This window comes from Desulfacinum hydrothermale DSM 13146, assembly GCF_900176285.1.
Lineage (GTDB): Bacteria > Desulfobacterota > Syntrophobacteria > Syntrophobacterales > DSM-9756 > Desulfacinum > Desulfacinum hydrothermale.
Window position 1 is genome coordinate 1 of sequence record NZ_FWXF01000004.1, and the last position, 226,105, is coordinate 226,105.

205 protein-coding genes, 1 pseudogene and 1 riboswitch are annotated in these 226,105 nt (G+C 62.0%); of the genes and pseudogenes, 148 read left to right on the forward strand and 58 right to left on the reverse strand.

Annotated features, from left to right (window positions below; all coding sequences use genetic code 11):
* The 40 genes from B9A12_RS04860 to B9A12_RS05055 form a co-directional block, all read left to right on the forward strand.
* Positions 1 to 3,031, forward strand: a 3,031-nt coding sequence (locus tag B9A12_RS04860; protein WP_139796495.1) for an FAD-dependent oxidoreductase, incomplete at its 5' end; no start/stop codon positions are given.
* Positions 3,032 to 3,105: 74 nt separating this feature from the next.
* The gene (locus tag B9A12_RS04865) at positions 3,106 to 3,582 is read left to right on the forward strand and encodes a hydrogenase iron-sulfur subunit (protein WP_084056762.1); all 477 of its coding nucleotides are present in this window, start codon (positions 3,106 to 3,108) and stop codon (positions 3,580 to 3,582) included.
* Entirely contained in the window at positions 3,583 to 4,533 is a 951-nt protein-coding gene (locus tag B9A12_RS04870; RefSeq protein ID WP_084056763.1) for a 4Fe-4S dicluster domain-containing protein, read from the forward strand.
* A gap of 74 nt (positions 4,534 to 4,607) precedes the next feature.
* Positions 4,608 to 5,660, forward strand: a complete 1,053-nt coding sequence (locus tag B9A12_RS04875; RefSeq protein ID WP_084056764.1) for a 4Fe-4S dicluster domain-containing protein — start codon at positions 4,608 to 4,610, stop codon at positions 5,658 to 5,660.
* A 53-nt stretch (positions 5,661 to 5,713) separates the two neighbouring features.
* Positions 5,714 to 6,556: an FAD/NAD(P)-binding protein gene (locus B9A12_RS04880; RefSeq protein ID WP_084056765.1), complete on the forward strand. Its 843-nt coding sequence runs from the start codon at positions 5,714 to 5,716 to the stop codon at positions 6,554 to 6,556.
* 105 nt (positions 6,557 to 6,661) lie between these two features.
* Entirely contained in the window at positions 6,662 to 7,873 is a 1,212-nt protein-coding gene (locus B9A12_RS17765) for a (Fe-S)-binding protein (protein ID WP_139796496.1), read from the forward strand.
* A 105-nt stretch (positions 7,874 to 7,978) separates the two neighbouring features.
* On the forward strand, positions 7,979 to 9,217 hold the full coding sequence (locus B9A12_RS04890; RefSeq protein ID WP_084056766.1) for a hypothetical protein: 1,239 nt from the start codon (positions 7,979 to 7,981) through the stop codon (positions 9,215 to 9,217).
* 28 nt (positions 9,218 to 9,245) lie between these two features.
* A complete protein-coding gene (locus B9A12_RS04895) occupies positions 9,246 to 9,665 on the forward strand; it encodes a secondary thiamine-phosphate synthase enzyme YjbQ (RefSeq protein WP_084056767.1) in 420 nt (139 codons plus the stop codon).
* A 317-nt stretch (positions 9,666 to 9,982) separates the two neighbouring features.
* On the forward strand, positions 9,983 to 12,115 hold the full coding sequence (gene acs, locus B9A12_RS04900) for an acetate--CoA ligase alpha subunit (RefSeq protein WP_084056768.1): 2,133 nt from the start codon (positions 9,983 to 9,985) through the stop codon (positions 12,113 to 12,115).
* A gap of 722 nt (positions 12,116 to 12,837) precedes the next feature.
* On the forward strand, positions 12,838 to 13,353 hold the full coding sequence (tpx, locus tag B9A12_RS04905) for a thiol peroxidase (protein ID WP_084056769.1): 516 nt from the start codon (positions 12,838 to 12,840) through the stop codon (positions 13,351 to 13,353).
* Positions 13,354 to 13,490: 137 nt separating this feature from the next.
* The gene (locus B9A12_RS04910) at positions 13,491 to 13,865 is read left to right on the forward strand and encodes a desulfoferrodoxin (RefSeq protein WP_084056770.1); all 375 of its coding nucleotides are present in this window, start codon (positions 13,491 to 13,493) and stop codon (positions 13,863 to 13,865) included.
* 4 nt (positions 13,866 to 13,869) lie between these two features.
* Positions 13,870 to 14,406 (forward strand): ferritin, encoded by a 537-nt coding sequence (locus B9A12_RS04915; RefSeq protein ID WP_084056941.1) that lies wholly within the window; start codon positions 13,870 to 13,872, stop codon positions 14,404 to 14,406.
* Positions 14,407 to 14,506: 100 nt separating this feature from the next.
* Entirely contained in the window at positions 14,507 to 15,052 is a 546-nt protein-coding gene (locus B9A12_RS04920) for a ferritin-like domain-containing protein (RefSeq protein ID WP_170920354.1), read from the forward strand.
* A 339-nt stretch (positions 15,053 to 15,391) separates the two neighbouring features.
* Positions 15,392 to 16,198, forward strand: coding sequence for a ZIP family metal transporter (locus B9A12_RS04925; RefSeq protein ID WP_425430178.1), 807 nt, complete (start codon positions 15,392 to 15,394; stop codon positions 16,196 to 16,198).
* A gap of 13 nt (positions 16,199 to 16,211) precedes the next feature.
* Positions 16,212 to 17,753, forward strand: a complete 1,542-nt coding sequence (locus B9A12_RS04930) for a multiheme c-type cytochrome (RefSeq protein ID WP_245802353.1) — start codon at positions 16,212 to 16,214, stop codon at positions 17,751 to 17,753.
* Positions 17,754 to 17,792: 39 nt separating this feature from the next.
* A complete protein-coding gene (locus B9A12_RS04935) occupies positions 17,793 to 18,368 on the forward strand; it encodes a TlpA family protein disulfide reductase (RefSeq protein WP_084056774.1) in 576 nt (191 codons plus the stop codon).
* A gap of 175 nt (positions 18,369 to 18,543) precedes the next feature.
* Positions 18,544 to 19,164, forward strand: coding sequence for a peroxiredoxin (locus tag B9A12_RS04940; protein WP_084056942.1), 621 nt, complete (start codon positions 18,544 to 18,546; stop codon positions 19,162 to 19,164).
* Positions 19,165 to 19,289: 125 nt separating this feature from the next.
* Positions 19,290 to 19,637, forward strand: a complete 348-nt coding sequence (locus tag B9A12_RS04945; RefSeq protein WP_084056775.1) for a DsrE family protein — start codon at positions 19,290 to 19,292, stop codon at positions 19,635 to 19,637.
* 16 nt (positions 19,638 to 19,653) lie between these two features.
* Positions 19,654 to 19,842 carry a hypothetical protein gene (locus B9A12_RS04950; RefSeq protein WP_084056776.1) on the forward strand — a complete coding sequence of 63 codons (189 nt, stop codon included), beginning with the start codon at positions 19,654 to 19,656 and terminating at the stop codon, positions 19,840 to 19,842.
* Between the two features lie 21 nt (positions 19,843 to 19,863).
* Positions 19,864 to 20,310, forward strand: a complete 447-nt coding sequence (locus B9A12_RS04955) for a flavodoxin domain-containing protein (RefSeq protein WP_084056777.1) — start codon at positions 19,864 to 19,866, stop codon at positions 20,308 to 20,310.
* 105 nt (positions 20,311 to 20,415) lie between these two features.
* Positions 20,416 to 20,619, forward strand: a complete 204-nt coding sequence (locus B9A12_RS04960) for a hypothetical protein (protein WP_084056778.1) — start codon at positions 20,416 to 20,418, stop codon at positions 20,617 to 20,619.
* 94 nt (positions 20,620 to 20,713) lie between these two features.
* Positions 20,714 to 22,792, forward strand: a complete 2,079-nt coding sequence (locus B9A12_RS04965) for a thioredoxin domain-containing protein (RefSeq protein ID WP_084056779.1) — start codon at positions 20,714 to 20,716, stop codon at positions 22,790 to 22,792.
* Positions 22,789 to 23,175 carry a cytochrome c3 family protein gene (locus B9A12_RS04970; protein ID WP_084056780.1) on the forward strand — a complete coding sequence of 129 codons (387 nt, stop codon included), beginning with the start codon at positions 22,789 to 22,791 and terminating at the stop codon, positions 23,173 to 23,175. The genes B9A12_RS04965 and B9A12_RS04970 overlap by 4 nt, the downstream gene beginning before the upstream one ends.
* Positions 23,176 to 23,607: 432 nt before the next feature.
* Positions 23,608 to 24,117 carry a ferritin family protein gene (locus B9A12_RS04975; protein ID WP_139796497.1) on the forward strand — a complete coding sequence of 170 codons (510 nt, stop codon included), beginning with the start codon at positions 23,608 to 23,610 and terminating at the stop codon, positions 24,115 to 24,117.
* A 1-nt stretch (position 24,118) separates the two neighbouring features.
* Positions 24,119 to 25,609, forward strand: coding sequence for a SagB/ThcOx family dehydrogenase (locus B9A12_RS04980; protein WP_170920355.1), 1,491 nt, complete (start codon positions 24,119 to 24,121; stop codon positions 25,607 to 25,609).
* Between the two features lie 144 nt (positions 25,610 to 25,753).
* Positions 25,754 to 25,984, forward strand: coding sequence for a hypothetical protein (locus B9A12_RS04985; RefSeq protein ID WP_084056783.1), 231 nt, complete (start codon positions 25,754 to 25,756; stop codon positions 25,982 to 25,984).
* Between the two features lie 328 nt (positions 25,985 to 26,312).
* A complete protein-coding gene (locus B9A12_RS04990; protein WP_084056784.1) occupies positions 26,313 to 26,510 on the forward strand; it encodes a heavy-metal-associated domain-containing protein in 198 nt (65 codons plus the stop codon).
* Positions 26,503 to 29,001: a heavy metal translocating P-type ATPase gene (locus tag B9A12_RS04995; protein WP_084056785.1), complete on the forward strand. Its 2,499-nt coding sequence runs from the start codon at positions 26,503 to 26,505 to the stop codon at positions 28,999 to 29,001. Before B9A12_RS04990 ends, B9A12_RS04995 begins: the two co-directional genes overlap by 8 nt.
* Positions 29,002 to 29,052: 51 nt before the next feature.
* The gene (gene rd / locus B9A12_RS05000) at positions 29,053 to 29,211 is read left to right on the forward strand and encodes a rubredoxin (protein WP_084056786.1); all 159 of its coding nucleotides are present in this window, start codon (positions 29,053 to 29,055) and stop codon (positions 29,209 to 29,211) included.
* 35 nt (positions 29,212 to 29,246) lie between these two features.
* Positions 29,247 to 29,741 carry a ferritin-like domain-containing protein gene (locus B9A12_RS05005; protein WP_084056787.1) on the forward strand — a complete coding sequence of 165 codons (495 nt, stop codon included), beginning with the start codon at positions 29,247 to 29,249 and terminating at the stop codon, positions 29,739 to 29,741.
* Between the two features lie 120 nt (positions 29,742 to 29,861).
* Complete coding sequence (locus tag B9A12_RS05010; protein ID WP_084056788.1) at positions 29,862 to 30,065, forward strand: ferredoxin; 204 nt, start codon at positions 29,862 to 29,864, stop codon at positions 30,063 to 30,065.
* On the forward strand, positions 30,062 to 30,769 hold the full coding sequence (locus B9A12_RS05015) for a DVU0298 family protein (RefSeq protein WP_084056789.1): 708 nt from the start codon (positions 30,062 to 30,064) through the stop codon (positions 30,767 to 30,769). The genes B9A12_RS05010 and B9A12_RS05015 overlap by 4 nt, the downstream gene beginning before the upstream one ends.
* Positions 30,770 to 31,196: 427 nt before the next feature.
* Complete coding sequence (locus B9A12_RS16895) at positions 31,197 to 31,673, forward strand: chemotaxis protein CheW (RefSeq protein WP_170920356.1); 477 nt, start codon at positions 31,197 to 31,199, stop codon at positions 31,671 to 31,673.
* Positions 31,663 to 33,429: a CheR family methyltransferase gene (locus B9A12_RS05025; RefSeq protein ID WP_084056791.1), complete on the forward strand. Its 1,767-nt coding sequence runs from the start codon at positions 31,663 to 31,665 to the stop codon at positions 33,427 to 33,429. The genes B9A12_RS16895 and B9A12_RS05025 overlap by 11 nt, the downstream gene beginning before the upstream one ends.
* A gap of 122 nt (positions 33,430 to 33,551) precedes the next feature.
* Positions 33,552 to 34,055: a chemotaxis protein CheW gene (locus tag B9A12_RS05030; RefSeq protein WP_084056792.1), complete on the forward strand. Its 504-nt coding sequence runs from the start codon at positions 33,552 to 33,554 to the stop codon at positions 34,053 to 34,055.
* Positions 34,056 to 34,079: 24 nt separating this feature from the next.
* Positions 34,080 to 36,095, forward strand: coding sequence for a methyl-accepting chemotaxis protein (locus tag B9A12_RS05035; RefSeq protein ID WP_084056793.1), 2,016 nt, complete (start codon positions 34,080 to 34,082; stop codon positions 36,093 to 36,095).
* 242 nt (positions 36,096 to 36,337) lie between these two features.
* Positions 36,338 to 38,689 (forward strand): hybrid sensor histidine kinase/response regulator, encoded by a 2,352-nt coding sequence (locus B9A12_RS05040; RefSeq protein WP_084056794.1) that lies wholly within the window; start codon positions 36,338 to 36,340, stop codon positions 38,687 to 38,689.
* Between the two features lie 138 nt (positions 38,690 to 38,827).
* Positions 38,828 to 39,886: a chemotaxis-specific protein-glutamate methyltransferase CheB gene (cheB, locus tag B9A12_RS05045; protein WP_212636828.1), complete on the forward strand. Its 1,059-nt coding sequence runs from the start codon at positions 38,828 to 38,830 to the stop codon at positions 39,884 to 39,886.
* Between the two features lie 96 nt (positions 39,887 to 39,982).
* Positions 39,983 to 40,747 (forward strand): response regulator, encoded by a 765-nt coding sequence (locus B9A12_RS05050; protein ID WP_170920357.1) that lies wholly within the window; start codon positions 39,983 to 39,985, stop codon positions 40,745 to 40,747.
* A 266-nt stretch (positions 40,748 to 41,013) separates the two neighbouring features.
* A complete protein-coding gene (locus B9A12_RS05055) occupies positions 41,014 to 41,949 on the forward strand; it encodes a diguanylate cyclase (RefSeq protein ID WP_084056797.1) in 936 nt (311 codons plus the stop codon).
* Between the two features lie 147 nt (positions 41,950 to 42,096).
* Here B9A12_RS05055 and B9A12_RS05060 read toward each other — a convergent pair whose 3' ends face one another.
* Entirely contained in the window at positions 42,097 to 42,588 is a 492-nt protein-coding gene (locus tag B9A12_RS05060) for a hypothetical protein (protein WP_084056798.1), read from the reverse strand.
* Between the two features lie 117 nt (positions 42,589 to 42,705).
* Between B9A12_RS05060 and B9A12_RS05065 the strand changes: the two genes are divergently transcribed.
* The 4 genes from B9A12_RS05065 (at position 42,706) to B9A12_RS05085 (ending at position 46,237) form a co-directional block, all read left to right on the forward strand.
* Positions 42,706 to 43,680 carry a radical SAM protein gene (locus B9A12_RS05065; protein ID WP_245802354.1) on the forward strand — a complete coding sequence of 325 codons (975 nt, stop codon included), beginning with the start codon at positions 42,706 to 42,708 and terminating at the stop codon, positions 43,678 to 43,680.
* Positions 43,681 to 43,949: 269 nt separating this feature from the next.
* Positions 43,950 to 44,912, forward strand: coding sequence for a sulfite exporter TauE/SafE family protein (locus B9A12_RS05075; protein ID WP_084056800.1), 963 nt, complete (start codon positions 43,950 to 43,952; stop codon positions 44,910 to 44,912).
* Between the two features lie 16 nt (positions 44,913 to 44,928).
* A complete protein-coding gene (locus tag B9A12_RS05080) occupies positions 44,929 to 45,363 on the forward strand; it encodes a DUF1634 domain-containing protein (protein WP_084056801.1) in 435 nt (144 codons plus the stop codon).
* Between the two features lie 16 nt (positions 45,364 to 45,379).
* The gene (locus B9A12_RS05085; protein WP_084056802.1) at positions 45,380 to 46,237 is read left to right on the forward strand and encodes a universal stress protein; all 858 of its coding nucleotides are present in this window, start codon (positions 45,380 to 45,382) and stop codon (positions 46,235 to 46,237) included.
* 131 nt (positions 46,238 to 46,368) lie between these two features.
* On the opposite strand, the gene B9A12_RS05090 is transcribed toward B9A12_RS05085, so the two are convergent.
* Positions 46,369 to 47,565, reverse strand: a complete 1,197-nt coding sequence (locus B9A12_RS05090; protein WP_084056803.1) for an FprA family A-type flavoprotein — start codon at positions 47,563 to 47,565, stop codon at positions 46,369 to 46,371.
* A 321-nt stretch (positions 47,566 to 47,886) separates the two neighbouring features.
* Between B9A12_RS05090 and B9A12_RS05095 the strand changes: the two genes are divergently transcribed.
* On the forward strand, positions 47,887 to 48,615 hold the full coding sequence (locus B9A12_RS05095; protein WP_170920358.1) for a tetratricopeptide repeat protein: 729 nt from the start codon (positions 47,887 to 47,889) through the stop codon (positions 48,613 to 48,615).
* Between the two features lie 373 nt (positions 48,616 to 48,988).
* Here the strand turns inward: B9A12_RS05095 and B9A12_RS05100 are convergent, their stop codons facing one another.
* Positions 48,989 to 49,813, reverse strand: a complete 825-nt coding sequence (locus B9A12_RS05100; protein WP_084056805.1) for a nitroreductase family protein — start codon at positions 49,811 to 49,813, stop codon at positions 48,989 to 48,991.
* 18 nt (positions 49,814 to 49,831) lie between these two features.
* Positions 49,832 to 50,605, reverse strand: a complete 774-nt coding sequence (locus tag B9A12_RS05105; protein WP_084056806.1) for a competence/damage-inducible protein A — start codon at positions 50,603 to 50,605, stop codon at positions 49,832 to 49,834.
* 150 nt (positions 50,606 to 50,755) lie between these two features.
* Here B9A12_RS05105 and B9A12_RS05110 point away from each other — a divergent pair, with 150 nt between their 5' ends.
* Positions 50,756 to 51,484: an amino acid ABC transporter ATP-binding protein gene (locus B9A12_RS05110; protein WP_084056944.1), complete on the forward strand. Its 729-nt coding sequence runs from the start codon at positions 50,756 to 50,758 to the stop codon at positions 51,482 to 51,484.
* 76 nt (positions 51,485 to 51,560) lie between these two features.
* Positions 51,561 to 52,631 carry a branched-chain amino acid aminotransferase gene (locus B9A12_RS05115; protein ID WP_084056807.1) on the forward strand — a complete coding sequence of 357 codons (1,071 nt, stop codon included), beginning with the start codon at positions 51,561 to 51,563 and terminating at the stop codon, positions 52,629 to 52,631.
* A 319-nt stretch (positions 52,632 to 52,950) separates the two neighbouring features.
* On the opposite strand, the gene serA is transcribed toward B9A12_RS05115, so the two are convergent.
* Positions 52,951 to 54,531, reverse strand: coding sequence for a phosphoglycerate dehydrogenase (gene serA / locus B9A12_RS05120; protein ID WP_084056945.1), 1,581 nt, complete (start codon positions 54,529 to 54,531; stop codon positions 52,951 to 52,953).
* Positions 54,532 to 55,182: 651 nt separating this feature from the next.
* Between serA and B9A12_RS05125 the strand changes: the two genes are divergently transcribed.
* A complete protein-coding gene (locus B9A12_RS05125; protein ID WP_084056808.1) occupies positions 55,183 to 55,761 on the forward strand; it encodes a flavodoxin family protein in 579 nt (192 codons plus the stop codon).
* Between the two features lie 81 nt (positions 55,762 to 55,842).
* On the opposite strand, the gene B9A12_RS05130 is transcribed toward B9A12_RS05125, so the two are convergent.
* Genes B9A12_RS05130 through pgeF form a run of 3 tightly spaced genes read right to left on the reverse strand, consistent with a single transcriptional unit; the run spans position 55,843 to position 58,470 of the window.
* Positions 55,843 to 56,829, reverse strand: a complete 987-nt coding sequence (locus tag B9A12_RS05130) for a dihydroorotate dehydrogenase (protein WP_084056809.1) — start codon at positions 56,827 to 56,829, stop codon at positions 55,843 to 55,845.
* Positions 56,775 to 57,647, reverse strand: a complete 873-nt coding sequence (locus B9A12_RS05135; protein ID WP_084056810.1) for a dihydroorotate dehydrogenase electron transfer subunit — start codon at positions 57,645 to 57,647, stop codon at positions 56,775 to 56,777. The genes B9A12_RS05130 and B9A12_RS05135 overlap by 55 nt, the downstream gene beginning before the upstream one ends.
* A 4-nt stretch (positions 57,648 to 57,651) precedes the next feature.
* Complete coding sequence (gene pgeF / locus B9A12_RS05140) at positions 57,652 to 58,470, reverse strand: peptidoglycan editing factor PgeF (protein ID WP_212636829.1); 819 nt, start codon at positions 58,468 to 58,470, stop codon at positions 57,652 to 57,654.
* Between the two features lie 301 nt (positions 58,471 to 58,771).
* Here pgeF and B9A12_RS05145 point away from each other — a divergent pair, with 301 nt between their 5' ends.
* The 10 genes from B9A12_RS05145 to B9A12_RS05190 all read left to right on the forward strand — a co-directional run bounded on the left by B9A12_RS05145 (position 58,772) and on the right by B9A12_RS05190 (position 70,278).
* A complete protein-coding gene (locus tag B9A12_RS05145) occupies positions 58,772 to 59,290 on the forward strand; it encodes an FKBP-type peptidyl-prolyl cis-trans isomerase (protein ID WP_084056811.1) in 519 nt (172 codons plus the stop codon).
* A gap of 369 nt (positions 59,291 to 59,659) precedes the next feature.
* Positions 59,660 to 60,841, forward strand: coding sequence for an ABC transporter substrate-binding protein (locus B9A12_RS05150; protein ID WP_084056812.1), 1,182 nt, complete (start codon positions 59,660 to 59,662; stop codon positions 60,839 to 60,841).
* A 158-nt stretch (positions 60,842 to 60,999) separates the two neighbouring features.
* Positions 61,000 to 61,902, forward strand: coding sequence for a branched-chain amino acid ABC transporter permease (locus B9A12_RS05155; protein WP_084056813.1), 903 nt, complete (start codon positions 61,000 to 61,002; stop codon positions 61,900 to 61,902).
* A gap of 2 nt (positions 61,903 to 61,904) precedes the next feature.
* Positions 61,905 to 62,879 (forward strand): branched-chain amino acid ABC transporter permease, encoded by a 975-nt coding sequence (locus B9A12_RS05160; RefSeq protein ID WP_084056814.1) that lies wholly within the window; start codon positions 61,905 to 61,907, stop codon positions 62,877 to 62,879.
* A gap of 6 nt (positions 62,880 to 62,885) precedes the next feature.
* Positions 62,886 to 63,713, forward strand: a complete 828-nt coding sequence (locus tag B9A12_RS05165; RefSeq protein WP_139796500.1) for an ABC transporter ATP-binding protein — start codon at positions 62,886 to 62,888, stop codon at positions 63,711 to 63,713.
* Between the two features lie 14 nt (positions 63,714 to 63,727).
* The gene (locus B9A12_RS05170; RefSeq protein ID WP_084056815.1) at positions 63,728 to 64,459 is read left to right on the forward strand and encodes an ABC transporter ATP-binding protein; all 732 of its coding nucleotides are present in this window, start codon (positions 63,728 to 63,730) and stop codon (positions 64,457 to 64,459) included.
* Positions 64,460 to 64,499: 40 nt separating this feature from the next.
* On the forward strand, positions 64,500 to 65,819 hold the full coding sequence (locus tag B9A12_RS05175; RefSeq protein ID WP_084056816.1) for a phenylacetate--CoA ligase family protein: 1,320 nt from the start codon (positions 64,500 to 64,502) through the stop codon (positions 65,817 to 65,819).
* A 98-nt stretch (positions 65,820 to 65,917) separates the two neighbouring features.
* Positions 65,918 to 67,783 carry an indolepyruvate ferredoxin oxidoreductase subunit alpha gene (iorA, locus tag B9A12_RS05180; protein WP_084056817.1) on the forward strand — a complete coding sequence of 622 codons (1,866 nt, stop codon included), beginning with the start codon at positions 65,918 to 65,920 and terminating at the stop codon, positions 67,781 to 67,783.
* Between the two features lie 112 nt (positions 67,784 to 67,895).
* Positions 67,896 to 68,507 carry an indolepyruvate oxidoreductase subunit beta gene (locus B9A12_RS05185; RefSeq protein ID WP_245802355.1) on the forward strand — a complete coding sequence of 204 codons (612 nt, stop codon included), beginning with the start codon at positions 67,896 to 67,898 and terminating at the stop codon, positions 68,505 to 68,507.
* A 376-nt stretch (positions 68,508 to 68,883) separates the two neighbouring features.
* Positions 68,884 to 70,278, forward strand: coding sequence for a hypothetical protein (locus tag B9A12_RS05190; RefSeq protein ID WP_212636830.1), 1,395 nt, complete (start codon positions 68,884 to 68,886; stop codon positions 70,276 to 70,278).
* 548 nt (positions 70,279 to 70,826) lie between these two features.
* On the opposite strand, the gene B9A12_RS05195 is transcribed toward B9A12_RS05190, so the two are convergent.
* From B9A12_RS05195 to B9A12_RS05215, 5 genes are all read right to left on the reverse strand, one after another.
* Positions 70,827 to 72,257: an adenylate/guanylate cyclase domain-containing protein gene (locus B9A12_RS05195; protein WP_084056818.1), complete on the reverse strand. Its 1,431-nt coding sequence runs from the start codon at positions 72,255 to 72,257 to the stop codon at positions 70,827 to 70,829.
* A 120-nt stretch (positions 72,258 to 72,377) separates the two neighbouring features.
* Positions 72,378 to 73,859, reverse strand: a complete 1,482-nt coding sequence (locus B9A12_RS05200) for a diadenylate cyclase (protein ID WP_170920359.1) — start codon at positions 73,857 to 73,859, stop codon at positions 72,378 to 72,380.
* Between the two features lie 131 nt (positions 73,860 to 73,990).
* Positions 73,991 to 74,443 (reverse strand): DUF2914 domain-containing protein, encoded by a 453-nt coding sequence (locus B9A12_RS05205; RefSeq protein ID WP_084056820.1) that lies wholly within the window; start codon positions 74,441 to 74,443, stop codon positions 73,991 to 73,993.
* Positions 74,444 to 74,863: 420 nt separating this feature from the next.
* Positions 74,864 to 75,970, reverse strand: coding sequence for a M20 family metallopeptidase (locus B9A12_RS05210; protein ID WP_084056821.1), 1,107 nt, complete (start codon positions 75,968 to 75,970; stop codon positions 74,864 to 74,866).
* 38 nt (positions 75,971 to 76,008) lie between these two features.
* Positions 76,009 to 76,611 (reverse strand): GNAT family N-acetyltransferase, encoded by a 603-nt coding sequence (locus B9A12_RS05215; RefSeq protein ID WP_245802356.1) that lies wholly within the window; start codon positions 76,609 to 76,611, stop codon positions 76,009 to 76,011.
* 301 nt (positions 76,612 to 76,912) lie between these two features.
* Between B9A12_RS05215 and B9A12_RS05220 the strand changes: the two genes are divergently transcribed.
* The 5 genes from B9A12_RS05220 (at position 76,913) to acpP (ending at position 81,088) form a co-directional block, all read left to right on the forward strand.
* Positions 76,913 to 78,148 carry an aminotransferase class I/II-fold pyridoxal phosphate-dependent enzyme gene (locus B9A12_RS05220; RefSeq protein WP_084056822.1) on the forward strand — a complete coding sequence of 412 codons (1,236 nt, stop codon included), beginning with the start codon at positions 76,913 to 76,915 and terminating at the stop codon, positions 78,146 to 78,148.
* Between the two features lie 244 nt (positions 78,149 to 78,392).
* Complete coding sequence (locus B9A12_RS05225) at positions 78,393 to 78,935, forward strand: thermonuclease family protein (protein WP_170920360.1); 543 nt, start codon at positions 78,393 to 78,395, stop codon at positions 78,933 to 78,935.
* A 199-nt stretch (positions 78,936 to 79,134) separates the two neighbouring features.
* Positions 79,135 to 79,599 carry an NUDIX hydrolase gene (locus B9A12_RS05230; protein ID WP_139796501.1) on the forward strand — a complete coding sequence of 155 codons (465 nt, stop codon included), beginning with the start codon at positions 79,135 to 79,137 and terminating at the stop codon, positions 79,597 to 79,599.
* Between the two features lie 349 nt (positions 79,600 to 79,948).
* Entirely contained in the window at positions 79,949 to 80,836 is an 888-nt protein-coding gene (locus B9A12_RS05235; RefSeq protein ID WP_170920361.1) for a TetR/AcrR family transcriptional regulator, read from the forward strand.
* Positions 80,837 to 80,839: 3 nt separating this feature from the next.
* A complete protein-coding gene (acpP, locus tag B9A12_RS05240; protein ID WP_084056826.1) occupies positions 80,840 to 81,088 on the forward strand; it encodes an acyl carrier protein in 249 nt (82 codons plus the stop codon).
* Between the two features lie 362 nt (positions 81,089 to 81,450).
* On the opposite strand, the gene B9A12_RS05245 is transcribed toward acpP, so the two are convergent.
* Entirely contained in the window at positions 81,451 to 81,651 is a 201-nt protein-coding gene (locus B9A12_RS05245) for a hypothetical protein (protein ID WP_084056827.1), read from the reverse strand.
* A gap of 327 nt (positions 81,652 to 81,978) precedes the next feature.
* Here B9A12_RS05245 and B9A12_RS05250 point away from each other — a divergent pair, with 327 nt between their 5' ends.
* The 24 genes from B9A12_RS05250 (at position 81,979) to B9A12_RS05365 (ending at position 113,924) form a co-directional block, all read left to right on the forward strand.
* Positions 81,979 to 83,214 (forward strand): HlyC/CorC family transporter, encoded by a 1,236-nt coding sequence (locus B9A12_RS05250; RefSeq protein WP_084056828.1) that lies wholly within the window; start codon positions 81,979 to 81,981, stop codon positions 83,212 to 83,214.
* Positions 83,215 to 83,432: 218 nt separating this feature from the next.
* Positions 83,433 to 83,894: a division/cell wall cluster transcriptional repressor MraZ gene (gene mraZ / locus B9A12_RS05255; RefSeq protein ID WP_084056829.1), complete on the forward strand. Its 462-nt coding sequence runs from the start codon at positions 83,433 to 83,435 to the stop codon at positions 83,892 to 83,894.
* A gap of 71 nt (positions 83,895 to 83,965) precedes the next feature.
* Positions 83,966 to 84,898 (forward strand): 16S rRNA (cytosine(1402)-N(4))-methyltransferase RsmH, encoded by a 933-nt coding sequence (gene rsmH, locus B9A12_RS05260; RefSeq protein WP_245802357.1) that lies wholly within the window; start codon positions 83,966 to 83,968, stop codon positions 84,896 to 84,898.
* A gap of 23 nt (positions 84,899 to 84,921) precedes the next feature.
* Positions 84,922 to 85,194, forward strand: a complete 273-nt coding sequence (locus tag B9A12_RS05265; RefSeq protein WP_139796502.1) for a hypothetical protein — start codon at positions 84,922 to 84,924, stop codon at positions 85,192 to 85,194.
* Between the two features lie 35 nt (positions 85,195 to 85,229).
* Positions 85,230 to 87,233 carry a penicillin-binding transpeptidase domain-containing protein gene (locus B9A12_RS05270; protein WP_139796503.1) on the forward strand — a complete coding sequence of 668 codons (2,004 nt, stop codon included), beginning with the start codon at positions 85,230 to 85,232 and terminating at the stop codon, positions 87,231 to 87,233.
* Between the two features lie 5 nt (positions 87,234 to 87,238).
* Positions 87,239 to 88,804 carry a UDP-N-acetylmuramoyl-L-alanyl-D-glutamate--2,6-diaminopimelate ligase gene (locus B9A12_RS05275; RefSeq protein ID WP_084056833.1) on the forward strand — a complete coding sequence of 522 codons (1,566 nt, stop codon included), beginning with the start codon at positions 87,239 to 87,241 and terminating at the stop codon, positions 88,802 to 88,804.
* Positions 88,801 to 90,222, forward strand: coding sequence for a UDP-N-acetylmuramoyl-tripeptide--D-alanyl-D-alanine ligase (locus B9A12_RS05280; protein ID WP_084056834.1), 1,422 nt, complete (start codon positions 88,801 to 88,803; stop codon positions 90,220 to 90,222). The genes B9A12_RS05275 and B9A12_RS05280 overlap by 4 nt, the downstream gene beginning before the upstream one ends.
* Positions 90,219 to 91,616 carry a UDP-N-acetylmuramoyl-L-alanine--D-glutamate ligase gene (gene murD / locus B9A12_RS05285; protein WP_170920362.1) on the forward strand — a complete coding sequence of 466 codons (1,398 nt, stop codon included), beginning with the start codon at positions 90,219 to 90,221 and terminating at the stop codon, positions 91,614 to 91,616. The genes B9A12_RS05280 and murD overlap by 4 nt, the downstream gene beginning before the upstream one ends.
* Positions 91,617 to 91,723: 107 nt before the next feature.
* On the forward strand, positions 91,724 to 92,911 hold the full coding sequence (gene ftsW / locus B9A12_RS05290) for a putative lipid II flippase FtsW (RefSeq protein WP_170920363.1): 1,188 nt from the start codon (positions 91,724 to 91,726) through the stop codon (positions 92,909 to 92,911).
* A complete protein-coding gene (gene murC, locus B9A12_RS05295; protein ID WP_084056837.1) occupies positions 92,912 to 94,303 on the forward strand; it encodes a UDP-N-acetylmuramate--L-alanine ligase in 1,392 nt (463 codons plus the stop codon).
* Between the two features lie 347 nt (positions 94,304 to 94,650).
* Entirely contained in the window at positions 94,651 to 95,565 is a 915-nt protein-coding gene (gene murB / locus B9A12_RS05300; RefSeq protein WP_170920364.1) for a UDP-N-acetylmuramate dehydrogenase, read from the forward strand.
* Positions 95,562 to 96,404: a cell division protein FtsQ/DivIB gene (locus B9A12_RS05305; RefSeq protein WP_084056839.1), complete on the forward strand. Its 843-nt coding sequence runs from the start codon at positions 95,562 to 95,564 to the stop codon at positions 96,402 to 96,404. The genes murB and B9A12_RS05305 overlap by 4 nt, the downstream gene beginning before the upstream one ends.
* 54 nt (positions 96,405 to 96,458) lie before the next feature.
* Complete coding sequence (gene ftsA / locus B9A12_RS05310; RefSeq protein WP_084056840.1) at positions 96,459 to 97,685, forward strand: cell division protein FtsA; 1,227 nt, start codon at positions 96,459 to 96,461, stop codon at positions 97,683 to 97,685.
* Between the two features lie 107 nt (positions 97,686 to 97,792).
* Positions 97,793 to 98,995 carry a cell division protein FtsZ gene (gene ftsZ / locus B9A12_RS05315; RefSeq protein WP_084056841.1) on the forward strand — a complete coding sequence of 401 codons (1,203 nt, stop codon included), beginning with the start codon at positions 97,793 to 97,795 and terminating at the stop codon, positions 98,993 to 98,995.
* Between the two features lie 294 nt (positions 98,996 to 99,289).
* Positions 99,290 to 101,074, forward strand: coding sequence for a radical SAM protein (locus B9A12_RS05320; RefSeq protein ID WP_084056842.1), 1,785 nt, complete (start codon positions 99,290 to 99,292; stop codon positions 101,072 to 101,074).
* Positions 101,075 to 101,610: 536 nt separating this feature from the next.
* A complete protein-coding gene (locus B9A12_RS05325) occupies positions 101,611 to 101,904 on the forward strand; it encodes a hypothetical protein (RefSeq protein ID WP_084056843.1) in 294 nt (97 codons plus the stop codon).
* Between the two features lie 6 nt (positions 101,905 to 101,910).
* Complete coding sequence (locus B9A12_RS05330; protein WP_084056844.1) at positions 101,911 to 102,198, forward strand: HPr-rel-A system PqqD family peptide chaperone; 288 nt, start codon at positions 101,911 to 101,913, stop codon at positions 102,196 to 102,198.
* Between the two features lie 38 nt (positions 102,199 to 102,236).
* Positions 102,237 to 103,100, forward strand: coding sequence for an HprK-related kinase A (locus B9A12_RS05335; protein WP_170920365.1), 864 nt, complete (start codon positions 102,237 to 102,239; stop codon positions 103,098 to 103,100).
* Positions 103,101 to 103,126: 26 nt separating this feature from the next.
* Positions 103,127 to 104,227, forward strand: a complete 1,101-nt coding sequence (locus B9A12_RS05340; RefSeq protein WP_084056846.1) for a nucleotidyltransferase domain-containing protein — start codon at positions 103,127 to 103,129, stop codon at positions 104,225 to 104,227.
* A 54-nt stretch (positions 104,228 to 104,281) separates the two neighbouring features.
* On the forward strand, positions 104,282 to 105,256 hold the full coding sequence (locus B9A12_RS05345) for a hypothetical protein (protein WP_084056847.1): 975 nt from the start codon (positions 104,282 to 104,284) through the stop codon (positions 105,254 to 105,256).
* Positions 105,257 to 105,497: 241 nt separating this feature from the next.
* Complete coding sequence (locus B9A12_RS05350) at positions 105,498 to 107,666, forward strand: tetratricopeptide repeat protein (protein WP_084056848.1); 2,169 nt, start codon at positions 105,498 to 105,500, stop codon at positions 107,664 to 107,666.
* Positions 107,667 to 107,944: 278 nt separating this feature from the next.
* Positions 107,945 to 109,969, forward strand: a complete 2,025-nt coding sequence (locus B9A12_RS05355) for a DUF1302 family protein (protein WP_084056849.1) — start codon at positions 107,945 to 107,947, stop codon at positions 109,967 to 109,969.
* A gap of 32 nt (positions 109,970 to 110,001) precedes the next feature.
* On the forward strand, positions 110,002 to 112,335 hold the full coding sequence (locus B9A12_RS05360) for an efflux RND transporter permease subunit (protein ID WP_170920366.1): 2,334 nt from the start codon (positions 110,002 to 110,004) through the stop codon (positions 112,333 to 112,335).
* A complete protein-coding gene (locus B9A12_RS05365; protein WP_084056851.1) occupies positions 112,332 to 113,924 on the forward strand; it encodes an FAD-binding oxidoreductase in 1,593 nt (530 codons plus the stop codon). Before B9A12_RS05360 ends, B9A12_RS05365 begins: the two co-directional genes overlap by 4 nt.
* Here B9A12_RS05365 and B9A12_RS05370 read toward each other — a convergent pair.
* Both B9A12_RS05370 and B9A12_RS17285 read right to left on the reverse strand, forming a co-directional pair.
* Positions 113,921 to 114,613 (reverse strand): hypothetical protein, encoded by a 693-nt coding sequence (locus B9A12_RS05370; protein ID WP_084056852.1) that lies wholly within the window; start codon positions 114,611 to 114,613, stop codon positions 113,921 to 113,923. The genes B9A12_RS05365 and B9A12_RS05370 overlap by 4 nt on opposite strands.
* 127 nt (positions 114,614 to 114,740) lie before the next feature.
* Positions 114,741 to 115,643, reverse strand: a complete 903-nt coding sequence (locus B9A12_RS17285) for a PEP-CTERM sorting domain-containing protein (RefSeq protein WP_084056853.1) — start codon at positions 115,641 to 115,643, stop codon at positions 114,741 to 114,743.
* Between the two features lie 938 nt (positions 115,644 to 116,581).
* On the opposite strand from B9A12_RS17285, the gene B9A12_RS05380 reads away from it, so the two are divergent.
* Positions 116,582 to 117,460, forward strand: a complete 879-nt coding sequence (locus B9A12_RS05380; protein WP_084056950.1) for a transposase — start codon at positions 116,582 to 116,584, stop codon at positions 117,458 to 117,460.
* A gap of 255 nt (positions 117,461 to 117,715) precedes the next feature.
* Positions 117,716 to 118,015, forward strand: a complete 300-nt coding sequence (locus tag B9A12_RS05385) for a hypothetical protein (RefSeq protein ID WP_139796505.1) — start codon at positions 117,716 to 117,718, stop codon at positions 118,013 to 118,015.
* Here the strand turns inward: B9A12_RS05385 and B9A12_RS05390 are convergent.
* The 4 genes from B9A12_RS05390 to B9A12_RS05405 all read right to left on the reverse strand — a co-directional run bounded on the left by B9A12_RS05390 (position 117,991) and on the right by B9A12_RS05405 (position 124,575).
* Positions 117,991 to 120,285, reverse strand: a complete 2,295-nt coding sequence (locus tag B9A12_RS05390; protein WP_084056855.1) for an efflux RND transporter permease subunit — start codon at positions 120,283 to 120,285, stop codon at positions 117,991 to 117,993. The genes B9A12_RS05385 and B9A12_RS05390 overlap by 25 nt on opposite strands.
* Before the next feature lie 393 nt (positions 120,286 to 120,678).
* Positions 120,679 to 122,790 carry a ThiF family adenylyltransferase gene (locus B9A12_RS05395; protein ID WP_084056856.1) on the reverse strand — a complete coding sequence of 704 codons (2,112 nt, stop codon included), beginning with the start codon at positions 122,788 to 122,790 and terminating at the stop codon, positions 120,679 to 120,681.
* A 70-nt stretch (positions 122,791 to 122,860) separates the two neighbouring features.
* Positions 122,861 to 123,631, reverse strand: a complete 771-nt coding sequence (locus B9A12_RS05400) for a hypothetical protein (RefSeq protein WP_084056857.1) — start codon at positions 123,629 to 123,631, stop codon at positions 122,861 to 122,863.
* Positions 123,632 to 123,792: 161 nt separating this feature from the next.
* Positions 123,793 to 124,575 carry an outer membrane lipoprotein-sorting protein gene (locus B9A12_RS05405; RefSeq protein ID WP_170920367.1) on the reverse strand — a complete coding sequence of 261 codons (783 nt, stop codon included), beginning with the start codon at positions 124,573 to 124,575 and terminating at the stop codon, positions 123,793 to 123,795.
* A 279-nt stretch (positions 124,576 to 124,854) separates the two neighbouring features.
* Between B9A12_RS05405 and B9A12_RS05410 the strand changes: the two genes are divergently transcribed.
* The 5 genes from B9A12_RS05410 to B9A12_RS05430 all read left to right on the forward strand — a co-directional run bounded on the left by B9A12_RS05410 (position 124,855) and on the right by B9A12_RS05430 (position 129,374).
* On the forward strand, positions 124,855 to 125,922 hold the full coding sequence (locus B9A12_RS05410; RefSeq protein ID WP_084056858.1) for a M20 family metallopeptidase: 1,068 nt from the start codon (positions 124,855 to 124,857) through the stop codon (positions 125,920 to 125,922).
* A gap of 369 nt (positions 125,923 to 126,291) precedes the next feature.
* Positions 126,292 to 126,681 (forward strand): DUF3783 domain-containing protein, encoded by a 390-nt coding sequence (locus B9A12_RS05415; protein ID WP_084056859.1) that lies wholly within the window; start codon positions 126,292 to 126,294, stop codon positions 126,679 to 126,681.
* A complete protein-coding gene (xth, locus tag B9A12_RS05420; RefSeq protein WP_084056860.1) occupies positions 126,681 to 127,487 on the forward strand; it encodes an exodeoxyribonuclease III in 807 nt (268 codons plus the stop codon). The genes B9A12_RS05415 and xth overlap by 1 nt, the downstream gene beginning before the upstream one ends.
* A gap of 62 nt (positions 127,488 to 127,549) precedes the next feature.
* Entirely contained in the window at positions 127,550 to 128,479 is a 930-nt protein-coding gene (locus tag B9A12_RS05425; protein ID WP_084056861.1) for a sugar phosphate isomerase/epimerase family protein, read from the forward strand.
* Positions 128,480 to 128,564: 85 nt separating this feature from the next.
* The gene (locus B9A12_RS05430; RefSeq protein ID WP_084056862.1) at positions 128,565 to 129,374 is read left to right on the forward strand and encodes a S1 family peptidase; all 810 of its coding nucleotides are present in this window, start codon (positions 128,565 to 128,567) and stop codon (positions 129,372 to 129,374) included.
* Positions 129,375 to 129,394: 20 nt separating this feature from the next.
* On the opposite strand, the gene B9A12_RS05435 is transcribed toward B9A12_RS05430, so the two are convergent.
* Positions 129,395 to 129,715, reverse strand: a complete 321-nt coding sequence (locus B9A12_RS05435) for an AF1514 family protein (protein ID WP_139796506.1) — start codon at positions 129,713 to 129,715, stop codon at positions 129,395 to 129,397.
* Between the two features lie 268 nt (positions 129,716 to 129,983).
* On the opposite strand from B9A12_RS05435, the gene B9A12_RS05440 reads away from it, so the two are divergent.
* Complete coding sequence (locus B9A12_RS05440; RefSeq protein WP_245802358.1) at positions 129,984 to 130,259, forward strand: hypothetical protein; 276 nt, start codon at positions 129,984 to 129,986, stop codon at positions 130,257 to 130,259.
* 156 nt (positions 130,260 to 130,415) lie between these two features.
* Here the strand turns inward: B9A12_RS05440 and B9A12_RS17770 are convergent, their stop codons facing one another.
* The 3 genes from B9A12_RS17770 to B9A12_RS05450 all read right to left on the reverse strand — a co-directional run bounded on the left by B9A12_RS17770 (position 130,416) and on the right by B9A12_RS05450 (position 131,418).
* On the reverse strand, positions 130,416 to 130,547 hold the full coding sequence (locus tag B9A12_RS17770; RefSeq protein ID WP_281247899.1) for a hypothetical protein: 132 nt from the start codon (positions 130,545 to 130,547) through the stop codon (positions 130,416 to 130,418).
* 86 nt (positions 130,548 to 130,633) lie between these two features.
* Complete coding sequence (locus B9A12_RS05445) at positions 130,634 to 130,828, reverse strand: ferredoxin (protein WP_084056864.1); 195 nt, start codon at positions 130,826 to 130,828, stop codon at positions 130,634 to 130,636.
* A gap of 14 nt (positions 130,829 to 130,842) precedes the next feature.
* The gene (locus tag B9A12_RS05450; RefSeq protein ID WP_084056865.1) at positions 130,843 to 131,418 is read right to left on the reverse strand and encodes a flavodoxin family protein; all 576 of its coding nucleotides are present in this window, start codon (positions 131,416 to 131,418) and stop codon (positions 130,843 to 130,845) included.
* A gap of 248 nt (positions 131,419 to 131,666) precedes the next feature.
* On the opposite strand from B9A12_RS05450, the gene B9A12_RS05455 reads away from it, so the two are divergent.
* The 3 genes from B9A12_RS05455 (at position 131,667) to B9A12_RS05465 (ending at position 135,381) form a co-directional block, all read left to right on the forward strand.
* A complete protein-coding gene (locus tag B9A12_RS05455; protein WP_084056866.1) occupies positions 131,667 to 132,443 on the forward strand; it encodes an endonuclease/exonuclease/phosphatase family protein in 777 nt (258 codons plus the stop codon).
* A gap of 33 nt (positions 132,444 to 132,476) precedes the next feature.
* Positions 132,477 to 133,289 (forward strand): carbon-nitrogen hydrolase family protein, encoded by an 813-nt coding sequence (locus tag B9A12_RS05460; protein WP_084056867.1) that lies wholly within the window; start codon positions 132,477 to 132,479, stop codon positions 133,287 to 133,289.
* 133 nt (positions 133,290 to 133,422) lie between these two features.
* Positions 133,423 to 135,381, forward strand: a complete 1,959-nt coding sequence (locus tag B9A12_RS05465; RefSeq protein ID WP_084056868.1) for a molybdopterin biosynthesis protein — start codon at positions 133,423 to 133,425, stop codon at positions 135,379 to 135,381.
* Positions 135,382 to 135,528: 147 nt separating this feature from the next.
* Here B9A12_RS05465 and murJ read toward each other — a convergent pair whose 3' ends face one another.
* The 6 genes from murJ to B9A12_RS05495 all read right to left on the reverse strand — a co-directional run bounded on the left by murJ (position 135,529) and on the right by B9A12_RS05495 (position 142,250).
* Positions 135,529 to 137,082, reverse strand: coding sequence for a murein biosynthesis integral membrane protein MurJ (gene murJ, locus B9A12_RS05470; protein ID WP_084056869.1), 1,554 nt, complete (start codon positions 137,080 to 137,082; stop codon positions 135,529 to 135,531).
* A 5-nt stretch (positions 137,083 to 137,087) separates the two neighbouring features.
* A complete protein-coding gene (locus tag B9A12_RS05475; RefSeq protein ID WP_084056870.1) occupies positions 137,088 to 137,936 on the reverse strand; it encodes a beta-keto acid cleavage family enzyme in 849 nt (282 codons plus the stop codon).
* Positions 137,937 to 138,026: 90 nt separating this feature from the next.
* Positions 138,027 to 138,509, reverse strand: coding sequence for a universal stress protein (locus B9A12_RS05480; RefSeq protein WP_084056871.1), 483 nt, complete (start codon positions 138,507 to 138,509; stop codon positions 138,027 to 138,029).
* 28 nt (positions 138,510 to 138,537) lie between these two features.
* Positions 138,538 to 139,032: an Lcl domain-containing protein gene (locus tag B9A12_RS05485; RefSeq protein WP_084056872.1), complete on the reverse strand. Its 495-nt coding sequence runs from the start codon at positions 139,030 to 139,032 to the stop codon at positions 138,538 to 138,540.
* A gap of 43 nt (positions 139,033 to 139,075) precedes the next feature.
* Positions 139,076 to 141,142 (reverse strand): TRAP transporter permease, encoded by a 2,067-nt coding sequence (locus B9A12_RS05490; RefSeq protein ID WP_084056873.1) that lies wholly within the window; start codon positions 141,140 to 141,142, stop codon positions 139,076 to 139,078.
* 118 nt (positions 141,143 to 141,260) lie between these two features.
* Positions 141,261 to 142,250, reverse strand: coding sequence for a TAXI family TRAP transporter solute-binding subunit (locus B9A12_RS05495; RefSeq protein ID WP_084056874.1), 990 nt, complete (start codon positions 142,248 to 142,250; stop codon positions 141,261 to 141,263).
* A gap of 361 nt (positions 142,251 to 142,611) precedes the next feature.
* Between B9A12_RS05495 and B9A12_RS05500 the strand changes: the two genes are divergently transcribed.
* The 4 genes from B9A12_RS05500 to B9A12_RS05515 all read left to right on the forward strand — a co-directional run bounded on the left by B9A12_RS05500 (position 142,612) and on the right by B9A12_RS05515 (position 145,581).
* Positions 142,612 to 143,376 carry an ABC transporter substrate-binding protein gene (locus B9A12_RS05500; protein ID WP_084056875.1) on the forward strand — a complete coding sequence of 255 codons (765 nt, stop codon included), beginning with the start codon at positions 142,612 to 142,614 and terminating at the stop codon, positions 143,374 to 143,376.
* A gap of 92 nt (positions 143,377 to 143,468) precedes the next feature.
* Positions 143,469 to 144,134, forward strand: coding sequence for an amino acid ABC transporter permease (locus B9A12_RS05505; protein ID WP_084056876.1), 666 nt, complete (start codon positions 143,469 to 143,471; stop codon positions 144,132 to 144,134).
* A 2-nt stretch (positions 144,135 to 144,136) separates the two neighbouring features.
* Complete coding sequence (locus B9A12_RS05510; protein ID WP_084056877.1) at positions 144,137 to 144,907, forward strand: amino acid ABC transporter ATP-binding protein; 771 nt, start codon at positions 144,137 to 144,139, stop codon at positions 144,905 to 144,907.
* The gene (locus B9A12_RS05515) at positions 144,904 to 145,581 is read left to right on the forward strand and encodes an amino acid ABC transporter permease (RefSeq protein ID WP_084056878.1); all 678 of its coding nucleotides are present in this window, start codon (positions 144,904 to 144,906) and stop codon (positions 145,579 to 145,581) included. Before B9A12_RS05510 ends, B9A12_RS05515 begins: the two co-directional genes overlap by 4 nt.
* 346 nt (positions 145,582 to 145,927) lie before the next feature.
* On the opposite strand, the gene B9A12_RS05520 is transcribed toward B9A12_RS05515, so the two are convergent.
* Positions 145,928 to 147,277 carry an aspartate aminotransferase family protein gene (locus tag B9A12_RS05520; protein ID WP_212636831.1) on the reverse strand — a complete coding sequence of 450 codons (1,350 nt, stop codon included), beginning with the start codon at positions 147,275 to 147,277 and terminating at the stop codon, positions 145,928 to 145,930.
* A gap of 503 nt (positions 147,278 to 147,780) precedes the next feature.
* Between B9A12_RS05520 and B9A12_RS17775 the strand changes: the two genes are divergently transcribed.
* From B9A12_RS17775 to obgE, 4 genes are all read left to right on the forward strand, one after another.
* The gene (locus B9A12_RS17775) at positions 147,781 to 147,912 is read left to right on the forward strand and encodes a hypothetical protein (RefSeq protein ID WP_281247900.1); all 132 of its coding nucleotides are present in this window, start codon (positions 147,781 to 147,783) and stop codon (positions 147,910 to 147,912) included.
* 105 nt (positions 147,913 to 148,017) lie between these two features.
* Positions 148,018 to 148,344, forward strand: coding sequence for a 50S ribosomal protein L21 (rplU, locus tag B9A12_RS05525; protein ID WP_084056880.1), 327 nt, complete (start codon positions 148,018 to 148,020; stop codon positions 148,342 to 148,344).
* A gap of 59 nt (positions 148,345 to 148,403) precedes the next feature.
* A complete protein-coding gene (gene rpmA, locus B9A12_RS05530) occupies positions 148,404 to 148,673 on the forward strand; it encodes a 50S ribosomal protein L27 (RefSeq protein WP_073038060.1) in 270 nt (89 codons plus the stop codon).
* Positions 148,674 to 148,754: 81 nt separating this feature from the next.
* Positions 148,755 to 149,771: a GTPase ObgE gene (gene obgE / locus B9A12_RS05535; protein ID WP_084056881.1), complete on the forward strand. Its 1,017-nt coding sequence runs from the start codon at positions 148,755 to 148,757 to the stop codon at positions 149,769 to 149,771.
* Between the two features lie 224 nt (positions 149,772 to 149,995).
* On the opposite strand, the gene B9A12_RS05540 is transcribed toward obgE, so the two are convergent.
* Complete coding sequence (locus B9A12_RS05540; RefSeq protein ID WP_084056882.1) at positions 149,996 to 151,435, reverse strand: hypothetical protein; 1,440 nt, start codon at positions 151,433 to 151,435, stop codon at positions 149,996 to 149,998.
* An 85-nt stretch (positions 151,436 to 151,520) separates the two neighbouring features.
* Here B9A12_RS05540 and B9A12_RS05545 point away from each other — a divergent pair, with 85 nt between their 5' ends.
* From B9A12_RS05545 to B9A12_RS05555, 3 genes are read left to right on the forward strand one after another with little or no spacing between them, the layout of a single operon-like run.
* Positions 151,521 to 152,564, forward strand: coding sequence for a redox-regulated ATPase YchF (locus B9A12_RS05545; RefSeq protein WP_084056883.1), 1,044 nt, complete (start codon positions 151,521 to 151,523; stop codon positions 152,562 to 152,564).
* An 18-nt stretch (positions 152,565 to 152,582) separates the two neighbouring features.
* Positions 152,583 to 152,912, forward strand: coding sequence for a zinc ribbon domain-containing protein (locus tag B9A12_RS05550; protein WP_084056884.1), 330 nt, complete (start codon positions 152,583 to 152,585; stop codon positions 152,910 to 152,912).
* A 54-nt stretch (positions 152,913 to 152,966) separates the two neighbouring features.
* Positions 152,967 to 153,710, forward strand: a complete 744-nt coding sequence (locus tag B9A12_RS05555) for a hypothetical protein (RefSeq protein ID WP_084056885.1) — start codon at positions 152,967 to 152,969, stop codon at positions 153,708 to 153,710.
* Between the two features lie 93 nt (positions 153,711 to 153,803).
* Here B9A12_RS05555 and B9A12_RS05560 read toward each other — a convergent pair whose 3' ends face one another.
* Positions 153,804 to 154,886 carry an ATP-binding protein gene (locus B9A12_RS05560; protein ID WP_084056886.1) on the reverse strand — a complete coding sequence of 361 codons (1,083 nt, stop codon included), beginning with the start codon at positions 154,884 to 154,886 and terminating at the stop codon, positions 153,804 to 153,806.
* A gap of 331 nt (positions 154,887 to 155,217) precedes the next feature.
* Between B9A12_RS05560 and mgtE the strand changes: the two genes are divergently transcribed.
* Together mgtE and selD are read left to right on the forward strand one after the other, a co-directional pair.
* On the forward strand, positions 155,218 to 156,576 hold the full coding sequence (gene mgtE, locus B9A12_RS05565) for a magnesium transporter (protein ID WP_170920369.1): 1,359 nt from the start codon (positions 155,218 to 155,220) through the stop codon (positions 156,574 to 156,576).
* A gap of 324 nt (positions 156,577 to 156,900) precedes the next feature.
* Positions 156,901 to 157,947, forward strand: coding sequence for a selenide, water dikinase SelD (gene selD, locus B9A12_RS05570; protein WP_084056953.1), 1,047 nt, complete (start codon positions 156,901 to 156,903; stop codon positions 157,945 to 157,947).
* A gap of 335 nt (positions 157,948 to 158,282) precedes the next feature.
* Here the strand turns inward: selD and glgA are convergent, their stop codons facing one another.
* The gene (gene glgA, locus B9A12_RS05575) at positions 158,283 to 159,743 is read right to left on the reverse strand and encodes a glycogen synthase GlgA (RefSeq protein ID WP_212636833.1); all 1,461 of its coding nucleotides are present in this window, start codon (positions 159,741 to 159,743) and stop codon (positions 158,283 to 158,285) included.
* 132 nt (positions 159,744 to 159,875) lie between these two features.
* Between glgA and ahbA the strand changes: the two genes are divergently transcribed.
* Positions 159,876 to 160,850, forward strand: a complete 975-nt coding sequence (gene ahbA / locus B9A12_RS05580; RefSeq protein ID WP_245802361.1) for a siroheme decarboxylase subunit alpha — start codon at positions 159,876 to 159,878, stop codon at positions 160,848 to 160,850.
* Between the two features lie 16 nt (positions 160,851 to 160,866).
* Complete coding sequence (locus tag B9A12_RS05585; protein ID WP_139796508.1) at positions 160,867 to 161,214, forward strand: hypothetical protein; 348 nt, start codon at positions 160,867 to 160,869, stop codon at positions 161,212 to 161,214.
* A gap of 284 nt (positions 161,215 to 161,498) precedes the next feature.
* Here the strand turns inward: B9A12_RS05585 and B9A12_RS05590 are convergent, their stop codons facing one another.
* Together B9A12_RS05590 and B9A12_RS05595 are read right to left on the reverse strand one after the other, a co-directional pair.
* Positions 161,499 to 162,002: an FKBP-type peptidyl-prolyl cis-trans isomerase gene (locus tag B9A12_RS05590; RefSeq protein ID WP_084056890.1), complete on the reverse strand. Its 504-nt coding sequence runs from the start codon at positions 162,000 to 162,002 to the stop codon at positions 161,499 to 161,501.
* A 14-nt stretch (positions 162,003 to 162,016) separates the two neighbouring features.
* Positions 162,017 to 162,640, reverse strand: coding sequence for a tetratricopeptide repeat protein (locus B9A12_RS05595; protein WP_084056891.1), 624 nt, complete (start codon positions 162,638 to 162,640; stop codon positions 162,017 to 162,019).
* A 274-nt stretch (positions 162,641 to 162,914) separates the two neighbouring features.
* Here B9A12_RS05595 and B9A12_RS05600 point away from each other — a divergent pair, with 274 nt between their 5' ends.
* The 6 genes from B9A12_RS05600 (at position 162,915) to B9A12_RS05625 (ending at position 167,992) form a co-directional block, all read left to right on the forward strand.
* Positions 162,915 to 163,151 carry a dissimilatory sulfite reductase D family protein gene (locus B9A12_RS05600; protein ID WP_084056892.1) on the forward strand — a complete coding sequence of 79 codons (237 nt, stop codon included), beginning with the start codon at positions 162,915 to 162,917 and terminating at the stop codon, positions 163,149 to 163,151.
* Positions 163,152 to 163,302: 151 nt separating this feature from the next.
* Positions 163,303 to 164,577, forward strand: coding sequence for a dissimilatory-type sulfite reductase subunit alpha (gene dsrA / locus B9A12_RS05605; RefSeq protein WP_084056893.1), 1,275 nt, complete (start codon positions 163,303 to 163,305; stop codon positions 164,575 to 164,577).
* Positions 164,578 to 164,588: 11 nt separating this feature from the next.
* Entirely contained in the window at positions 164,589 to 165,689 is a 1,101-nt protein-coding gene (gene dsrB, locus B9A12_RS05610; RefSeq protein ID WP_084056894.1) for a dissimilatory-type sulfite reductase subunit beta, read from the forward strand.
* Between the two features lie 63 nt (positions 165,690 to 165,752).
* Positions 165,753 to 167,204, forward strand: a complete 1,452-nt coding sequence (locus tag B9A12_RS05615) for a cobyrinic acid a,c-diamide synthase CobB (RefSeq protein ID WP_084056895.1) — start codon at positions 165,753 to 165,755, stop codon at positions 167,202 to 167,204.
* Positions 167,205 to 167,245: 41 nt separating this feature from the next.
* The gene (locus B9A12_RS05620; RefSeq protein ID WP_084056896.1) at positions 167,246 to 167,563 is read left to right on the forward strand and encodes a TusE/DsrC/DsvC family sulfur relay protein; all 318 of its coding nucleotides are present in this window, start codon (positions 167,246 to 167,248) and stop codon (positions 167,561 to 167,563) included.
* A 243-nt stretch (positions 167,564 to 167,806) separates the two neighbouring features.
* Positions 167,807 to 167,992 carry a ferredoxin gene (locus B9A12_RS05625; protein ID WP_084056897.1) on the forward strand — a complete coding sequence of 62 codons (186 nt, stop codon included), beginning with the start codon at positions 167,807 to 167,809 and terminating at the stop codon, positions 167,990 to 167,992.
* Positions 167,993 to 168,337: 345 nt separating this feature from the next.
* Here B9A12_RS05625 and B9A12_RS05630 read toward each other — a convergent pair whose 3' ends face one another.
* Positions 168,338 to 168,781, reverse strand: a complete 444-nt coding sequence (locus B9A12_RS05630) for a cytochrome c3 family protein (protein ID WP_084056898.1) — start codon at positions 168,779 to 168,781, stop codon at positions 168,338 to 168,340.
* A gap of 195 nt (positions 168,782 to 168,976) precedes the next feature.
* On the opposite strand from B9A12_RS05630, the gene B9A12_RS05635 reads away from it, so the two are divergent.
* Both B9A12_RS05635 and cobT read left to right on the forward strand, forming a co-directional pair.
* The gene (locus B9A12_RS05635; protein ID WP_084056899.1) at positions 168,977 to 169,252 is read left to right on the forward strand and encodes a DUF3303 domain-containing protein; all 276 of its coding nucleotides are present in this window, start codon (positions 168,977 to 168,979) and stop codon (positions 169,250 to 169,252) included.
* Positions 169,253 to 169,273: 21 nt separating this feature from the next.
* A riboswitch (cobalamin riboswitch) is annotated at positions 169,274 to 169,518 on the forward strand.
* Between the two features lie 116 nt (positions 169,519 to 169,634).
* Complete coding sequence (gene cobT, locus B9A12_RS05640; protein WP_084056900.1) at positions 169,635 to 170,693, forward strand: nicotinate-nucleotide--dimethylbenzimidazole phosphoribosyltransferase; 1,059 nt, start codon at positions 169,635 to 169,637, stop codon at positions 170,691 to 170,693.
* Positions 170,694 to 170,844: 151 nt separating this feature from the next.
* Here the strand turns inward: cobT and B9A12_RS05645 are convergent, their stop codons facing one another.
* The 7 genes from B9A12_RS05645 to B9A12_RS05675 form a co-directional block, all read right to left on the reverse strand.
* Positions 170,845 to 172,764 (reverse strand): penicillin-binding protein activator, encoded by a 1,920-nt coding sequence (locus tag B9A12_RS05645; RefSeq protein ID WP_170920371.1) that lies wholly within the window; start codon positions 172,762 to 172,764, stop codon positions 170,845 to 170,847.
* Between the two features lie 195 nt (positions 172,765 to 172,959).
* Entirely contained in the window at positions 172,960 to 174,876 is a 1,917-nt protein-coding gene (gene dnaK, locus B9A12_RS05650) for a molecular chaperone DnaK (protein WP_084056902.1), read from the reverse strand.
* Positions 174,877 to 174,983: 107 nt separating this feature from the next.
* Positions 174,984 to 175,625, reverse strand: coding sequence for a nucleotide exchange factor GrpE (grpE, locus tag B9A12_RS05655; RefSeq protein WP_084056903.1), 642 nt, complete (start codon positions 175,623 to 175,625; stop codon positions 174,984 to 174,986).
* A 148-nt stretch (positions 175,626 to 175,773) separates the two neighbouring features.
* On the reverse strand, positions 175,774 to 176,847 hold the full coding sequence (hrcA, locus tag B9A12_RS05660) for a heat-inducible transcriptional repressor HrcA (RefSeq protein WP_084056904.1): 1,074 nt from the start codon (positions 176,845 to 176,847) through the stop codon (positions 175,774 to 175,776).
* 195 nt (positions 176,848 to 177,042) lie between these two features.
* Positions 177,043 to 177,261 (reverse strand): hypothetical protein, encoded by a 219-nt coding sequence (locus B9A12_RS05665; protein WP_084056905.1) that lies wholly within the window; start codon positions 177,259 to 177,261, stop codon positions 177,043 to 177,045.
* Between the two features lie 436 nt (positions 177,262 to 177,697).
* Entirely contained in the window at positions 177,698 to 178,249 is a 552-nt protein-coding gene (locus B9A12_RS05670) for a metal-dependent transcriptional regulator (RefSeq protein ID WP_084056906.1), read from the reverse strand.
* A gap of 83 nt (positions 178,250 to 178,332) precedes the next feature.
* Positions 178,333 to 178,755: a hypothetical protein gene (locus B9A12_RS05675; RefSeq protein WP_084056907.1), complete on the reverse strand. Its 423-nt coding sequence runs from the start codon at positions 178,753 to 178,755 to the stop codon at positions 178,333 to 178,335.
* 156 nt (positions 178,756 to 178,911) lie between these two features.
* On the opposite strand from B9A12_RS05675, the gene B9A12_RS05680 reads away from it, so the two are divergent.
* The 3 genes from B9A12_RS05680 to pyrE are packed head-to-tail and all read left to right on the forward strand — an operon-like array spanning position 178,912 to position 180,892.
* On the forward strand, positions 178,912 to 179,154 hold the full coding sequence (locus B9A12_RS05680; RefSeq protein WP_084056908.1) for a hypothetical protein: 243 nt from the start codon (positions 178,912 to 178,914) through the stop codon (positions 179,152 to 179,154).
* Between the two features lie 11 nt (positions 179,155 to 179,165).
* Complete coding sequence (locus B9A12_RS05685) at positions 179,166 to 180,317, forward strand: cysteine desulfurase family protein (RefSeq protein WP_084056909.1); 1,152 nt, start codon at positions 179,166 to 179,168, stop codon at positions 180,315 to 180,317.
* Positions 180,317 to 180,892 carry an orotate phosphoribosyltransferase gene (gene pyrE, locus B9A12_RS05690; protein ID WP_245802362.1) on the forward strand — a complete coding sequence of 192 codons (576 nt, stop codon included), beginning with the start codon at positions 180,317 to 180,319 and terminating at the stop codon, positions 180,890 to 180,892. The genes B9A12_RS05685 and pyrE overlap by 1 nt, the downstream gene beginning before the upstream one ends.
* Positions 180,893 to 181,147: 255 nt before the next feature.
* Here pyrE and B9A12_RS16900 read toward each other — a convergent pair whose 3' ends face one another.
* Positions 181,148 to 182,212 (reverse strand): enoyl-CoA hydratase/isomerase family protein, encoded by a 1,065-nt coding sequence (locus B9A12_RS16900; RefSeq protein ID WP_170920372.1) that lies wholly within the window; start codon positions 182,210 to 182,212, stop codon positions 181,148 to 181,150.
* 96 nt (positions 182,213 to 182,308) lie between these two features.
* On the opposite strand from B9A12_RS16900, the gene B9A12_RS05700 reads away from it, so the two are divergent.
* Positions 182,309 to 183,604 (forward strand): XRE family transcriptional regulator, encoded by a 1,296-nt coding sequence (locus B9A12_RS05700; protein WP_084056910.1) that lies wholly within the window; start codon positions 182,309 to 182,311, stop codon positions 183,602 to 183,604.
* Between the two features lie 197 nt (positions 183,605 to 183,801).
* Positions 183,802 to 184,194, forward strand: a complete 393-nt coding sequence (locus tag B9A12_RS05705; protein ID WP_084056911.1) for a thioesterase family protein — start codon at positions 183,802 to 183,804, stop codon at positions 184,192 to 184,194.
* Positions 184,195 to 184,360: 166 nt separating this feature from the next.
* On the opposite strand, the gene B9A12_RS05710 is transcribed toward B9A12_RS05705, so the two are convergent.
* Positions 184,361 to 185,356, reverse strand: coding sequence for a cation diffusion facilitator family transporter (locus B9A12_RS05710; protein WP_084056912.1), 996 nt, complete (start codon positions 185,354 to 185,356; stop codon positions 184,361 to 184,363).
* 198 nt (positions 185,357 to 185,554) lie between these two features.
* Between B9A12_RS05710 and B9A12_RS05715 the strand changes: the two genes are divergently transcribed.
* From B9A12_RS05715 to B9A12_RS05755, 9 genes are all read left to right on the forward strand, one after another.
* Complete coding sequence (locus B9A12_RS05715; RefSeq protein WP_245802363.1) at positions 185,555 to 185,989, forward strand: hydrogenase maturation nickel metallochaperone HypA/HybF; 435 nt, start codon at positions 185,555 to 185,557, stop codon at positions 185,987 to 185,989.
* Positions 185,916 to 186,584 carry a hydrogenase nickel incorporation protein HypB gene (gene hypB / locus B9A12_RS05720; protein WP_084056914.1) on the forward strand — a complete coding sequence of 223 codons (669 nt, stop codon included), beginning with the start codon at positions 185,916 to 185,918 and terminating at the stop codon, positions 186,582 to 186,584. Before B9A12_RS05715 ends, hypB begins: the two co-directional genes overlap by 74 nt.
* The gene (gene hypF / locus B9A12_RS05725; RefSeq protein ID WP_212636834.1) at positions 186,581 to 188,893 is read left to right on the forward strand and encodes a carbamoyltransferase HypF; all 2,313 of its coding nucleotides are present in this window, start codon (positions 186,581 to 186,583) and stop codon (positions 188,891 to 188,893) included. Before hypB ends, hypF begins: the two co-directional genes overlap by 4 nt.
* Positions 188,894 to 188,912: 19 nt before the next feature.
* On the forward strand, positions 188,913 to 190,013 hold the full coding sequence (gene hypD, locus B9A12_RS05730; protein ID WP_084056915.1) for a hydrogenase formation protein HypD: 1,101 nt from the start codon (positions 188,913 to 188,915) through the stop codon (positions 190,011 to 190,013).
* Positions 190,014 to 190,464: 451 nt separating this feature from the next.
* Positions 190,465 to 192,504 carry a tyrosine-type recombinase/integrase gene (locus tag B9A12_RS05735; RefSeq protein ID WP_084056916.1) on the forward strand — a complete coding sequence of 680 codons (2,040 nt, stop codon included), beginning with the start codon at positions 190,465 to 190,467 and terminating at the stop codon, positions 192,502 to 192,504.
* Positions 192,505 to 192,779: 275 nt separating this feature from the next.
* The gene (locus B9A12_RS16905) at positions 192,780 to 192,953 is read left to right on the forward strand and encodes a hypothetical protein (protein ID WP_170920375.1); all 174 of its coding nucleotides are present in this window, start codon (positions 192,780 to 192,782) and stop codon (positions 192,951 to 192,953) included.
* Between the two features lie 125 nt (positions 192,954 to 193,078).
* Positions 193,079 to 194,086, forward strand: coding sequence for a hydrogenase expression/formation protein HypE (gene hypE / locus B9A12_RS05740; protein WP_139796510.1), 1,008 nt, complete (start codon positions 193,079 to 193,081; stop codon positions 194,084 to 194,086).
* Between the two features lie 223 nt (positions 194,087 to 194,309).
* Entirely contained in the window at positions 194,310 to 195,443 is a 1,134-nt protein-coding gene (locus B9A12_RS05745; RefSeq protein ID WP_084056918.1) for a radical SAM protein, read from the forward strand.
* Between the two features lie 261 nt (positions 195,444 to 195,704).
* Positions 195,705 to 196,199 carry a PPC domain-containing DNA-binding protein gene (locus tag B9A12_RS05755; protein ID WP_212636835.1) on the forward strand — a complete coding sequence of 165 codons (495 nt, stop codon included), beginning with the start codon at positions 195,705 to 195,707 and terminating at the stop codon, positions 196,197 to 196,199.
* 8 nt (positions 196,200 to 196,207) lie between these two features.
* On the opposite strand, the gene B9A12_RS05760 is transcribed toward B9A12_RS05755, so the two are convergent.
* Positions 196,208 to 197,452, reverse strand: a complete 1,245-nt coding sequence (locus B9A12_RS05760; RefSeq protein WP_084056920.1) for an AmpG family muropeptide MFS transporter — start codon at positions 197,450 to 197,452, stop codon at positions 196,208 to 196,210.
* Between the two features lie 268 nt (positions 197,453 to 197,720).
* Between B9A12_RS05760 and B9A12_RS05765 the strand changes: the two genes are divergently transcribed.
* The gene (locus B9A12_RS05765) at positions 197,721 to 198,779 is read left to right on the forward strand and encodes a KamA family radical SAM protein (RefSeq protein WP_139796511.1); all 1,059 of its coding nucleotides are present in this window, start codon (positions 197,721 to 197,723) and stop codon (positions 198,777 to 198,779) included.
* A gap of 385 nt (positions 198,780 to 199,164) precedes the next feature.
* Here the strand turns inward: B9A12_RS05765 and B9A12_RS05770 are convergent, their stop codons facing one another.
* Positions 199,165 to 201,489 carry a cysteine synthase gene (locus tag B9A12_RS05770; protein WP_084056922.1) on the reverse strand — a complete coding sequence of 775 codons (2,325 nt, stop codon included), beginning with the start codon at positions 201,487 to 201,489 and terminating at the stop codon, positions 199,165 to 199,167.
* Positions 201,490 to 201,770: 281 nt separating this feature from the next.
* Here B9A12_RS05770 and B9A12_RS17560 point away from each other — a divergent pair, with 281 nt between their 5' ends.
* Together B9A12_RS17560 and B9A12_RS05780 are read left to right on the forward strand one after the other, a co-directional pair.
* On the forward strand, positions 201,771 to 202,283 hold the full coding sequence (locus B9A12_RS17560) for a ketopantoate reductase family protein (protein ID WP_084056959.1): 513 nt from the start codon (positions 201,771 to 201,773) through the stop codon (positions 202,281 to 202,283).
* Positions 202,174 to 202,725, forward strand: coding sequence for a ketopantoate reductase family protein (locus B9A12_RS05780; RefSeq protein WP_245802359.1), 552 nt, complete (start codon positions 202,174 to 202,176; stop codon positions 202,723 to 202,725). Before B9A12_RS17560 ends, B9A12_RS05780 begins: the two co-directional genes overlap by 110 nt.
* Positions 202,726 to 202,881: 156 nt before the next feature.
* Here B9A12_RS05780 and B9A12_RS05785 read toward each other — a convergent pair whose 3' ends face one another.
* The 3 genes from B9A12_RS05785 to B9A12_RS05795 form a co-directional block, all read right to left on the reverse strand.
* Positions 202,882 to 204,723: a menaquinone biosynthesis decarboxylase gene (locus B9A12_RS05785; protein WP_084056924.1), complete on the reverse strand. Its 1,842-nt coding sequence runs from the start codon at positions 204,721 to 204,723 to the stop codon at positions 202,882 to 202,884.
* Between the two features lie 404 nt (positions 204,724 to 205,127).
* Positions 205,128 to 205,865, reverse strand: a complete 738-nt coding sequence (gene ubiE / locus B9A12_RS05790; protein ID WP_084056925.1) for a bifunctional demethylmenaquinone methyltransferase/2-methoxy-6-polyprenyl-1,4-benzoquinol methylase UbiE — start codon at positions 205,863 to 205,865, stop codon at positions 205,128 to 205,130.
* 13 nt (positions 205,866 to 205,878) lie between these two features.
* Positions 205,879 to 206,739, reverse strand: a complete 861-nt coding sequence (locus B9A12_RS05795) for a UbiA-like polyprenyltransferase (RefSeq protein WP_084056926.1) — start codon at positions 206,737 to 206,739, stop codon at positions 205,879 to 205,881.
* 119 nt (positions 206,740 to 206,858) lie between these two features.
* Between B9A12_RS05795 and rlmD the strand changes: the two genes are divergently transcribed.
* From rlmD to B9A12_RS05825, 6 genes are all read left to right on the forward strand, one after another.
* Positions 206,859 to 208,289, forward strand: coding sequence for a 23S rRNA (uracil(1939)-C(5))-methyltransferase RlmD (rlmD, locus tag B9A12_RS05800; protein WP_084056927.1), 1,431 nt, complete (start codon positions 206,859 to 206,861; stop codon positions 208,287 to 208,289).
* A gap of 115 nt (positions 208,290 to 208,404) precedes the next feature.
* On the forward strand, positions 208,405 to 210,681 hold the full coding sequence (locus tag B9A12_RS05805) for a transglycosylase domain-containing protein (protein WP_084056928.1): 2,277 nt from the start codon (positions 208,405 to 208,407) through the stop codon (positions 210,679 to 210,681).
* A 3-nt stretch (positions 210,682 to 210,684) separates the two neighbouring features.
* Complete coding sequence (gene tsaA / locus B9A12_RS05810; RefSeq protein ID WP_084056929.1) at positions 210,685 to 211,173, forward strand: tRNA (N6-threonylcarbamoyladenosine(37)-N6)-methyltransferase TrmO; 489 nt, start codon at positions 210,685 to 210,687, stop codon at positions 211,171 to 211,173.
* Between the two features lie 5 nt (positions 211,174 to 211,178).
* The gene (locus B9A12_RS05815) at positions 211,179 to 211,751 is read left to right on the forward strand and encodes a tetratricopeptide repeat protein (RefSeq protein WP_084056930.1); all 573 of its coding nucleotides are present in this window, start codon (positions 211,179 to 211,181) and stop codon (positions 211,749 to 211,751) included.
* A gap of 130 nt (positions 211,752 to 211,881) precedes the next feature.
* A complete protein-coding gene (locus B9A12_RS05820; protein WP_245802360.1) occupies positions 211,882 to 213,063 on the forward strand; it encodes an AI-2E family transporter in 1,182 nt (393 codons plus the stop codon).
* A 136-nt stretch (positions 213,064 to 213,199) separates the two neighbouring features.
* The gene (locus B9A12_RS05825; protein ID WP_084056931.1) at positions 213,200 to 214,993 is read left to right on the forward strand and encodes an NAD-dependent malic enzyme; all 1,794 of its coding nucleotides are present in this window, start codon (positions 213,200 to 213,202) and stop codon (positions 214,991 to 214,993) included.
* Positions 214,994 to 215,040: 47 nt separating this feature from the next.
* Here the strand turns inward: B9A12_RS05825 and B9A12_RS05830 are convergent, their stop codons facing one another.
* Both B9A12_RS05830 and B9A12_RS17780 read right to left on the reverse strand, forming a co-directional pair.
* Positions 215,041 to 216,666 carry a 2-isopropylmalate synthase gene (locus B9A12_RS05830; protein WP_342752481.1) on the reverse strand — a complete coding sequence of 542 codons (1,626 nt, stop codon included), beginning with the start codon at positions 216,664 to 216,666 and terminating at the stop codon, positions 215,041 to 215,043.
* A 235-nt stretch (positions 216,667 to 216,901) separates the two neighbouring features.
* Positions 216,902 to 217,033: a hypothetical protein gene (locus B9A12_RS17780; protein ID WP_281247902.1), complete on the reverse strand. Its 132-nt coding sequence runs from the start codon at positions 217,031 to 217,033 to the stop codon at positions 216,902 to 216,904.
* Positions 217,034 to 217,139: 106 nt separating this feature from the next.
* Between B9A12_RS17780 and B9A12_RS05835 the strand changes: the two genes are divergently transcribed.
* Together B9A12_RS05835 and B9A12_RS05840 are read left to right on the forward strand one after the other, a co-directional pair.
* Positions 217,140 to 218,465, forward strand: a complete 1,326-nt coding sequence (locus B9A12_RS05835; RefSeq protein ID WP_084056932.1) for a CCA tRNA nucleotidyltransferase — start codon at positions 217,140 to 217,142, stop codon at positions 218,463 to 218,465.
* An 81-nt stretch (positions 218,466 to 218,546) separates the two neighbouring features.
* Positions 218,547 to 219,518 carry a queuosine 5'-phosphate N-glycosylase/hydrolase gene (locus B9A12_RS05840; protein WP_084056933.1) on the forward strand — a complete coding sequence of 324 codons (972 nt, stop codon included), beginning with the start codon at positions 218,547 to 218,549 and terminating at the stop codon, positions 219,516 to 219,518.
* Between the two features lie 541 nt (positions 219,519 to 220,059).
* Here the strand turns inward: B9A12_RS05840 and B9A12_RS05845 are convergent.
* From B9A12_RS05845 to B9A12_RS05865, 5 genes are all read right to left on the reverse strand, one after another.
* On the reverse strand, positions 220,060 to 220,761 hold the full coding sequence (locus tag B9A12_RS05845; protein WP_212636836.1) for an ABC transporter ATP-binding protein: 702 nt from the start codon (positions 220,759 to 220,761) through the stop codon (positions 220,060 to 220,062).
* Positions 220,751 to 221,515, reverse strand: coding sequence for an ABC transporter ATP-binding protein (locus tag B9A12_RS05850; protein WP_084056934.1), 765 nt, complete (start codon positions 221,513 to 221,515; stop codon positions 220,751 to 220,753). The genes B9A12_RS05845 and B9A12_RS05850 overlap by 11 nt, the downstream gene beginning before the upstream one ends.
* Complete coding sequence (locus tag B9A12_RS05855) at positions 221,512 to 222,480, reverse strand: branched-chain amino acid ABC transporter permease (protein ID WP_084056935.1); 969 nt, start codon at positions 222,478 to 222,480, stop codon at positions 221,512 to 221,514. Before B9A12_RS05855 ends, B9A12_RS05850 begins: the two co-directional genes overlap by 4 nt.
* A 1-nt stretch (position 222,481) precedes the next feature.
* On the reverse strand, positions 222,482 to 223,342 hold the full coding sequence (locus tag B9A12_RS05860) for a branched-chain amino acid ABC transporter permease (protein ID WP_084056936.1): 861 nt from the start codon (positions 223,340 to 223,342) through the stop codon (positions 222,482 to 222,484).
* Positions 223,343 to 223,605: 263 nt separating this feature from the next.
* Positions 223,606 to 224,838 (reverse strand): ABC transporter substrate-binding protein, encoded by a 1,233-nt coding sequence (locus B9A12_RS05865; RefSeq protein WP_212636837.1) that lies wholly within the window; start codon positions 224,836 to 224,838, stop codon positions 223,606 to 223,608.
* A gap of 243 nt (positions 224,839 to 225,081) precedes the next feature.
* Between B9A12_RS05865 and B9A12_RS05870 the strand changes: the two genes are divergently transcribed.
* The gene (locus B9A12_RS05870) at positions 225,082 to 225,375 is read left to right on the forward strand and encodes a PCP reductase family protein (RefSeq protein ID WP_170920376.1); all 294 of its coding nucleotides are present in this window, start codon (positions 225,082 to 225,084) and stop codon (positions 225,373 to 225,375) included.
* Positions 225,376 to 225,911: 536 nt separating this feature from the next.
* Positions 225,912 to 226,105: pseudogene (locus B9A12_RS17290) on the forward strand (IS1380 family transposase); the annotation flags it as partial.

The window sequence follows — 226,105 nt, forward strand, 5'->3', positions numbered from 1 at the left end:
CGACGCCAGCGGGCGGCGCCGTCCGGTTCCCGTGGAAGGGTCCAACTTCGTGATGGAAGTGGACGCGGTGATTCCGGCCATCGGGCAGGAATCGGACTGGGCGTGTCTGACGCCGGAATGCGCGTGCACCCTGAGCGACTGGCGGACCCTCAAGGTGGATCCGGTGACGCTCCAATCGGATGATCCGGACATCTTCGCGGGCGGCGATGCGGTGACGGGCCCGCGCACGGTGATCGAGGCCATCGCGGCGGGAAAGGAAGCGGCCGTTTCCATCCAACGGTTCCTGCAGGGGCAGGATCTCCGGGAAGGACGGGAAAGAAAGTGGGAGCCGGTCCAAGATGTGCCCACGGAGGGCTACGACCAGATTCCCAGGGAGCGCATGCCGCGGCTTTCGCCCGAAGAGCGCCGGGGCAACTTCAACGAGGTGCAACTGGGCTTTACGGAAGAGCAGGTGCGCCGGGAAGCCGAAAGATGCCTCAACTGCGGGATCTGTTCCGAATGCTACCGGTGCGTGGACGCGTGTCTGGCCGATGCGGTGATCCACGAGGACACCCCCCGGGAGCGGGAACTGGAAGTGGGGGCGATCGTGCTGGCTCCCGGCTTCAAGCCCTTCGATCCGTCCCTTTACGACACCTACGGCTACGCGCACTTTGCCAATGTGATGACGGCCATGGAGTTCGAGCGGCTCCTTTCGGCGTCCGGGCCCACCATGGGGCATGTGGTGCGTCCGTCCGACGAGAAGGAACCCAAGAAGATCGCCTGGCTCCAGTGCGTGGGATCGCGCGACATCCACCACTGTGACCACGCCTACTGTTCCGGGGTGTGCTGCATGTACGCCGTCAAGGAGGCGGTGATCGCCAAGGAGCATGCGGGAAGCGACCTGGAGGCGGCCATCTTTTTCATGGACATGCGCACCCACGGAAAGGACTTCGAGCGCTACTACAACCGGGCGAAGGAAGAGCACGGGGTGCGGTTCATCCGCTCGCGGGTGCACAGCATCGAAGAGGTGCCCGGATCGGGCGGAGACCTGGAGATCCACTACGTGGACGAGGAGGGGAGGATCACCTCGGAGGTTTTCGACCTGGTGGTGCTGTCGGTGGGCCTGGAGACGTCCGAGGAGGCGAAGGCGCTCGCCGAGCGGCTGGATGTGCGTCTGAACGAACATCTCTTCGCCGAGCATTCGTCCTTCGATCCGGTGGCCGGCTCTCGGCCCGGGGTCTTCGTGTGCGGTGTCTTCCAGGGTCCCAAGGACATCCCCCAGTCGGTCATGGAGGCCTCCGCCGCCGCGGCCGCCGCCGGAGCCGCCTTGGCCCCGGCTCGCCACAGCCTGACCCGTGAAAAGGAAGTGCCGGCCCAGCTCAATGTCTTTGGGGAGCCGCCCCGGGTGGGGGTCTTCGTCTGCCATTGCGGCATCAACATCGGCGGCGTGGTGGATGTGGCCGCGGTGCGCGACTACGCCAAGAGCCTCCCCTACGTGGAGTACGTGACGGACAATCTTTATACCTGCTCGCAGGATACGCAGGAGACCCTGAAAAAGGTCATTCGAGAGCACCAACTGAACCGCATCGTGGTGGCCGCCTGCACCCCGCGCACCCATGAACCCCTGTTTCAGGAAACGCTCATGGATGCGGGCCTGAACAAGTACCTTTTCGAGATGGCCAACATCCGCAATCAGGATTCCTGGGTGCACGGCATGGATCCGGCCACGGCCACGGAAAAGGCCAAGGATTTGGTCCGCATGGCGGTGGCCAAGGTGGCGCTGCTGGAGCCGCTCCAGGAACCGGAACTGACGGTCACCCGCCGGGCTCTGATCATCGGAGGCGGCGTGGCGGGCATGACGGCGGCCCTCTCCCTGGCCGACCAGGGCTATCCGGTGGATCTGGTGGAAAGGGAAGATCGGCTGGGTGGGCAGGCCCGGCATCTCAACAGCACTTGGCGCGGTGAAGACGTGGCCCAATACCTGGAAGAACTGCGCAATCGTGTCCAGGCCCACTCGAACATCACCGTGCACCTCAACAGCCACATCTCTCAGGTGGACGGGTTCGTGGGCAACTTCAAGTCCGTGATCCAAAAAGGGGCGGAATCCGTCCAGGTGGAACACGGCGTGGCCATCGTTGCCACGGGCGGCCGCGAACACGTGCCCACGGAATACCTTTACGGCCGGGATCCCCGGGTACTCACCCACCTGGAACTGGACCGGAAGCTCCGAAATGACGACCCGGCGATCCGTTCGGCCCAATCGGCCGTCTTCATCCAGTGCGTGGGATCCCGGGAGCCGGATCGCCCCTACTGCAGCCGAGTGTGCTGCACCCACTCGATCCACAGCGCTTTGGAGATCAAGAAACGCAATCCCGACTGCGACGTCTATGTGCTTTACCGGGACATCCGAAGCTACGGCGAGCGGGAGACGCTCTACAAGGAAGCGCGCCAGGCAGGGGTGATCTTCATCCGCTATGACCTGGAAAACAAACCCAGGGTGGAGGTGGCGGACGGCCGACTGCAGGTTACCGTCACGGACCACGTGCTGCAGCGGCCGGTGGTGCTCAGCCCCGACCTGGTGACTCTGGCCACGGCCATCGAGCCCAACGCCGACGAGTCGTTGGCGCAGCTTTTCAAGGTACCCATGAACGATGATGGGTTCTTGATCGAAGCCCATGCCAAACTGCGGCCTGTGGATTTTGCCACCGACGGCGTCTTTCTGTGCGGTCTGGTTCACTATCCCAAGCCCCTGGATGAAAGCATCGCCCAGGCCCAGGCGGCCGCGGCCCGCGCCGCCACCCTGCTGGCTCGGGACACCATCCACTTTCCCGGCACGGTGGCCCGGACTGACCCCATGCTGTGCAGCGCGTGCGGTACCTGTGTCCAGGTCTGCCCCTACTCCGCGCCTCGGTTCAACGAGCGTGGGGTGGCGGAAATCAACCCGGCCCTCTGTAAGGGCTGTGGGCTGTGCGTGGCATCGTGCCGGTCGGGAGCAATCCGGCTGCAGGGCTTCGATGACGCCCAGATCTTTTCCATGATCGACAGCCTGTAGGGACGATGAACAGCGTATGATGAACGATGAATGGGAGTGCGGGCCCAGCCCCGGGCTCCCTGGGAGTCGATTCGATGAGTGAATGGGAACCGAAGATCGTCGCTTTTCTGTGCAATTGGTGCTCCTACGGGGCCGCCGACCTGGCGGGCGTGAGCCGCTTGCAATATCCAGCGAACATCCGGGTGATTCGCGTGCCGTGCAGCGGGCGCATCAATCCCAAGTTCATCCTGGCGGCCCTCCGCCACGGGGCGGACGGCGTGTGGGTGTCCGGGTGCCATCCCGGCGACTGCCACTACATCGAGGGCAACTACTACGCGCGGCGCAAGTTCGCTTTGTTGAAAAGCCTGCTGGAACACACGGGCATCGATCCAAGGCGACTGCACTTTTCGTGGATTTCATCGGCGGAGGCGTCCAAGTTCGCCCAAGTGGCCCGAGAGGTGGTGGAGACGGTGCGCGCCGCCGGACCCTCCCGCCATTTCATCAAGACCCTGCCCCAAGGGGAGGCCGCGTGGGGCCAAGCAACGGCGGAACTTCAAGCTGAGGTGGTTTAGATGCACGCATACACGGAAAAGATTCGGGACGCGGCCCGGCGCCTTCTCGCCGAAAAGAAGGTGGACGGCGTCATCGGTTTTCGCAGGGGCACCCTGCCCCTGATGAACGAACCGGTGTTCGTCCGCCATGTGGATCATGTGGATCAGCTCATCTGGGACGGCAACTGCGGCATCAACCTGGCCAATTACCTGACGAAGCGCAAGGACCGGGTGGCGGTGGTGGCCAAGGGGTGTGATTCGCGAAACATCGTGGTCCACATCCAGGAAAACCAGATCACACGGGATCAGCTCCACATCCTGGGAGTCCCGTGCCAGGGCATGCTGGACCGGAAAGGCATCCTGAGGGCGTTGAACGGCCGGGAACCCCTTGAGGTGGAGGAGACGGATTCGCAAGTGCGGGTCTCCGGTGAAGGCTTTCAGGAGGTCTTTGCCCGCCGAGAGGTGCTCCAGGACAATTGCAAGATCTGTATCCACCGAAACCCGGTGATCTACGATGAACTGCTGGGCGAGATGGTGGAAGAACCCACGGACGTGGACCGCTACGAAGACGTGCGGCGCCTGGAGAGCCTGTCGGTGGAGGAGCGGTGGAACCACTTCGAAGAACTCATCGCTTCGTGCATCCGCTGCTATGCCTGCCGAAACGCCTGTCCCCAGTGCTACTGCCCCACCTGCTTCGTGGATGAGTCCCGGCCCCAGTGGGTGGGCAAATCGCTGGATCCCACGGACACGCGGACCTTCCATCTGCTGCGGGCCTACCACATGGCCGGTCGTTGTACCGACTGCGGGGCCTGTGAAAGGGCGTGTCCCATGAACATCAAGGTCCGCCAGTTCACCAAGAAACTGGAAAAGGACGCGAAGGAACTCTTCGACTACGAGGTGGGCATTGTATTGGAGGAGCGTCCGCCTCTGGATACCTATCGCCCGGACGATCCGCAGGACTTCATCAAGTAGATCCGGGATGGCCCCGTTGAATGACCAGGTGGTCGGATGAGTGAGCGACCGTGGAAGCCATAAAGGACATGCCCATGTTGAAGATATTCGTTAGCAAAGACAACCTGCCCCGTCTGGTGGACCGGCTCATGGCGGACAATCAGGTGCTGGGACCGGTCAGGGAAGGGGAGGCGTATCGGTTTCGCGCCCTGAAGGAAGCCCGGGATCTGGATCTGAATTTCCAGAACACGCGCCTTTCGCCCAAGGACCTGATGCACCCCCAGACGGATCCCCTGTTCGCCTATTCGCTCCGAAAGGACGATCCGGAGGCGGGGATCCTCAAGGAACTGCCGCGCCAGACGGCCCAGCGGGTGGTGCTGGGGATCCGCCCCTGCGATGCCAAGGCCTTTCAGTTGGTGGATGTGAATTTCGTGACCGATACCTACCGGGATCCCTGGTGGGAGGCGCGCCGAAACGCCACGGTCCTCGTCGGGCTGGGCTGCACCCAACCGTGCAGCACCTGTTTTTGCACGGCTGTGGGCACGGGGCCCTTCGACTCCTCCGCGCTGGACGTGCTGATGACCGAAGTGGAAGGCGGCTACCTGCTGGCGGCCGTGACGGAAAAGGGCGAAGCCCTGCTCCAGGACGCGCCCGAGGCCCAGTCCGCAACGGGCGAGATGGCCGAGGCGGCCGAAAAGATCGCCCTGGAGGCCGCCAAGAAAGTGGCCAAACCCTTTGTGATCGACCCGCTCAAGGACAAACCGCAGACGGAGCTTTTCGGCGCCGAGTTCTGGGAAGAGGTCCAGTTTGCGTGCATCAACTGCGGCACCTGCACCTACCTGTGCCCCACCTGCTGGTGCTTCGACATCCAGGACGAAGTCCAGGGAGACCGCGGCGTTCGCCTGCGCTTGTGGGATGCGTGCATGTTTCCTCTGTTCACTTTGCACGGATCGGGCCACAACCCCCGCAGCCAAAAACTCCAAAGGGTACGCCAGCGTTTCATGCACAAGTTCAAATACTACGTGGACAAGTACGGCGACGGCCCGGCCTGCGTGGGCTGCGGGCGTTGCGTTCAGTATTGCCCTGTCAACATCGACATCCGTCGGGTGGTGGCCATGATGAGCGCCTCCTGTGTCTGCCCGACTTGAGACTGCTGAGTTCGTGATCCGCTCTGAGGAGCGAAACGTTCCGGAGGACTGACGTGAAAAACCCCTATCTGCCCTATCCCGTCCGGATCCAGGAGATCATCACGGAAACGGAAGACCGCAACCTGAAGACATTCAAGCTGGTCTTTCTGAATCCCAAGGACGAAGAGGCCTTTTCTTACATCCCCGGCCAGTTCGCCGAGCTTTCGGTGGCGGGTCAGGGAGAGGTGCCCATCGGCATCGCCTCGTCGCCCACGGAAAAGGGCTTCATCATGTTCACCGTCAACCGGGTGGGCAAGGTGACGACCCATCTGCACAACATGAAGCCCGGGGATGTCATGGGTGTGCGCGGCCCCCTGGGCAACTGGTACCCGTGGGAGGAGATGAAAGGAAAGAACGTGGTGATCATCGGAGGCGGCTTCGCCTTCACCACCCTGCGCTCTTCCATCGTCTGGATGCTGGACCCGGCCCATCGGGGCGACTACGGCGACATCACCGTGGTCTACGGGGCCCGCAATCCCGGCATGCTGCTCTACAAAGACGAATTGGTGGCCTGGGAAAAGCGCGATGACATCACCATGCACCTCACGGTGGACGGCACGGACGATCCCGACTGGAAGTACAACGTGGGGTTCGTGCCGGCCATCACCCAGGAAAAGGCGCCCAGCTCGGAAAACGCCTACGCCATCGTGTGCGGCCCGCCCATCATGATCAAATTCACGCTGCCCGTGCTGGCCGACCTGGGCTTTCCGCCGGAGCGGATCATCACCAGCCTGGAGATGCGCATGAAATGTGGGATCGGCATGTGCGGGCGGTGCAACATCGGAACGGAGTATGTGTGCAAGGACGGTCCTGTCTTCACCATGGAAAAGCTCGGCCGGCTGCCCAATGAGTATTGATCGGGGCGGCCTCAGGTTTTGAGAAAAAGATCTTTTATTGGAACGGCTCTTGTGTTAGGAGAGGTAGACGGTTGTCTAACGGGAACCAAGTCAGGGGAGAGAATCATGGAGCCTTTGCTGTTGTCCAAACGAGAAAGGCGCAAATTGGCGAGCCAATACGCCGAGTTGTGCCTGACCTGCGGCACCTGCGCCGGAGGCTGCCCGGTAACGGGCGTGGACGGCCTGGATGTGCGCAAGGTGGTCCGGCTGGCCGTGCTGGGGCTGGACCAGGAGATTATCGATTCCAAATTCCCATGGGTTTGCACCATGTGCGGGCGCTGCGAACACGCCTGCCCCATGAACATCGACCTGCTCAAGCTGCTCCGTTCCGCCCGCGCCATGCGGGATCGGGACAAGGTGCCCGGCGTGCTCCACAAAGGCGTGGAGATGTGCCTCAAGACCGGCAACAACGTGGGCATTCCCGAAGAAGACTTCAAGTTTTTGCTGGAAGACTTGGGCGCGGAGCTGGCCGAGGAGCTGCCGGGCTTTGAGGTGCCTGTCGACAAGAAGGGTGCCAAGTACCTTTTCACCATCAACTCCAAGGAACCCTTCGCGGAACCGGAAGACATGATGTTCTGGTGGCGGATCCTCTATGCCGCCGGCGAATCCTGGACCGTGGCTTCCAAGAACTGGGAAGGCGTCAACTGGGGCCTTTTCACCGGTGATGACGAGGCCATGAAGGAGATCGTGGGCCGCCTCGTTCAGAATTACAAGGAGCTCGAATGCGAGTACCTTGTCTTACCGGAATGAGGCCACGCCTACTATGCGACCAGGCTTGGTCTGCAACAATGGTTTGCCGATGAAGGCGTCAAGTTCGTCAGCGTTCACGATCTGCTCAAGCAATACCTGGAAGAAGGCCGGATCAAGGTGGACAAGTCCGTCCATCAGGAACTGACCACCTACCACGATCCGTGCAATTATGCTCGCAAGAGCGAACGGACCTTCGGCCACGGCTACTACGAAGAACCCCGCTGGGTGCTGCAGCAGTGCTGCGAAAACTTCGTGGAGATGTATCCCAACCGGGCCAACAACTTCTGCTGCGGCGGCGGAGGCGGTGCCTGGGCATCCCCCTATACGGAGGAACGCATCTTCTACGGCCGGGTGAAGGCCAAGCAGATCAAGGACACGGGTGCCAAGCTGCTCATCGCCCCGTGCCACAACTGCCGCGACCAAATCATGAAGAGTTTGCGCAAAGAGTACGATTTTATGGATGTGGAGGTGAAATACCTCTGGGAGCTCGTGGCGGACTCGCTGATCATCGAGCCGCGGGAAGAATGATCGATCCTTGAAGCGCTCACCAAGCCCCAGAAGCTCCCAGCGGTTTCTGGGGCTTTTTTATGACGGTGCCACGGATGACAGACCACGGACGACGGGCTGGGAATCATGACAAAGAAGAAGACCAAGAACCTCCTGAATCTCACCGAAAATGAACGGCGGGAAGTGGAGCTCATGATCGATCGGTTGCGGCTCCAGGATCCCAACGGACAGAGCCTGGACCATTGTCTGAAGACATTGAAAGAGGTGTTGGAAAGCCGCCAGAAGCTGGCGACGGCGCTCTTGGACTACCTCAGCCGCCAAGAAAACGGGGTGTGCTTTCGAGCCTTTTGCGAATTGCGCTCCGTGGTGACGGAGAAGAAGCTGGTCAAGGTGGTGCGAAAGGCCGAATATCGGCTGCGCCAAAAGGGATTCCGTCTGCCCGACGAGGCGCGACACGAACCGGATCCCTCCACCCCGGTGACCCTCATTCGCCAGGAAACGCGCAAGAAGGAATGCCATCTGGTGACACCGGCCGAAGGCGGGATTTGGCAATACAGCGCCTACCTACCCATCAAGGGAGAACCGAACTTTCTCATGGTGGTGCTGACCGTCACCTCGCCCTTTAAGGCGGAGATGTTCCACGCCTCCTTCCAACCCCGCAAGAAGTACCGGGAACTTCTGCGGGGAAGTGTCGAACACATGGACGCCCACGCCCATGCGGTTCCCCTGGCCCACATGGCCCAGGTCTTTTTCGAATTGGACCGCCTCAACCGGCTGCAGACCCTGAAAAGGGACCAGATCCTGCTCGCCCGCCAGGCCCTGTCGCCCCATCGGAGCGGCGAAACCGGTTTCCGATGCCAGGTGTTCTGGAGGGATGAACTGCCGTCCCACAACGGTGGCGACGTGGATTCTTTGGTGGAATCGGCGCTGAGGGACCTGGGTTCAACGGTGCCGATCTTCCTGGAGTCGGAAATCCCGGAGATGGCCGCCGCGGAACTGGAAACCGTCCAAAGCTCGGTTCTGGTGGTACCCGATCATGTGAAGGCCGCCCAGGAAGGGGAAGTGGTGGCCAAGGCGGCCCGGGCCTTTTTCGATTCCCAACTCCTGGAGATTCTCGCCAACCACTATCTGGAGACGTCTCTTTCGCGGTATCTGGCCGATGACCACCGGGGCGCGGGCCTGTTTCTGGCCCTGGCGGAACATGTGGCGTCCCTGAAGGACCCCGGCGAAAGCCCGGTGACCGTGCGGCTCATGGCGGAAGCCCTGAGGGCGCTATATGACGTCTCTTTCGGTCCGGAAGACGAACTTCCGGACGTGGATGACGAGACCGAAAGCGATCGCGGAGGATTGATCCTTCCTGGATAATCCACGAGCCATCATTGAGGAGGGAGCCATGGGGGCCGATACGATCCGAGTGACCACATCCAGCCGGAGTGTGGCGGTGGACATTACCCAGGCGGTGGCGGCCAAGGTCCGGGAAAGGAAGGTGTCCGACGGGCTGTGCGTGGTCTATGTGCCCCATACCACCGCCGGGGTCACCATCAACGAAGGGGCGGACCCTGCGGTGATGGAGGACGTGATGAACACCCTGAATGCCATGGTGCCGTGGCGGGGGCCCTACAAGCACATGGAAGGAAACTCGGCGGCCCACATCAAGACGAGCCTGGTGGGAAGCTCCGTGCAGGTCCTGGTGGAAAAGGGCCAACTCCAGCTGGGAACCTGGCAGCGCATCTTCTTGTGTGAGTTCGACGGACCCCGAACGCGCAAGGTCCGCATTGCTCTGATCCCCGGTTCCTCCCCGGAGGCCGTTTGAGCTTGTCCGAAAAGGCTGATTCTAGAACTTTTGTGTAGGCTAAGTGTTTGCAATTGCGTTGGCCCGAATGGATGATCGGCGTTCTCAGACAGCTCCCGTTTGAGAACGGCCAGGTAGGCCCCGCTTTGCACTGACCGGGCGGCGTGACACTCCCATACAGAAGCACCCATTTGCATCCTATTTCACTAAGTCTTCTTGACCTTCCGTTCCTGACTCTGTATAAGCCTGTGGCTTGTTTGTTTCGCAACCGTTGGACTTGGTACCTCCGAGCCGGAGAATCGGAGATGAAAATAGAGAGCGAGAGAAAGGAACAGGACATGGAGAATCTGGAAGCCATCTTTTCCCCGAAATCGGTGGCCGTGGTGGGAGCGTCCACGACGCCCGGCAAGGTGGGCCACGACATCTTTGCCAACATCCTGAAGGGCGGCTACACGGGGACCCTCTTCCCGGTCAATCCCAAGGCCAAATCGGTCTTGAGCGTCAAGGCCTATCCGAGCCTCTTGGAGATTCCCGACCCGGTGGATCTGGCCATTCTGGTACTGCCGCCCAAGCTGGCGCTCTTGGCCGTCGAGGAGGCGGCCGAAAAGGGCGTGAAGGGCCTTGTGATCGTCTCCGCTGGTTTCCGCGAGGTGGGGGAAGAAGGACGAAGGATCGAGGACCAGATTGTGGCCAAATGCCGGGAGGAGGGCATCCGGTTGGTGGGGCCCAACTGTCTGGGGGTCATCAACCCCAACCCGGCGGTCCGGATGAATGCCAGCTTTTCCAACCGCATGCCCGCCTCGGGTCACATCTCCTTCATCTCTCAGAGCGGCGCTCTGTGCACCTCGGTGCTCGATTTTGCCGCGGAACGGGATTTCGGGTTTTCCAAGTTCATCTCCATCGGCAACAAGGCGGATGTGGACGAACTGGACCTGCTGCGTTACCTGCATCAGGACGAGGACACCCAGGTGATCATGATCTACCTGGAGGAACTGCGTCGAGGGCCGGAGTTCATCCAGGAGGTGAAGAAGATCACCTCCGGGGACCGACCCACGCCGGTGCTGGTCATCAAGTCGGGCCGTACGGCAGCGGGGGCCCAGGCGGCGTCGTCCCACACGGGGTCTCTGGCCGGTTCGGAGTCGGTCTACAACGCCATCTTCCAGCAGGCGGGCATCATTCGGGTGGATTCCATCGAGGAGCTCTTCAATTTCGCCAGTGCCTTTGCCTGTCGCAAGACGGCCACGGGAAACAAGGTGGCCATCGTAACCAACGCGGGGGGACCCGGCATTGTGGCCACGGACATGACGGTGTCGTCCGGGCTGCAACTGGCCCGCTTCCATGAAGAGACCGTGGAAGCGCTTTCCAGCCATTTGCCGGCCACGGCCAATGTGCATAACCCGGTGGATGTGATTGGAGACGCCACCCAGGAACGTTACGAAAACGCCTTGGAGGCGGTGATCAAGGACGAAAACGTGGACGGAGCCCTGGTGGTCCTCACGCCCCAGTCCATGACCAACGCCCTGGAGACGGCCAAGGCCATCGTCAAGATCGACAAGAAGACCCACAAACCCATCCTGTGCTGTTTCATGGGGACCTTCGACGTGTCGGCCGGCGTGAAGGTGCTCCAGGAGAACCAGATCCCCGCCTACCGCTTTCCCGAACATGCGGCCCAGGCCTTTGGGGCGCTCTACCGGTATTCTGCCTGGCTCAACCGTCAGCACCTGGCCCAGTTCGATTTGAAACACGATACGGACACGGCTCGGGAGATCATCCGGAAGGCGTTGGACGAAGGGCGTCGCTCACTCACGGAATGGGAAGGGGGGGAGCTGCTGCGCTGCTACGGCTTCCAGACCCTGCCGTCCTTTATCGCCAAGAGCCGCCAGGAAGCGGTGCAATACGCCCAGAGCCTCACCTTCCCGGTGGTGCTCAAGGTGGTCTCGCCCCAGATCCTGCATAAATCCGATGCCAAGGGCGTGAAGATCAACCTGGGATCTGCGGAGGAAGTGGCCGCCGCCTACGACGAGATCCTGGAAAACGCCAAGGCATACAACCCGGAGGCGGAGATTCTGGGAGTTTTGGTGCAGAAAATGGCCCCTCCGGGAGAAGAGGTCATTCTGGGCATGACGCGTTATCCCGTTTTCGGGCCGCTGCTCATGTTCGGACTGGGCGGCATCTTCGTGGAGATCTTCAAGGACGTGGTCTTCCGCGTGGCTCCCATTGGACGAAACGAGGCCCGGCGCATGATCCGGGGCATCCAGGGCCATGAGATGCTCCAGGGCGTGCGCGGTAGGCCGGCCGCGGATACCCTGTCGCTGGAGCGGTTCCTGGTGTGCCTGTCGGATTTGGTGCTGGATCATCCGGAAATCAGCGAACTGGATATCAATCCCATGCTGGTCCATGAAAAGGGCCAGGGGGCCACGGTGGCCGACTGCCGCATCCTGCTGGAGCCGGTGGAGGCCGAAGACGCCTGATGGATCCCCGGGAGGCTGTGTGAAAAAGGCCTCCGGCACATCAGACCGCCCTGTGGACACCGTTTCTGGGGGCGACCCATCGGGCCGTTCCTATTCCCTACAAGAAGGTGTCCATGGGGCGGTCTTTTGCTTCGCCCACTTCCTTGCGTCGCCACCACGAACCTACGATCGTCCTGTGAAAATCCCCGCCGCCACTTTCATCTACCGCCCACCCCGGCGTGAAGGCGTTTCCACGGAGGCCGGCGTTCAGGGTGGACCCTCCTCAGGAGGCTCTCTGACATTGGCCCTCGCCCTTTTGTGGCTTTCTGGCCAGTTGAAATTCCACTGGCCCCGAGGTGCTTTTTGAATTCTCAGAAAGCCTTGTAGGGGCGGGTTGGGAACCCGCCCCTACACGGCATGGCAAGGCCAGCAGCATTGAAAGTCCCAACCTTCCGGCCACACAAGAAGAGAGCAACCTGGGCGTTCTTGGAAAAGCTCCCCGGGCGGGGCGCACCAACGCTGTTGCATCATTCTGATCGGACCCGGGCCTCGGAACCGGGAGCCAGCCTTTCCCCTCTCCGGCCAACCCAGGTCGGCGACGGAGCCCCCATCGGAGCCCCCTCTTTTTGCCCGCCCTTTCTTGACGCTCTTGGGACGGACGCTTACAGTTAGAATCAAATCGCGAGAATTTGCGAAAAGTTTCTTCCATTGATCTTCCCGGAACAAACATGAGGAGACACGCCATGGCAGAACGACCCGGCGCGGTAACCATGCGGGGCGCCCCGCTCACCCTGGTGGGGGAGGAAGTGACGGTAGGCTTGGCGGCTCCGGACTTTCAGGCCTTGAACAACGACCTTCAGCCGGTGAGGCTATCTGAGTTCAAAGACAAGGTGGTGGTGTTGTCGTCCGTCCCGTCCCTGGACACGCCCGTGTGTGACATGGAAACGCGGCGCTTCAACCAGGAAGCGGAAAAGCTGGGCGATGACGTGATGATCCTCACCATCAGCATGGACCTTCCCTTTGCCCAGAAGCGCTGGTGCGGGGCGGCAGGCGTGGAGCATGTGATCACCCTTTCCGACCACCGGGATGCGGCATTCGGGAAGGCCTACGGCGTGCTCATCAAGGAACTTCGCCTTCTGGCACGGGCGGTCTTCGTGGTGGACAAGGAAGGCGTGGTGCGCCACGCCCAGTTGGTCAAGGAGATCGCCGAAGAGCCCGATTATGCGGCGGTGCTCCAGGCGGTTCAAAACTGCCGGTAATCCCCCGCGGGTCTTTCGGGCAAATGGAAAGGCCGTGGGGGACAGGTCCCATGACGGTCATGGGGGGGCGCCGTGGCTGCGATCCGGCGCCCGTTGGATGAAAAAGCAGCAAGGAAGCGTCAAGGAGGTATGAAGAAATGGCTGAAAGACGGCAAGTTTACAAGTGCGAAGCGTGCGGAAATATCATTGAAGTCCTCTGGGGCGGTGAAGGGGAGCTGGTCTGCTGCGGACAGCCCATGGTTCTTTTGAAGGAAGGGGTCACGGACGCGGCCAAGGAAAAGCATGTGCCCGTGGTGGAAAAGACCGCCGACGGCTACAAGGTGAAGGTGGGCAGCGTGGCGCACCCCATGGAGGAAAAGCACTACATCCAGTGGATCGAGCTCATCGCCGACGGCATTTCCTATTTCCGATTCCTGAACCCGGGGGACGCGCCCGAGGCTGAATTCTGCGTGAAGGCGGAATCGGTGTCGGCGCGTGAATACTGCAATCTCCACGGGCTCTGGAAGGGATAAGAAGATGCTGAGCGAAAAGATGCAAGAGGCGCTCAACGCCCAGATCAACGCGGAACTCTATTCGTCCTATCTCTACCTGGCCATGGCCGCGTATCTGAATGAAACGGGCCTGGGCGGGTTTTCTCGATGGATGGAAGTCCAGGCGTTGGAAGAGCTTTCCCACGCCATGAAGATCTACGACTACGTCAACGAACGGGGCGGGCGGGTAACGCTGGCGGCCATCGAGGCGCCACCGGCCCGGTGGGATTCGCTGCTCCATGTGTTCCAAGAGGTGTACAAACACGAACAGAAGGTGACCGGTCTGATCAACGACCTGGTGGATCTGGCCGTCGCCGAACGGGATCACGCCACCAACAACTTCCTCCAGTGGTTCGTCAAGGAACAGGTGGAGGAAGAGGCCAGTGCCGATGGGATCCTCCAGAAGGTCAAGCTGGTTGAAAATGCCCGGGGCGGCGTCTTCATGCTGGACCGGGAGCTGGGTCAGCGCGCCTTTTCCCTGCCTCCCGGAACGACGCTGGTGGCCCCACCCGCATCGGCCTAGTCCCACTGAGTCGATTCCATGGTCCCGGGAATGGGGAACGTCTTCCTCCCGGGGCCGTTTTCTCTCCATTTCTTCGAGTCCTTCCACCAAGGAGGTGCCCATGGCGCTGTCCAGTCAAGAACTCCTGGATGCCTTTTGCCAGGCCGTGGAGATCAAGGAAAAGAAGCAAAAGCTCTACCAGGAAGCCATGGAAGCCTGTTCCGATGCCGTGGGCCGAGAGACCTTTCAGTTGCTCTACGAATCGGAAAAAGAGCACGGCAGGCTGGTGCAGGAGATCTACGAGGAATTGAAGGCCGGAAAGGCTTGGGCCGATGCCTGCCGGTACGTGCCGCCCGAAGAGGATCTGCTGGCCAAGCTCCTCCAGAAAGTGGGCCCCGAGGAAAACAAGCCAGCGGACAGCTGTTCCGATGAGCTGGCGGCCCTGGAGACGGGCATCCAGCTGGAGGAGGCCTGTATCCGGCTCTTTGAAGAGAAGCTGGAAAAGGCCACGGAACCCTTGCAGAAGGAATTCCTGAGCCGCATGTCCTCGGAAGAGCGCGAGCATCGAAGAATCCTGGAAGATCTCAAGTTTTATTACACCGACCCCCATGGCTGGTTCATGGAAAAGAGCGGTGCGCGCCTGGACGGGGCGGGACCGGTCACCTGAACGAATGTCACGGAAGGCCCCTGGCTGATGAGAACGCCCAGGTGGCTCCCTTCTTGTTCGGACGGACGCTTGGGGCTGTCCGCCGGGGCCGCGCTGCCGGCTTGGCCTGTTAGAGAATGCAAGAAACACCACGGAGCCGGTGGAATTTCAACTGGTCAAAAGGACCAGTAGGGCCGAGAGGCCATTGTCAGACAGCCTCCAGGCGAAGGAAGAAAGCCGGCGTGAGCGGCCGCTGATGGGTGAGGGGCGCTCAGGACCTTTGGACTCGCCATGGTCTGATGGGGATGGCCGCGCCATGGATGGCCGGCATGCCGAGGAAACGGGCCCATGCTGGAAGTTGTGAACGGCTGGCGGTCTTTTTCGCCCGTGGTGCAGGCTCTTTTGGCGACGCTTTTCACCTGGGGGCTCACGGCCCTGGGGGCTTCCGCCGTCTTTTGGATGCGCTCCTACAGCCAGCGCCTGTTGGATGCCCTGCTGGGATTTGCAGGCGGAATCATGATCGCCGCCAGCTACTGGTCCCTGCTGGCCCCGGCCATTGAGATGTCGTCCCAAACCGATCTGCCCTGGTTACCCGCCTCCGTCGGCTTTCTGGCGGGAGGCCTTTTTCTGCGGGCCGTGGATGCGCTCATGCCCCATCTGCACCTGGGCTTTGGGATGGAGGAGGCGGAAGGACTTCCCACGCGCTGGAAGCGAGCCGTTCTTCTCGTTTTGGCCATCACGATCCATAACATCCCGGAAGGCCTGGCGGTGGGGGTGGCTTTCGGAGCGGCCGGCGCCGGTATGGGCGACGCCGATCTGGCCGGTGCGGTGGCGTTGGCCCTGGGGATCGGCATTCAAAACTTTCCCGAAGGGCTGGCCGTTTCGGTTCCGTTGCACCGAGAGGGCATGGGGCGGTTCAAGAGCTTCTGGTACGGGCAGCTCTCCGGTGTGGTGGAACCGGTGGCGGGGGTGTCGGGAGCGTTGGTGGTGGGCCTTTCCAGCGCCATCCTTCCCTATGCGTTGGGATTTGCCGCCGGGGCCATGATCTTCGTGGTGGTGGAAGAGGTGATCCCGGAATCCCAGCGAAGCGGCCATGCGGATCTGGCCACCATGGCGTGCCTTGTGGGATTTGTGGTCATGATGATCTTGGATGTGGGGTTGGGATGAAAGGAGGCTGCTCGTGAGGACGACGAGACTGCCCGCCGTTTCCCATGGGAAAGGGGGCCGGACAATGGCCGGTGTGGTCTGGATCTTCTTGTTTTTCGCCCTGTCTTTGCCAGCATGGGCGGCTCCTCACAGCGAGGCCACCCAGGAGTGCCTGGCGTGCCATGTGGAGGCCACGCCCGGAATCGTTTCCGACTGGCAGCGGAGCCGCCATGCGGAAGTAACGCCGGCCGATGCCCTGCAGATGGCACCACTGTATCGGAAGGTGAGTTCACCGAAGATCCCCCAATCCTTGCAAGCCACCAGCGTGGGCTGTGCCGAGTGCCATACCCTGAACCCGCAAACCCATAAGGATACGGTGGAGCACAACGGCTACGACGTTCATGTGGTGGTCACTCCCCGGGATTGTCGGACCTGCCACGTGCAGGAAGTGGATCAATACGGGCAGAACCTCATGGCCCATGCCCATGGGATCCTGATGAAAAACCCCCTTTACGGGAATCTGGTGGAAGCCGTCAACGGAATCCAGGTCCTGGGCTCGCAGGGTCTCCGTATGGCCGAAGTGCCCGCCCATACCAACGACGACTCCTGTCTCAGTTGCCACGGCACCCGGGTGGAGGTGCAAGGGACCGTATCCCGGGAAACGGATCTGGGAGAGATGGACTTTGCGGTCCTCACCGGATGGCCCAACGTGGGCGTGGGGCGATTGAACCCCGACGGCTCCAAGGGCTCGTGCTCTTCGTGCCATGCCCGCCATGCCTTCTCCATGGAGGTGGCACGAAAGCCCAACACCTGTTCCCAGTGCCACAAGGGTCCGGATGTGCCCGCCTACAAGGTGTACCAGGTGAGCAAACACGGAAACATCTACGCCTCCCAGAAGGCAAAATGGAATTTTAGCAGCGTTCCCTGGGTGGTGGGCAAGGATTTCAACGCTCCCACCTGCGCCGCGTGCCATGCGAGCCTTCTGGTGGATGAAGGCGGCAACGTGCTGGCCCAGCGCACGCATCGTATGAACGATCGACTCCCTTGGCGGATCTTCGGCCTCATCTACTCCCACCCCCACCCCAAGGAGCCGGATACCTTCTCCATCCGAAATGGCCAGGGCCTGGCCCTTCCCACCAACCTGGATGGAAGCCCCGTGAGGTCGGCGGTGATCGACGCCCAGGAGCAGACAAAGCGACGGGAAACCCTCCACGGGGTCTGCCTGGGATGCCATTCCGTGAGCTGGGTTCAGGGCCACTGGGCCCGTTTTGAAAAGACACTGGAGGAAAGCAACCGCATGACCCGAACGGCCACGGAGCTCATGCAAAAGGCCTGGGAGCGGGGGCTGGCCCGCGGTCCCCAGGCGAAGCAAAACCCCTTCGACGAGCCCTTTGAAAAGCTCTGGGTGGAGCAGTGGCTCTTTTTCGCCAATTCGGTGCGCTTTTCTTCGGCCATGCTGGGCTCCGACTACAGCGTTTTCGACAACGGCCGTTGGTACCAGTCCAAGGGCTTGCGGGACATGATGAGGCGCCTGGAAATGGGCCGCCCTGGGGCCGTCAATGCCAAGACACGCTGACCCCGCGCCACGGGTGCGGAAAAAGATGGAGGCGAAGTGATGCGACGATGCTTCTTCACGGTGGTTCTGGCGGTGGGGCTGTTGGGCTGTGCCTTGGTGCCTTCCCCCGGTACGGCCCAGGACGGTGGTGTTCCCCAGGTGGGGGACGTCTTCCCGGATCTGATGCTCCCGGCGCCCCAGGCCCCGGCCTTGCGGGAGTATCTGGGGGTGGGGCCGGGGGCGTCTTTTTCCGTCAACCAGGTGGATGCGGATGTGGTGGTGGTGGAAATCTTCAGCATGTATTGCCCCTACTGCCAGCGGGAAGCCCCTGTGGTGAACGAGTTTTATGGGCTCTCGCAGCGCAAGTCCAAGCCGGGAAAGACCGTGAAGATCCTCGGGATCGGCGTGGGAAATTCCCAGTTTGAGGTGGAGGTGTTTCGCAAGAAGTACCAGGTGCCGTTTCCCCTCATTGCCGACGGCGACTACCGGGTTTATCAGCTCCTGGGACAAACCCGCACGCCTCACTTCATCGTCGTGAAGCGATCGGCCGACGGCTCTCGCCGGGTTATCTATTCCCAGGCGGGTTCCTTTGGAGATCCGGAAGCATTTTTCCACAAGCTGGTGGGCGATCGGTAGGAAAGGCCCAATGGGATTGCCCGGGATGCGCTGCCGGGGGCCGGATCCTTATCCCGGGCCGGCGCGGCGGGATCATCGCCTGATGGGAACGCTTTCCGCGCGGTACGCCCCTTGCCGGACGGCAGGGAAACCCTCGATGACGGAACCCGAACCACTGGAAGCAAAGGAACGAACCATGAAGAAAAGATCGCACACCCGTGGGCTTGCTTGCCTGGTCCTGGCGGCGGCCGTCTGCCTCCTGGCCCCCCGGCCGGCATCGGCGGTATCGGAGATGTTCAAGGGCAAGATCTACAACCCCGGGCACTTGAAGCCCATCGATTCCGTTGCGGTGCTCAAGGTGGGGGATCCGGCACCGGATTTCACTCTCCCGTCCATCCAGGGGCCGCGGGTCACCTTGTCGGAATACCGGGGAAAGAAGAACGTGGTGATCTCTTTCGTTCCCGCCGCCTGGACCCCGGTCTGTTCCGACCAGTGGCCGGGCTACAATATCGTTCGGGATCTCTTCGAGGCCCACGACGCCGTGCTCTTGGGCATTACGGTGGACAACCTGCCCACCCTGTACGCCTGGACCCAGGAGATGGGAGGCGTCTGGTTTCCGGTGCTTTCCGACTTCTGGCCTCATGGGCAGGTGGCGACCCGCTACGGCGTACTGCGTTCCGACGGGGTGTCGGAGCGGGCCATCTTCATCATCGATAAGAAGGGGATCGTTCGTTACATCCATGTCCACGACATCAACAAGCGGCCACCCCTGGAAGACATCATCGGGGCGCTCCAACGGATTCAGGGCGGCTCCTAGGACAGGCTTGTAGGACTTGGTACGCGTGGAGCGGCTCGGATGACACGTCCCTGCAACGGGGCGTCTTGCAGGAGCGAAAGGTCCTGCGGCCAGAAGGGACGGCGAATGCAGGAGGTGAAAATGCCATGAAAAAAGTCGCGCTCTTTTCCTTCAACGGCGAAGTGATGTGCTTCGTCCATGTGCTGCTCAATGCCTTGGACATGCAGGCACGGGGATTCCAGGTGACGGTGGTGGTGGAAGGGGCTTCGGTTCAGGTGATTCCGGAACTGGCCCGTGGCGATCATCCCATGCACGATCTTTATGAGCAGGTAAAACAGCAAGGGCTTTTTGCCGGTGTGTGTCGAGGTTGCGCCGCCAAGCTCCAGGTGCTGCAAGCCGTGGAGACGGAAGGTCTGCCCCTGTTGGCGGACATGAGCGGGCACGTGAGCATGGGGCGCTATGTGGAAGAAGGCTGGCAGGTGATCACCTTTTAGCAAGGAGGAAGAGCAAATGGCGAAGAAGCGTTACAAGGTCCGCGGTCAATGTCCCCAGTGTGCATGCGGAGACGTGACCTTTTTGGGTCCCGAAAAGCTCAAAGACAAGTACGTCGGTCCCGAGGATGAGATCGAGATTCTCTGCCCCACCTGCGGTACTAAGCACAAGGCCACGGTGGAGCAGGTGGAGGAGGTGGAAGAATAGCCTGATCAAAAGGAGGGTGGCGTGTCCAAAGCCCTGATCGTCTATGCAACGCGGACCAACCAGACGAAAGGCATCGGCGAACTGGTTGCCGAGGGTCTCCGGATGGCGGGAGTGGATGTCCAGATCATGAGTGTTCAGGAGTTCGACAAGGCGGGAGTGAATCCGGAGGATTTCGATGCCTTGGTCCTGGGTTCCGCCACCTATCATGGGGAGATGATGCAGCCCATGAAGACCTTCCTGTTCAAGTTGGAACGATACAGCCTGGAAGGAAAGGTGGGGGGATCCTTCGGTGCCTTCGGCTGGAGCGGAGAAGCTCCCGGGCGAATCTTCGACACCATGAAGAACATCTACCAGATGAAGATGGTCGGTGGGCCCCTGCGGCTCAAGTCGGCGGCTCTGGGCGGTGGGATCGAGATGGCCCAGGGCTACGGGAAAGAGATCGCCGGAGCCTTGAATGACGCGGCCTAGGGGGCTGCCCGAAAATGGCCTTTCGGGAGCGGGGGCGGGTTCGGAACCCGCCCCCGCGCAGCCTGCCCTTGGCAAGTCTTTCCGGGAAAACGAAGGAGGGCAAAGATGACCACACCTGAGCATTGCCCGGGATTCGAGCAGTTCAAGGACCTTCAGTCCTTTGTTTGCAAGTGTCCCAATTGCGGACAGGAGCAGGAAATCTTTTCCGACGAGTTCAACAAGGAGCACCGGTGTTCCAAGTGCGGAAAGATGATCGATTTCAAGGTCTGTGAAGCCTATGCGGGCGCAAAGACGACCGCACCCAGGTGATTAGGCGAGGGGCTTCGGCCCCTTTTTGCATTTAAGGGGGCGAGGGCCTGGACGGCCGAGACCCGTCCCGGATTTCCATGGAATCGAGGGGGACATGCCCAACCATCTGGCGGGCGAAAAGAGCCCGTACCTTTTGCAGCACGTGAACAACCCCGTGGATTGGTATCCCTGGGGAAAAGAGGCCTTCGCCCGGGCCCGGGAAGAAGACAAGCCGATCTTTTTGAGTATCGGCTATGCCACGTGCCATTGGTGCCATGTGATGGCCCATGAGTCCTTCGAGGATGAGGAAGTGGCTCGGCTTCTCAACGCCCATTTCGTGGCCGTCAAGGTGGATCGGGAAGAGCGCCCCGATATCGACGGCATCTACATGACGGCGTGCCAGGCCATGACGGGGGGAGGCGGCTGGCCCTTATCGGTCTTTCTGACGCCGGAAGGCAAACCCTTCTTTGCCGGTACCTACTTTCCCAAGGCGTCCCGCATGGGGATGCCGGGCTTTGTGGACATCCTTCAGGAGATCGCCCGACTCTGGAAGGAGGAAAGGGACCGGGTTTTGCAAACCGGCCTCAAGATCGCCGAGGCATTGGAAAGGACGGTGGAGACAACGGGCGATGGCCAGCTGACCCACAGGGACTTGCAACGGGCCTATGAGCAGTTGCGGTCGGCCTATGACGAGCGTTGGGGCGGTTTCGGGCCGCCTCCCAAGTTTCCCACGCCCCACAACCTCACCTTCCTCTTGCGCTTCTATGATCGGAGCCAAGAGCGTTCGGCCGTGTCCATGGTGGACGAAACCCTGCAGGCCATGCGGCGGGGTGGCATCTATGATCATCTCGGCTATGGCTTTCACCGGTATTCGGTGGATGAGCGCTGGCTGGTGCCGCACTTCGAAAAGATGCTCTACGACCAGGCCCTCCTGGCCATGGCGTACCTGGAGGCCTACCACGTCACCGGCCGGGATCGCCATGGGCGAACCGCGGAAGAAATCTTCGCCTATGTGCTCCGGGACATGACGGCGCCCCAAGGGGGATTCTATTCCGCCGAGGATGCCGATACGGAGGGCGAAGAAGGGCTTTTCTATACCTGGACCCCGGAAGAGGTCCGGGAGGTTTTGGATGCCGATTTGGCCTCCCTTTTCTGTTACCGCTACGGGGTCACGGTCCAGGGAAACTTTGAAAAGGGACGGTCTATCCTCCACGAGGCGAAGACGCTGGAGGAGTGCGCCGAAAGGTTCTCCTTGAGCCTGCAGGGGGTGGAAGAGCGGCTGGGCGCGGCGCGGAAGGCCCTTTTCGAAAAGCGCCGGGAAAGGGTGCCCCCGCTCAAGGACGACAAGATCCTCACCGCCTGGAACGGGCTGATGGCGGCGGCTCTGGCCAAGGGGGCCTGGATTCTCCACAAGGCGGAATACGCCGAGGCGGCCGCTCGGGCCGTGCGGTTTGTGTGGGATCATCTGCGGGATTCCGGCGGTCGGTTGCAACGCCGGTACCGGGACGGACAGGTGGCCCACCGGGGGTGCCTGGACGACTACGCCTTTCTGGGCTGGGCCCTGCTGGAGCTCTATGAAGCCACCCTGGAGGCGGACTGGCTGGACAAAGCGGTGGAGCTCCATGACGGCCTGTTGGATCTTTTCGGGGATTTCGACCGAGGCGGATTCTTCTTCACGGGCCGGGACGCCGAACAGCTGATCTTTCGAGAAAAGGACCACTACGATGGAGCGACCCCCAGCGGCAATTCCGCGGCGCTCAACAACCTGGTGCGCCTGGCCGGACTCACGGGGGATGCGCGCTGGGAAGAAGCGGCGGACGGTGTGCTTCGTGCCTTTGCCGAAACGGTGGCCCACTATCCCCGGGCCTACACCCACTTTCTGACCGGTTTGGACTGGGCCCTGGGGCCGTCGACGGAGATCGTGCTGGTGGGGGATCGCCAAGACTCCGACCTTCAACACATGATCCGGATCGTCCGCCGGGCCGGCAATCCCCGGCGTGTACTGCTCCTGAAAGAACCACCCCCGCGGGGAGAAACCTTGGAGCGGCTGGTGCCCTTTGTGCGGCCCATGGAGGCCCTTGCCGGGCGGGCCACGGCCTACGTATGTGAAACGCGCCGGTGTTTGCGACCGGTTACCGAGCCCGAAGCACTGAAGCGCCTGCTGGATGGAATGGACAAGGAGAAGAAACGATGAAGTGGAAGGGGTTTCTGATAAGCTGCGTTCTTTTTCTGGCGCTGGTGGGATTGTGGGTGGGGATCGCCCAATCCGGAGGCACATCGGATGCCGTGCACCAGGGGCCCGAAACCCTCATCCTGAACTCGGGGCCCATGTCCCCGTCCCTGGTACCCCACTGGAAGCACCAGGAAGTGGTGGACGGCTGCGCACCGTGCCACGAGCTGTTCCCGCAGCAACGCGGCTCGGTGGATGCCCTCAAGGCGGAAGGGCAACTCAAGAAAAAGCAGGTGATGAATCGCTGTCTGGCCTGCCATAAGCAGAAGACGGAAGCCGGCAACAGGACGGGGCCCGTGCGATGCCGGGACTGCCACCGAAAGGAGCTCAAGGCATCCAAGCCATAAGAGGCTGTCTGAAAAGGTCCAGGTTGTGCCCTTCTTGTGCGGACGGAAGGTTGGGGCTACCCCGCGCGGCCGCGCTACCGGCCAAGCCCTGCGGCAGTAGGGGCGAATCCCGAACCCGCCCCGACAAGGTTCCAAAAGAGCCACAGGGCACATCGGAATTCCAACCTGTTGGAAATCCCCCAAAAGGCGCCATTGTCGCACAGCCGATCTCTCGCCCGAAAAAGGGAAAAACGCAGGGCCTCTTGCAGCCCGGCCCTCCCGGCGCAACAGCCGTGCTCTGCTTTTGGTAGCGGCCTCCGGGCGGCGGTCGGGCCAAAGGATCCGGCGCATCCGGTGGTGCGAAAGCCCGAATCGGCGAAGGAATTGTGCATCTCCGATGGCTTTGACGGTGTTGATTGTTTTCCACAAGCCCTGAATAGAAAGGACAAGACAATGAGCCACAACAAGCCCCTCATCAAGGTCTTCGAATACGCCCTCAACCAGGAGGAAACGGGAAAGCTCTTTTTCCAGACCGCCTTGCAGCGCTTGGGCATGGGCGCGGCGGTCAGCGCCTTCCGGCGGCTGATTGCCGAGGAGGAAAAACACATCGCCTTCATCAATCGAATTCTGGACGAACTGCACCAGGGGCGGGAGGTGGACCCGGGCCAGCTGCAGGACGTGATCCTGGAGCCCACCGACTATTTCGACGAGCGGGCCAAGAAGGAGTTTTTGGAGCAGTGTATCCAAGGGTCCATGGTGCCGGATGTGACTGTCTTCAATACGGCTTGGCTCATCGAAAAGGACCTGAGCGAATTCTACGCCGGGATGGCCGAAAAGGCGGTGGGAAAGACCAAGAGCGCTCTGGAGATGTTGTCCAAGTGGGAAAGGCAGCATGAACTTTTCTTCCGCCAGTTCCGGGACAAGTTGAGCGAGACCTATGCCCAGATGCCGTGGGGAGGTTGATGTGGATAGAACCGGTTTTCGCTACCAGGAGCACACGGCCTACTCCCGGGGACACCTGGGGGGAGGATACCTGGACTGGACGGCCCGGCCCTCTCCGTTCAAAGAGTACCGGAACCTGCCTTCCGTGGACCTGCCCGGGGAGGTGAGCGGAGCCGGAACGGGGTTCTGGGATGTGGTGTCCCAATCGAGCGACCCATCCCGCCGCCCCATGGATCTTACGCGATTGGGGCGGATCCTGCATCTGGCCTATGGGGTCACGGCGCGCAGCGGTCGCGGCCGGGACGCGCACTTTTTTCGGGCAGCGCCTTCGGCTGGGGCGCTCTACCCGTGCGAGATCTACGTGGCGGTTCAGAGCGTGGAAGGTGTCGGGGACGGTCTGTACCACTTCGACCTGGCCCACAACCGGCTCTGTGAGCTCCGTCCCGGGGTCTTTTGGAAAGACGGGAAAGAGTGGGCGGCGGTCTTTTTCATCACCGCGCTCTTCTATCGCAGCGCTTGGAAATACCGGGACCGGGCCTACCGCTACTGCCTTCTGGACACCGGGCACCTGCTGGAAAATGTGGTCCTGGCTGCCGGTGCGGAAGGGATGGGGCCCCGGGTCTTGGACCCCTTCGAGGACGAGCTGGTCAACCGATTTCTCGGGATCGATCCGGAGCGGGAGGTCTGCTTGGCCATGGTGGGCATCCCGTCTTCCCAAGCCGGGGCCGGTTGGGAAAGATCGCCGATCGCGCCCGGCGGTCCCTCTTTCCCGGACGACAGGACGCTGGAACCCGTCCAGCCCGAGGCGTCCCGGATGAGCCCCTCCGACCGGGTGCCGCCGACGATCCTTCAGGTGCACCGGGAAACCCGGGACTGGATCGAAGCGCCGGAAGCCGGCCCCGGCGCGGCTTTCCGAGAGATTTCAGATCAGCCCACGGTGGACGTTCCCAGGCCCGCGCATTGGCCCGATGCACCGGCCTTTGCGCAGGTGCTCTGGCGGCGCCGATCGTACCGGAATTTCGTGGATCGGGGCCTGTCGGCAGAGGCTTTCTCTTTCCTGGTGCACGGCATCGGCTCCGGCCTGGACACCTTTTCGGGCGTTTCCGTCTCGTTTTTGTGTGCGGGGGTGGAAGGGCTGGATCCGGGTTCTTACCTTTGGGACGAGGCGGCGTCCCGGGCCATCTGTCGGAAGGCGGGGGATGCGAGGGACCAGCTGGCCTCCGCGTGTCTGGATCAGCAGTGGCTGCGCCATGCGGCCGTTTTGTGGGGCTTTTCGGCGGATCTTCAGAACTTGGAAAAGAGGCTGGGACCGCGCGCCTACCGCCGGGCCTTGATCCAGGCCGGACGTCTGGGCCAGCGGCTCTATCTGGGTGCCACCGCCTTGGACCTGGGTGCCTGCGGTATCGGGGCCTACTATGACCATGAGGCCCGATACGTTCTGGGCTTACCCGAATTCCATCACCTGATTTATGTGGTGGCCACGGGCCCCGTGAAACGGCTGTGGCATCTTTGAGGCATCCGCAGCGGCCAAAAGCGAGGAATGGGACGAGAGACGGACGGCGGCCTTGGACCGGGATCCCATGTGAACCTGTCGCCCACGGCTCATGATGGATGACGGTGGGACCGGGCGACGCACATACGCACGAGGAGGCTCGCCATGGAACGATTCCAATACTCCATTACGCGGCATCCGGCGGAAAGCTTCCAGGAAGTGGCCTATTACTGTACCGAAGACGGTACCTGCGCCCTGGAAGACGTGCCGGTGGATCAAGTGACGGTTCTGGAAGAGATCCTCAATGAGAGAGGGCGGGCCGGCTGGGAACTGATTCAGGTGGTCTTTGGAAAGAACGGCCTCCTGGCCTTCTGGAAGCGGCCGATCAGCCCATGAGATGGGACTGGGAGCCCCAAGTTCCCGCCCCTACAGCAAGGGAGTTGCCTGGACGTTTTCGGATAGGCCCCTGCGGGCGGCTCAAGAGCTCCCGGGCGTGGCCCGGGCCCTCTCATCCTGCCTGTCCATGGGATGACGAGGGCCCATTTTTGCGGAGCTAACGCCTGGCGGCTACGAAGGGAACGGCAATTTTCCGGCATCTTGAGCCGGAAAATTCTCCCACGGTCTCCCAGGGAGCCATCGGGGTGGCGGGAGGGCAACCCGCCCCTCGAGCGCCATGGATTGGGGACAACGATTTTCATTTCGACCGATGGAGGGATAAGGAAACATGGAAAGCTTCAAGGTCAAAGGCATGTCGTGTGGTCACTGTGTGAAGGCGGTGGAAAAGGCTCTGGGAGAAATCCCGGGTGTGAAGGCTGTTCAGGTGGACCTGGCGTCGGGACAGGTCTCCGTGGAGGCAGCCGGGCCGTTGGACATGGGGATGGTCAAGGAAAAGATTGAAAAGGCGGGATACGAACTTGGCTGATCTTTCAAAGGAAACCCTTCCGATCCAAGGCATGACGTGCGCCGCCTGCGTTCGCCGGGTGGAAAAGGGCCTGGAGGGGCTGGAAGGCGTGCGGTCCGCTTCGGTGAATTTGGCCACGGGGCAGGCCACGGTGGAGTTCGACCCGGCGGTGGTGGATGGGGCTGACCTCCGCCAGGCCGTTCGGGATCTGGGCTACGAGACGCCGGACCCGGCACCGGATTCCGGCACCAGGACCACCCTTCTGTCTGTGGGTGGCATGACGTGCGCGGCCTGCGTTCGCCGGGTGGAAAAGACGTTGCAGGCCCTGGAAGGTGTTCAGGACGTGTCCGTCAATCTGGCCTCCGGAAAAGCGGTGGTCGTCCATCGTGACGGTGTGGTCTCTCTGGACGATTTTCAAAGGGCCTTGGAGGAGGCCGGCTACCAATTTTTGGGCGTGGCCGGGGATCGAACCCGCGAAGATCCCCTGCAGGCGGCCCGCGAAGCGGAACTGACGGATCTGAAGCGCCGGGTCATGGTGGGCGCTGTGCTGAGTGTTTCGGCCATGGTGCTCACCATGGCCCCCGGGCTTGCGGGCCTGCGGGGGCTCGATCCCTTCACCCGTCACCTGCTTCTCATGGTCCTCACCGCTCCGGCCGTTTTCTGGGTGGGGAGCCGTTTCTACCGGGGGGCTTGGAAGGCTCTACGCCAAAAGACATCGGACATGAACACCCTGGTGGCTCTGGGGGCCACATCTGCCTATCTCTATTCAGCCGCAGCCACCTTGGTGCCTTCCTTCTTTGCTTCCCCGGGAACGGCTCCGCACGTCTATTTCGACGGGGCGGCCATGATCGTCACCCTGGTGCTGCTGGGGCGTTTTCTGGAAGCGCGGGCCCGGGGAAAGACTTCCCAGGCCATTGCACGGCTCATGGACCTTCGACCCGCCACGGCCCGAGTGGTGCGGGACGGTGGGGAGCTGGAACTCCCCGTGGAAGCGGTGGTGCCGGGCGATGAGGTGGTGGTGCGCCCGGGAGAACGGATTCCCGTGGACGGGGAGGTGATGGAGGGGCAAACCAGCGTGGATGAGTCCATGCTGACGGGGGAAAGCATGCCGGTGGACAAGTCGGCGGGCGACACGGTGCATGCCGGCACGGTCAACGGTTTTGGCGCCCTCCGCATCAAAACCCTTCGGGTGGGCACCGACACGTCCTTGGCTCGGATCATCCGGCTGGTGGAAGAAGCCCAGGGATCCAAGGCCCCCATCCAACGGCTGGCCGACCGGGTGGCTTCGGTGTTTGTGCCCATTGTGTGCGGGATTGCGGTGGTGACCTTCGGGGTCCGGGCCTTTCTGGTTCCTGGAGCCGATTTGGGCACGGCGGTCCTCAATTTCGTCTCCGTTCTCATCATCGCCTGCCCGTGTGCCATGGGCTTGGCCACGCCCACGGCGGTCATGGTGGGAACGGGCTTGGGGGCCGAAAGCGGTGTCCTCATCAAAAGCGGTGAAAGCCTGGAAAGGGCCCATAAGCTGGATACGGTGCTCTTCGACAAGACCGGCACCCTGACCCGCGGACAGCCTCGGGTGACGGATGTGCTACCCGCGGAAGGCGTGACCCAGGAAGAGCTTTTGCGGGTGGCCGGATCGTTGGAGTCCGCTTCGGAACATCCGCTGGGACGCGCCGTGGTGGAACGGGCCCAAGCCTTGCCGGTGCAGCTGGATCCCGTGGCGGACTTTCTGGCCCTCTCGGGGCTGGGGGCCCAGGGCCTTGTGGCCGGAACCCCCGTGGTGGTGGGCAATCGCCGGCTGCTTTCCCAACGGGGTGTGGATCTTTCCGCCTGGGAAGCTTCCGCCCAAGCCCTTCTGGACCAAGGAAAGACGGTGGTCCATGTGATGGCCGGGGACCGGGTGTTGGGAATGATCGCCCTTCGCGATGAACCCCGACCGGGAGCGGCCCAGGTGGTCAGGGCGCTCAAGGAGATGGGACTTCGCCTGGGCATGATCACCGGGGACAACCGGGTCACCGCCCAGGCCATCGCCCGCCTGGTGGGCGTGGACCAGGTGCACGCGGAAGTCCTTCCGGAACGAAAGGCGGAGGTGGTCCGCAGCGAACAGCAGGCCGGTCACACGGTGGCCATGGTGGGCGACGGCATCAACGACGCCCCCGCCCTGGCCGCGGCCGACATCGGCATGGCCATGGGGCAAGGAAGCGACGTGGCGCTGGAGGCGGGCCACATCGCCCTGATGCGAAACGATCTGGGCCTGGTTGTCCAGGCCATGCGGCTTTCCAGACTCACCGTCCGGGTCATCCGACAGAATCTTTTTTGGGCCTTTTTCTACAATTCCGCGGGCATTCCCGTGGCGGCCGGGGTTCTTTATCCCTTTTTCGGCGTTCTGCTCAATCCCATGTTCGCTGCCGCGGCCATGGCCATGAGTTCCGTTTCCGTGGTGACCAACGCACTGAGGCTCAGAAGACTGTGGGCAAAAGAGCGGCGGAAGATTGCATTCCCGCCAGAATGAATTATAGTGTGGGGGAATACATGTTAACAGCTATCTCAAGGAGGAATCGGTATGGATCGTTACGTGTGTCAGATCTGCGGCTATGTGTATGACCCGGAAAAGGGTGATCCGGACAACGGCGTGGCCCCCGGTACGGCCTTTGACCAGCTCCCCGATGATTGGACCTGCCCTGTGTGCGGCGCCGGCAAGAGCGACTTCGAAAAGGAATAGCGGCGGTGCTCTGTGAAAGGTGAGGAGACGTCTTCATGATCTTTGGATTCAATGCGGCGGAAGTCTTTCAGATCGCCATCGAAATCGAGGAGAACGGGAAGTCTTTTTACGAGAAGGCCCAGGCCAAGATCGACGACGCCGAGGTGAAGGCCATCTTCCAGGACCTGGCCCAGCAGGAAATGGAGCACAAGCGGCGGTTCCAGGAGCTGAAGAATCAGTTGCCGCAGGATGCCGCGGGTTCCACGGTCTTCGATCCTCAAAACGAGATGGCCGGCTACCTGAAGATGATGGCCGACAACCACGTCTTTCGATCCAGCCAGGACGTGGACGCCAAGGTTGCCAAGGTCGCCGATGCGGTGGACGCCCTCAAGATGGCCATGGAGTTTGAAAAGGATTCGGTCCTCTTTTTCCTGAGCATGCAGGACGCCACGGAAGAGGAAAAGGGCCGCGATCTCATCAATCTGCTGGTCAAGGAGGAACAGGCCCACCTGCGGCGTCTGGCCTTGCAGCTCAAGAAACTGACCCAGTAGGGCTGGTCCAAGAGACCCCTAACCAGGCCGGATCTTTTTGGAAGATCCGGCTTTTTTGTCTTCCCGGTCGGGGGGAGGCCGGGGATCGGGTCGGGACTCCGGGAAAGGAGATTTGGGGCCATGAGATATCCCGTGGTGGACCTGGGTGAATGCGTGGATTGTGACGGCTGTGTGGAGGTGTGTCCGGAGGTTTTTGGGCGAAGTGATGCCGGCTACATCCAAGTGGCGGACCTGAAGTCCTACCCGGAAACGTGCGTGGACGAGGCGATCATGATGTGCCCCGCCGACTGCATCGCCTGGGAGGAAAGAGAGGAGGCTCCATGAACGGCTCGACGGGAGGGATTGGCCGCAGAAAAAGGCAGGTGGCCGAAAGGCTCCGGGATCCGCGCTTTGGGGATCACCTGGACCAGTGGGCGCACGAGGATGCCAGGAAGATGATCAACCCGCTCATCTCCTTTTTCTGTTCCACCGACGAGACCATGCGCTGGCATGCCGTGAGCGCCGCCGGGGTGCTTCTGGCCTCCCTGGCGCAAAAGGATGCGGAGTCGGCCCGGGTGGTCATCCGCCGCTTCTTGTGGAGCCTGAACGACGAGTCGGGCGGCATCGGCTGGGGTGTTCCGGAAGCCATGGGGGAGGCCCTGGCGCGCAGTGCGCTTCTGGCCCGGGAGTACGGAAGGATCCTGCTTTCCTTCATCAAGGAAGATGAAAACTACCTGGAACATCTTCCCTTGCAGCAGGGGGCCTTGTGGGCCGTGGCCCGTTTCGCCCAAGTTCGTTCGGACCTGGCGGCCCAGGCCCTTCCCGACGTGCGCCGCCACCTGAACAATCCAGATCCCCACTTCAGGGCCCTCGCCCTTTGGATCCTCACTGCCTGGGGTGGCCAAGAGGACCTTCCCGCCGTGCAATCCCTCCAAGACGACGTGGCCCCGGTGCGCTTGTACCGGAACGAAGAGTTCCACGAGACCACCGTGGGCGCCCTGGCCCATGAAGCCGCCCGGTGCATCCGAAGGTGCCTGAACGATTCCTGATCCGGGCCCCCGGTCTCCCCCCGCGGGGCGCCCGAATCGGACCCATCCCCAACCCAACAGGGGGCCAAACCCGCTCTTTTTCCATGGAATTCCTAGGAGGCTGCCCGACAGCGTCCTTGCGACCTCTAGATGGATTTCTAACCAGTTGAGATTCCACTGTGCCATGGGGTGCTTTGGGGGTTTTCAGGCAGCCTGGTGGGGGCGGGTTCGCAACCCGCCTCGGGTGCGGCACGGCCAGGCCGAAAGCACGGGCCAGCCGGGCAGCCCCAGGCTTCCGTCCGCACAAAAGGGGGGCAGTCTGGCCGTTTTCCGGCGAGCTTTCCTCGGGGCCCGGCTTTTATTTCTTCCTCCGACCGCTTTCGGCACAAAAAGTGCTCAAGTAGAATGCGGCTCGATCCGTTTTTCCGGAAAAAGAGGTGGTGAAGTGATGGTGCCCAATTCCTACGTCCTCTTTCGCATGGGGGAGCGTCTATGCGCCGTGGACCTTGAGGCGACGGAAAGGCTCATTCGGGCGGCCGCCCCCACCCCCATCCCCGAAAGCCCGGCGCACCTGCTGGGGGTACTCAATCTGGAAGGGATCCTGATCCCCGTGCTGGATCTCCGGGAATACGTGGGGTGTGCCACACGGCCGCTGGATCCCGACGACCGCCTCCTGGTCCTGGAAAGTGGAGGAAAACACACGGCCCTGGTGGTGGAAGATGTGTTGGGCGTTCAGGAGATTTCGACCGAAGACGAAGCGTTCCGGGATTCCCTGACACAGGGGACCCGGAACGTGGTTCGTGGTGTGGGGAAATTTGACGGAGAGCCTGTCTTGATTCTTGACGCTCGGGCGGTGGCTTCCGTCCTGGCAGGACCGGATCGGGCATCCGGACAGGCCGGAGAGAACAAGGACCATGGGAATTAAAGGAGATTGGAAGGTTTCCGATCCCCTTGCGGAAGGCCTTTCCCACGAGGCCCGGGAGGTGTCCGCCCGGGTTCGCTCCTATGCGCGCAGCCGGCTGGGCTTGCAGATCCCCGACAGCAAGGTTCGCGACGTTCTCCTGCGTTTGACCATGGCCGCCCGGGATGCGGGCTTTCGGGATGCGGTCTCCTACGCCGGCCACCTCTTTTCTTCGGACGGATCGGAAGAGCGGGACAAGGTCCTGGCATCCGTTCTGACCGTTGGCGAGACCTACTTTTTCCGGGATCGGCCGCTGCTGGAAGTCCTGGAGACGACCGTGCTGCCCGAGATCATCGCCCGGAGGCGAAAGGAGACCGATCCGGTGCTGCGGTTGTGGAGCGCGGGGTGCAGCACGGGGGAAGAGCCCTACACGCTGGCCATGATCGCCCATCGATTCTTGGCTTCTCATCCCGATTGGGACTTTTCCGTGCTGGCCACGGACGTGAACGACCTGGCTCTGGCAAGGGCCCGCCTGGGTCGATACCGCCCCTGGTCCTTTCGAAGTCCCGTGCCTGCCCCCTACGAAAAGTACCTGCGCAGAGAAAACGGCCGACGCCGGATTGGCCCGGAGCTACGCCGCAAGGTGGTCTTCAGGCGCCTGAATCTGGCCCAGGACGACTATCCCTCACCGGAAACGCAAAACATGGATCTTATCTTCTGCCGCAATGTGCTCATGTACTTCGATCCGGCCGTGCGCACCGCCGTGCTGGATCGTCTCCACCGGTGCCTGGCGGACGGCGGATACCTGGTGACGGCGGCGGCGGAGTTGACCTACGTGGATAAGACTTGCTGGGAGCGCATCCAGTTTCCCAGGGCGGTGCTCTTCCGAAAGAAGTGGGAAAAAGACCCGGCAACGGCCTCCGGATCCTCCTTGGGGGCCCGAGCCTCCGGGCTTCTTTCGCGTACACCCCTCAGCAGCAATGAGGTCCGGGTGCCGTGGGTGCTGAAGTGGAAAGAATCGTCCCCTGGAAAGGCAACCGATCAACCGGAAAAGCGGCCCTGGAATCTTTCTGTGCGCTCATTGGGGACGAATGCCAAGAGACACGAACCCGCATCACACGCGCCCGCAGGATGTCCCAAGACGCCGGGGATCCCGGTTTCCCGCTCTCCCATGGAACCGGCGGGGGGTTTTCCCGGTGACCAAGGGAATGGGGAGGAGCCGGTTTCCGAACGCCCACGGGAGAGCCTGTCTGAAGAGGATCTGCAGGCCGTGATGAGCCGGGGGGAACTGGACATGGCCCTGGAGCGGGTGTCTTCCGCCTTGGAAGACGGGCGGATACCGGACGAGGTGCTTCGTCGCATGGTGCGAACTTTGGTCCAGGGCCTGAGCAATGCCGGGAGGCGTGACGATGCCCTGGCGCTCTTGGCGCGCGTGGGGGAGCAGCGCAAGCTGGATCCGGCCTACCCCATGCTGAAGGCCTCGATCTGTTGTGAAGCCGGGGACCGGGAGGGCGCGATCACCGCATATCGGCAGGCGCTCTACCTGGATGCCTCGCTGGTGCCGGCCCTCCTGGGGCTGGGTACGCTCTATCAGACGGCGGGAAACGTGGAGAAAGCGCGGCGCTGCTGGGTGAAGGCCTTGAAAATCCTGGAAGCGCGCGATCCGGAAGAAGAGGTGCCCGACGGGGAAGGGCTCTCCGTGGCCCAGGCCCGGGCCCTGTTCCAGCGCCTGCTGGAAGGCGGGGAGACGGCAAGGCCCGGAGCGCGTTTGCCCCGCTGAGACCCCGTAAGGGTCCCGCCTGCGCATCCGCCGTTGCCTTCGCTTCGGCCTTGTCAGGGCGGCGATAAAGGGAAAGGGTGGGTTTCCGATGGCTCGAGGGTGCTTGAAGGGATGAACGGTCCATGGAACACGCAAAGCTTGCCATCCTGAGAGAACGGGCCAAGGCCCTGGCTGGAACCAAGAAGGGGGCGGCGAAGGAGGGCGACGACTTTCTCGTCTTTTCCGTGGCCGGGGAACGGTTCGGCCTGAGAGCCGGATTCGTACGGGAAGTGGTCCGCGTGGAGGGGATGACGCGGCTTCCGGGAGTTCCGTCCCACGTGCTCGGTGTTGTGAACGTTCGCGGAGAAATCATTCCGGTGGCGGATCTGATGGGACTGCTGGGAACCGGTGCCACCCCGCCCGAATCGGTGGACCGGGTGCTCATCTTGGCAGGCGGGGACGTGGTGCTCGGCCTGGCGGTGGACGAAGTGGAGGGGATGCATCGAATCGATGGCCGGAAGCTGCAGCCCGCCCCCTCTTCCCTGGGCGAATCCACGCCACCGGCCGTGGTGGGCCTGACGCCGGACCGGATCCTGGTCGTGGACGCAAGGGAGCTTCTAAGCGGGTCGTCTCCAGCGGCCTCTTGATCCATGCAGGCAGGGGAGGAAGGTATGATCTTGGGAAGACTTCGAAAAAGTCTCACATGGCGGCTGGCGGTATCCTTCGGGGGTCTGGTCACGGCGGCCCTGGTCCTTTCGGGGGCCGTCAACTGGATGTTCACGAAACAAGATGTCCGGGAGGATGCCTTCAGGGGCCTGTCGGTGGTGAGCGACTTCCATGCGGAGCTCTTGGAGAGCTATCTCAGGGGGCGTCTTCAGTCTTTGCGCATGCTGGCCGAATCCCAGGAGGTGCAAGACATCCTGGGCTGGGCCGCGGGCCGAGCGGGGTTGAACAGGGCAGGAGGGGAGCAGAATACCCGGAGCAGTTATGGCGTCCTGGGCACCAAGGCCCATGAGCGGCTCCTTTCCAAGGCCTCCCAGTTGGATCTGGCGGATCTTTTCCTGCTGGCTCCGGAGGATCCCGTGCCCGTCTATTCGGTCCGTTCCGGACTCCAGTCGGTTCCGGAACTGAACGAGAAGACCGCCAAGGCGATGGCATCCCTTCGAACGCAAGTGCTCCAAGATCACCGCGTGGCCTGGGGAAAACCAATGCCGTACGGACCCGATGGGAGTCTATGCCTCCCCTTGGCCCTTCCCATCAAGGCGGTGGCGGGAGACCGGCCCGCGGGCGTGGTGCTGGCGGTGCTCGGGACCCATACCCTGGACCGCATCCTGGATCGGGAGACCCAGCTCGCGGCCACAGTGCACTCGGCCCTGGTGGATGCCAAGGGACGGTTTGCGGGAATCGGCGAAAAAGAGGTCTCCCGAGGTTTGAACCCGCAGCTCGTGTCGGAAGCCCTTGCCGATGGGAGCCGCGTGCGGGAGCGGACCGAAGCCGCGGGAGGTTCCGTGCTCAGGATGGCAACCCCCCTGGGGCTTTCCAAGACGCTGGGTTTCCCCTTCGACTGGATTTTGATAACGCAGATGAATGAGGCGGAGGCCCTGGCTCCCATGCGCGCCCTGGCGTTCCGGTTCGGGGGATTCGGGATTCTTCTGGCATTGGGTGCCTGTGTCGTCGGGGTCTTTCTGTCGCGATCCCTGGTGGGTCCCCTTCGGAGTCTGGAGACAGCGGTCCGGGAAGTGGGCCGTGGTAATCTCAACGTGTCCATTGACGCCTCGACGCGACAAGACGAGGTGGGAGGGCTCATCAACAGCTTCCATGCCATGGTGCAGTCGCTCCGGGACCAGACTCGCGAGATCCTGGAAGGGGTCAACGCCCTGGCGGCTTCCATGAGCGAAATCTCCGCCACGGCGGCTCAACTGGCGGCCAGCTCCACAGAGACGGCCACGGCCGTGAGTGAGATCAGCAGCACGGCGGAAGAGGTGCGCCAGACGGCCCAAGTCGCTCAGCAAAAGGCCGACGGCGTGTCCCAGGACGCCTCCCGCATGACCCAGACATCCGAGGAAGGGCGCTTCGTCACCCGCGAAGCGATCCAAGGGCTTCAGCGCATTCAGAAGGAAATGGATTTCGTGGCGGAAAACGTGATGCGCCTGAGCGAACAGGGCCAGAACATCGAAGACATCATCGGCACGGTGCGAGACCTGGCGGATCAGATCAATCTGCTGTCCGTCAATGCGGCCATTGAAGCGGCCAAGGCCGGGGAACATGGGAAGGGCTTTGCCGTGGTGGCCCACGAAATGCGGTCCCTGGCGGATCAGTCCAAGGAGGCCACAGAGCAGATCAAGCAGATCCTGTCCGAGGTGCAAAAGATCACCAGCAGTGCGGTCCTGGCCATGGAACGGGGCGCCAAGGCCGTGAAGGCCGGCCTGGAACAGGGGGAGAAGGCCGGCGAGGCCGTGGAGCGCCTGGCGGCGACGGTGGAAGCCTCGGCGGATTCGGCTCTTCAGATTGCAGCGTCCAGCCATGAACAGCTGGTGGGCGTGGAGCAGCTGGTGCAGGCGATTCAAAACATTGACGAGGCCACGGGACAAAACACGGAAGGGGCACGGCAGCTGGAGATGTCCGTTCGGGATCTGGAAAGGCTCAGTCAAAGCCTCAAGAACGCGGCGGCCCGCTTTCAGGTTTAGGAGCTTGTCCGGGAACGCCCCGTGCTTGCTCCCTGTGGGCTTGTGCTGCCGGCCTGGCCAGGCCGCCGTAGGGGCGGGTTCTGAACCCGCCCCTACGCCAAAAGAGCCACGGGGCACAGGGGAATTTCAACCAGTTGGAAAACTCCCGAAAGGGCTGAAAGGCCATTGTCGGACGGGCTCCAAGGCACCATTCAAGATCGGGAGTGGGTGGTTTCCATGCCGGACGCAAGAGGACGCACTCCATGAATGAAGAAGAACTCTTGAGGCGACTCCGCCAGGCGTTTCAGGTTGAAGCCCGGGAGCGGATGGATTCGCTGGCCGCCAAGCTGGCGGACATGGAAAGGGGACTGGAGGGCGAAGAAGCGGACCAGGCCCTGGAAGTGGCCTACCGGGAGATGCACAGCCTGAAGGGAGCGTCCCGGGCCGTAGGGCTTGCGGATATCGAGGCGGTCTGCCAGAGTGCCGAAGGTCTCCTGGCCGCTCTCAAGCGAAAGGAGATCCAGCCCGTTGCTCCCGTCATCGATGCGCTCTACCAGGCCTTGTCCGCCGTGGAGGATCGCTTGGAGGGGCGCGAGGAAGCGGGTCCGGACACGTCCACCGTGTGTCGGCGCCTGGAAGATGCCTTGAAGGCGGCGAAGAAGACAACGGAAGCGCCGCCCCCTGAAAAGACCCCCACCACCGAAGCCTCCGGCCGGCCGGAAGGGTCCCCGGCGCCCTCCGCCGAGCCGGATCCCATCTCCTCGGAGCCTGCTTCGGTTGCCGTTTCCCCGTCCAAAAGGGCAGAAGGCGCGCCCGACGCGCCCCGCCGTGAGGCCCGAACCGTGCGGGTGGATGTGGATCGCCTGGACCTTTTTCTCCATCGGGCCGAGGAGTTCATTTCCACCAGGCTGGAAATGGAAAGGCACCTGAGGGACCTCAAGCGGCTTCTGGGCCGGCTGGAACACATGAACAAGCGATGTTCCTTCGCCACCAAGGAGCTTCGATGGCTTCGGGAAGCGGCTGAGGCCGCGGGCGGTGAATCGGACGGTTCGACCCCGTCGGAAGTGCGGGACTTGCTGGAATTTGTGGAAACAAGCCGGCAGAGCCTCCTGGAGGCCTATTCACAGGCCCGCAACGTGCTCCAGCATGCGGAGGGGATGCACCATCGCATGGGGCAGTTGGTGGACGACCTCATGGAGGGGGCCAAGGAAGTGCTGCTGCAGCCTGTTTCCATCCTCTTTTCAGGCCTTTCCCGCATGGTCCACGAGCTTTCCCGGCACCTGGGCAAAGAGGCGCGCTTGGAGACGGAAGGCGAGGATGTGGAACTGGACCGCCGCATCCTGGAAGAACTGAAGGATCCGCTGGTGCACCTGATCCGCAACGCCGTGGACCATGGCCTGGAGGAGCCCGCCGCAAGACAGGCGGCGGGGAAGAACCCGGTGGGTGTGGTGCGGCTCCGCGTGGTCCGTCGAGACGCGGGAACGGCCATTTTGTATGTGGAAGACGACGGCCGCGGGGTGCCTTTGGACCAGGTGAAAGGCCAGGCGGTGACGCGGGGATTCCTTTCCCGGGCGGAAGCGGACGCGCTCAGCGATGAGGAGGCGTTGCAGCTGATCTTTCGCTCCGATCTTTCCACAAGCCCGCTGGTGACGGACCTTTCCGGGCGCGGCCTGGGCATGGCCATCGTCAAGGACAAGGTGGACAACCTGGGTGGAAAGATCCGGGTAACCAGCGAGGCGGGGCGCGGAACCCGCTTCGAATTGCAGCTTCCGATCTCCCTGGCCACCTTTCGGGGAGTCCTGGTGGAGGAAGCCGGAAGGTTTTTCATCCTGCCCACTCTGTGTGTGGAGGCCGTGGTGCGGCCTGGAAAAGAGGACGTTCGAAGGGCGGAAGGCACCTGGACCATCAGCCATCAGGGAGCCGTGGTGCCCTTGCACCGCCTGGCGGACGTCCTGGGCTTGGGTCCGTCGGGGAATGGATCCGATTCGCAAGAAGGATGCTCAAACGTCGTGATTGTGCAGGCGGGCGGCAAGCGTCGCGCCCTTCAAGTGGACGCGATTTTGGGCGAAAGCGAGATGGTCCTCAAACCCCTGGGGACCTATCTGGGAAGGGTGCACAACCTGTGGGGCGCCACGGTGCTGGGCGACGGACGCGTGGTGCCCGTGCTCAACCCGTTGGATCTGGTTCGCCAGCCCGAATCGAGGGGTTCCGTGGATGCGCGAAAAGACGCGGCGGGAGGCGACACGGGCCGACAATGGAACGTGTTGGTGGCAGAGGATTCCGTCACCTCCCGCACCCTCCTCCAGAATATCCTCACGGCGGCGGGCTATCGGGTGAAAACCGCCGTGGACGGAATGGACGCCTATACCCAGCTGTGCGAGGAGCCGTTCGATCTGGTGGTTTCCGACGTGGAGATGCCCCGGTTGGACGGCTTCGAGCTCACGGCCAAAATCCGCGCCAACGACAAGCTGAAGGACATCCCCATCGTGCTGGTCACCAGCCTGGATTCCCGGGAAGATCGGGAAAGGGGCATGGAGGTGGGCGCGGATGCTTATATCGTCAAGGGGTCTTTCGATCAGAGCCACCTGCTGGAGGTGATGGACCGACTGCTCTGAGCCTGTTGCCTCTCAGGCCAGTCCCAAACCGTTCGTCCGAATGAGAACGAATCCACCTGTTGGTCCTCGGGCACTCTTGCAGGACCACTTTGACTGGGGTGGAGATGTTCAGTGAAGGCGAGCCGGGAGAAAGAAATCGTGGATCGAAAGCTCAGAATCCTCATTGTGGATGATTCCCCCACGTGCCGGGAGTACCTCAAGTACCTCTTCGAAAAAGACGGTGGATTCCAGGTGGTGGGAACGGCGCGGGACGGCCTGGAAGCGGTGTCCCTGGCGCTGGCGCTCCGGCCGGATGTGATCACCATGGATGTGCTCATGCCCAGACTGGATGGGATTCAAGCGAGTCGCCGGATCCTGGAAAAGGCCCCGATTCGCATCGTGATCATCAGCGACGTGTGGAACACCGAAGAGGTGCGGCAAACGTTTGCCGCCATGGAGATGGGGGTCCTGGCCAGCGTCCAAAAACCTCCAGGACCGGCAAGCCCGGGGAACGAAGCCGCGGCCCGCCAACTGGTGCGAACGGTCAAGCTGCTGGCGGAAATCCCCGTGGTGCATCGTTGGAAGGGGCGGGAAAGGGCCCCTGCTGCGATGGCATCTCCTCGGCCTGTGTCCGCAGCAGAAAATGTTTCCCGCCGCTTGGTGGTGGTGGGCGCGTCCACCGGGGGGCCTCCGGTGCTCAAGACCATCCTTTCCCGCCTCCCGGCGAACTATCCCTTGCCCCTCCTGGTGGTTCAGCATATCAGCCCGGGCTTCTTGCCGGGCATGATCCAATGGCTCCAGAAGGTCTGTGCCCTGCGCCTTCGGATCGCCACCCATGGGGAACGGCTGGAGCCCGGCACGGTCTATTTCGCCCCCGACGGCACGCACATGGTGTTGGGCGATGCCGGCGAGGTGGCCTTGTACGATGGGCCGCCGGAACACGGGGTCCGTCCCTCCGTTTCCGCCCTTTTTCGTTCGGTGGCCAACCTCTGCAGCCGGGACGCCGTGGCGGTTCTGCTCACCGGCATGGGCCGGGACGGGGCGCAGGAACTCAAGACGCTGCATGACAAGGGGGCTCTCACGGTGGCGCAGGACGAGGCGTCGTGCGTGGTTTTCGGCATGCCGGGCGAGGCTGTGCGCTTGGGGGCGGCTCAACACGTGCTGGACCCGGAAGGGATCACGGATCTGCTCCTGAAGGTGGTCTCAGACAGCCGGTAGGGTCGCTGCGCATAAACTTCAGCCCGGAAGGAACAAGGACTTCCTCTGGGCTGAAGTGCCACGCATCGCAAGATGATCAAGGAATGGAGAAAAGAGATGGCCGTGGAAAAGAATTCGCAAGCAACGGGAGGTCAGAAGGAAACCATCCTGGTGGTGGAAGACAGCCTCACCCAGGCCCTTCGCCTTCAAAGTCTCCTGGAAGAAAACGGGTACCGGACCGTGCTGGCGCAAAACGGCCGGGAGGGCCTGGAGTGCGCGCTCAAAGAGCCGCCCGCTTTGATCCTCAGCGATATCGTTATGCCGGAAATGGACGGCTACGAATTGTGCCGTAGGATCAAGGAAGAGGAACGAACACACCACGTCCCCGTCGTACTGATCACCCAGTTGTCGGAACCGGAGGACATCCTCAAGGGATTGGAATGCGGGGCCGACAATTTCATTCCCAAGCCGTACGATGAAAAGTCCCTGCTCTCCCGCATCCATTACATCCTCATCAACCGGGAACTGCGCAAGGGGGCTCATACGGACGTGGGCCTGGAGGTCTATTTCGCCAACCGAAAACACTTCATCAATTCGGACAAGTTCCAGATTCTGGATCTGCTCTTTTCCACCTACGAAAGCGTTCTACAAAAGACACGAGAACTGGAACGGGTGAACCGGGAGCTTCAAGAGGCCCTGGACACCATCAAGACCTTGGAGGGCATTCTGCCCATCTGCTCGTCCTGCAAAAAGATCCGAGACGGCGAGGGGCATTGGCAATCGCTGGAGCGCTACATCAGCCAGCGATCCAAGGCGAAGTTCAGCCACGGCATCTGCCCGGAGTGCGCCCGAAAGCTCTATCCGGACATCTTCGATACGTGAGACTCCCTGCCACCTTTCCGGGGGACGTCAGAGTCCGGGACGGCGTTTCCAGGGGCGGGCGGAAGGTCGGGGCCAGCCGACGTGCCCGTCCTGTCGGCCTGGCCTTGCCCGGTGCGGGTCGGTTCCGAACCCGCCCCCACAGGGCTTTCTGAGAATTCAAAAAGCACCACAGGGCCCCGTGGCATTTCATGGGGTCAGAAAGCCCCAAAGGGCGGCGAGGCCCCTGTCAGAAAGCCAACTCAAGAGTCATTGGAAAGGTCTTGGCGATGGAAGAAGGCTTCCCGCTGCTCATTGTGGAGGACAGCCCCACCCAGGCCCTGAGGCTCCAAACTGTTTTGGAATCCTTGGGCTACCAGGTGGCTGTGGCCGACAACGGACGGGCGGCTCTGGAAGAAGTGCTCCGTGAGTTCCGCCCCTTGGTCATCACGGACTGGGTGATGCCGGAAATGGACGGCCTGGATTTTTGCCAGGCGATCCGGAAACTGGACCTTCCCGGCTACGTCTACGTCATTCTCCTCACGGCCCGGGACGCCCTGGACGATGTGGTGGCGGGCTTGGAGGCGGGGGCCGACGACTATCTCACCAAGCCGGTGCATCCGGCGGAGCTGGCCGCGCGTCTGAAAACAGCCCGGCGCATCCTGAACCTGGAAGCGGCCCTGAGAAAGCGAAACGAAGAGATCCAAAAGCTCTCCATCACGGATCCCCTCACCACGCTCTTCAACCGCCGGTATTTCAACGAGGAGCTTCCCAAGGCTCTGAGCGCCTCGGCTCGCACCGGGCGGCCCCTGGCCGTCCTCATGGCGGACATCGATCACTTCAAGAAGGTGAACGACACCCATGGCCACCAGGTGGGAGACCAAACCCTGAGGGCCTTCGGCCGCCTCCTGAAGGAGGGACTCCGCAAAGGAGTGGACTGGGCGGCCCGGTACGGCGGGGAGGAGTTTGCCGTGGTCCTTGGCGAGACGGATCTGGATGGGGCGGTCTCGGCGGCAGAGCGGCTGCGCCTGCTCACCTCCGGACTGACCCTGGAAGCTCCCACGGGACCGTTCCGGGTGACGGCCAGCTTCGGGGTGGCGTGTGCCGATCCCCGAAGGGGGGACGTCCCGTCCATGGAAAAGCTGGTGGCGGCCGCCGATCGGGCCCTCTACACCGCCAAGGAAACGGGCCGAAACCGCGTGGAAGCGGCCCATGACAGCCCGTGATCGCCGAGCGGGCACTCCTCTTGTGAGGTGGGCCCTCGGCCCGCACGCCGCTTCCCTCCATGGTCACCTGCTGCGCCCCACGGATCAGGGTCTGCGGATGACGGGTCACCGTGCTATGCGGGAAGGCCACGTTTTCCCGCCTTGTCCCTACCTTTCCTTTCGCCCCAAGATGGCGTTGGTGATGAATTGAATCCTGTCCTCCACGAAGCGCTCCCGGGCCGGGTCCCCCTGGGCGTCGTCCAGGGAGAATTCGCGGCTGGTGGGGCTGTGAATGGAAAGCAACTCCAGTCCCGTGTCCAGGGCGTTTCGCACCCAAAGACGCCAGGCCTTCAAAGCCTCCTCGCTGCCCTCCTCCAGGTCCTTCAAGGTGATGGTTTGACGATGGCCGTAAAGGGCCAGATCCTCGTTGACGGCCGCCACCAGATCCTCATCCAGGGTGGGGCGCCGTTCAGGAATGGACCGGGCCACCACCTCCACGTAAACCATGAAGGGATCCCCCGATGCCTTTTCCGGCCGGCAGACAAGGCACCGGTCCCGGTCGTGGGGCACGGCGGCGTTTTCCGCAAATCGGTTTTCCCGGGCGATCCGCTGGAAGTGGTCCATTGTTTCCTGCAATAAGGGCGTGGTCTTCTCTTTCATGGCAATCGTTCCTCATGTTTTTGCGATCCGTCGCCGCGGAACTTGCACGCGGCCTTCTTCCTGATGTAATCACCGAAATGGTGCATCAGCATAAGATACCGGTGAAAGAGGTGAAAAGTGCTTTCTTCGGCCGTGTCCCAAACCATGGCGTCGGAAGGGCCGGGCTATTTGCGGTTGCATCGCCGGGGGGAATTGGCCCGGCGGGCGGCGGTCTTCCGGGAGATGCTGAAATCCTGCGAGCTGTGTCCTCGCCGCTGCCGCGTGAACCGATGGTCGGGAAAGACCGGGTTCTGCCGCGTCGATGCCCGCCTCAAGGTGGCCGCCGTGAGCGTTCATCCCTGGGAAGAGCCTCCGCTGGCCGGGACGGGAGGGTCCGGGACCGTCTTCTTTTCCGGCTGCACCCTTTCGTGCGTCTATTGCCAAAACTATCCCATCAGTCAGATGGGGGTGGGGCGGTTTCTGACCGCGGAGGAGCTGGCGGACAAGATGCTTCGCCTCCAGCGTCGCGGCGTCCACAACATCAACCTGGTGACGGGAACCCACCAGATCCCCCAGTTTCTGGACGCGTTGTGCATCGCCGCGGAGAATGGTCTGAGAGTTCCCATCGTTTACAACACCAGCGGCTACGAACGGGTGGCCGTCCTGGAAAGGCTCCGGGGAATCGTGGACATCTACCTGCCCGACATCAAGTTCGCTTCTCCGGAGGCCGCCCGATTCTGCTGCGGCCGAAGCGACTACGTGGTCCAGAACCGGCGGGCCCTGCTGGCCATGTGGCGTCAGGTGGGGCCGCTCCAGATCGGCGCGGACGGCCTGGCCGTGCGCGGCATGCTGGTGCGCCACCTGGTGCTGCCGGGAAACCTTTCGGGAACCTCCCAATGTCTGGCTTTTCTCCGCCGGGCCCTGGGAAAGGACGTGTGGGTGAGTCTGATGGACCAATACTTTCCCGCCCACAAGGCCCTGCGCATGCCGCCCCTGGACCGGCGCCCTTCCCAAGAGGAGATCCGAAGCGCCCTGGAATGTGCGTGGAGGTGGGGGCTTCGAAACGGCTTCACCCAGGAGACCTGCCCCAGCGGGGGGAGGGAAGATGGGTGATGCGAGGGGCCTGGGCTGGGGCCCGGCCGGATTTTCTTGCGGGAGACGGGGCCTGTCCTGCCAGGCGCGTCCTGGCCTTTCCCTGGCCGGGGCGCTCTGTTTTCTCCAATCCCATGGCGGTGGGCTCGTTGCGTCCAGGGTCTTGGCACAAACGCGGCCGGCCGCTTTTTTTTCTTTGACCTGCTCGTTCGCTATGTTTAAAATGCGAGCGCTTTGTGTGATTCTTCACGAATTCGATGCGGACGCGATAAAACGCAAGGGGGTTTGGTATGATTCAAAGGTTTTTCCAGCGGATGCAGATGGGGATCGGGCTGGCTGCGGCCTGTGTGGTGGCGAGCCCGGCGTGGGCCTTGGCGGAGGTCACTGGGGCCGCGACCGTTGATGCCACCAAGCCCTGGTGGTTTTGGCCGCTCATTCTCTTCTTCTTTTGCTTTATTCTGGGCATCATCGCCGTATTGGCGGGCGTGGGGGGCGGCGTGCTCTATGTGCCTCTGGTGAGCGGGTTCTTCCCGTTTCACCTGGATTTTGTAAGGGGCGCGGGGCTTTTGGTGGCGCTGGCCGGGGCCTTGGCGGCCGGGCCGGGGCTGTTGCGGCGCAACTTGGCCAACCTGCGCCTGGCGCTCCCCGTGGCGCTCATCGCTTCCACCTGTGCCATTGCTGGGGCCTTTTTGGGCCTGGCCCTTCCCACCAACGTGGTGCAGATCTGCCTGGGAGCCACCATCATCTTTATCGCCGTGTTGTTGGCCACTTCCAAGAACGTGGAGCGCCCGGAGGTGAAGGTTCAGGACGCCATCGGCCAGGCCCTGGGCATGTCCGGATCCTACTTTGAAGAATCCACGGGCGAAGTGGTGGAGTGGAAGACCCACCGCACCCTCCCCGGCCTGATCCTCTTCATCGTGATCGGCGTCATGGCCGGTATGTTCGGGCTGGGAGCCGGCTGGGCCAACGTACCCGTCTTGAACCTGCTCATGGGGGCCCCCCTCAAGGTGGCCGTGGGCACCAGCAAATTCCTTCTTTCCATCACGGACACTTCGGCCGCGTGGGTCTATCTCAACAAGGGCTGTGTCATTCCGCTCATGGCCATCCCGTCCATCGTGGGCCTGATGCTGGGATCCTTCGTGGGCGTGCGGGTGCTGGCGGTGGCCAAGCCCAAGGCCATTCGATACATTGTGATTGGAGTGCTTTTGTTTGCCGGTCTCAAGGCGCTGCTCAAGGGCCTGGGCATTGGATAGAAAGGAAGGTGCATCCATGGTGAAGGCAAAGGCGACGCGAGAAAGCGCACAGGCATCTCCCGAGCAGAAGCGTTACGCCGATCTGTTGTTTTACGGCGCCTGGGCGGGCATCTTTTTGATGATCGTCACCTATGTGATCTATCTGACGGGTCTTTTGGATCCCCACATCCCTCTCAACGAGATTCCCCATTTGTGGCGCCTGTCGGTGGGTGAGTTCCTGCACGAGGCCAACGCTCCCCACGGCTGGGGCTGGGCCTTGCTGCTTGGAAAAGGCGATTATCTGAACTTCCTGGGCATCGTCCTCTTGGCCTTTATGACCATCGTGGGCTTTCTCACCCTGATCCCGGCCTATGTGCGCAAGAAGGATTGGCCCTTTGTGGTGATCGTGGTGCTGGAAGTTCTGGTCCTGGCGCTGGCGGCTTCAGGGATCCTGGGGGCAGGCGGCCACTGAGAAAAGGAGAGGTGTCATGAGCCGATTGAAGGTCTTGGTGGGTGTGGACCGCAGTCCCGAATCCCACATTGCTTTGCGATATGTGTGTCACTTGCTGGAGCATTTCGACGCCGAGGTGGAGGCGATCTATGCCAAGCCCGATGTGGACATGATTCGGCTCCATCAGTTCGACGTTCCCTTCCTCAAGACCAAGGATCCCGCCGAGAGCATCGAGCAGGAAACGGAGGAGGTTCGGGGCCAGATCATGGATGCCTGCCAGGTGTGCCTGGCGGGCAAGGTGCCGTGTGAACCCAAGATTGTGGTGGGAGAAGCCGCCGAAGCGATTCTGGAAAAGGCCCGAAGCGGCGATTACGACATGATCGTGCTGGGCTCCCACGGCCATTCGGCCATCAAGGGCCTGATCCTGGGAACGGTGCATTCCAAGATCCTGCATCATGCCAAGCGGCCGGTGCTCATCGTGCGGGATCTTCGCGAGGTGCAAAGGGTGCTGGTGGCCTATCGGGGGACCAAGTGCGATCAGGAGGCCCTGGAGTTTCTGGCTCCCTTGTTGGCAAGGAAAAAGCCCCACATCACCGTGCTGCACGTGCGGGAAACCGACAAGGGCGAAAGCGAAGAATTCGCCCACGCCTGCACCCTGCTCGGCAAGGAGACCCTGGAGAATCTGGGCCACAGCCCCGAGGTGAAAGAGGCTGCGGGCGATTTTGTGGACGAAACCCTGAAGGAGATCATCTCCGGAAACCACGATCTGGTGGTCTTGGGAGCCTACGGCCACGACCGGCCGCGAATCGCCAAAATGATCAGCGACGAGGCCTTGAGCATCGTGAGTCGCACCACCCGGCCTGTGCTGGTCTATCGGAATAAAAAGGACCACTAACAAACGCCGTGGGCCCCCGGCGCGCTTGCCGCGCCCGGGGGCCTTGGGGCCCCAAAAGCCCGCCCCGTTGCGGCCGCGGCGTGCCGGCCCCGGTGCCCACGTCTTGGCCCGCGCCCACCGGTCGTTTTTTCTCAATCGTTCCTCGTCACCGCCTCGGCCAGACGGACTCCCAGCTCCCAGCAGCGCTCCAGGTCCTGGGCCGTTCCGGCTCCCTTGGCCTCCACCACCGGTTCCACCAACTCCAGGTGGAGCGCGTCCACAAACTGGCGCATGGCCTTCACGGCACCTCCCGACCAGGCATAGGAACCCAAGATGCCCACCTGCTTATTTCGGAGCATCTTGTTTTCCAGAAGCCGGAGCAGATCGTCCATGGCCGGAAAGAGCCCGGTGTTGTAGGTGGGGCAGGCCAGCAGCAGGCCCTGCCGGCGCCAGATGTCCGCCACCACGTGGGAGGCGTGGGTGCGCGACAGATCGTGCACCGCCACCGGGACCCCCCGTTCCACCAGGGCCCGAACGGCGGCCTCCACCAGACGTTGGGTGTTGCCGTACATGGACCCGTAGGCCACGGTCACCCCGGGCTCGCCCTCCTGTCGGCTCCACACGTCGTAGAGGGAAATGGCCCGTTGCGGGTCCTTCCGCCACACCAGGCCGTGGGTGGGGGCCAGGACCCGGAAGGTCAGATTCTTGACCTTTTGGATCCCCTTTTGAACCATCTGGCTGTAGCGGGCGATGATGTTGGTGTAATAGCGGAGCATTTCCCCTTCCATCAGCTCCCGGTCCGCCTCGTCGTCAAAAAGGCCCGGCTCCACTGCGCCGAAGCCGCCGAAGGCGTCGCCGGAAAAAAGGACACCGGTGGTGGTGTCCAGGGTCATCATGGTCTCCGGCCAGTGGAGCATGGGGGTGAGGTGAAACTGAAGCCGATGGCGTCCCAATTCCAAGGTGTCCCCGTCGGCCACTTCCAGGCAATCCTGGTCCACCCCGTAGAAGGCGGCCAGCATATCCAAGGTTTTCTTGTTGCCCACCAGGGTCAAGTGGGGAAAGGCCTTTCGCAGGATCTGGATGGCGCCGGTATGGTCGGGTTCCATGTGGTTGATGACCAGATAATCCACCGTCTTGCCCGCGGGCAGGGAGGCCTGGATCTTGCCCAGGTGCTCCGTGAGAAAGTGGCCTTTCACCGCATCGATCAAGGCCACGCGCTCATCCACAATGAGATAGGCATTGTAAGACACGCCGTAGGCCAGCGGCCAGAGGGCCTCGAAGAGTTCCGTTTCGCGATCGTTGACGCCCACCCAGAAGGTGTCGTCGGTCAATGGAAGGGCTCGATTCATGCCAAGACTCCTTGTCGGTTGAGTTGATGGAAAGCTCCGAACCGCCACACCACCGTCTTTGCCGCCTTTCGCCGGGCCGCCGCGGCGCTCGGACGCCGCCCCTACCTGGTTTGTAACGCAATGTGGCGGCGGGAAAACACCCCCATCTTTTCCTTTCCTTTTTCTGCCGGATGTGGCACAAACAGGCGCCTCGTTCGGAACGTCCTTGGCCCGTCTCTTGCCTATCTCAAATTCGAGCTTAAGTTGAGCACCGAACGTTCCGAAAGAAATGTTGAAGCGGCACATCCCGCTCGCATTCCGGACGTGGAAAGGAAGAGAGTCATGAAAAGAAGTTGGATCCCTATGGTCATCGCAGTCGTCGTGGGGGTGTTTCTCGTCGCCCCGGCGGGTGCCATGCAAAGCGCCTCCGATTTGTACCTCAAGGCCCAGAAAGAATCCATCATGTTCAAACGGGTGGAGCTCTATACCGAGGCGTTGGAAAAGAATCCTTCCCTGGCGGACGCGCACCGGGAACGGGGAATCCTTTACTACTATCAGGGCAAGCACGAGAAGGCCATAGCGGACTTGACCTCCTACCTGCAACAGGGAGGTGCCGACCACCGAGTGTACTTTTACCGGGCCCTGGCGCGCCTGAGCCAAGGCATGCTTCCGGGGGCCCTGGAAGATCTCAGTGCGGCCCACCGGATTCAGCCCAAGGACTCGGAGGTCTTGAGCTACCGGGCTCAGGTACTCTACGACTTGGGCCGCTGGGATGAAGCCCGCCAAGACGCGGCTCAAGTCCTGCGATTGCACGACGACGCCGTGTCCATGGCCCGGGCCCTGAACGTGCAAGCCCGGATCTATGCCGCCCAGGGAAAGGACCTGCTGGCTCGCGAGAATTTCAAAAGGGCGGCGGCCTTGGACCCCACCCTGGGAGTCTTCCGGGCGTGGGCCGACTACCTGAGCCCCGAGCAGGCAAGCCGGGTCGGCATGATGGCCCTCATTGTCCTGCCGCTGGTTCTCATCTTCCGCCTGAGCCTTCCCAAGCCCAAGCGGAACAAGGACGAGTAGCCTGTCTCACAATGGCCTCTTGGCCTTTCTGGCAAAGGCAATTCACCTGTGCCACGTGATGTTTCTTGGGCTTTGTGGGGGCGGGTTCGGAACCCGCCCCTCCGGCGGCCAGGCCGACCGCACGGGCCCACAGGAGCAATCTGGGCGTTCTCGGACAGGCTCCGAGTAGTCGGACAGGTCGTGTTGAAAGAGAAATCCATCGGTGCAGGGGATAGGGGCGAAAATGTTTCGCCCCTATTTTTTGCCTTCGGTCAGGACCCCTCCTATCCGAGTCGCTTCCGGAGGGGTGCGTGGTGGGTGTTGGACGATTCCAGTCTCAGCAACTGGTCACGGCCCTTGATCTTTCGTTGCCCCCTGGGGCTCAGATGAGCGCCTATTCCAGCCAACGAAGGTCCAACGGATTTCTTTCCGGCAGTCGATGGTAGATCTCGTCGGGATAGCCCACCATCATGGTGCCCGTGATCACATGGTCATCGGGGATGCCGAGGAAGGCGGCCAGATCAGGGGTCATCTGCGCGCAGGTGTTCACGTATCCGGCCCAGCAGGTGCCCAATCCCAGGCTGGTGGCGTAGAGCTCCACGTATTCCAGGGCCAGGAAGGTGGTGACCCGGGCCGGGGCATGGTCCTTGGCTGCGGTCACCACGATCAGGTGGGGGGCGTCGCGAAGGATCCGGTCCTGGCCCTGTTCGTAGGCCCTCAAAATGCCCGGCATGTGGAACTTGTGGGCCAGTTCGGACCCTGAATCCACCAGGGCTTTCATCCATCGGGCCACCCGTTCCTTGACGCCCTTCATGTGCTCCGGTTTTTCCACCACCAGGAAGGAAAGGCCCTGGGAGTTGTGGCCGGATGGGGCATAACGGGCCGCTTGGAGAAGCTTTTCCATGAGCTCTCGGGGGACCGGTTCCGGCTTGTAACACCGGATCGAGCGGCGGGAGCGAAGGAAAGTGAGAGCGGTTTCCGGATCCAGCACCGGAAAGCGTTCCAGCGGCGTCTGGGTCGACAAAGGCGCCCGGACGTTGTCCAGGGCTCCATGGGGGCACACGGCCGTGCAGTGGCCGCAGGCGATGCAAAACTGCGCCATGCCGCGGACAACGGCCGGAAGGCCGCTGGCCTGCTGGGTCAGGATACCGGCCGGACAGGCGCGCACGCACGCCCCGTCCTGATCGCACTTGGTCTCGTCCACCTTGATCAAAGCCATGAAACGCTCCTTTCCGAGTCAATTGTCCTGGGGTTCCTTCCCACCGAAACGGTGTTGCAGATCGGACAACAAGGTCTCGACGCAACGGCGGGAGGCCGCGTCGTCTTTCCCGAACCGGCAGCGGATGCTGGTCACGGGGCCTGCGGGAGTGATGCCTGGGTAGATGCCCACCAGCACCTGGGGATGCTTTCGGGCGAACGCTTCCACCTGCGCGGCCACGGTGCCTTCGGGAACCGGGAGGCGGATCTCCTTCGTTTCCCAGAACGATCCTTCCAAGGGCCCCCAGAGGGCGTCCAGAACGGCGGTGGCCATGGGCTTGAGCATGCTGGGAAAGCCCGGGAAGGCGTAGACGGAATCCACGCAAAACCCGGGGGCTCCCGTGGCATTGGGAATGAGCGAAGCGCCCCGCGGAAGCCAGGCCATGCGGCGCCTCTGATCGGTGTAACGCTCCCGGTACCGTTGGGCCAGGAGGGCGTCGCATTCCCCGTGGAGCTCCAGGGGACGGTTCAGGGCCAAGGCCACGCCTTGGCGCGTGCGGTCGTCATGGGTTCCGCCGATGCCTCCCGAGATGAAGACAGGCCTGCAGCCTTGTTCCAGAAGGCTTCGCACGTGAAATGCGATCACCTCCTCACGGTCCGGCAACACCAGGCCCACCCGGGCCGCACGTCCCTTCTGGGCGAAGGCTCCAAGCATCCAGACCAGGTTGTCGTTGGCGCGTTCGCCGTAGATGAGCTCATCGCCCACCGTCACGGCCGCCGGGTGGACTTGCGCGGTTTCGCCTTTTCGCTCCATGACCGGGTCCCCTTTGGGTTCGGGTGCTTGCAAACGCAGGCCTATTTAGCATATTGTGGAACCGATCGAAAGGCGACCGACGGGGCGGCGCTGCCCACCTCCCTCTTTGGCTCGTTTTCTGCCTGAAGCACAGGGGCCCGCATGGAACCCATGATCTCCTTCCAAGGCGTTCACAAATGGTTCGGGGACCTGCACGTCCTCAAAGGCATCGACTTCAGTGTGAACCCGGGTGAAGTGGTGGTGATTTGCGGGCCCAGCGGATCGGGCAAAAGCACCATGATCCGGTGCATCAACAAGCTGGAACCCATCCAGAGGGGGACCATCATGGTGGACGGCATGGACATCAACGCGCCCACGACGGACCTCACGCGGGTACGGGCCGAAATCGGCTTCGTCTTCCAGCAGTTCAACCTCTATCCCCACATGACGGCCTTGGAAAACATCATCCTGGCTCCCATTAAGGTGCGGAAAATGTCCCGGGAGGAGGCGGAGGCCCTGGCCCTGGACATCCTGGAGAAGGTGGGCATGCGGGAAAAGGCCGATCATTACCCCGCGCAGCTTTCCGGAGGCCAGCAGCAGCGGGTGGCCATCGCCCGCGGGCTGGCCATGAAGCCCAAGATCATGCTTTTCGACGAACCCACATCGGCCCTGGATCCGGAGATGATCAACGAGGTCCTGGACGTGATGAAGGGACTGGCCCGAGAGGGTATGACCATGGTGGTGGTGACCCACGAAATGGGTTTCGCCCGGGAGGTGGCTCACCGGGTGGTCTTCATGGACGAAGGGTCCCTGATTGAAAGCGCCCCTCCCAAGGTCTTCTTTTCCAACCCGAAGAGCGAGCGGACCCGGCTCTTCCTGAGCAAGATCCTGACGCATTGAAATGGGATCGGCCTGCGGACGGAGCCCGCCCCGGGCCGTGAGTCGAACGGCATCGAACGCAACGTGGGAGGTTCCAATGGAGATTTCGCTTCAGCCTGTGGCCCCGGAACAGCGCAAAACCCCGCCCCCCGACGACCAGCTGGTCTTCGGCAAGATCTTCAGCGACCACATGTTCCGCATGGACTATGGGGAAGGCCGGTGGCACAACCCACGGGTCGTGCCCTACGGCACCCTGGAAATGGATCCCGCGGCCATGGTGCTCCATTACGGCCAGGGGATTTTCGAGGGACTCAAAGCCTATCGCTGTGCAGACGGCCGCATCCATCTCTTTCGCCCCCTCAAAAACATGGAACGATTCAACCGCTCGGCGCGTCGCATGTGCATGCCGGAAGTGGATGTCCAGTTCCACCTGGAAGCCATCGAAACCCTGATCCGGTTGGATGCGGCCTGGATCCCCCACAGCGTGGGGGCGTCCCTGTACATCCGCCCCACCATGATCGCTTCCGAGCCCCATCTGGGAGTCCGGCCCGCCCTGGAATACATCCACTACGTGATCACGGGCCCCGTGGGCGCTTACTATCCCGAGGGGTTCAATCCCATCAAGATCTACGTCAGCGACCAGTACGTGCGAGCCGTGCGCGGCGGGGTGGGCGAGGCCAAAACCATGGCCAACTATGCAGCAAGCCTCTATGCCGCTGAACAGGCCAAGAAGAAGGGCTACACCCAGGTGCTGTGGCTGGACGCCGTGGAACGGCGCTACGTGGAAGAGGTGGGAACCATGAACATCTTCTTCCGCATCGACGATGAGCTGGTGACGCCGCCCCTGAGCGGTTCCATCCTGCCTGGGGTCACCCGCGAATCGGTCATCGATCTGGCCCGGCACTGGGGTATCACCGTGAAGGAGCGGCCCATCACCATCGATGAGGTGATTGACCGCATCGCTTCCGGGGATCTCAAGGAAATCTTCGGCTCCGGCACGGCGGCGGTCATCTCGCCGGTGGGCGAGGTCTTTTACAAGGAAAGGAGCTACGTGGTTCAGGACGGAAAGGTCGGGGAGTGGTCCCGGCGCTTCCACGACGAGATCGTGGGGATCCAGTACGGCGAAAGGGACGATCCCTTCGGCTGGGTCCACCAGGTGAAGCCATGAGCTGTCCTGCCGCCAAAATTCCGGCCTAAAGCCCCCACAAGAGGGTTGAATTGCATTCAGTTTTGCATTAGGATGGAAGTAGGTAGGCTGACGTTATGTCGCCTTCTCCTAACCCCTCCTTGGCCTGCCCGGCTCGACCCCTCCGGCCGGGCAGGTTCTTTTTTGGATGCACGATCGTCTGATTTCATCCGCTGGAAACGGCACATTGGCAGGGCTTCGGCCCTGGGGCGGAGGCGGGTCGGAGGTCTTGGTGCGACGTCCGGCTTGGGCGGTGCCATTTTGCGGGGGCGGTTCGCGCCGGCGAGACCCCCGCAAGGTGCTACAACCGCACTTGTTCCACACTCAAGATGCCGGGGGTCTTGGCCAGGGCCTCCAGGGCCTCGGGTGGGGCTTCGTCGTCCAGGCGGACGATGGCGATGGCCCGATCCTTTTCCGGGGTGCGGCTCAGATGCATGTTGGCGATGTTCACCTGGTGGGAACCCAGGGTGGTGCCGATGAAGCCGATCACGCCCGGCTTGTCCTCGTTTTGCACAATCAAGTTGACCCCTTCCAGTTCCGCTTCCAGCCGGTAGGTGTTGAGGCGCACCAGGCGGATTTCGTTGCCGGGAAAGACGGCACCCGTGGCCGAGCGCCTCTGGCCCTTGCCTTCCACGGTGACGCGGATGAGCCCCGTGTATCCTCGAGTCTCCGAGGTGGTGGTGGCCACCAGCTCGATCTTGCGCTCTTTGAGCAGCATGGGGGCATTCACCAGGTTGACCTTTTCCGCCAGGATGGGATCCAGGATCCCCTTGGCAATGCTCTGGGTGAGCGGATCCAGGGGGAGCTCCGTCAATTCCGGCCCGCTGTATTCGATCTCTACGCGTTCGATGGGCGAACAGAGCTGTCCCTGCAGGTGTCCCAGGCGTTCGGCCAGTACCAGATAGGGCTGGATGCGCTCATAGTCCCGGGGGCTGATGGACGGGAAGTTGAGGGCGTTTCGGATGATGCCTCTTTTCAGGTAGTCCACGATCTGAGAGGCGATGGCTCGGGCCACGTTTTCCTGCGCCTGGAAGCTGGAAGCGCCCAGGTGGGGGGTGAAGATCACGTTGTCCAGGCTCAGAAGGGGGTTGTCTTTGGGCGGTTCTTCGGCGAACACATCCAGGGCCGCTCCGGCCACGTGACCGGAAACGAGCGCCTCATGGAGAGCTTCTTCATCCACCAGTCCGCCGCGGGCGCAATTGATGATGCGCACCCCCTTTTTCATGAGTGCCAGGGCGTCCCGATTGATGATGTTGCGGGTTTTGGGCGTCAGGGGCGTGTGCAGGGTGATGAAATCCGAACGCTTGAACAGTTCCTCCAGCGGTACCCACTCGGCGCCCAGGATGGCGGCTGTTTCCGGGGTGATGTGCGGGTCGTAGACCAGCACATTCATCTTCATGCCCAAGGCCCGGTCGGCCACAATGGAGCCGATCTTGCCGAGGCCGATGATGCCCAGGGTCTGCTGGTAGAGCTCGGTGCCCAGGAAGCGCTTCTTTTCCCATCGCCCTTCCCGCAGGGACTGGGTGGCCTGGGGCACGTGGCGGGCCAGGGCCAGCATGAGCGCCATGGTGTGTTCGGCCGCGGCCATGGCATTGGCCCCGGGCGTATTCATCACCAGAATACCGCGGGCGCTGGCCGCTGGCACGTCGATATTGTCCACGCCGGTGCCGGCCCGGCCGATCACCTTCAGTCGGGGGGCGGCATCCATGAGATCCGCCGTGACCTTGGTTCGACTCCGGACCACCAGGGCGTCGCAGTCGGCCGCCAGTCGCCGCACTTCTTCCGGCCCCGGCTGGTCAGGCGCCAGAACCTCCAGTTCGTCTTCGGCCCGGAGAAGTTCCAGGCCCTTGGAATGCATGCCGTCACAAATGAGAATTTTCATGGGAAGCTCCAGTTTTTCTTGTGTCATCCGTTATCCGGGAACACCTCATCGAGCCTCTTCCGCGCTCCAAAACGGTCGCTCCGCCCAATGCACGAGCCCGGGACCAGCAGAAAGCATGGAATCGCCGCTTTCGCGAGGATGACGGATAGGCGGCAGGACGGAGGATCTCCCGTTCCCGGATTGCCATTTCGACCGGGCATCCCCGGCAATCCGGCCGTGTCCCACGGTCCGGAGAGGGACGCCCTTCCGGTGGGCCTCCTTGTACAGGATTGTGCCGTTGGTGACAAGCGTTGCTTCGGAAGGCGCGCCGTGATGGCCGGGGAGAGTCCGGGCGGTGGGGGCGGCATTTGTGGATTGTGCCTTGACGACGAGACCCTGGCCCCGTCGGCCGCCTTGGGCCCGCCTTGGGCAAGTGCTATATTGAATCCAGCCGGTAAGAATGCCCCTGGGCCGACCGCCGGGCGGGGTCCAATGGTTGCAAGAGTCGGGATGTTCTGGACCGGTCGCTTCCGGTGATGGAATTTGTCTTGCTGTTGCTAATGGGGGATCCGCCGAACGCCGTGGAGGAGGTATCCATCGGTGGGGAATCTTTCCAAGACGTACGGACGGATAGGATCTTTGTAAAGAACGCCATGGGCTTGGAGGGAGTGGATGCAGGTTTTGGGAATCTATGGTTCGCCTCGTAAAGGGGGCAATACGGATCGGATGCTGGACGCCTTTCTGGAAGGGGCGGTCGAAGCGGGTGCCTCCGTGGAAAGGGTCTATGTGCGCCGGCTCAAGATGCAGGGATGCGTGGGGTGCGGCGGCTGTGACGAGACCGGAACGTGCGTGGTGGACGATGGGATGCAGTCGGTCTATCCCCTGCTGGAAGGGGCCGAAGGCGTGGTGGTGGCCACTCCCATCTACTTCTACAACGTGACAGGCCAGCTCAAGCTCTTGATCGACCGCTGCCAAGCCCTTTTCATGAAAAAGCAACTGGGTGCCGGCAATGGAACGGATCAAGGGGCAACGCCTCCCAGGAAGGGCTTTCTTTTGAGCGCCGCCGCCACCCGGGGAAAGCGCCTCTTCGACTGCGCGCTTCTCACCATGCACTACTTTCTGGATGCCATCGGCGGCCAATTGGTGGGGGATCTGTGCTTCCGGGAACTGGAAGGAAAGACCGATGTGGCCCAAGTCCCCGACCTGTTGGCTCAGTGCCGGGAGGCGGGTCGTCGCTTTGCGGGGGAGTGAAGAGCAACGGGTCAAGTGGGGGAAGGGCCGGGTGGAACCGGGTTTTGCCCTGCCATCCGCCAACCCTGGAGCCGGCCCGCCTCACCCATCGCCGGCACAGGCTTCCTCCGCTTGGGGAAGGCGGCAGGTGGTGTCCAGGGTGCCGATGTATTCCTGAACGGATGCCAGCCCCTGGTGTCGAAGGAACCGCTCCAGGCCGTCCAGGACCTCCACGGCGGCGGTGGGGCGCACCAGGTTGGCGGTGCCCACCTGCACGGCGGAAGCGCCCACCAGAAGGAATTCCAGGGCGTCCAGGGCCGTCTGGATCCCGCCGATACCGATCACGGGGCACGAGACGGCATGCACCACCTGGTAGACGCAACGCAGGGCCACGGGCTTGATGGCCGGCCCCGAAAGGCCGCCCAAGACGTTGGCCAGCTTGGGACGGCGGGAAAAGACATCCACGGCCATGCCGGACACCGTGTTGATGCAGGAGATGATGTCCGCCCCCGCGGCCTCCACCGCCCGGGCGATGAGGCCAATGTCCGTGACGTTGGGGCTCAGCTTGACGATGAGAGGGCGGTGCGTCTTTTGCCGGACCGCCTCCGTCACCCGCGCCGCCGTCTTGGGATCGGTCCCGAAGGCGATGCCGCCTTCCTTGACGTTGGGGCAGCTGATGTTGACCTCGAGGGCGGCGATCCCTTCCGCGTCCTCCAGCCGTTCGGCCAGGGCCGCGTACTCCTGTTCGCTGTTTCCCAGGATGTTCACAATGACCGTGGCGTTGCGCCGGCGCAGAGAGGGGAGCTTTTCGGCCAGGAACCGTTCCACTCCCACGTTTTCCAGGCCGATGGCGTTGAGCATTCCCGCCGGCGTTTCCGTAACACGTGGAGGGGGATTGCCCGGCCGGGGTTCCAGGGAGATGCCTTTGACCACCACGGCCCCCAATCGAGCCAGGTCCAGGAAATCGGAAAATTCCTGTCCGTAGCCGAAGGTTCCCGAGGCGGTGAGCACGGGGTTTTTGAGGGACAGAGGCCCTAGCTGCACACGAAGCTCAGGGGCCGAACGGGCATGGGTTCCATCTTTTCCCATAGGATCTTCCTCGAATCGAAAACAGGTCCTTCTTTGCACACATGGACATAATGGATCCGGCTGGAATCGTCGGGGGGCACGGCCGGAAGGGCGCATCCCAAGCAGGCGCCGATGCCGCAAGCCATGACCGATTCCAGAGACATGACCGCCGGAAGGTTTTGCTGTCGGGCCCACGTCGCCACGGCCGCCTGCATGGCCAGGGGCCCACAAGAATAGAGCCTTTGGGGTCGGATGCTCAGATCCCGGCAGGTCTGGTCCAGGAGGTCCAACGCGGTGCCGCATCGTCCCAGGGTCCCGTCGTCGGTGCTGATGAAGGTGGTGACCCCTTTCCGCTCCAATCTTCGGGTGGGCACCACTTCCGAAGCCGTTCGTGCGCCGTAGAAGAGGTAAACGCGTCGGGCTTCGTCGCCGCGCGCCCACTGGGCCAATCGATGGCCCCATTCCTCCATCGGGGCGATGCCGATACCGCCGGCCACCAGCGCCACGGTCTCTTCGTGGGCCGGGGGCAGGGTAAAGAAGTTGCCCAACGGCCCGATCACCTCCAGCGTCTCCCCCTCCTTTCGCTGGGACAGGAGCCAGGTGCCCCGGCCCACCACGCGAAAGAGGATCTCGAAGAGGCCATCGTCTTTGTGGATGCGGTGGAAGGAAAAGGGGCGGTTCAGGAGCGGATCGGTCCCTTCCGAAGTGATTCGCACCATGACGAATTGACCCGGCCGGGCCGTGGCCGTGATCCTCGGGGCGTAAAGGGCGATCCGGTGGGTGTCTTCCGCCACCCGTCGGGTTTCCAGCAGACGGGCTTTTTCCTGTGTCTTGGGCACGGTGTTATTCCTCCTGGGTGAGGGCGATCACGGCTCCCATGCGCCCTGTTTCCTTGTCGCGCCGGTAGGAAAAGTAAAGGTCCGGATGGCATGCGGTGCACTGTTGCGCCAGGTGAATGTTTTGGGGGCGCAGCCCCGCCTCCACCAGTTGGCGGCGGCTGATGGCCCAAAAGTCGAAATAGGTCGGGCGAACCTGGAAGGCCCAAAAGGATCGGGGAAGCTCTCCTTCAAAATTTCTGAATTCGGCGCAACAGGGCCCCAGGGAAGGGCTGACGGCGGCCACCAGCGATTCCGGCCGGCACTGGAAACGTTCCTCCAGGACGGCCACGGTCTTTCCCAGGATGTTGGCCACGCTGCCTCGCCAGCCGCTGTGCACGTTGGCGATGACACGCCTTTGGGGGTCGGCCAAAAAGACCGCCTGGCAGTCGGCGATGCGCACCAGAAGCCCCACCCGGGGTAGACGTGTCACCAGCGCGTCGGCCTCGGGCCCCAGGATGAGCGACACGCCTTCGTGTTTCCTTCGTTCCCACCGTTCCAGAAAAGCCTCGTCCACCACGACCACCCGATCGCCGTGGACTTGTCGGACCGCCGCCAGGGTCTTCAGACCGGTGTGGGCGGCGATCCGAGCCAGGTTGCGGGCCACGGCCTCGGGGCGGTCGCCGTTGCCGAAGGCGGTGTTGAGGCTGTCGTAGGGCGGGCGGCTCACGCCTCCCTGCCTGGTGAAAACCCCGTGGACGAGGCCGGTCAAGGAAGCCAAAGCAGGCCATCGAAAAACGTTGAGCCCGTTGGATTCTGCATGGGAGCACAGGTCGTTTCGCATCATGATGTTTGCCGTATCGCCGCCAAAAATGTGTGGGTCTCTTCCGGAGCTTGCGGCCCGGAGCCTCAAGGCTCCGCCTTCTATACCACGACGGAGCGTCCAGTCCAATGGGACCGTGGCGGAACCATCCCTTGGTTGACAAAATCGGGCCGGGCCTTAAGTTGAGGAATAACTTGGAATGCGGGAAATCCTGGGCCACGGCCGTGGGGAAAGGCCCATCACGGCGGGGTCCGTGGCGCCCGGCGCCCGAAAGACGGCATCACTTTTCGGGGTGTCGGATCATCAAGCTCAAGGAGTCGTATAGATGAAGCAAGTCAAAGAGTGTATGAAAGTGACCATCGATTTTACCGTGAAGACCACCACCAAGCACGGAGAGGTCCAGCAATCGCCGCCGGCCACCAGCACCTTCGTCTACGGGGTGGACGTTCAATATCCGTCGGTGGAGGCCGCTCTCATGAACAAGAAGGTGGGCGACCGGGTGCAGGTGTACGTGCCGCCGGAAGAGATCTTCGGGCCCCATGATCCCGAGCTGGTCCGAGAACTTCCCCGGTCCGACTACAAGGAAGAACGGCTCCGCGTGGGCAAAGTGTACCGGGAGATGCGCAATCGGTCCCTGGTGGAGTTTCTGGTGTTGGAACTTGGAGAAGATGTGATTGTGGCCGACTTCAATCATCCCAATGCGGGCGCTTCGGCCGAGTTCGACATCGTCATCCGCGATATCCGGGAGGCTAGCAAGGAAGAGATGCGCCCGTCCTGCGAGCGGGGTGGTACGGTGAGTTCCAGCGCCACCGCACCGGATGGCCTGTGTGAATCGAACGTCTGACCGATCCCGAGGGGCGTCCGCCTCTTGGATCACGGAAGCCGGGGCCTCCTCGTCCGAAAAGAGGGCCCGGCCTTTCGGAGCCTCTTTCGCCTTGACAAAACCAGGGGGACGCCTGTAAGCAGGGAAGGCGAACACCGTCACCATGGTTGTTGGGAGGACGAAGGCTCCATGAAGTCACGTTGTCCAAATCATCGTATCGGTTATTACTACTACGGCTACCTCAGGCGGTCTGCCCTTTGAGGTTATCTCCCGCCGAGAAAGCCGTGGGCAGACCGCGATTGGTCTTGCCCGCGGCTTTTTGATTGGGCCGTGGGATTGTTCCCACGGCCTTTTTTTGTTGGTCGTTTCTTCACAGGGAAGGAGGATGCCATGGTCGGTAGAGGTCGGAATCGATGTGTGGGACGGGCAAGTCGGGTCCTGCTTTGGGTCTGCGCCTTGGTCTTGCTGACCCCGGTGGGGGTCCTGGCGGGGGGCAAGCCTTACAAGATCGGAGCGGTCTTTTCCGTTACGGGCGGGGCCTCCTTTCTGGGGGAGCCGGAAAAGAAGACGGCCGAGATGATCGTGGAGCAGGTCAATGCCCGGGGTGGGATCAACGGGCATCCGGTGCAACTGGTTCTCTATGACGACGAGACGGACGCCACCAAGTGCAACCTGGCGGTGAAAAAGCTCATCAAGAGGGACAAGGTGCCCGTGATCATCGGACCCAGCACCAGCGGGAACAGTCTGGCGGTGGTCAGTGTGGCGGAAGCCTACAAGGTTCCTCTCATTTCCTGTGCGGCCAGCTACAAGATCGTGGAACCCGTGGCAAGCCGTCATTGGGTCTTCAAGGTGGCCGGATCCGACAAGCATGTGGTGGGCAAGATGTACGATTACATGCAAGCCAAGGGCATTACCAAGATCGGCATCATGACGGTGTCCACGGGATTCGGGGCCAGCGGCCGTGAGGAACTCTTGCGATTGGCCAAGGATTATGGCATCACCATCGTGGCCGATGAACGCTACGGGCCCAAGGATACGGATCTCACGGCCCAGCTCACCAAGATCCGGCAGTCGGGAGCCCAGGCGGTGGTCAACTGGTCCGTGGGGCCCACGGCGGTGCTGGCCGTCAAGGGCTGGCGGGATCTCAAGATGGAGGGGATAGCGCTGTTCCAGAGCCACGGCTTCGGGAGCAAGAAGTATCTGGAGCTGTGCGGTGATGCGGCCGAAGGCGTGCTGTTGCCTCTGGCCCGGGTCAATGTGGGGCCGCTGTTGCCCGAGGATCATCCCCAGAAGAAGGTGATCATGGAATACATCCGGGCTTATGAGGCCAAGTACCAGGAGCCCATCTCGTCCTTTGGGGGCCACGCCTGGGATTCCATGCACCTGGCTCTGGCCGCTCTCCAGGCGGTGGGACCCGACCGGGCCAAGATCCGGGATTTTCTTGAAAATACTCGGAACTTCGTGGGCCAACACGGCATCTTCAACTTCTCGCCCCAAGACCACAACGGGCTGAGCAAAGACGATCTGGAGATGGTCGTGGTGAAAAACGGAGACTGGGCCCTGGCCGAGTAGGGTTGTGCCGTTTTGGGAGCCAGCCTAGGCCGCCCGTGGGGGGGCATGGGAACAGGTGGCGGCGCGCCATGGCGATCGTTTGGAAAGCGGGGTGGATCATGCCGAGCGTGTGATCCGCCCCGTTGGTGTCAATCGAGACCAGCAAGGACCGATGCCAGATGGACAGTATAGGATTCGGGGCGGCATGGCTTCAGTATGCGCTGGGGGGGATCACGGTGGGAGCCATCTACGCCCTGGTGGCCATCGGCTACAACATCATCTACAACGTGACAGAGATCATCAATTTCGCCCAGGGTGAATTCGTCATGCTGGGCGGTCTTTTTGCCGTCTTCTTCCATGAAACCTGCGGGTTTCCCATGCTGCCGGCCTTCCTGGCGGCGGTGGCGGCGGTGGCCCTGACCGGGCTCATCCTGGAGCGTTACGTGATCCGAAAGGCGCGACACGCCACCGTCCTTTCCATGATCATCATCACCATCGCCTTTTCCATCCTGCTCAAGGGCGGGGCCATGTTGGTCTGGGGGCGGGATCCCTACCGGCTGCCGGCCTTTTCGGGCTCAGGCTCCATCCTGTGGAACGGCGTGGCCATCCAGCCCCAGGCCCTGTGGGTGCTGGCGGTGAGCGGAACCATCGTGGCCTGCCTCACCATCTTCTTTCAGCGAAGCGTCTATGGGAAAGCCATGCTGGCGTGCGCCGACAACCCCGCCGCCGCGCGCCTGGTGGGGATTCCTGTGCGGACCATGATCTTCCTGTCCTTCATGCTCAGTGCCGCCATCGGGGCGGCGGCGGGCGTGGCCATCACCCCCATCACCCTCATGGAATACGACCGCGGGGCGCTGCTGGGCCTCAAAGGCTTCGGGGCGGCCGTTCTGGGGGGGTTGGGCCAGTTTTTTGGAGCCCTGGTGGCGGGGCTCCTGCTCGGACTGGCGGAATCCTTCTGCGCGGGCTATGTGTCGTCCGGATACAAGGACGCGGTGGCCTTGGTGCTCTTGCTGTTGGCGCTCTTTTTCAAACCGGAAGGCCTGTTCGGCAGCAAGGAAGCCGCCGGACTGAAAAGGTTCTAGTCATGTCTCCGCGCAAATTGGTTCCCATCGGTGTCTTTGCTGCCTTCATGGCGGCGTTTCCGTGGATCGTGGCGCCCTTTGAATCGGTCTCCCACTACACGGATGTGATGGTCTTTGCGGGCATCTTTTGCCTGGTGACCATCGGGTTGAGCCTGCTCATGGGCTTTGCCGGCCAGATTTCGCTGGCCCAGGCGGCCTTTTTCGGCATCGGCGCCTACGTGTCGGCCATCCTGACGGGCCGGTTCGGCTGGAATCCCTGGGCCGCCATGCCCGCGGGGGCCGTGGTGTGCGCCGCCGTGGCCTGGATCGTGGGAGTTCCCGCCCTGAGGCTCAAGGGGCACTACCTGGCCATGGCCACCCTGGGTTTCGGCGTGATCGTTCACATCATCTTGAATGAGGAGGTGGAGTGGACGGGGGGGCCTTCCGGCATGGTGGACATCCCGGGCCTATCCATCGCCGGCACGCCGTTGCTCAGTGAGACGGCCTGGTACTATCTGGTGTGGACGTTTGTGGCCGCCGCGCTCCTCTTTTCCTATCACGTACTCCATTCCCGGGTGGGGCGGGCCCTTCGGGCCATTCATGAAGAGGAAAAGGCGGCCGAAGCCATGGGCGTTCCCGTGGCGTCTTACAAGGTCCAGGTGTTTGTCTACAGCGCCGTGCTGGCTTCCCTGGCGGGGAGCCTCTACACCCACTATGTGACCTTCCTGACGCCCAGCTCCTTCGACCTCATGTGGTCCATCCGCTTTGTCCTCATGGTGGTGGTGGGCGGCATGCAAAGCCTGTGGGGCGCTCTTTTGGGAACGGTCTTCCTCACCTTCGTGGGCAATGAATGGCTGCAGGTTTTTGCGGACTTTGAGGTTCTGGTCTATGGGGCCATCCTGTTACTGGTGGTCCTTTGGGTGCCCCAAGGCCTGGTGGTGTGGATGCAGGAGAGGTTGCGCCTGAGGCGGGCGGCGGACCTGTCCCGGTCGGAATAGGTGTTCATGGTGTCTTTCGATGCACGGTCTAAAGATCCCATTTTGACGCTGCAGGACGTGCACATGCGCTTCGGCGGCGTGACGGCCCTCAAGGGAATCCACTACCAGGTGCCCCGGGGGATCGTGCAATCCATCATCGGGCCCAACGGAGCCGGAAAGACCACGCTGCTCAATTGCATCAGCGGCGTGCTGCACCCCAGCGAGGGAGTCATCTCCTTTTTGGGTCGCTCGGTGGAAAGCGAGCCTCCCCACCGGATCGCCGCCCTGGGAATGTCCCGGACGTTTCAGCACGTGGCGCTCTTTCCCCGGATGAGTGTGCTGGAAAACGTCATGGTGGGCCGCCACGTGCGCACGCGGTCGGGTTTCTGGGCCGTGGGGCTACGAACACCCACCATGCGCCGGGAGGAGGCGGCCATTGGCCGGGAGGCCAAGGCGTGGCTCGATTTTGTGGGGCTGGCCGATGCGGCCCATCTGGAGGCGGGGGCCCTGCCGTTGGGCAAGCAGAAGATCCTGGAGATCGCCCGGGCCCTGGCCACCGATCCGGCTCTCCTGCTGCTGGATGAGCCTGCCGGAGGCCTGAATGCGCGGGAGACGGAGGAGCTGGGGGAGCTGATCCAGCGGATCCAGGCCCGGGGAATCACCGTGATCCTGGTGGAGCACGACATGAATCTGGTTATGAGCGTTTCGGAGCGCATCCTGGTCCTCTACTACGGGCAGCCCCTGGCCAGCGGTGCACCGGACGAAATCAAGGAAGATCCCCAAGTGATCCAGGCCTACCTGGGCGATGAATGGGCCCCGGAGGAAGGAAAGCCCATCATGAACGGCCGATTCTAACGGGAAGGAGCGGCGTGCTCACGGTCCGAAGCCTACACACCTACTACGGCAATATCCATGCGCTGAAGGGCGTGTCGCTGCATGTGCGCTCCGGGGAGATCGTGGCGCTCATCGGAGCCAACGGGGCCGGCAAGACCACCCTGGTCCACTCCATCGCCGGCCTGCTCAAGCCGCAAAAGGGAACCATCCTCTACAAGGAGGAAGATATCACCGCCCTGGCGCCGGAAGCCGTGGTGCAAAGAGGGATCGCGCTGGTGCCGGAAGGGCGCCAGATCTTCGCCACCCTCTCGGTGGAGACCAACCTGGAGATGGGGGCCTTTATCCACCGCAATCGACGCGATCAAGTGCAACGCGACATGGGCGCCCTGCTGGAACGTTTTCCCATCCTGAAAGAAAGGCGGCGCCAGCTGGCGGGAACTCTCAGCGGAGGGGAACAGCAGATGCTCGCCATCAGTCGGGCGCTCATGGCCCGGCCCGATTTTCTCCTCCTGGACGAGCCGTCCATGGGACTGGCCCCGCTGGTAATCCGGGAAATCTTTGCCATCATCCAGCGGCTCCGGGACGAAGGGCGCACCATCCTGCTCATCGAACAAAATGCCCGCGCCGCCCTTGAGATCGCCGACCGGGGCTACGTGATGGAAACGGGCAAGGTGGTGCTCCAGGGCGAAGGCCGGGAACTGCTGGTTCACCGGGAGGTGCAGCGGGCGTACCTGGGGAAGGGATCCAAGGAGATATGGGACGCCTGAGGGGCGCGCAAGACCGTGGGGGAGAACCTGGGGGAAAGGCATGACGGCGCAACTCCATCCCATCTGGGAACCGGAAAAGGAATGCATGGATCGCGGGGAATTGGAGCAGCTGCAGTTGGAGCGGCTCCAGGCCACGCTCAACCGCGTCTATCGCAATGTGGCCTTTTATCGCAAACGGTTTCGGGAGATCGGCTTCGTGCCGGAAGATGATTTGACGGAACCGGCCCATATCAAGCGACTTCCCTTCACCACCCGCGAGGACGTGAGCGATAGCTACCCTTACGAGATGTTTGCCGTGCCGTTGCGGGAAGTGGTCCGCGTGCACACCTCGTCGGGAAGTTCCGTCAATCCCCGGGTGGTGGGCTACACCAAGGGCGATCTCAAGACGTGGGCGCAACTGACCGCACGGGTGCTGGCTTCGGCCGGCGTGACCCACGACGACGTGATTCAGATCACCTTCGCCTACGGGCTCCTTTCCGGGGGGTTGGGCATCCACTATGGCGCGGAACGCCTGGGAGCTTCCGTCCTTCCCACCTCTGTGGGAAGAACGGACCGCCAGATCAAGATCATGCAGGACTTCCGAACCACCACCCTGGTCTCCACCCCGTCCTATGCGCTCATCATCGCCGACCGTATGGAAGAACTGGGGGTGGATCCCAAACAGTTGAATCTTCGGTTCGCCATCTGCGCCGGGGAGCCGTGGACGGAGCAGATGCGCCGCGAGATCGAAGAGCGCCTCTATGTGACGGCCACGGACAATTACGGGATCAGCGAAGTGATGGGACCGGGCGTGGCGGGCGAATGCCTGGAAAAGACCGGCATGCATTTCCAGGAAGACCATTTCCTGCTGGAGGTGATCAACCCGGAGACGGGCCGGGAATGCGAACCGGGAGAGCTGGGGGAACTGGTCATCACCACGCTCACCAAAGAGGCCTTTCCGGTCATCCGCTACCGCACGGGGGATCTGTGCCGGATCGTTCCCGGCTCCTGCCCCTGCGGAAGGACCTTTCGGCGCATCTCGCGCATCGAAGGCCGCTGTGACAACGTGGTGGTGATCAAGGGGGTCAACATCATCCCCGAACGCATCGGGGACATCCTGGAACAGGTCAAAGGGGAGCGGCCCGTCTACCAGCTGGTGGCCACGCGCCGCGGCCGACTGGACCAACTGGAAATCTGGATCGAGATCACCGAGCGTCTCTTTTCCGACAAGATGCGGGAACAGCGGACGCTTGTGGACGAGATGCGCCAGAAGGTGGCCAATTTCATCGGCATCGTCCCCCGGATCCGGCTGGTGGAGCGGGGGAGCCTGGCAAGGGAAGGGGACCGGGTCGTACCTTTCGTGGACCGGCGATCCGGCTGAAACGGTCGGGCCGTCGCATCGTCCGGAGCTGTCGTGATGGCGGCAATGGGCAAGAGAAACGGTGGGGCACCGATAAGGGTTGAGGAGGAGTGAAGAGAATGCACGAATTGCTGTCGCCCGAAAAGGGCGGAAAAAGGCTTCTTTTGGGCAACGAGGCCATCATCCGAGGTGCTTTGGAGGCCAACGTCCGCTTTGTGGCCGCCTATCCCGGCACGCCTTCCTCGGAGATCATCGACGGCTTCGCCCGGCTGGGCCACGAGGCCGGTGTGGAGGTGGAGTATTCGGTCAATGAAAAGGTGTCCGTGGAAAGCGCCTGCGCGGCGGCCATCTCCGGGGTCAGGAGCCTGTGTTCCATGAAGCATGTGGGGCTCAACGTGGCCGCCGACGCCTTCATGACTCTGGCCTACGTGGGGGTGAAGGCGGGCATGGTGATTGTAACGGCCGACGACCCGTCGCTCCACTCCAGCCAAAACGAACAGGACAACCGCTTCTACGCCAAGATGGCCCATGTGCCCATGTTGGAGCCGGCCACGCCGCAGGAGGCCAAGGACATGGTCCAGCCGGCCTACGAGATATCCGAACGGTTCCGCATCCCCTGTCTGTTGCGCACCACCACCCGCGTCAATCATTGCCGGGGTGTGGTGGAACTGGGGGATCTGCCGTCGGGCTCCGTCCAGGGAGATTTCCAGCGGGATCCTTTCAACCTGGTGGTGGTTCCCATGGTGGGCCGAAAGCTGCGTCTGCAGTTGCTGGAAAAGGAAAAGCAGCTCCAGGAAGTGTCCGAATCCAGCCCCTTCAACCGCGTGGAAGGCAGCGGACGCTGGGGCATCGTGACCAGCGGGGTGTCGGTCCTCCATGTGCGGGATGCTGTGCGGGAACTGGGAATCCAGGACAAGGTGAGTGTGCTTTCCCTGGGCATGACCTCTCCCATCCCGGAACGTCTCATCGGGGACTTTTTGCAAAACGTGGACCGGGTGATGGTCGTGGAAGAGTTGGACCCCTACCTGGAAGAGGCCGTGCGGAACGTGGCCCAGAAGATGGGACGGTCCCTCACCATCGCCGGAAAGGGTCCCGCTGGGATCCCGCAGGCCTTCGAACTGGACTCTCTGAAGGTCCAAAAGGCCCTGGGGCGGTTTTTCGACGTTCCGGTGCAGGCGCCGGCTCCCCTGAGTGCGCCCCAAGACCTCCCGGCCCGCCCGCCCAACCTGTGCCCCGGCTGTCCCCATCGGGCCACCTTCTATTCCATCAAGAAGATCTTTGGCGAAGACGCCGTCTATCCCACCGACATCGGGTGCTACACCCTGGGGCTCCTGCCCCCCCTTCAGATGGCCGACTTCCTCATCTGCATGGGATCCAGCGTGTCCACCGCGGGCGGCTTCTCCCGGGTGTTGGATCGGCCGGTGGTGGCCTTCATCGGTGATTCCACCTTCTTTCACAGCGGGATGACGGGCCTGGTCAACGCCGTCACCCATGACCGTAACATCTTGCTGGTCATCATGGACAACGGCACCACGGCCATGACGGGCCATCAGCCCCACCCGGGCGTTTCCATCACCCCGGGCGGCCGAAAAGAACCCAAGGTGGACGTGGAGCAGGTGGTGCGGGGCTGCGGGGTGCAGCGCGTTACGGTGGTGAATCCCCTCAACGTCAAAAAGACCCAGGCCGCGCTGGAAGAGATCAAGGAAGACCTGAAGGAAGGCGGCGTTTCCGTGCTCATTTCCCGTTCGCCGTGTCCGCTCTTTGAGCGGCGGGCGCTGGGCATCAAACAGCGCGTGGTCTTTCAGGTGACCGACGCGTGTGACCTGTGCCGGGATTGTTTGTCCCAGCTGGGATGTCCGGCCTTCGTTTGGGAACGGGATGGAGCCGGCGGCCAGTGCGTAAGGATCAACGAGACGCTCTGTAACGGCTGCGCGGTCTGCGCCCAGCTTTGTGACGCCGTCAAACCCAAGAAGCTGGAGGCCTGAGAGGCCGGAAAACCGTTCGGGCTCGAGGCGATCCCGGATGCACGCAACGCCAAGGCTTATCCGGTGAACAAGGCATGCGATGCCGCTTGAAGGGGAAGAAGGGATGATGAGTATGGAAAAGGCAAGGGATGCGGGACTTCGCATCTTCTTTACGGGTGTGGGAGGTCAGGGGACGCTTCTGGCCACGCGGATGGTGGGCGAAGCCGCCCTGATTCAGGGCTTGAACGTGATCATGAGCGAGATCCACGGCATGGCCCAGCGGGGAGGCGTGGTGGAATCTTCCATCGTGGTGGGCGACTTGGTCAGCCCGGTCATCGCCGAGGGACAGGCAGACGTGATGCTGGCCTTCGAGCCTTTGGAAGCACTTCGAGCCCTGGAAAAATGCCATGCCCACACCACGGCCGTGGTGAGCACCGTTCCCATCGTTCCTTTCACCGTGGCCACGGGGCAGGGACGCTATCCAGATGTTCAAGGGGTGCTGGAAACCCTGCAAAAGGACTTGGCCCAAGTGGTGGCCCTGGACGCCGTGGCCCTGGCTCGGCAGGCGGGAAACGTGCGGGCGGCCAACATGGTGGTGGTGGGGGTCTTGGCGGGGCTGGGAAAGGTGCCCATCGAACGATCCGCCTGGGAGGAAAGCCTGCGCCGTCTGCTCCCCGCCAAACTGCACGGTGTCAATGAGCGAGCCTTTGCCCTGGGATTTGACGCCGGGCGGGCGGTGGCCTGACAGAGGCCGGTGTGCAAAAGACTTCCGTTGGGGGGTAGAGGCTTGCACGTCCCTGTGCAATCCCTTGACCGGACACAGTGCTCAACGGGTGAATCTCCCGGGGAGGACGGGCCCACGGCCCTTCCTCCCCGTGGTTTGTTTCGGGCCTTGGGTTGAGCAGGTCCTTGCCCAGTGGGGCTTGCGGGCGGGGCCATAGCATGGCTCGGCTCATCCACCGAGGAAGAAAAACCAGCGCCGAGGCTCTGGTATGCGCTTTGCACCTTTTCTTGATGCCGGTGCCTGTCTGCCTTGTTGACGTGGCGTGCTTTTGGCATTATGTAATACTTCTCGTAAACGGCAGCGTGCCGTTCAAGAAGTATTCGCAGGGGGATCAAGCATGATCATCGGCCACGAGTTGCTCGAAAAGACATGCAAGAACATGATCGAGACAATTCTCTTGTGCCTGGATCATGCCACCAAGGGGACCATCTACCGCATCGGGCCCTTGCCGGAACTGCGCTCCGTTCGGGTTACGTGCGGCATCCGCGAACCAGGAAACGGAACCATTCGCTGGGGCCTTCCCACCGTTTCCGATTACAACCCGCCCGGAAAAACGTGGCTCCAATATCAGGATCAACCGGGGCGCGCTCTGGAGGCCATGGGATGGTGCGTGGAGCGCCAAAAGAGCTGGACGGCGGACGATCCCGACGAGGATCAGCGCAGCGTTCGGAAGCAACTGAGTGGGGAGCCGGAAGATTGGCACCACATGGAGCCGGTGTTGGTCAAGAAGGCCGACCTCTACGGGCAGGATGACTCAGATCTGGACTACCCCTGCAACTGGAAGGGAAAGCCCATCTGGCAGGACTCCGACTACGTGGTGGTGGCCGTCATCAAGATCCACTTCCTGCCCCACACCATCCGGCGTGGAGACCGGGCCACCAAGGTGATCAAGAAGCTCTCCCGGGTGCTGGGCACCGAAATGTTCTCCCTGCACATCCGTGAATCGGTCAGTCAGGTGCAGCAGGAACTGGCCAGTGAGCGCATGGCCTCCTGCAATGCCGTGGCCCACGAGCTTCGAAACACCCTGACCAAGCTGAGCTTCATCTTTTCCGCCATCAATGCCGAAATCAGCTTTTTGCGCGAACAGTGGGAGGAGCAGATCTTCCGGAGTGTGGGAGAGGTGCGGGGAAAGACCTCCATCCTGGTCCACCTGAACCAGATTCTGCTCAACAAGATGGCCCATCTGAACGGCAATCGGGAGCTGGGGGAGGTGGCGCGGTCCTTGGCGGAAGAGCAAAACGAACTGGCGGCCCTGCCGCTTCTTCCCGAACAGGCCGAGCGGTGGGTGAGTCAAAAGATCCGCCCCAAGTGGCAGCGGCTCCTGGAAGAATCTCCGCTGTGGACCGACGCGAAAGAAGAGGTCCAATCGCTTCTGGACCAACTGGGCAAGGCGCTTTGGATCGGCACGGACGAGAATCTGGCCAAACGGCTGGATCATTTGCCCGAAGAGCTCCGAAGGCACTGGCCGCGCTTGGCGTACGTGGACTTTTCGGTCGATAAACTGCCCGTCCTGGAAGAAATCCTCCAACTTCTCCAACACCCCGACATGCCCATCCCCCACAAGACCCAGACCCACAAGGTCCTCTCCTCCCTCAAGGCTCTCGTGGAAATCATCCCTGAGATGGAGACCCGGGCCAACCGGATCCTGGAATCCATGCGGAACGGATCGGGAAAGGACTTGCAGGACTACTGGAAAGATCGCATCCGAAACGGAGATCCGGCCCATCCCTAAGAGGCTGTCTGACAATGGCCTCTTGGCCTTTCTGATAAATTCCATTCAACTGTGCCATGTGATGTTTTTTTGAGCTTTGTCGAGGCGGGTTCGGAACCCGGCCCGCCTCCCGCAAGGCCGGGTCCGTAGCGCGGGCGCGTCTGGTACCGCAACCTTCCGTTCGCACAAGAAGGGAACACTCCGGGCGTTTTCAGACACTTCCTGGGAGCTTTCCGGAAACGGACAGCTTGGTCCGTTTTTGTGGGGACCGACCAGTTGGGGACTGCCATGACAAAGCCTGCTGCCGGCCTGAGGGCCAACGGGCTCTACACTCGCCGGGGCCCTCTGCGGGTGCCCGTATGCACGTGCCCCACGTCTCAAGGCGCAGTTGCAAAACATGACGCACACAACGATGTGCCGGTGACTTCCTGCCGCCTTGCCGCGGCGTTCCCACCTGTGGAACGCATCCAGGCCCCTGCCTCGAAACAGGATGCGCTTTTCGCCTCCGGGAAAAGGGGTCCACGACTTCCCGCAGTCCATCCGTGCCGGGTCCGTATGAAACGATGGTTTCATGACTTATCGGACGTTTTCCAGGACCCGGCCGGCTCTGGCGGGCCATCTTCCGACCCGCCGGTGCCGCATCGGCGGATGAAGTCGATGAGACGTTTTCGGGCTTCCCCATCCAGAAGCTTGGGTTGGACGATCAGTTCGAAGCCGGGCCCCCGGTGTGTCAGGCGCTGATCGGCCGAATCCTTTCCGATCCCCTCCAGGAGATAGGCCTTGATGGGATAGTGGATGCCTTTCAGGTGGAGCTCTCCCAGCTCTTGGGCCGAGACTTTTTCCGCGATGAGCGCATAGGTGGCGTGGCTCATGACAATCTGCCCCGGTTCTGCCTTTTCCTGGAGGCGCGCGGCGATGTTGACCTGAGATCCCATGGCGGTGTAGTTCAGCCACCGGGCGGAACCGAAGCTTCCCAGGACGCACACGCCCGTGTGCATGCCCATGCGCACCTGAAAAGAGTAAGGGTAGCCCTGGCGCTGCCAGCGTCTGTTGAGTTCCCCCAGTTCCCGGCGCATGGCCAGTGCCATGGCGGTGCACCGGTAGGCGCCTTCCGCCGGGTCCATGTCCGTCGGGGCGCCGAAGATCACCATCATGCCGTCGCCCAGGAGCTTGTCCACGGTGCCGCCGTGATCGAAGGTGATTCGAATCATGGCGTCAAAGTACTCATTGAGCTGCTGGGCCATCTCCTCCGGTTCCATGGCGTCGGTCAGGGTGCTGAACCGGCAAATGTCCGAGAAAAAGACGGTGATTTTTCGCCTCTGGTGCCGCAGGACGGCGTCCCCGTTGTCCCGGTTCAAATGTTCCACCAGGGGATCGCTGACGAACAGGGAAAGGCGTTGGTTCAAACGGGTGATTTCCCTGTCCTTGTCCCGAAGCTGGGCCAGGGAGGCCTTCAGGTGCTGGGTCTGGGCCGCGAAGCGGTCCAGCAGGAGAGCCAGAAAGACGCACACGGCCAGGAACGCCACGGCTCGGATGACTTCACGGCCCATGTCCACGGGCTGATCCCGTGAGGCCAGACTCAAGAAGGCCAGGTAGAGAACCATGTACCACACGGCGGTGAGGAGCACGCCCCGAAAGCGCACCCGGCCCCCCAGGAAAAAGAGGCCCATGAGCCAGCCCACCAGCATGAGGTCCCGAGCGGTTCCCACGGCGTAATAGCCGTAGGCGGCCACCGGGGCGAAGAGCAGCCAGTTGGGAACGAGCACAAAATGGGGGTCGAAGGAGAGAAGGCGGTCCCAGCGCCGATGGAGGGCCAGGCAGGCCACCAGATGGGCCACCGTGGCGGCGCCGAAAAGGATGATCAGCTGATCCATGCCGATATCGCTGTAGCCCAGGTGCTTGAGGGCCGCGATCATGGCGATGGCCACCAGCCAGCCCAGGTAGGCGAGCCAGAGCGCCTGGATCTTGCGCGTTTCCCCGTCGGGATCGGTCCGGCCCATGCCATCTCCTCCAGCTCCACGGGGATGCCCCACCCCATGGCACGGCCTGCATGGAGCCCGGCCCGGCGCCGGGCTCCATGACGTTTCGGAACGGAGGGAAGAGGTCCTCTGGCAGGTGGTTCAACCAGCGGTTTCGCGGGGCTTTCCAGCGGGGGGGGCGGTTGGGGCGGCTCGTTTCGCCACCGTGAAAAGGATCCTCACGCGCTCGTTTTCCGAAGAGGCGAGCTTGAGCGAGGAAGGCGATACAATGATCGGCACGGACAACTCTCCGGATTGTGTAATGGTGCCCAACCGGACGGGCGTCGTATAGAGCGTGTGGACATCTTTCAGGATGGTTTTTCCTCCCACCACCTGCACTTCCGAAGGAATAACCTGAACCTCGGTGAGAATCAAATCGTCCGGCAACCTTCCCGTCCAATCCACTTGGACCGGCACGGACTTGGTCGCCGGCACGTCCAGAACCACCTCCACCGTGGTGGGGGACACCGCGTTGAAAAAGACGCCGGGGGGCAGCTGAATGCTTTCCTGGGTGAGGGCGAAGACGTTCCTTCCCTCCTCGGCCTTGCTCAGGTCGATGCGCACATTGATCTGCTCAGGCCGCATGGACTTGACCAGGGCGCTGGAGCCATGGAGCTGGAGGTGAACCTTGTTGGCGGACGTTTCCAGGATTTGGTACTGGGGGGGGCGGTTTACCAACTCGATGGGAACATCCACCGCGATGAGGGTGTCTCCGCCCCGGGTAAAGCCGAACCAGACCGCGGTCATGATGACCAGCGAGAGCAAGGCCGCCAGAGTGAGCTTGCCCATCTCCCGTCGCCGGTAGTTGACATCCTTTTCATGGTCGGTGCCCAGATGATCCTCCAGAAGATGCGCCACTTCCTCTGGCTTGGAGATGGGCCGGATCCATTGCTGTTTGGCCACACTCACCCGCCCGCGCTCTTCGGAAACCACGACCACCAGCGCATCGCTTCGCTCTGCCAGACCCGCGGCGGCCCGGTGTCGGGTTCCATAAAAGGTGGGCAGGTCGGTCCGCTGGGACAGCGGAAGCAGCACCCCCACTTGCGTGATCTTGTCCCCTTCGATGACGGCGGCTCCGTCATGTACGGGGTTCCGGGGCCAGAAGATGCTCATGAGCATTTCCTGCGAGACGCGGCCGTCCCATGGGATGCCTCCATGCACCAGCTCACTCAGGTCTTCTTTGCCGGGAAAGACGGCCAGTGCTCCCATGCGCTTCTTGCCCATCTGGAAGAAGGTGTCCGCCAGAAGCTGCACGGCAGAGGTCTTCTCCATCAAGGGGGACCCCCACAGGAAATTCTTGAGGTTTCGGGCCTGGAGGGCGGTGCGGATCTCGTTTCGAAAGACCACGATGATGATAATGGCCGCCGCGGCCGTGATGGCCTGAAGCGCCCAGCTGGTCAGGATGAGACCCAGGGAGGCGGCCACTTCCTGGATGACCCACAGGGAAGCAATGCCCACCAGGATGCGGAAGGCGTTGGTGTGGCGGAACAGCACGTAGAGCCGGAAAAGGATGTAGCTGTTGACGAGGATGTCCACCAGGTCCTGCCAACGAATGGTGAGGAGGATGTTCAGGAAGTTTTTCATGTCCGCCGCACGTCCTGCATGGGCTCCCATGGGCCCGTGGTAAAACCGCCGTTCGCAATCCTTACCGGTCCCGCCGTGTCCTCATGGTAGAGCGGGTGGCATGTGTTCGGTCGTTTCAAAACCTGGCCTTCTCAGTCCGTGATGCTGAAGCGCAAGACCTTCAGGATCCGGCCTTCGGAGTCCAGCACCTCCACGCGCCAGGGGCCTTTGTCCGACTCGCGCAGTCGGATCATGCTGTAGGTGGCCCAGCGGGGCGGGTGGAGCTTCAAGCGAATCTGGGTGATCAATTCGTCTTTGTGGTACCAGCGGTGGTGGATCTGGGTCGGGGCGGATACGGTATCGAACAGGGTGTAGCAAAAGACCTGCCCCCGGGAGACGGAAAAGGTGACGGCGCTGTTGACGGGCAAAAGATCTTCCACCGCTTCGCACATGGTCGCCCGCGCCAGATGCAATCTCAGCTCCTGGACCTGACCGGCCGCGGAGGGGGCCTCGGCCTGCTGAGCGTGGGTCGCCCGCGCGCCGAGCAAAAGCAACGCCACCACAGACACCCACACAATGGAGACTATCGTCTTGGAAGGAACCATGGACGGCACGCTCCTTGTTTCCAGGCGAAGCCCACCGGATGTTCCCCGGCAGGTTCCAGGGCCACAGGGATCTCGGCTGTTGGACGGAACGCAGGGCTCGCGCTGTTGACTTCCGGTGAGTCGTCCCGGAAAGGACAATCTCCGAAATGACCTTAGTCTTTCTAAATAACAGCAAAATGGGATGGAGTCAAATAAATACTAGAATTGAAAGGGCATTTGGGGCACCCGCCCCGAGCGCTCCTCGGGGGGGCCCGATCCGGCGTCCGGGGAGCTTGTCCGAGAAGGTCCGGGTGGCTTTCTTCTGGGGCGGGTTCTGAGCCCACCCCCACCAGGCGGTCTGAAAATGCAAGCAAAACCACAGGGCCCGGTGGCATGTGAACGAGTTGGAAATCTCCCAAAAGGCCATTGTGGGACAGGTTCTCAGAGGGAAAGCAGGATCTGCTCGTAGAGACGAGCGGCGCTCACCACGTGTTCAAAGGGAACCGATTCCTCCGGGGAATGGGCCTTTTCCAACCGGCCCGGACCGAAGAGGATGGGCTTGACGCCGGCCGACCACAGCACATTGGCGTCGCTATGGCTCCGGAAGGGCACCGGCTCCCAGGGCAGGTCGTTCGCTTCCCAAATGGATTTCAGTTTCTGCACAAAGGTGCTCTGCTCGGGGATATCGTAGCCGGCATGGATCTCCGTGAAACGCACCGAAGGCTGCAGATTGGGAAAGTCCGAGCGCATCGTCTCCGTGATCTGTTCCAGCTCCATGATGATCTCCCCCAGAGGGGCGGCCGGAGGTGCGTGCAGGTCGAGCCAGGCCTCGCAATAGTCGGGAACCACAAACCCGGCGGAAGAAGTGCTCAGATCCCGAATGTTGGCGATCACCGCCGGGCGCTTCTCCTCCAGATGATGCAAAATCTTCAGAAGAAAGTGGAGCAGAGCCTCGGCGGGATTGTCCGCGCGCTTGACCATGGAGGCGTGCATGCGTTTGCCCCGGGTCACAGCCTGGACTTCCAGGTAGCCGTAGTGGCTCAGCCCCGCGGCCAGGTCGGTGGGCTCACCGATCAAGGCCCAGGGAAAGTGGTAGTCCCGCACCAGCCGCCGGGCGCCGTCGCCTTCCTCTTCCTCTCCCACCACCAGGACCAGGGCCGCGGGCAGACGGCGGTCGGCCTTCTGGTACGCACACAAATAGGCCTCGATCATGGCGGCGCAGCCCCCCTTCATGTCCGCCGCCCCCAGGCCGTAGATCTCCCCGCCCTCTTCTTCGAATCCGAAATCCTCCAGATCGTAGGCGGAAATGGTGTCCACGTGGCCGATGAGGGCCAGTTGAATGTCTTCTTCCGGGGGGACCACCAGGAGGTTGCAGCGGCGGTCGTCCACGGGTTGGCGGATCAAGGGAAGGTCGTAACGTTTCAGGTACCCGTGGACATAGTCGATCACGTCCTCTTCCTTGCCCGAAGGGCTGTAGATGTTGATCAGTCGTTCCAGCAGGCGGCGCAGTCGGCGCCAATCAATGGGCGGCAGGTCGGATTGAGGCATGGGCGGCTCCGTCGTGTGTTGGGTCAACCATCAGCGGATCATCTTTCCTTGGAAGCTTTCTTCAGCTCTTCGCTCAGGTTGAGACTCAGATAGATGTGCTCCCTGGGATTGGAAAAGCCCATCTTTTCAAAAAAGGCCAGGGCGGATACGTTGTCCGCTTCCGAATCCACGAACATGATCCGGACGCCCTCTTCCAACATCACCTGCTTGAAGTGTTCGAAGAGCTTTTCCGCAACCCCGGTCCCCTGCAGGTCCGGGTGCACCCCCAGCCACACCAGGTGGGCGTATTTCCAGGCCGAGCGCGGTTTGGAAATGGTCGTTCCCAGGGCAAATCCCACGATGGACTGCTCCATTTCCGCCACGAAGCAGTATTCCGACTCGCTGAGGTAAAAGGAGGCCACCTCATAGGAATCCCAGGTTCGGTACAGGTTGGGCACGGCGTCGGCGGTGAAGAGCTTCTCTCCCAGGTGAAACACCTTGGGAAGGTCGTCGATTTCCATGTGGCGGATGGTCACCTGCGGGCGCCTTTTCCTTTCGGTGGATCTCTTCCGGGCCATGCGCTGAATGGAATCCTCCTGGTTCGCTTCGCGTTGGACGATCCCGCCCTGGACAAGGCGGGGATCCACGACGATGTGCTCCATTTCTCCTTATCCTTTGGCGTGGATCAGGTCAATATGGGCGATGGTGAGCAAAATATTTGACAGAGGGAACGATTCTCCATACAGTGGCTGTGGAGGATCGAAACGATGATTTGCGTGAGCCTATCTTGCGCAGCGGCCGCCGCGACCGGTTCAGCCCTGGCGGCGGCGCGCTGATTCCAAACACTTTCGAATGCCGGACGCCACGGGCTGATGCTCGGCCCGTGGCGTTTTTTCTTTGAACCCCGGGCCGAAAAGCCCGGGGTTTTTGGTTCGGCCTTCCAACGCACTCCGGGAGGACGCCATGAACGACCAGACCCTCATCCGATTTGCCGACCGCATGGACCAGTTGCCGCCTTACCTCTTTGGAATGATCAATAAGATGAAGATGGAAAAAAGGTGGCGGGGCGACGATGTGATCGACTTGGGCATGGGCAACCCCATTGATCCGGCCCCGGAGGCGGTGACGGAAAAGCTCTGCCACGTGGTGCGCGATCCCAAGAGCCATCGGTATCCGGTGGCCACGGGCCTTCGGAATCTGCGCCGGGAGATTGCCAAGGTCTACCGCAAGGACTACGGGATTGCCCTGGACAGCGATGAGGAGGTCCTGTGCACCATCGGCTCCAAGGAAGGCCTCTCCCATCTCTGTCTGGCCCTCGTGGGCCCCGGAGACACGGTGCTCGTGCCCGCGCCCGCCTTCCCCATCCACATCTACGCGGCCGTGATCGCCGGGGGGCAGGTGATCCGCCTTCCCATGACGTCTCCCGAAGATCTCTTGCGCAAGGTGGACGACATCTGTCGGAACCTGATGCCCAAACCCAAACTGCTCATGCTCAACTTTCCCCACAACCCCACGGCCCAACTGGCCACCGTGGACCTCTTCCGCCAAGTGGTGTCCCTGGCCAAAAGGCATCGCTTCATGGTGGTCCACGATTTCGCCTACTCCAAAATCACCTTCGACGGGTATCGGGCTCCCAGCTTCCTGGAAGCTCCCGGTGCCCGGGATGTGGGCGTGGAGTTCGGTTCCTTTTCCAAGTCCTACAACATGGCCGGATGGCGCCTGGGCTACTGCGTGGGCAACGCGGAAATCATCAAGGGCCTGGCCCAGATCAAGGGCTACTACGATTACGGAATCTTTTCCGCCATCCAGATCGCCGGCATCGTGGCCCTGCGGGACTGTGAAGAGGACGTACGCCGACAAGCGGCCATCTACCAGGAGCGAAGGGACGTCCTGTGCCGCGGCCTCCAGCGGCTGGGATGGGAGGTCGATCCGCCCAAGGCCGGGATGTTCGTCTGGGTGCGCCTGCCCGAGGCCTTACGCCGCCTGGGGTCCATGCGGTTCGCCATGGAGCTCATGGAGCGGGGCAATGTGGCCGTGGCCCCGGGCATCGGTTTCGGCGAGGAAGGGGAAGGCTACCTGCGCCTGGCGCTGGTGGAAAACGAGCACCGCATTCGCCAGGCCCTGCGTCAGATGAGGCGCGCCATCCAGGATATGTGCGACGAAGGGCTCGTGGTGGATGCACAGACGGCCGTCTCCTGAGTCCTCCGCGAAAGCGGCCGAAGGCCCACCGGACGCGTGGGCGCCCATTTAAGGGCCTTTGGTGCATCACAACCCCAAGGGACCGATCGAAGCCATGAAGACGCCTCGATTGCGATGGCAGGATCGTCTGCGGGCGAAGGCCTTGACGGCTGGGATGTTCTGCGTTCTCGCCGCCGCCTTCGTTCCATGGCCCCCCCTGGCCAGTTCTTGCCTCGGGGCAAGACGTCCCCCCGAGCATGCCTGGGTGGTTCGAGTCTTCGATGGCGATACGGTCCTCCTGGATACCGGAGACAAGGTGCGCTACCTGGGCATCGATGCCCCGGAGGTGGATCATGAGGGCGGCCCCAGTGACTGCTATGCGCTGCAGGCGTGGCGCCGGAACCAGGAGCTGGTGGAAGGGCGCAAGGTGCTCCTGCGCTACGACCAGGTCTTGAGGGACCACTACGGGCGTCTGCTGGCCTATGTTCACTTGCCCGACGGATCCTGCGTCAACGCCCGGTTGCTCCGGGAAGGCTGCGCTGTTCTATTCCGAACGCCCAAGGGGTTTGGCCGATTTGATGGCTTTTTGCGCGCCCAAAGAGATGCCATGAAGGCCAAGGCGGGCCTGTGGGGGGCATGCCGGGTGAAGCCGGCTCCCTTCTATGTGGGAAACAAGAGGTCGTGGGTCTTTCACCGCCCTTCCTGTCCCTTCGGGACCCAAACGGCCGAAAGAAATGTGGTCCGGTTTCGCAGTCGCTGGGATGCCCTGTGGGAAGGCTACCGGCCGTGCCGCCGCTGCCGGCCCTGAAGGATCGACCTGGACCGGGTGGAGCGGCGGCCTTGAGGCGGGGGGATCCCGTGGCAAAACAGGATGAAGGCCGTGGCGGGGGATGGGGGATGCGTGATGGACGAGCAGAAAGTGCGCTCCTCACCACGGATCCGTTCCGCTTACCACCCGCTCACCCGACAATTCTTGGAAAGGCGTGGAGAAGAGCCAGGAGATGGACATGGGTTCTCGAAAGTATCCCGACCGCCCTTTGGTGGGGGTGGGAGCGACCATTTTTGACGATCACAGGGTTTTGCTGGTCCAAAGGGGCCGGGAACCTTCCCGGGGCAAGTGGTCCCTTCCCGGCGGGCTCGTCAAGCTGGGCGAAAGCCTGGGGGATGCCGTCCGCCGGGAGGTGAAGGAAGAAACCGGTCTGGACGTGGCCCCGGTCGATGTGGTGGCCTGCCTCGATCGGGTCCTCCGGGACGACCAGCAACGCATCGCCTACCACTACGTCTTGTTGGATTTCCTCTGCCGGATCCTATCCGGTGATCTGAGGCCGGGTGGGGATGTGTGGGCGTGCCGTTTCGTCCCAGTGGACGCATTGAGCGGGCTGGATCTCACCCGGGGAACCCAGGAGGTGGTGCGCAGGGCCTGGCGGCACGCCTCCCGATCGGGACCTCCCCTCTATGACGCCTCCCTGTAGCGGCTCGGGCGGCCCGGCGCCCATCCTTTCCAGACGGCCCGAGAAGAGTCTTCGCGTGGTAGGGGAGAAGGGTCCAGTCCTTCCGGCACAATCTCTTCTCCCCACCCAACACGTGGTGTCCTTTTCTTTCCACGTCCCTCCTTTACGAATCCCGGGAAGGCCACTCCCGGGGCGTGACTCCATCCACCCAAGCACTCTGGGCCATGCCGGCTTTTCGTTTTGTGGCAGTCTCGGCAGGGCTCTTGACAATCCCTTGAACGGACTGTATGACGGACCAGTCGGTCAACGGAAAGGGGTGGAACGAAGGACGGTGAAACAAAAAAGACGCCCACAGGAACGCCAGGAGATCTTGAGGCAGCTTGCCCGCAAGGGCGATACGGCCCCGCTTCGGCTGTGGTTGCGCCGGCACCTCAAGGCCGCACCGTCGGGGACCGCCGACCATTGGGCGGATCTGCTCCAGGCCGTGCTCTTGGATCTTCGGCGGATGCCGGAAGCGGACGCAACCTGCCTCCATCGGGCTGTGGATGTCTTCATGGAAGCGGCCAAGGAAGAAGGCCTTTCCGCCGAAAGCGTTCTCAAGACCGCCGTGGTGGACCTGATGGGCCGGGTGGCACCGGACAAAGCGGGCCGCACTGGGACCCCCACGGACACCCGGGACAGGATCCTTGAGGCCGCCTTGGAGGTCTTTTCCGAAAAGGGCTTCCACCACGCCACCATGGACGAAATCGCCGATCGGGCGGGCGTGGGCAAGGGGACCGTCTACCGGTATTTTTCCAGTAAGGACAATCTGTTCAGTCAATTGGTCCAGGCCAGGTTACAGGAACTGGAACAGGAGGCCGAACAGGTGCTGGACAGCGATGACCACGTGCTGTCCATGATCGAAAAATACCTGGGTCTCTATTTCGCCTTCTTTGATCGCAACCAACGCCTCTATCGGGTGATGGTGCAGGAACACCCCGAGATGGATGATCGCCTCCAGGATCTCTACGTGGAGGAGATCATGCGGCGCATTCCCCGGCTCAAGCGGAAGATCTACGAGGCCCGCTACCGGGGCGTGCTCAAGGACGTCAACTTCCAAACGGTCTTTTACGGCGTCATGGGATTCATCCATGGCGTGATCCAGCGCTGGCTGGCCCACGATTGCGCCTACTCGCTGGAACAGGAACTTCCAACGGTCAAGGAAGTTCTCTTCTATGGCTTCGTGAACAAGGAAAACAACACCAACACGGGAGGATAGACCATGGATGTGAATGAAATGAAAGCCAAGGTGGTGGACATCATCGCCAATCAGCTGGGCGTGGAAAAGGATATCATCACTCCGGAGGCCCATGTGGTGGACGACCTGGGAGCCGACTCCCTGGACGTGGTGGAGCTCATCATGGCCCTGGAAGAAGCCTTCGATGTGGAAATTCCCGATGAGGAGGCGGAAAACATTCGAACGGTTCAGGATATCTACGACTATATCGATAAGATTCAATCCGCCGCCTAAATTCCGCACGCCGGCTGGGGCCGCTTTCGTTCTGGGAAGCGGCCCCAGCCGGTAACGATGTGCCCTTTCCCGCCTCTTTTCATCACCCGACCAAGACGACTCCGTTCTTTCATCGTTGGAGTCCCGCCACCACCACGTTCCGTTTTCGGTGCCGTATGGGCACAGCACCTTCTTGTGCCGCCGGCCGCCCCCATGTGCCGGCCCCGGGAAGACAATCCCGTCGGTGTCGTCTAGGATTTGGGGCACTGCCGGGGAGCCTGCCCCTGCAAGGCAGGGCAAGGCCAGCAGCGCAAGCCCGCTTGAAAGTCCCAACCTTTCGTCCGCTCAAGAAGGGAGCAACCTGGGCCTTCCTGGAAAAGCTCCTAAGCCTCGTCGGAATCCGTTTCCGGCGTCTCGGACTCTTCCAGGTCCGCGGCCCGGGCATCCAGGACCGTGTTCTTGAGAGCCCAGAAGATGGAGCGAAAGTTGGCCTCAAAGTTGGTGGGAGAGACTCGGCCCAGCTCAATGAACTTGACGATGATTTCCTTGGAAAGCTTGAGAAGCTTTTCGTCGTCCGGATTCATTTGCGGTCTCCCTTGGGGTGGGGTAACTAGACCCTGTGGGCCTGTTGCGTCCGGAAATGGGGTGCAAACGACCTCTGTGCCTGGGGCTGGCTTCCTGCGGGGGCTTTCTCTCCCGCGGACCCAATCGCATAAGATCGGTTGAGCCCAGGTCGTTGTGGACGAAAAAAGCCTCTGCTGGTTGGAAGGAAGGCCATGCGGTTTCGCAGCAGAGGCTTTTAGGCTCTTGGAAATGCCCCGGAAGGCACCTCCCAAGCCCGCTGTCCTTTTATCACGACGCCCGAGCCGCAGGCAAGTGTGAGGCTTTCAAAGCAAGAGGAGAAAAGAGGCATGGTGGTGGATCTCATGATCATGGCGGTGCTCTTGATGCTTTCGGCCTTTTTTTCCGGATCGGAAACCGCGTGCATGGCCGTGGATCGCATCAAATTGCGGCAAAAAGCTCGATCGGACCGACGGGCCCAGGTGGTCCGGAGCATCCTTCGCCAACCGGAAAAGCTCATCGCCACCCTCCTTTTTTGCAACAACCTGGTCAACGTGGGCCTTTCGGCCATCGGCACCGCCCTGGCCATCCGATTGTTCGGCCCGGACGGCGTCCTGATCGCCACGGTGCTGGTGACGGTTTTCCTGCTCATCTTCTCCGAAATCACGCCCAAGACCATCGCCGCTTACTATCCCAATGCCATCGCCATGACCGTGGCCCCCGTCATGCGCGCCTGCATTCGCCTCTTCTATCCCCTGGTGCGGCTGCTCACCTTCATCTCCAACGGCATCATTGGGCTGCTGGGTGTTTCCAGGCCCACGGGACGAACGGGGATCACCGAGGAAGAGATCGCCTTCGTGATCAAGGCGGGTGCGGAAGAGGGCGCCTTGGACGACGCCAAGCAGGACATGCTTCTGGGGGTGCTGTCCATGGAGCGCGTTCTGGTGGGAGACATCATGAAGCCCCTTCGGGATGTGGTGGCCTTGCCCCTGAACGCTTCCTATGACCAGGTCTTTCAAACCATTCAAAAGCACAAGTACGCCCGCTATCCGGTCTATGAAAAGGATCCCGGCAACGCGGTGGGATTCATCCACGCCCTGGATTTCCTCCTCCATGCCCGAAGGGATTCTTTCCAACTGAAGAGGCTCTTGCGCAAACCCCACTTTGTTCCCGAACTTCGCACCATCGGCATGCAGCTGGTGAGCTTCAAAAAGGAGCAGGCCCATCTGAGTCTGGTGGTGGATGAGTACGGCAACGTGGTGGGCATCGTCACCATGGAGGACATCCTGGAAGAGATCGTGGGGGAGATCGAAGACGAACACGACCTGCAGCCAGGTTGGATCCGCCAGGTGAGTGCCGGGCGCTATTCGGTGGACGGGCGCGTGCTGGTCCGGGACTTTAATCGGTGGCTGAAAACCGGGCTGCCGGCCGATGAGGTGCGAACCTTGGGCGGCCTGGTCCAAAGGGAACTGGGGCGCATCCCTCGGCAGGGGGATTCGGTGAGGGTGGGACCTTGCCGACTGACGGTCCAGGAGATGCGGGGAAAGAGTGTGACGCGCTTGGTGGTGGAGATCCCGCAGGAATAGTCGGACAGGGAGGGGGGTTCGGTGTTGTCTGGAGGGTCGACCCAGCCGGTGGGTCGGCCTTTTGTCGTTTGGGGGAAGGGCCTGGGATTCCCACCCGGCTGGCTTTTGGTAAGGGGCTAAAAAAAGTGATTTTTTTCGTGAAAATGGGTTTGACAGATTTGGAAGGGGGGTGTTAAAAGCATGTGAAGTGGTAAAAAGTGGGTAAAAAGGGGGAATAAGTGGGCATCCTCAAGTCCAAGCGCTTTCGAGGTCAGTCCATTCATCGCCTGGACGACAAGGGACGTCTGCGCATCCCCACCAAGTTTCGTGAGATATTGCAGGAATGCTACACGGACGGCCTGGTGCTGGCCATGAGGAAGGACCACCTGGAGGCCTATCCCCCGGAGGAGTGGGAGCAGATCGAGGACAAGCTCCTGAAGAAGGTGGCCTTCAACAAGGAAGTGCGGGAGTTCGTGCGCTACTTCGTCTCCAGTGCCATGGAGTGTGAATTCGACAAGCAGGGTCGCATCCTGATTCCCGCGCTGCACCGGGAACGGGCGGGGATCCATCAGGAAGTGGTCCTGGTGGGTGTTTTGGATTCCTTTGAGATCTGGGATACCAACCGGTGGCACAAGGACTTGGAGGCCGCCGGCGAGCGCTACGATCAGACCTTCAGCGAGGTGGCCCGCCTGGTGGAGTAGGCGGCCGTCAAGCCCGCATGGCCACGGACCGGGTCGGCCGAGGGATCGGGACGATCAGAAGGAGCCCGTCTTTGTTGGAGCATCGCCCCGTCTTGTTGGAAGAGGCTGTCGGCTTGCTGGCTTGCCGTCCCGGGGGGCGCTATGTGGATGCCACCCTGGGTGCGAGCGGCTATGCGGAGGCGATCCTGGAGGCCACGGCCCCCGACGGGCTGCTGCTGGGGTTGGACTGGGACCAGGAGGCGGTGGAAGGGGCCCGTCGACGGCTGGCTTCCCATGGCCATCGCTTTATTGCGGAATGCGCTTCCTTCGACCGTCTGCCGGACATTCTCGCCTGGATCGGATGGGAATCGGTGGACGGGATCGTGTTGGATCTGGGGGTTTCGTCCCTGCAGCTGGACGATCCGAGCCGTGGGCTCAGTTTTCAAAAAGACGGTCCGTTGGACATGCGCCTGGACCGTTCCCTGACGGTGACCGCGGCCGATCTGGTCAATGAACTTCCGGAAGAAAAGCTGGCTGAACTGATTGCCCGTTACGGCGAGGAGCGGTTTTCCCGCCGCATTGCCCGGGCCATCGTGGATCGGCGTCGTGAGGAGCCCTTCCAGCGCACGGGGCAACTGGCTTCCCTGATCGCGTCCGTTGTTCCCCGCACGGCGGATGCACGGCGCATTCACCCGGCGACCCGAACGTTTCTGGCCCTTCGGCTGGTGGTGAACCGGGAGCTGGAAACCCTCCAGGCGTTTTTGGATGGGGCGCTCGATCTGCTTTCCGTGGGCGGAAGACTGGCGGTGGTCACCTTCCATTCTTTGGAGGACCGTTTGGTCAAGCGGGCGTTTAAGGCGTGGTCCAAATCGTGTCGGTGTCCGACCGATCTTCCTGTGTGTCGCTGTGAGGGCCGTCCGCTCGCTCGCCTTCTGACGCGGAAGGCCCTTCGCCCCTCCCCCCGGGAGGTCCAGGAAAACCCCCGAGCTCGAAGCGCTCAGTTGCGGGCCGTCGAGCGGATCTAGCCATCGTGTTGGGGGGGGACGGCATGGGATGGCGATTTTGGGGCTTCGTTCTGGGGGGCACGGCCCTGGTCCTGGCCGCCTGCCTCATCTACCTCCAGGTGGAGCAGACGCGCTGCGGCTACCAGGCCGTTCAGCTCCAGCAGGCCTATTCCAAGTGGTACGAAGTCCACAGGCGCTTGGAGATCGAGCGTGCGCGTTTGCGATCCCACAAGCGCTTGCGTGAGTTGGGACGCAACGTGTTTCACCTGGCCCCTGCACGGGAAGATCGATTGTGGACGGTGCCGGATCCCGGTTGAAGAAGCAGGCGGGGCCGGTGCATCGAGGTGAGCCCATGAAGCCCAACCAGGACAGAGCGAGACTCCGAATGGAAGCGCGGCTCCGAAGCGGCTGCGGGCTGCTTGGGGCGATCGGGCTCCTCGTTTGCCTCGCGCTGGTGGGCCGGGCCGCTTATCTGCAGGTGGTTCAGGGGGGAAAGTGGCGCGAGATCAAGGTCGGACAGGCCCAGGCGAGTTTTCAGGTCCCCGTCTACAGGGGGACCATTTGGGATCGCCGGGGGCGTCCCCTGGCCCTGAGCGTTCAGAGGGGCTCCCTGTATGCGGACGCCAAGGCGATCGAAAGCCCCGAGCGGACGACCCGGGTCCTGGCTTCCATTCTGGGCGTGGGCCGGCGGGAGCTGCGAAGGAAGCTGAACCGCGAAAGTCGTTTTGTCTGGATCAAAAGGGGCCTTTCCACCGAAGAGCTGCGCCGGGTCTCCCAGGCCCGCGTGCCCGGTCTCGGGGTCCGGATGGAGTGGGGCCGGTACTACCCTCACAGGTCCCTGGCGGGCCAGGTGATCGGCTTTGTGGGGGTGGACGGCATGGGCCTGGAAGGGGTGGAACGGGTCTACGACGGAGTGCTTCGCCAGGATCCCCGCAAGGTTTCGGCCTTTCGTGACGGGGGACGCCGGCGGGTGTGGATTCGCAATGAGCCGCCCCCGGTTCCTCAAGAACGCTACGGGTTGCGTCTGAACCTGGATGCCTTTCTCCAGGACGTCTGCGAAGCGGCCCTGGAAGATGCCGTCCGAAAGCATGGCGCCCGGGCCGGGGAGGCGGTGCTTCTGGACGTCCGGGATTTTCGCGTTTTGGCCATGGCCAACTGGCCGCCCTTCAACCCCAACACCTACGCGTCCTCTTCGCCCTCCAGCTGGCGCAACCGGGTGATTGCCGATGCCTTTGAGCCCGGGAGCGCCATGAAGATCTTTCTCATGGCCGGGGTGCTGGAGGCGGGCGTGTACGGACCGGAACAGCGCATCTTCTGTGAAGAAGGCGAGATGCGCCTGGCATCCCATACCATCCACGACGTGCATCCCCATGGGTGGCTCACGGTGCGGGATGTGCTCAAGGTGTCGAGCAACATCGGTGCGGTCAAGCTGGCCCAGGCACTGGGGCCTCGGCGCTACTATGAAGAGCTGGTGGGATTCGGCTTCGGGCGCAAGACCGATGTGGATCTTCCCGGAGAATCGGCGGGTCTGCTGCGATCCTACCGGCGATGGAGGCCGGTGGATTTTGCCGTGGCTGCATTCGGCCAGGGTGTGGGGGTGACCTCCTTGCAGTTGGCGTCCGCCGTGGCGGCGGTGGCCAACGGTGGCCTGTTGGGTAAGCCACGGGTGGCCGATGCGGTGGTGGATGAACAGGGCCGGATCATCAAGTCCCTCACGCCCGCTCCGCGGGTTCGGGTGGTTTCACAGAAAACGGCCCGGCGTCTTCGGGAGATGATGGAAGAGGTGGTGCAGCCGGGGGGAACGGGCACGCGGGCGGCCCTTTCCCGCTACACCTGCGCCGGGAAGACGGGAACGGCTCAAGTGGTGGATCCTGAGACGGGGCGTTATGCGCCGCACAAGGTGACTTCCGTTTTTGTGGGGTTTGCGCCGGCCGCCAATCCCAGGCTGGCCATGGCGGTGGTGGTGCATGAACCGGAAGGGAAAGGCTACGGCGGCGTGGTGGCGGCTCCCGTCTTTCGCCGCGTCATGGAAAAGGCCCTGCCCTACTTGGGGGTGCCGCCCGACAAGGAGCCTGAGGACGGGCCGGACCGGCCCCGATTGGTCCGCTGGGACGGAGGACTGGACTGGGCCCAAGGCCCTTCCGTGAGGACCGCGCCGTCCTCTTCCCAAGCCCAATCCCAGGTCGTTCCGGATCTTCGCGGGTTGTCCTTGAAGGCGGCGTTGGCTGTCTTGAAGGCGGCTGGCCTGGAAGCCGTTCCCAAGGGGTCGGGGTGCGTGGTCCGTCAGCAGCCGGCGCCTGGTGAGAAAATCCGTCGGGGGGGCGTGGTCACCCTCCGCTTGAAGGAACTTTCCTGAAGCCCATGAAAGAAGGATCTTTGAACAAGAAACTTTCCCAGGTGATTGCAAGCATCTCCCCCCGGCAGGTGGCGGGCGATGCCCACGTGGTCCTTTCGGGCCTCAGCTATGACAGCCGACGGGTGCGGCCGGGGGACCTGTTTGTGGCGCTTCCGGGCGGCCGATACGACGGGCACTCTTTTGTGGACGCGGCCGTTTCCGCGGGAGCCGCCGCCGTCCTGGTGGAGCGCGCTCCCGAAAAGGAACCGGGGGTTCCCGTGGTGGTGGTGGACGATACGCGCCGGGCCATGGCCGCCGTGGCGGCCGCCTTGTACGATCATCCGGCCTCCAAACTTTGCCTTGTGGGGATCACGGGCACCAATGGAAAGACCACCACGGCCGGCCTGCTGGAAAGCGTTTTGGAGGCGGCGGGATACCGCGTGGGAGTGATCGGAACCCTGGGAATTCGCTGGGCCGGCCGGAGCGAGCCGTCGCCCATGACCACCCCCGAGTCGGCGGATCTTCAGCGGATCCTTCATGCCATGCACCGGGATGGGATCACGCACGTGGTCATGGAGGTCTCTTCCCATGCGTTGGCCTTGCATCGCGTGGACGGATTGGCCTTCGATGCGGCCGTTTTCACCAACCTTTCCCAGGATCACTTGGATTTTCACGGGACCCTGGAAGAGTACTTCCAGGCCAAGCGGCGGCTCTTCGCGCATCACCTGAAGGATTCCCATGGGCCGGGGGACGCCGTGGTCAACGGAGACGATCCTTACGGCCAACGGCTGCAGGGCGAACTGGCCCCTTGCACCGTCTATGGATGCGACAGTTCCAAGGCGGCCGTCCGTCCCCGAGACCTCCATCTGGGCCCGGATGGTATCCAGGCGGACCTGGCCACGCCCCGCGGCGAACTTTCCATCCGCTCTCCCCTGATCGGCCGTCTGAACCTCTACAACATCCTGGCCGCCGTGGGGGCCGCCTGTGCGCTGAACATCCCGCTGGAAGCCGTACGGCGCGGGATTGGGTCCGTTTCGGGCGTGGACGGTCGTTTGCAAAGGATCACCACGCCGTTCGGTTTCCACGTGGTGGTGGACTATGCCCACACCCCCGACGCCATGGAAAAGGCCTTGGCATGCGTGCGGGAACTCACCCGCGGGCGCCTGTGGGTGGTCTTCGGCTGCGGCGGGGATCGGGACCGGACCAAGCGCCCCCTCATGGGGGAGGTGGCCGGTCGTCTGGGGGATCTGGTGGTGGTCACGAGCGACAATCCCCGGACGGAATCCCCGGAGGCCATCGTGCGCCAAATCATTCCCGGCGTGGAACGCACCGGAAAAAACGCCTTTTCGCTGGACAGGGGGCCGGTCCCACCGGCCGGATACGCCGTGGAGGTGGACCGGCGTCGCGCCATCACGGCCGCCGTGCTGGCGGCGGAACCGGAAGATGTGGTCTTTGTGGGGGGAAAGGGCCACGAAACCTACCAGATCCTGGGTACGGAGGTGATTGCCTTCGACGATCGGGAGGTGGTCCGGGAGGGGCTTGAGATGCGCGTGGGCCTGGCATCGGGTGCACAGGCGGAGGGTCGCTCATGAAATGGACGCTGCCACAGGTCCTGGAGGCCACGGGAGGCCATGTGATCCGGGCCGGCGAAGGCGCCACGGAACAGGTCCCGTCCTTTTCGGGGGTTTCCACGGACACCCGGACCCTGCAACCCGGTGAGATCTTCGTGGCCCTGGAAGGGGAGCGTTTCGACGGCCATCGCTTTGTGTCGCAGGCGGTGGAGCGGGGAGCGGCCTGCGTGCTGGTCCACCGCCGGGACGCCGCTTCAGATCTTCCCGCAACGGCGACCGTGGTGGCAGTGGCCGACACCCTGAAGGCTCTGGGGGATCTGTCTGCTTACGTGCGGTCCCGGCACCGGCTGCCGGTGGTGGGGATCACGGGGAGCAACGGCAAGACGAGCACCAAGGAGATGGTGGCATCCATTTTGGCTGTCCGCCTTTCGGTTCTCAAAAACCCCGGCAACTTCAACAACCTCATCGGTGTGCCCCTCACCCTGCTGGGCCTTTCCGACCGGCATGAGGCGGCGGTGGTGGAGATGGGGATCAATGTGCCCGGGGAGATGGAGCGGCTGGCGGCCGCGGTTCGACCCACCGTGGGGCTCATCACCAACGTTCATCCGGCGCACCTGGAAGGCCTGGGATCAGTGGATCGGGTGTTGGAAGAAAAGGCAAGGCTCTGGGACGTGCTCGGTCCCGAAGGCATCGCCGTGGTGAACCTGGACGACCCCAGGCTGGAGGCGCGCTCAGAAAGGCTTTCCTGCCGCAAGGTCACCTTCTCCATACGGCGTCGGGACGCGGACGTGCACTTGGCGTCGGAACCCTGCATGGACCGCTCCGGAACCCGGTTCACGCTGGTGGCCCAAGGCCGCTCGCTTCCCGTTCGACTGCCGGTGCTCGGACACCACCAGGTCCAAAACGCCGTGGCGGCGGCCGCGGCGGCCCTGGCCGTGGGGGTTTCCACGGAAGACATCCCAACGGGGTTGGCATCTCACCGGCCGGTGCCGCAACGCATGGAAACGCTGGAATTTTCGGACGGAAGTGTGCTCATCAACGACTGCTACAACGCCAATCCCCGGTCGATGGAAGCGGCTTTGGAAACCCTGGAACGCGTTGCCCCCGACGCCCGGCGGGTGATCGTGCTGGGGGAGATGCGGGAACTGGGGCCCCGATCCGCCGAACTCCACCGCAGCGTGGGAAAACGGGTGGCCGCCGTGGCCCCGGCTTTTCTGATCACCATGGGCGAACACGGAAAGGAGATCCGTTGGGGAGCTCTGGAGGCGGGCTTGCCCGAAGCGTGTACCCGGCATGCGGCCGATCACCGGGAAGCCGCTCGGGCGGTCTTGGACCGGTGGGAGCCGGGGCAATGGATCCTGGTCAAGGGCTCCCGGGGCATGACCATGGAAAGGGTGACGGAGGCTCTGGTGGCGCAAAAGAAGGTGAGGGCTTCATGAACGCAATCGCCGCGGGGGTGGGGGAAGAACGCCGGAACCTTCTGGTGGTGGGCCTGGGAGTTTCGGGACGGGCGGCCTGCCGCTGGGGACTTCGGCAAGGCTTTCGGGTCCACGGAACCGATGCGTCGGCGGACCCGGCCCTTCGCACCGCCCTGGCGCCGCTGGAAAGACAGGGAGCCACCTTCTCCCTGGGCGGGCATGGGCCGGAAGCCTTCCTGAATGCGGATCTCATCGTGGTGAGTCCCGGCGTTCCCCTGAGCCTTCCCGCCCTGGAAGCCGCACGGACAAAAGGCGCGGAAATCATCGGGGAACTGGAATGGGCCTGGCGTTTCTGCCGGGTTCCCACGGTGGCCGTGACCGGCACCAACGGCAAGACCACCACCACGGAACTCATCGGGGCCTTTTTGAAGGAAGGAGGAAAGAGGGCGTTCGTGGGCGGCAACCTGGGAACCCCCCTGTGCGACTGGCTGGCGGAAACCGAGGGTTCCTCCTCGCAAACGGCCCTGGACTGGTGTGTTCTGGAAGTGAGCAGCTTTCAGCTGGACGCGGCGCCCACCTTTGCACCCCGGATCGGAGCAGTGCTCAACGTCACCCCGGATCACCTGGATCGCTACCCGGACCTGGACGCCTACACCGCCAGCAAGTTTTCCATGTTTCGAAAAGGGTCCGGCGAGCGGCAAACGGCCGTTCTCAACGGGGACGATCCCGTATGTCGAAAGTGGGCGGAAAAGCTGGATGCCCAGGTGCTCTTCTTTTCCAGCTCCCTGCAAGAGGCCGCGGCCAGGGTGATCGAGCGGCGCTTGCACCTGCGGCTTCCCAACGGGCTGGAACGATCCTTCGATCTGGACCGATGGGCGCTCAAGGGGGTTCACAATCTGGAAAACCTGATGGCCGCTTCCCTGGTGGCCGCCCTGTGCGGTGTGGCACCCGAGGCCATGCAGCGCACCATCGATTCCTTCCGACCGTCCGCCCACCGCATGGAATGGATCGCCACGGTGGAAGGGGTCCATTTTATCAACGATTCCAAGGGAACCAACGTGGGAGCGGTGTCCAAGGCCCTGGAAAGCTGTGACACGCCCGTGGTGCTCCTCATGGGAGGGCGCGCCAAGGGAACCGATTTCCGATCCCTGGGCCCCCTGTGCCGGGAGAAGGTGCGATGCCTGGTGGCTTTCGGGGAGGCGGGTCCCGCGGTGGCGGAGGATCTGTCGCCCTTTGTGGACACAACGATGGCGGCAAACCTGGACCAAGCGTTTCAGATGGCGTTAGAGCGGGCCCGGCCGGGCGATACGGTTCTCCTGTCTCCCGGCTGCGCCTCCTTCGACCAGTACGCCAACTACGCGGAGCGGGGCGAGCATTTCCGGCGCCTGGTGCGTGCATGGAAAGAGAAAGGCTAAAGGCTCCCACGGTGGACCCTCGCGCCCTGGTTCGCAAGGGGGGCATGAAGGGATCGGAGCAAACCACGGCTGACGACTGAGGAAAAATGAGAGCCGAGACCATCTCCATGAAATCAGCCAACTACCCAGGGCGCCCGTCCGTGGCCGACGGCGAAGAGAAGGCACCTTTTTCGCTCGGTCTCAGGGAGCAGATCTGGGTGATCCTGTTGGCCCTTCTGGCCTTCGGCGTGCTCATGGTCTACAGCGCCAGTGCGCCGCGCCTGCTGCGCGGTCCCGAGTCCTGGAGCGGTCTGGGGCCCTACGCCAACCGTCAGCTGTGCTTTGCCCTGCTTGGCATCGCCCTGGCGGCGGTCATGGAGCGCATTCCCTACCGTTGGTACGGCAAGGCGGCCCGCCCCGCGCTCCTGCTCGTCCTGGCCGCCTTGGCCCTGGTCTGGATCCCGGGCGTGGGGGTGGAGATCAACAGCGCGCAGCGGTGGTTTCGAATCGGCAGCTTCACCGCACAGCCGTCCGAATTGGCCAAGGTGACCTGGGTGGTCTATCTCAGTGCCTATGTGTGCAGGAAGCGGGAGGTACTGGGCCGGTTCCGCACGGGGATTCTGCCCACGTGCCTGCTGCTGGGTCTCCTTTCCGCTCTCTTGTTGCTGGAGCCGGACTTCGGCTCATGCGTCATCTTGGCGGGCATGAGTTTTGTCATCTGGGCGCTGGGCGGCGTTCCCTGGCATCATCTGCTCCTGCTGGTGCCCGTGGGGCTTTCGGGCCTGGGCGCTCTGGCCGTCACCAGCCCGTATCGGTTGAAGCGCCTTCTGGCCTTCCTGGATCCCTGGACGGATCCGCTGGCCAGCGGCTACCACCTGATCCAGTCCCTGGTGGCCGTGGGATCGGGCGGCGTGTGGGGTGTGGGACTGGGTGCCGGCCGGCAGAAGTTGGCTTATCTGCCGGAGCCGTTCACGGACTTTATCGTGGCCGTGGTGGGGGAGGAATTGGGCCTGGTGGGCTTGACTGGGCTAACCCTGGCCGTACTGGCCCTTTTCTGGAAGGGGCTGCAGGTGGCCCGGCGCGCTCGGGATCCCTTCGGGGCGGTCCTGGCCGCAGGTCTCACTTGCCTGGTGGCGTTTCAGGCCTGGATCAACATGGGCGTAGTCCTGGGGCTTCTTCCCACCAAGGGCCTGGCGTTTCCTTTCCTGTCCTACGGAGGCAGTTCCCTCACGGCCAATTGCATGGCGGTGGGCATGATTCTCAGCGTGGCGCGGCGGTCCCAGGGATCCGCCGGGGTCTCTGCCAAAGGAGTGTAGGTGTACAAACGTTATCAACATATTCACTTTGTGGGCATCGGCGGGATCGGCATGAGCGGCATCGCCGAACTGCTGCTCAACCTGGGCTATCGCATCAGCGGATCGGACGTTCGGGCAAGCGACATCACCCGCCGCCTGGAAGGCCTGGGGGCGCGGATCTTCATTGGCCATGACCCGGCCCATGTGGAAGGGGCGGATGTGGTGGTCCTGTCTTCGGCCATCCGGGACGACAACCCGGAGGTGCAGGCGGCCCGAAAGCGGGGCAACGTGCCCATCATCCGGCGGGCGGAGATGCTGGCCGAGCTCATGAGGCTCAAGTACTCCGTGCTGGTGGCGGGGGCCCACGGCAAGACCACCACCACATCCATGGTGGCCACCGTCCTGGCGCGGGGCGGTCTGGACCCCACGGTCATCATCGGCGGAAAGCTCAATGCCTGGGGAACCAACGCCAAACTGGGAAGCGGCGACTTCGTGGTGGCCGAAGCGGACGAAAGCGACGGCACCTTCCTGCTCCTGTCTCCCACCATCGCGGTGGTGACCAACATCGATCTGGAACACGTGGACTTCTACCGGGACCTGGACCACATCCGGGAGACCTTCCTGGAATTCGTGAACAAGGTACCCTTTTACGGCCAGGCCATCCTGTGCCTGGAAGACGAAAACATCCAGCACCTGCTTCCCCGGGTGGAAAAGCGGTTCGTCACCTACGGATTTTCTTCCCAGGCGGATTTTCAAGCCAGGGATGTCCGGGTGGACGGCACCAAGATTCGCTACCGGGCCTTTCACCGGGACCGGGAGCTGGGCCAGGTGCTCCTTCCCATTCCGGGCCGCCACAACGTGCTCAATTCTCTGGCCGCCGTGGCCGCGGGCCTGGAACTGGACCTGGAGTGGCCGGACATCCAGCGCGGTCTGGAAGACATGACGGGCGTGCAGCGCCGCTTCCATGTGAAGGGAGAAGCCCAGGGCGTGCTCGTTCTGGACGACTACGGGCATCACCCCACGGAAATCCGGGCCGTCCTGGCGGCCCTTGCGGAAAGTTATCCCGACCGGCGCAAGGTGGTGGCCTTCCAGCCCCACCGGTACAGCCGCACCCAGGGGCTGATGGATCAGTTCGCCAAGTGTTTCTACCAGTCGGACGTGCTGTTCATCACCGAGGTCTACGCGGCCAGCGAACCCCCCATCGAAGGGGTGTCCGGGCGGCGGTTGGCCGATGAAGTGGCCCGATTCGGCCACCACGACATCACCTATTGCCAGACGCTGGACGAGATGACCGAGGCCCTCCATCAACGGGTGCAGGCCGGCGACGTGGTGGTCACCTTGGGCGCTGGAAACATCTGGCAGGTGGGCGAGGGGCTCCTGGAGCGACTGGCCGCCGCGGAAAAGGACAACTAGGGCCATGATGAGTGCCTAAAAATTCCTTCCTGGTGGGAGGAGCTGGGGGAGGGGATCGGATGTTAGGAAGGGTCCTTCTTTTTCCCTTGTGGATCAGGGGTATGGAGATGAGCTGATGGGCTCACCCCCTCCTAAGCTCCCCATCAAGGGGGAGGGATGTGTGGGTTGGAACGTGATTCCACCCGGCGGAGCGGGGTCTCATCTTTGGAATCCCGTTGGGGGCCGCCTCTGGAAGCAGAGACCACGGAATCCGGGGCGAAAAGGGGCCGGGTGATGGCGAGGCGAAGGGCTCCATCCACCACCCGGGACGGGTCCCGGACGGCGCATCAAGGATGGTGGGCGACGGCATGAGCGATTGGCGCCACATGTTGGAGGATCTAAAGGACATCGCCCTTTCCTGGGACGTCCCCCTGGAACGGTTCAACACGTTCCGGCTGAAGGGAAAGGTGCGATGCCTGGCCGTGCCGGAAACGGTGGAGGCGCTCGAGCGGCTCCTGGACCGTCTCCACCGGCGCGCCGTGCCGTGGGTGGTGCTGGGCCGGGGAAGCAATGTGGTGATTCCTTCCGGAACGTGGGAGCGGGTGCTCATCGTGCTGGATCGCTGTGCCGGAAGCCTTTGGTGGGAAAGGGCAGACAGGGACCGGATCCGCGTGGGGGCGGGAGCGGGCCTTCGCCTGTCGCGCCTTCTGGGCGTCTGCGCGCGTCACGGCTGGTCGGGCCTGGAGGGGCTGGTGGGCATCCCAGCGACCGTGGGCGGCGCGGTGGTCATGAATGCCGGGACCCCGCAGGGGGCTTTGGCCGACGTCTTGGAAGAGGTGCGGTACCTGGACGTCCAAGGAAAACGCCACCGGAGGCGCCGGGAAGATCTGAAGGCAAGCTATCGGGACATGGGACTTCCTGAGCGGTGCGTGGTGCTGGAGGCGGTGCTGACACTTAAAAAAGACGATCCTTCCTGCGTGCAGCAACGGATGCGCCGGACCATGAAACGGCGTCGGGCGGCCCAGCCCTTGGATCTTCCTTCCGCCGGGTGCATCTTCAAAAATCCGCCGGATGCGCCGGCAGGGGCCTTGATCGATCGGGCGGGCCTGAAGGGATATCGAATCGGCGGGGCGCAGGTTTCCCCGGTGCACGCCAACTGGATCGTCAATTGTGGAGGCGCCACCCCGGAGGATGTGAAGGCCTTGATCGGTCACGTGAAGGCAACGGTGCGTCAACGTTTCGGGGTGGACCTGGAAGAAGAGGTCCGGGTGCTGGAGCCATGAAAAGAAAGGCCAATCGATACCGGCAGGACCCGAACCGTGTGGGGGGGCTCCGCCACTGGTTGCGCCTGTGTGTGCTGTTGGCGGGGGTGACGGCGATGGTTCTGGCCGCCGGCGTGGCCTTCTCCCGCGCCTACTGGGCCGTGTTGAATGCCCCCTTTCCGGCGCTCCAAGCCGTGGACGTGAAGGGCCTGGCCCGGCTGGATCGAAGAACGGTTTTGAATACCCTGGGGGTTCCCCGAAACACCAACCTGTTGCAGCTGCATCTGGACGCAATGCAACGACGGCTGGAATCCCTGGCCTGGATCCGGACGGCCCGGATCCGGCTGGAACCTCAGGGAAGGTTGGTGGTGACGGTGGAGGAACGCCGGCCGGTGGCGCTGGTCATGGTGGGAACTCCCTTGCTTCTGGATGCGGACGGAACGCTCTTCGCCCAGGCCAGGCCCCAGGACCACCTGGACCTTCCGTTCGTCACGCGCATGGGGGACGCCACGCCCAAAGTGGGTTCGCGGGTTCCCGACCCCTTCCTGGAAGACTTTATGGGCCTCACCAAGGCCTTGGACGCCCTGGTCGGGCAGGGACATGCGCGGCTGGGGACCATGCGCTCCGCCGTCTCCGAAGTTCGATGGGATCCGGCGGACGGGCTGACCTTGATCCTCAATCCCAAGGGCCTCACCGTCCACTTGGGCCGGGGGCAGTATGGCAGGAAATGGAAGCGGCTCGAAAAGCTGCTGGACCTGGCGGCTCAGGATCCTTCGGTTTCCGAGCTTCGGGAGGTGGACTTGGACTTTGAAAACAAGGCCATTGTCCGGGCCCGGCTGAGCGGGACCCGGGGCATCTGAACTTCTTCGATGGCGTGAGGGTGCGTCCCATCACACAAGGCTGAGAGGACCGGTATGGCACGAAAAGATGACCTGATCGTGGGATTGGACTTGGGGACCACCAAGGTGTGTGCGGTGGTGGGGGAGGTGACCACCGAGGGGATCGACATCGTGGGTGTGGGCACCACTCCTTCCATGGGCATGCGCGGTGGGGTGGTGGTCAATATCGACCAGACGGTCCATGCCATTCGGAAGGCCATCGAGGAAGCGGAGCGCATGGCCGGCTGCGAGATCTCGGCGGTGTACGTGGGGGTGGGCGGCACACACATCGCCAGCCTGAACAGCCACGGAGTGATCGCCGTCAAGAGCCGCGAGGTGACCTCCATGGACGTGGACCGGGTGTTGGAGGCGGCCAAGGCCATCGCCATGCCCTTCGACCGGAAGGTGCTCCACGTGCTGCCCCAGCAGTTCATTGTGGACGACCAGGAGGGGATCCTGGATCCGCTGGGCATGTCCGGGGTGCGGCTGGAAGCCAAGGTGCACATCGTGACCAGCGCCGTGAGCGCCCTGCAAAACATCGTGAAGTGCTGTGAAAAGGCGGGCCTGGATGTCTTGGACGTGGTGTTGGAATCCTTGGCCTCCAGCGAGTCGGTCCTGGATCCCGACGAACGCCAGCTGGGCGTGGCCATGATCGACCTGGGCGGAGGCACCATGGATCTGGTGGTCTTTCGTGATCAGGCCCTTCGCTACTCGTCGGTCATCGGGCTCGGAGGCAACCACGTGACCTCCGACATCTCGGTGGGGCTGCGCACCGCCATCGAGGAGGCGGAAAAGATCAAGAAGCAATACGGCTGCGCGCTCACCGACCGGGTGGATCCCCAGGAGATGATCCAGGTGGGGTCCGTGGGCGGACAAAAGCCTCGGGAACTGGCCCGGTCCATCCTGGCCGAAATCATCGAAGCGCGGGTGGAGGAGATGCTCAAGGTGGTGGAACTGGAACTCATCCGTTCCGGATACCTGGAAAACCTGCACGCCGGAGTGGTCCTCACCGGCGGTGTGTCGCTCCTTCCCGGAATCCGGGACTTGGCCGAACGCGTCTTCGACCTGCCCGTGCGGGTGGGCGTTCCCTATCGGTTCGGCGGGCTCGGGGACGTGGTGAAAAACCCGGTCTATTCCACCGCCACCGGCCTGCTTCTCTACGGCCAAAAGCACGGACCCCGGTTCGGCGGCGGCAGAAGCCGGCAAGGCGGCTTTCTGGGCCGCTTCTGGCACCAGGTGAAAAGGATTTTGAGGGAGTTCTAATCCAACCCATCTCTCAGTAGGCAAGACGGATTGACAGGCATTCCGGACCCGCTTTCGAAGCGGGCCGCAAGGGGCATGAGCAAGGCACGAGAAAGGGGGAGAATCGCATGGAAGACATCCGAAGGAACGGGGCACGGATCAAGGTTCTGGGCATCGGCGGCGGGGGCGGTAACGCCATCAACAACATGATCGACGCCGGCATGGAAGGAGTGGAATTCATCGCCGCCAACACGGACTTTCAGGTTCTGGAAGAGAACCGGGCGGCTGTGAAGATTCCCCTGGGGGTCAACCTCACCAAGGGGCTGGGAGCCGGCGGCGATCCGGAAATGGGCGCCAAGGCCACCGAAGAGGACATGGAAAAGATCCGTGAAGCGGTCCAGGACGCGGACATGGTGTTCGTGACGGCGGGCCTGGGCGGCGGAACGGGCACCGGCGGCGCCCCCATCGTGGCCAGGGTCTGTAAGGAAGTGGGGGCCCTCACGGTGGCGGTGGTGACCAAGCCCTTCACCTTCGAAGGCCGCGTGCGCCATCGCAACGCGGACCAGGGCCTGAAGGCTCTCAGCGAAGTGGTGGACACGCTCATCTCCATCCCCAACGACCGCCTCACGAGCCTGGCGGCCAAGCGGGCCACCCTTCTGGAGATGTTCCAGACGGCCGACAACGTGCTGCTCCACGCCGTCAAGGGCATCTCCGATCTCATCATGAATCCGGGCCTCATCAACGTGGACTTCGCCGACGTGAAGACGGTCATGAGCGAAATGGGCCTGGCCATGATGGGAACCGGCGTGGGCAAGGGCGAAAACCGGGCCGCGGAAGCGGCTCAGCAGGCCATTTCCAGCCCGCTGCTGGAAGACATCTCCATCCACGGCGCCCGAGCGGCCCTGATCAACATCTGTGCCGGACCGGATCTGGGCATGTATGAATTTGAAGAAGCCTCCACGATCATCTATAACGAAGTGGACAGCGAGGCCCAGATCATCCTGGGAACCACCATCGACCCGGAGATGGGCGAAGAGCTGCGCGTGACGGTCATCGCCACCGGCATCGGCCAGCCCAAACAGCAGGGCCAGCGAACCGCGCCGCGGACCGCGCGCCGGCGCACCATGCAGCCGGTGCAGCCGATGCAGCCGGAACCGATCATCCCGGGCGTTCCGGAGACCACCGTGCTGCCCCAGGCGGCGACGGTTCGGGACGATCACCTGACGGAAGAGCCGCCCCGGAGGCGCAGTTTCTTCCGCCGACTCACGGGAGGAACGACGGACGAGGAAGACTGGAACATCCCCACCTTCATCCGGCGCCAGGCCGACTGAAAGCGGCCGGTGCGACGCCCTGGAATGCATCACCCCTGCGTGCCCAACGGGAGGGCCCCAGCCGGCGGGAGATCGGGTGGGCGTTGAAGAGGGCAGGCGGCGCGTACTTTTCGCCGACCTGGCGGTGATCCGCAAGGGCCGCCGTCCCGTCTTCAGCGTCTTTTCCAAGGGTCTCCGGCCGGCTGCCGGCCCCGCTCCCCGGGCGGCGAGGCGAGGGCGGCGGTCTGTCTCTTTCGGAGGCGGTTCGGAAGAGGGCGGGGGTCCTTCGGCCCGGGTCCGTCCCAGGAAAGCCGCATGAGCTGGAAGCAGACAAGCCGAAACCAGTCGCGACTGGCCCAAGAAAAGAACCGGGTTCCGGTCCGACCCGGCGGAAGGATCCGGATCGCGCTGGCCTTTGCCAATACCTACCGGCTGGGAATGTCCAACCTGGGCTTCCAGGTGGTCTATCAACTGCTCAACCGCCTGCCCCATGTCTCCTGCGAACGGGTCTTCTACCCGGATGCGGATCTCTTGGCCGATTTTCGCTCCGGCCGGGAACGGCTCCAGTCCCTGGAATCGGGGCGGCCCGTGAGCGACTTTCACCTGCTCGCCTTTTCCGTTCCCTTCGAAAACGACTACGCGAACCTCCTGGAGATGATCCGCTTCAGCGGTCTTCCCCTCAAGGCCCAGGACCGCCGGGAAGAACACCCCCTGGTGGCCGTGGGCGGAGTGGCCGCCTTTCTCAACCCGGAGCCCTTGGCTCCCTTCGTGGACCTGGTCTTTGTGGGCGAGGCCGAAGGGCTGCTTTCGGCCTTCGTGGAAAAGTTCCAGGACGGGTTGCGCTCATCGGCCATCTCGCGCCGGGAATTCCTGGAGGGCCTGGCCGCCGACGCCCCCGGCATCTACGTACCCCGCTTCTACGAACCCCGGTTTGCCCCCGACGGCCTGCTCCAGGGCTTTCGGCGGAAAAGATCCTTACCCAAAAGGATCCGGGCGGCTCGAGCTCCGGACTTGAACGATTGGCCCGCCCAGTCGGCTTTCGTCTGCTCCGAAACGGAATTTTCCGAAACGGCCCTGATCGAGATCGGCCGCGGCTGCGGCCGGGGGTGTCGCTTCTGCGCGGCGGGCTTCATCTACCGCCCGCCGCGGTTTCGCTCGGCGGAGACCGTGGTCCAGGCCGCCTCCCGGTGGGAGGGCGCCGCCAAGCGGGTGGGGCTCGTGAGTGCCGCCGTGGCCGATCATCCCCAGGTGGACCGCCTCTGCCGAGAACTGCTGGCCCAGGGGTTCCAGCTCACCTTTTCGTCCCTGCGCGCCGATCGGCTCTCTCCGGAGATCTTGCAAAGCGTCGGTAAAAGCGCGCTCAAATCGGTGGCCATCGCCCCGGAAGCCGGCTCGGAAAGGCTCCGGCGCGTGATCAACAAGGACCTGGAGGAGGCCCAGATCCTGGAAGCGGCCGAGCGGCTCACCCAATGCGGCATCCTCCATCTGAAGCTCTACTTCATGATCGGATTGCCCACCGAAACCCTGGAAGACCTGGAAGCCATCGCGGCCTTGGTCAAAAAGATCAAACACCACGTGCTGGAAAAGAGCCGGGGCCGAAAGCGCATCGGGACGATCACCGTGAGTATCCATTCCTTTGTGCCCAAGCCCTTCACGCCCTTCCAGTGGGCGCCCTTTGCCGGTGTGGGCCCGCTCAAGGAAAAGGCCAAGTGGATCCGACGGGCGCTCGGCAAGGTGGCCAACGTTCGGGTTCACTTCGATCTTGCCAAGTGGGCCTACGTGCAGGCGCTGCTGGCCCGGGGGGATCGGCGCGTGGCCTGGCTGCTGGAAAAGGTGGCCGGGGAGGGCCTGAGCTGGACCCAGGCCTTCAAGAAATCCCCGCACAACCCCGACTTCTGGGTCCTCAGGGAACGCGACCCCCATGAAGTCTTTCCCTGGGAGATCCTGGACCACGGAATCAAACGAAGCTACCTGTGGGCCGAATACGAAAAGGCCCGGGAAGGCACCCCCACCCAAGCGTGCGACACCGCGTCCCGGTGCACCCGCTGCGGGGTGTGCCTGAGAGCCGCACCCGACGCAGAGGCACCAAAAGGTGCGTAAAATCTTTCCGCCGGCGGATCGTATCGATCCCTTGGCCCTATCACGGCCATGGGGGCCCACCTTCAGCCGGATGCCGCCGGTCCGTGTCCACCCAGAGGACAGGCGGTACGGACGATCCAGACGCGATCTTTCCTGAAGGTTGGAACCTCCCGCGTGCGAGGGGGGCGGATGGTGAAACCTTGAGACCGGGTCCCTGGAGGCCGGTCCCAAATGGCCGGATCCATCTTTTCATGGTCCAGCCCTTCAGGGCCACAAAAAGGTCGCACCGTGAGGCCGCCATGGGGATTGTGGGTGAATCCGCGTTGTGTGCAAGGATTTTCATCTACCTGTGCAATCGCCCTGCACCTGGAAGGAAGACCTTTGCATATCCTCCAGATGCCTTCACAGCTCCTGGAAAGACAAAGCAAGTGGAATCAAGGGATTGAGGGGGCCCTGGGGGTTCTCCGTTTCTTTGGTATGGCTTTTGCTTAAAAGTACTGGGACATGTGGACGTGTGAGTGGTGGCGTGTGGGGTTGGCAGGCAGTGGAGGCGGCGAATGCCCGAACGGCGAGAGCGGTGCGAAGGGATCCCCCGGATGGAAAAGATGGAGGCAAAGAGGGTGGATCCCGCACAATCGGCGGGGTCTTGCGACGAGAGTCGGCGCACCCTGATCCAAGGGTCCATCCTGGTGGGTGTTCCCTTGATCCTCACTTTCAAGAGCCGGACCGTACTGGGATGCGGAAACGACGCCTCCGGGAACCTTTCCGGCGCTTCGGGAGGGGGTACGACCACCACCACTTCCAGTAAGAAACCTTTCTTGTGCTGGTTCATTCCGAAATGGTGCCAATAGTCTCCCATGAAAAGAGAAGACGGGCGCTGGCGTGCCAATAAATCCTGGGTCCATCCATACGAGTGGGACCAGACGGTCTTGTATCACGAACTCTCGGGAGATCTTCACATCTTGAGCCCCATCGCCGAAGCGGTGTGGAGACGTCTGGAAGAGGGGCCGGCCGCAACGGCGGAGCTCGTGAACAGGGTACGCGGAGAGCTGGATTTGCAGTGGACGGCGGATCTGGAAGAACAGGTCGTGGCCCTGTTTCAGGAGATGGACGCATCCGGACTGATCGAGCGAACGTTTCCGTGACCGTGGGTGATCCTTCATTGGAGCGTTTGACCTTCCTCATGGCAAGGGGAAGGTTTTTTTATGAGGTGGGGCCCTTCCGGGTCCGGCTGAAGAGCTCTGCCCCGGCTCTTGCCCGATTTTTCCATTCCCACTATGCGGCCTTTCCCCAGTATGACAGCGGCGGTTTCGCCGACTTCCACATCCGGATCGAAAGGCCCCGCAGCCTTCGCCGCTGGATCCGCCAGCAGCTCCTCTTTTTCCTGGACGATCACCGTCCCTTCCACCCCTATCCCCATTCCATGGCCGTTCCCCTTTTGGAATGGGGTCTCAACTGGTGCATTGCCGGCCACGCCCACTGGGCGCTCTTAATCCACTCCGCCGTGGTGGAAAGGAACGGCAGGGCCTGCCTGCTCATCGGAAAGCCGGAATCGGGCAAAAGCACCCTCTGTGCGCTCTTGATCCACCGCGGCTGGCGCCTTCTTTCCGACGAATTCGCCCTCTTGGATCCGAGCTCGGGACACCTGCTTCCCCTTCCCAGGCCGGTCTCTCTGAAAGGGTCGTCCATCCAGGTGGTGCAGGCGCAGGCCCCCGGTCTGACGGTGGGAGGCTTTTGCTTCAATGAGGGCCCAAATGAAGAGATGGCCTACGTGGTTCCGCCTCCGGATGCGGTACGGCGCATGCACGAACCCGCCGAGCCGTCTGTGCTCGTCTTTCCCCGTTTCCAGTCGGGAAAGAATCTTACGGTGCACTCCATGCCTCCCAGTCGAACCGCCTATGCCTTGGCGGAAAATGCTTTTAATTACAGCATATTGGGCCTCGAAGGGTTCCGTCTTTTGGCCTTTCTGGTGGAAAAGTGCCCCGCCTACGAACTATCCTACGGAGAAGGATCCGACGTACTCGACTGGTTCGAAGCGCTTCCCTAAAAAGCCATCTCATCGGGAGTGTCGGTATGGATTGCCACGGTGATTCACTGCTCATGGCGGTGGAGACCCTGCTGGCGGGCTTGGCCTCGCCCGCGGTGTTCCGTTCCCTGGAAGAAGAAGACTGGGACCGGCTGGTGCGCGTGGCCCGGCGTAACAATCTTTTGGGCCGCGTGGCCTGCGTGGCGCAAGACGCGGGAATCACGGACCGCCTGCCGGTTCGGATCCGCCGTCACCTGGAAGCGGCCGCGCGCCTGGCAGACGCCCATCGTCGAGCCCTCCTCTGGGAACTGGATCGCATCCGATGGGCCCTCCGGGATATGGACGGGCCCGTTGTCTTGCTCAAGGGCGCCGCCTACGCGGCGGAAGGATTGGAGGTGGCCCGGGGCCGCCTTTCCGCGGATGTGGACATCCTGGTCCGGCGCCGGGATTTGCCCGCCGTGGAGCGGGCCCTATTGGATAAGGGCTGGGAACCGGTCAAGGAATCCGATTACGATCAGGCTTACTACCGCAAATGGATGCACGAACTTCCCCCGCTCCGACACAAGGACCGGGGAAGCGTGGTGGATGTGCACCACAACATCCTTCCCCTGACGGGACGGATTCGAATCGACAGCCGGCTCTTCTTTCAAGCGGCTCGAAAATCCAGGCTGGACGGCTACCTGGTGCTGGGAGGGGAGGACATGGTGCTCCACAACGTGGTGCATCTCTTCCAGGACGGGGTGGTGACCGGATCATTGCGCGACGTGGTGGACCTGGACGCCTTGATCGCCCACTGGGGCCGTCGGGCATCCTTCTGGGATGATCTTTTGGCTCGGGCGAGCCAGTTGGGGGTGGAGCGTCCCTTGGCCTACGCCCTTTGGGTGGCCCCACGCATCATGGGAACTCCGGTACCCGGTGGGGTGGTGGAGGAGCTGGAACGGAAGGCGATAAGGTGGCAGGTGATCCGAAGGATCATGGTGGGGGCCATGGAAAGGGCTTTGACTGCCGGGGACCTGTGCGGGATGGGGCCGCTGGCGGCCCTGTCCCAGTGGTTCTTGTATCTCCGGTCCCACTGGCTTCGCATGCCCCCCCTTCTTCTGGCACGTCATGCCCTCTTCAAGAGCGCGCGGAGCCTCCGAAGCTCGTAACGGGAGCACTTTATGAGATCTTCCGGGAAACCCAAAGGGGGAGAGCGCGGGTCCATGCAGAGGCACGCCCGATCCATCCCCGGCCTCGCACCGTTCCTCCATGGCAAGGGGCGGGGTCTCCTTTTCTTGTTCGTGGCCGGGGTGCTGGGCGGACTAATAGCGGCCCGGCCCGCGCTTTCCTCCTACATTGAGGCGGATCTTCACATGCCGGGCACCTTTCCGGTGGACCGACACTACGTGCCCCTTTCGGAAACCGCAGGCGAATGGGTTTTCTACGACGTGGTGAACCAGCCCCGGAAGGCCGACCAAGGCCGCCCTCTCATCTGCCCGGGAAGTCCTCGATTTATTCCCCTGGTGCGTATCCCTTTAGCCAGGCCGCTCAAGGTGGTGATCGTCCGGGAAAGCTCCCTGGAGACTCGGCTGGCCAACCTCCTTTACGCCAACCTGGAACTCAAAAAAATCCTGCTCGACTATGGGAGGATTCAGGCCAAGGCCCGGGAGCTGGAGGCTTTGGCCCGCAGCGAACTGGCTCAAACCGATCTTTACGGGGAGCTTGCGAAGGAAGCCGGGAAGGCCCGGAAGGCATCGACCGAAAAGGAGATGGCGGGCTCCCCCACCCCGGACCTGGAAGAATTGGAAAGAAGGAAGCGCCATGCGGTGGCGGCGGCCGTGGGAGGCGGAACGGCTCGATCCGGGGAAGCGAACGGCTTGGCTCGGATCGCCCGCCCGCTCCTGGCCCTGGCGGAAGAAGAGAAGAAACGGGGGGATTCCCTGGCCGCGGATCGAGAGGCCCTGGCGGCGCTGGACGCCCCAATCCTTTCGGATCAGGAAATGGAGCGTCTGAAGGCGGATCGGGCCCGCCTTTCCACCGGGCCGCTCACCCGTTCCAGGATGGAGCAGTTGCCTTGGGTCTTTCGCTGGGCGTTCCGGGCCCTGCGATTTGCCATCTCCTACAGGTTCGAAATCGCCCTGGGGTTGATCGGGACTCTGGCCCTGGGGGTGCTGGCGGCCTTTTTCCGCCCCCGCTGACCTGGACGTGCGGAGCGTACCCCTTCAGACCGGCGACAAAAGCATTTCGTGTTGCGGCCAGATCGCTTGGATTGCCCAGTCAGTTCACAGGGGCGGAAGGTCTCCTTTTACCGGGGTGAAGCCCCCTGGATGTGAAGGGAATGGAAATTTGGCGGCATCTTGAGCCGAAAAGCCATGGTGGGGCAGGCTTCCGCTGAAAATTGGAAATCGACCCGGCAAGTGAAGAGAAGAGGACAAGGTGATGCAGCGCAGAACGATCCGGATGCTGTCTTTGCTGCTGGTTCTGGCCGTGCCGGCCGGGTGCACGTGGGATGCCTCCGCCCGTTACAGGCGCCTGGCTCAGAAGGCCGATCTCCTGGAGGCGCAGGGGGAATACGAAGCCGCATTGCGCCTGTGGGAAAAGGCCGTGGCCGTTCAGGAGGACACCGACGGATACCTTCGCATGGCCAAGGTGGATCTGGTCTTGGGGAGGACGCAGCCGGCCCATGATGCCTTGCGGCGGGCCGTGGAGCTGGACCCCAAGGCCCTGGAGCCCTGGCGTCTTCTGTGCCGCCTGGACATCACCCGGGGGGACCTGTCGGCGGCTTGGAAGGCTTTGGAGACGCTCGCCCGGATGGGAAGGGATGCGGAGATTCAAGACCTCTACGGCGATTACTGGCTGGCTTCGGGCCGGGTTCTGGAGGCGATGAAAGCTTATGAAGCGGCCCTGGAGGCGGAACCGGGCGATGTGGAGACGGCGTTGAAACTGGCCGGCTGTTACGCCACGCTGGGCCGGGCGGACGATGGCGACCGCTTGGTGGAGCGTTTCCAAGGCGTGCTTTCCAAGCGCCCGGAACCCCACCTTCTCCTGGCGGACTACTGGCGGGTCCGGGGGATTCCCGAAAGGGGGGCCGCGGTCATGGAGGCCTTGGTGGCCCGATTTCCCGATCAGCCGTCGTATCAGAGGGCCTATGCCGAGTTCTTTCATTCCCTGGGGCGATGGGATCGGGCCGAAAGGATGCTTCGCCGGATCCTGGATGCCACCCCCTCCGATCGGAACGCTCGCAAGATGCTGGCGGAGGTGCTCATGGCCCGGGGGCGGTTGGAAGAGGCGTCCCTGGAGCTGGAGACCTTGAAGGAAGGCGGAAACCATGACCTGGAGTTCCTGCTCCTCAAGGGAAAGCTCCATCTGCTCAAAGGGGAGGCGGCGCCGGCCATGGCGTCCTTTCAAACGGCCGTGGACTGGGAACCCAATCTGCCTCTGGCCCATACCCTGTTGGGCCTTGCTTACCTCATGGCCGGCCACACCCACCTGGCCCTTCGTCACCTCATGCAGGCCCTGGTCCTGGACGTCCGCCAGGTGGATGCGGAGCGGATCCTGGCAGCCGTCGACTACCGTCTGGGTGATCTGGACAAGGCCGAGGCCCATCTGATGCGGCTGGTGGAGCGGATGCCGGAAGACGTGCAAACGCGCCTTCTTCTGGGGGCTGTGTACCTGGACAAAGGGGACACGGCGAGGGCCTGGGAAGCCTTTCATATCGCCGAACTGCTGGCGCCCCGGAACCCGGCGGCGCTCTTCATGAAGGCGCTGGTTCTTCAAAAGGCCGGGAAAAAGGACCTGGCCCGGGAAACACTCCGTAAGGTGGTAACCGCATTTCCCCAAAAGGTGGACGCGTGGCTCCTCTACCGAGACCTTTCCCCTTTGTCGGGGGGAGTGGAACTTCGGGGGCTGTTGAGCCCTCTTCGCAAGTCGAGGCCCGAGGATCCGTTTCTATCCTATATCGTCCGAGATTCCATGCAGGGCGGAGACTCGGCAAACCTGCCGCCGCTCTTTTCCGCCTGCCTGGAGGCCGTATCGGAGCAAGGGGAATCGTCGCAAAGCACATCGGCCGAAAGGCGGAAGATCCTCCGGCAGTGCATCCGATGGTTTCCCAAGGAAACCCTTTTGTACCGGGCCCTGGCGGATCTGGAGCTTCGGGAGGGCCGGGAAGAGGAGGCCCTTCGGGCCCTGGAAAAGGCCATCAAGCGGAATCCTCAGGCGCCCGATCTGGCCAACAACCTGGCTTGGCTCCTGCTGGAACGGGCCGGAAACACCGACAAGGCACTGGCTCTGGCCCAGCTTGCCTATGAAGGACTCCCCGACGATCCCCGGGTCATGGACACCCTGGCCTGGGCCTACCACCAGAAGACCCTGCATGCCCGGGCCCTCTGGCTGCTGGACCAAGCGCTGGAAAAGCGCCCCGGGGATCCCCTGATCCTCTACCATCTGGGCCTGGTCCACGCCGCCATGGGAGATATCGATTCCGCCCGCCGGCATCTGGAAAAAGCCCTTCGGGAAGGTCTGCCCAATCCCCACCGGCTGGAAGCGGAGGCCACCTTGTCCCAACTGACCCAACCGGACCCGGCCCAAGGGGTGCCCGGCGTGGAATGAAGATTGGGATTATTATCCAAAGGGCAGATGCAAGGCCGGTCCCTAAAGGGATGACCACCCCGGGATGGAGGGGCCCCGGCCGATCACCAAAAGTGCTTGACCGGACGGATCATAGCTGCTAGCCACACACTGTAGAAAGGCTTCTTTTTAAGCATTTCGAGCGGTTGGCGAAAGGCACCTATTCCCAAACGGCCGCGGGCCGCTTGGGGCCGCCTTTCGGAGGCTTACGGAGGGCAAGCGGTGCGGATCGACCGGCTTTCGGTCCAAGGAAAGACCCCATGATGGAACCTCAAGTCACCTGGCCCACAGACCGTTCCAAAACGGCAAGAAGGCGGGCGGAAAGGACGGCACCTGGGCCCTTGAGCTTCGCTGGCACCTGCGTTCTGGCATTGGCGGGAGTCCTTGCCTGCCTTCTCGGTCTGGCCGCGCCCGCAGCCGGCACCTCAACGCTTCGTCACGCCCTGTACGTCTCCGCGACGGAAACGCGCCTTCAAATCGAGACCCCGGTTTCCGATCCCGCCGTTCGCACGTCCTTTCTGGATTCGCCCCGGCGTTTTGTGGCGGAAGTATCCGTTTCCAACGGCCAGATGCCGGCACAGGATCGGATCATCCCCGTCCCTTCCGATCCCCGGGTCGCATCCATTGCCTTATCCCAAGGCGGCGACCATGTGCGCTACACCTTTCTTTTGAGAAAGGGAGCCAAGGTGCAATACCGGGTGCTAAAGGGCGCTTCGATTGTCACCCTGGTGCTTCGGTCCGCCCCTTCCCAGGCCATCGTCACCCAACAAAGCGCCCGCAGGTCCCACAGTACAGGGCCCCGGCCGTCGGCCCCGTCGGGCCCTTCCCGTTTCCTGGACCCCGGACCTCAAGACGGCGGCCAAGACGCCCCTTCTTCCCCTCAAGCGGCCCAACAAGGGCGGGTGATCCTGGGGGGCGCCCCCATGGGAGCGGCGCTGGGCACCCCCGCAGGGAACGCGACAGATCACGAGAAGGCAACGGGTCCCCTTTCCAACGTGCGCCTGCGGGGATTTGTGGAAGCGACGGGCGCCCAGGACCTCAAGCGGGATCACCGCTTCGAACAGACCCGGACCTTCCGCAACCGGGTCCGGCTGGAAGCCAAGCTGCCTCTGGCCTCCCCCCCCGGAAAAACCCATTTTCTGGTCTCCGCGGAATCGGATCTTCTGTGGTTTGGGCCTCACCGGGACTGGAACGACCATGACGTCGATCTTTACGAAGCCTATCTCCACTGGGCGGAAGGGCCCTGGGAAGTGCGGGTGGGAAAGCAGATCGTCCGTTGGGGCAAGACGGATCAACTGAGCCCTGTGGACAACCTGAATCCCCAGGATCTCAGGCAATTCGTGGTGCCGACCCTGGAAGAGCGAAAAATCCCCACTTGGATGGCTCGCCTTCGCTTCTTCCATCGGTCCTTTTCATTGGAAGCGGTGGCGATCCCCTTTTTCGAACCGGCCGATTTGGACTATTTCGGAACCGACTGGGCCATCTTCCGCCACACGCGGGAAGTCCTGGAAGAAGCGCCGCTTCCGCCTTTCCTTCGACATGCCGCCGCTTCCGTGGGAGTGGATGAAGACGAACCGCCCAAAACCTTCCGGAACACCCAGTGGGGCGTTCGCACCGGGATCACCGTGGGCGGCTGGGATCTGGCCGCAAGCTACCTCTACGGCTGGAATCCCATGCCGTTCGTGAAGAGCTTTCCCGTCAAAGGCATCCGTACGGACGGTTCCTTCGATCCGGCGCAGATTCTTACCGCCGCCTCCCAGGCCACGTGGGCGGCAGAAGATGTGGCCGTGGGCTATCGCAGGACCCACACGGTGGGCCTGGAATGGGAAACGGTGCTGGGAAATTACGGGTTCCGCGGGGAGACAGCTTTCACCTCCCATGGGGTTTTTCTTACCTCCGATCTCACGTCCGTGACCCAACCCGTACTCTTTACCGTCATCGGGATCGACCGAACCTGGGCCGACGACTGGTATGCCAACCTGCAACTGGGCCACCAGGTGCTCTTGGACTACGGTAAGTCTGTTCTCTACTTCAAACGGCACAATGTGTCGGTGAACGGGGAAATCCGAAAGGACCTGTTTCGAGGCGACCTGGAAGCGCGCCTGCGGGCCATGGTCCTCCTCACCGACGGCGGAAGCTTCTGGAACCCTTCGCTCACAGTCCGACGTTTCGCCCCCCTTTCCATTACAACCGGCCTCAAGCTTTTCGCCGGCCCGTCCGATACCTTTTTTGGGACCTACAGCGATAACGACCAGGCGTACGTGACGGTCCGATACAACTATTAGCTGAGAAGATGGTACCGGAGGAGCCAAGCGACATGGCCTTCAGTGACCGCGTTTCCCAATTTGTCACCGACCACCCCAAGACTTGCTTGACTTTTTCATTGGTGGTCGCTCTCTGCTTCGGACTCTTTTCACCCCTTGTCCCCGTGGAAAGCAACGTGGACTATCTCACAATCGAGGACCACCCGGACACTCGCTATTATGAGGAATTTAAACAGCAGTTTGGAAACGATGAGTTCTTTGTGATAGCTCTCGAAGCGGACAATCTTTTTACAGAACAAAAACTGCGTACGATCAAAGATGTGACGGAACGATTGGAGAACCTGGAAGGTGTCCGTCAAGTGATTAGTCTGGCTAACGCGATGGATGCGGCGGGCAGCGATGATGTCGTTACCATAGCTCCTTTTCTCGAACATATTCCTCGAGACGAGCCTTCCCTTCAAAGACTGAAACGGCAAATCCAGACTCACCCTGTTTACGCAAAGCAGCTCATCTCCTCCGATGGCCGCGTCGCAGCCATCATGGTTTTCCCCGAAATAAAAGAGAATGATCCGGCATTCCGCCTCAGGCTGATCGACGCCACCAAAGACGTTCTCCAAAGTTTTGGATTTTCTGCGGGCTCTTACCATATGGTTGGCTGGACTGTTGTGAATGTTGCCCTCAGTACCTACATGAATAGGGACTTACGCATTTTTATACCCATAAGCTACTTGGTAATTTCGCTCATGCTTTATTTTTGCTTTTCTTCACTTCGTATCACCTTGATCGGGATTGTAAATATTCTTCTTTGTCTTGCAAGTACTTTGGGATTTTTCGTTATCTACAATATGCGCTTGAATAACGTTACTGCCATTGTTCCGCCATTAATCATGGCCTTGTCCCTATCGGACACAATTCATTTTTTTTCAGCAGTTCTGGGACGTTCGGATCCGAGTGGATCCTTTCGCAACAATCGTCACATGCGGACTGCGCTTACGGACATATTCATCCCATGTTTTTTGACTACGCTGACCACATTCGCCGGATTCTTATCCCTGGCGACGAGTAAGATGCCCCCGATACGCGACTTCGCGTGGGCCGCCTGCACCGGCATCGCCTTTGAGTTCTTCTACTTCCTGTTTTTTGTGCCATCTGCTCTTCTTTTGTTGGGTCCACAGGTCGTCCAGCTCGGACGGGTCGGTGTGTGGTTCGACAATCTTTTGGAATGGGCAAGTCATTTTTTAATGAAATACAAAAAACGATTGACTTGGGTCTGTCTATCGGTCATTGGCGTAGGCATATTCTTGTCGCTCCAAATCCGCGTCAACACGAACATCGTGTCCAATTTCTTGCCCTCTGACCCGGTCAGACGTTCGCTGAATTTTGTGGAAGCCAAACTGTGCGGTGTCGGGACTTTGGACTTGGTAGTGACAAGCGATAAGCCTGGAACACTGATCGATGTTCAGAATTTGGAATATATGGATTCACTTTCCATGAAGCTTCGGCGGATGGACTCCATAGACAAAGTCGTTTCCATAGTGGACCTCCTCAAAGACACTCACAAAGCCATGAACAGCGAAGACATGGCTTTTTATACATTGCCTCCCTCCAGAGAACTCGCCGCCCAATACCTGCTTCTTTTCGATCCCGAGGATTTAGACGACTTTCTAAACGATTCTCGGGACAAGGCGAGAATCTCAATATTTCTTAATGAACACGACTCTTCCTCGCAGAAGAAGCTGATCCAGGACATTCGTGCAATCGCCGCGTCAACGATTCCAGAAGGGTTGAAGGTTCGCCTCACAGGAAGAGTTCTGCAAGAAGTAAATAATATTGACGAACTGGTGAACGGCCAAATTCAAAGTCTGGCGCTTGCCTTTTTGATGATCTGGATGATACTTTTGATGACCTATCGCTCTTTATTTTATTTATGGGTCTCGGCATTAGCCAATCTGTTTCCAGTCGCCATTAATTTCGCCTTGATGAGGCTTCTGGGTATTCCTCTGAACACTGGGACAGCTCTCATTGTAGTGGTTGGTATCGGTATAGCAGTGGATGGCACTATACATATGCTATCTCATTACCGAATGAAAATATCCGAGGGAGTGACACGTCAAGATTCCATTATTTCGGCCGTTACACATAAATCGTATGCCCTTGCTCTGTCGGCCTTCATCCTGATGATCGGTTTTGGTGTGCTGCTCACGAGCCGCTTTGTGCCCACGATCCAGTTCGGGGCACTCAGCGCCGCGATCATGTTTACGGCTCTTATCGGGGACGTCGTCTTCTTGCCATCACTCATCCTTTCACTTTCGGGGAGCCGCCGCAACATCGTTGAGGCACGAGCAGGGGTGGGGCTTGGAAAAGCCGGAGAGGAGTCCATACCATGAAAGAGGAAGCGATCCGCAAGTTCCGAGATGCTCTTGGCCCCGAGGACTTTCTGGACTCTTCGCAGGCATTGGAACGCTACCTTCGATCAACGATTCCCGTCCATCGCCGCATCGCGGCTGTCGCACGGCCTCGATCCGTTGATCAAGTCCGCGCCGTTGTTGCCATCGCCGCCCAACATAAGATTCCTTTGTACCCGATCAGTACCGGCAAAAACTGGGGGTACGGCAGCGCCAATCCAGTTCGCGACGATAATCTCATCGTGGATCTTTCCCAAATGAACCGGATCATCGAGGTGAATTCCACCCTGGCTTACGCGGTCATAGAACCCGGAGTCACCCAGGCGAAGCTCTATCGATATCTGGAGGAGCATGGCACCGGCCTCATGATGGATCCTACCGGATCGGGGCCGCAGTGCAGCGTTCTCGGCAACGCCCTGGAGCGCGGTTATGGTATCACTCCTTATGGGGATCATTTCGCCAGCATTTGCGGCCTCGAGGTGGTTTTAGCCAACGGGGAGGTGCTGAGAACCGGCTTTACCCACTACCCCCAAGCGAGATCTTCCTACGTCTACAAATACGGTATCGGACCTTATCTCGACGGCATTTTTACCCAATCAAATTACGGGATCGTGACCAAGATGGGCCTGTGGCTGATGCCCAAACCCCAACATACAGAGGTCTTTTATTTCTTCGCTCAAAATGAATCCGACCTGCCCGGTCTGATCAACGCCGTGCGATCCTTGCTCCTCTCTGGCACCGTGAGGAGCGCGATCAATTTGGTTCATAGGGATCGAGCTCTGACCATGACGGACCAGTATCCGTGGACGGCAATGCGGTACGCTCAGCCATTGCATGAGGGCGTGGCAAGACGCCTGGCCAAGAAACGCAATATCTTCACTTGGAACGGTGTTGGTGCCGTCTATGGCACGAGGCAGCAAGTAAAAGCAAGTAAAAAGGTGATTAAAGCACTCCTCAAGGGCAAGGTGGATCGGATTCAATTTGTAAGTGACCAACATATCAGATTCCTCGACGTCATCCTTGATCTGTTCGGACAACGCCTCCCCTTCGGTCTCAGTAAAAAAATCTCTTTGTTGAAACAGTCTTTCGGCATACTCAAGGGAAAACCTGCCGAAGTGTCCCTCAAAACACCTTATTGGCGGGCACACCAGTCGCCTCCCCAATGCGATCTCGATCCCGCCAGGGACAACTGCGGATTGATTTGGCTGGCACCCGTCATTCCAATGCAAGCCGAAGATGTGAAATTATTTGTCAACCTTGTGCGTCGTATCGTGGCGCACTACCGCTTCGAGACATGTCTCACCTTTACGGCGGTTAATCCCAGGGCCTTGGACTGTAGCCTCCCCATACTCTACGACAAATCCGACCCGGAAGAGATCTCCCGGGCCGAGGCATGCTACGAGCATCTGCTGAAGGAATGCATGGCGTCAGGATACATACCCTATCGCACAGGCATCCAATCCATGAAAAACTTGGTTTCGCCTGAAGACCATTACTGGCGTGTTGTGCACGCACTGAAGAAAGCTTTAGATCCAGATGGCATCATTGCGCCCGGACGATACAATGTCTAAAACACGAAGGGACGCGATGTATTTTTAGATCCAAAATGCTGGACCGCAAGCCACGAGACAGGAATCAGAAAGCGTCGCGTCAGTATCCCCACGCTCAGCCACATAGTGGCAAACCACAGGGGCAAACCGAGAATAACGGGCTGAGGATACCACCAACGGCCAGTGAACACTCCGAACAATTCCACCGTTAGCCCCAACAGTAGGCTGTAGCTTGCGTAAACGAGATCCTTCCGTTCGTGAAAACATAGTAAAAGTAGAGCTGTTGTGGCTGTCGAGGCGACGGTCAGCAGCCTGGCATCGGCGCTGAAAAAGCTGAAAGCGATACCAGTGAGCACAAAACAGATCAGCGCTTTCCTCAACTCACCCGCCCGGTTCGAAGTCCTGCCGTCGGCAAAACGCTTGATGTTTAAGGCATAAAATCCCCACATCAAAGGTTCATAGTATGGCATTCCGAAAAAATCTGGGCTCTTGAAAGCAAAAGCCCCTGATTTCAGTACCATGTAATTTTGACCGATAATAAAAAGTGAGGCCACAACAAACATCGCCTTTTCCATGGCATCTATTGGGCGAAAAAAGGCCCACCAACAAAGAGGTAGCACGAAAGCCGTGAGAGCATTGTGGGGTATCAAGGCGATGATGGCTAAACTGAGAAACACGGAAAGAACACAGATCAGCTTAATTCTCAACATATCCCCTCAACGGATGAAACTGGCTCCATCGCCAAAAAATTTTGGGGTGAGTTACACCCACCCCAAATCCCTCATCTCTAATTGCCCAATTAATTGGTTGGAATCCCTCAACCGAGGGATCGCCGCATCATGCTGCGTCTTTCCTCCGCCGTACCAACCCGGCCAAACCAGCCAACCCACTTCCAAGCAGAAACAGGGACGCGGGTTCAGGTACGGCATAGGCCCGGGCCGGGTCCGAACTCTGTGCACCAAGTATTTCAGTGCCGTCGTTCCAGCCATTAAGCGGTCCCTGATAGATGTTTCTGAACTTAATGTCGGCCGTGTTGGGCCCCAACAGAGTCGTAAAGTAATCGCCGTTAAGAAGAGTGGCCCACGCCCCATCAGCGCTGGTGATCAGCCCATCCCCGTCAACATCTGCAACGTTTCCATAAGAATCGGCAAGCCCTACAAAAGAAGGTGCGCTAGGAATTGAATTGCCTGTAATTGTAACCTCCGGATCTGGCACTACAGCACCGGGTACGAAGGTTAACCTTGCCAACAATGTGCCATCCGTATATCCCGTGAATTGAAAATCGTCAGTTCTATCCGAGGGGAGAGCGGTTCCCAAAGTCTCCATGGTTGCCCCACTCGCAAGGCCCGGCTCGTCCCAGTAGAGCCACAACTCGCCTCCAACACTATTGATATAATCAGGCCCCACCCCCACTTCCTTGACCTGTATGCCTCCAAAAATCCCCGTGATCTGACCCCCGTCTGTGGTCTGATCGGTCCAGATTGGTGGACTGAAAGCATCGAAGTTCTCAGCATCGCCGGTGAGATCGCCCACTGCTATCGTACTCACAATGAACACTCCCCAGTTGCCCTCACTGGCGTCGCTGGGACTCTTAATGGCATTCGAGATACTGAGCTGTTCTCTATTGTCAAACTTAATGTACAATGGCCCCAGCGGTGGCATAAATGGTGCCGCAAAAGCCACCGCTGCCACCGAAACTATCAGACCTGCAGCAAGGAATACAAACAGCTTTTTTTTCATGTTTCGATCTCCTAATGTGTATTGTTAACGTACTAGTACCGAGACTGTAACTCGTGGCCAGTCAGCGAAAACGGTACATCACCATTTTGGCATGGGATCTGCCCGTGCATACCTATAAGTTTCAAACCCAGACACCATGTTGTTCTTCATCAACGTCTCCTTATTCCCGCATCTGTGCCATTTCCGATGAGCCGCACTTCTCACACAAGATCACCGCTCAAAACTCCCATACAACGACTGCCCTTACAGGACATGCACGAGCTATGCCGGGGAGATCGGATGGAACAGTCAAAAGCAATCGTATGTATTTTCAAGGACATGGCACGGGTGTTCCTGCTTGGGATCTCATCTTTGTCCAGAGATGTGCAATCGGATTCCACAATCAAGTGTAATCCCTTGCGTACGTAGGAAGGATCCTGCACAGCTTTTTACCCAAAAGGACGATCTGCACCGGGAATTGCTGACGACATACACAGGGGGATGTTGGGGACAGCCTGAATCAGTGATGTGTGACGGAGTGGACTGACGAGCATGGATTCGGTACCCATTTGGGGGGCACCGACGCCCTAGTTCATCCACTTTCTAAGGTGGACCCCACTGTCAAGGCCAATTTTGGAGCAATTGAAGGTGTTGTCTCAGTTCTTCACAATCCAGCTTCCCAGTTCGCTTGCCACCGGTCTCCGATTGAGTACTCGAGTTTTCAATAAGCCCCAAAGGACCTGGCTTTGTCGGAAAACCAAGTCGCAGGGGGGCGCCGAGAATGGGCCCAACCATGGCTCGTCGGAGGCGGCCCCCCGCGACGAGTATGGCGAGTATGGGGACAGGTAAATAAAAATTTCAGTCTGCTCTGTTCTGTGTTATGGTGGTAACAGAAGGCCGCAGGAAACTGTGGGACCAGACGAGACAAGACACGCCGTATGGAAAGGGGGAGGACGGCCATGGCACGCACCCGGCGCATGAAGGTCAGCGGTGAGGAGGCCTACTACCACGTGGTATCCCGCACCGTGGGCGGAGAGTTTTACTTGGGGGATGTGGAAAAGGAAAGGCTCCTGCAGGTGATCCGAAGCTACGGGCGGCTCTATTTTGTGGAGATCCTGGGCTTTTGCCTCATGAGCAACCACTTTCATCTGGTGGTGAAGACGCGAAGTTGCGTGGACGTGACCGATGCGGAGATCGTGGAGCGGGTGAGCTTCCACTATGGGCTGGATCCGGAGGTGGTGCGAGGAAAAGACCTGGCCGCCCTGCGACAAAAGCTTTGCGACCTATCGGAGTTCGTCCGGGCGGTGAAGCTGGACTTTTCCCGGTGGTACAACCGGAAAAACCGGCGAAGGGGCTATTTCTGGGGGGATCGGTTCAAAAGCGTGCTTCTGGAAGGGGGCGTGGCCCTCGCCCAGTGTCTCGCTTACATCGAACTGAATCCTGTGCGGACGGGCATCGTGGATCGCCCCGAAGCCTACCGATGGAACAGCCTTTCTTTCCGGCTGGCGGGACAAGGGGACTTTTTGAGCTGGAACGGCATGGATATGGGCGATGTGCGTCGGTATTGCGCCATGGTCTACCAGGTGGGCAAGGGCGGCCGGCTGGATTCCACGGGCCGCGAGCAGGGGCGGATTCGGGGAGATGCCAGGGAACCGGTGAGCCTTTGGCGGCACAAGGTGCGCTTTTTTACAGACGGCCTGGTGTTGGGTTCAAAAGCGTTTGTGCTGGACGCCTACGAGCGGTTTTCCGGATGTATCCACAAAAAGGAGCGGCGGGCTCACCGAGCCGCGGGCGTGGAAGGGGTGTTTTCCCTTCGGCGTTTGACGGCGGCGGCGTGAGGGCTTTGGCGGGATTGGAAGAGGCGACGGCACCGGGCAGGTTGGTCGTGAGTTAGCTGGAGAGCTCTATTGTCGGCAAGTCGCGCGCTAGAGCCCCGGGCACGCCAGGCCACAGGAGCTTGTGCGAGAACGCTCGGATGCTCCCTGCGGGTCCGTTCCGCCTGCCTAACTTTGCGGGAGTGGGGGCGGGTTCGGAACCCGCCCCAACAAAGCGCAAAAAAGATCACATGGCACCGTGCGGGCTTGGAATGGGTGTTGATCGCACTGGTGGCAATGCCAAGCCGGTGGGAGGCGAACGGGCCGTTGCGATTTTTGGAATGCAACGTGCCCTATGGGCTCAAAACGGGCCTTTCGGTTTTCCCGGTGATGCGGTTTTTCACGGCCGGTGGGTGCGTGCTGAAAAGCTTGGAAGACGGCGGGATCTACCACCGATTGCGCGGTGATTTCCTAGCCGCATTCCACAAGGCCTTGCCCTGCTTTCTCGATTGGACCGTTTTTTTTCCGAGGCCTTGTAACGGCTGGAAAACCAATCATTTGGCAGTCTTTGCGGGCTGATGCCGGTCGTTGCCATGGACGGCGCACAGGAGGCCGGGAAGCAAAAGAAGATCTCCTGCCAGGGCGGTGAGCATGATGACGGAGCAAAGCAAACCGAAGTGAAGGGTCGGGACGAAGTGGCTCAAGACCAGCACCCCAAAGCCCACCATGAGAATCACGGAAGAAGACACCATGGCTTTCCCCTTGGATAGAATGACCCGTCCCACCGCTTCGTTGCGGGAGACCCCGCGGGAGCGCTCTTCCCCGTAAATCGTTAGAAAATGGATGGTGTTGTCCACGGCCATGCCGATGGCCACCGCGGCGATAAGCGCCGTGGCTGTGTTGAGGGGGATGTGGAATAGCCCCATCATGCCGAAGTTGAGCGCAATGGGAAAGGCGTTTGGGAAAAGACTGAGAAGGCCCAGCTTCCACGATCTCAGCGCCCCGATCACAATGGCCCAGATGATGCCAACGGCCAGCACCAGGCTCTGCACCTGGCCCCACACCAGGGCGTGGATGGTCGTCACATCCTGGACCGCCCGGCCGGTCACCCGCACGGTAACTCCTTTGGGAACGGAGTCTTCGGCCATCTTGCGGATCTTATCGATCAAGACCGCTTGCCGGGACGAACGGTGTTCCGAAAGGCGGACCGACAGGCGCGCCTGATCGTAGGAATCGTTGACGAACTCTTGCAGGTCGTCGGCGTCGTAGAGGAGCAGGTACTGGGCGATGAGATCGCGGCTCTCCGGAAGGCGGTGGTATCTCCGGTCTTGTCCGTGAAAGGCCTGGTTCATGTCCTTTAAGAAATCGACCAGGCACAGGGAGGTGTCCACCCCGTCGAGCCCTTCCACCTTGGCCTGGAGCGATTCCATGAAGTGCAGCACGTGGGGATCCTTGAACCGATCCGGTTCCTGGGCGCGGAACGACACGTCCAGGGATCCGACCCCGGCCAGGTGGCTTTCCACGAAAGCCATGGAGCGCCTGAGGGGATCGGAGGGCTTGAAGTAGTCGATGAGGTTGGTTTCCACTCGGATGTTCGTGGCAAGAAGCGCGCCCGCCAGCATCAGGACAAGACCTGCGCCGACCACCGCTCGTGGATGGTGCAGAACCAGATGGTGCGTGGTGTTCAGGATGCGAGCCATGGTGTTTCGATCTTTGCGATCGCTGTAGAGTCTTTCCGCGGGAAAGCACAAGATGAGGGGCGGAAGCCAAACGAAGGCGAAGAAGAATTCGAAGATCATCCCCACGGAGGCCGTCCAGGCGAAGTCCCGAATGGGCGGAATCCGGCTGATGCCAAGGGAGAGAAAGCCCACGAAGGTGGTGAGGGTGGTGAGGAAGGAAGGGCGAATGACCCGGCGAAGAACGGCGGCCAGAGCACGTCGTGGATCGTTTCCGGACGCGGAGAGTTCCGATCGGTGCATGTGGGAGAAGATGTGGACCGTGTCCGAAAGGGAAAGGGCCATCACCAGGGGAGGGACGATCACGGTGACGTTGTTCAGTGTCACCCCGACCAGGCGGAAGAACCCCATGGAAGCGGCCAGACAGGCGGAGATGTTGGCCAGGGCCAGGAGGGTGAGGCGCCTATTGCGGAAGATCCACTGAACGGCCAAGCCGATGAGCACATAGGTGATGGGAATGAAGCGGAAGACGTCGCCCTTCATGTATGCACTCAGGCTGACGTTGAGAACCGTCCAGCCGGCCAGATGGAAAACGGTACCCCGGGCCCGGTAGGGCGAAAGGAGCGATTCCGTTTTTTCAAGGAGTCGTTTGCGCTGATTGGGAACATCGGGTCGGTTGTCCGTAAAGACCACGATGGCCGCGGTGGTACCGTCCGAAGAGATGATCCGGCGCACGTAGAGCGGGTTGGAAAGGGCCCTTGCCCGAAGGTCTTCCAGGTCCTTTCGGGTTGTGGGGATCTCTTCGAGAAACGGTAGAACCTGGAAGTAGCCGTCTCCGCCCCGGGTTTCGTTCACATTGGCGAGGCTCACCACCCGGCGCACCCCATCCAGCGCTTCCAGCTTTTCCGTGAGGTCCCGGATCATCTCCAGGGTTTCGGGCGTGAAGATGTCCGGCTTTTGGAAGGCGATGACGAAAAATTCATCGTTTCCGAAGGTTTTTTTGAACTCCTCGTAAAAGAGCGTGTTCGGGTGGTCTTCCAGGGTGAAATAGTCCACGTTGTCCACGGTTCTGACAAAGGGGGCGAAGGCGCCGAAAAGGAGCGCCACGGCAAGGCCCAGGGCCAGGCAGATCCTGGGATGGGAGGTCACGAGTCTCGGGATGTGCTGGAGCATGGAACGGGTCCTGCCTTTCCGGTCTTGGGATCATCAGGGGCGCTGGAGATCGTGGCCCACCTTCGTACAAATCGCATCGTGGTGCTGGAAGCATTCCCTCAAGGTATCGGCAGGGGCGGCGAAAAGGTTGAGCCCTAACGTGAAGGTCGGCGGCCGGCCTGGCAGGCGGGCGACCGAGGGGGCCGTGGGGCGGCCGTCCATGGGGGGCAACCCCCGGTTGGAGGAGAAGGGCTTGTGTGCGCGGTCAGCATCAGGACTTGGTCCGCCCGGTATGCCCATGTCGATTCGCGATGGGGTATCGCCTGTGAGGGCGGGCCTTGGGCCTTCCCCTTCGCAGGTCGCCTTCGGTCGTGCGGTGCGGAAAAAGCGGATCCTTTCATTTCGGACCAGGGCCTACTTCCCGGCGGATTCCCTGCGCGTTGGTTCCACCGGGGCGGGCCGTCGCAGGGTGGGTGTGGTGATGGGCGGGGCATGGCCCAGCCGGAAGAGCATCACGTGGCCCGCTGCGTAGAAGTCCACGTGGGGGAATAGGTCTTGGTAGAGGGCAAAGGCCCGTTCCAGGAGCCGGTGGTGGCGTTGATAAAACGGGGTGAGCCCCTGGCGCTGGGCGCGGGTCCAAAAGAGGGTCACGGCCGTCATGGGCTGAAAGGCCAGGCCATGGGCTGTGGCCGTGAGCCAGATCGTTTGCAGGGCCCGCCCTCCGTGGAAGAAGTCTTCCGCCGTGGGGCCCGACACGGTGAGAAGCCCCGCCGCGGCGGCCTGAGCCATGCCCTGGGCCGCGTGCCGGGCCACCGCCCGGGACGCTCCCAGCCGGTTCAAGACGTTCATCACCGGCCACGGCCGGCTGAAGCGCAAAAAGAGTTCGCCCATCCGCCCGGCTTCCAGGTTCTTGATGGGAAAGCCGTCCCGGGTGCGAAGCGCTTCCTCATCGCAGGGGCGGATCATGTGGTGAAGATGTTCGTGCAGGCGCCGGTCTTCGCTCCGGATCCGGTCCACCCAATAGATGAGCCGGGCCAGTTTCTTGAGCCGCTCCCGATCCTGCACCAGATGGAGCCTTGCGCCGGGAAAGGGGATCACGGCCTGCTGCAGGGACTCCGCCGCCACGGGAGACAGGCGCGTCTTTCCAAAGGGCTTGCGGTTGGTGTGGCGCTTCCAGATCCAGGGATGAAGCGGGTCGGGGGAAACGTCGGCCGGCTCCAGCCCGATGCGGGCGGCCAGGTGCTCTTCTCCACCTTCGCACGAAACGCTCATCCGGGCCCTGAGCCCGAAGGCTGTGGCGGCGATGCGGACGTTTTCCGCCGCCGCGCCGCAGGCGATGACGGACGCCACCTGATCCACGTTGAAAAAGGACCGGTCCCTGTTCGGATCCACCTGGATGCAAACAGAATCTTCTTTTGCGGAAAGCTTCCAGGGCTGGGCGTTGTCTCCCGACGGGGCCTGGACGGCCGCATCCAGAAGGTAGGCCAACACGTCCCGGGAAACGGGCGGGCCTTGCACCGGGCTCGACGGAGCGGGAGGACGGGGGCGGCAATCGGGAAGGTTGGCGGCCGGCGCCGATCCCCGCCTGATGAGGGAGCGCAAGAAGAGCACGGTTTTGGGGCGATTGTCGGACGCATCGGAAAGCAAGAACCGCCGGATGGCCCATGCCTTGATCTTTTGCGCCGGGTGGCGATTGCCCAACCGAAGGCGGCCCCGCCGGAGGGTCCAGGAATAGGGATCGATCTGAAGGTAGTGGGGCACCGGGCGAAGGGGGCCTCTTCCCAGAAGGATCTTGACCGCTTCCGTGGCGGCCGCTGCGGCGCACAGCTGGCAAGCGGCGGCCACCGATGGGCCCGCCCGCTGCGTGAGGCTGACACGATCCAGATCCATGTGGCGGAGATGCAGAGGGCGAGGGGCCAGTCCCATGGCAAACCGCAGGTATTCTTCTTCTTCGGTCAAGCCGGGGCGAACATCAAAATAGTCGTCGAAGGTCATCCCCTCATGGGGGGAAAAGACGAGCACGGCCGTGGTGAAGCCCAAGGGGCCGGCCGTCACCACGTGAAGGCCCCGTTCCAGGGCGCGGTTGAAGAGCTTTCGTCGCACGTCGAAGCAGAAGAAATCGAGGCCGTCCAGGACCACGTGAACCCCTTCCAGAAACCGGTCCAGGTTGTCTTCCATCACCCCTTCTGGAAAGGAGACTATGTCCACCCCTTCTGGAAAGGAGACTATGTCCAGGTGGGGATTCACGGCCCGGGCCTCTTCCACCATGACCTCCAGCTTGGGCCGACCCAGGTGCGGCACCTTGGCCCCGTACTGGCGATTCATGTTGGCCAGTTCGAAGGCGTCCCGATCCGCCAAGTGAAACGCTCCCACGCCCATGCGGGCCAGGGTGATCACATGGAGCCCGCCCACGCCCCCGAGGCCGGCCACGGCCACGCGGGATCGGCGGAGCAGCTCCTGTTCCGCTTCCGTGAAGATGCCCAGGTTGCGGGAAAACGCCGTCTGGTAGTAGGTTTGTGGGTCCATGGGCCTCTTGGATTGTGTGTCGTCAATGGATGGGTGCCGTTAAAGGAAATCGGCGTTCTGATGGAGCTTTTCAATCCCACTCGAAGCTTTGGATGACCAGGATGCCGGCTTCCCGGGCCTTTTCCAGCACCTTCGGCTTGGCGTAATGGGTGACGATGAGGGGAAGCGGCTCTTCCGCCGTGACGGCGGCCACCTTGTCCACCTTGCGTCGCAGGCTCCGGAGCTTGGAGACGTCGTCCAGGCGCAGCACCGATTCGCCCACGAGAACCACCGCCTTGCCGTCCTTGAGGGCTCGGGCGAAGAAGTTGATCTCCTCGTTGGCCACGTCCGCTCGAACGATCCGGTCCTGGACCTGAATGCCGTAGTTGGCCGCCAGGTGGGCCGGAAGCTTTCGGTAGGCCTCGTTTTCCAGCGCGTAAGCCATGCTCCGGGAAAGCCCCCCCACCTGTTCCCGAGTGGCCTTGAGACCCCGGGCCAGCGAGGCCACCTCCTTTTCCGTCCGCTTTTGGGCCTGGGCCAGTTCCTCCACTTTGATCGCAAGGCTGTCCAGGCGGGCTTCGGTTCTTTTCTGCGCTTCGGCCAGTTCTTCGACGCGGGCTTCGGTCCGCTTTTGTGCCTCGGCCAGTTCCTCCACTTTGACCGCAAGGCTGTCCAGGCGAGCTTCGGTTCGAAGCTGGGCCTGGGCCAGATCCTGCACCACGTCTTTCAGTTCGTTGAATTCCCGCTTGGTCACCGATTCTTCGCGGTTTCGTTCCACCTCTTCGAAGAGGCTCAAAAGCACCTCCCGAAGATCCGGCGCCACGCGTTCCAATTTTCTGTAGAGGGCGACACTCATGCCCATCGTGTGCAGCCTCCTGGGGGCCGGCGGTGGCCATCGGGCCGCCGCGCCACTTCATGGGGATACGGCTTGCCCCCATCCTATCCCATGGGAACCCCTGGCGGCAAGGAAGATCAGGGATTTCAAGTGCTTCGGACCAGATTGCTTCGTACCCGCCGTTCCTCCTACCAGGTCTCCAGGGCCCGAACGGTGAAAGCCGAATCGTCCAGGCCCGTGTCGTAGTCCACGCCCAGGGTCCGGAGGATCGTTCGGTGGTCGTCTTTCAGGTTGTGCATGACCACCACCATTTCGGTCCAGATTCCTTCGATCTGCTGGAGTGCCTGCACCTGGTAGGTCTTTATGTGCCGGTCCTTCTTGTCGAAGTAATGGATGCGCAGGGGCACGTCCATGTCCTTGGCCACCCAGGTGCGAAGGCGCCCGTATTGGGATCGGGTTCCCGGCCTGGGTGTGGAATCCACCACCCAGCAAGGCACCTGTTCCAGGACTTCCTCGCCCACCAGCTTGTGGTCGAAGTCCTCCACGGGCCGGCGTTCCATGTCCTCGTAGGTGAAGTCGCTGTTGACGAAGCTTCTCCCTTTTTGGGACGACACGATGCGCCGGGCCCTGCGAAGGGCCGGCAGGAACAGAAACTGTTCCGTTTCCGCGCCTTCCTTTTCCAGCACGAGGAAGCCCGTGCCTTCGATGTCGGCGGGGGAAAGAAATCGGATGAGGGCCTTGCGAAGGGGCCCGTCGGTCCGGGTGATGGCCCGGAAGGTGCGGACCCTTCGATGGCCGCTCTTGCTCTCCAGGATCATCTCCATTTGGGCCACCGAATCCTTTCCCACCGGCCGGTCGTGAACCCTCTGGGCCACCTCTTCACCCGAGAGCGCCTGGGCCCGGGCGAAAGATCCGCCCAATCCGATGGAAAAAACCAAGGCGATCAGCACCGCGGCGGCTTTCCGTGTCACGACCAAAGACCTCCTCATGAAAAGAAGCGAAATCCGGCATCCTGCACGACATCCTAGCCCAATCGGGCCCAATTGACCAGGGACTAGCCCCAAAGTTTTTCTGGCGCACGGAACCGGGTGCGAACCGGGCCACAATCTGTTTGGACTTCCCCCTTCGCCGGCTGATAAGATGGAAGACCTGTCCGGGGCCGGACCGGGGCTTCGGAGCGCCGGCCCCAGAGATGGGGTTGCCCTGTAACACCCCAATCTGTATCCCATGAAGGAAAGGGAGAAGATCCCATGCGCCAAGTGATCGAGCTGACCAAGGAACTGATCCGGTTTCCATCCATGCATTCCCGGCCGGAGGAGATTCGCCGCTGCGCCGATTTCATCGCCGACTACCTGGACGAAGCGCAGGTGGCCTACCGTCGCTACGACGTGGAGGGGATCCCCTCCATCCTGGTGACCCCTGAAGCGGGGCGCGCGCCCGTGCTGCTCATGAGCCACCTGGACGTGGTGGATGCGCCGGAAGAACTCTTCGATCCCGTGGAAAAGGACGGGAGGCTCTACGGCCGCGGGGCCATCGACGACAAGTACGCTGTGGCCCTTTCCCTGGTGATGCTCCGACACCACATGGAGCGGCTGCGGGCGGAAGGAAAAGGCCAGGACGCCCTGGGCTTTGGGGTGCTCATCACGGGCGACGAGGAGATCGGCGGCTACCGGGGCGCCCGCGAGGTCCTCAAAGACGTGCGGGCCGATCTGTGTGTCGCTCTGGACGGCGGGAGCGTGGACGAAATCGTTCTGAAGGAAAAGGGGATCCTGAGGCTCAAGCTCACGGCCCATGGCAAAACCGCCCACGGCGCCCGGCCGTGGCTGGGCGAAAACGCCGTGGAGATCCTCATGGATGATCTGCGCGCCATCCGCCCCCTTTTCGACCTGGACGCTCCGGATCACTGGCACCGCACCCTGAACCTGGGCTGGATCCGCGGCGGAACGTCGGTCAACCAGGTACCCGACAGGGCTGAGGCCAAACTGGATATCCGCTACACGGAAGACGACGACCCGGACCGACTGGCCCAGGAGGTGACGAAACGGGTGCGCTCCCAGGTGGAAGTCCTGGAGCGGGAGCCGCTCTTTTTCGGGCAAAGGACGGCCCATGTGGATCGGCTCATGGAGCTCATCCCCGGCCTACGGCTGGGCCAGGCCCACGGGGCGTCCGATGCCCGGTTTCTTTCCAGCTACGGCATGGCCGGCATCGTCTGGGGGGCCGACGGCGAAAACACCCAGCACTCGCTGGACGAACACGTGGTGATCGAAAGCGTGGATCGCCTCTACCGGGCTATCGACCGCCTGGTGCAGGGAGCTTGAAAAGGGGTTCACCGCTACGGTGCGGAAGGCGCCCCGTGGAGACTGTCCGAAAACGGCCGGGTTGCTCCCTTCTTGTACGGACGGAAGGTTGGGACCACCAGGCGGGCCCGTGCCGCCGGCCTGGGCTTTAAGGAGTGTCGGCGGGTTCCGAACCCGCCCCTATCAAGGCTCAAAAGGAGCCACAAGGCACAGTGGAATGTCAATTGGTTAAAAACCTCCCGAAAGGCGGAAAGGCCATTCTGGCACAAGCTCCAGTGGAGCTTGTGGCGCCGGGCCGCCGGGAGAGTGGATACGGCCACAGCCCCGCCCTGCGGGGAATCGGCAACCCATCTCGGTGACGACGGAACGTCTCGCCTGAAAGGAACGATCATGGACGGCAGCCCCCGTTTGCTGGTCTGGAACTTCACGCAGGACGAAAAGGCTCGGCTGGATCACATGTTGGAGATGGTCCAGGCCCCGCCGGCTCATGCCATTGCGCCGGAGCGGGGCCACCTGGTGGTCCGGGACATCCTGCATACGGACACGACCGGGGAAGAGCCTTTCCAGTGCGATGAAAAGATCGTGCTCTTCTACAACATCCCGCAAAAGGGGATCTACTTTCTCATCCAGAAGTTCAAGGACGCGGGCCTACCCAAACCCATCTTCGCCGTGGTGACGGAACATTCCATCAACTGGCCCTTCAGTGAGCTGGCGGAGCATCTCATCGCAGAACGAAACGCGGTGCAGAGTCGGCAGTCCAAGCAGGAGGATTCCGCGTGATGGTCTGGAAAGCGGCGACCTTCAACGTGAACGGCATCCGGGCGCGCCTGCCGCTCCTTCTGGAATGGCTCCAGGAACAGCGCCCCCATGTGGCCTGCCTTCAGGAAATCAAGTGTCAGGACAAGGATTTCCCCCACGATGCGTTTGTGGAGGCGGGCTACCACGTGGTCTGGAAGGGGCAGAAATCCTTCAACGGCGTGGCTGTGCTCACCACGGATCCGCCCCAGGAGGTGGTGCGGGAAACGGACCGGGAGGTGTTGGATGGCGAAGCGCGCTTTCTGGCCGTGAAGACTTGCGGCGTGTGGGTGATCAACACCTACGTGCCCCAGGGAAGATCTCCGCAAGATCCCGCCTTCGGCTACAAGCTCGCATTCCTCAAGGAGACGGCCCAGTGGATTGATGCGCGCTTTGCGCCCGATGTCCCGCTTCTTTGGACGGGCGACATCAACGTGGCGCCCGATCCCCAGGATGTCTACGATCCCCAGCGTCTGGACGGGGAGGTGGGATTCCACCCCGAGGAGCGACGGCTCTTCAAGGAAATCCTCGGCTGGGGCCTGGTGGATCTTTTCCGCCATCTCCATCCCGACGAAAAGCAATTCACCTTCTGGGACTACCGCCTGCCCCGCAGTGTGCAGCGCAACCTGGGCTGGCGACTGGACCACATGCTGGTAACGGAGCCCCTGGCTCAGGCGGCCCGGGACTGCCGGGTGGACATGACCCCGCGCCAAAAGCCCAAACCCAGCGATCACACGCCGCTTGTGGCGGTCTTCCACCTGGACGCACTCTCCGTGTCGAGTCCTGGGTGATCTCGTGACGGGGCTGAGCTCCGTGGTATTTCCTGCAAGACGCCAAGCGAGAGGATCAAGGGATGAAGGTCTTTCTTTCCACGTCGTTTGCATCTCGGGATGCGCGCCGAGGAAGCGATCTTTGGGAACGGCTGGAACGGTTTCCCGTCCACGGGGTGGAACTGGACTACCGGCTCGTGGAGCCGGTCTTTCGGGAACTGGTGGGATGGCTCAAAAGATCCCGGCTGCAGGTGGTGAGCCTCCACAATTTCTGCCCGATTCCGCCCCCGGTGCCTCCGGGGAAGACGGGCCACGATCTGCTGGATTTCAGCGCCCCGGACCGGGAAGATCGCATCCAGGCGGTGCGCTGGGCCGTGAAGACCCTGGAACACGCCAACGATCTGGAGGCTCCCGTGGTCATCGTGCATGGCGGCCGGGTGGACATGGACCCGGAACTGGGCCGTCTTTACGATCTGCTGGATCGAACCGACGGGCCGGAAGATCCCCGCTTTCGCCAGGTTCTGGAAGAAAAACTGGACGAAAGGAAGCGAAAACGCCAGCCCCACTGGGACGCCCTGCTGTGGAGCCTGGACCGGTTGGCCCGCGAAGCGGAAAGGCTGGACGTGGTGCTGGGGCTGGAAAACCGGGCCCATTACCACGAACTTCCGGGTCCGGACGAATTTCCGGAGATCTTTCGCGAACTGGACGGAGCGCCCTTGGCCTACTGGCACGATGTGGGCCACGCGCACCTGAACCGCCTACTGGGCTTGTGGGAAGGCCTGGGGCCTCCCGATGCCCTCAAGGATCAGCTGGCGGGTGTGCACGTGCACGACGCCCGGGGCCGAGATGATCATCTGCCGCCCGGCACGGGCGAATTGGATCTGCAAGGGGTGGTTCAGGCCGTGGATCGGGAGGTTCCGTGGGTTGTGGAGGTCCGGCCCAAAACCCCGGATGACCACGTGCAGCGCGGTCTGGAGTATCTTCACGGGCTGCTTGCGACCCGCGCTCGGTAGGCGCTTGGGCGCGCGGGCCCGGCCCATGGGGATTTCAGTCAGCGTGGCGCGTGCCCACCCTTTCATACCTCATAAGGATGCGTCGATGACACCCGGCGGAAGTTTACGCGGTCTTTGGAACATGTTCCTTGGAGGATGCCTTGTCTTCCTGGGTTTCGCCGGGCTTCTGTGTCACCGGCCCGCCCTGGGAGCGGGGCTTCCGGACACGGTGGCGCGGGTGCGCCCGTCCATTGTGGCCGTGGGAACCTACCAGGCCATGCGCCGTCCGCCCTCGGTCTTTCTCGGAACAGGCTTTGCCGTGGCCGACGGCCGCCACGTGATCACCAACGCCCACGTGATTCCCGAAAAGCTGGACAAAAGCCATCGGGAGCGGCTCGCCGTCTTCGTGGGGCGGGGGCGTCGGGTACAGGTGCGGACAGCCACGCCGAGGGCCCGGGACGACGTGCACGACCTGGTGGTGCTTCAAATTCGGGGAAGTCCCCTTCCTCCACTTCGCCTCAGCCATGCCCAGGTCCGGGAAGGCGAGCCGGTGGCCTTTACGGGCTTTCCCATCGGCATGGTTCTGGGCCTTTATCCCGTCACCCACCGGGGGATCATTTCCGCCGTGAGCCCCCTGGCCATCCCCACCCATTCGGGTAGATCGCTGGATCGGGACATGGTGGTCCGGCTCAAAAAGGACTTCGACGTCTATCAGCTGGATGCCACGGCCTACCCGGGAAACAGCGGCAGCCCTCTCTACCGCCCGGACAACGGACAGGTGCTGGGCGTGATCAACAAGGTGCTGGTCACCCACGGCAAGGAAAAGATGCTGGAACGGCCCAGCGGCATCACCTTCGCCGTCCCTGTCCAGCACGTCCGGGCGCTTCTTCGAAAGGCGGGGATACAAAACCCCTGAGAAGCTCCCGCTTTTCCCCCTTACGCCTCTTCTCCCAGGCGGTAGACGAAGACATAGTCCAGGCCGTTCACGGTCACCGCCAGATCGGCCCCACGCGATTCCGCATAGACGAGCCAGGCGGGTTTGGTTTCATCGCAGCATTCCACGTTGGGCGAAAAACGGCCGGAATGGCGATCGTACCAGGCCAGCAGCATGGGGTCCCGCCCGCGGCGGGAAGCTTCCCGGTCCGCCAGTTGGCGTGCCAGGTCGAAGGTGAGGTCCCCGCCGGCGTGGGTGAGGGAAACGCGGTGTGCCAGCATGTTTTCTTCCAAAGGGGTGCAGGTTCTGGCCTGTTCCATCATGGTGCGTCCTTTCCAAGGCTTTCCGGACCTTTTGGGCCCCATTCACGTTTCTTTTCCGAAGGGCGGAAGTCCGCCGCTTCGGATCGTGGGAAAGCGCCTGTGGATTCCGTGTGCCATCCGGCCCACGGGGAGCTCCCGGTTTGTCGGACTCCCCTATCCTCTAAGACCTGCGGCCCGGTGGGTCCAGGGTAGTTGTGAAGAAAGGTGCATTCTTCGGATGACAGATGCCCCGGTGGATGGTAGACAAGGAAGGGTGAAAGGAAAGAGCATGCCGGGGCGGAAGGGATGGCGTTTCGACCCGGCCGAAAGGGATACGGACCACTATCGGGAAGGAGGATCCATGGCAACGGTGATGCCGCAGGGTGAGGCGATTCGAAAGGCGGTGAAGTGGGTTTCGGAGTGCCTCCAGGAAAAGCCGGACGCTCCGCTTTCGGCACTCGTCAACGAAGCCGTCCGGCGCTTCGATCTTTCGCCGAAGGAGGCGGAATTTCTTCTGCAATTTTACGCCAAGAAGGGCTCTGCATCCGATCCGGCGGGAGCATGAAAACGGCCGAACGGCGCGGGACGTGGTTCGGGTAGCGTCGTCCGTGGCCTTCCCGGAACGGCGTCTGCAGCGGCGTTGCCAAAAAAGGAAAGCCGAACGGGGCGTTCGGTCATCCCGCGGACGGGGACCGCTGCGGCGGGATACGCCGTCCGGGCCTTAGCGCCGCCTCTTTCCATGCGGTTTGCCGGGGCGGATCCGGACGGGCGCCAGCGCCGCGGCCGCCCAGACCGCCAGGGAACATCCCGCCAGCATCAGGGCCGTGTAGGCTGCAAAGGTCATTGCGTTCATGGTCGTCTCCTTACGTCCTTTCTTTCTTTTCCCATCGGACGCTTTCCCAAAGACCATGAACGGAAATCGATGTGCAACCTATCCTCTCATTCGGTGATGCGGATGGCTCCGTTGGGGCACTTTTGGGCCGCTTCGCGGCACTTGGCCTGCCATCGGGGCGGGACTTCTTCAATCACCGCCACGGCCTTCTTGCTGCCTTCCTGGAACCGGAAAATTTCCGGGCATTCCTTCACGCAAATCCCGATGGTACCGCACCGGGCCTGGTCTACTTCCACCTTCATGGTCTTCTCCTTCTTCACGCATGGAGTTTTTTCAGCAGCCACGCCATGTTTCGGCCCAAGGTGCGCATGGTCTCCATGCCTTCCTTGTCGTCCTTCACTTCCCCGATGTCCCGGCCCACTCCCAGGTTCCAATAACTGGATCCGGGAACGATCATCTGGCCGATAAAGAAGAAGAAATTGATGGAGTTGAAGGCGTGGATCGCCCCCGCGCGCCGGACCGCCACCACGGCGGCGCCCACTTTGCGTTGCAGCAGATCGCCGTTGGCGCGGCTCACCATGCCGGCCCGTTCGATGAGCGCCTTCATGGAGGCCGTCACATCGGAAAAGTAGGTGGGAGATCCCAGGATGATCCCGTCGGCTTCCAGCATGAGCTGCAGGTAGTCGTTCAGGGCGTCCTTGTCCACGGCGCAGCGCTTGTTCTTGTTTTTGAAACACTTGTAACAGGCGATGCAGCCCTGGAGGGGTTTTTGGGCCAGTTCCACCAGCTGGGTCTCGATGCCTTCCTTTTCCAGTTCTTCCAAAACCGCGTTGCACAAAATGGCGGTGTTGCCGCCTTTTCGGGAACTTGCGTTGAATGCCACCACTTTCATGATCAGGACTCCTGCGCATGGGGTTGGTTGTGCTTAACCCTTGGCCTTGTTTTCCCATCATGACCGCTTGGGCGGTCCGTTTCAAGGGGTGAAAGGGCCAAGGACCGAGGAACAGGCCCCTGTGGGTCCCCGTCACTGGCCGCCCGGCTTCCGTCGCGCATCCATTGGCTTGCCACGGTGGGCCAAATTTGCGATGGTTAGGGCGCTCGGAGCGCGGCCCAATCAGGGGCTTAGAAAGAGAAAAGACCATGCGCATCATGACCTTCAATCTTCGTTTTGAAAACGATCGCGACGGCGAAAACAGCTGGGCCTATCGGCGGGAGCTGGTGGTGGAGATCATCGCCCGCTACCGGCCGCACATCGTGGGAACCCAGGAGGGCCGCTGGTCCATGCTGACCTACCTGGCCGAACGCCTTCCCGGCTACGTGCTCCACGCGCCGTCCCGGGTGATCGACGACACGTGCCAATACCCCACGCTCTTTGTCTCCACGGAAGGATTGACCGTGGAGGACGGCGGGGAATTCTGGCTTTCCAAAACCCCCCAGATGCACCGGAGCCTGGACTGGGACAGCGCTTTTCCCCGGATGATGAGCTGGGCGCGGGTGCAGGATCGCCGTACCGGGCGCCGGTTCTGGGTGAGCGTCACCCACTTGGATCACATGGGAGTGGAAGCCAGGCGCCGACAGGCCGAGATCCTGGCCCAATGGGTGCGGGACCGGGCCGGAGCCCACGTGGTGCTGGGGGATTTCAATGATGCGCCGGATTCCGCCGTGCACCGCGTTTTGACCGACCCGGGGGTGGGCCTTTCGGACACCTGGGTCCTGCTGGGCCGGACGGACGGCCCGGAAAGCCACACGCACCACGGCTTTACCGGTGTCCCCCAGGCCACCCGCATGGACTGGATCCTGGTGAGCCCGCACTTCCGCGTGCAGGAGGCGGCCATCGTCCGCGACAGCTTCCAGGACCGGTACCCTTCCGACCATTTCCCCTACATGGCGGACATCCACTGGGCTTCCCATGCCTAGAGACCCCAAAGAATCAGAAAAGAGGATGGAGCGATGAAAGATACGATTCGTGTGGCCTTGATCCAGCCCAAGCCCTATCCGGAATTCGACGACCCGCGCCATATCGCCCACGCCATGCGCTTGCTGGAAGCCTGCCGCGGGGAAGAGCTGGACGTCATCTGCTTTCCCGAATACTTCCCCTACGTGGGTGAAGAGGAACTGGCCCGGGCGGCTCGGGATCTGGGCAGCTACATCATCGCGGGACTCTTGGAAGTGGACGGGAACCGGGCGTACAACACGGCCACCCTGTTCGACCGCCAGGGGCGGCTTTTGGGGCGCCAACGAAAGACGAACCTGGGAGCCCTGGAACGGGATCACCTGGGCATGAGCCCCGGCGACGGGTCTTTCCGGGCCTTTGCCACCGACTTCGGAAAGATCGGCCTGCCGGTCTGCATCGATTTTTGGGGACAGCCCGAGGCGGCCCGACAGCTCACGGATCAGGGTGCAGAAATCATTTTCAATATCAGCATCTTTCCCATCCTGCGGGGACACTGGATAACGGGGGCCCTCACGCGCGCCTTCGATAACTTCCTGGCGGTGGTGGGCGTGAACACGGCGGACTACAACGCCAAGATCGCCGGACGCCGTTATCACCAACACGGCGGCGGAAGTTTCGTCATCCAGCCCCCCAAGCTCTTGGACAAGGGAGAATTCAACCGCTGGTTCCGCAGCCTGGATTCCATTCAAGACTGGGTGTCGTTCCAGCTGGACGACCTGGAGCAGGTGCACATCGCCGAGGTGTACCTGGCCGGCGTGCGCCGCTACCGGCGAGATTTCTGGAAGCGCTTCGGATTTCAGAGGCAGTGAGGGGCAAGGGGGAGGGGCGGGTGCTGGAGGATGGCCCTGCCCCGGGCCTTTCCAGGCTGCCCCCGCGCCTCACCCACCACGGATGACAGATGACGGATCACGAATTGGGGATCATGAACAACGGGAGCACCCCATGGGGCGGTTCAAACGAACGATCTACCTGCACATGAAGACACTGGAAGAGGCCCGGGCCGTCTGGCAGGAGGCCATGGGCGGATATCGAACGGCCGTGGAACAGATTGCCACCGAGCAGGCCTTGGGACGGGTGTCGGCCCGGCCTGTGACGGCTCGCCTTTCGGTTCCCCACTACCACGGAGCCGCCATGGACGGCTATGCCGTGAAGGCTTCCCATACCTTCGGGGCCAGTGACGTGCGGCCCCTTCGCTTGGAGCTGGGTCGGCAGGCCGTGCCCGTGGATACGGGCGATCCCATGCCGGAAGGCACCGATGCGGTCATCATGATCGAGCATGCGCAGGAGGTGGACGGGACGGCCATCGAAATCCGCCAGGCGGCCTTTCCCTGGCAGCATGTGCGCAAGGTGGGCGAAGACATTGTGGCCGGCGAGCTGCTTTTGCCCCAGCAGCACCGGCTGCGTCCGGCGGATCTGGGGGCCATGCTGGCCGCCGGGGTGTCTCAGGTGCCCGTTTTCGCCCAGCCCCGGGTGTGGATCCAGCCCACCGGAACCGAACTGGTGCCGGCCCGCCGGGCCGCCCAGGCCAAGCCCGGCCAGATCGTGGAGTTCAACGGAACGGTGATCGCTTCCCTGGTGCGGGAAAACGGCGGTGTTCCCCTGCTCCAGGACGTGGTGGCGGACGACTACGAAAGCCTGCTGGACGCCGTGCGCCGAGCCGCCGTCTCGCCGGCGGACGTGATCGTGCTCAACGCGGGATCTTCAGCCGGCTCCGAGGACTACACGGTGTCCATCCTGAAGGAGCTGGGAACCCTCTTGGTCCATGGGGTGGCCATGATGCCGGGAAAGCCCGTGCTGTTGGGCCGGGTGGAATCCAAACCCTTCATCGGTCTTCCGGGCTATCCGGTGTCGGCCATCATGGCTTTTGAGCAGTTCCTTCGCCCGCTGCTCCACTGGATGCAGGGCCTGGCGGAACCCAGCGATCCTACGGTGGAGGCGGTGCTGGGCCGTAAGATGCCGTCCAAGCTGGGCTTGGAGGAGTTCGTTCGGGTCATCCTGGGCCGGGTCCAGGGGCGGTTGGTGGCCATGCCGCTCCAGCGCGGCGCCGGCGTGATCACCTCACTCACCCGAGCCGACGGGCTGCTGCGCATTCCCCAGGAGGTGGAAGGCATCAACGAGGGCGAACCCATCCGCGTGCGGCTTCTGCGATCGGAAGACGCCCTGGAAAAGACCCTCATCATGATCGGAAGCCACGACAACACGGTGGACGTGCTGGCCAGCGAATTGAAACGCCTGGATGCGCGCCTCCACCTGTCGTCCAGCAACGTGGGGAGCCTGGGGGGGCTTTTGGCCGTCCGGCGGGGTCAGGCCCATTTCGCTGGAGCCCACCTGCTGGATCCCGAAACGGGGGACTACAATCGCCGGTACGTGGAACGGTACCTGGCGGGAACGCCCGTGCGGTTGGTGCGCCTGGTCCGACGGCAGCAGGGCCTTTTGACGGCACCCGGCAATCCCAAAAAGATCCGGGGAATCGAGGACCTTTTCCGCGAGGATGTGCGCTTTGTGAACCGCCAGGCCGGATCGGGGACCCGGATTCTTCTGGACTACGAGCTGGAACGGGCGGGCCGGAGCCCGGAAGGCATCCAGGGCTACGACTGGGAAGAATACACTCACATGGCGGTGGCCGTGAATGTGCTGAGCGGTACGGCCGATTGCGGCATGGCCATCTTTGCCGCCGCCGCGGCCCTGGGGCTCGATTTCATTCCCATCTGCCAGGAATGCTATGATCTGGTCATCCCGGAAGCCTGCTGGACCGATCCCAAACTGGAGTTTCTGCTGGACGTGATCGGTTCCGAGCGGTTCCTGGAAAGGGTGCGGGCCCTGGGCGGCTACGACCCGTCGGAGTCGGGAACCGTGGTGGGTGTATGGGACGGCACGGCGTGGCGTGAGACGAAGTCGTGAGGCGAAAAGCGTAAAGTCGTGAGGAACCCGGGGCGGCTGTGGGCAGGGCGTCTGCGGTTCGCCCTTGGCGGTTTCCAGCGGGCTTTTGAGCAGCACGGCACGTGACGATTTGCCGGCGCGTCGGTCCGCTCCTTTCGCTTGGTCCCCTTACCTTTTTCTTTGGAGCTTTCGGAGGAAAGGATCCAGCAGGTCGGGCAGGGTGCGTCGGGCCAGGATCAGGAAGGCGGCGGAAAAGAGAAGGCCCGAAAGCCCCAGTTGCACGAGGGCCCCAAGATACGGGTTGGGAACGTGCCACCCCATGGGGGCGTAATGTCCAAGGGCCGCGGGAATCAAGGCCGCCGCGGTCACGAGCCCCACGCGCAGGCCACTTCGAGCCAGTCCGCGGAAGGCGTCCGGGCCCAGTCGAATCCGCCACCAGGCGGACAAGAGGGTCGTGTAGGCAACCAGGGACGCCGCGCTGGCCAGTGCCACGCCCTTGGCGCCCCACAGTCTCGATCCCATCAGGTAGAGCGGCACAGCGGCGGCCGTGGCCAGGGTGCCCACCACGGCGGGCGTCACCGTATCCTGCCTGGCGTAGTAGCCCCGTCCCAGGATTTGCTGAAATCCCCAGCAGAAGACCACCGCCAGAAAGACCCGAAGCGCCCAGGCGGTCTGAGCCGTGTCCGCCGCCGAAAACCGGCCTTGTTGGAAGATGAGCGTGATGGTGGGCCCGGCCGCCAGCATCATCCAGGCGGACACGGGGACCAGCACCACCAGGGTGTTGCGAAGGGCGCTGTTGAGGGTCTGGAAAAAGCGGTCCCGGTCTCCCCGGGCGAAGAGATCGGCCAGAAAGGGATAGGACGCCACGCCCGCGGCCTGCGCCACCACGCCCACGGGAACGAACATGATCCGGCGCGCGTAGTTGAGCCAGCTGATGGCGCCCGTTTCCGCCATGGACCCGAAGATGCGGATGAACTGTTCGTCCAGAACCACCACCGACTGGCCCACCATGAGCGGCAGGGCCAGCAGGAAGAAGCGCTTGAGGGAGGGGTGCCGAGGCGTCCAGTGCAGCCGCAGGCCCCCGCCAAATCGGACGGCCAGGCAGGGCAGCAAGAAGTTTCCCAGAAAGGCCCCCGCCAGAACGCCCCAGCAAAAGCCTTCCATGCCCGAGCGGCGCATCCAGATGCCGCCCACGATGATGGCCCCGTTGTAGATGAGGGGACTCAGGGCGGGAACGTGAAACTGTTTTCGGAGATAGCACACGGCGCTGAAACAGGCGCCCAGAAGAAAGAAGACCTGAGCCGGCAGGATGATGCGAAGAAAGAGGGCCAGTCGTTCCAGAGCCGGTCCTTCCAGGCCGGGCGCGGCCCAGCGGGAAAGTTCCGGCGCCCACACCATGGCGGCGGCGGTCACGCTGGTAATGGCCGCGGCCACCCACACAAGCACCGAGGAAAAGAAACGCCACGCGTCCTCTTCATCGCGGCTGAATTTTTCCGCCAGAAGAGGAATCAAGGTGATGGAAAAGTAACCGCCCGCCAGCAGATAGTTGATGAAGTCCGGAATGACAAAGGCGGCAAAATAGACGTCCGATTCCAGGCTGGCCCCGAAGAAGTAGGAGATGACCTTATCGCGGGCCAACCCCATGAACCGGGACAGCAGAACGCTTCCACCCAGAAGGGCGGCGGCCCAACCCATCTGCTGACGCCGGCTCCAGAAGGACATGGGCTTCAGTCGATCCGGCTCAGGATGCGGTCTTTTTGGGCCGGATCCAGGTTGAGAATCCGGCGCGCCTCATCGGGGCCGGCGATCTCCCGGCCCACTTCCCGGGCGATCCGGACCACCTTTTCCACCAGCTTGGGGTTGGTGGCCGGAGAGCCGTCGGGCAGGGTCAGGTTGTCTTCCAGGCCCACCCGCACATGGCCCCCCAGCACGATGGCGGTGGTGGCCAGAGGGATTTCCGCCTTGGCGATCCCTGCCACCGACCAGGTGGATCCCGACGGGATGCTTTCGGACAAAAAGAGCAGGTTCTTTACGGATCCGGGCATGGATCCGGGAGCTCCCAAGACGAAGTCGAAGTGCAGGGGCCCCTGGATGAGGCCCTTTTTCTGAAGGTAGAGGGCGTTGTTGATCATGCCCGTTTCGAACACTTCGATTTCCGGCTTCACGCCCGTTTCCTTGAAGACCTGCGCCAAGAATTGGATGAATTGCGGGGAGTTTTCATAGACGATGCCCGGCAGGTTGTTGGATCCCGTGGTGAAGGAGGCCATTTCCGGAAGCAGCCGCACCGGGTTGGCCCGGGCTTCCCAGTCCTTTCCCGCTCGGGCTCCCGTGGAAAGCTGGATGATCACCTCCGGCGCCACTTCCTTGATGCGCCGCACATTCTCTTTGAACCGCTCGATGTCCAGGGTGGGCCGGCCGTTGGCGTCCCGGGCATGCACATGGAAGAGCACGGCCCCTGCATCGGCGCACCGGCGCACGTCTTGCGCGATCTCTTCCGCCGTGATGGGCACGTGCGGGTTCATCTCCTTGGTGGGTACGTTGCCCGTGAGAGCCACGGTGATGATGAGCTTTTCCATAACCGTCGTCCGTCCATCGAAAAATCGTGAAGGGTCAGGCGTTGGCCGTGGGGCGTTCTGCCACCCACTGCTCCGTGGACCTTCTCCGTCTTACCTGTCCCGCCCCGAGGGCGTGCGGTGCCTATCCCGGCACGACACCACCGTGACCGGACAGTGGCGGAAGATCTTTTCCGCCACCGAGCCCACCAGGACGTGGGGCAGGTTGGTCCGTCCCTTGGTGCCAATCACCACCAGGTCCACATCCTCTTCGCGGATCACCTTCAGCAGCTCCTCCACCGGATAGCCCACGCGGAAGATGGTCTTGATCTGCTGTCGCGGCAAGTCCAGGGGGCTCAGGAGCTTTTCGAGCTCGGCGATCCGTTCCTCCTCGATTCCTTCGATGTAGTTGTCCGCATGGACGTTGTAGCCCATCGATTCGATGGAGGTGACCGCCTCCACGTCCCGCACGTTGATGACATTGGCGATGATCAGCTTGGCACCGAACGGCTTGGCCAAATCGGAGGCCATTTGCAGCGTGTGGGCGCAATGTTCCGAAAAGCAGATGGCGGCAAGGATCTTTCGGATCTCACGCATGGGCGCACTCCACCTTTTTCCGTCTCATTCACTGGCCGTTCAGATTGCGCACCGGAAGAGCTCGGTAGTGCCTCCGGTGCACCATCCGATCCGTGTACTCATAGCCGCGGCTGAAATTGAAGACGCGAGCCGAGATGCTGCGCTGTTCACCGGACCAGAGCCATCCGCAGCTCAGTTCGATTTCCGGGGTGATGCGCACCTGCTGACCGCATGGGGTTTCATACCCTGGGTAGGCCGGGTCCGCCACGTAGAGGGATCGGAGCTCCTCCAGGGTGGGCATGCGCCAGTTGTCGTAGCGACCGATCAGGTGTGGCGGTCCGGTACGGCACCAGCGTTGGGCCTCCTTCCACGTCACGTCCCCTTGGTTGTCGGTTTTGGCCCACATGAGCTGGAGCTGGGTGTCGGTCACGGTGCCATCCCCGTTGTCGATGAAACGCCCTTGCGCTCCAATGGGTGCGGCTGCTCCCACGAAGAAGAGCATGAGCACCAGGATCCAGCTGGCTCTCAAAGGGTTCCTTGCCATGGGACGCCCCCTTTCGGTTTGGTCGGTGGGGAGCGGCGGCAGGTCACACCGCTGCCGGTGCTTGCTCACCTACACGGAGCCTTTGCAGGAAATAGATCCCAGCGAACAGAACAAGGCCCGCCGCATACATCCAATAGCGCTGGTCCATGGGAACCCCCACCCAGCCGGCCACGGCGTCCGGGCGCATCATGATGACCGTGACGCCCAGCAACAGGGGCACCTCGTAGAACCGGTTCCTGGTGATGAACCAGCCCTGGGTGGCGGAGGCAAAGGCGAAATTGCCCAGGCAGGCCATGGCGAAGATGAGCAGGCCCTGGGTCCAGCTATTGATTCCGTGGAGGATCAGGTCGTGGTTGAAGATGAACATGAACGGCAAAATCGCCGTTCGGATATCGTACATGAAGCCTTGAATGCCGGTGGGGATGGGTTCCGATCGGGCGATGGCGGCCGCTGCATAGGCGGCCAGGCCCACGGGTGGGGTGTCGTCGGCCAGGATGCCGAAGAAAAAGCAGAAAAGATGAGCGGCCATGAGCGGCACTTCGAAGCCGTAATAGCCTCCCACGGTGACGATGGCCGGCGCCGTGAGCGACGCCATGACGATGTAGGTGGCCGTGGTGGGAAGCCCCATGCCGATGATAAGGCTGGCGAAGGCCGTGATGATGAGCAGCAGATAGATGTTGCCGCCGGAGAGCTGGTCCACGATCTGGTTGATGAGTCCGCCCAGGCCCATGGCCACCACGCCCACGATGATTCCAGCGGCGGCCGTGGCCATGGCCACGCTCACCATGTTACGGGCACCGGCGGCCAGGGACGAAAAGATGTCCGCAAGGCCTTGCTTGAAGGCGGGGCCCAGAGGTTCCTTGGCCAGATAGGCCTTGACCGGATGCTGAAGCAGCATGACCAGGGCGATGACCCAAATGGCGTTGAAGGCGGATGCCTCCGGGGAATGGCGCAGCACGACCAGTTCATAGAGGAGCATGACCAGGGGGATGATGTAGTGCAGTCCGCTCACAAAGGTTCGGAAAAAGGGTGGCAGTTCGTTCCGGGGCAGTCCGCGCAGGCCCAGCTTGGACGCCTCGATGTGCGTGATGTAAAGCAGCGCGGCGTAGGAGGCGAAGGCCGGGATGGCCGCCGCCTTCACCACGTCGATGTAGGGAACGTTCACGTATTCGGCGATGATGAAGGCGGCCGCCCCCATGATGGGCGGCGCCAGCTGGCCGTCCGTGCTGGCCGCCACTTCGATGGCCGCCGCCTTGCGCGCCGGATAGCCCACCCGTTTCATGAGCGGGATGGTGAAGGTGCCGGTGGTGACGATGTTGGCGATGCTGGATCCGGATACAAGGCCTGTGAGGCCGCTTGCCAGCACGGCCGCCTTGGCCGGTCCCCCCTTGAAGCCCCCGAGCAGACTCAAGGCCATCTGGATGAAGAAACTGCCCGCTCCCGCCTTTTCCAGCATGGCCCCGAACAGAACGAAGAGGAAGACGATGGTGGCCGAAACGTCCAGGGGAATGCCGTAGATGCCCTCGGTGGACATGGTCATCTGGCCCACGAACCGATTGAGCGATACTCCCTTGAAGGCGATCACATCGGGCATGTACGGGCCGAAGAAGGCATAGACGGTGAAAACCACGGCGATGAGCGAAAGGGCCGGGCCGATGACGCGCCTGGAGGCTTCCAGAAGAAGGATGAACAGGGTGAAGCCGACCACGATGTCGCGTGGGATCGGCGCGCCGTAACGCTGGGTGATTCCCTGGTAGTCGATGATGACGTAAAGGGCCGCCAGGGCCGCCACGATCCCCAGAACCCAGTCGATGAGGGGGATGCGGTCTTTGGCGCTCAACGCCCGGATCCCCAAACGGGGCTTTTTGAACATGGGAAAGCTCAAATAGACGATGAGCAGGCCGAAAGCCAGGTGGATGGCCCGAACGAACCAGGTGTCCAGGATGAGCCAGCTGGCGATGGAAAGCTGAAACAGGGACCAGCACACGCCCACCACGGGGACGGCCCACCTGGAAAGACCTGTCTTGGGCATCCGGCCGATGCCCGCTTCTTCCTGGGCCAGTTTCTTGGCAACGTCCAGTCCTTGATCCTTGTCCACGGGATGTGCCATGGGAGGTCCTTCACGCTCCTCGAGCTCGTCGAAAAATTCTGAGTTTGCAGGCTATCTAATCGACTGGGAAGAAAAAAAAGAGGTGGCGGGTGGCCCCGCCACCTCCCGGCTCACGCCACTACTTCATGAGGCCCACTTCCTTGTAGTACTTCAACGCGCCGGGATGGAACGGAGCGCTCAAGCCTTCCAGCATGTTTTCCTTGGTGAGCACCGAGTAGGCCGGGTGCAGCTTCTTGAAGGCCTCCAGGTTGTCGAAGACCTCCTTGACGATGGCGTAGACCACCTTTTCGGGCACCTTGGCGGACGTGACGAACGTGGCCTTCACACCGAAGGTGGGCACGTCTTCCTTGTTGGTGGCGCGGGGGTAAAACTTGATGGGGATCGTCGCTTTAGCATAATAAGGGTACTTGTTGAGCAGGGCTTGTAGTTCGGGGCCTTCAATGGGAACGATGCGCACCTTACGCCGCCCCGCCGTGGCTTCCTTGATGGCGCCGCTGGGGTGTCCCACGGTGTAGAAGAAGGCATCGATCCGACCGTCCTGCAACAGGCCCGGGGCTTCCGCCGCCTTCACCTGTTCGGCATGGATGTCCTTTTCCCAGTTGATGCCGAAGGCGGTGAGGGCGTCGATGGAATTTTGGCGCTGTCCCGATCCGGGATTGCCGATGTTGACCCGCTTGCCCTTCAAATCCTTGATGGACTTGATGCCCGCGTCTTCAGCAGCCACCAGGGTGATGGATTCCGGGTGGATACTGAAAATGGCACGCAGGTCCTTCTGGGGGCCCTTGTCCTTCCATTCGGCCAGGCCGTTGATGGCCTGGTATTGGCGGTCGGACTGGCAGATGCCGAATTCCAGGTCCCCGGCCAGGACGGCGTTGATATTGAACACGGAGCCGCCCGTGGATTCCACCGTACAGCGGATGCCGTACTCATCCCGCTTCTTGTTGACGATCCGACAGATGGCGCCGCCCGTGGGATAGTAGACGCCCGTGATGCCGCCCGTTCCGATGGTGACGAATGTGGTCTTGGCCTGGGCCGGAACCACGAGGCCGCCCATGATGAGGGCGCTCGCACACATCACGATGGTCGCCAAGAGAAAAAGTCGTCGCATGTCCAACCTCCTTCTTTTGTCTAGGTTGCCGATCCTTCCTACCATACGCCCTGAACATCCTGCGCGGATGTTTTCCGCCCTGTCATGGCCTCCTTTCAAAGAGTGGGTGTCGACGGTATGGGAATCGGGACTCATGGCCGCGCCGGGTGACGCTTGTGAAGACCTGTGGGAACCCGGACGATCCGTTGGCGGCAGGCAGTGTCGTCCCGTGTGGCGCAGTTTCTCCAACCACTTACCAAAAAGCGGCGGGCGGCGCAAGGGCCGGGCTCCCCATTTTCCTTGATCCGGGTCAGGTCTTTTGTTATCAGAAGGCGCCCCTGGAGTTTGCTCAAGAGAACCTTATTTGCAAAGGAGCCCATCCATGAAAAGACGCGTGGCCGTTATGGCGTTGGTCCTGAGTCTCCTGGCTTTGCCGTTGCTGGGTGCCGGGTCGGTCCTGGCGGAAGAGAAGGTCTATATCAACGGCATCGATGCCAATTATCCGCCTTTCACCTTCATCGATGCCACCGGAAAACCGGACGGTCTGGACATCAAGGCGGTGGAATGGATCGCCAAGGAAATGGGCTTCAAGGTGCGCCACCAGCCCACGGACTGGGCCGCCATCATTCCCTCGCTTCAGGCCAAAAAGATCGATTTCATCGCCTCGGGTATGAGCGTCACGCCCGAACGCCAGAAGAAGGTGGATTTCACCATCCCCTATCACAAGACGGTCATGGTGCTGGTGGCGCGCAAGGACTCCAACCTGACCGTGGAAGAAGCCATGGCGTCCGGGCGCAAGATGGGCGTACAGCGCGGCACCTCGGAGGCCAAGTGGATCGAGGACAACCTGCTCAAGAAGGGCAAAGAGTTTGAGCTTCGCCATTACGATTCCGCTCCCCTGGCCATGGAAGACATCGTCAACGGCCGCCTGGACACGGCGGCGGTCTCCCTCACGTCCGCCCAGGAGGCCATGGAGAAGGGGCTCCCGTTGAAGGTTCTGGGATCTTACGGCCAGCCGGACGACATCACGGCCTACGCGGTGAGAAAGGGGGATACGGAATTGCTGAACCTGCTCAACGAGGGCCTCAAGCGCCTCATGGCAACCCCCTATTGGAAGGAACTGAAGGAAAAGTACGGCGTGGAGTAGACCGGTTCCAGGCGAGGAACTTCGGTTCACCATGATAAAGGGGGCGCCCGGGTTGGGGCGCCCCTGTCCTATGTTGTGGCAAGGCGTTTTTCATGAACACACCCCTCGGCGTACTCCAGCAAAGCCTTCCGTACCTGCTCCAGGGCGTTTGGGTGACGCTGGTGGTGGTGCTGGGGTCTCTGTCCTTGGGGTTGTTGGTGGGCCTTCCCCTGGCGGTGGGCCAGGTCTATGGGCCGAAGCCCCTGAAGCGGCTCATCGGCATCTACGTGTGGTTCTTCCGGGGAATCCCCCTGCTGGTCCTCCTCTTTCTCTTCTACTTCGGTCTCTTCCCTTTTCTCCACCTGGACCTTTCGGCCTTTGTCGTGGCCATCATTGTGCTGGGTTCCATCAGTTCGGCCTACCAGTCCCAGATCCTTCGCGGGGCCATTCTGTCCATCCCCGAAGGGCAGATGAAGGCGGCCCGAGCCATCGGCATGAGCGATGTCCAGGCGATCCGGCACATCATTTTGCCTCAGGCCTTTCGGCTGGCCGTTCCCGGTTGGTCCAACGAGTATTCCGTCCTGCTTAAGGATTCGGCCGTGACCTACGCCCTGGGCGTGGCGGAACTGATGGCCCGGGCCCACCATGTGGCGTCCCGCACCTACCAGCACCTGGTGCTCTACCTGTGTGCCGGTTTCATCTTCATGATCCTCACCTTTCTCGGCACCCGGGCGCTGGACGCCCTCCATAGAAGGGTGAAGCTGCGAGGTTATTCGTGAACATGGCGAAGGCGAGCCCCTCGGAGCCCGTCCTGACACTGGACGGGATCCGAAAATCGTTCGGAAGCAAGGAAATTCTATGCGGTGTGGACCTTTCCATCCACCGGGGGCAGATCAAGGTCCTCATCGGCCCTTCGGGGGCGGGAAAGAGCACGCTGCTCCAGTGCATCAATTTCCTGGTGGTGCCCGATGGCGGGCGGATCTCCCTGGAAGGGCAGCCCGTGGACCCGTCCGATCGGAAGGCCCTGTGCCGGTATCGGCAGCAGGTGGGCATGATCTTCCAGGACTTCAACCTTTTTGACCACCTGACGGCCCTGGGGAACGTGGAGATCGGCCTGGTGCGCGTCAAGAAGATGAAGCGGTCCATGGCGCGGGAACGGGCCCTGGCGGAGTTGGAACGTGTGGGCCTGGCCCGGCACGCCCACCAATACCCGGCTGAGCTTTCCGGTGGTCAGAAGCAGCGGGTATCCATCGCCCGTGCCCTGGCCCTGGATCCCAAGGTGATGTTGCTGGACGAACCCACGTCGGCCTTGGACCCGGAACTCATCGGCGAGGTCCATGCGGTGATCCGGGAGCTGGGAGCCGCCGGCATGACCATGATCATGGCCACGCACCAGATCGGTTTCGCCCGCGCCCTGGCCCAGGAAATCATCTTCATGGAAAACGGCGTCATCATCGAACAGGGACCTCCGGACCAGATCCTGGACGATGCCCAGTGCCAAAGGACGCGGGAGTTTTGTGCCAAGATCACGGAACTGGGTGGGCACGGATGACAGGGGAGGCGGGATTCATCTTTAATGAGCTGATGCCCTCGCTTCTGCGCGGTCTATGGATGAGCCTGGGTCTCATCGTGCCGTCGGCCGTGCTGGGGTTTTTTCTGGGGGTGCTGGCGGGATCGTGCCGTGTCTACGGGGTCCGGGCCCTGCGCTGGTCCGCCCATGTGTACGTAGCCCTTTTTCGGGGCTTTCCGCTTCTTGTGCAGCTCTACATCTGGTACTTCGGCCTGCCGCGCCTGGGTGTCTACCTCAGCCCCTACATGGCCTCGGTGCTGGGTTTTTCCCTGTGCAGCGGGGCCTATCATTCGGAATACATCCGAGGCGCGTTGCTTTCCATCAAGAAGGGGCAGGTTCAAGCCGCCCAGGCCATCGGCATGACCCGGCTCCAGACCATCTTGCACGTGATCCTGCCGCAGGCGGTGCGTCGGGCTCTGCCCGGGTGCGGCAATGAGATCATCTATCTCATCAAATATTCCAGCCTGGCCTACATGGTCACCTGCATCGAGCTGACCGGGGAGGGCAAGATCATTGCCTCGGCCACCTTCAAGTACACGGAAGTCTTCACCGTGGTGGGCATCATCTACCTGGCCCTGGTGAGTGTGGCGTCCTGGGGGCTGGGAAAGCTCGAAGACCGCCTGGCCCTGCCGGGTTTCCAATACCACCGCGCGTAAAGGGGCCCTGCACCCTTTTTCCTCTGGAGAGCGCTCTGACTTCCTGTCCACCCCTTCCGTGGGGGCGACCCGGCGGGCCGCCCCCCATGGGTAGGCGGGTAGGAACAAACGGTGAGGAGGCTGTCTGACAATGGCCTCTCGGCCTCTTTGCCCTTTCTGACAAATGCCATCCCACTGTGCCATGTGATGTTTTTTAAGCATTAGGGGCGGGTTCGGAACCCGCCGTAGTGTTAAAGGCCAGGCCGGCAGGACGGCCCCGCCGGGTAGTCCCAACCTTCCGCCCGCACAAGAAGGGAGCAACCGAGGCGTTCTCGGACAAGCTCTGAGTGCCTTTGCGGCCCGTGGCTCACATCCCCACTTCCTTTTCCACCGCCTGGATGGCTTCACCCAGGATGCGCACGATTTCGTCCAACTCTTCTTCCGTGATGATGAAGGGCGGGGCCAACAGAATGTGATCTCCGTTGATGCCGTCCGCTCCGCCGGATCCGGGGTAGGTGATGAGGCCTCTTCGGAAGGCCTCCTGGGCCACCCGGGCACTGATCTTGCCAGAAGGAGCGAAGGGGGCCTTGGTCTCCTTGTTCTGGACCAGCTCCACGCCGGCGAACAAACCCAGCCCCCGCACATCCCCCACCATGGGGCGCTCCAGGAGCCCGCGAAGTTTTTCCAGGAACACCTCGCCCATTGTTGCGCATCGCGCAATCAGGTCCTTTTCTTCCAGGTAGCGAAGGACCGCGGCGCCTACGGCCACCGAAAGCGGGTTCTGACTGTAGGTGTGTCCATGGACGAAGGCACCGGAGCCGCTCCGGATGGCGTCGTGGATCTCCTCCTTGACGATCACGGCGCCCAGGGGCGTGTAGCCGGAACTGAGGCCTTTGGCGGAAACAATCACGTCAGGTACCACGCTCCAGTGATCCAGACAGAAATTGCGGCCCGTGCGGCCCACCCCGGTCATGACTTCGTCGGCGATGAGCTTTACCTCGTAGGTGTCGCAGATTTCCCGAATGCGCTGCCAGTAGCCGTCCCGGGGAACCAGGGCTCCCGCCGTGGCGCCCACCACCGGTTCGGCGATGAAGGCCGCCACGGCGTCCGGGCCTTCGTATTTGATGGTGCGCTCCAGCTGCTCGGCGCATTCCAGGGAGCAGGTTTGGGGCTCCCGGCCGAAGGGACAGCGGTAGCAGTAGGCGGGTTCGATATGGGGAGTGTGGAGGAAATGGGGATGATAGTGGCGGCGCCGGGCCGTGTGGCCGCCCAGGGCCACGGCGCCCATGGTGTTTCCATGGAAGCTCACCCAACGGCTGATCACCTTGTATTTGTCGGGCCTTCCCACTTCCCGCCAGTACTGGCGGACCACCTTCACCGCCGTTTCCACCGCTTCGGAGCCGCCGGAAAGGAAATAGACGCGGCTCAAGGACGGGTCCGGTGCCAGCCGCACCAACCGATCGGCGCATTCACGGGCCGCCTCGCTGGTAAAATGGCTCCCGTGAGCGAACGAGATGCGGGCGGCCTGCTCCTTCATGGCCTCCAGAATCTCGGGCACGCCGTGGCCCAGGCTCACCACGCAGGCGCCGCCGGACCCATCAATGTAACGGTTGCCGTCCTTGTCCCAGATATGGATGCCTTCTCCTCGATCCACCACCGGGTAGGTCTTTCGAAGATTGCGATAAAAGACGTGGTTTTCCATGTGCTCGCTGAGCATGGCGGTCCCCCTTGGCATGCCGTTTGGCGGGTAATGGTTTGCCCTGTCCCACTAGGTCCAATCGTCCTTTGCTCTTTAGGCCAAGGGCGAGGCTTTGTGAAGGGGAAATGACGTTCGGGGTGCAGAAAGCATGGGCCCGATGCACGAGGAGGCCGTCTGAGAACGCCCGGGTGGCTCCCTTATTAACCGGTGTGCCCGCGCTGCCGGCCTGGCGTTTCAGCCGTAGGGGCCGGGTTCCAAACCCGCCTCCCAAAAGGCCGAAGGCCATTGTGGGACCGCCTCCGAGGAGAGGCGCCTTGCCCTGATAAGCCCGCGCCAACCGCGTGTCTCCTTGAGAAAAGCCGATTTGGAGACCTCCCCTGGGCGGATGGGGCCGAGGCGTCCGGCCCTTCCTCCCCGTCTTGGAACACCTTCGCTGGAAAGGCTTTCCACTAAGGCCTTGACACGGCTTCCGGCCCCCCTTTATAAAGCAGTGTTACGTCACTTCTGGAGGAGGCCGAGCTATGCGACTGCGGAGCCCATGTCTGGACTGTGACAAGGTGGACCAGGACAAGAACAAGTGCCTGGAAAGCTGCGAGAAGCTCAAGGAATTTCAGGAGATGATCGCCAAACAGGGGGTTTATGCTCGCGTGTGAGAGGACTTCTCGACGCACACACCCCGGGCGGCCCGAGGCCGCTTTTTTTGTGGAACGTCGGGCCGGCGGGCCGGAAGACATAAAACAGGGCGGAGGATGACATCCATGTACGCAATCGTTGAATCAGGTGGCAAACAGTACAAGGCCGAACCGGGCGCTGTACTCAAATTGGAAAAGCTGGCCGGGGAACCCGGCGACGAAATCCTTCTGGATCAGGTGCTCCTGGTGGCTGATGGGGAGCAGGTCCAGGTGGGGCGGCCTGTGCTGGAAGACAAGGTGGTTCGAGGCCGCATCGTGGAACAGGCCCGACACAAGAAAGTCGTCATCTTCAAGTACAAGCGGCGCAAGGACTACCACAAGAAGCAGGGGCATCGCCAATACTACACGGCGGTCCGGATCGAGGGCATCGAGGACCGGGCGGCTCAGAGCTGAACCACTTTTGGAAAAGAAGGCCTCAGGTTCCGGTGAAGACCTGAGGGGGAGGGCATGGCATGGCACATAAAAAGGCAGGCGGCAGTTCTCGAAACGGTCGCGACAGTGCAGGACAGAGACGGGGCGTCAAGAAGTACGGCGGCGAATTCGTTCGTGCCGGAAACATCCTGGTGCGCCAGCTGGGCACCAAGTTTCACCCCGGCCGGAACGTGGGCATGGGCAAAGACTACACCTTGTTTGCCCTGATCGACGGTGTGGTGGCCTTCGAACACAAAGACAAGACCCGCAAGCAGATCAGCGTCTATCCCATACCGACCCAGGCCCAGTAAGCCGGTCGCAGGTTCGGAAAAATCACGGAAAGTCTTTTGCAACGGGGGAGGTCCACTCCCCCGTTGCTATTTGGGAAAACCATGCGTTTCATCGACGAAGCCAAGATTCAGGTGGAAGGGGGCCGCGGCGGCAACGGCTGCGTGAGCTTTCGGCGGGAAAAGTACGTGCCGCGGGGAGGTCCCGACGGCGGCGACGGTGGCAAGGGGGGCGATGTGATCCTGGAGGCCACCGAACGGAAGCAGACGCTGCTCGATTTCCGCTACCGGCGCCTCTACCGGGCCGAACGGGGCCGGCACGGCCAGGGAAAGGCCAAGCACGGCCGCGGCGGCAAGGACCTGGTGCTCCACGTCCCCGTGGGCACGCTTGCTAAGGATGTGGAAACGGGGGAGGTGCTGGCCGACCTGAACCGACCGGGCATGCGCTGGGTGGCGGCCCGGGGCGGACGGGGCGGACGGGGCAACGCGCGCTTTGTGACCTCCACCCGCCAGGCGCCCCGCTATGCGGAAGAGGGCGAAGAGGGCGAAACCCGGGAGATGCAACTGGAACTGAAACTTCTGGCCGACGTGGGCCTGGTGGGGCTTCCCAATGCCGGAAAGTCGACCCTCATCGCCGCCGTTTCCGCCGCTCGACCCAAGATCGCCGACTACCCCTTCACCACGCTGATCCCTAACCTGGGGGTGGTGCACTACGGTGATGCGCCGCCCTTCGTGATGGCCGACATCCCCGGCCTGATCGAGGGGGCCCATGAAGGGGCAGGCCTGGGCATCCGCTTTCTCAAGCACATCGAACGCACCAAGGTGCTGGTCCACCTGGTGGATGCGTCGGCCCTGAGTCCGACCGATCCGCTGGCGCCGTATCGGGCCATCGAAAGGGAGCTGGAAAGCTATTCGGACACGCTGGGGGAAAAGGACCGCATCGTGGCGCTCAACAAGATGGATCTGGTGACGGAAGAGGCCCGCCGGGAAGACCTGCTGGCCGCTTACCGGACGACCGGGCACCCGGTGGTGGCCGTGAGCGCCCTGACACGCCGGGGCTTGCCCGATCTGCTCAAGGCCCTGGTGCGACTGCTCCGTGATGAAGAGGCGGACGCCCTGTAATGGATCGGGCGGGTCTCCAGGAGGCTGACAGAGAACGCCCAGGTGGCTCCCTTTTGTGCGAACGGAAGCTTGGGGCGACCGGCCGGGCCCGTGCTGCCGGCCTTTCAGCCGTAGGGGCCGATTCCGAACCCGCCCCTACAGGGCTCAATGGGTAGGGGAGCCCTTGCCGGGGGCAAGTGTCTTCCGGCTGAGCTGATTGGAGCGGGGAAGATGCCCCTGGCTCGTCAGGCGCCTGAGAGCGCCAGGATCGTCACCGGATGTTTCAGGTGCCGGCGCAGTCGGTCGGCATCGTCTTTCGTGGGAACGAAGGCGAACCAATCGTCGGCGGAAAGGGCGTGCAGGTCCAGATCCCCCGGCAGGCGCCATTCCCGTTCCAGCTTCCACGTTCTCTTCGGTGGATCGTGGACCTGGAAGCGAAAACGATCGTCTTCCCGCAGTCTTTCATAACAGGGGGAAGGAGCGTAGATAACCGGACGCGCTCCAAGCGCCTTGAGCGCCCGACGCCGCACGGCCACTCCATAGGGCTCAAAGGTCCATCGGATAAGACCCGGGTGCCACCGGCTGATGTGGGCCAGCTGCTCGGGCGGCACGGCCGTCCAGGAAACCACCGGGTAGCCGCCGCGGATGAGATGGGCGCTTTTTCGGAGGCGGCCCTCGGTGAGGATACGCAAGAGCGTGTCCAGGCTGGTGTGGTCGGCCCAGGGGGCGTCTTCCAAAAGATCTCGCGCCCACTGGCAAAGGCCTTGGCCCGGCCAGGGACCCGGTCGCGACCGGGTGTAATGGTAGAGGTACTGGGTCCAGGCAGGCACCACCTTGGGCCGGGCGCCAAGCACCGGCGGGGATCTTTTTTTCGAAGCCTTTCGCCGCTGGGCCGGTGCGGGTTGGAAGTGGGGGCGAACCCAGGCGGAAAATTCCCTCTGGAGAGCCAAGCCCCCGCCCGAGGCAGCATCTTCTTGTGGGGGCATCCAAAGCTCCACCGGCCGGGGTCTCTGGGCCAGCTCTTGCCTCAGGGTCCGCTCCAGGGTGCCGGCTCGCCGGATCTCCAGAAGGATCCATCGGTCGGCCAGGGCGGCCAGCAGCCGGTCTCGGCACTGCATGGCTTGGGCCGGGGGGCACAGGGAGCGGCCGGGAAGGCAGCACAGAAGCGTTGGGGCTGGGCGTTCCAGCCCATGGGCTCGGAAGGCCCGCTGGAAAGACTGGGATCGGTGGGGCGGCACCAGCACCAGGCACGGTCGTTTTCTGGCAAGGGCCCAGCAGGTGACCAGATCGTAGGTGGCCGTGCCCAAACTGGCGAGCCAGGTGCCCGGGCGGTGCTCGTGATGGGTCAGGACCCTTCGCAAGGCCTGCAGCCAGGGAGCCTTGCGGGGTGTGGCCTTGGTCTTTCGGGAATTGAAAAGGGCGCGCCAGGGCCGGGGGCCTTCCGGGAGGATCCCGCTGAAAAAGAGGAAGGACGGACAGGGGGACAGGGGATGCCCCGGCGGCCACCGGCAGACAAGGAGACCCAAGCCGGCCCTGGACGTGGGTTCGCTGGGAGCGGTGGAGCTCCGGGCGGCTTCCCCCCAGAGGGCTTTCAGCTCCCGGTGTAGCTCCGGGCCGGTGAGGGCCTTTCGGCGGGAAAGACGCAGGGCCTGGTCCCGGAGCGTTTCGTCCCATCTTGGATCCATGGGTGTTAGAATGGGCCTGCTTTCCATGGCTTCATTAGAATAGGATTCAGCAGGCGAATCAAGAAAGTGATTGGGGAGGCCTTCCATGAAACTCGGCATCGTTGGCTTGAACCGGGCCGGTAAAACCACCATCTTCAACGCCTTGACCCAACGAAGCGGGGAGTCGGCACCCACGGGAGGTCAGGCGGCTCCCGTCCTGGGCGCCGTGTCCGTCCCCGACGACCGGCTGGAATGGCTCAATGACCTGTACCAGCCCAAGAAGAAGACCCCGGCGCAAGTGACCTACCTGGACCTTCAGGGAATGCCGGGAGCGGCGGACAAGAAAAAGGAATACATGGCGCTCCTTTTGACCCACATGCGCCCCGTGGCGGCCTTTCTCATGGTGGTGCGCAATTTCCACGACCCCGTCCTGGGAGCGCCGGATCCGGCCGCGGACGTCCAAACCCTGGAAGACGAATTCCTGCTGGCGGATCTGGCCACGGTGGAAAAACGCTTGGAGCGGATCGCCGCCGAAAAGGCAAAGGGGCGCAAGGCCTCGGAAAAGGAAGTGGCTCTCCTGGAACGGTGCGCCGAGTTGCTCAACGCCGAAAAGCCCCTGCGGAGCGACCCGGAGCTGGCGGGCGCCCCTGAGCTCAGAGGCTACACCTTCCTGTCGGCCAAGCCCGTTTTGGTGGTCGTCAACAACGACGATGACGATGAAACCATGCCGGCCCTTCCCGAAGGAAGTCCCGAGGCCATGGTGATCCGGGGGCGCCTGGAAATGGAGATGGCCCAGCTGGGCGACGAGGATGCGGCCATCTTTCGCCAGGACTTCGGAATCACGGAATCGGCCCTGGATCGGGTCATAGGCCGTTCCTTCCGCCTACTGGGCCTGGGTAGCTTTTTCACGGTGGGAGACGACGAGGTGAAGGCCTGGACGGTCCCCGTGGGAATCCCGGCCGTGGAGGCCGCTGGGGTGATCCACAGCGACATCCAAAAGGGGTTCATCCGGGCGGAGGTGGTGAGTTACGAGGACCTGAAACGCTGCGGGGATTACGCGGCCGCCCGCAAGCAGGGACTTGTGCGGCTGGAAGGGCGTGATTATCCGGTAAAGGACGGAGACATCATCCATTTTCGTTTCAACGTGTAGCGGGAGGTCGTACTACGTATGTTTTTCTTCATCGGCGGTGTGCAGCCCAAGACCAAGGTTTTGGATGAGACGCCGCGCCTGTGCCCGGCCTGCGGGCTCGCCCAGGCGCGACTGAAGCGCATCGACCATTATCTGAGCCTCTTTTTCATCCCGCTCTTCCCGGTCAAGAAGGGATCTCCCCTGGTGGTTTGCGACCGGTGCGGCCACATGGCCGCGCCCGAAGAAGGCCTGGGGCCCCCTCCGGCGGAGCCGCCCCGGCCCTTTTCCACGGCGCCCCGGTGTGATCGGTGCGGGCGGGAACTGGAGGCCTCTTTTGCGTATTGCCCTTATTGCGGAAGCAAGGTATAAGCGGCTGGTCTGCAGCGGCAGACCCAATCCAAATGGTTACAGCAGGTGGAGTGCATGAGCAGCAAAGTGAAAGTGAGAAACAACGTCATCGCCTTCCCGACGGTTGCGCAGCCGAACATTGATCGGATTTTTGAGCGATTCTTGAGGGAGCAACGGGAGCGGTTGAAGCCGCGGACCTACCAGCGTTACGAAGAGATCATCACCCTCTTCCAGACGTCTCTGAACCTTTACGGCTACCAGGAATTGCCCACGCCCGGCGAAAACACGCTGTACCGCCGTCTGGCGGATTACAAGGACCAGACCTTCTGCTCCATCTTCGGCCCGGAAAAGATCCCCTCGGGGGTGAGCACTTTCCTCACCTACTTCATGATCCGCAAGGTGATGGCGTCCGAGTCGCTGCTGCGCGCGGCGGGCACCGTCACCAAAAAGCTCATGAAATGGCTGGTGGAAAACAACTACGCGCCCAAGGGGGAGGCTCGAAAGGCCATGGAACTGGCCTCCCAGGCGTCCAAGGAGCTGCCGGCGGCCGAGCGCCTGGCGCGGCTCCTTTATGACTTCGCCCAGACCCATCCGCCGCGCATGTGGACGGACGAGCTGGACGACTACTTTGTGGTGGAGGAAGTTCGGCCGGGGATGCTGATCCTTTCCGGGCTGACCACGGAAGAGGGACCTCTGGAGGTGAAGGTTCCCCGCATCATCTCCGAACACTGCAAGGTGGGCTGGCAGATCAACCTGTTGCTGGGAGAAACCCGCATGGGATGGCGCATCCTGGAATCGGGCAATGTCTATCCCCTGTGAGGGAAGCCGCTCCGTGTGAGACAGGCCAAAGCCCCGCAGCGCATGGTGCTGCGGGGCTTTGATTTTGAGATCGATCCGCCACGGGAGGGTTCGTCAAGACGATCGTTGCAGGCCCGCCATGCGTTCCATGGCGATCATCTTGTATGTCTCCAGCGGATGGGCGGGCGGGATCCGCTTTTCTTCCTCCGATTTTTCCCGCAGGGCGATGGCTTCCTGCGGGCAGGTGGGAACGCACACGCCGCAACCAATACAGCGGGCCGTATTGACCACCGCCAGGTCGTCTTCCATGGTGATGGCGTCCATCTGGCACCGGTCCACACAGGTTTCGCAGCCGATGCACTCCTCGGAGTCCACCTGCGCAAAGTAGTTGCTCATGACCACCGTGGCCGGATTGGGGATGCGCTTCAGGTTCTTGAGAATCTGGCAGCAGCAGCCGCAGCACAGACAGATGTTCATGACCTTCTGGGCGTTGGAAGGCTGCAGCACCAGGGCATGCTCCTCGGCCAGATCCAGGATCTTCAGCGCCTCCTCCTTGCTGATGGGCCGCCCCAGGCCGTTGTCTTCGTAATACTGGGCGCCGCCGCCGAAGACCAGACACGTCTCCAAGGGCCGGCCACAGCCGTGGCCCACCAGGGTGTGCTCCTTGCGGCAGATGCACGGAGCCACCACGATCTTTTCCTGATCCTCAATGATCTTGCGCGCTTCCTCATAGGGCATCACGTGCTGTTCCGGGGTGATCGACTTGGGAAGCGGGATGGTGCGAAGTTGCGGGGTCTTGAGCTGCAACGCGTGTTGGAAGAAGGCCGGGATGTATTCGTTCATGAGTTGGACGAGCTCTTCGTCCAGGGAGTTGACGTGGTACTCCCAGATGCCCACCAGGAATTGGGCGGCCATGTAGCGCACCTGGTCGCCCTTTCTCAGACGGAAGATGAGACCCTTTCGGGCCATCTCCTCCAGCTTGGGACCCAACTGCTCGGGGGGCATGCCCGCCCGTTCGGCCACCGCCTCCACCGGTTCGGGTTTCATGGTGAGGCGCGTGGCCAGCTGCGCCTCTTCGGGGGTGAAGAGCTTTTCCAGGATCTTCATCTCCACACCGGAGGGGGTTCGTGGAAATCCGGCCGGAAGCCGATCCAGGTGTTGGGCCAACGCTTCATAGGCCTGCCTGTGTTCTGTCATGACGCCTCCTTGGGGTGAACGGAAGGGGGCCCCGGCGGGGCCGTGGATGTCTTGCACACCTTTTACTTGCACACAAGCGGATACCCGCACCGATCTTTTTCTGTCAAGCCTTTTTAGCGCTGAGGGTCTCCGGTCGCGTTCCCCTTGTCGGGCCATGTCGACCCCACCAACGGGTGCCGAGGGAGGCTTGTCGCACAGGGGCCGGGACGACCGGTCGATGGGGGCGGAGGCAGAAGGCGCCGTTCGGTACGCCGATTGAAAAGGCAAGAGGGTTCTGTTAGAAGGATGTGTTGCTTTTTCTGCTATCCCCCGAATGCCCGAGGAGCGGACCATGGAGGCGAACAACCACGGAATGGAACCCTTGCGCGATGGCGTGCGGCGAGGGGACGAGCAGAGTCTGCTCCAGTCCATTGAGCATCTCCACCCGGCGGACGCGGCCGAAAAGCTGGCGCAGCTGACCCCGCAAGAGGTGGCCCGGTGTGTGGAGATCATCGGTGCCGAGCGGGCCTTGGCGGTCTTCGAGTTCCTTCCCTTCGAGATTCAAAAGGAAGCCTTGAGCTTTTTGGGCCGAGAAACCCTTGGGCGGCTCATTACGCTCATGCGCCCGGACGAACGGGCGGACCTGGTGGAGGAACTGGATGAAAGCTTTCGCGAGCGGCTCCTGTCGCTTCTCATCCAGGCCGAGCGGCAGAACCTGCTGAAGCTCCTCACCTATCCGGAAGACAGCGCCGGTGCCTATATGACCACCGATTATGCGCTGCTGCGGGCCCACACCTCCGTGCGCCAGGCCCTGGACGAGCTTCGGCTGCAGGCCCCCAAGAAGGAAACCATCTACTATGCCTATGTGGTGGACGCACACCGCCGCCTCATCGGCATTGTCTCTTTGCGGGATCTCATCATGGCCCGCCCCGACAGCCTGGTGGACGACATCATGTATCGGAACGTGATCTCGGTGCATGTGGACCAGGACATCGAAGAGGTGGCCCAGGAGATGGTCCACTACGACTTTTTGGCCATGCCGGTGGTGGATGGCGAGGGCCGGCTGGTGGGGATCATCACCTACGACGACATCTTCGACGTCATGACCGAGGCGGCCACCGAGGACATGTACCTTCTGGCCAACCTGGATACCGACGACAAGGTGACCTCGTCCATTCCCCGGTCGGTCAAGCTGCGGGCCCCTTGGCTCTTGGTGAACCTGGGAACGGCCCTGGTGGCTTCCTACATGGTGAGCCTCTTTTCGGAGACCATTTCGCGGTTCGTGGTGCTGGCTTCCCTCATGCCCCTGGTGGCCGGCCTGGGCGGCAACGCCGGCACCCAGTCACTCACGGTGGTGGTGCGTGCGCTTGCCTTGGGGGAGATCAAGACCAAGGGGACCTGGAAGGTGGTGCTGCGACAGGCGGCCGTGGGATGGTGCAACGGGGCACTCTGTGGCCTGGTTTTGGCCCTCATCACCTACGCATGGCACCGGAACGTGTGGCTTGCCGGGATCATGTGGATGGCCTTGATCTTAAATATGATCGTGGCGGGAACCCTGGGGGCCCTCGTTCCCATCGCTTTGAGGAAACTCAAGCTGGATCCGGCCTTGGGGTCCAGCATCTTTGTGACGGCGGCGACGGATACGGGAGGGTACTTCTTCCTTCTGGGACTGGCCACGCTCTTTCTGCAGGAGATTGTTCTGCACGGATGAGCGGGGAAGGCGAGCTGGGGGGCGTCTGAAAATAATTCCTGGATTTACGACCGCCCGGTGGATACCGTTTGTGGGGGCGATCCGACGGGGTCGCACCTCCAGAGCGTGTGGGCAACCGGGTCTCCTTTCCCGTGGCGCAGCCTCTGAGGGCTGCGGGACACTTCGGACGTCGCCTGGGCCATCGGGTGTTGCCGGCCACTTCATGAAATTGCGGGGGTCCGGATGCCCCGCGGCGCTCATAGCCCGTGGCTTCCAATGCAACCTGAATGGCTTATGGTTTTAAGGGGAGCAGCTGTTGTGGGTCAAACTCCTGGAGGCATGGTGATGGCAGCCGGTGAAGTGAAATTGGCCTCTTCCGTTCGAGCGGCGGGCTGAGCGGCCAAAATCGGTCCGGGGGACCTGGACCAGGTCTTGCTCAGTCTGCCGGAAGAGACGGATCCCAACCTGCTGGTGGGCCGGGGCAGCGCCGACGACGCTGGCGTGTACCGCGTGCGAGACGACTTGGCGCTCATCCAGACGGTGGATTTTCTCACGCCCATCGTGGACGATCCCTACCAGTTCGGGCGCATTGCGGCGGCCAATGCCCTGAGCGACGTCTATGCCATGGGGGGGCGTGCCCTCACCGCCATGAACATCGTCTGTTTTCCCGTGGAAAAGTTTCCCATGGAGGTGCTCAAGGACATCCTGCGCGGTGGGCTGGAAACGATCCATGAAGCGGGGACCGTTCTGGTGGGGGGCCACAGCGTGGACGACCTGGAACTCAAGTACGGTCTGTCCGTGACGGGGGTGGTCCATCCGGACCGGGTGATCACCAACGCGGGGGCGCGTCCCGGCGATGGGCTCATTCTCACCAAGCCCCTGGGAACCGGTGTGCTGGCCACAGCCGTCAAAGGCGGCCTGGCCAGCGCGGAGGCCGCCGCCTACGGCGTGGAGGTCATGGCCACGCTCAACCGGGCCGCTGCGGAGGTGATGGAGCGCTATGACGTGCACGCGGCCACGGATATCACCGGATTCGGCCTGTTGGGCCACGCGCTGGAGATGGCGCGGGCGAGCCGCGTGGTGCTCCGCATCGAAAGCGCCACCGTCCCCCTCCTTCCGGAAATCCTGGACTACGCTTCCATGGGAATGATTCCGGCCGGCACCTACGAAAATCGTCGGTTTTGCGATCAGAGGGTCCGGGTGGATGGCGCCGTGGATGCCTTGTTGCTGGACCTGCTGGCCGATGCCCAGACGTCGGGCGGGCTCCTGATCGCCGTGGGCGAAAGCCAGGTCGAGGCCCTTCTTTCCGACCTGCGGGCTGCGGGCGTGGAGCATGCGGCCCGTGTGGGCGCGGTGGAAAGCGCCGGTGACGGCGCCATCCGGGTGGTGTGATGGGGCTGGGCGCGAGGTCCAGGACCCCTGCTGGCCCGTTCGCATGGAAACCCCTGTGAGCTCAGGAAGCTGTCTGGTAACGCCTAGGTTGCTCCCTTCTTAAACGGACGGAAGTTTGGGGCTGCCGGGCGGGCCCGCGCTGTGGACCTGGCCGTGCAGCAGCGGGTTCCAAACCGCTCCTACGATGCTGCCTGCGAACTCCCAAAGAGCCACAGAGCACCGTGGAATTTCAACGAGTTAGAAAGGCCTCCAAAGGCTAGAAGGCCTTGTCGGGTGAGGCCCTTGCCGCAATCCGCCCGGATCCATCCCGAACTACGGTCGTCCGTCAAAGGGCATCACGGGGCTGCCAGCTCCCGGTAGAGATCCAGATAGGCGCGGGCGGCCCGGGCCCAGCTGAAGTCCTGAGCCATGGCCCGCCTTTGTAGCTCCCGCCACTTTTCCCGGTCCTGGTAAAGGTTCAGAGCCGCCTGGAGAGCGGCCAGAAAGTCGTGCGAGGTGTGCCGGTGGAACTTGAAGCCGGTACCCGTGTGGGGGAGCTGCTGGACGTCGGCAATGGTATCGTCCAGACCGCCCACGGCGGCCACCACGGGGATGGTGCCGTAGCGAAGGCTGTACATCTGGTTGAGTCCGCACGGTTCGTAGCGCGAGGGCATGAGGAAGAGGTCTGCGCCCGCTTCCAGGCGGTGGGCCAAAGGCTCATCGAAGGTGAGCCGTACCCGGATCCGGTCGGGGTGGGCCTTTTCCGCTTCCACGAGGGCCTGCTCCAGGTGGGGATCCCCCGTTCCCAGGACGACCAGGGTCAGGGGCTGTTCCATCATGGGTTCCAGGGCCTGAAGGATGAGATCCACGCCCTTTTGTTCCACCAGGCGGCTGATCATGACGCAGAGCGCCTTCTTTTCCGCTTCTTCGGGGAATGCCAACTCCCTCAGAAGCCGCCTTTTGCATTCGGCCTTGCCCGAAAGATGCTCGGCATCGAAATGGGCCGGGAGATGGGGGTCCGTTCGGGGATCCCACACGCTCGTGTCGATCCCGTTCAGGATGCCCCGCAGCTGGGCGCTTCGACTTCTCAAGACCCCGTCCAGCCCGAAACCGTTTTCGGGTTGCTGAATTTCCCGACTGTAACGGGGGCTCACGGTGGTGAGCCCGTGGCTGTAGGCCAGGCCCGCTTTCAGGAAGTTGCACTGGCCCCAGAATTCCATGCCCTCCATGGAAAAGGCCTGGGGCGGCAGCCCGGTAAGGCCGAAGAAGCTGCCGGGAAAGAGGCCCTGGTAGCCCAGGTTGTGGATGGTGAGAAGGGACCGCGTGGATGCGAAGGCCGGGTCGTGGCGCCAGTGAAAGTGAAGGTAGGCCGCGGCGGTGGCTGTTTGCCAGTCGTGGAGGTGGAGGATGTGGGGCGTCCAGTCCAAGTGACGGCAGAGTGGGTAGATGGCGCGGCTCAAGGCGAGAAAACGCTCGGCGTTGTCCTCGTAGTCGCCCCTCTGAGGATGGGCGTAGAGGTGGGGGCGGTGGTAGAATTCATCTTTTTCCAGGAAATAGACGGTGGGCCCGTTGGACCCTGCGGCCTTCCAGAGGTGCACGTGGTAGGTGTGGATGCCCATCGGGATGGGCACCCATTCCTGAATGGGTTCCAGGGAGGCGGCCGCTTCCTTGGCCGATGGATAGAGCGGGATCAGGAGGCGCACGTCGCAGCCCAGATGGGACAGCGCCTTGGGGAGCGCGCCGGCCACGTCGGCCAGGCCGCCTGTTTTGGCATAGGGGGTTGCCTCCGAGGCGCAAAACAGCACTTGCAGGTCCATGGGAACGGCTCCGTGTTGTGGGGGCGTTTCTTTTGCGAATTGGATCGAAAGTGTTTATCATGGCTGGCGAGCCGGTAAAAGCCGAAAGGCCTCTTAACCCTGTGGCTGAGGAGAGAGATCCCATTGGATGCGGTGGATCGCCAATTGCTGGATCAGATTCAAAGGACGTTCCCGCTAGAACCCCGTCCGTTTGCGGTTTTGGGGCAACGAACGGGTGTGGGCGAAGAGGAAGTGCTGGAGCGAATCGGACGGATGAAGCGGGAGCGGCTGGTCCGGCAGATCAGTGCCATCTTCAATACGGGTGGGCTGGGTTACACGAGCAGCCTGGTGGCCATGGCCGTTGCGGAGGATGCCCTGGAACGGGCCGCTCGGGCTGTCAACGCCTATCCCGGCGTGAGCCACAACTACCTGCGACCGGGCTCCTACAACATGTGGTTTACGGTGGCCGTTCCTCCAGGCGAGAGCTTGGAGGGGGTGGTGGCCCGATTGGCGGAACAAGCCGGCGGGTGGCCCTTCATCATTTTGCCCGCGCTCAAGAAATACAAGCTGGCGGTGGTGCTGGACGTTTTGGATGAAACCGAGGACGCTCCGGCCTCGGAAATCCTCAACCCTCCGGTGGATGCCCATCGCGCCTTTGAGGCCACCCCGGAGAATGTGGGGATCGTTCGGTGCATCCAGGAAGATCTCCCCATGACGGAACGCCCCTTCCATGAGTGGGGGCGGCGATTGGGCCTGGAGGAAACGGATCTGTTGCGGGTCATCCGAACCTGGAGCCAGCGGGGTTGGATCCGACGCTTTGCGGCCGTTCTCAACCACCGGGAAGTGGGCTTCGGTGCCAACGGCATGGTGGTCTGGCGCTGCGATCCGGAGCAGATCGACTCCAAGGGCGCCATCCTGGCCGGATGCCCGGAGGTGAGCCACTGCTACCATCGTCCGGCGCACCCCCAATGGCCTTACAACCTGTACGCCATGATCCACGGCCGATCCGAGGACGAGTGCCGGGCCATCGCCGATCGTCTGGCCCGTGCGGTGGACCTCGTTGACTACCGTATCCTTTTCAGCACCCAGGAATTCAAAAAGATTCGTCTCAAACTCTTTTGGCAATAGATTGGGGTTGTTTCTCATGGATTACGACAAGGAAGAATACGAGCGTCGAAAGCGGGCCATCTTTGAGCAGATGTCCAAGAGGGGCCAGCAGCGGATCCTGCGACTGGGTTATGAAAAGTGGGACCCCTTCCAGGAACCCAAGGATCCGAGGGAGCAGATCAGGAGCTCGTCGGCCATTCGGGCGGGAATGATTCTGGCCCAATTCTACGAAGAGCAAAAGGAAGATGAGCGCTTCCGCCAGCATCACAAGGACCTGATGGATCTGTGCCGGGGGATCCTTCGCCGAGACACCCGGGCCCGGGCCATCGTGGCCTTCTGTCGGTGGTACGAAGAACAAGAAAGGGAAGTGCTCGGAGACCGCTAGAAGTCGGTATGGAGACAGCCCTGGGAGTTTGTCCCGGAATGCCCAGGTTCTTTCCTTCTTGTGCGGACGGAAATTTGGGGCTATCAGGCGGTTCTGGGCTGCCGGCATGGGCTCGCCGCAATGGGGGCGGGTTCCGACCCCGCCCCCACAAGGTTGTCTGAGCGCTCAAAAGGCACCACCGGGCACCCAGAACGGCGTGTCCGGAAATGCCGATTTCGGCAGTTTTGGGTACGGTTAGGTGTGCGAAATGGCCTTGACCCCAATGGAGGTTTGGCGTTTTCGGGCTATCCCAAGGCCCCCGGCGGGGTCACATCCCCCGTCTTGCAGGGGCGAAGCTCCGCCATTTCTTCCGGCTCCAGCGGCCGCACGCTCATGATCTTCACCTGGTAATGAAGGTCCTTGCCGGCCAAGGGGTGGTTGTAGTCCAGCACCACGCCGTCGGCGTCCTTTTCCTGCACGTAATAGGTGTATTGAGCCCCGAGGACGTCATTGGTGGCCACCACCCACTTGCCCACTTCCAGGTTGCGGCCTTGGGGAAACTCGTCAAAAGACTTCCTTCGGATCTGCTGCGGGTCGCGTTCTCCGAAGGCCTCGCGGGCCGGGATGGTGAAGCTCAGTTCTTCGCCCACCTCTTTTCCCAGCAGCCGGCTTTCCAGGGCGGGCAGGACCTGGTCATAGCCCACCGCAAAGTTCATGGAGGCTGGTTCCTCACCCCCCTTGAGAACGGTGCCGTCATCCAGTCGCACGCTGTACTCGATGACCACAAAGTGGTCCTTGATGACCTCCACGCGTCACCTCCCTTTCATTCCACCGGGTAGCCCAAGGCCTTGGCCTTTTTCAAATGCTCCGCGGCCTTGGCCTCTTCCCCCGTGGCCGCATAGGCCACGGACAGGTTGTAGTGGGCGGGAGCGAAGTCAGGTTGGAGCTCCAGGACCTTGAGCGAGGCGGCGATGCTGTCCTGGTGGCGGCCCATCTGTAGGTAGGCCACAGCCAGGTTGTTGTGGGCCTGGAGAAGCTGCGGCATGAGCTCCACGGCCTTTCGGCAGGCCTCGATGGCCTCCTGGTGATCCCCCTTCTGGAGATGGGCGAAGCCCAGGTTGCTGTAGGCCATGGGAAGGTTCGCGTCGATCTCCAACGCCTTGCGGTTGGTCTCGATGCAGCGGTCCAGATCGCCTTCCTGGAAGTAGAGTCCGCCCAGATTCACATAGGCCTGGGCCAGGGTGGGATCGCATTCGATGGCCTGCTTGAATTCCGAGATGGCCTCGGCCCGAAGCCCTTTGCGGGCGTAGGCGATGCCCAGGTTGTAGTGGAAGACGGGGTTTTCGGGCTCAAAAAAGATCCGTTCGCGAAGGTACTTGATGTACTGGTTGAGGTCCGCCAAGACTTCCTGGGGAATGTCCGGCGTCTTGTTGGTAGACTGTGCCATGGGTTGTCCTCTCTTCGTGGCCTCTGGTAGTGGTATGGGACGCTTCGTTGCGAGCGCCGACGGAAACTAACAGGGGGTGGGGGGAGTGTCAAGCGGGAGGGCGCGAGCCCTCAAGAATCCTGGAATTGTGTTGACAAAGCTTCTTGACCGGGTTTATAGAGGTGGCGGATTCGAGTGAATAGATTCACTTAGTGACCGGCCGAATGGTTGGCAAGGGCCGCTGGGCCCTTGGTTTGTTCGTTTTTTTGGGGTCTCTGACGACAAGGAGAAGAGGATGAGCCAGGAAGCCAAAGAAAAAATTCTAGAGTACATGAAAACGCAAAAGAAATCAAAGCTTTACTTCAATGATCTTTGCAAGGCGGTTCCGGATCTCAAGATGCGCCAGGCCAAAAAGATCATTAACGAGCTTGTGGAAGAGGGCAAGATCAAGTATTGGTCCAGCGGCAGCACCACCATGTACATGCTGCCCGGTGAAGATGACGTGGCCAAGGAAGAAGATTCCATGAAGTAGGGAATTCAAGTGGAATCGCAGGTCGTTGGGGCTCACCCGAAAGGTAAGGCCTGGCGCCCTGCGCGACTCCTTTCGCCTGTACCCAGCAGGTCGGAAGATGTCGTAGTCGGCAGTGGAAGGTGTTTGTGGAACCCTATTAGGAGGTAACGGAATGGCTTTGAAGCACAAGACCCCCATGCTGGAGGAGCTGGAAAAGGGGCCATGGCCGAGTTTCGTGGCCGACATCAGGCGGATGGCGGCCAGAAAGCCCATGTGTGAAGACCTTTTGGGTCTGCTCGAGCTGTCCTACGAGCAAAAGGAAGGCCATTGGAAACACGGCGGTATCGTCGGTGTGTTCGGTTATGGCGGCGGCGTCATCGGTCGTTACTGCGACCGGCCCGACCTTTTCCCCAACGTGGCCCATTTTCACACCTTGCGTGTGAACCAGCCGGCGAGTAAATTCTACTCCACAGAGCAATTGCGAAAGATTTGCGATATGTGGGAGGAGAAGGGCAGCGGTTTGACCAACATGCACGGGTCCACGGGGGACATGGTCTTGTTGGGAACCACCACGGATCAGTTGGAGCCCGTGTTCTACCATCTGACCCATGAGTTGGGGATGGACTTGGGCGGTTCCGGGTCCAACCTGCGGACCCCATCGTGCTGTATCGGTAAGGCCCGCTGTGAATGGTCCTGCCTGGATACGCAGGAAATCACCTACGACCTGACCATGACCTATCAGGACGAGCTCCACCGTCCCATGTTCCCCTACAAGTTCAAGTTCAAGACCTCGGGCTGTCCCAACGATTGCGTGGCCGCCATCGCCCGCGCCGACTGCTCCATTATCGGCACGTGGCGCGACAAGATCCGCATCGACCAGGAAGCGGTGCGCGCCTATGCGGCGGGCGAGTTGGTGCCAAACGGTGGTTCCCATGGCACGGCTAAGCGGGCCTTGGACATTCAGAAGGAAGTCGTTGACCTGTGTCCTACCGGGTGCATGGAATGGGATGGTAAGACGCTGAAGATCTGGGATGAGGACTGCACGCGCTGCATGCACTGCATCAACGTCATGCCGCGGGCATTGCGTCCGGGTCAGGACACCGGTGCTACCATTTTGTTCGGTGCCAAGGCCCCGATCCTGGAAGGTGCTCAGTTGTCTTCCGTGGTGATTCCGTTCATGAAGATGGAGCCTCCTTATGATGAATTCAAGGAGCTCATCGAGAAGGTATGGGATTGGTGGATGGAAAACGGCAAGAACCGCGAGCGCCTGGGTGAACTCATCCAGCGCTTCGGCATGAAGGCGTTTCTCGAAGCCATCGAGGTTCAGCCCGACCCGCGCATGATCAAGACGCCGCGCTACAACCCGTACATCTTCTACGATCCTGCGGATGTTCCCGGCGGTTGGGAACATGACCCCAAGGCCTTCCGTGAACGGCATCATGCATAGGAGGTGACACCATGCCATTCGATCCGAACGACATCATGAAAGACCGCATCACCGATATCGGACCTCCCAAGTACGACAACTTCTTCCCGCCCTACATCAAGGAAAACTACGGGAAGTGGAAATACCATGAGATCCTGGAGCCGGGCGTGCTGGTCCATGTGGCCGAAACGGGCGCCGAGGTGTACACCGTCCGTACGGGTGCTCCGCGACTCATGTCTGTGGATTACATCCGGGAAGTGTGTGAAATCGCCGACAAGCACTGTGGCGGATATGTGCGCTGGACCACCCGGAACAACATTGAGTTCATGGTGGACGACAAGTCCAAGCTGCAGCCGCTGATCGACGACCTGAGGAGCCGCGGCAACTGGTTCCCCATGGGCGGCACCGGCGCGTCGGTGACCAACATCGTTCACACCCAGGGCTGGGTCCACTGCCACACCCCGGCCATCGATGCCTCCGGTATCGTGAAGTCGGTCATGGACGAGTTGTTTGATTACTTCGGCTCGCACAAGCTGCCGGCCCAGGTGCGCATCTCCCTGGCCTGCTGCCTCAACATGTGCGGCGCCGTACACTGCTCCGACATCGCCATCCTGGGTGTGCACCGCAAGCCGCCTTTTGTGGAACATGACCGGGTCCAGAACGTGTGCGAGATCCCGCTGGTGATCGCGGCTTGCCCCACGGCGGCCATCAAGCCCAAGAAGGTGGGCGATCGGAAAAGCGTGGAGATCAACCAGAATCGCTGCATGTTCTGCGGCAACTGCTACACCATGTGCCCGGCTCTGCCCATCGCCGACGGCGACGGCGACGGCATCGCCCTGTGGGTGGGCGGCAAGGTGTCCAACTCCCGTACGGCGCCCAAGTTCTCCAAGCTGGCCGTGCCGTACATCCCCAACGAGCCGCCTCGTTGGCCCACCGTTGTTCAGACGATCAAAAAGATCGTGGAAGTGTACGCTTCCGACGCGCGCCGTTACGAGCGGATCGGCGAATGGATCGAGCGCATCGGTTGGGAACGCTTCTTCGAAAAGACCGGGTTGGAGTTCCGCCATGAGCATATCGACGACTACCGTCTCGCTATGACCACGTGGCGCACCACCACCCAGTTCAAGTTCTAGAAACGCCTCCAGGGGGCGGGGGCTGCCCCTGGGCAGGCGCCGCCCCAGAGATGCGATGCGTGCATGATCTTCAAGACGCCTCGGTTGATGATAGCAGCCCTCAGTGGTGGTGCCGGCAAGACCCTGGTGTCCCTGGGCCTTGCCGCCGCATGGCGCCGTCGCTTGGGGCTTTCCGTTGTTCCGTTCAAAAAGGGTCCGGATTACATTGATGCGGGGTGGCTGGCCATGAGCGCCGACCATCCGTGCTACAATCTGGATCCCTTCCTCATGGGGCCCCGGGACATCCTGGGTTCCTTTGTGAGGCGCTCCCACGGGGCCGACGTGGCTCTTATCGAAGGCAACCGTGGTTTGTACGACGGAGTGGATGCGGACGGAACCTGCTCATCGGCCGAGCTTTCCAAACTCCTGAAAGCCCCGGTGGTGCTCGTCTTGGACGCCACCAAGATGACCCGAACGGCGGCGGCTCTGGTGCTGGGATGCCGAACCCTGGATCCCCTGGTGAACCTTTCCGCAGTGATCCTGAACCGCGTGGCGGGGGCCCGGCACGAACGGGTGCTCCGGGACTCCGTGGAAAGGGTGAACGGCGTGCCCGTGGTGGGGGTCCTTCCCAAGGAGCGGGAGAACCTTTTTCCCGAACGGCACATGGGGTTGGTCCCGCCTCAGGAACACGGCCGACTGACGGAAGCGGTGGCCAGGCTGGGCGAAAAGATAGAGGCCCATGTGGACGTGGAGCGGCTCTATGAGATGGCCCGGCGTTCGGAACCGATGGGCTGGCCCGCTTTCGGCGGGTGTGATGGTGCTTCGCGGCCCACGGCCTGCGGGGTCCGCATCGGGGTCCTGCGCGATGGTGCCTTCCAGTTCTACTACCCGGAAAACCTGGAGACGCTCCAGGAATTGGGCGCGGAACTGGTCGTCATCGACAGCATGCGCGCTTCCCATCTGCCGGACCTGGACGCTCTTTATGTGGGCGGAGGCTTTCCCGAAACCCATCTGGTGCAGATTGCGGGAAACGACAGGTTCCGAGCGTCGGTGCGGGAAGCCATCGAAGCGGGGCTCCCGGTCTATGCGGAATGCGGCGGTCTCATGTTCTTGAGCCGCGGGATTCGAGCCGGCGGTCGCCTCCATCCCATGGTGGGGGTTTTGCCCTTTGAGGTGCAAATGGCAAGAAAGCCCCAAGGGCACGGCTACACCGTGCTGGAGACCGTGAAAGACAATCCGTTCTTTTCCCGGGGCGGAGTGTTGCGTGGCCACGAATTCCATTACTCGCGGGTGGTCAACGTGACGGGTTCTCTGGACTTCGCTTTTCGGTTGAAAAAGGGTTGTGGAGTCTTGGAAGGTTGGGACGGGGTGTGCTATAAGAACGTCTTGGCTAGCTACAGTCATCTCCATGCGTGCGGTCAAAAGGAATGGGCCGAAGGGGTTGTAAGGGCGGCGGTGCGATACCGAAGCCGGAAGGCGGCGGTTTCCGGAACGGTGCTCCCGGCCCCGGAAGCGTCCGAGGTAAAGGCCTTGTAAGAGATCGGTGTTTATTCATCACTAGAGAGGAGGAACTTCTCATGCCGCAAGTCGAATACAAAGGCAAAGTGTTTGATGTGGATGAAGACGGCTTCATCGACAGCTTTGACAAGTGGTGCCCTGAATGGGTGGATTATGTGAAGGAATCGGAAGGCATCCAGGAGCTCACCGAGGAGCACTGGAAGGTCATCCACGTGCTGCAGGATTACTACAAGAAGCACGGCATCGCCCCCATGGTCCGGATCCTCACCAAGGTCACCGGCTTTAAGCTCAAATACATCTACGAGCTGTTTCCGAGTGGACCGGGCAAGGGCGCCTGTAAGATGGCCGGCCTGCCCAAGCCGACCGGTTGTGTGTAAGACGTTCCGTTTGGGCTCCGGCCTCAGGCCGGGGCCCTGCTTTTTGCGGGATAGCCGGCGGGGCCCGTATATGTGTCCCGTGCTATGAGAAAAGAATCACATGGTCGATCCCGCCCGCTTTGGGCTTGACATCCGCCGGGGAAGCCGATAAAGGCTCGGTGTGCGTAGAAACCTGGCAAGCGAGCGGGGCCATGATTCCTGCTCACGGCCGGCATCTCATGACAAAAAGGGAGGAAGAAGGCAATGTTCAAAGTGACGGTTGACAAGGACAAGTGCACTGGCGACGCTGAATGCGTGGATGTGTGCCCCGTGGACGTCTACGAACTGGTGGACGGCAAGGCGGAGCCGGTCAACGAAGACGAGTGCTTGGGCTGCGAAAGCTGCGTTGAGGTGTGTGAGAATGACGCCATCACCGTGGAAGAAGTCTGAGCCCTGCTTTGCTTGAGCTTTGAGAAGCCGCCCGGAGGTGTTGGAGCCCCGGGCGGCTTTTTCTGTTTAAGGAGAAAGCGTGAGAGTGCGTTCCCCGGTGCGGGATGATGGTTTGAAAAGGGATGGGGGATCGCCGGTGGAAGCGGATGCAACCCCCAACGGAATGCGTGCATGGGATGTTTGGCCTCGAAAGACCTCCCACCCAAGGAATCGGGCGCGCATGGCCCGGCACCGGCGCGGGAGACGCCCCGATGTGTCTGGGCGCACTGTGGGTGGCGTTGCCGGAAGCCAACAAAAAAACCCGGCCACAGGGACCGGGTCTTTGTATTGGCAAGGAACTGGATCCTATTTTTTCTTTCTGGGGTGACACTTGGAACAGGTCGTGGGAGCCTTCGTCTTCCTGTTTTCCTTTTTGACCTTCCTGTGGCACTTGATGCAATTGTTGTGAAAGGCCAGCTTCAGGTTGAGCTTCTGCTGTTCCGGTGCAAGCCTCTTTTCGCCCCTGATCGTGGGCTCGTTGTGGCATTCTTCGCACTTCTTGACCGGATCACCTTCCTTCCACACGTTCTGCCCGCCTTCATACTTGTGGTGGCACTCGGTGCACGCCACGCCGTATTCGTCGTGGTGCTTTTTGTGGGAGAACTCCACCGGGCTCTTGGTGTGTTTCGCCCAGAGGCTGGGGTTCAAGGTGATCACATCGGGCGCGTCGGACGCCACGGCGATGAGGGTTCCGGCAAAGATGAGAGCCAACGCCAATAGAGGCATGACCAACCAGCTGTTTTTCTTCACGATGTTTCCTCCTTTTCCCGGGTTTTGTCCAGCACCTTGTGATTCCCTTCACGCCAGCTGATTATAGTGGAGCCGTCGGCCAGGCGTCAAGGAGCTTTTGGCTTCAAAAGTTCCCGTTGACAGGCTCCACCCAGCTGGGGCTATATTTTAGCAAAAGATCCATGCGCTGGGAACTCAAACGAAGAGGAGGGCCCCATGCTCTTTATGGCGATCTACAATTACGCACCGGAAGACCGGGACCGGGTGATTGAGAGAACGGCTGAACTGCCTGAGGTTACCGGGGTCAGCCTAAAGGGCGAGTGGTTCGATGTGACGGGCCATCGGGTGTTTCGTCTTTTCGAGGCCGATGACGAAGCCCACGTGGCGGCGTCCGTCTTTCAATGGACGGATTTGGGCTTGGCCGAGGTGGTTCCGGTCATGGAGACGAAGAAGGCCCTGAAGCTATTGCGGAGGACCGCCAAAACGAAATAAGCAATTCACGTGGTCGTTATCTGCATAGGGTGTCACGGCGGTGCCCGGCAATCGGGGTAAAAGGGAAGGCGGTGCGAATCCGCCACGTGAGGCCGGCGCTGTGAGCGGGGATGAAATCCGAGTGAGGCCACTGTTTTCTTGCCCGAAGCGGGGGACGGCGCGAAAGTGAGGACGCCGAAGCCCACCGAGCGCGGCAGGGGAGCGGGAAGGTTCGGAGAGTAAGAGGATCCGCGAGTCAGAAAACCTGCCGTCGTGATGGTTTCAAGGCAGCGAGATTGCCTGTGCCTAAGGGTGATCCTTCGAGGTCTGCCGACCTCGAAGGATTTTTTTGTGGCGTGGACCATCGACGCTTGGACACGAAAAAGCAAAGGGAGGTGCACCGATGGAACTGCAACAATTGATGGCCGCCATCGAACCGGCGGACAAGGCATGGGAAGAGAAGGCATGGGATCGCTTGCGCTCCCAGATCCGGCCCCGGGGGTCTCTGGGCAGGCTGGAAGAGATGGCGGCCCGGGTGGGCGGAATGTGCAGGAGCTTGGCGCCCGACTTGAGCCGGAAGCTCATCTTCACCATGGCCGGGGACCACGGAGTGGCCGAGGAAGGCGTGAGCGCCTATCCCCAGGAGGTGACGGCCCAGATGGTCTTCAGCTTCGTCCAGGGCTGGGCGTCCATCAGCGTACTGGCCTCCCATGTGGGGGCGGATGTGCGCGTGGTGGACTGCGGGGTGGCGGCCGATCTATCGCCTGAATGGGCCGTGGAGCACCGGAAGATCGGAAAGGGAACGGCCAACATCGCCCAGGGGCCGGCCATGAGCCGTGAGGAGGCGCAACGGGGGATCCTGGTGGGGGCCGAGCTGGTCATGCAAGCGGCCCGGGACGAGGGCTACAGTCTCTTCGGCACGGGGGATATGGGAATCGCCAACACCACTCCGTCCACGGCCATTGTGGCCGCGTTCAGCGGACGGCCCGTGGCGGAACTGACGGGTAGGGGAACGGGAATCGACGACGAGGCGTGGAAGCGGAAGGTTCAGGTGGTGGAGCAGGCCCTGGAAGTGAATCGACCGGATCCCAAGGACCCTGTGGATGTCCTGGCCAAGGTGGGCGGTTTCGAGATCGCAGGCCTTGCCGGCGCCGTACTGGGCGCGGCGGCGGCCAAGGTCCCCGTGGTGTGCGACGGGTTCATCGCCACCGCAGGCGCTCTGGTGGCCTGCCGATTGGTGCCCACGGCCAAAGACTATCTTTTCGTTTCCCACAAGAGCCAGGAGGTGGGACACGCGGTCATGTACGGGTTGCTGGGGCTGGAGCCCATCCTGGATCTGGGCATGCGCTTGGGGGAAGGGACCGGAGCCGCCCTGGCCATGAGCCTGGTGGAAGCGGCGGGCAAAGTGCTCCGGGATATCAAAACCTTCGAGGAAGCCGGGGTGACCGACACGGGCCACTAAGAAGCGGCGCCGGCTCAAAAAGCCGGGTCATTTCCATTGCCGTCGTAGCCGCGGGGCTTCCGCCCCGCGGAAAAAACCCCAACAACTTATCCGACGATCCAACCGCCCACCGGATCCCCATGCCCAGTCGCAACGGACCCCGGACCTGGGATTACGGATAAACCCGTACCAGGTTGCCGTTTTGGACTTGCAAAATGGGATAGTCCCGCACCAGGTGGCCGTCCGAAGCCAGGTGCGCGGCACCGAAGGGCCCTTGGGAAAGGCTTGTGTTCAAGAGGGCCTGGCGCAGGGCCAACCGATCCAGGGTGCCGCCGTTGGCTTCCATGGCCTTGCGGCGGGCCTGCAGCAACAGTCGGGTGGCTTCGTAGCCCTGGGCGGCCAGGTAATCGGGGTCCTTGCCGTAGATCTTCTTGTATTCGCCGGTGAAATCCGCAACCTGGGGATCCTCGAAGACGGGGTCGTCTCTGTGGAACGCGGAGGGAAAGAGCGCGTTTTCCACATAGACGCCCCCGATGGATACAAGAGAACTTTCTTCCCACAGGTTCGTTCCCAGCAGGGTGGCGTCCACCACGTTGTAGTAGGGGAGCTGAGGAGCCAGCAGGGCCACCGTCTTGGCCGCATCGGGAATGAAGACGGCTTCCACGGGGGAGCTGTCCGGTGCGGATCCGGTGGTCTTTTGCGCCTGTTGGAGCAGGCTCAGGATCGGCTGCTTAAAATCGGTGCTTTGGGGTGTATAGGAAACCTGGGCGAGGATTTGGCCGCCGCGGCGCTGCACCTCTTCCACAAACAGACGGCTCAAGGACCTTCCATAGGTTTCATCGGGATAGAGTACGGCGTAGCGGATGAATCCCCGCACGTCCATGCAATAGTCCACAAGGGTTTGGATCATGTCGCGCTGATCCACGAAGGCGTGGAAAAGAAACGGTGTGGGGGTGTCCGCCGTGCGCTTTTCGGTGAAACTCAGCACCGGGACGGCCCATCGGTTCATGAGCGGAATCATGGCGTTGGCGCATCGGGGACTGACGGGGCCCAGGATGCTCAGGGCGCCATGATCCGAGACCAGGGAGGAGAAGGCGGCCACGGCCTTGTCCGGATCGGCGCCGCTGTCCCGGACCACCAATTTCACGGGATCTTCCGGAGAGCTTTCGTTCCACTGGTCCAAGGCCAGGGCAGCCCCCGAGAGCAGGCGACGGCCGAACGAGGCGTGGGGACCGCTCAGAGGGGCCAGGAAGCCCAGGGTTTGAGGGGCCGCCGGGATACGTTCGGCCACGGCTCCGTGCAGACGTCGTTCGATTTCTTGTGCCACCGGATGTTCGGGGTATTGGGCCAGGATCTGGAGCAGGGCCTCGCGTTGCTCTTCCGGGGCCAGGAGCAGGGCCCTGCGGTAGGTCACGAAGGGGCGGAGCCTGGGCTGGGAGACGGTTTGCAGGAGCCTTTCCGTGGTTTCGGCGTCCAAGGCCGACGTGACCTGGAACGCCAGCGCGTCCAGGGCTTTCAAGTCGTCCTGGGAAGGCGACAGCCCGTAGCCTTGGGCCAGCCAACGCAGCGCGGCTTCGGTGTCCTTCAGGTCCCGGTAGAAGGAGGCCAAGACACGGCACAGGGCCTGGCGGGCTTGGGGATGGTGGGAGGTCTGGTTCCACAGGGCCAGGCCCTCTTCCAGAATCTTAGGGTCTTTTTTCCGCAGCCATCGGGCCTGCAGGAGCCCGATTTGGGCCGAAACGGCCTCTTTCCATTGGGGAAAGTCGCGGAGCACGCGTTCCAAAACCACCTGCGCCTTCTCAGGGTCTCCCAGTTCGATCCATACGGCCGCCTCGCGCGTGAGAGCGCGGGGCGCAATGGCGTTGGTGGGGAAGAACTGGGCGATGCGCTCATAGGCCGAAATGGCCTCCTGAAGCCGGCCTTCTTCTTCCAGGGTCCGCGCTTCCCGGTAGAGGGTCTGGGCCTCCGGGGAGGGCACTCCATGGAAGATCTCGGAAGGAACCAGCACCTTCGGGGGGCGCTGCAAGGAGGCGCAACCCCAGTGAACGGCCAGTAAAGCGAGAACGAACCAGAAGGAAAGACGCCGCGCCATGCCCATGTCTCCTCCATTGGGGTGTGAATCGGCTGCCGGTGGACACGCGGGTGCACTGAACAAAGGCCACTATAGCACAAAGGGGCACGTGTTCTCACGTGCCCCTTGGAATCCTTTGCGTTCAGGCAGGGACGGGGCGGGCCGGTTCCGAAGCGGGTCTACCGGGAATCTTCACGGGGCCCGCCCCGCAGGGTGCTACTTGTCTTTTACTTCTTCGTAGTCGGCGTCCACCACATCGTCGTCGGGCTTGGCGCCGCCATCGCCGCCCGCTTGGGCTCCTTCTCCGCCCGCCTGGGCCTGCTGTTCCGCGGTTTGCTTGTACATCTCTTCCGCCAGCTTGTGGGAGACCTGCGTGAGCTTTTCCATCTCGCTCTGGATGGCTTCCTTGCTGTCGCCCTCCATGGCTTTCTTGAGCGCTTCGATCTGGGACTCGATGTTCTGACGCGTGGCCGCATCCACCTTGTCTCCCAGGTCGCGCAGGCTCTTCTCCGTGCTGTAGACGAGCGCATCGGCCTGATTGCGGATCTCCACCAATTCTTTGCGGCGCTTGTCTTCTTCGGCGTGCATCTCGGCTTCCTTGACCAGCTTTTCGATCTCCTCTTCGTTCAGGCCGCTGGACGCCGTGATCCGGATGGACTGTTCCTTGCCCGTGGCCAAATCCTTGGCCGACACATGCACGATGCCGTTGGCATCGATGTCGAAGGTGACTTCGATTTGCGGCACGCCGCGCGGCGCCGGCGGGATCCCCACCAGGTCGAAGCGGCCCAGGGTCTTGTTGTCGGCCGCCATGGGACGTTCGCCTTGCAGTACGTGGATCGACACGGCCGTCTGGTTGTCCGTGGCCGTGGAAAAGATCTGGCTCTTGCGGGTGGGGATGGTGGTGTTGCGTTCAATGAGCTTGGTCATGACGCCGCCCAAGGTTTCGATGCCCAGGGACAAGGGGGTCACGTCCAGCAGCAGCACGTCCTTCACGTCTCCGGAAAGAACGGCACCCTGAATGGCCGCTCCCATGGCCACCACCTCGTCGGGATTCACACCCTTGTGGGGCTCCTTGCCGAAGAATTCCTTCACCTTCTGCTGCACGCGCGGCATCCGGGTCATGCCCCCCACCAGGATGACCTCGTTGATGTCGTTGGCCGTGAGCCCGGCATCCTGAAGCGCCTGGCGCATGGGGGGAACCAGCTTTTCGATGAGGTCCTCGGTGAGGGCTTCCAACTTGGCGCGGGTGAGCTTGATGTTGAGGTGCTTGGGGCCGGTGGCGTCCGCCGTGATGAAGGGCAGGTTGATGTCCGTCTCCGTGGTGGAAGACAGTTCCATCTTGGCCTTTTCCGCGGCCTCTTTCAGCCGCTGCAGGGCCATCTTGTCGTTGCGAAGGTCGATGCCCTGTTCCTTCTTGAATTCATCGGCCAGCCAGTCGATGATTCGCTGGTCGAAGTCTTCGCCGCCCAGGTGGGTGTCGCCGTTGGTGGACTTGACTTCGAACACGCCGTCTCCGATCTCCAGGATGGAGATATCGTAGGTGCCCCCGCCCAGGTCAAACACGGCGATCTTTTCGTCTTTCTTTTTGTCCAATCCGTAGGCCAGGGCCGCGGCCGTGGGCTCATTGATGATCCGCAGCACGTTGAGCCCCGCGATCTTTCCGGCGTCCTTGGTGGCCTGGCGTTGGTTGTCGTTGAAATAGGCGGGCACGGTGATGACCGCATCGGTCACCTTTTCGCCCAGGTAATCCTCCGCCGTCTGCTTCATCTTCGTGAGAACGAAGGCGGAGATCTCCGTGGGACTGTATTTCCGCCCTCGAATTTCGATGTGGGCGTCCCCGTTGGAAGCCTCCACGATCTTGTAGGGCAGAATGTCCAGATCCCGTTGGACTTCCTTGGATTTGTACTTGCGTCCGATGAGGCGTTTGACCGCAAAGATGGTGTTTTCCGGGTTGGTGATGGCCTGCCTTTTGGCCACCTGGCCCACCAGCCGCTCATCGCTGTCCGTAAAGGCCACCATGGACGGGGTGGTGCGGCCGCCTTCGGCGTTGGCCAAAACCTTGGGTTCCTTGCCTTCCATGATGGCCACAACCGAGTTGGTTGTGCCCAGGTCGATTCCGATGATCTTGCCCATTCGATTCTTCCTCCTTCAAAAATAATGGCGTTCAATCGGTGTCCCATATGTGTGAAAAAGAGTGTTCACCCGTGGTCATTCCCATCCGGTGGCGTTTTTCCCTTGGGTCAACGGGTCGTGTCCTGGGTGTCCGCCGCGGATTCTTCGCGGGGGACTTCCTCCGGGCCGGATGTCCGGGATCCCTTAGCCACCGCCACCATGGCGGGACGCAACAGGCGGTCGTGGAGCATGTAGCCCTTCTGGAATTCCTGGACCACCGAATTGGCCGGGTGTTCCTCCGTTTCGTGCTGCACGATGGCTTCATGGTAGCACGGATCGAAGTCTTTCCCTTCCGATTCGAAGGGCTTGCACCCAAAACGGGCCAGGGTGTCCAGAAAGTGCTTGTGGGTCATCTTCACGCCTTCCAGGAGCTGCTGGGTATCGGCGTCCTGTTCGGCATGCTGAATGGCGCGTTCCAGATTGTCCACCACGGCCAGCAGTTCCCGCAGCAGGTTCTCATTGGCGAAGGTGATGGCTTCCGTGCGTTCGCGTTCCAGCCGCTTGCGCGTGTTCTCCATCTCCGCCGTCTGCCGGAGCAGCTTGTCCTTGAGACCTGCGATTTCTGCTTCCCTTTCTTCCAGCACAGCCTTCCATTCCTCCACGGTGGCCGAGTTGGGATCGAAGGGCTGCTGGGTTTGCTCTTGGGTTTCGCCGTTCATGGACTGTGCGGATTCCTCCACGTTTCCGTTGAATTTGCGTTCCTCGCTCATGAAAAACCACCCTCCACCTCAAATAGGTCGTGAGGCACTTATAATCATTTCTGGCGCCTGTGCCAGCCCCGGTACACAAAAAACCCCGCGCCACCATGAGGCTCGGGATGCCGACACCGGGGGAATGTTATCGTCGCAGATCGGCTTCTCACCGCGGCTCCGGGTGGCCTTGACCCGCCATGTCCTCTTTGGGATCCGCCAGCAACTGGCTGAGAAGGGCCGCGGTGAAGGTCACGATGGGGATGATTCGCGAATAGTCCATGCGCATGGGGCCGATCACCCCCAAGACCCCCAGCACCGTCTCGCCACGCTTGTAGGGGGACGAAACCAGGCTGAGCTCCTGCAGCTCATTCACGTCGCTTTCCGTGCCCAGCACGATCTGAACCTGCCGTTGCGGGTCCAGGGCCTTGTCCAGCAACCGGATGATGCGCGTCTTGTCCTCGAAGGCCTCCAGGATGCGGCGCATGCGCTCCACATCGGCAAATTCCGGATTCCGCAGCAGCTGCATCTGGCCTTCGATATGCACTTCGGCGCTGTCCAAGGCCTCCTGGAACGCTCGCTCGCTCAAGGCCAGGGCCTGGGAAAAGAGCTGGTCGAACAGGACCTTCTCGCTTTCCATCTCCCGAAGGATTCGGTCCTTGACCTCCGCCAGGGGCGCATCTTCCAGAAGTTCGTTCAGGTACCGGGCGTATTTGTCCAGATCGTCCTGGGTAATGTCTTCTTCCCAGTCCAGGATCGTGTGCTGGACCAGCCCGGACTTGGATATCAATACAACCAGAATCTGGCGCGGCCTGAGGCGAACGAACTCAATGTGCTTGAAACGCGTGGCCGTCAACCGGGGCCAGAGCACCACGCCCGCCTGCTTGCAAAACTGGGAAAGAACCTGGGAGGTACGTCGCAGCAGTTCTTCCAGATCATTCTTGTTGGACTCGAAGGCCTTGCGGATGAGAACCTGTTGTTGTTTTTCCAGTTCACGGATCTTGAGGATGGAATCCAGGTAGAGGCGCAGGCCCTTGTCTGTGGGGATGCGGCCGGCCGAGGTGTGCGGCTGCTGCAGCAGCCCCATATCCTCCAGGTCGGCCATGATGTTGCGGATGGTGGCCGAGCTCACATTGAGCCCGTAGTGTTTGGATACGGTCCGCGACCCCACGGGCTCCCCGCTCCGGATGTAGCCGGATATGACCGCTTCCAAGACTTTCTGGTCCCTTTCCCGCAGCTCCATGGCTCCCTCACCGTTGGCGCTAGCACTCAATTTAAGAGAGTGCTAAAGGAACATAGTGTGCCGTCTTTTCTTTGTCAAGCTGAGCGGATGGACGCGATGAGCCCAGGGCATGGGCGGGGGGGATGGGACGCCCAGCGGGCGCCGGAGCCGACTGGGATGGCGACGGCGCAGAAGGGGTCGGCCCCAGGGCCGCTTCTAGCTTCGGACCATGTCGAAGTCATTGAAAAACGATATGAAGTCTTCCTGGAGCTTGAAGCAGCTCATCTTGATGCCGGCCTCGGATTGATTGTGAAAGGTGAGCAGAAGGCGGCCTGGATTTTCAGGATCTTTTTCCACGCGCCCAATCTCTTGCAGTTCGCTTGTGATCTTCTTTTCGTCACAGTCCGGCTTGAGCTCAATCCAAAGTCGCTTCATGGCCTTTCCTCCTTTGAGCCCACCGTGGGCTGATCACCTGGGGGCTTGTCCGAAAATGCCGATTTTAGAACTTTTGGGCATGCCACGTGTTCGAAATGGGCTTGGCCCAAATGGTTGATTTGGCGTAAGGACTGGAAACTTTTAGGCACCCATCATGTCCCTCGCAGCCTGTCCGAGAACGCCCAGGTTGCTCCCTGCTGGCCCGCGCTGCTGGTCTGGCCGCCGTGGGGGCGGGTCCGGAACCCGCCTCGACAAGGCTCAGAAACCTCACATGGCACAGTTGAATCGCATTTGTCAGAAAGGCCAAGGGGCCATTGTCTGACAAACTCCCGGGGGTTTGACCGAAATCAGGCTGCCGGTCAGAGCGCCCCGCCACACATACTTGGTGTGGGATCCGATCCGGAGGTCCGCTGGGAAAAGGACCCACCTGATCGCTTCAGGACAATCTCCCGGGGCCTTGCTCTTCGGCCGAAGGGTCCTTTTGACCGGCCACTTTGCTTTGGCATCGGGCCACACAGGCCTTGCAGTCGGGTTCCTGGCTGGCATCGCTACAGTAATCGGAAAAGGCCTGGAGCCAGTCCTGGCCGGCCCGGGGGCAATGCTTGATAAATTCCAGGAAACGCACCAGCCTTTCCACGGCCGTGGGCCCAATGGCGTGTTCGATCCGGCAGGCATTGGCTTCCGCCTGGTCGTTGTTGAGCAGGAGGGCCGTGGTGAAAAATTCCTTCAGAATCTCGTGGCGGCGGATGACTTCTTTGGCCGCCCGGCGCCCCGTGGGGGTCAGCGTGATGGAGCTGTAAGGGCTGTAGTTGATGAGACCCCGGCCGGCCAGCGCTTTCAGGGCACCCGTGACGGAAGCCCTCTGGACGCTCATCTGCTCGGCGATGTCCTTGGCACGCGCCACCCGGTTGGTGGTTTCCAGATGATAGATGACTTCCAGGTAGTCTTCCAGGCTTGCGGAAAGCCCATCCAGAATGTCCATAGGCATCGGTGTGTCGGGTCCTTGTTGTTTCGTTGCGGCCACCATACCGTTCCCGGGCGGATGGGGTCAAGCACGGGTGCGGCCTGGGATCAGGGCTTGCCGCACATGCGGATCCACTGGGCCGCCGCAAGCCCCCAAACGGCGTTGTAAAAGAAGACAAACAGGGGAGTGAGACTCCCCAGGGAAAGACCCATAATTCCCTTGTGTGCCAGAAAGGGAAAAACATAGAAAAGCTGAGCCAGGGTGGGGCCCAGGCTAAAAAAAATACCCCGTGTGAATACGCTGACCAGCCAGCCGCCCCGAAGCACAGGCAGTAGAAACAACAGGCCCCACAACCCTCCCCAGACGATCCGCGGATACAGGAAGTGTTTGCTCCATAGGGGGGCGATGTGTACCCCCACCTGCTGGGGGATACCCTGATGGCCCAGGTACCAGACGAGCAGCGAATTGACCAGGGCGCCGATGCACCCCGCGGTGAAAACCACGCTCATCCTGTCGAAAAGCGTCTGCATCTGTCGGATCCTTCCTCCCAGCCTGCCTGGGGCGCCCCAGCTCTGATGAAGGGGAAAAGAGGGTCGCTGAAGCGAAAAGAAACCGTCCAGAGGTTGATAACACAAGTCTGGCATTCTATAAAGGACCCAATTGTCACAGAGGAAAGGAGCTTTTTGATGAAGATCGTTTGTTCAGACTGCCGTTATGTGGGTGAGGCCGTGGAGATGAAGAAGGGGTCGCGCAAGAAGGAGATTGCCCTGTGGTGCTGTCTTTTTCTTCCGGGGCTCTTCTACACGCTGTGGCGTCAGTCGACCGACGGCAAGTACCTGGCCTGTCCACAGTGCACCGGAACCCGGTTCCGGACACTCAAAAGGCGCGAGTGGAAAGAGTTCGAACGCAAAGGCAGTCTGCCCACCTGAAAAGGGATTCCATGGAACTCAAGGACCCCGTCTACCTGGACTACAACGCCACCACACCCATCGACCCTCGGGTGGCCGAGGCCATGGGCCCGTGCCTGGGCGAGGTGTTCGGAAACCCGTCCAGCTCCCATGCCTACGGGCGAAGGGCCCGTCGGGCCGTGGAAGAGGCCCGGCAGCAAGTGGCGGCCCTTTTGGGCTGTGAGGCGAGTGAGGTCGTGTTCACCAGCGGCGGAACCGAATCCAACAACATGGCCTTGCTGGGAGTGGCCCGGGCGCTGGCATCCAAGGGGCGCCATGTGGTCACCAGCAGCATCGAACATCCCGCCGTCCTGGAGCCCTGTTTGGCGCTTTTGGAGGACGGCTTCGATGTGACGTTCGTCCCCGTGGACGGATACGGGCGGGTGGATCCCGACGATATCCTTCGGGCCCTGCGTCCCGACACCATCCTGGTGAGCCTCATGCACTCCAACAACGAAGTGGGCACGCTGCAGCCCGTGGCGGAGCTGGCGGGGCCGCTGCGGGAGCGGGGGATCCTTTTCCACACCGATGCGGCTCAAAGCGTGGGAAAGGTGCCCACGCGGGTGGCTGATTTGGGGGTGGATCTGCTCACCGTGGCCGGGCACAAGCTCTATGCCCCCAAGGGGGTGGGCGCCCTCTATGTGCGCTCGGGCACCCCCATGGACCGGGTGCTGTACGGCGCGGGCCAGGAAGGGGGCCGTCGGCCGGGCACGGAGAACGTGCTGGAGATTGTGGGGCTGGGCGCCGCCGCCCAGTGCGCGGCAAGGGATCTTTCCCGGGAAATGGAGCGTCTTCGGTCCCTGCGCGACCGTCTGGAGGCGCACCTGTTGGAAAAGGTGCCGGACGCTCGAGTCAATGGCCATCCTCGGCATCGGCTTCCCAACACCCTCAGTATCTCTTTTCCCGGATTGACGTCGGGAGCGCTTCTTGCCGCTCTTCCCCATGTGGCCGCGTCCGGTGGGGCCGCGTGCCATTCGGATGGTGTCAGGGTATCGCACGTGTTGGAGGCCATGGGCTTGGACCCGGAGGTGGCCAGGGGAACGCTGCGGCTCAGCGTGGGGCGTTTTACGGATCGCGACGACGTGGATCGGGCCGCGGAGGCCATCGTCTGCGCCGTTGGGAGCCTCAAAGAGGGATCTAATTGATGCACACGGACGCCATGCTCCAGCGGCTGAAGGAAAAGATCCTTCAGCAGGCCTTCCAATACTCGGAAACGCCTTCCTTTCGGTTGGTTTCGGGGGCGTTCAGCCGCTTCTATTTCAATTGCAAGCGGGTGACTCTGGATCCGGAAGGCCAATACTTGATCGGTCATCTCATCCACGAGCGCATCCGGGAACTGGAGGTGCAGGGCATCGGAGGGCTCACGCTGGGCGCCGATCCCATCGCCAACGCCGTGGCCTACACCTCCTGGCTGAAGGGGCGTCCCATCCAGTCCTTTGTGGTGCGCAAGGCCCAGAAGGACCATGGCGTGGCGGCCCGAGTGGAAGGCAACGTTCGGCCCGGGGACCGGGTGGTGGTGGTGGACGATGTGATCACCACGGGCGGGTCCACGCTGCAGGCCATCGCGGCATGCCGGGAGGCGGGCTTGCAGGTGGTCCGCGTGGTGGTCCTGGTGGATCGCCAGGAGATGAACGGCCGGGAAAACATCCTGCGGGAAGTGGACACCGTGGACGCACTGGTTGTTCGAGATGACATCATGGCCCTCCGCGCGGGAAGCTGACCCCCCGGAGCAGCGTGTCATTTGGCTTTCATGGAAGGATCTTCCGCTGGTTGTCCGGCAATGGAAAAGAGGCGGAGAACGGGCACGTTGCGTCCTCTTCGTTCGGACCGTGCGGTTTGGGACGGCCGTGACACGGTGTTTTGCCCGCCCGAGAGGGAACTGGTTTTCCGCTCGTAGGCCGGCCCGGCGGGACGCCCTTATCTGATGGCGCCCGCGGGACGCTCTTGGTGCCGGAACCCACTTTCGGACGAGCTCTTATGGGCTTGCTTCCAGGAAATCCAGGTGTTCCAGGGACCCCACCTCTTCCAAGGTGGGGGGCTGCCACCGGGGGTTGTCGTCCTTATCCAGGAGGCGGGCCCGGACCCCTTCCAGATAGTCCGGTTGGCGGATGATCCATCCGGCCGCCTTTCTCTCGATCTCAAAGACCTGATCCAGGGGGCGGCCTTGGTTCAGGCGGAGAAGGCGCAGGGTGAGTACCACGGCCGTGGGCGATCTTTCGGAAAGCCTTTGAAAGACGCCTTGGCAGAGTTCGCTGTGGATGGAGCATGCGGAAAGGTCTTTCATGATTTCCAGCATGTCCGCCTTGCCGGCAAAGTAGGTGCGCACCCAGGCGTCCACGTGGGGATCTCCCGGCTCCACCGGCTCCGAGATTTCTTCCAGGGCTTTGCGCCACGACCCCGAATCCGAATGGGAGGCCGTTCGTTGAAGAAGGTCTCGAAGCTCCTCCATGGACAGGCGGGGGACGTAGTGAGTGGCCAGGCCCACACGGACACATTCCTTTCCCGTCAGATCGTATCCGGTGAGGGCCAGGTATTCGGGGTAGCCGGGCGGGCACTTGTGAAAGAGCCAGCCGGTGGATCCCACATCGGGAAAGAATCCGATGCGGGTTTCGGGCATGGCCATGTGGGTTGTGGACGTGGCCAGCACGGCATCGGCACCGGCCGCCAGGCCCAGGCCTCCTCCCATGGTCACCCCGTGGGCCAAGACGATGACGGGTTTGGGGAACCGATGGATGGATAGGTCCAGCGCATACTCCTTTTGAAAAAACTCTTCCGCCTTCTCCAGCTGTCCTTCACCAACCGCCTGCGCCAGCTGCTTGATATCGCCTCCTGCACAGAATCCCTTGGAACCCGATCCGGTCAAGAGCACCATGGAAATGCGGGGATCCTCCCCGGCCCGCTGAAAGGCCGCGTCCAGGAGCTGGACCATCTCCGTGGTGAGACTGTTGAGGGCCTGGGGCCGGTTGAGCCGTATTTCCATCAGGGAGCCCCAGGTCTTGATCAGGACGTCTTTTTCATGTTCTTGGTGAAGGAGGTGCATGACGATCGCTCCCAAAGGCTTGAAGTCAGGGCAGGTTCGGTGGGACACATGAATCACACCTAACATAAGATCGGATGCCCAGGAAAGGAAACCTTCATGGGGCGAAAGGCTGTCTTGACCACGGGCATAGAGGATTTGGACCGCGCTCTGGGCGGAGTTCGCTCGCCGGAGACCGTCTTGTGGGTGGACGAGGCGGGTGATCGCTTTCCGATCTTTGGCAGCGCTTTTGCCCGACACCAGATCCTGACTGGAAAGCCGCTTGTCTTTGTGAGCTTCGATCGTCTTCCCCATGGGATCCTGGCGGGGCTGGAATTGGATGTGAAAGGGGCCCGCGTGGTTCTGGTGGACTGCTTTTCCCACGGCAAGGCCTCGGCGGAGGCCGACCGGCTGGAGGGAAATGAGGGCCGACTCCCGCGGTTCGCCCGTTTGCAGACGCCCTCCGATCTGTCCCGTCCGGACGCCTTGGTGGATCTTGTCCTCTCGGCCCTTCCCAAGCGGCGGAAGACCTTTGCGTTGGTGTTTGAAAGCCTGACCGGGATGGTGGGCGTGTGGAAGGAATCCGGAACGCTCCACTTCATGGAGCGGATGCAGGAGGTCCTGCAGGGCCGCAACACCATCACCTACTGGGTCACCCGCAAAAAGGTCCATTCCCGGCACTTTCGGGAAGAAGTGGAGTCCAAGGCCAGTGTGGTGGTGGAACTGTCCGCCATGCGCAACAAGCCGCATCTGACACTACGGAAGGCTTCGGGGCGTGAGGGCTCGGCTCTTCTGGGCAGGCCCTTGCGCTATTGGCAGGTGGAAGGCCGGGTGTCCGTGGAGACCAAGAAAAGATCATCTTTGAAGAAGGTGCTGGGTCGGAGGTTGCGCAAGTTCCGCGTGCGCCGGGGGATCTCCCAGACGGAATTGGCCCAGATGATCGGGGTGACCCCCAGTAGCATTTCCCAGATCGAAAGCAACCTGATCTATCCCTCCATCCCGGCCTTGGTGCGCATGGCCGAAGTCCTGGATGTGGACGTGAGCGCTTTCTTCTCGGAGCCCCTGACACGGTATCGGAAGCCCATCTTGGAGCAGGAAAGGGCGAGAAAACTGGAACTTCCCGAAGAATACCGGTCGGTTCTCTCCATTTGGGCCCTGGCCCCGGAGGACATGGGAGGCAAGGGTGAGCCCTACGTGATCGAGATCCCTCCGGGGGCTGTGGTGCCATCCCATTTCTTTTCCAGAAAGACCGACCAGATGGGCTATGTCCTTCAGGGCCGTCTGATCTTCCAGACGGAGACGGGTGCCAACCTGGCCGGCCCCGGGGATGTCATCTACCTGGCTGGGGCCACGGCCACGGAGTGGAGAAACCTGGGCGAGGAAACGGCCCGGCTTTTTTGGGTTCTTTTCACATGAGCGTGGGCGCGGGGCGTCGGTCCTGAGGTGCGAGGCGGGGTTGGAAAGGATCTGGGACGTGCATCCTGCCTCGCCCCCCACCCACGCCCACTTGTATCCTTCGTTATTGCGATGTGCCGCGATGGCGGCGGAGAGGATGCGGTGGGAATCTTTCGAGAGGCGCACGTGGGGCGTTCCCCAACCGAGGAGGTGGAAAGATGAGTGAGCTGAAGGCCGGCATGGTGGGCAGAGCGGAAACCACGGTCACAGATGCCAATGTGGCCCGAACCATGGGAAGTGGGGATGTGGAGGTGTTCGCCACCCCGGCCATGGTGGCCCTCATGGAGGCGGCGGCGGTGGCCTGCGTGCGCCAGTTCCTGGGCGAAGAGAACACGTCCGTGGGGACCTCCATGCGCACATCCCACATAGCGGCCACGCCCGTGGGCATGAAGGTGCGCGCCGAGGCCCTCCTGGAAGAGGTGGACGGTCGGCGGCTGATCTTTAAGGTGAGTGCCTACGACGAAAAAGAGAAGATCGGAGAGGGCGTGCACGAACGCTTCGTGGTGCACCGGGAAAAGTTCCTGGCCAGGGTGCGAAGCAAGGCGGACTGAACTTTTCCCTTGGTTTCCATGGAGCTGTCCGCACGTGGCCACAGGCCGTTGGACGCCGAGCGATCCGTTCCACAGATGTTTCTTTGGAAAATGACCTCCCGACATGGCCCCGCTTCCGGGAGGGGGGCGGCTTTTGCCGTCTCAAGTGACTGCTTTTTCGTTTGTTTCAGGAATCGGCCTCTTTTCGAAATTCCGTGGTCAGGTGAGCCTGATCCCACGGCTTGAGGGCCTGGAGTGGCGCTTGCCTTTGCTTGCACTTCTGCCGGCTGCAGATGGGGCATTCGGGGTCCCGGCAGGCATCGATGTGGACCAGGACCTCCACGTGCTCTCCAAACCGATCCCGGAAGGCCTGCTCCAGTTCCTCCACCTCCTGGTGGGCTTCATGGATGGTAAGGTCTCTCGGTAAAATGAGGTGAAAGTCCACGTAGATGTACCGTCCGGAACGCCACGCCCGCAGGCGGTGGACGTCGATCCAGTTTTCTTTCCTGCGGGAGCTGAGCAACCGCCCGATTTCGGCCAGTAGATCCGGGTCCGAAGCGTCCATGAGGCGGGAGAAGGATTCCCTCAGAAGCCGGCTTCCGGAATAGAGGATGTGGGCTCCCACCAGGATGGCCACCGCGCCGTCCAGCCAATACCAGCCCGTCCATTTCACCAAGACCAGGCCCAGGATGACACCGGCGGAGGTGGCCACGTCGGTGAGTACATGGGTGCCGTCCGCCACCAGGGGGATGGACTGGGTTCGCTTGCCCACCCGGATGAGGTGGACGCCCAGGCCCAGATTGATCAGGCTCGCGGCCACGAGGAGCAGGAGTCCCTGGTCCAGGTGGGGAAGGGGACGCGCCGCTCCCAATTGCTTCCAGGCGGAGCCAAAGATGCCCACAGCCGCGATCACGATGAGAGCCCCTTCGAAGCCGGCCGAAAAGTATTCGATCTTGCCGTGGCCGTACGGATGGTCGGCGTCGGGGGGCTTGGCCGAAAGCACGATGCTCCAAAGAGCGAAACCGCTGGCGATCACGTTGATGATGGACTCCAGAGCATCGGAGAGGACCGCGGTCGAACGGGTCAGGTGGAAGATGTAGAACTTGAGGAGCATCAAGAGGGCGCCCACCGTCACGGACAGGGAGACGGCCAGCAGCCGTTGGCGAAAGAGTTGTCGTTCCATGGGATCTCCATCCTCGCAAGTTGGCGTGCACTTCATTATTCTAGCAGGGCTGCCGCCCGGGTAAAACCTCTCGGTGGAAGGCGCGGCATAAGCCGTCTTGACCGGTGGAGCGTGAGGTGTGTAAAGTGCCAGCGTTTTTCACTAGGAAGGATGGGTTCCGGTTGGCGCGAGGGCGGAAGGAGAGTTTGCGTGCACGAGATGGCCATTGCCCAGAATCTGTTGGAAATCGTCCTGGATGAAAGCGCCCGGCACGGCATGCGTCGGGTGGATCGCATCGTCGTGCAGGTGGGAGCCCTGGCGGCGGTGGTTCCGGAAGCGCTCACCTTCTGCTTTCAGGTGGTGTCGCAGGATACGCCGGCGGCTTCGGCACGCCTGGACATCGAAACGGTGCCGGTGGTGGTTCGGTGTCCGTTGTGCGGGGAGCTCTTCGAGGTGGAAGATCGCTTCGATGCCTGCCCCGATTGCGGGCCCGTGATGTCGGGCATGCATATGGTGAGCGGACGGGAGATGACAGTTCTATCCATTGAAGGAGAAGGCGACAACGAGGGAGTGGAAGACCATGACGGAAATCAAGGTGCCGGTGGTTCGGAACATCCTGGAGATCAACGACCGACTGGCGGAAGAAAATCGTAGGCTTTTTGATGAAAAGAAGGTGCTGGCTCTCAACCTCATGAGCTCCCCCGGGGCGGGAAAGACGTCTTTGCTGGAACGCACGGTGGAGGGATTGGGTGATCGGTTCGGTATCGCGGTCATCGAGGGAGACATCCAATCCTCTTACGACGCCGAGAGGATCCAGAAAAAGGGGGTTCAGGCCGTGCAGATCAACACGGACGGCGCCTGCCATCTGGACGGCAACATGGTGCAGTCGGCCCTGGCCGCCCTGGATCTGGATTCGGTGGATCTTCTGGTCATCGAAAACGTGGGAAATCTGGTTTGCCCGGCTGAATTCAACCTGGGTGAACACCACAAGGCCATGATCTTGAGCGTGGCCGAAGGCGACGACAAGCCCCTCAAGTACCCCCTCATGTTTCAGCAGTCATCGGTCCTGCTGGTGAACAAGATCGACCTGCTGCCCTACGTGGACTGCGACCTGGCCACCATCCGCCAACGTACCTCTCAGCTCAATCCCAACCAGACCGTCTTCCAGGTTTCGTGCCGCACGGGAGAAGGACTGGACGCTTGGTATGCATGGCTGGAAGCTCGAATCCAGGAAGTGAAGAACGCGTGAGTCAGCCCGCCGAAAGGGGACAGCGGCGCATTCGCATCCAGGTGGACGGGATCGTGCAGGGGGTGGGCTTCCGGCCCACCGTCTACCAATTGGCTCGCAGCTTGGACCTGGTGGGCTGGGTGCGAAACGATTCAGAGGGTGTTGAGATCGAGGTGGCGGGGCCCTCTGACCGGGTGCAGGCGTTTGTGAGTCGGCTGCCTCAGGAAGCCCCGCCGCTGGCGAAAATCGTCCGCCTGGAGGTAAAGGAGCGCCCTTGGGAACCCGGAGACGGTTTCCACATCCAGGCCAGTGAGCGCACTGGGTCCCGCACCACCCTCATCTCACCCGATGTTTCCATCTGTGAGGACTGCCGGCGCGAGCTGCTGGATCCCTCGGACCGGCGTTTCCGTTACCCTTTCATCAACTGCACCAATTGCGGCCCCCGTTACACCATCATTCGCGACGTTCCCTACGACCGCGACAATACCACCATGGATTGCTTTCCCATGTGTGCGGCTTGCCGCGCCGAATATGAAGATCCCCGGAACCGGCGGTTCCATGCCCAGCCAAACGCCTGCTGGCAGTGCGGCCCCCTGGTGTGGCTGGAAGACGCCCAGGGGCACCGGCTGGCCGAAAAGGACGAAGCCGTCCGCCAAGCCATCCGATGGCTGGCGGAGGGAAAGATCGTCGCCGTCAAGGGCCTTGGGGGCTTCCATCTGGCGGTTTTGGCGACCGATGAGGCGGCGGTGGCCCGGCTGCGCCGCCGCAAGATCCGAGAGGAAAAACCCTTTGCGGTGATGTTTGCTTCACGGGAGGCCGTCCAGGGGGTTTGCCAGGTGCATCCCGAAGAGGAGGCGCTGCTGCTGAGCCGGGAACGTCCCATTGTGCTTCTGGCCAAGCGCCGGGCCGTGCGGCCGGGACATTCGGAAATCGCCCCTTCCGTGGCCCCGCGCAACCGATTCCTGGGGGCCTTCTTGCCCTACACCCCGCTCCATGCCCTGCTCTTCCACGACGCCCCCTATGAAGCCCTGGTGATGACCAGCGGCAACCAAAGCGATGAGCCCATCGTCACGGACAATGCGGCGGCCCGGGATCGGCTCCGAAACATCGCCGATGTCTTCCTCTTGCACAACCGAGACATCCACATCCGTTGTGACGATTCCGTGGTGCGCTCCGTGCGCGGAAAACCCCGCCCTCTTCGGAGAGCCCGGGGTTATGTGCCGGTGCCGGTGGTCCTTCGCGAGTCCGGCCCAGTGGTGTTGGGGGTGGGCGGAGAGTTGAAGAATACGGTCTGTCTCACTCGGGGCCGATACGCCTTCGTGAGCCAGCACGTGGGGGATCTGGAGAATCTGGAAACCCTTCGGGCCTTCGAGCACACCATCGACCACCTGCAAAAGATCCTGGAAGTGCATCCTCGGCTGATCGTCCATGATCTCCATCCCGATTACTTGAGCACCCAGTGGGCTGAGGGACAGACCCAACCGGCCCGCCTTGCCGTCCAGCACCATCACGCCCACATTGCCTCCGTGGTGGCCGAAAACGGATGGGACGGCCCCGTGCTGGGCGTGGCCCTGGACGGCACCGGATACGGCCCGGACGGCACGATCTGGGGCGGGGAGTTCCTCCTGGTGGACGGGGCTCGCTACGAGAGGTTGGGCCGATTTTCTCACCTGCCCCTTCCCGGGGGAGAACGGGCCATCAAGGAGCCCTGGCGCATGGCATTGGCCGCCCTCTGGTGCCTGGAAGGGGAAGAAGCCGAGAAGGTCCATGGGGAAATCCTGTCCCGATGGCCCGAGAAGGAACGGCGGGTGGTCTTCCAGATGCTTCGATCGGGTTTCAATTCGCCCCTCAGTTCTTCCTGCGGCCGGCTTTTCGACGCCGTTTCAGCCCTGGCAGGAATCCGAGACCGGATCACCTACGAAGGGCAGGCGGCCATCGAGCTGGAACAGGCCCTGGAACCGGATGCCGGGGCCTACGAAGCCCGGATCACAAGGGACGAGGGCCTGTGGGTGCTGGACGTTTTTCCCCTGCTGGAGGAGGTGGCTCGGGACGTTCGTCGCGGAACCCGCCCGGGTATTGTCTCAGCCCGGTTTCACAACGGCCTGGTGCGGGCGATTGTGCACCTGGTGGAGCGTTTGCGCCAGGAGACGGGACTGAGCGCGGTGGCCCTCAGCGGGGGGGTCTTTCAAAACATCTATCTATCCCGGAGGTTGGAAGAAGACCTGATCGATCAGGGCTTCCAAGTGTTGATACATGAGCAGGTTCCGCCCAATGATGCCTGCATTTCCCTGGGCCAGGCCCATGTGGGGCGGGAGCACCTCAAACGGTGATGCGGGAAGGATACTCTCCATGGCTCTCAAATACATCGATGAATTCCGGGACGGTGAGCTGGCGCGCGCCATCCTCCAACGGCTCAAGGCCCGTTGCAGGGATCTGGGACCTCTTCGGTTCATGGAAATCTGCGGCACCCATACCGTCTCCATCTTTCGCTCGGGGTTACGCGAGCTGCTTCCATCCAATGTGGAACTCATCAGCGGCCCTGGCTGCCCGGTCTGTGTCACCGCCAACGAGGATATCGACCGGGCCATCTGGTTTGCCAGCCAACCGGAGGTGATCGTCACCACCTTCGGGGACCTGCTCCGCGTGCCGGGCTCCCGATCCTCCCTGCTCCAGAAACGGGGCAACGGGGCGGATGTGCGCATGGTGTATGCCACTTTCGATGCGGTTCAGATCGCCAAGGAAAATCCGGACAAGCACGTGGTCTTTATCGGTATCGGCTTCGAGACCACGGCGCCCACGGTGGCCGCCGCCGTGCAGATGGCCGCTCGGGAAGGACTGGACAACTTTTCCGTCTTTTCCGCCCACAAGGTGATGCCTCCCGTGATGGCGGCCCTGCTGGAATCGGAGAACCTGCATCTGGACGGATTCCTGTGCCCGGGGCACGTGACGACGGTGATTGGAGCCAAGGCCTACCAGGACGTGGTGGACAACTACGGCCTGTCGTGCGTGGTCACGGGCTTCGAGGCGCTGGATATCTTGCAGGGCTTGACGCTTCTGGTGGAGCAGCGGGCCCGGGGAAAGGCTCTGGTGGAGATCCAGTACCGGCGGGGCGTCACCTGGGAAGGCAATCCGGCCGCTCAGAAGCTCATGAACGAAATCTTTGAGCCTGCGGATGCCGTCTGGCGCGGGCTGGGCAAGATCTCGGGATCGGGCTTGGCCGTGCGGCCGCAATGGGCCCGCTTCGATGCCGCGGCCCGCTTCGATGTGCCGTCCATGGATGCCAAGGAGGACCCGGCCTGCCGATGCGGCGATGTTCTGCGCGGAGCCCTTCGACCTCCCCAATGTCCGCTCTTTCGAAAGATCTGCACTCCTCAGAATCCCAAAGGCCCCTGCATGGTGTCCAGCGAGGGCACCTGCGGCGCCTACTACCGCTACCACCGGGACGAGTGAGGGGTGCGCGTAGCCCAAGGCCCGTGAGCGAAAGAGGCCCATGGCAAGGGGGTAACCAAAGCCGAAAAGCCCAGGAGCTTGTCCGAGAACGCCCAGGTTGCCCCCTGCGGGCCCCTGCTGCCGGCCTTACTTTGCCGGAGTAGGGGCGGGTTCGGAACCCGCCTCGACAAAGCTCAAAAAAACCTCCCATGGCACAGTTGAACTGCATGTGTCAGAAAGCCTCCCAGAACCGACCATCCAAAACGGAAAACGGATTACGGAAAAACCGCCCATCGCCAAGGGGGTGGCCTGCTTGTTCGGTGACGTTCGATGCGCGCCGACACTGCGCGTTTGATGGGTTGTGCCGGTGAACCCGGGGAATAGTTGCCGTTGGGGCGCCAAATGACCTATAAAGTCTGCATGGACTGCGTGCCGGCATGCACCGCATTGTGTGGATACAGGGGGGCGTTCCATGGGCGATTCCAAAGAGATCATCGACGTGACAGCCCGCGGGGTTCCTGAAAGAGCACCGGAAGGGAGGGCCGATCACGGTTCCGCCGCCCCCTCCCGAGGTCGTCGCCTTTATGTCTTTGTGGGTCTCTTCGGATGCCTGGCCGCCTTGACCCTCGCCTACTGTTTCCTGCGCCCGCCTGTCTACCGGGCGGAGGCGTCTCTGATTCTCAAGCCCACCGCTGCACAGCCCTCGGAGTTGGCCCCCACGAACGATTCCTCTGTCGGAAAGTCGGACCTGGTGGTGGCCCACCAGGTGCTCACCAGCCGATCCATACTGGAGCGCGTGGGGCAAGAATTTGCGTCCGGGCATGGGGCATCGGAGGGGGCGAGGTCCCTCAGCACCGATCATATCGTTGGGATGGTGGGGGCCCGGATGGTTCCGGACGGCAACATCATCCAGCTCTTTGTGGAGGGATCCGATAGGGCCGAGGCGCTCCAAGTCCTTCGCACCTGGATTCAGGTCTACTTGCGCGCGTTTGAAGAATCCCAGAAGGCCGCCCTGGCCCTGGATACCGCCTCCCTGGACGAGGAACTCCAGGCGCTGGAGGCACGTCTGGAAAGCAAACGCAAGGAGCTGGAGCTCTTCCGCCAAGTCAATGACATCGTTTCGCTGGAGAGAGAAGAAAACCGGTTGGTTTCCAAGCTCAAGGGGCTGAACGAGTCCTTGGCTCGGGCCCAGGAGGCCCAGGTCACCGCCGAGTCCCGGCTCAAGGCACTCCTGGACGCCCGGGCTCGGGGAGAAGACATCCTGGAAGGCCGGGAATTGCGGGCCGTGCTCTCCATGCAGGAAAGGGCCGAGGCGCTCCGGGACCAGATCCGGGGTTTGAGCCAGCGCTACACGGAAAAATACATGAATTTGGATCCCAAGGTTCGGGGGATCCGGGCGCAGCTGGAACGTATCGAGAGGAGAATCGCCACCACGCGCGCCGAGGCCGAGTCGGCCGCTTTGGACAAGGCCCGCCAGGACGTGGAGACTGCCCGCCGAAGCGTGGCGCAATTGGAGGCCCAAATCGCGGAGCAGGAAGGGCAGGCGAGGCAATTCAATGCCAAGTTCGCCCGGCATCAGGCCCTGGTGGATGAGCTGAAGGACCTGGAGACTCTCTACCGTCGACGCAAGGAACAGCGGATTCAACGGGAGGTCTCACCGGCTCAGCAGGTACCCAGGTTGAACGTGCTGGAGCCGCCGCAGGCGGGCGAAGTCCCCGTGCGTCCCCACTACTTGAGGGATGCGGCCATTGGGATGGGAGGCGCCCTGCTGGTCTCGCTCTTCGGCCTGTGGCTTTATGAGTTTCTGCTTCGGCTGCCGCGAAAGGAAGAGCCTTCCGGAGGACCCACGCTCATCTTTCAGCCCCATGTCTCTCCAGGTGTGGAGCCCCCTTCATCTCCTCGGGTCCTGCTGGAGGGCCGCGCAGGCGAGGCCTCGGGGCCGGAGCGCGAACTTTCCCCCTTGGAGATCGAGGCCATGATCCGAACGGCCGGGCCGGTGGATCGGGCACTTGTCTATCTCATGCTCACAGGTCTCCCAGGGGAAGAGGTGGCGCGCCTTCGCTGGGCGGACGTGGATGTGGAGGGGGGATGGATCCGCCTTTCCGGAAATCCCCTCCGATCCATTCCTCTGGTGGGACTGGGGCGTGAGGTGTTGAGGAGACTGGCGGATGCACGTGAGGAGGCGCCCTCCGATGCCTCCGAGCCGGTCTTCATGAATGAAAATTCCAAGGCCATGACGGAAGACGAGATTCGGGCGCGATTGATCTTCCTGGCTCAGGAAGCGTGCCTGGCATCCCCCGCCACGGTGACCCCGGAGGTGTTGCGCCACACCTATCTGCTCTTCCTGGTCCGGCAAGGGATCCGCCTTTCGGCTTTGGAACAGATAGTGGGGCCGGTGGGGCCTTCTTTTGTCAGTCGCTACGGGGCCATGGCCCCACCAGGCCCTGGACGGGGCCCGGAAGACGTGGCTCGGGTCCTACCCGTTTTTCAGAAAACCGATGATCGGGGCTAGAGCTTGTGGGAAGGCTTGCTCAACTGTCCGGTTGTTGGGAGCACAGCCCTTCATGCCTGCGAAAAAGAACCCTGGGCCAGGTCCGTTCCCCCTGAGCCCTCTGGAATTGAGGTGACAGGGGAAAATCCATTCCCGCGGGACGGAAGCCCCGCGGTGGCCAATGAGAAGAAAATCTTTAGCCGTTTTGGGGCGGTCGGCCGATGGTCGGCGCCGGCCGCAGGGACGGATTCGCGCAGCGCCCCTGCGGGGGAAGGACAGCCACCTGGGAGGTTGCCATGGTATACAGCACGGTGGGCTACTGTGCGTGCGGATTCCAGGTATGGATCGAGTACCTGGTTTCCTCCGATAGGACGTGGACGTATCGTTTTTTCGACGATGAGCACCGAGAAATAGATCGGTGTCCGCAATGCGGCCGGCGGTTGTCCGAAGACCTTTTGGAATCCCTCTGAGCCACCGGCTTCCCCTCCATTTTGCCCTTGTCACCGCCCGTCCGGGCCATGTAGTAGAATCCAGCCTTTGCGATTGTTGTCATTATTGGATGCAGTTCCTTCAGAGCGGGGAGGAAGATCGATTGATGGAGCGCACTATCACGCTGGATCACGGCAGCGGCGGCCGGGCTACGCATGAGCTGATCAGCCAGGTCTTTGCCCAAGCCTTCCACAACGACTATCTGGGCCAGATGAACGACAGCGCGGTGCTCCCGGTACCCGAAGGGCGCCTTGCCATGAGCACCGATTCCTATGTGGTGGACCCGGTCATCTTTCCCGGGGGCAACATCGGAAGTCTGGCGGTTCATGGAACCATCAACGACCTGGCCATGAGTGGTGCCCGACCATTGTATCTCACGGCGGGGTTCGTGCTGGAGGAGGGCTTGCCCCTGGATCTGTTGGAGGAGATCGTGCAAGCCATGGCCCAGGCCGCCCAAGAGGCTCGGGTGGCCATCGTGGCGGGGGACACCAAGGTGGTTCCCAAGGGCAAGGCGGACAAGATCTTCATCAACACGGCGGGAGTCGGCGTGGTGCCTCCCGGCCTGGAGCTGGGAGGGCAGTATGCCCGGCCCGGGGATGTGGTGCTCATCAACGGCACCATCGGGGACCATGGCATGGCCATCCTGTGCACGCGCCAAGGGCTCGCTTTGGAAGGGAAAATCCAGAGCGATTCGGCGGCCCTCCATGACCTGGTGGGCGACCTCTTGCAAGCGTGCCCCGAGGTGCGGGTGCTCCGGGATCCCACGCGGGGCGGGGTGGCTACCACGCTCAATGAGATCGCCCGTCAGTCGGGCGTGGGCATCCGCCTGTTTGAAGAGTCCCTTCCGATTCGAGATGATGTGGCCGGCGCATGCGAACTGCTGGGGCTGGATCCCCTGTACGTGGCCAATGAAGGGAAAGTGCTGGCCGTGGTGCCCCCCGCGGTGAGCGAAAAGGCCCTGGAGGTGATGCGTCGCCATCCTTTGGGGCGGGAGGCCCGATGCATCGGCCAAGTGACGGAAGAGGATCCGGGTCGTGTGGCGCTGCGCACACGGATCGGAGGCCACCGGCTCCTGGACATGCTCCGGGGCGAGCAGTTGCCACGGATCTGCTGATCACCCTCCTCGGTGATCGCCCATCTGGAAAACGGCGTTCCCCATGGCAAACGACGAGCCGCGGCCAGGAGAGTCGGCCGGGCCGCGGCGCTATCGGCCTCTGGTGTCGTCCCATTCGTGGTGGCCCACCTTGTCGATGGCTCGTGCCGTGGATTAGAGTTCTGGGGAACACCGGGTTTTCCTATCCCCTGTTATCGAGCCATGATCGGAAGGCGATCACCCATTGAGCGAAAGCTGGTTCGGCCAAAAATCCCGTCATTTCCAATGCGCCGTTTGCCGGCGTCTGGTGACCGACGCCGGCCCGGGCCTGGGGGTCTGTCCGGAATGCTTGCGCACCCGCTGGGATGCGGCAGAATCCGTTGTGGAAACCATCCATCGCGGGTCCCGCGAACGCTTTGACCTGCCGGTCCGGCCCCCTGCGGCCCCTGTGGGGGTGGAGTGTGCGCTCTGTGTGCATCGTTGCCGCATGCAACCCCATGAGAAAGGCTATTGCGCGGTTCGGGAAGGTACCGAACGGAGTCTTCGACGGGACGGCCGCCACCGCGCCCTGCTTTCGTACTACCACGATCCCATACCCACCAACTGCGTGGCGGACTGGGTGTGCGCCGCGGGAACGGGAAGCGGGTATCCCGCCTACAGCCGGGAACGGGGCCCGGAGGTGGGCTGTTACAACCTGGCGGTCTTTTTCGAAGCGTGCAATTTCAACTGCCTCTATTGCCAGAACTGGAGCTTTAAGAAGAGCGGCGAGGCGGGCCAGGCCTGGATCGGCTTGGAGGACCTGCTTTCAGCCGTCACGGAGCGGACCTCTTGCATCTGCTATTTTGGAGGGGATCCGGTGCCGCAGCTTCCCTTCGCTCTTCGGTTTTCCCGACGCGCTCTGGAAAAGCGTTTCGGTTCGGTTCTGCGCATATGCTGGGAGACCAACGGCAGTCTGAATCCGGCGTGGATCAAGGCCATGGTGGATCTCTCACTTCATTCCGGGGGGTGCATCAAGGTGGACCTCAAGGCCTGGGATCCCCATGTACACAAGGCGCTGACCGGCTGTGACAACCGGCAGGTCCTGGAAAACGTTGTTCAAATCGCCGGCTTCGCGCGGCTGCGACGGGACCCGCCCCTTCTGGTGGCCAGCACCCTGCTGGTTCCCGGCTATGTGAACGAAGAAGAGGTCTTTCACCTGGCGCGCTTCATCGCCTCGCTGGATCCGGACATCCCCTATGCGCTTTTGGCCTTCGCACCCCAGTTCTACCTGAACGATTTTCCCACCACTTCCCGTGCCCAGGCCGAAGCCTGCCTGGAAGCGGCCCAAAAAGCCGGCCTGCGGCGCGTGCGTGTGGCCAATCGCCATCTGATCCATTAGGAACTTGTCCAAAACCTCCGGGGAGCAGGGCTCTTCTCATGCCCAAGGAAGGGTCTTCGGACATGGCAGGTACCATCGGGAACGGCCTGCCGCTTCATGGGGCTTGGATGGGTTGTCGCCCCGGGGTGTCCGTTTGGCGGCTCCAGGGTGAGGCCCGCCGTCGGACCTTGGCGGGGTTGGACAATTCTGGGGAAAAGAGGCACCATGAAACGGAGCTTTCCTGCACCTCACGGTGGACGGCCGGCTCGGACGGAGGGCTCCATGGCTTGTGAAAAGATGAGGAGTGTGGACGAAGAGTCGGAGGAGCCAAAGATGCGCTACAGCGAAGGTCATTTGGGGCGGGTGTTTGTTTTGCGACTGGAAGAAGGGGAAAGGATTCCCGACGTGATTGAACAGTTCGCCGAAGAGCAAGGCGTGCAGCGGGCGGCCGTCCTGCTTCTCGGGGGGATCGGCCATGGCAGCCGGGTGGTTGTGGGCCCGGAGGAGGGCCGCGGAGAAGGGATTGTCCCCCTGGTGCACACCCTCCAAGGCATCCAGGAAATTCTCGGCGTGGGGACGATCTTCCCCGACGAACAGGGCCGGCCCATCCTGCATCTGCACGGGGCCTCCGGCCGGGAAGGGGGGGCTTCGGTGGGTTGCACGCGGGCCGGGGTGGACGTGTGGCTCGTGGGTGAAGTGGTGGTCTTGGAAATCCTGGGGATGGACGCGGCCAGGAAAAAGGATCCTCGCAGCGGCCTGTCGCTTCTGGAGCTGTGACGGCCGGATCAATCGGCGGCGGCCGAGTTGGCGGGCCCCTTCCAGGGAGCGAAGCGCGGCAGCAGCAGGATACCGGGAAGGGCCCCCAGGGTGCTCACGGCATAAAAGAGGGGCCAGCCCAGGCTGGAGACCAGAAAGCCCGTGGGAGCCCCGGCCAGCACTCGGGTGACGGCCATGAGGCTGGAAAGGAGCGCAAACTGGGTGGCCGTATAGCGCTTGTCACACAGGCTCATGAGGAAGGCCAAGAAGGCCGCCGTTCCCAGACCGCCGCAGATGTTTTCCACCGCCACCGCGCCCACCATGGCGGGATAGTTGTGCCCGAGCAGGGCCAAGCCCGTGAAGCCCAGGTTGGAGACGGCCTGCAGAAAGGCGAAGATCCACAGGGACCGATGGATGCCCATCCGGGCAATGATGCCTCCTCCCGCCAGGGTCCCCACGATGGTGGCCGCCAGCCCGAAGGCCTTGTTGACCGTTCCCACTTCGGTTCGGGTAAAGCCGATGTCCAAGAGAAAAGGGGTGGTCATGGCGCCGGCGATGGCGTCCCCCAGCTTGAAGACCATGATGAAGGCCAACATCTCCACCGCACCGGATCTTTTGAAATAGTCGGCAAGGGGCATCCAGACGGCTTCTCTGAGTGAGGCCGGTACGGCCCCGCGGGGATGGGGGGGCTCCGGGGAAACGAAGGCAAAAAGGGCGCAGGCGCCCATGGCCGCCGCCATCAATCCATACACATGCCGCCAAGGCAGGTGATCGGAAAGGATGAGGGCCAGGGCCCCGGAGGTGAGCATGGCCAGTCGGTAGCCCACCACGCTGGTGGCCGCGCCGGCTCCCTTTTCCCGGTCGGGCAGGACGTCGGCGCGATAGGCGTCGATCACAATGTCCTGGCTGGCGCTGAGAAAGGCCACCGAAAGGGCCAGTAGGCCCATGAACATCAGGTGGCGACTGGGGGAAAAGGTGCCCAGGGCCAGAATGGTTCCGGCCAGCAGGAGCTGGGTCACGAGGATCCATCCGCGCCGGCGCCCGAGCCAGGGCGGGGTGAAGCGGTCCATGAGCGGAGCCCAGACGATCTTGAGGGTATAAGGCAGTCCCACCAGGGAGAAGATGCCGATGAGGCGGATATCCACCTTTTCCGAGGCCATCCAGGCCTGAAGGGTGGACCCGGTGAGTGCCAAGGGCAGGCCGGACGAAAACCCCAGCCCCAGCAGGCAGAGCACCCGGCGGCGCAGATAAACGGAAAGCCAGGAAGTGTTCATGTCATCCCACGTGTGAGAAGGACTTGGAGGGCCTTTCCAGCCCGGGTTGCCGAAAGATCCCTTTTCTCACAAGCAGGGGGCTTTGGGCAAGGCTTGTCCCCGGCCGGACCGGGGTGGTAAAGGCCTTTGCCCCGTGGCCGTTTGGTGCTAGGAAGGCTCTGCACGGGGCGCAGGCCTTTCGGGGGCGGCCCTCGCGACTGGACCTCCGGCCAGGGAGTCCTGGCGGACGACCGAGATGGCACGTAAAAACAAGGAACGGTTTCCAATCATGAGTCTTCAAGCCGGTATCCCATCCGGTATCCTCGACGGGGATCTCCTCCAATGTGAGGACGTGCATCGGGTCTATCCCGTCAAGGTGAGTCCGCTTTTCCGGAACTTGCTGGAAAAGCCGGGAGATCCCATCTGGCGGCAGGTCATGCCCGATGTCAGGGAGCTTCGGGATGAGGGCCCCTTGGCCATGGAAGATCCGTTGGGCGAGGAGGCCCGGTCGCCCGTGCCCAACCTGGTGCACCGCTACCCCGACCGGGTGCTTTGGATCGTCTCCCACGTCTGTGCCGTCCATTGCCGCTTCTGCACCCGCAAGAGGCGTTGGACCCGGCCGGTGGCACTCAACGAGGAGATGATCCAAAGGGCTCTGGACTATATCGCCCGGACCCCGGCGGTGCGGGACGTGCTCCTTTCCGGCGGTGATCCCCTGATGCTGTCCGCGGCCATGGTCGACGATCTGTGTTCTCGCCTGCGCCGCATCTCCCATGTGCGGATTCTTCGCGTCGGCACGCGGGTTCCCTTCGCCGCCCCGGAGCGGATAACCGACGAGCTGGTTGGGGTCCTCCGGGGGCACCATCCGCTCTTTGTGAACATCCACGTGAATCATCCCCGGGAGATCACGCCCGAAGCCCGGGAGGCCTGTGCCCGGCTGGCCGATGCGGGAATCCCGCTGGGAAGCCAGACGGTCCTTCTCCGGGACGTGAACGACGATCCCTCGGTTCTGGAGGAGCTGTTCGTGGAGTTGCTTTCCCTGCGGGTTCGGCCCTACTATCTCCTGCAGATGGATCTCATGAAGAGCACGGCGCACTTTCGAACCGGGGTCAGCGACGGGCTGCGCCTTCTTCAAAGGCTGCGCAACCGCATCTCCGGCCTGGCCTTGCCCCAGTTCGTGGTGGATCTTCCGGGAGGATACGGCAAGGTGCCGCTGCTGCCCCAGGCCGTGGAAAAGATCGAAGCGGAACGCATCGTCTTTCGAAATTACGAGGGACGGCGGTGCAGCTATCCGTTGGTGGAAGGGGAGGGGCCGGTTCTGGCGAAGCTTCTGGGCAAGGATGGGTGATGGACGCCCGGCGTGTGTGCCTTTTTGAGACGCCAGGAGCTTGTCCGATCATGGCCTTTCAGCCTTTTGGGAGGTCTTGAACTGGTTGAAATTCCACTGTTCCCTGTGGCTCTTTTGGTACCTTGTGGGGGCCGGTTCCAAACCCGCCCCTCTTTCCTTCCATTCGCACAAGGAGTGAGGAGCCTGGGCGTTCTCGGACAATCTCCTGGGTGCTCTTTTTGCTCCTGGCGGCCCGCCGGCGGGACATGGCCGAGAACCTGACCCCTGTCCAGATCCCGGCGGGCTTGGGCCGCACCCTCCGGCCTCAAGTGGCCCAAGGGGGTTGGGCGGCCAAATGCTCGATCCCGGCTGTTGCTGTTTCGGCGGTGGGATGGCTGTGGTTTCGCTACAGGTCTTCGGTCTCAACCCTTTCCCATCGGGGCCCCAGGGGCGTGTCCATCACCCGAATGCCCCTTTCCAACAGCTGATCCCGAATCCGATCGGCGCTCGCCCAGTCTTTGGCCTTCCGGGCCTCCTCCCTTCGGTCCAACAAAGCCTTTTCCTCTTGGCTCAAGGGACTCAGCTCCACCCGGAACAACCCCAGCACCTGGTCAATATGGCGCAGGGACGCCAGGATCTGTTCCTTCTGTTCCCCGTGCAAGGGCTCCCTGTCCAATAGCGGGTTCAGTTGGCGGATGAACTGGAAGAGGGCGGCCAGGGCCTGGGGGGTGTTGAGATCGTCGGCCAGGGCATCGAAGAAGCCCTGTTCCAGGGCGAAGAGGGCTTCTTCCACGGCGGGATTCCGATCCCCATGGCTGGGGCTGTGCTGAATGCGGCCGATGAATTCCCGGATGCGCTTGAGCCCCCGTGAGGCGCTCTGGAGGCTTTCCAGGGACGCATTCATGGGCTTTCGATAGTGGGAACTCAAAAGCCAGAATCGGATCTGGGCCGGTGTGAAGCCCTGTTCATAGAGGGCCTGGAGGTGGGCGGCACCGGCGGTCGATGCGTCGTCACTTGCCTTGAGGTGCACCCTTTCCGCCAGAAGCCACGTGTTGGCATAGGGTTTTCCGGTGAGGGCCTCGGCGATGGCCCGCACGTTTTCCAAATGGGGAAAGAGAAAATCCATGCTGCTCACATGGATGTCCAGCGGATAACCGAACTGGTCGAGCACGGCGGCCGCGACGGCGATGTGCCACGTGGGCAGGACATTGCCCCATTCGGTCTTGAGATAGTCGCCGCGTTTGAGTTCCGCCAGGGTGGCCCGCTTGAGAAGGGCGAAGTCCCGGGGGTTGAGCTTTTCGTAGGCGTCCAGGTCCACCGTGGTCCCCACCCGGATCTTCTTGGGGTCGATTCCCGAAAGAGTCCCGTAGTCGGTGAACCCCGCCAGGCTGAAGTAGACGGAACGCAGCTTTTCGTAGGCCATCCCCTTCTGGAGGAGCGTTCGGGTGGTCTCCACAACGGCGTTGAGGTGTTCGGAGGTCCGGCTCATGCGCAAAGATGGGGTGATCCCCAGCCGGCGGAGCTGCCCGCTGAGGCGAGAGACCGTCTCCTCCACGTAGGGGTCCAGGTCCAGACCCTTGTGCTGGGCGCACTGGATGGAGCGGCTGTCCAGATCCGGGATCAGCACGAAGACCTCCGCCTGGAAGCCCTTGACCGAGAGGAAACGGGTCAAGAGATCGGCCAGGATGAATCGGCGGGCGGCTTCCACTTCGATGCCGGAATCCAGGCGGGGTCCCGTGACGGCAATGCGCACCTTGCCTTCCTGAACCGGCTTGAAGTCCACCTTCTTCCGTCTGAGAAAATCGAAGAATTGGAAATCGGGTTCCAGCAGGGTGGTGAACAGATTGGTGCTCAGGTAGCGATCTCCACCGTCGGGCAGCACCGCCACAATGATCCCGTCTTCGCGCTCCGCGGCGATCTGGGCCGCCGCCGCCATGGCGGCTCCCGAACTCATGCCCACGAAGATGCCCTCTTCCTTGGCGAGGCGCCGGGCCATCTCGAAGGCGTCTTCGTCCTTGACGTGAAGGATTCGATCCAATTGATACCGGTCAAAGATCCCGGGCACATAGGATTCCTTCATGTTCTTCAGCCCCTGGATCTTGTGGCCCGGGTAGGGTTCAACCGCCACCACCTGGATCCGCGGGTCGCGCTCCTTCATGGCCCGCAGGATGCCCATGGCCGTGCCGCTGGTTCCCAGCGTGGTGACCACCACGTTCACCCGGCCGTCGGTCTGTTCGTAGATTTCGGGACCCGTGCCGTGGTAGTGGGCCAGCGGATTGGCGGGATTGTTGAACTGGTCCGCCAGAAAGTACTTGTCCGGGTTCTCCCGCACCATGCGGTAGACTTCCTCGATGGCGCCGTCCGTGGCCAGGGCTCCGGGCGTGAGCAGCAGTTCGGCGCCCAGGGCCTTCAAGATCTTCTGGCGTTCCAGGCTGGCCGTTTCCGGCATGGCCAATATGAGTCGATAGCCCTTGACGGCGGCCACCACCGCCAGGCCGATGCCCGTGTTGCCGCTGGTGGCTTCGATGATGGTCTTGTCCGGGGTGAGTTCCCCGCTTTGCTCGGCGGCCTCGATCATGGAAAGGGCCGGTCGATCCTTGATGGAACCGCCCGGATTCTTGGCTTCCAGCTTGACATAGATGGTCGTTTTGGGGTTGGGGTTGAGCTTGTTGATCCGGACCAGGGGTGTGTGGCCTATGAGCTCCAAGACACTATCGTAAACATTCTTCATGACCTTCGGCTCCCGGACTGTGGTTGCTGTTCTGCCTGGGTGCTTGGCAGACGGTATCGCCTTGCGGCCGATAAAGCGGTTGGTATGATGACTACTTTCGAGGCGTTTGTCAAAGCGACGGGTATTTGTGAAAAATGGCGCACAGAAAAGCCGCTTCCACGGCATGGAAGCAAGTATATTCAAACGTTTGACGAGAGGCATGGGAGGCGCTATAAATACGCCCATCGATCGGGTTGTGAGAACGAAAACGCGCGGCAGGATGGAGCCAGAAGGAGCGATCCATGAAGATCGGCGTTATGGGAACCGGTGGCGTTGGCGGGTATTTTGGGGGATTTTTGGCACGCGCGGGCATGGACATCCACTTTCTTGCCCGGGGAAAACATCTCCAGGCCCTTCAGGAAGACGGTCTGGAGGTTGTGACGAACAACGAGAACTTTCGCGTGCGGATCCACGCCACCAGCGAGCCGGATGACATCGGTCCGGTGGATCTGCTTCTTTTTTGCGTCAAGGCCCACGATACGGAGCAGGCGGCCCGCTACGTGGAATCCCTGGTGGAGGAGGACACCGTGGTCCTCACCCTCCAGAACGGAATCGACAACGTGGACAAGCTGTCCCACCACTTCGGCGAAGAGAAGATCTTGGGGGGGCACCGCCTACATCGAGTCCACCATCGCCTCGCCGGGGGTGATCGCTCATTCGGGACCGCCGGGCCGGATCGTTTTTGGCGAGCTGGACGGGGAGCACACGGAGCGGGTGGATCGGATCTTGGATCTTTTCCAAAAGGCGGAGATTGAGGCGGAAGTTTCCAGCAATATCCAGCAGGTTCTCTGGTCCAAGTTTCTTTTCATCTGCGGGGTGCATGGTGTGAGCACCCTGTCGCGTTCCACGCTGGGGCTGGTGTTGGCCTGTCCGGAAACCCGGGAGATCTTGACCGGGGTGATGCGGGAGGTGGAGGCGCTGGCACGAAAGCGGGGCGTGGGCCTTCCCGAGGGCGTGGTGGAGGGGGCGATGGACCTGGCCCAGTCCTACAACAAGCGTTTCAAGCCGTCCATGCTGCGCGACCTGGAGTGGCGTCGCAAAACGGAGATCGAGGCCCTGAACGGCATGGTGGTCCGAATGGCCCGGGAGCTGGGGGTGCCCACGCCTTACAATGAAGTGATCTATGCGGTGATGCGCCTGGAAAACAAGAAGATCGAAAACCCGGTCTGGGCCGGTCAGCTTGCGGCCGATGATTGATTGTGCCAGGCCTGGTGCCAAGCGCTGGACCCGGCCGGACACCGTCTGAAGGGGCGAATCCGCCGGGTCGGCCCCATCCGAATCTGTTTCAGCCGCCCGGAGTCACGGCTGGCGAGCCGGGGAACGCTTCCGGGGATTCCCGCCACCTTATCGCCTTTACGGAATAAATTCCTCGATACCCAATTCTTTGGCACGGCGCACGACCCGATCCACCACGTGCGGATCCATGGCGATGTCGTCCGGCCAGGTCCGCAGGTGGCCGTCCTCGGGACCCTTTTTGGTGGCGTCCACCACCAAGCGGCCGTCTTGTCGGAGCAGATCCCGCTTGGGATCCACATTGTTGAAGAGCTTCCAGAGCACCAGGGATCCGTCCCGCAAATCGATGTGAGAATCGTAGAAGACAAAGATGGAAAAGTCCTGGAGTTCCTGGGAGTCCAAAAGGCCCTGGGCGACGGAAAGGGCTGAAGTGGTTCCGTCCTTTTGGAAGTTGAGCAGCATCACGGGGTTTCGGACCGCCAGATCCGGCCGGTGCACGTGTGTGATTCGGTGGCTGACCTTGCGGGCGTGTGGGTACAGGGCGGAGTCTTCCGGCCACTGGCGCCGGATGGGGCGATCCGGCCGGGCGGATTCGGAGGGCAGCCGCCGGGTTGCGTCAAGGCCGATCTTGCCGCCGAAAAGAGGCTCCGGTGCACTGTGGTCCAGCACATCCAGCACGCCCTCCGTGACGTACACATCGCGTTCCAGATCCAGGTGATTGAGGACCGTCTCCAGGAGGGGACGGGGTCTGGAAAGGTCTGCATCGGCGTCCACTACCGCCAAAGCTTTGCAAAAGCTCATCTGCCCCTGGCCCCACAGGGCGCTCATGACTTTGCGGGCGTGTCCCGGATATTCCTTGTCCAGGGCGATGACGGTGATGTTGTGAAAGACGCCTTCCCAGGGGAGCCAATAATCTTTGATTTCGGGCAACACCGCCTGCAGCAGGGGCAGGAAGATCCGTTCCGTGGCCTTGGCCAGGTAGCAGTCTTCCATGGGAGGACGTCCCACGATGGTGGCCGGATAGATGGGGTTGCGGCGGTGGGTGATGGCCGTGAGATGGAAGACGGGGTAGAGATCCGCCAACGAGTAGTAACCGGTGTGATCACCGAAGGGGCCTTCCACCCGCATTTCCTCCGGATCCACGTATCCTTCCAGGATGAATTCGGCCTCCGCGGGCACTTCCAGGTCCACCGTCACCGCCTTGGTCAGGGGCACGGGGGCCCGCCGGATGAAGCCGGAAAGGATCATCTCGTCCACGCCCCGGGGAAGGGGCGCCGTAGCCGCGTAGGTGGTGGCCGGATCGGTTCCGATGGCCACGGCCACCGGCATGCGTTTGCCTGCCCTGCGGTATTCCTGAAAGTAGTGGGAGCCGTCCTTGTGGATATGCCAGTGCATGCCCGTGGTGGTGCGGTCGTAGACCTGAAGGCGGTACATACCGGCGTTTCGTTTTCCGGTTTTGAGGCTCTTGGTGATCACCACCGGCAGGGTGACGAAGGGGCCGCCATCCTGGGGCCAGCACTTGAGAATGGGCAATTGGAAAAGATCGATCCGGGAGCCGGTGAGCACCACCTCCTGGCACGGGGCTCGGCGGGTCCGACGTGGGAAAAAGCGCAGGAGATCCACCCCCAAGGGCAGCAGCCTCACGGCCTGGGCCAGTGACCGGGGAGGCTCCATTTCGATGAACCGGCGCACGCGGGCGGCCAAATCGTCCAGATCCTCCACCCCCAGGGCCATGCAGATGCGCTTCCGGCTGCCGAAGGCGTTGGTCAGGACGGGAAAGGGCGAATCCAGGACCTTTTCGAACAAGAGCGCCTTGCCGCCCCCCGGACTCTTGCTGGCCAGATCGGTGATCTGCGTGATCTCCAGATCCCGGGACACCGGCGCCTGGACTCGAAGCAGCTCTCCACTTTGTTCCAGGGCTCGAACGAACTCACCCAGGTTGCGATACGAAGTCTTGATCATCCCGCGGGCTCCCCTCTCGTTTTCATGTGCCACTTAAGGGCGGGTCTCAAAGGACGCCGGGGTGCATCCGCCCCTAATATGGTCCTTCCCAGCCGTTCTTTTCAAGGTGGGACTCGTTGTTGGGTGAACGGTCCATCTTCCAGTGTCTGTCTCCGCACAGGCCCCCCCGGGATGCCCGATAACGGGTTTGTTGAAAGTCGGATCCGGAGATTTTTCCTCCTCGAAGGAACGGCCTTGGCCGCGATGTGCGCCACCGGCAAGCCGTTACCCGGAATGGCCCTTGGAGACCATGGAGCCGCAGGAGACTCTCGCTGCCACAAAGGGGCGCCCACGGCATGTCGGGCAGGCGATGGAACCGGACAAGCCGCCCCTTCTCGAAGGGGCCCCCGGCGGATACGGTCCCTTTATCGGGTGCGCTGTCCGCCGTTTTTCACGGCCGTGAGAAAGTAGGTGATCCCTCCGGTGAGTCGTTGCACCCTGGAGGAGTGGAACCCTGCATCCCCGGCCCGGGCGCTCAGCTCCTCCGGTGTGACGAAGGCTCCCACCGAGGCCGGAAGATACGCATAGGCTTCCGGATCCCGGGATACGGCCCCGCCCAAGCGAGGTAGGATCTTTTCGAAATAGAAAAGATAGAGCCTTTTCAAAAGGGCGGAGGACGGCAGCGTGAATTCCAGGACCAGAAGGAGTCCCCCCGGCCGGAGCACACGGTGAAATTCCTTCAGGGCCGCCCCCATGTGGGGAACGTTTCGGATGCCGTAGGCGATCATGACGGCGTGGAAGGTCTCCGCCGGGAAGGGCAATTCCAGGGCGTCGCCCTGGAGCAGTGGGTAGCGGGAGGCGCTCCATCCTTTCCTGTCCCGTTTGGCCTGGGCGATTTGGAGCATGTTGAAAGCCAGGTCCAACCCCACCACGTGAGCGTCCCCCTGGGCCTGAAGAGCAGCCAAGGCCAGGTCTCCGGTCCCCGTGGCCACGTCCAGAATCACGCTCCCGGGCGGCAGGGCCAGGGCCCGCACGGCTTTCCGGCGCCACCACAGGTCCAGACCGGCGGAGAGAAAGTGGTTGAGAAAGTCATAGGTGGCGGCGATGCGGTCGAACATGGAACCGATGCGCTGCTGGGTCTTTTCCAGGGAAACCGGTTGCACGCGGGCCACTCCTTTAGGAAAGGCGAAGGTCGAGCCAGACGGCCACAAAAAGAAGGACGCTCACCACGCTGTTCACATGGAAAAAGGCCACGGGGATGGCCTCCAGGCGGTCCGGGCGGACCATGCGGTGCTCCACCAAGAGCAGGCCCGAGATGAGGGCGAGCAGCGCGAAGAAAAGGCCTCCCAGGTGGAAGGCCAACCCCATGGCGGCCAAAGCCAGCACGGTGAGCACGTGGAGGGCCGATGAAAAGGCCAGAGCCCGTGTCAGGCCCCAACGCGACGGCAGGCTGTGCAGGCCCGCCGAGGTGTCGAAATCCACGTCCTGGCAGGCGTAAAGGATGTCGAAGCCGGCGATGTAGGTCATGAGTGCGGCGGAAAGGAGCAGGATGCGCCCGTCCAGGGATCCTGTGACGGCGATCCAGGCACCCACCGGCGCCAGCCCGATGGCGAATCCCAGCACCAGATGGGAGCCAGCCGTGAAACGCTTGGTGTAGGAGTAGAAAAAGAGAACCATCAGGCACGGCAGGGAGAGCTTCAGACACAGGTCCCCCAGCATGGCGGCGCTCAGCACAAAGAGCGCGGAAGACAAAAGGACCAGCAGCCCCATGGCCCGAACAGAGATCTCCCCCGTCACCGAGGGGCGGGAGGCCGTGCGGGGATTCAGTGCGTCAAAGCGTCGGTCCACCAGGCGGTTGAAGCCCATGGCCGCCGAGCGGGCGCCGGCCATGGCCAGAATGATCCACAGGAGGGTTCTGGCCGTGAGCGGAGTCTGGCGGTGGGCCAGTAGGGCCGCCGACAGCGCGAAAGGGAGCGCAAAGATGGTGTGGCTGAACTTAATGAGTCGTCCGTAGGTATGAAGGGATCGGATCCACATCCCAAATTCCTCGCGTGGGTCAATACGGGCAAAGGCGCTGGTCATCCAAGCCCGTATCTATTAGCATAGGAAGCCGCACAATCAACAGGGATTTCAATGGATCTGGAAGGAAGCATTTCATGGCGACATTACGGAAGGGAACGGAACTGGACTGTTCCGTGGATAAGCTGGCCTTCGGGGGGCGGGCCGTGGCCCGGGTGGACGGCTTTGTGGTCTTCCTGGATCGGGCCCTGCCGGGTCAGAAGGTCCGGGCGCGGGTTGTCAAGAAGCGAAAGAATTACGCGGAAGCGGTGGTCCTGGAGGTGCTGGAAGCCTCACCCCATCAGGTGGAGCCCCTGTGCACCCATTTTGGGGTGTGCGGCGGGTGCCGGTGGCAGGATTTGGACTATGGGGAGCAACTGGCCTGGAAGCGGCGCCACGTGCAAGAGTGCCTGGAGCACCTGGGAGACGTGCTGGAAGCGCCGGTGGGGGAGGTGGTCCCGTCGCCCCGCACCGAATGTTACCGGAATAAGATGGAGTTTACCTTTTCCGGGTATCGCTGGCTTTCCCCGGAAGAGATTGCCCGCAAGGACGAGACCTTCGACCGCTCCTTCGCCTTGGGGTTGCACGTTCGAGGCCATTTCGACCGTGTCTTCGACATCGGGGACTGCCGGCTGCAATCTCCGGAAGCCATGGACATTGTGGCAGCAGTGCGGGACTTCGCCCGGGGAAGCGGGTTGCCGCCCTATTCCATCCGGGAGCACCGGGGGTGCTGGCGCTTCCTGGTGATCCGGGAAGGGAAGCGAACGGGCCAGCGCCTGGTGCACCTCATTACGGGCGATGTGCCCGGTGCCGAGGAAGCCGTGGATTCCCTGGGAGACTTCCTGCGGGAGACCTTCCCGCACATCACCACCTGCATCCATTCGGTCAACCGCACCCGCGCCCAGGTGGCCCAGGGCGATGATGAGCGGATTCTATGGGGCCCCGGGGTCATCGAGGAGCAGCTGGGAGATCTGCGGTTTCGCATCTCCGCCCAGTCCTTTTTCCAGACCAACCCCATGGCTGCGGAGCACCTGTACCAGACGGCCCTGGACTTCGCGGGCCTTGAGGGCTCGGAGACCGTGTGGGACCTCTATTGCGGCACGGGAAGCATCGCCCTTTTCGTGGCCCGACACGCCCGGAAGGTGGCGGGATTCGAAGTGGTGGAATCGGCCATTGAAGATGCCTATCGCAACGCGGCTCTGAACGACGTGGACAACTGCGTCTTTCGGGTGGGAGACCTGAAGGACGTGATCCGTGATCCCGCTTTGCGCGGACCGGGGGTGGATCTGCCGGATGTGGTTATCACCGACCCGCCCCGGGCGGGCATGCACCCTCACGTGGTTCAGGCCCTGCTGGAGCTGGCCCCCCAAAGGATCGTGGCCGTCTCCTGCAATCCCGCCACATTGGCGCGGGACTTGGCCCTTCTTTTGCCCAAATACCGGGTATGCCGGGTCCAGCCCTTCGACCTTTTCCCTCATACGCCCCACGTGGAATGCGTGGTCCAGCTGGATCGAAAGAGCAAAGCGTGACACCTTCCAACGGTCGTCGTGCCGCGTAGGGCGAAGGGAAGGGACGGTTGGCGGAGTGGACTGAAAAGGCTCGATCCGCCCACATTCTTTACGGGTTTCGAAGCACGGATGAGTCATGGCGAAGCAAACGAAAAAGAAGAGGAGGCCCCGGAGGCCCCGGGGCCGCTGGGTGCTCCAAGCGACGGCGCTCCTGGTCCTTCTGGTCCTGATCATGGGCGTGGTGGGCTTTATCTACCTGTCTGCCGAAATGGAAAAGCGCTTTTCCGGTAGGCTTTGGAGCGTCCCGGCCACGGTGCTCAGCGATTCGGTGGTCATCTATCCGGGCCAGGATCTGACCATTTCGGCCGTGGAAGACATGCTGACGGCCCGGGGATACCGTCCCGCCGTGGGCGGTCGGCTTCGGCCGGGAGAATACAAAAGATCGCGGCGGGCTCTGAGGATCTTCTTTCGAGCCTTCGCCTATCCAGGAAAAGATCTTCCGGCACGGGAGGTTGGGATTCGATTCCAGGGGGGGCGCATCCAGGAGATTCGCACCGGAAGCCGGCCCGTTCCTTACCTGGAAGTGGAACCCGTGGTGTTGGCGCGGCTTTTCGGCAAAGAGCGGGAAAGCCGACACCTGATCAGCATCAAAACGACGCCGGAGAACCTGATCCATGCGGTGATCGCCATCGAGGACCATCGCTTCTTCCAGCATCGGGGCATCGACTGGCGAGGTATCCTGCGGGCGTTGTGGGTGGACCTGCGGGCCGGGCGCGTGGTCCAGGGCGGCTCCACGCTCACCCAGCAGCTGGTGAAAAACTACTTCCTCCGCCCCGAACGGACCCTCAAACGAAAGCTTTTGGAAGCGGCCATGGCACTGGTGCTGGAGGCCCGTTATTCCAAAGAGCAAATCCTGGAGATGTACCTGAATGAAATCTACATGGGCCAACAGGGCAGCGTGGCCATCCACGGAATGGGACAGGCCGCCTTCACCTACTTCGGCCGGAACGTGGAGGATCTCACCCTGGCCGAGGCGGCGGCGCTGGCCGGGATGATCAAGGCGCCCAACCGTTATTCTCCCACTCGGCATCCCGATGCGTGCCGGGAACGGCGAAACGTGGTGCTGGCGCGCATGCGGGAATTGGGCCTGATCGACGCGGCGGCCTATGAATCGGCCCTTTCCCAACCGCTGCGCACCGTCTCCCGGGCCTTGTCCGGAAAGACCTTGGGCTACTATGTGGATTATGTGAACAGGCAGCTGGAAGAACTCTATTCGGAGGAGACCCTGTCGTCCGAGGGGCTGGTGATTTACACCAGCTACCGGCCGGAAATCGCTCTGGAAGCCGAAAGGGCGGTGCGGGAAGGATTGGCGGCCCTGGAAAAGAAACGGCCGGCCTTGTCGGCCTCGGATCCTGCCAAGGCGCTCCAGGCGGCGCTGGTGGTCGTGCAGCCCAAAACGGGCGCCCTGGTGGCTCTGGTGGGGGGACGGGACTTTGCGCTCAGTCCCTACAACCGGGCCGTGCGGGCCCACCGGCAGCCGGGTTCGGCCTTCAAGCCCTTCGTCTACCTCACGGCCCTGGACCAGGTGACCCCGGTGAGCTGGATCGAGGATATGCCCACGGCCTACCGGGTGGATGGAAAAGCCTGGGTTCCCCGAAACTATGACGGACGCTATCGGGGGGCCGTCATGGTGCGCGAGGCCCTGGCCCACTCTCTCAATGCCGCCACGGTGCACCTGGCCGTTCAGGTGGGACTGTCGAAAATCGTGGAAACGGCCCGCCGCCTGGGCCTTCAGTCGCCGCTCAAACCCTATCCCTCTCTGGCGTTGGGAGCGTTCGAGGTAACCCCGCTGGAGCTGGCGGGGGCTTACGCAGCGTTGGCCAACGAAGGCCAGCGGCCCCATCTGGTGACCATCAAGAAGGTGGTGACGCCGCAGGGGGCGGTCTTGGAGCGACGCCACATGTCACTCAAAACGGTGACCACGCCCGCCAAGGCCTTTTTGATAACCCGGATGTTGCAACGGGTGGTCCGGGAAGGCACCGCGCGAAGGCTGGCATCCTACGGTGTGGATTTTCCGTGCGCCGGCAAGACGGGGACCACCAGCGACTATCGGGACGCCTGGTTCGTGGGCTACACCAGCGATCTGCTGGCTCTCGTGTGGGTGGGGTTCGATGACAACCGTCCCACCCGACTGACCGGGTCCAGCGGAGCCCTGCCCCTGTGGGCCCGGTTCATGACCCGGATTCGGCCCTGGCTGCATCCCCAGGACTTTCCGGTTCCTCCTGGTGTGGTGGAACGAACGATTTGTCTGGACTCGGGGGACCTGGCCGTTCAGGGGTGTCCGAGAAAGGAAAGGGAATACTTCTTGGCCGAGAGGGTCCCCCAAAAACCGTGTACCCTGCATTGGAGGTGATTCATGGAGACCATCGTCTACCGTCCCATCGGCGTGATCCGTTCGCCCTTTGAAGATGCCAAGGGGGTTCCCATTCAGCCCAGCGGTGCCGCGGGCGTGGTGGGACGCGTGGAGGTGGCGGAACCCTACGTGGAGGGATTGAAGGATGTGGAGGGCTTTTCCCATGTGATCCTCTTGTACCATTTCCACCTGAGTGCCCCTTGGAAGCCCCTGGTGGTGCCCTTTCTGGATACGGTGGAGCGAGGGGTTTTTTCCACCCGGGCTCCGGCGCGGCCCAATCCCATCGGTTTTTCCGTTGTGGAGCTGGTGGGCCGGGAGGGCGGTGTGTTGCACGTGCGGGGGGTGGACGTGGTGGATGGGACCCCGCTTCTGGATATCAAGCCGTACGTGCCCGCTTTCGACCGACCTTCCGAATGCCGCGCCGGCTGGCTGGAGGGGGCGGGAAAGCGCGTGGAGCGTGTGCGCTCCGATGATCGTTTCCTGAAGGAGTGATCTTCATGAACGGGACCTTTCGAAACATCGGGACGGGTGTGGTGATGTGCGCGCTGGTGGCCGCCATGGCGGGGTGCGCCCCCAGAACGATGGTGTCGTTGCCGGGCCCCTGGACTCCCGCGCCCCGCAGGCCCGCCGTGGAGGCCCCTCGGGGGCCGGCAACGACGCCGGCTCAACGGGGGGAGATTCGCGAAGAAGACATCGAAGCACCCGAAACGGGAACGGCCGCCAAGCCGTCTGAACCAGCCGGGCCTCAGGTTGTGGCTTCGCTCCGACTGGTGGAGGAAGGGGACCGTGCCTTGGCCACGGGGGATGCGGAAGGTGCGCTGGCCCTCTATGAACAGGCGGTGCAGGTGGACGGCTACAACGGCCGAGCCTTCTTGGGTCTTGCCAAGGCGTGGCGGCTCAAGGGATTCGCTTCCCGGTCGCTGGAGTTTGCCCGGAAGGCTGAAATCCTCCTTCAGCACGATCCGGCCCGTCTCAAAGAAACCTACCTTCTGGAGGCCGATCTTTGCCGGCGGTTGGGAGATGCGGCCATGGAGGCGGCCTATCGGAGGAAGGCCCAAAGGCTTCCATGAGAAACGGCCTGGCAAGGAACAGGCGGGGCGGGCACTGGTGCCGCCTCGCGGGTGCAAGGCTTCAGCATGCCGGGTCCATCCTCCATTTTGGCATGCGGATGCGGAATGCCCTCCCCCAAGAGGCTTTGCCATGGAACGGAACGATTCGGCTGAGCAAGAGATTATGAAAGACGACCACGAGCACAAAGCACCTGGACACATGCGGGGAGGCTACCGGCCCTTCCTGTTGGTGCTGCTTTTCTTCTCCCTCTACCTGGTCTATTGCGTGCTCCAGCCGTTCCTGCACACCATTATCTTTTCTATCCTGCTGGCCAGCTTCTTTTCCCCGCTTCAGGAACGGGTGGTGAGATGGCTCCGGGGGCGAAAGAGCCTGGCCGCTTTGGTGGTGCTCTCTGTGATCGTGTTTGCCATCGCGCTACCCACCATCTTCTTTCTTTCCCAGTTGGTGAGCCAGGGCGTGGAGTCCGTGGGGCGTGTTACGGAATGGATCCGCCAGGGAAACCTTCAAAAAGTGGCGACCCATCCCACGGTGGTGACGGCCCTTTCCTGGATCAAAGAGCGCCTGTATTTCATCGACTTCTCCCATCTGGATATCGAGACCCATCTGCTGGCCGTGAGCAAGAACCTGGGTCAGTTTCTCATCAACCGGGGTGCGAGCCTTGTGGGCGATGCAGCGACCCTGGTGTCGCGCTTTTTCATCCTCATCTTCATCACCTTCTATTTACTCCGGGACGGGTCGGAGATGGTGACCAAGATCAAGTATCTTTCCCCGCTTCGGGAGGAACAGGAAGATCGAATCCTGGAAAAGATCAAGGGAGTGACCCGTTCCTCCATCATGGGCAGTTTCCTCACGGCCCTGAGCCAGGGTCTGGTGGGAGGCGTGGGGCTCATGCTGGTGGGGATCCCGGGACTCTTCTGGGGATCGGTCATGGCCTTCACGTCCTTCATCCCCGTGGTGGGCACGGCCTTGGTGTGGGTGCCGGCGGTGGGGTACCTGCTCCTTTTGGGAAAGATCAAATCGGCCATCTTTCTGGCCGCCTGGTGTGCCGTGCTGGTGGGGTCCATCGACAACTTCCTGCGCCCCTTTTTCATGCGGGGCCAGGCGGAGATGTCCACCTTCTATATCTTCTTGGCCATTCTGGGTGGCGTGCAGTTCTTTGGTCTGGCCGGCATCATCTATGGGCCGCTCATACTCGGATTTGCCATGGTCATGCTCTACATCTACCAGATCGAATACCGGGAACTGCTGGAAGAATCAACTGAGACGGTAGACGCCAAGGCTCAGGCGGAGGTCCGCTCCGCTCCGCGCTGATTTTCTTGGCCAAGGACCCGATGGCAAGGCCGTTGGTCTCCCAGCGGGGCTCGAAAAGCCATGAACCTGTGGGATTGGACCGGTGCAGGGAATTCTTCCACGGTAAACCGGGCCGCAAGGCCCCAAGGAGAAGCACATGTATCAGATCGAATACGACGGGGACCACATGGTGATCCGATGCCCCCGGCGGTTGGTGGGCGACACCTCGCTGTCCAGGTTTCTGGGAGACATCGTGCTGCAAAGCCTCATGGAAAACGCCCAGTCCGCCGAGACGGCCTCGCGGATGGCTCGGCAGAAGCGTCTGGATGAAATCCCCAAAGGCATTGCACTCCTTCGGAACCCGGATTTCAACAAGGGAACCGCCTTTACCGAAGAGGAAAAGGATGCGCTGGGCATCCGCGGTTTGGTTCCGCCCCGGGTGCACACCATCCAGGAGCAGATACGTCGGGTTCTGGAAAACCTGCGGCGAAAACCCAACAACCTGGAAAAATACATCTTTTTGACAGGCCTTCAGGATCGGAACAAGACGCTCTTTTACCGGGTGTTGCTGGACAACATCGAAGAGCTCCTGCCCATCGTCTATACCCCCACCGTGGGGCAGGCCTGCCAGGAATACGGACACATCTTCCGGCGGCCCCGCGGAATCTACATCAGCCCCCACGACCGGGGCCGCGTCGTGAAGGTGCTCAGGAACTGGCCCCACAAGAACGTGCGCATCATTGTGGTCACCGATGGGGAACGGATCCTGGGGCTGGGGGACCTGGGGGCGGACGGCATGGGCATACCCGTGGGCAAGCTGGCCCTCTACACGGCCTGCGCCGGCATTCACCATTCCCAGAGCCTGCCCGTTGCCCTGGACGTGGGAACGGACAACGAAGCTCTGCGCGATGACCCCCTCTACATCGGCGTGCGCCGGCCCCGTTTGCGGGGACCGGAATATGACGCCCTGGTGGAAGAGTTCGTCATGGCGGTCCAGCACGTCTTTCCGGGGGCGCTCATCCAGTTCGAAGATTTCGCCAACCGAAACGCCTTCCGACTGCTACAGCGCTATCGGAACCGGGTGTGCTGCTTCAACGACGACATTCAGGGAACCGCGGCCGTCGCCCTGGCGGGGCTCTACGGGGCTCTTCGTCTGACCGGGGGACGTTTGCAGGATCAAAGGATCCTTTTCATGGGGGCGGGCGAAGCCGGGCTGGGAGCGGGTGAATTGGTGGTCTCTGCCATGACGGCGGAGGGACTGGATCCCCAGGAGGCCCGAAGCCGCTGCTGGTTCATGGATTCCAAGGGTCTCATCGTGCAAGCTCGGGACGATCTGAACGAACACAAGCGCGTCTTCGCGCATCCGCACCCGTTCGTCGCCGACTTGGCCTCGGCGGTGGAAACGCTGCGGCCCACGGCCCTCATCGGTGTGTCGGGCGTGGCGGGGCTCTTCAACGAGGGCGTGTTGCGGACCATGGCACGGATCAATGATCGTCCCATCGTCTTCGCCCTGTCCAATCCCACCTCCAATGCCGAGTGCACGGCACGGGAAGCGTATGAGGCCACCGACGGGAGGGTGATTTTCGCCAGCGGCAGCCCCTTCGAGCCCTTCACCTATAAAGGGCGAACCGTCCGAACGGGGCAGGGAAACAACATCTACATCTTTCCGGGAGTGGGCCTGGGGGTGATTGCTTCCGGAGCGCGCCACGTGACGGATGAAATGTTCTTCGTGGCGGCAAAGTCTCTGGCCCAGATGGTACTCCCGGAAGACCTCCAGGAAGGCATGATCTTTCCCCGCCTGACACGGATCCGGGAGGTGTCTCTCAAGATCGCGCAGGCCGTGGCTTATGTGGCCTACCGCAGCGCTCTGGCCACCGTGGATCCGCCCGAAGACCTGGAGGCGTATATCCAGTCCCTGGCCTATGTGCCCGAGTATGAAAGCTACGTGTAGGCGCCCGGGCAGGGGGCGGTCCCGCCGCCCCCTGCGCGCCGCTTCCATCATCCGTTGCCGTTGGCGAAGAACCGGTTGAAGGCGTTCACATAGGCCCGTGCGCTGGCCTCGATCACGTCCGGGCTGGTACCGATTCCCGAATAGATGGCTCCTCGGATCTCCACGCGCACCATGGCCTCTCCCAGGGCGTCCTTCCCCGTGGTGACCGCCTTGAGGTCGTAGTCCCGGAGTTCGCCACTTTCTCCCACGATCCGCTCGATGCAGTTGAAGACGGCGTTCACCGGACCGTTGCCCGTGGCGGCGTCCGTGATCTTCTCGTCATCCTTGATGAGCGTCACCGAGGCCAGGGGCTGCATGGTGTTGCCGCTCATGGTTTGCAGGCTATCGAAGGTGTAGGTTTCGCTCACCTTGGTCAGTTCGATCTCCACGATGGTGGCCAGATCCTGGCTGGAGATCTCCTTTTTGCGGTCCGCCACATTGAGAAACCGCTTGTGGACTTTCTGGAACTGCTCGTCGGTGAGCTCATAACCCAGTTCCTCCAGGCGATGCCTCAGGGCGGCCCGGCCGGACCGGGCAGTGAGTACCAGGCTGTGGGCCTTGATGCCCACATCCTCGGGTCGAATGATTTCGTAGGTGGAGCGATCCTTCAGGATACCGTCCTGGTGAATGCCCGACGAATGGGCGAAGGCGTTGGAGCCCACGATCGCTTTGTTGGGTTGGACGGGGATGTTCATAAGCCGACTCACCATGCGGCTGGTGCGATAGATCTCTTTTGTGTTGAGGGTGGTGTGGGCGTCGAAGAAGGATTCGCGCGTTCGGATGGCCATGACGATCTCTTCGAGAGACGCGTTTCCGGCCCGTTCCCCCACGCCGTTGATGGTGCATTCCACCTGCTCCGCGCCGTTTCGAACCGCCGCCAGGCTGTTGGCCACCGCCAGGCCCAGGTCATTGTGGCAATGGACGCTCAAAATGACCTTGTCCAAGGCCGGAACCTTTTCCCGCAGGTTCCGTATCAGTTCGCCGTACTGTTCCGGAAGGGCGTATCCCACCGTGTCCGGCACGTTGATGACCGTGGCTCCCGCCTGGATGCATGCCTCGATCACACGGCACAGGTAGTCGAAATCACTTCGGGAAGCGTCCTCGGTGGAGTATTCCACGTCTTCACAATACTTCTTGGCGTATTTCACGGCCTCCACCGCCTGGTGCAGGGCGCTTTCCCGATCCCGGCGGAGCTTCTTCTGAAGATGGATGTCCGAGGATCCCAAAAAGACGTGGATTCGGGGCCTTTCCGCCTTCTTGACGGCCTCCCAGGCGATGTCGATGTCCTGCTGGACGGCTCGGGCAAGCCCGGCAATCACCGGCCCCTTCACCTGTTCGGCCACCGTCTGGACCGCCTTCAGGTCTTCAGGCGATGAGCACGGGAATCCGGCTTCGATCACATCGACTCCCAGTCGTGCCAACTGTTCCGCGATTTCCAGCTTCTGCCTCCGATTGAGCTTGGCGCCGGGCACCTGCTCGCCATCCCTCAAAGTGGTGTCGAAAATATGGATCTTTCGGCTCATGGTTGATTCCTTTCTCTGTGGTGTGTTCCAGTTCAGGCTTTCTTGCACGGGGGTGCTCAACGGACCGCCGGCATCACACAAATCCACTGGGCCATCCAGTCCCATGCCCATCACCTCCTTTCCGCGGGTCTTGGATTCTCCAAATAAAAAAAGGCCATGGGGTGGAACCCATGGCCTTCTCGTCCTATTTATGGAGCGCCGCTAGGTGGCGCGCACACGGAAGACGAAGGGTTCCCCCACCTGGGTCCCGAGGCTAAGCAACAGGAGCAATAGCAGGCTAAGCAGGATGTGGGACATCTTCGTCTTCCTTGGTCCTCTCACGTTTGGGCCGTGCAACCGACTCCGATCAGATGCTCAGTGCGATCCAAAAAGAGACGGCGATTTCCACGGAAAAGAGAAACACATAGAGCACGTACTTATGGAGGGGAAAATCCTCGATGATTCGATTCGCCTCTTCCATCACTCGGATTGCGTCCATGGAACCCTCCCGCGCCCTGAGGCAAAAGTCGCGTCCTTGTGCGTCTCCCATCGCCCCACTAATATAGGAGAGCCGAGGGGCAGATCAAGCAAAAAGTGGAGAGGCCATGGATCCGGGTGAAGTCGTCCTTGCAAAGATGCCCGAAAGCGCCCGGCGCATCGGTTCCTTGTTGACCCAGGCGGGCTACCGCTTTTGGGTCGTGGGGGGGGTGGTGCGTGATGTCCTCCTGGGGCGGGATCCAAAGGACTGGGACTTTTGCACCAACGCTCCCGTGGATGTTCTTACGGGGCTCTTGTCTTCCGCATTCCGGGTGATCCCCGTCGGGCTGCGCCACGGAACCGTGCAGGTGCTCACCCCCCATGGGGTGATGGAGGTGACCAGCTGGGAAAACAACGGATCTCGGGCCTTGATGGACGATCTCAGACGCCGCGATTTCACCGTGAACGCCATGGCGGTTTCCATCCCCGACGGCGATCTGGTGGATCCATTCGGTGGGCGCCGCGACCTGGAATGCCGGCGGCTTCGGGGCGTGGAGGACCCTTTGGCCCGCTTCCGGGAGGACCCCATCCGCGTGCTTCGCGCCAGCCGTTTCGTGGCCACGCTGGGCCTTCACGCCACCCCCAAGACACTGCAATGCCTTCGGCGGCAGGCGCCGTGGCTCCAACAGAGTGCCATGGAGCGCATTCGGGATGAGCTCTTCAAGCTGCTCGTGGGCCCCTGGGTGATGGACGGTCTGGAACTGGCCCGACGAACCGGCGTGCTGAAAGTGGTGATCCCGGAACTGCTGGAGGGCTACCGAAAGAGGCAAAACCATTACCATGCCCACCACATCTACCGGCATACGCTTCTTGCGGTGCACTACAGCCCCGCCCGTCTGCGGGTGCGCCTGGCGGCCCTGTTCCACGATATCGCCAAGCCCCGGGTGCGAAAAAAAGTCCAGGGGGTCTTTCGGTTTTTCGGCCATGAAAAGCAAAGCGCCGAAATGGCCGGCCAGATCCTGCAACGCTGGCTCGCTCCAAAGAAGTTGGCAGACGAAGTGTGCACCCTGGTGGCCAACCACATGGTGCACGATACGGACCGATGGAAGGACGGTGCCGTAAGACGCCTCGTCCACCGGGTGGGAAAGCCCCTGCTGGAAGACCTTCTGGACCTCCTTGAGGCGGACCGAAGGGCCCACGGGACGGACGACGCTGACACGGAGGCCGTGCAAAGGCTAAGGCAGCGCGTCCAGCGGATTCTGAACGAACGCCCCGTGCTGGACCTGTCCCGTTTGGCCATAAACGGACGGGATGTGATGGACACCTTGGGCATCGGGCCCGGACCGATGGTCGGTCGTCTACTGAAAGAAGCCCACCAACTGGTCTTGGAGGATCCGTCAAAGAACGATCGCAAGGCCCTGCTGGCGTGGATTCGGGAAAGGGGGGCGCTCTAAGCGTTGTGGAGACTGCATTCGATCTTGCCAAGGACTGTCGGCTCGGCATGGTCGCCTCTTGCATGGAACGAAAGGAATGCCATGAACGATTTTCCCGTTTTACCGTCCGTGAAAGCGGTGGTTGCAAACGCTCGTTGGGTGCGCCTTCGCCCCCAAGCTTTCCAGGCGGCGGTGATCCGCTGGGGCGGGCGCATTGAGAACGCGGGCGCCTGGGACGAGCCTTTCCACTATGGGGACGGAACGGAGGAGACCGCCCGTTGGATCTTTGTGCTGGATGTGTTGAATCACTGTTTCTGGCCGGACCCCGGGGAACCTGTGTGGGGGGTGGAGCTGGAGGGGACGTTCTATTCGGGATACGCGGGCCTGGCGGCGGCCCTCAAAAAGGCCTACCTGGCCGGGTTCCCCCTCACCAATGCCCGCTACTTGGCGTCCATGCCGGAGAAGGACCTGGAAGCGATCTTTTCCGGCGCCGGGTCCATCCCGCTCTTTGAAGAGCGGCTGCAAAACCTTCGGGAAGCGGGCCGCGTGCTCCTGGAACGGTGGGACGCCGATGCGGTGCGCCTTATCGAGGCGGCAAAAGGGTCTGCGTGCCGGCTGGCCGCCCTGTGCGCCCGGGAGTTTTTGAGCTTCAGGGACCAGGTGGAACTGGAGGGGCGGACCGTCTATTTTTGGAAGAGGGCCCAAATCTTTGCGGCCGATCTGGCGGTCGCTTTCCAGGGAAAAGGGTTGGGGGCCTTTCGGGATCTGGATCGCCTCACGGCCTTTGCCGATTACAAGCTGCCGCAGGTGCTGCGCGAACTGGGTATCTTGGAATACGCCCCACAACTGGCCGAAAAGGTGGAGCGCCAGGATCTCCTGGCGCCGGGGTCCCGGGAGGAAGTGGAGATACGCGCCCTGACCGTCTGGGCTGTGGAGCGACTGAAAGAAGCCTTCCGGGAGACGTCCCACCGGCGGGTGACCAGCTCCCAGGTGGACCACTGGCTCTGGTCCCTGGGCCAGATTCCAGCCTTTCGAAAACGTCCCTACCACCGCTGCCGGACCATTTATTACTAAGCCCAAGTTTGTCACTTCTTTGCGTAACGTATTGTTATCCTTAAAATGTGGTTTTTCATTCTTCACTACAAATTTTCAATCGATGCTCAAGACCCTTTTCAAGGGGATGCGGGGAAGTCCGAGGGCATTGTAAATTTCCACATGGATCGGCTCCGGCTTAGAAGTAGTTCGGATGTGGATCATTTGTCCCTCGTCGTTGACCATGGTGGTGGTCACCCGCGCCTGTCCGCTCAGCGGAGTTCGCAGGGTGGACCAGCACCGCGCGGATTTCCAAAACAACGGCCTTGTCAGACAACACCGGCTTGCGCCCGCTGCACTCCAAGCCTTCTGCTATCACCATAGTCGGCAGATAGCAGGTGAGCCGCTGTTCCCGCCTCGGTTCAATCCGTTCCACTCTGGCCGGATATGGAAGCTATTACTATCAGATGTGTATTACCCGCCGTAAACGGCGGTAGTGGGGACGGGGCCGGCGAAGTTGCCTGCGGGCGGCGGCAACGATGGCCCGGCGCCAGAAAGCCCTACGGGGTGCACGGCATTGGGTTCAGACCGCCAGGTAGCGCTGTTGAACTTCTTGATTTTCCAGCAACTCTTCGGCACTGCCCTGGAAAAACACTCGTCCCTTATCGATCACGTAGCCCCGGTCCGAAAGGGACAGGGCAAATCGGGCATTTTGCTCGGTCAACAGGATGGGCATCTCGCGCTTGAGGGCTCGAATGGTTTCGTCCAGGGATTCCACGATCACCGGGGCCAGGCCCTCGCAAGGTTCATCCAGCAGCAGCAGGTTCGGATTCCCGGCCAGGGCCCGGGCGATGGCCAGCATCTGCTGTTCGCCGCCGCTCAGATTGCCGCCCTTACGATGGCGCAGGCGGGCTAAGAGCGGGAAGGTGTCGAACAGGCGCTCCACCGTCCAGGGTTCCCGGCCTTCCCGGGGCAGCAAGGCGGCCACTTCCAGGTTTTCCTGCACACTCAGATCGGGAAAGATGCGTCGGTCTTCGGGCACGTAACCGATGCCGGAACGGACATTTTCGTAGACGGGGCGGCCGTCGATCCTTTTCCCACAGTAACGCACAGTGCCGCGGCGGGGCGGGTTGTAGCCGACGATGCTGCGCATGGTGGTGGTCTTGCCGGCGCCGTTGCGGCCCAGCAAGCAGACGATTTCCTCGGCTCCCACCACCAGGCTGACCCCCTGCAGGATATAACTTTCGCCGTAGTAGACATGGATATCGTTCACTTCAAGAATCAAGGGATCCTCCCAGATAGGCTTCCTTCACCTGCCGGTTGCCGCGGATTTCGTTTGGAGTGCCCTGCGCCAGGAGGGAGCCCTGGTGCAGTACGTAGAGGTAGGAGGCGACCGAAAACACCACGTTCATGTCGTGTTCGGTCAAAAAGAAAGTGGTGCCCGACTGTTGCGCCAGTTCCTGGATCAGGTGCACCATCCGCTCGGTTTCTTCCGGGTTCATGCCGGCGGTGGGCTCATCCAGCAGAACCAGTTTCGGGTTCCGGGCCAACACGATGGCGATTTCCACCAGCCGCTGATCCCCGTAGGCCAATTCATGAGCCCGCCGATGGGCTTCAGAAGCCAGCCCGACCCGTTCCAGGATTTCCTCGGCCTGACGCTTCAGGTCTCGTTCCCGGCTCATGGACTTCCAGAAGCGGAATCCCTTGTGGTGTTCCAACGCGAGCGGCACAAGCACGTTTTCCAGGACCGTGAGGTGGGGAAAGATGTTGGTGATTTGAAAGGAGCGAAGCAGCCCCAAGGCCACCCTGCGGTGGGCCGGCATTCTGGTGATGTCCAGGCCGTCGAAAAAGATGGATCCTTGGGTGGGTTGATAACGGCCCGAGACGAGGTTGTAGAAAGTGGTCTTGCCAGCCCCGTTGGGACCGATCAGCGCAGTCATGGTGCCGGCCTGAACGGCCAGCGAGATGTCGCGCATCACCACGAAATCGCCGAATTGGTGGCCCAGTCGGTTTATTTCCAGAATCGGTCGGGGGGTCATGATCGAGATTCTTTCCGGTCGCCAAGCCATTGCACGAGGGTGCCCACGATGCCCTGCGGGAAAAAGATCACCACCGGGATCAGGATCAGGCCTAGCACAATCATCCAGTTTTCGGTGAAGGCGGTGACCAGTTGTTCCAGGCAGAAGAAGATGGCGGCGCCCCAGGCCGGTCCGAAAAAGACGCCGGAACCTCCCAGGATGGTCATGAGCACAGGGCGGGCGGAGAAAGCCCAATGCATGAAATCCGGTGTGGCCATGCGGTTAAAGACGCAGAACAGCACTCCCGCCAGGCCAGCCAGGCCTCCTGCGATTACGAAAGCTGCCAGCCGTATCCGGCTCACGTCGGCGCCCACGAAGGCCAGCCGCTGCTTGTTTTCCCGGACTGCGGTGAGCATCAACCCGAACGGAGAGCGGACCACACGCCACAGGATGAACACTCCCGCCGCCGTCCAGAACAGGGTGAAATAGTAGACGTGGACCGGTGGAAACAGGCTCCATTCAATACCGGGCAACCGCACCGGCGGGACCGAACAAAGCGGCATGCCGTCGCTGCCGCCGGTGAGTTCCCGCCAGTTGTGGGCGATGGTGAAAAGCATCATGCCGAAGCCCAGGGTCAGCATGGCGAAGAAGATTTCGTCGCGGCGCACGCACAGGTAGCCGATTGCCAGGGCGAACAGGGCGGCAACCAAGACGCTGCAGAAAATGATCAGCCAGAGCGACGGAAACCCCGTTTGAATCAACAGCGCGGCGGTGTAGGCGCCGATTCCGAAAAACCCCGCCTGGCCGAACGACAGAAGACCGGAAAATCCAAACAATAGATTGAAGCTCATGGAGAACAGGCCCATGATAAAGATTTCGGTTACGATCATGGTCCAGTAGATGGGCAGAATGCACGGGCCCAGGAGCAGAAGTGCGAGCAGGACCAGGGTTGCGATAACGGAACCGGAAAAGCCTCTTGCGCTCATCTCACGCCTCCCGGCCGAACAAACCACGGGGTCGGAGCAACAGCACCACCGCCAAGAGAATATAAGGCAGAGCCATCTGGGCGCGGCCGGCGAACACGGTTCCGAACGATTCAATCAGCCCCAGGATCAAGGCTCCGACAAACGCGCCGGGAAAGCTCCCCAAGCCTCCAACCACCACCACGATGAAGCTTTCGATGATGACCCTCTCTCCCATGGACGGACCGACGCTTTGATGGGGCGCGGCCAGGGCCCCGCCCACGGCGGCCAGCCAGGTGCCCAAGCCGAACACCAGAGTAAACAGAAGCGGCACGCGGATGCCGACCCCTTCCGCCATGTCCCGGTCCATGGCCGCGGCTCGGATGATTTTGCCCCAGTGGGTGAACCGGAAAAAGGCCCACAGGCAGAGCCCGAGCAGAGGCCCGGCGGCCACCAGGAACAATCGGTAAACCGGGTAACTGTGGGTGAAGAAGGCAAAGGATCCGGCCAAAAGCGGCGGGGCTTCCACCACGTGGTAAGCCGGGCCCCAGATGATGCGGACGGCATCGTCCAGGACCAGCAGGAGAGCGAAGGTCAACAGCAACTGGTAGCTTACATCGCGCCCGTACACCCGGCGCAGCAGTCCCATTTCCAGCGCCATGCCAAGCAGCGCGATCAGCGCTGGCCCGACCAGCAGGCCCAGCCAGAAGGAATTGAACAGGTGCATGATTTGCATGCTGCCGTAGGCTCCCAGCATGAAGAAGGAGCCGTGGGCGAAATTGAGGACTCCCAGTACCCCGAACACGGTGGTGAGGCCCACGGCGATGAGAAACAGCAGCATGCCCCAACTGCAGCCGTTCAGCAGATTTACCGCAAAAGCTTCCATGGAATGGTTCCGTTCGAAGATATACCGGTTGATTGGAAAGGAATCAGGACCTTGGCGCAATTGAGGCCGTCTGGTTCACCGCACAACCACGGAGGACAGAGAAAAAATGCTGTTGACTTGTGCACCCAATCCCCGTTGCGCCGCGGTCGCGAGGCTGGTCACAGGCACCCCCCCGGGTGCCGGGCCAGGGGTCCGGTACCCCGTATCTTGCTGCGAGTAGGTGCGGATCCCGGAGCGGGAAGCGCCGGGATCCGCCGCTGCTCCTACCTTAGATTGCAGCCGGTGGTATCAGCGGGCGGGGTCACGTCCTGGGCCGGAAACACCTTGAACGGCTTGAGGATCCGAATCGGGTAGGCACTGTCGGCCGCGGTTCGTCCCCAGAAGGCGTCGGTCAGGGCCTGGTGGTCTTCCGGGCGCAGGGTGATGGTGCCCACCGGCAGGGTCACGGTGAGACCGGCTAGGGCGGCGGCGATGGCTTCCTTGTCGGTGCTTTTGGCCTTTTCGGCGGCGGCCTTGTAAGTCAATACCGCAGCGTAGGCGCCCTGGGCGTTATAGGATGGGAACTGACCGAAACGCTTCTGGTAGGCCTTCCGGAATGCCACGTTCTGGGGTGTATCGTTGCCCAGGAACCAGTACCGGGTGCCGACCCAGATTCCTTCGGGCATCTTGTCGCCCAACGCGTACAGCACTTCGGTGGCCGCCCCCAGGGTCATGAGGACCTGGGTACCGGATTGGAAAAAGCCCATGGCGTCGGCCTGGCGAACGAAATCGATCAGGTTGCCGCCCCACAAGGACACCAGGACGCCGTCCGGTTTGCTTTCCATCAGTTTGGTGATGTAGGCGCTGAAGTCGGTGGTTTTGATCGGGGCGAAGGCCACCTTGTCATCAGGCAGAAAGACGGCATCGGGTTTCTTTTCTTTCAGATACTTCTTGAAGTATTCCCAGGACTGGTGGCCGAAGGCGTAGTCGGGACCGATGGTCGACCAGGTCTGGGCTTGGCTCTCGGCAGCCAGAAGTGCTGCGGCCTTGATGTTCTGGTTGATGTTGACCGAGATGCGGAAGGTGTACTTGTTGCAAAGGCTGCCCGTCACATCCGGGGTGGCGGCATGGGTGATGATGAGAGGCGTCTTCATCTCCGGGATGGTCGGCACCACGGTTTTGGCCACGCCGCTGGAGTCGAGCCCGATCAGGACATCCACTCCGTTCTGATAAACCAGCTTCCGAATGGCGCGAACCGCCACATCCGCTTTGCCCGTGGAATCCTCAAAGTAGGCTTCCACCTGGCGGCCCAGGATGCCTCCCTGGGCATTGATTTCGTCGATCGCCAGTTGAGCGCCCTGCTTGGCAAACTGCCCGTAAGTGGAGAACGGGCCGGACATGATGTACACAAAGCCCATCTTGACGGGCTTTTCCGCCAGGGCGCTCACAGGCGCCGCCAGCAAACCGGCCAGCAAGAAGGCAACCAGGATCCAGGATAGGCGTGGTTTTCTCATCATGAACCTCCTCTAAATTGTGTAATGGTTCAATTGATGGATACAGGAATTCAGCAGGTCGCATGAGAGAGTGGAGACGGGATCTTTTGCGTTGGGTCCCGGGCGGTTTCTCGATCGTCCTCGCGACCGCATGCCATCCAGGCCATGCGTTCCGGCCGCCGAGACCATCTACCAGCAAAAACAGCTTCAACATACCGCCTCTTGCCCCATGGCTCAACCAATAAATTGATGTCGGTGGGACGGGACTTGTGGTCCCGAGTGCCCTTCTTCGTGTGCAAGCGGGTGCGGAAACGCGTGGAGCAGGAAGCCCGGCGGGGCCGTTCCAAGACGGTCCGGCTGGCCCAAGTGAACGTCTGCCGGAAGCGTTTTGTCAAGCAGATGGACCGGGTGGTCAAGGGATTCCAGGAGGACCACTGCTTCGGGCCGGTGGGTTTCCCAACCGAACGGTGGAAGATCATGGGCTGGCCGAGGAACTGGAAGCGCTGCTGGAAAAAAGAGATATCAGGGCTTTCTTGCACGATCGGGTCAAAGAGCCGCTGAGAATGCTCCAGGGATTCCGGATCGTGCCGGCGGATTGCCCCAATGCCTGTTCCCAGCCCCAGATCGTGGATCTGGTGATCAGCGGGGCACTGCGGCCCGGATTGCGGCCAGGAAGTATGCAGCGCCTGTGGAGCTTGTGTCGAGGGATGCAAAGAAGATGCAGTCTGCCTAGAGGACGGACTCGATCGCCCGCGCATCTTTGCCTGGAAGGAACCTTTTCTGGTGGTCGACCTGTGCCTGGATCATTTTCAGCGGCACAGCCGCAACGGTGAGCGGTTCGGTGAAATCCTGGACGAATTCGGGCTGCCCGAACATCCTTGTTGGGAGATGGCAAGAAAAAGAAAACCTCTTCATCTGGATCAAAGTCTTTGGTGACCTTATGGGATTGGTTGAGGTCCAAGGCAGAAGAGAGATATCCCTTAATCCGTGAAATTGCACCTATGCATAAGACTATCTTGTGGCGGATATCCCATTGAATTTACATCTCATTTATGCTATAGGACCTCCTGTCACATTTTCACCCGGCAGGTGCACTCATGAAGAAAATTGAGATCGAACAATCTTCGAAGGCCTTCTACAGCGGACACGCTGGCTTGGCCCTTGTGGGGAATCTGATCAACGGGTACACGAGCCTGTGCGAGCAGTTGGAAAAGCAAGTTCCAGGGCGACCAATGATCTCGCACGCAGATGTGGTCAAGACCTACTTGGGGCTTCTGTGCCTGGGTAAGAG

Excerpts from the sequence above, each read along its gene's own strand:
- B9A12_RS05340 (WP_084056846.1), top strand. The coding sequence starts at position 103,127 with ATGGATTGCCACGGTGATTCACTGCTCATGGCGGTGGAGACCCTGCTG.
- B9A12_RS05320 (WP_084056842.1), top strand. The coding sequence starts at position 99,290 with ATGAGCTGGAAGCAGACAAGCCGAAACCAGTCGCGACTGGCCCAAGAA.
- B9A12_RS05015 (WP_084056789.1), top strand. The coding sequence starts at position 30,062 with ATGAACGGCTCGACGGGAGGGATTGGCCGCAGAAAAAGGCAGGTGGCC.
- B9A12_RS16895 (WP_170920356.1), top strand. The coding sequence starts at position 31,197 with ATGGTGCCCAATTCCTACGTCCTCTTTCGCATGGGGGAGCGTCTATGC.
- B9A12_RS05030 (WP_084056792.1), top strand. The coding sequence starts at position 33,552 with ATGGAACACGCAAAGCTTGCCATCCTGAGAGAACGGGCCAAGGCCCTG.
- acpP (WP_084056826.1), top strand. The coding sequence starts at position 80,840 with ATGGATGTGAATGAAATGAAAGCCAAGGTGGTGGACATCATCGCCAAT.
- B9A12_RS04870 (WP_084056763.1), top strand. The coding sequence starts at position 3,583 with ATGCACGCATACACGGAAAAGATTCGGGACGCGGCCCGGCGCCTTCTC.
- B9A12_RS05495 (WP_084056874.1), bottom strand. The coding sequence starts at position 142,250 with ATGCGACGACTTTTTCTCTTGGCGACCATCGTGATGTGTGCGAGCGCC.
- B9A12_RS05350 (WP_084056848.1), top strand. The coding sequence starts at position 105,498 with ATGCAGCGCAGAACGATCCGGATGCTGTCTTTGCTGCTGGTTCTGGCC.
- B9A12_RS05840 (WP_084056933.1), top strand. The coding sequence starts at position 218,547 with ATGAACGATTTTCCCGTTTTACCGTCCGTGAAAGCGGTGGTTGCAAAC.
- B9A12_RS04920 (WP_170920354.1), top strand. The coding sequence starts at position 14,507 with ATGGCGCTGTCCAGTCAAGAACTCCTGGATGCCTTTTGCCAGGCCGTG.
- dsrB (WP_084056894.1), top strand. The coding sequence starts at position 164,589 with ATGCCATTCGATCCGAACGACATCATGAAAGACCGCATCACCGATATC.
- B9A12_RS05475 (WP_084056870.1), bottom strand. The coding sequence starts at position 137,936 with ATGGAAAAGCTCATCATCACCGTGGCTCTCACGGGCAACGTACCCACC.
- B9A12_RS05040 (WP_084056794.1), top strand. The coding sequence starts at position 36,338 with ATGAATGAAGAAGAACTCTTGAGGCGACTCCGCCAGGCGTTTCAGGTT.
- B9A12_RS05760 (WP_084056920.1), bottom strand. The coding sequence starts at position 197,452 with ATGAACACTTCCTGGCTTTCCGTTTATCTGCGCCGCCGGGTGCTCTGC.
- B9A12_RS05735 (WP_084056916.1), top strand. The coding sequence starts at position 190,465 with ATGGGCGATTCCAAAGAGATCATCGACGTGACAGCCCGCGGGGTTCCT.
- B9A12_RS05500 (WP_084056875.1), top strand. The coding sequence starts at position 142,612 with ATGAAAAGACGCGTGGCCGTTATGGCGTTGGTCCTGAGTCTCCTGGCT.
- B9A12_RS05360 (WP_170920366.1), top strand. The coding sequence starts at position 110,002 with ATGGCCTTCAGTGACCGCGTTTCCCAATTTGTCACCGACCACCCCAAG.
- hypD (WP_084056915.1), top strand. The coding sequence starts at position 188,913 with ATGGCTCTCAAATACATCGATGAATTCCGGGACGGTGAGCTGGCGCGC.
- B9A12_RS05190 (WP_212636830.1), top strand. The coding sequence starts at position 68,884 with ATGATCATCGGCCACGAGTTGCTCGAAAAGACATGCAAGAACATGATC.
- B9A12_RS05515 (WP_084056878.1), top strand. The coding sequence starts at position 144,904 with ATGACAGGGGAGGCGGGATTCATCTTTAATGAGCTGATGCCCTCGCTT.
- hypE (WP_139796510.1), top strand. The coding sequence starts at position 193,079 with ATGGAGCGCACTATCACGCTGGATCACGGCAGCGGCGGCCGGGCTACG.
- B9A12_RS05250 (WP_084056828.1), top strand. The coding sequence starts at position 81,979 with ATGGTGGTGGATCTCATGATCATGGCGGTGCTCTTGATGCTTTCGGCC.
- B9A12_RS05645 (WP_170920371.1), bottom strand. The coding sequence starts at position 172,764 with ATGGCGCGGCGTCTTTCCTTCTGGTTCGTTCTCGCTTTACTGGCCGTT.
- B9A12_RS05185 (WP_245802355.1), top strand. The coding sequence starts at position 67,896 with ATGGAAAAGGCAAGGGATGCGGGACTTCGCATCTTCTTTACGGGTGTG.
- cobT (WP_084056900.1), top strand. The coding sequence starts at position 169,635 with ATGGAACTGCAACAATTGATGGCCGCCATCGAACCGGCGGACAAGGCA.
- B9A12_RS04875 (WP_084056764.1), top strand. The coding sequence starts at position 4,608 with ATGTTGAAGATATTCGTTAGCAAAGACAACCTGCCCCGTCTGGTGGAC.
- B9A12_RS05390 (WP_084056855.1), bottom strand. The coding sequence starts at position 120,285 with ATGCTCCAGCACATCCCGAGACTCGTGACCTCCCATCCCAGGATCTGC.
- B9A12_RS04890 (WP_084056766.1), top strand. The coding sequence starts at position 7,979 with ATGACAAAGAAGAAGACCAAGAACCTCCTGAATCTCACCGAAAATGAA.
- B9A12_RS05395 (WP_084056856.1), bottom strand. The coding sequence starts at position 122,790 with ATGGACCCACAAACCTACTACCAGACGGCGTTTTCCCGCAACCTGGGC.
- B9A12_RS05130 (WP_084056809.1), bottom strand. The coding sequence starts at position 56,829 with ATGGGAAAAGATGGAACCCATGCCCGTTCGGCCCCTGAGCTTCGTGTG.
- B9A12_RS05520 (WP_212636831.1), bottom strand. The coding sequence starts at position 147,277 with ATGCTCAGCGAGCACATGGAAAACCACGTCTTTTATCGCAATCTTCGA.
- B9A12_RS05145 (WP_084056811.1), top strand. The coding sequence starts at position 58,772 with ATGAAGCAAGTCAAAGAGTGTATGAAAGTGACCATCGATTTTACCGTG.
- grpE (WP_084056903.1), bottom strand. The coding sequence starts at position 175,625 with ATGAGCGAGGAACGCAAATTCAACGGAAACGTGGAGGAATCCGCACAG.
- B9A12_RS05665 (WP_084056905.1), bottom strand. The coding sequence starts at position 177,261 with ATGAAGCGACTTTGGATTGAGCTCAAGCCGGACTGTGACGAAAAGAAG.
- B9A12_RS05210 (WP_084056821.1), bottom strand. The coding sequence starts at position 75,970 with ATGCCTCAATCCGACCTGCCGCCCATTGATTGGCGCCGACTGCGCCGC.
- B9A12_RS05270 (WP_139796503.1), top strand. The coding sequence starts at position 85,230 with ATGAAGCCCAACCAGGACAGAGCGAGACTCCGAATGGAAGCGCGGCTC.
- B9A12_RS05010 (WP_084056788.1), top strand. The coding sequence starts at position 29,862 with ATGAGATATCCCGTGGTGGACCTGGGTGAATGCGTGGATTGTGACGGC.
- B9A12_RS05075 (WP_084056800.1), top strand. The coding sequence starts at position 43,950 with ATGATTCAAAGGTTTTTCCAGCGGATGCAGATGGGGATCGGGCTGGCT.
- B9A12_RS05450 (WP_084056865.1), bottom strand. The coding sequence starts at position 131,418 with ATGAAAGTGGTGGCATTCAACGCAAGTTCCCGAAAAGGCGGCAACACC.
- B9A12_RS05480 (WP_084056871.1), bottom strand. The coding sequence starts at position 138,509 with ATGCGTGAGATCCGAAAGATCCTTGCCGCCATCTGCTTTTCGGAACAT.
- B9A12_RS04985 (WP_084056783.1), top strand. The coding sequence starts at position 25,754 with ATGGAACGATTCCAATACTCCATTACGCGGCATCCGGCGGAAAGCTTC.
- B9A12_RS05700 (WP_084056910.1), top strand. The coding sequence starts at position 182,309 with ATGGGGCGAAAGGCTGTCTTGACCACGGGCATAGAGGATTTGGACCGC.
- B9A12_RS05865 (WP_212636837.1), bottom strand. The coding sequence starts at position 224,838 with ATGATGAGAAAACCACGCCTATCCTGGATCCTGGTTGCCTTCTTGCTG.
- B9A12_RS04950 (WP_084056776.1), top strand. The coding sequence starts at position 19,654 with ATGGCGAAGAAGCGTTACAAGGTCCGCGGTCAATGTCCCCAGTGTGCA.
- B9A12_RS05355 (WP_084056849.1), top strand. The coding sequence starts at position 107,945 with ATGATGGAACCTCAAGTCACCTGGCCCACAGACCGTTCCAAAACGGCA.
- B9A12_RS05265 (WP_139796502.1), top strand. The coding sequence starts at position 84,922 with ATGGGATGGCGATTTTGGGGCTTCGTTCTGGGGGGCACGGCCCTGGTC.
- B9A12_RS05860 (WP_084056936.1), bottom strand. The coding sequence starts at position 223,342 with ATGGAAGCTTTTGCGGTAAATCTGCTGAACGGCTGCAGTTGGGGCATG.
- B9A12_RS05445 (WP_084056864.1), bottom strand. The coding sequence starts at position 130,828 with ATGAAGGTGGAAGTAGACCAGGCCCGGTGCGGTACCATCGGGATTTGC.
- B9A12_RS04865 (WP_084056762.1), top strand. The coding sequence starts at position 3,106 with ATGAGTGAATGGGAACCGAAGATCGTCGCTTTTCTGTGCAATTGGTGC.
- B9A12_RS05625 (WP_084056897.1), top strand. The coding sequence starts at position 167,807 with ATGTTCAAAGTGACGGTTGACAAGGACAAGTGCACTGGCGACGCTGAA.
- B9A12_RS05705 (WP_084056911.1), top strand. The coding sequence starts at position 183,802 with ATGAGTGAGCTGAAGGCCGGCATGGTGGGCAGAGCGGAAACCACGGTC.
- B9A12_RS04895 (WP_084056767.1), top strand. The coding sequence starts at position 9,246 with ATGGGGGCCGATACGATCCGAGTGACCACATCCAGCCGGAGTGTGGCG.
- B9A12_RS04935 (WP_084056774.1), top strand. The coding sequence starts at position 17,793 with ATGCGACGATGCTTCTTCACGGTGGTTCTGGCGGTGGGGCTGTTGGGC.
- B9A12_RS05325 (WP_084056843.1), top strand. The coding sequence starts at position 101,611 with ATGCCCGAACGGCGAGAGCGGTGCGAAGGGATCCCCCGGATGGAAAAG.
- B9A12_RS05855 (WP_084056935.1), bottom strand. The coding sequence starts at position 222,480 with ATGAGCGCAAGAGGCTTTTCCGGTTCCGTTATCGCAACCCTGGTCCTG.
- B9A12_RS05710 (WP_084056912.1), bottom strand. The coding sequence starts at position 185,356 with ATGGAACGACAACTCTTTCGCCAACGGCTGCTGGCCGTCTCCCTGTCC.
- B9A12_RS05150 (WP_084056812.1), top strand. The coding sequence starts at position 59,660 with ATGGTCGGTAGAGGTCGGAATCGATGTGTGGGACGGGCAAGTCGGGTC.
- B9A12_RS05100 (WP_084056805.1), bottom strand. The coding sequence starts at position 49,813 with ATGGCTTTGATCAAGGTGGACGAGACCAAGTGCGATCAGGACGGGGCG.
- B9A12_RS05430 (WP_084056862.1), top strand. The coding sequence starts at position 128,565 with ATGACACCCGGCGGAAGTTTACGCGGTCTTTGGAACATGTTCCTTGGA.
- B9A12_RS04945 (WP_084056775.1), top strand. The coding sequence starts at position 19,290 with ATGAAAAAAGTCGCGCTCTTTTCCTTCAACGGCGAAGTGATGTGCTTC.
- B9A12_RS05670 (WP_084056906.1), bottom strand. The coding sequence starts at position 178,249 with ATGCCTATGGACATTCTGGATGGGCTTTCCGCAAGCCTGGAAGACTAC.
- B9A12_RS05205 (WP_084056820.1), bottom strand. The coding sequence starts at position 74,443 with ATGGTTCCTTCCAAGACGATAGTCTCCATTGTGTGGGTGTCTGTGGTG.
- B9A12_RS05540 (WP_084056882.1), bottom strand. The coding sequence starts at position 151,435 with ATGGATCCAAGATGGGACGAAACGCTCCGGGACCAGGCCCTGCGTCTT.
- rplU (WP_084056880.1), top strand. The coding sequence starts at position 148,018 with ATGTACGCAATCGTTGAATCAGGTGGCAAACAGTACAAGGCCGAACCG.
- B9A12_RS05675 (WP_084056907.1), bottom strand. The coding sequence starts at position 178,755 with ATGCAGACGCTTTTCGACAGGATGAGCGTGGTTTTCACCGCGGGGTGC.
- B9A12_RS05785 (WP_084056924.1), bottom strand. The coding sequence starts at position 204,723 with ATGATCAAGACTTCGTATCGCAACCTGGGTGAGTTCGTTCGAGCCCTG.
- B9A12_RS05440 (WP_245802358.1), top strand. The coding sequence starts at position 129,984 with ATGCCGGGGCGGAAGGGATGGCGTTTCGACCCGGCCGAAAGGGATACG.
- xth (WP_084056860.1), top strand. The coding sequence starts at position 126,681 with ATGGTCTGGAAAGCGGCGACCTTCAACGTGAACGGCATCCGGGCGCGC.
- B9A12_RS05345 (WP_084056847.1), top strand. The coding sequence starts at position 104,282 with ATGCAGAGGCACGCCCGATCCATCCCCGGCCTCGCACCGTTCCTCCAT.
- B9A12_RS04975 (WP_139796497.1), top strand. The coding sequence starts at position 23,608 with ATGAGCCACAACAAGCCCCTCATCAAGGTCTTCGAATACGCCCTCAAC.
- B9A12_RS05560 (WP_084056886.1), bottom strand. The coding sequence starts at position 154,886 with ATGACAGAACACAGGCAGGCCTATGAAGCGTTGGCCCAACACCTGGAT.
- B9A12_RS16905 (WP_170920375.1), top strand. The coding sequence starts at position 192,780 with ATGGTATACAGCACGGTGGGCTACTGTGCGTGCGGATTCCAGGTATGG.
- murJ (WP_084056869.1), bottom strand. The coding sequence starts at position 137,082 with ATGTCCTTCTGGAGCCGGCGTCAGCAGATGGGTTGGGCCGCCGCCCTT.
- glgA (WP_212636833.1), bottom strand. The coding sequence starts at position 159,743 with ATGGACCTGCAAGTGCTGTTTTGCGCCTCGGAGGCAACCCCCTATGCC.
- iorA (WP_084056817.1), top strand. The coding sequence starts at position 65,918 with ATGCACGAATTGCTGTCGCCCGAAAAGGGCGGAAAAAGGCTTCTTTTG.
- B9A12_RS05435 (WP_139796506.1), bottom strand. The coding sequence starts at position 129,715 with ATGATGGAACAGGCCAGAACCTGCACCCCTTTGGAAGAAAACATGCTG.
- B9A12_RS05545 (WP_084056883.1), top strand. The coding sequence starts at position 151,521 with ATGAAACTCGGCATCGTTGGCTTGAACCGGGCCGGTAAAACCACCATC.
- dnaK (WP_084056902.1), bottom strand. The coding sequence starts at position 174,876 with ATGGGCAAGATCATCGGAATCGACCTGGGCACAACCAACTCGGTTGTG.
- obgE (WP_084056881.1), top strand. The coding sequence starts at position 148,755 with ATGCGTTTCATCGACGAAGCCAAGATTCAGGTGGAAGGGGGCCGCGGC.
- B9A12_RS05220 (WP_084056822.1), top strand. The coding sequence starts at position 76,913 with ATGAACGACCAGACCCTCATCCGATTTGCCGACCGCATGGACCAGTTG.
- B9A12_RS05415 (WP_084056859.1), top strand. The coding sequence starts at position 126,292 with ATGGACGGCAGCCCCCGTTTGCTGGTCTGGAACTTCACGCAGGACGAA.
- B9A12_RS16900 (WP_170920372.1), bottom strand. The coding sequence starts at position 182,212 with ATGCACCTCCTTCACCAAGAACATGAAAAAGACGTCCTGATCAAGACC.
- ftsA (WP_084056840.1), top strand. The coding sequence starts at position 96,459 with ATGGCACGAAAAGATGACCTGATCGTGGGATTGGACTTGGGGACCACC.
- B9A12_RS05685 (WP_084056909.1), top strand. The coding sequence starts at position 179,166 with ATGGAACTCAAGGACCCCGTCTACCTGGACTACAACGCCACCACACCC.
- B9A12_RS05060 (WP_084056798.1), bottom strand. The coding sequence starts at position 42,588 with ATGAAAGAGAAGACCACGCCCTTATTGCAGGAAACAATGGACCACTTC.
- rlmD (WP_084056927.1), top strand. The coding sequence starts at position 206,859 with ATGGCGACATTACGGAAGGGAACGGAACTGGACTGTTCCGTGGATAAG.
- B9A12_RS05755 (WP_212636835.1), top strand. The coding sequence starts at position 195,705 with ATGGCTTGTGAAAAGATGAGGAGTGTGGACGAAGAGTCGGAGGAGCCA.
- B9A12_RS05815 (WP_084056930.1), top strand. The coding sequence starts at position 211,179 with ATGAACGGGACCTTTCGAAACATCGGGACGGGTGTGGTGATGTGCGCG.
- B9A12_RS05125 (WP_084056808.1), top strand. The coding sequence starts at position 55,183 with ATGCAGGTTTTGGGAATCTATGGTTCGCCTCGTAAAGGGGGCAATACG.
- B9A12_RS05825 (WP_084056931.1), top strand. The coding sequence starts at position 213,200 with ATGTATCAGATCGAATACGACGGGGACCACATGGTGATCCGATGCCCC.
- ftsW (WP_170920363.1), top strand. The coding sequence starts at position 91,724 with ATGAAATCAGCCAACTACCCAGGGCGCCCGTCCGTGGCCGACGGCGAA.
- B9A12_RS05795 (WP_084056926.1), bottom strand. The coding sequence starts at position 206,739 with ATGTGGATCCGATCCCTTCATACCTACGGACGACTCATTAAGTTCAGC.
- B9A12_RS17770 (WP_281247899.1), bottom strand. The coding sequence starts at position 130,547 with ATGAACGCAATGACCTTTGCAGCCTACACGGCCCTGATGCTGGCGGGA.
- ftsZ (WP_084056841.1), top strand. The coding sequence starts at position 97,793 with ATGGAAGACATCCGAAGGAACGGGGCACGGATCAAGGTTCTGGGCATC.
- B9A12_RS04970 (WP_084056780.1), top strand. The coding sequence starts at position 22,789 with ATGAAGTGGAAGGGGTTTCTGATAAGCTGCGTTCTTTTTCTGGCGCTG.
- B9A12_RS05455 (WP_084056866.1), top strand. The coding sequence starts at position 131,667 with ATGCGCATCATGACCTTCAATCTTCGTTTTGAAAACGATCGCGACGGC.
- B9A12_RS05160 (WP_084056814.1), top strand. The coding sequence starts at position 61,905 with ATGTCTCCGCGCAAATTGGTTCCCATCGGTGTCTTTGCTGCCTTCATG.
- B9A12_RS05050 (WP_170920357.1), top strand. The coding sequence starts at position 39,983 with ATGGCCGTGGAAAAGAATTCGCAAGCAACGGGAGGTCAGAAGGAAACC.
- hypB (WP_084056914.1), top strand. The coding sequence starts at position 185,916 with ATGACGGAAATCAAGGTGCCGGTGGTTCGGAACATCCTGGAGATCAAC.
- B9A12_RS05330 (WP_084056844.1), top strand. The coding sequence starts at position 101,911 with ATGAAAAGAGAAGACGGGCGCTGGCGTGCCAATAAATCCTGGGTCCAT.
- tpx (WP_084056769.1), top strand. The coding sequence starts at position 12,838 with ATGGCAGAACGACCCGGCGCGGTAACCATGCGGGGCGCCCCGCTCACC.
- B9A12_RS05165 (WP_139796500.1), top strand. The coding sequence starts at position 62,886 with ATGGTGTCTTTCGATGCACGGTCTAAAGATCCCATTTTGACGCTGCAG.
- B9A12_RS05035 (WP_084056793.1), top strand. The coding sequence starts at position 34,080 with ATGATCTTGGGAAGACTTCGAAAAAGTCTCACATGGCGGCTGGCGGTA.
- B9A12_RS04915 (WP_084056941.1), top strand. The coding sequence starts at position 13,870 with ATGCTGAGCGAAAAGATGCAAGAGGCGCTCAACGCCCAGATCAACGCG.
- B9A12_RS04910 (WP_084056770.1), top strand. The coding sequence starts at position 13,491 with ATGGCTGAAAGACGGCAAGTTTACAAGTGCGAAGCGTGCGGAAATATC.
- B9A12_RS05025 (WP_084056791.1), top strand. The coding sequence starts at position 31,663 with ATGGGAATTAAAGGAGATTGGAAGGTTTCCGATCCCCTTGCGGAAGGC.
- B9A12_RS05085 (WP_084056802.1), top strand. The coding sequence starts at position 45,380 with ATGAGCCGATTGAAGGTCTTGGTGGGTGTGGACCGCAGTCCCGAATCC.
- B9A12_RS05055 (WP_084056797.1), top strand. The coding sequence starts at position 41,014 with ATGGAAGAAGGCTTCCCGCTGCTCATTGTGGAGGACAGCCCCACCCAG.
- B9A12_RS04965 (WP_084056779.1), top strand. The coding sequence starts at position 20,714 with ATGCCCAACCATCTGGCGGGCGAAAAGAGCCCGTACCTTTTGCAGCAC.
- B9A12_RS05110 (WP_084056944.1), top strand. The coding sequence starts at position 50,756 with ATGATCTCCTTCCAAGGCGTTCACAAATGGTTCGGGGACCTGCACGTC.
- B9A12_RS04940 (WP_084056942.1), top strand. The coding sequence starts at position 18,544 with ATGAAGAAAAGATCGCACACCCGTGGGCTTGCTTGCCTGGTCCTGGCG.
- rd (WP_084056786.1), top strand. The coding sequence starts at position 29,053 with ATGGATCGTTACGTGTGTCAGATCTGCGGCTATGTGTATGACCCGGAA.
- B9A12_RS05555 (WP_084056885.1), top strand. The coding sequence starts at position 152,967 with ATGAGCAGCAAAGTGAAAGTGAGAAACAACGTCATCGCCTTCCCGACG.
- B9A12_RS05465 (WP_084056868.1), top strand. The coding sequence starts at position 133,423 with ATGGGGCGGTTCAAACGAACGATCTACCTGCACATGAAGACACTGGAA.
- B9A12_RS05105 (WP_084056806.1), bottom strand. The coding sequence starts at position 50,605 with ATGGAGCGAAAAGGCGAAACCGCGCAAGTCCACCCGGCGGCCGTGACG.
- B9A12_RS05195 (WP_084056818.1), bottom strand. The coding sequence starts at position 72,257 with ATGGGCCGGACCGATCCCGACGGGGAAACGCGCAAGATCCAGGCGCTC.
- B9A12_RS05095 (WP_170920358.1), top strand. The coding sequence starts at position 47,887 with ATGAAAAGAAGTTGGATCCCTATGGTCATCGCAGTCGTCGTGGGGGTG.
- B9A12_RS05230 (WP_139796501.1), top strand. The coding sequence starts at position 79,135 with ATGGGTTCTCGAAAGTATCCCGACCGCCCTTTGGTGGGGGTGGGAGCG.
- acs (WP_084056768.1), top strand. The coding sequence starts at position 9,983 with ATGGAGAATCTGGAAGCCATCTTTTCCCCGAAATCGGTGGCCGTGGTG.
- B9A12_RS05080 (WP_084056801.1), top strand. The coding sequence starts at position 44,929 with ATGGTGAAGGCAAAGGCGACGCGAGAAAGCGCACAGGCATCTCCCGAG.
- B9A12_RS17560 (WP_084056959.1), top strand. The coding sequence starts at position 201,771 with ATGAAGATCGGCGTTATGGGAACCGGTGGCGTTGGCGGGTATTTTGGG.
- B9A12_RS05505 (WP_084056876.1), top strand. The coding sequence starts at position 143,469 with ATGAACACACCCCTCGGCGTACTCCAGCAAAGCCTTCCGTACCTGCTC.
- pyrE (WP_245802362.1), top strand. The coding sequence starts at position 180,317 with ATGCACACGGACGCCATGCTCCAGCGGCTGAAGGAAAAGATCCTTCAG.
- B9A12_RS05175 (WP_084056816.1), top strand. The coding sequence starts at position 64,500 with ATGACGGCGCAACTCCATCCCATCTGGGAACCGGAAAAGGAATGCATG.
- B9A12_RS04990 (WP_084056784.1), top strand. The coding sequence starts at position 26,313 with ATGGAAAGCTTCAAGGTCAAAGGCATGTCGTGTGGTCACTGTGTGAAG.
- dsrA (WP_084056893.1), top strand. The coding sequence starts at position 163,303 with ATGGCTTTGAAGCACAAGACCCCCATGCTGGAGGAGCTGGAAAAGGGG.
- B9A12_RS05280 (WP_084056834.1), top strand. The coding sequence starts at position 88,801 with ATGAAATGGACGCTGCCACAGGTCCTGGAGGCCACGGGAGGCCATGTG.
- pgeF (WP_212636829.1), bottom strand. The coding sequence starts at position 58,470 with ATGATGCGAAACGACCTGTGCTCCCATGCAGAATCCAACGGGCTCAAC.
- B9A12_RS05090 (WP_084056803.1), bottom strand. The coding sequence starts at position 47,565 with ATGAATCGAGCCCTTCCATTGACCGACGACACCTTCTGGGTGGGCGTC.
- B9A12_RS05615 (WP_084056895.1), top strand. The coding sequence starts at position 165,753 with ATGATCTTCAAGACGCCTCGGTTGATGATAGCAGCCCTCAGTGGTGGT.
- B9A12_RS05275 (WP_084056833.1), top strand. The coding sequence starts at position 87,239 with ATGAAAGAAGGATCTTTGAACAAGAAACTTTCCCAGGTGATTGCAAGC.
- B9A12_RS05400 (WP_084056857.1), bottom strand. The coding sequence starts at position 123,631 with ATGGGCATGAGTGTCGCCCTCTACAGAAAATTGGAACGCGTGGCGCCG.
- B9A12_RS05365 (WP_084056851.1), top strand. The coding sequence starts at position 112,332 with ATGAAAGAGGAAGCGATCCGCAAGTTCCGAGATGCTCTTGGCCCCGAG.
- rpmA (WP_073038060.1), top strand. The coding sequence starts at position 148,404 with ATGGCACATAAAAAGGCAGGCGGCAGTTCTCGAAACGGTCGCGACAGT.
- B9A12_RS05680 (WP_084056908.1), top strand. The coding sequence starts at position 178,912 with ATGAAGATCGTTTGTTCAGACTGCCGTTATGTGGGTGAGGCCGTGGAG.
- B9A12_RS05620 (WP_084056896.1), top strand. The coding sequence starts at position 167,246 with ATGCCGCAAGTCGAATACAAAGGCAAAGTGTTTGATGTGGATGAAGAC.
- B9A12_RS05305 (WP_084056839.1), top strand. The coding sequence starts at position 95,562 with ATGAAAAGAAAGGCCAATCGATACCGGCAGGACCCGAACCGTGTGGGG.
- tsaA (WP_084056929.1), top strand. The coding sequence starts at position 210,685 with ATGGAGACCATCGTCTACCGTCCCATCGGCGTGATCCGTTCGCCCTTT.
- serA (WP_084056945.1), bottom strand. The coding sequence starts at position 54,531 with ATGAAAATTCTCATTTGTGACGGCATGCATTCCAAGGGCCTGGAACTT.
- B9A12_RS05200 (WP_170920359.1), bottom strand. The coding sequence starts at position 73,859 with ATGAAAAACTTCCTGAACATCCTCCTCACCATTCGTTGGCAGGACCTG.
- B9A12_RS05425 (WP_084056861.1), top strand. The coding sequence starts at position 127,550 with ATGAAGGTCTTTCTTTCCACGTCGTTTGCATCTCGGGATGCGCGCCGA.
- B9A12_RS05805 (WP_084056928.1), top strand. The coding sequence starts at position 208,405 with ATGGCGAAGCAAACGAAAAAGAAGAGGAGGCCCCGGAGGCCCCGGGGC.
- mgtE (WP_170920369.1), top strand. The coding sequence starts at position 155,218 with ATGGAGGCGAACAACCACGGAATGGAACCCTTGCGCGATGGCGTGCGG.
- murD (WP_170920362.1), top strand. The coding sequence starts at position 90,219 with ATGAACGCAATCGCCGCGGGGGTGGGGGAAGAACGCCGGAACCTTCTG.
- B9A12_RS05370 (WP_084056852.1), bottom strand. The coding sequence starts at position 114,613 with ATGTTGAGAATTAAGCTGATCTGTGTTCTTTCCGTGTTTCTCAGTTTA.
- B9A12_RS05585 (WP_139796508.1), top strand. The coding sequence starts at position 160,867 with ATGGATTACGACAAGGAAGAATACGAGCGTCGAAAGCGGGCCATCTTT.
- murB (WP_170920364.1), top strand. The coding sequence starts at position 94,651 with ATGAGCGATTGGCGCCACATGTTGGAGGATCTAAAGGACATCGCCCTT.
- B9A12_RS05715 (WP_245802363.1), top strand. The coding sequence starts at position 185,555 with ATGGCCATTGCCCAGAATCTGTTGGAAATCGTCCTGGATGAAAGCGCC.
- B9A12_RS05380 (WP_084056950.1), top strand. The coding sequence starts at position 116,582 with ATGGCACGCACCCGGCGCATGAAGGTCAGCGGTGAGGAGGCCTACTAC.
- B9A12_RS05550 (WP_084056884.1), top strand. The coding sequence starts at position 152,583 with ATGTTTTTCTTCATCGGCGGTGTGCAGCCCAAGACCAAGGTTTTGGAT.
- B9A12_RS05835 (WP_084056932.1), top strand. The coding sequence starts at position 217,140 with ATGGATCCGGGTGAAGTCGTCCTTGCAAAGATGCCCGAAAGCGCCCGG.
- B9A12_RS05485 (WP_084056872.1), bottom strand. The coding sequence starts at position 139,032 with ATGGCAAGGAACCCTTTGAGAGCCAGCTGGATCCTGGTGCTCATGCTC.
- B9A12_RS05770 (WP_084056922.1), bottom strand. The coding sequence starts at position 201,489 with ATGAAGAATGTTTACGATAGTGTCTTGGAGCTCATAGGCCACACACCC.
- B9A12_RS05595 (WP_084056891.1), bottom strand. The coding sequence starts at position 162,640 with ATGGCACAGTCTACCAACAAGACGCCGGACATTCCCCAGGAAGTCTTG.
- B9A12_RS05410 (WP_084056858.1), top strand. The coding sequence starts at position 124,855 with ATGCGCCAAGTGATCGAGCTGACCAAGGAACTGATCCGGTTTCCATCC.
- B9A12_RS04960 (WP_084056778.1), top strand. The coding sequence starts at position 20,416 with ATGACCACACCTGAGCATTGCCCGGGATTCGAGCAGTTCAAGGACCTT.
- B9A12_RS17780 (WP_281247902.1), bottom strand. The coding sequence starts at position 217,033 with ATGGACGCAATCCGAGTGATGGAAGAGGCGAATCGAATCATCGAGGAT.
- hrcA (WP_084056904.1), bottom strand. The coding sequence starts at position 176,847 with ATGGAGCTGCGGGAAAGGGACCAGAAAGTCTTGGAAGCGGTCATATCC.
- B9A12_RS17285 (WP_084056853.1), bottom strand. The coding sequence starts at position 115,643 with ATGAAAAAAAAGCTGTTTGTATTCCTTGCTGCAGGTCTGATAGTTTCG.
- B9A12_RS05005 (WP_084056787.1), top strand. The coding sequence starts at position 29,247 with ATGATCTTTGGATTCAATGCGGCGGAAGTCTTTCAGATCGCCATCGAA.
- B9A12_RS17775 (WP_281247900.1), top strand. The coding sequence starts at position 147,781 with ATGCGACTGCGGAGCCCATGTCTGGACTGTGACAAGGTGGACCAGGAC.
- B9A12_RS05820 (WP_245802360.1), top strand. The coding sequence starts at position 211,882 with ATGGAACGGAACGATTCGGCTGAGCAAGAGATTATGAAAGACGACCAC.
- B9A12_RS05155 (WP_084056813.1), top strand. The coding sequence starts at position 61,000 with ATGGACAGTATAGGATTCGGGGCGGCATGGCTTCAGTATGCGCTGGGG.
- B9A12_RS05830 (WP_342752481.1), bottom strand. The coding sequence starts at position 216,666 with ATGGGCATGGGACTGGATGGCCCAGTGGATTTGTGTGATGCCGGCGGT.
- B9A12_RS05115 (WP_084056807.1), top strand. The coding sequence starts at position 51,561 with ATGGAGATTTCGCTTCAGCCTGTGGCCCCGGAACAGCGCAAAACCCCG.
- B9A12_RS05510 (WP_084056877.1), top strand. The coding sequence starts at position 144,137 with ATGGCGAAGGCGAGCCCCTCGGAGCCCGTCCTGACACTGGACGGGATC.
- B9A12_RS05635 (WP_084056899.1), top strand. The coding sequence starts at position 168,977 with ATGCTCTTTATGGCGATCTACAATTACGCACCGGAAGACCGGGACCGG.
- B9A12_RS05215 (WP_245802356.1), bottom strand. The coding sequence starts at position 76,611 with ATGGAGCACATCGTCGTGGATCCCCGCCTTGTCCAGGGCGGGATCGTC.
- B9A12_RS05850 (WP_084056934.1), bottom strand. The coding sequence starts at position 221,515 with ATGACCCCCCGACCGATTCTGGAAATAAACCGACTGGGCCACCAATTC.
- B9A12_RS05600 (WP_084056892.1), top strand. The coding sequence starts at position 162,915 with ATGAGCCAGGAAGCCAAAGAAAAAATTCTAGAGTACATGAAAACGCAA.
- B9A12_RS05245 (WP_084056827.1), bottom strand. The coding sequence starts at position 81,651 with ATGAATCCGGACGACGAAAAGCTTCTCAAGCTTTCCAAGGAAATCATC.
- B9A12_RS05765 (WP_139796511.1), top strand. The coding sequence starts at position 197,721 with ATGAGTCTTCAAGCCGGTATCCCATCCGGTATCCTCGACGGGGATCTC.
- B9A12_RS05335 (WP_170920365.1), top strand. The coding sequence starts at position 102,237 with ATGGCAAGGGGAAGGTTTTTTTATGAGGTGGGGCCCTTCCGGGTCCGG.
- B9A12_RS05460 (WP_084056867.1), top strand. The coding sequence starts at position 132,477 with ATGAAAGATACGATTCGTGTGGCCTTGATCCAGCCCAAGCCCTATCCG.
- B9A12_RS05490 (WP_084056873.1), bottom strand. The coding sequence starts at position 141,142 with ATGGCACATCCCGTGGACAAGGATCAAGGACTGGACGTTGCCAAGAAA.